Origin of the sequence: Treponema putidum (assembly GCF_024401155.1) — a bacterium.
Classification (GTDB): Bacteria; Spirochaetota; Spirochaetia; order Treponematales; family Treponemataceae; genus Treponema_B; species Treponema_B putidum.
Window position 1 is genome coordinate 172,355 of record NZ_CP038804.1, and the last position, 230,686, is coordinate 403,040.

202 protein-coding genes, 1 tRNA gene and 8 pseudogenes (2 of these 211 cut by a window edge) are annotated in these 230,686 nt (G+C 38.0%); 108 read left to right on the forward strand and 103 right to left on the reverse strand.

Annotation, left to right across the window (positions count from 1 at the left end; translation table 11 throughout):
* The 8 genes and pseudogenes from E4N74_RS00835 to E4N74_RS00870 form a co-directional block, all read right to left on the reverse strand.
* Positions 1-486: pseudogene (locus E4N74_RS00835) on the reverse strand (Rpn family recombination-promoting nuclease/putative transposase) (it extends 327 nt beyond the left edge of the window).
* Positions 487-691: 205 nt separating this feature from the next.
* Positions 692-868 (reverse strand): hypothetical protein, encoded by a 177-nt coding sequence (locus E4N74_RS00840; protein WP_158506576.1) that lies wholly within the window; start codon positions 866-868, stop codon positions 692-694.
* An 18-nt stretch (positions 869-886) separates the two neighbouring features.
* Positions 887-2,668 carry a hypothetical protein gene (locus E4N74_RS00845; RefSeq protein WP_255818388.1) on the reverse strand — a complete coding sequence of 594 codons (1,782 nt, stop codon included), beginning with the start codon at positions 2,666-2,668 and terminating at the stop codon, positions 887-889.
* Positions 2,661-3,596, reverse strand: coding sequence for a hypothetical protein (locus tag E4N74_RS00850; RefSeq protein WP_255818390.1), 936 nt, complete (start codon positions 3,594-3,596; stop codon positions 2,661-2,663). The genes E4N74_RS00845 and E4N74_RS00850 overlap by 8 nt, the downstream gene beginning before the upstream one ends.
* 94 nt (positions 3,597-3,690) lie before the next feature.
* Positions 3,691-4,086: a PUR family DNA/RNA-binding protein gene (locus tag E4N74_RS00855; RefSeq protein WP_044978638.1), complete on the reverse strand. Its 396-nt coding sequence runs from the start codon at positions 4,084-4,086 to the stop codon at positions 3,691-3,693.
* Positions 4,087-4,115: 29 nt separating this feature from the next.
* Positions 4,116-5,966, reverse strand: a complete 1,851-nt coding sequence (locus E4N74_RS00860; protein ID WP_255805829.1) for a phosphoglucomutase — start codon at positions 5,964-5,966, stop codon at positions 4,116-4,118.
* 39 nt (positions 5,967-6,005) lie between these two features.
* Positions 6,006-6,689, reverse strand: coding sequence for an MgtC/SapB family protein (locus E4N74_RS00865; protein ID WP_044978640.1), 684 nt, complete (start codon positions 6,687-6,689; stop codon positions 6,006-6,008).
* A 38-nt stretch (positions 6,690-6,727) separates the two neighbouring features.
* A tRNA-Leu gene (locus E4N74_RS00870) sits at positions 6,728-6,809 on the reverse strand.
* Positions 6,810-6,973: 164 nt separating this feature from the next.
* Here E4N74_RS00870 and E4N74_RS00875 point away from each other — a divergent pair.
* Positions 6,974-7,543, forward strand: coding sequence for a 2'-5' RNA ligase family protein (locus E4N74_RS00875; RefSeq protein ID WP_044978641.1), 570 nt, complete (start codon positions 6,974-6,976; stop codon positions 7,541-7,543).
* 386 nt (positions 7,544-7,929) lie between these two features.
* On the opposite strand, the gene E4N74_RS00880 is transcribed toward E4N74_RS00875, so the two are convergent.
* From E4N74_RS00880 to E4N74_RS00895, 4 genes are all read right to left on the reverse strand, one after another.
* The gene (locus tag E4N74_RS00880) at positions 7,930-11,004 is read right to left on the reverse strand and encodes an Eco57I restriction-modification methylase domain-containing protein (RefSeq protein ID WP_255818392.1); all 3,075 of its coding nucleotides are present in this window, start codon (positions 11,002-11,004) and stop codon (positions 7,930-7,932) included.
* A gap of 141 nt (positions 11,005-11,145) precedes the next feature.
* Positions 11,146-11,991, reverse strand: coding sequence for a YitT family protein (locus E4N74_RS00885; RefSeq protein ID WP_145475223.1), 846 nt, complete (start codon positions 11,989-11,991; stop codon positions 11,146-11,148).
* Positions 11,992-12,072: 81 nt separating this feature from the next.
* Positions 12,073-13,422 carry an MATE family efflux transporter gene (locus E4N74_RS00890; protein ID WP_044978644.1) on the reverse strand — a complete coding sequence of 450 codons (1,350 nt, stop codon included), beginning with the start codon at positions 13,420-13,422 and terminating at the stop codon, positions 12,073-12,075.
* 30 nt (positions 13,423-13,452) lie between these two features.
* Entirely contained in the window at positions 13,453-16,263 is a 2,811-nt protein-coding gene (locus tag E4N74_RS00895) for a CHASE2 domain-containing protein (protein WP_044978645.1), read from the reverse strand.
* A gap of 187 nt (positions 16,264-16,450) precedes the next feature.
* On the opposite strand from E4N74_RS00895, the gene E4N74_RS00900 reads away from it, so the two are divergent.
* The 4 genes from E4N74_RS00900 (at position 16,451) to E4N74_RS00915 (ending at position 20,698) form a co-directional block, all read left to right on the forward strand.
* The gene (locus E4N74_RS00900) at positions 16,451-17,644 is read left to right on the forward strand and encodes an acetate/propionate family kinase (protein ID WP_255805832.1); all 1,194 of its coding nucleotides are present in this window, start codon (positions 16,451-16,453) and stop codon (positions 17,642-17,644) included.
* A gap of 61 nt (positions 17,645-17,705) precedes the next feature.
* Positions 17,706-19,469: a S1C family serine protease gene (locus E4N74_RS00905; protein ID WP_255805833.1), complete on the forward strand. Its 1,764-nt coding sequence runs from the start codon at positions 17,706-17,708 to the stop codon at positions 19,467-19,469.
* A gap of 16 nt (positions 19,470-19,485) precedes the next feature.
* Positions 19,486-20,103 (forward strand): hypothetical protein, encoded by a 618-nt coding sequence (locus tag E4N74_RS00910; protein ID WP_255805834.1) that lies wholly within the window; start codon positions 19,486-19,488, stop codon positions 20,101-20,103.
* Entirely contained in the window at positions 20,093-20,698 is a 606-nt protein-coding gene (locus E4N74_RS00915; protein ID WP_255818394.1) for a hypothetical protein, read from the forward strand. The genes E4N74_RS00910 and E4N74_RS00915 overlap by 11 nt, the downstream gene beginning before the upstream one ends.
* A 130-nt stretch (positions 20,699-20,828) precedes the next feature.
* Here E4N74_RS00915 and E4N74_RS00920 read toward each other — a convergent pair whose 3' ends face one another.
* Positions 20,829-21,095 carry a co-chaperone GroES gene (locus E4N74_RS00920; protein WP_002670325.1) on the reverse strand — a complete coding sequence of 89 codons (267 nt, stop codon included), beginning with the start codon at positions 21,093-21,095 and terminating at the stop codon, positions 20,829-20,831.
* A gap of 339 nt (positions 21,096-21,434) precedes the next feature.
* Between E4N74_RS00920 and E4N74_RS00925 the strand changes: the two genes are divergently transcribed.
* A complete protein-coding gene (locus E4N74_RS00925; RefSeq protein WP_044978650.1) occupies positions 21,435-22,295 on the forward strand; it encodes a sigma-70 family RNA polymerase sigma factor in 861 nt (286 codons plus the stop codon).
* A gap of 106 nt (positions 22,296-22,401) precedes the next feature.
* Here E4N74_RS00925 and E4N74_RS00930 read toward each other — a convergent pair whose 3' ends face one another.
* A complete protein-coding gene (locus E4N74_RS00930; RefSeq protein ID WP_255818400.1) occupies positions 22,402-23,592 on the reverse strand; it encodes a THUMP domain-containing class I SAM-dependent RNA methyltransferase in 1,191 nt (396 codons plus the stop codon).
* A 90-nt stretch (positions 23,593-23,682) separates the two neighbouring features.
* Here E4N74_RS00930 and E4N74_RS00935 point away from each other — a divergent pair, with 90 nt between their 5' ends.
* On the forward strand, positions 23,683-24,621 hold the full coding sequence (locus tag E4N74_RS00935; protein WP_255818401.1) for a TraB/GumN family protein: 939 nt from the start codon (positions 23,683-23,685) through the stop codon (positions 24,619-24,621).
* A gap of 1 nt (position 24,622) precedes the next feature.
* A complete protein-coding gene (locus E4N74_RS00940; RefSeq protein ID WP_255818403.1) occupies positions 24,623-25,042 on the forward strand; it encodes a hypothetical protein in 420 nt (139 codons plus the stop codon).
* Positions 25,043-25,066: 24 nt separating this feature from the next.
* Here the strand turns inward: E4N74_RS00940 and E4N74_RS00945 are convergent, their stop codons facing one another.
* Positions 25,067-25,546: a C40 family peptidase gene (locus E4N74_RS00945; protein WP_255805839.1), complete on the reverse strand. Its 480-nt coding sequence runs from the start codon at positions 25,544-25,546 to the stop codon at positions 25,067-25,069.
* Positions 25,547-25,625: 79 nt separating this feature from the next.
* On the opposite strand from E4N74_RS00945, the gene E4N74_RS00950 reads away from it, so the two are divergent.
* From E4N74_RS00950 to E4N74_RS00965, 4 genes are all read left to right on the forward strand, one after another.
* Positions 25,626-27,353, forward strand: a complete 1,728-nt coding sequence (locus E4N74_RS00950) for an AMP-dependent synthetase/ligase (protein WP_255818404.1) — start codon at positions 25,626-25,628, stop codon at positions 27,351-27,353.
* A 122-nt stretch (positions 27,354-27,475) separates the two neighbouring features.
* Positions 27,476-27,715, forward strand: coding sequence for a hypothetical protein (locus E4N74_RS00955; protein ID WP_255818405.1), 240 nt, complete (start codon positions 27,476-27,478; stop codon positions 27,713-27,715).
* 249 nt (positions 27,716-27,964) lie between these two features.
* Positions 27,965-29,074 carry a formylglycine-generating enzyme family protein gene (locus tag E4N74_RS00960; RefSeq protein ID WP_255818406.1) on the forward strand — a complete coding sequence of 370 codons (1,110 nt, stop codon included), beginning with the start codon at positions 27,965-27,967 and terminating at the stop codon, positions 29,072-29,074.
* Between the two features lie 227 nt (positions 29,075-29,301).
* The gene (locus tag E4N74_RS00965; RefSeq protein WP_255818407.1) at positions 29,302-30,309 is read left to right on the forward strand and encodes a hypothetical protein; all 1,008 of its coding nucleotides are present in this window, start codon (positions 29,302-29,304) and stop codon (positions 30,307-30,309) included.
* Positions 30,310-30,501: 192 nt separating this feature from the next.
* On the opposite strand, the gene fusA is transcribed toward E4N74_RS00965, so the two are convergent.
* Positions 30,502-32,580, reverse strand: a complete 2,079-nt coding sequence (gene fusA, locus E4N74_RS00970; protein WP_255805845.1) for an elongation factor G — start codon at positions 32,578-32,580, stop codon at positions 30,502-30,504.
* A 254-nt stretch (positions 32,581-32,834) separates the two neighbouring features.
* Between fusA and E4N74_RS00975 the strand changes: the two genes are divergently transcribed.
* Complete coding sequence (locus E4N74_RS00975) at positions 32,835-33,437, forward strand: MptD family putative ECF transporter S component (protein WP_044978658.1); 603 nt, start codon at positions 32,835-32,837, stop codon at positions 33,435-33,437.
* Positions 33,438-34,169: an energy-coupling factor transporter transmembrane component T gene (locus E4N74_RS00980; protein ID WP_255818408.1), complete on the forward strand. Its 732-nt coding sequence runs from the start codon at positions 33,438-33,440 to the stop codon at positions 34,167-34,169.
* A 67-nt stretch (positions 34,170-34,236) separates the two neighbouring features.
* Here the strand turns inward: E4N74_RS00980 and E4N74_RS00985 are convergent, their stop codons facing one another.
* From E4N74_RS00985 to E4N74_RS00995, 3 genes are all read right to left on the reverse strand, one after another.
* Positions 34,237-35,346: a C45 family autoproteolytic acyltransferase/hydrolase gene (locus E4N74_RS00985; RefSeq protein ID WP_255818409.1), complete on the reverse strand. Its 1,110-nt coding sequence runs from the start codon at positions 35,344-35,346 to the stop codon at positions 34,237-34,239.
* A 454-nt stretch (positions 35,347-35,800) separates the two neighbouring features.
* Positions 35,801-36,217 carry an EamA family transporter gene (locus E4N74_RS00990; RefSeq protein ID WP_044978661.1) on the reverse strand — a complete coding sequence of 139 codons (417 nt, stop codon included), beginning with the start codon at positions 36,215-36,217 and terminating at the stop codon, positions 35,801-35,803.
* 21 nt (positions 36,218-36,238) lie between these two features.
* Positions 36,239-36,739, reverse strand: a complete 501-nt coding sequence (locus E4N74_RS00995) for a GNAT family N-acetyltransferase (protein WP_044978662.1) — start codon at positions 36,737-36,739, stop codon at positions 36,239-36,241.
* A gap of 311 nt (positions 36,740-37,050) precedes the next feature.
* On the opposite strand from E4N74_RS00995, the gene E4N74_RS01000 reads away from it, so the two are divergent.
* Positions 37,051-37,614: a flavin reductase family protein gene (locus tag E4N74_RS01000; RefSeq protein ID WP_044978663.1), complete on the forward strand. Its 564-nt coding sequence runs from the start codon at positions 37,051-37,053 to the stop codon at positions 37,612-37,614.
* 127 nt (positions 37,615-37,741) lie between these two features.
* Here E4N74_RS01000 and E4N74_RS01005 read toward each other — a convergent pair whose 3' ends face one another.
* A complete protein-coding gene (locus E4N74_RS01005) occupies positions 37,742-38,209 on the reverse strand; it encodes a GNAT family N-acetyltransferase (protein WP_044978664.1) in 468 nt (155 codons plus the stop codon).
* Between the two features lie 260 nt (positions 38,210-38,469).
* Here E4N74_RS01005 and E4N74_RS01010 point away from each other — a divergent pair, with 260 nt between their 5' ends.
* From E4N74_RS01010 to E4N74_RS01035, 6 genes are all read left to right on the forward strand, one after another.
* Positions 38,470-41,274, forward strand: a complete 2,805-nt coding sequence (locus E4N74_RS01010; RefSeq protein ID WP_255818430.1) for a type I restriction endonuclease subunit R — start codon at positions 38,470-38,472, stop codon at positions 41,272-41,274.
* A gap of 2 nt (positions 41,275-41,276) precedes the next feature.
* On the forward strand, positions 41,277-42,719 hold the full coding sequence (locus tag E4N74_RS01015) for a type I restriction-modification system subunit M (protein WP_255818432.1): 1,443 nt from the start codon (positions 41,277-41,279) through the stop codon (positions 42,717-42,719).
* Positions 42,716-43,531 (forward strand): Fic family protein, encoded by an 816-nt coding sequence (locus tag E4N74_RS01020; RefSeq protein WP_255818434.1) that lies wholly within the window; start codon positions 42,716-42,718, stop codon positions 43,529-43,531. The genes E4N74_RS01015 and E4N74_RS01020 overlap by 4 nt, the downstream gene beginning before the upstream one ends.
* A gap of 27 nt (positions 43,532-43,558) precedes the next feature.
* Positions 43,559-45,145: a restriction endonuclease subunit S gene (locus E4N74_RS01025; RefSeq protein WP_255818436.1), complete on the forward strand. Its 1,587-nt coding sequence runs from the start codon at positions 43,559-43,561 to the stop codon at positions 45,143-45,145.
* A 273-nt stretch (positions 45,146-45,418) separates the two neighbouring features.
* Positions 45,419-45,823 carry a hypothetical protein gene (locus E4N74_RS01030; RefSeq protein ID WP_255818438.1) on the forward strand — a complete coding sequence of 135 codons (405 nt, stop codon included), beginning with the start codon at positions 45,419-45,421 and terminating at the stop codon, positions 45,821-45,823.
* 74 nt (positions 45,824-45,897) lie between these two features.
* Positions 45,898-46,146 carry a hypothetical protein gene (locus E4N74_RS01035; RefSeq protein WP_255818440.1) on the forward strand — a complete coding sequence of 83 codons (249 nt, stop codon included), beginning with the start codon at positions 45,898-45,900 and terminating at the stop codon, positions 46,144-46,146.
* Positions 46,147-46,486: 340 nt separating this feature from the next.
* On the opposite strand, the gene E4N74_RS01040 is transcribed toward E4N74_RS01035, so the two are convergent.
* Positions 46,487-47,296 carry a tyrosine-type recombinase/integrase gene (locus E4N74_RS01040; protein ID WP_255818442.1) on the reverse strand — a complete coding sequence of 270 codons (810 nt, stop codon included), beginning with the start codon at positions 47,294-47,296 and terminating at the stop codon, positions 46,487-46,489.
* Between the two features lie 59 nt (positions 47,297-47,355).
* Here E4N74_RS01040 and E4N74_RS01045 point away from each other — a divergent pair, with 59 nt between their 5' ends.
* Positions 47,356-47,883, forward strand: a complete 528-nt coding sequence (locus tag E4N74_RS01045) for a restriction endonuclease subunit S (RefSeq protein WP_255818461.1) — start codon at positions 47,356-47,358, stop codon at positions 47,881-47,883.
* Here the strand turns inward: E4N74_RS01045 and E4N74_RS01050 are convergent.
* Together E4N74_RS01050 and E4N74_RS12880 are read right to left on the reverse strand one after the other, a co-directional pair.
* Positions 47,854-49,176, reverse strand: a complete 1,323-nt coding sequence (locus tag E4N74_RS01050) for a restriction endonuclease subunit S (RefSeq protein ID WP_255818479.1) — start codon at positions 49,174-49,176, stop codon at positions 47,854-47,856. The two genes, E4N74_RS01045 and E4N74_RS01050, sit on opposite strands and share 30 nt — an antisense overlap.
* A pseudogene (locus E4N74_RS12880) lies at positions 49,161-49,257 on the reverse strand (restriction endonuclease subunit S); the annotation flags it as partial. The pseudogene E4N74_RS12880 and the gene E4N74_RS01050, both read right to left, overlap by 16 nt.
* A 266-nt stretch (positions 49,258-49,523) precedes the next feature.
* On the opposite strand from E4N74_RS12880, the gene E4N74_RS01055 reads away from it, so the two are divergent.
* Together E4N74_RS01055 and E4N74_RS01060 are read left to right on the forward strand one after the other, a co-directional pair.
* Positions 49,524-50,357 (forward strand): ISAs1 family transposase, encoded by an 834-nt coding sequence (locus tag E4N74_RS01055; protein ID WP_255818481.1) that lies wholly within the window; start codon positions 49,524-49,526, stop codon positions 50,355-50,357.
* Complete coding sequence (locus E4N74_RS01060) at positions 50,357-50,650, forward strand: transposase (protein WP_255818491.1); 294 nt, start codon at positions 50,357-50,359, stop codon at positions 50,648-50,650. The genes E4N74_RS01055 and E4N74_RS01060 overlap by 1 nt, the downstream gene beginning before the upstream one ends.
* Positions 50,651-50,679: 29 nt before the next feature.
* Here E4N74_RS01060 and E4N74_RS01065 read toward each other — a convergent pair.
* Both E4N74_RS01065 and E4N74_RS01070 read right to left on the reverse strand, forming a co-directional pair.
* Positions 50,680-51,117: pseudogene (locus E4N74_RS01065) on the reverse strand (cyclophilin-like fold protein); the annotation flags it as partial.
* Positions 51,118-51,120: 3 nt separating this feature from the next.
* Positions 51,121-52,287 (reverse strand): iron-containing alcohol dehydrogenase, encoded by a 1,167-nt coding sequence (locus E4N74_RS01070; RefSeq protein WP_255818493.1) that lies wholly within the window; start codon positions 52,285-52,287, stop codon positions 51,121-51,123.
* A 371-nt stretch (positions 52,288-52,658) separates the two neighbouring features.
* Here E4N74_RS01070 and E4N74_RS01075 point away from each other — a divergent pair, with 371 nt between their 5' ends.
* Together E4N74_RS01075 and E4N74_RS01080 are read left to right on the forward strand one after the other, a co-directional pair.
* A complete protein-coding gene (locus tag E4N74_RS01075; protein WP_044978672.1) occupies positions 52,659-53,168 on the forward strand; it encodes a ClbS/DfsB family four-helix bundle protein in 510 nt (169 codons plus the stop codon).
* A 40-nt stretch (positions 53,169-53,208) separates the two neighbouring features.
* Entirely contained in the window at positions 53,209-54,084 is an 876-nt protein-coding gene (locus E4N74_RS01080) for an SPL family radical SAM protein (RefSeq protein WP_255805857.1), read from the forward strand.
* A 236-nt stretch (positions 54,085-54,320) separates the two neighbouring features.
* Here the strand turns inward: E4N74_RS01080 and E4N74_RS01085 are convergent, their stop codons facing one another.
* Both E4N74_RS01085 and E4N74_RS01090 read right to left on the reverse strand, forming a co-directional pair.
* On the reverse strand, positions 54,321-55,175 hold the full coding sequence (locus tag E4N74_RS01085) for an alpha/beta hydrolase family protein (RefSeq protein ID WP_044978674.1): 855 nt from the start codon (positions 55,173-55,175) through the stop codon (positions 54,321-54,323).
* A 32-nt stretch (positions 55,176-55,207) separates the two neighbouring features.
* A complete protein-coding gene (locus tag E4N74_RS01090) occupies positions 55,208-55,423 on the reverse strand; it encodes a hypothetical protein (protein ID WP_044978675.1) in 216 nt (71 codons plus the stop codon).
* Positions 55,424-55,731: 308 nt separating this feature from the next.
* Between E4N74_RS01090 and E4N74_RS01095 the strand changes: the two genes are divergently transcribed.
* The 4 genes from E4N74_RS01095 (at position 55,732) to E4N74_RS01110 (ending at position 61,119) form a co-directional block, all read left to right on the forward strand.
* The gene (locus tag E4N74_RS01095; protein WP_255818495.1) at positions 55,732-56,511 is read left to right on the forward strand and encodes a PhzF family phenazine biosynthesis protein; all 780 of its coding nucleotides are present in this window, start codon (positions 55,732-55,734) and stop codon (positions 56,509-56,511) included.
* 53 nt (positions 56,512-56,564) lie between these two features.
* Positions 56,565-57,200: a flavodoxin family protein gene (locus E4N74_RS01100; RefSeq protein WP_255818497.1), complete on the forward strand. Its 636-nt coding sequence runs from the start codon at positions 56,565-56,567 to the stop codon at positions 57,198-57,200.
* 476 nt (positions 57,201-57,676) lie between these two features.
* On the forward strand, positions 57,677-57,931 hold the full coding sequence (locus E4N74_RS12940; protein ID WP_255818499.1) for a radical SAM family protein: 255 nt from the start codon (positions 57,677-57,679) through the stop codon (positions 57,929-57,931).
* A gap of 98 nt (positions 57,932-58,029) precedes the next feature.
* A complete protein-coding gene (locus E4N74_RS01110; protein WP_255818501.1) occupies positions 58,030-61,119 on the forward strand; it encodes a DEAD/DEAH box helicase in 3,090 nt (1,029 codons plus the stop codon).
* A 109-nt stretch (positions 61,120-61,228) separates the two neighbouring features.
* Here the strand turns inward: E4N74_RS01110 and E4N74_RS01115 are convergent, their stop codons facing one another.
* Complete coding sequence (locus E4N74_RS01115; protein WP_255818503.1) at positions 61,229-61,795, reverse strand: hypothetical protein; 567 nt, start codon at positions 61,793-61,795, stop codon at positions 61,229-61,231.
* 163 nt (positions 61,796-61,958) lie between these two features.
* Positions 61,959-62,513 carry an NAD(P)H-dependent oxidoreductase gene (locus tag E4N74_RS01120; protein WP_255818521.1) on the reverse strand — a complete coding sequence of 185 codons (555 nt, stop codon included), beginning with the start codon at positions 62,511-62,513 and terminating at the stop codon, positions 61,959-61,961.
* 79 nt (positions 62,514-62,592) lie between these two features.
* Here E4N74_RS01120 and E4N74_RS01125 point away from each other — a divergent pair, with 79 nt between their 5' ends.
* A complete protein-coding gene (locus tag E4N74_RS01125) occupies positions 62,593-63,483 on the forward strand; it encodes a ketopantoate reductase family protein (RefSeq protein WP_255818522.1) in 891 nt (296 codons plus the stop codon).
* 73 nt (positions 63,484-63,556) lie between these two features.
* Positions 63,557-64,159, forward strand: a complete 603-nt coding sequence (locus tag E4N74_RS01130) for a Type 1 glutamine amidotransferase-like domain-containing protein (RefSeq protein ID WP_255818523.1) — start codon at positions 63,557-63,559, stop codon at positions 64,157-64,159.
* Positions 64,160-64,258: 99 nt separating this feature from the next.
* Here E4N74_RS01130 and E4N74_RS01135 read toward each other — a convergent pair whose 3' ends face one another.
* A complete protein-coding gene (locus tag E4N74_RS01135) occupies positions 64,259-64,711 on the reverse strand; it encodes an RpiB/LacA/LacB family sugar-phosphate isomerase (protein WP_255818524.1) in 453 nt (150 codons plus the stop codon).
* A gap of 258 nt (positions 64,712-64,969) precedes the next feature.
* Here E4N74_RS01135 and E4N74_RS01140 point away from each other — a divergent pair, with 258 nt between their 5' ends.
* Complete coding sequence (locus tag E4N74_RS01140) at positions 64,970-65,917, forward strand: L-lactate dehydrogenase (protein WP_255805869.1); 948 nt, start codon at positions 64,970-64,972, stop codon at positions 65,915-65,917.
* A gap of 93 nt (positions 65,918-66,010) precedes the next feature.
* Here E4N74_RS01140 and E4N74_RS01145 read toward each other — a convergent pair whose 3' ends face one another.
* The 3 genes from E4N74_RS01145 to E4N74_RS01155 are packed head-to-tail and all read right to left on the reverse strand — an operon-like array spanning position 66,011 to position 70,472.
* The gene (locus E4N74_RS01145) at positions 66,011-67,372 is read right to left on the reverse strand and encodes an MATE family efflux transporter (RefSeq protein ID WP_255818525.1); all 1,362 of its coding nucleotides are present in this window, start codon (positions 67,370-67,372) and stop codon (positions 66,011-66,013) included.
* A gap of 1 nt (position 67,373) precedes the next feature.
* Positions 67,374-69,854: a PEP/pyruvate-binding domain-containing protein gene (locus tag E4N74_RS01150; RefSeq protein ID WP_338113401.1), complete on the reverse strand. Its 2,481-nt coding sequence runs from the start codon at positions 69,852-69,854 to the stop codon at positions 67,374-67,376.
* 21 nt (positions 69,855-69,875) lie between these two features.
* Positions 69,876-70,472, reverse strand: a complete 597-nt coding sequence (locus E4N74_RS01155; RefSeq protein ID WP_255805873.1) for a TetR/AcrR family transcriptional regulator — start codon at positions 70,470-70,472, stop codon at positions 69,876-69,878.
* Between the two features lie 178 nt (positions 70,473-70,650).
* Between E4N74_RS01155 and E4N74_RS01160 the strand changes: the two genes are divergently transcribed.
* The 6 genes from E4N74_RS01160 to E4N74_RS01185 all read left to right on the forward strand — a co-directional run bounded on the left by E4N74_RS01160 (position 70,651) and on the right by E4N74_RS01185 (position 77,906).
* The gene (locus E4N74_RS01160) at positions 70,651-71,319 is read left to right on the forward strand and encodes a LolA family protein (RefSeq protein ID WP_044978693.1); all 669 of its coding nucleotides are present in this window, start codon (positions 70,651-70,653) and stop codon (positions 71,317-71,319) included.
* Positions 71,320-71,334: 15 nt separating this feature from the next.
* The gene (locus E4N74_RS01165; protein ID WP_255805874.1) at positions 71,335-72,453 is read left to right on the forward strand and encodes a helix-turn-helix domain-containing protein; all 1,119 of its coding nucleotides are present in this window, start codon (positions 71,335-71,337) and stop codon (positions 72,451-72,453) included.
* Between the two features lie 26 nt (positions 72,454-72,479).
* Positions 72,480-73,913 carry a MiaB/RimO family radical SAM methylthiotransferase gene (locus E4N74_RS01170; RefSeq protein WP_255819341.1) on the forward strand — a complete coding sequence of 478 codons (1,434 nt, stop codon included), beginning with the start codon at positions 72,480-72,482 and terminating at the stop codon, positions 73,911-73,913.
* Between the two features lie 163 nt (positions 73,914-74,076).
* Positions 74,077-76,338 carry a hypothetical protein gene (locus tag E4N74_RS01175; RefSeq protein WP_255805875.1) on the forward strand — a complete coding sequence of 754 codons (2,262 nt, stop codon included), beginning with the start codon at positions 74,077-74,079 and terminating at the stop codon, positions 76,336-76,338.
* Positions 76,339-76,345: 7 nt separating this feature from the next.
* The gene (locus tag E4N74_RS01180; protein ID WP_044978697.1) at positions 76,346-77,509 is read left to right on the forward strand and encodes a M15 family metallopeptidase; all 1,164 of its coding nucleotides are present in this window, start codon (positions 76,346-76,348) and stop codon (positions 77,507-77,509) included.
* The gene (locus tag E4N74_RS01185; protein ID WP_044978698.1) at positions 77,502-77,906 is read left to right on the forward strand and encodes a Holliday junction resolvase-like protein; all 405 of its coding nucleotides are present in this window, start codon (positions 77,502-77,504) and stop codon (positions 77,904-77,906) included. The genes E4N74_RS01180 and E4N74_RS01185 overlap by 8 nt, the downstream gene beginning before the upstream one ends.
* A gap of 205 nt (positions 77,907-78,111) precedes the next feature.
* Here E4N74_RS01185 and E4N74_RS01190 read toward each other — a convergent pair whose 3' ends face one another.
* From E4N74_RS01190 to E4N74_RS01205, 4 genes are read right to left on the reverse strand one after another with little or no spacing between them, the layout of a single operon-like run.
* Positions 78,112-79,224, reverse strand: a complete 1,113-nt coding sequence (locus E4N74_RS01190) for an FAD:protein FMN transferase (protein ID WP_255818535.1) — start codon at positions 79,222-79,224, stop codon at positions 78,112-78,114.
* A 13-nt stretch (positions 79,225-79,237) separates the two neighbouring features.
* Positions 79,238-79,759 carry a signal peptidase II gene (gene lspA, locus E4N74_RS01195; protein WP_044978700.1) on the reverse strand — a complete coding sequence of 174 codons (522 nt, stop codon included), beginning with the start codon at positions 79,757-79,759 and terminating at the stop codon, positions 79,238-79,240.
* An 11-nt stretch (positions 79,760-79,770) separates the two neighbouring features.
* Positions 79,771-80,430, reverse strand: a complete 660-nt coding sequence (locus tag E4N74_RS01200) for a Crp/Fnr family transcriptional regulator (RefSeq protein WP_255818537.1) — start codon at positions 80,428-80,430, stop codon at positions 79,771-79,773.
* A gap of 3 nt (positions 80,431-80,433) precedes the next feature.
* Positions 80,434-81,435: a cyclic nucleotide-binding domain-containing protein gene (locus tag E4N74_RS01205; RefSeq protein ID WP_044978702.1), complete on the reverse strand. Its 1,002-nt coding sequence runs from the start codon at positions 81,433-81,435 to the stop codon at positions 80,434-80,436.
* Between the two features lie 97 nt (positions 81,436-81,532).
* Between E4N74_RS01205 and E4N74_RS01210 the strand changes: the two genes are divergently transcribed.
* From E4N74_RS01210 to E4N74_RS01230, 5 genes are all read left to right on the forward strand, one after another.
* Positions 81,533-82,408 (forward strand): PHP domain-containing protein, encoded by an 876-nt coding sequence (locus E4N74_RS01210; protein ID WP_044978703.1) that lies wholly within the window; start codon positions 81,533-81,535, stop codon positions 82,406-82,408.
* Positions 82,409-82,418: 10 nt separating this feature from the next.
* On the forward strand, positions 82,419-83,678 hold the full coding sequence (locus E4N74_RS01215; RefSeq protein ID WP_255818539.1) for a class I SAM-dependent RNA methyltransferase: 1,260 nt from the start codon (positions 82,419-82,421) through the stop codon (positions 83,676-83,678).
* 112 nt (positions 83,679-83,790) lie between these two features.
* On the forward strand, positions 83,791-84,381 hold the full coding sequence (yedF, locus tag E4N74_RS01220; RefSeq protein ID WP_044978705.1) for a sulfurtransferase-like selenium metabolism protein YedF: 591 nt from the start codon (positions 83,791-83,793) through the stop codon (positions 84,379-84,381).
* Positions 84,382-84,423: 42 nt separating this feature from the next.
* Positions 84,424-84,747, forward strand: coding sequence for a putative Se/S carrier protein (locus E4N74_RS01225; protein WP_255805880.1), 324 nt, complete (start codon positions 84,424-84,426; stop codon positions 84,745-84,747).
* Positions 84,734-85,885 (forward strand): aminotransferase class V-fold PLP-dependent enzyme, encoded by a 1,152-nt coding sequence (locus tag E4N74_RS01230; protein ID WP_044979741.1) that lies wholly within the window; start codon positions 84,734-84,736, stop codon positions 85,883-85,885. The genes E4N74_RS01225 and E4N74_RS01230 overlap by 14 nt, the downstream gene beginning before the upstream one ends.
* A 74-nt stretch (positions 85,886-85,959) precedes the next feature.
* Here the strand turns inward: E4N74_RS01230 and secF are convergent, their stop codons facing one another.
* The 3 genes from secF to yajC are packed head-to-tail and all read right to left on the reverse strand — an operon-like array spanning position 85,960 to position 89,429.
* Positions 85,960-87,201 carry a protein translocase subunit SecF gene (secF, locus tag E4N74_RS01235; RefSeq protein ID WP_044978707.1) on the reverse strand — a complete coding sequence of 414 codons (1,242 nt, stop codon included), beginning with the start codon at positions 87,199-87,201 and terminating at the stop codon, positions 85,960-85,962.
* The gene (gene secD / locus E4N74_RS01240) at positions 87,185-88,966 is read right to left on the reverse strand and encodes a protein translocase subunit SecD (protein WP_044978708.1); all 1,782 of its coding nucleotides are present in this window, start codon (positions 88,964-88,966) and stop codon (positions 87,185-87,187) included. Before secD ends, secF begins: the two co-directional genes overlap by 17 nt.
* A gap of 49 nt (positions 88,967-89,015) precedes the next feature.
* Positions 89,016-89,429 carry a preprotein translocase subunit YajC gene (gene yajC / locus E4N74_RS01245; protein WP_255805881.1) on the reverse strand — a complete coding sequence of 138 codons (414 nt, stop codon included), beginning with the start codon at positions 89,427-89,429 and terminating at the stop codon, positions 89,016-89,018.
* Between the two features lie 246 nt (positions 89,430-89,675).
* On the opposite strand from yajC, the gene E4N74_RS01250 reads away from it, so the two are divergent.
* A complete protein-coding gene (locus tag E4N74_RS01250; RefSeq protein WP_255805883.1) occupies positions 89,676-90,071 on the forward strand; it encodes a single-stranded DNA-binding protein in 396 nt (131 codons plus the stop codon).
* A 98-nt stretch (positions 90,072-90,169) separates the two neighbouring features.
* On the opposite strand, the gene E4N74_RS01255 is transcribed toward E4N74_RS01250, so the two are convergent.
* On the reverse strand, positions 90,170-90,970 hold the full coding sequence (locus E4N74_RS01255; protein ID WP_255818540.1) for an SDR family NAD(P)-dependent oxidoreductase: 801 nt from the start codon (positions 90,968-90,970) through the stop codon (positions 90,170-90,172).
* 186 nt (positions 90,971-91,156) lie between these two features.
* On the opposite strand from E4N74_RS01255, the gene E4N74_RS01260 reads away from it, so the two are divergent.
* Genes E4N74_RS01260 through mnmA form a run of 5 tightly spaced genes read left to right on the forward strand, consistent with a single transcriptional unit; the run spans position 91,157 to position 96,463 of the window.
* Positions 91,157-92,107 (forward strand): phosphoribosylaminoimidazolesuccinocarboxamide synthase, encoded by a 951-nt coding sequence (locus E4N74_RS01260; protein ID WP_044978712.1) that lies wholly within the window; start codon positions 91,157-91,159, stop codon positions 92,105-92,107.
* Positions 92,104-92,580, forward strand: a complete 477-nt coding sequence (gene purE / locus E4N74_RS01265; protein ID WP_044978713.1) for a phosphoribosylaminoimidazole carboxylase — start codon at positions 92,104-92,106, stop codon at positions 92,578-92,580. Before E4N74_RS01260 ends, purE begins: the two co-directional genes overlap by 4 nt.
* 59 nt (positions 92,581-92,639) lie before the next feature.
* Positions 92,640-94,145 (forward strand): hypothetical protein, encoded by a 1,506-nt coding sequence (locus E4N74_RS01270; protein WP_255818543.1) that lies wholly within the window; start codon positions 92,640-92,642, stop codon positions 94,143-94,145.
* 12 nt (positions 94,146-94,157) lie between these two features.
* The gene (mtnK, locus tag E4N74_RS01275) at positions 94,158-95,360 is read left to right on the forward strand and encodes an S-methyl-5-thioribose kinase (protein WP_255805890.1); all 1,203 of its coding nucleotides are present in this window, start codon (positions 94,158-94,160) and stop codon (positions 95,358-95,360) included.
* A gap of 5 nt (positions 95,361-95,365) precedes the next feature.
* The gene (mnmA, locus tag E4N74_RS01280; protein WP_255818546.1) at positions 95,366-96,463 is read left to right on the forward strand and encodes a tRNA 2-thiouridine(34) synthase MnmA; all 1,098 of its coding nucleotides are present in this window, start codon (positions 95,366-95,368) and stop codon (positions 96,461-96,463) included.
* A gap of 61 nt (positions 96,464-96,524) precedes the next feature.
* Here the strand turns inward: mnmA and E4N74_RS01285 are convergent, their stop codons facing one another.
* On the reverse strand, positions 96,525-97,982 hold the full coding sequence (locus tag E4N74_RS01285) for a S41 family peptidase (protein WP_338113402.1): 1,458 nt from the start codon (positions 97,980-97,982) through the stop codon (positions 96,525-96,527).
* Positions 97,983-98,212: 230 nt separating this feature from the next.
* Between E4N74_RS01285 and thiD the strand changes: the two genes are divergently transcribed.
* From thiD to E4N74_RS01310, 5 genes are all read left to right on the forward strand, one after another.
* Positions 98,213-99,022: a bifunctional hydroxymethylpyrimidine kinase/phosphomethylpyrimidine kinase gene (gene thiD / locus E4N74_RS01290; RefSeq protein ID WP_255818551.1), complete on the forward strand. Its 810-nt coding sequence runs from the start codon at positions 98,213-98,215 to the stop codon at positions 99,020-99,022.
* A gap of 200 nt (positions 99,023-99,222) precedes the next feature.
* Positions 99,223-99,390 carry a hypothetical protein gene (locus E4N74_RS01295; RefSeq protein WP_255818552.1) on the forward strand — a complete coding sequence of 56 codons (168 nt, stop codon included), beginning with the start codon at positions 99,223-99,225 and terminating at the stop codon, positions 99,388-99,390.
* Positions 99,387-100,319, forward strand: coding sequence for an ABC transporter ATP-binding protein (locus E4N74_RS01300; RefSeq protein ID WP_255818553.1), 933 nt, complete (start codon positions 99,387-99,389; stop codon positions 100,317-100,319). The genes E4N74_RS01295 and E4N74_RS01300 overlap by 4 nt, the downstream gene beginning before the upstream one ends.
* Positions 100,319-101,374 (forward strand): ABC transporter permease, encoded by a 1,056-nt coding sequence (locus E4N74_RS01305; RefSeq protein ID WP_255818554.1) that lies wholly within the window; start codon positions 100,319-100,321, stop codon positions 101,372-101,374. Before E4N74_RS01300 ends, E4N74_RS01305 begins: the two co-directional genes overlap by 1 nt.
* Positions 101,361-102,527, forward strand: coding sequence for an ABC transporter permease (locus tag E4N74_RS01310; RefSeq protein ID WP_255818556.1), 1,167 nt, complete (start codon positions 101,361-101,363; stop codon positions 102,525-102,527). Before E4N74_RS01305 ends, E4N74_RS01310 begins: the two co-directional genes overlap by 14 nt.
* Positions 102,528-102,593: 66 nt before the next feature.
* Here the strand turns inward: E4N74_RS01310 and E4N74_RS12780 are convergent, their stop codons facing one another.
* The 7 genes from E4N74_RS12780 to selA form a co-directional block, all read right to left on the reverse strand.
* The gene (locus E4N74_RS12780) at positions 102,594-102,875 is read right to left on the reverse strand and encodes a CC/Se motif family (seleno)protein (RefSeq protein WP_276535928.1); all 282 of its coding nucleotides are present in this window, start codon (positions 102,873-102,875) and stop codon (positions 102,594-102,596) included.
* A gap of 141 nt (positions 102,876-103,016) precedes the next feature.
* Positions 103,017-104,096 carry a hypothetical protein gene (locus tag E4N74_RS01320; RefSeq protein ID WP_044979743.1) on the reverse strand — a complete coding sequence of 360 codons (1,080 nt, stop codon included), beginning with the start codon at positions 104,094-104,096 and terminating at the stop codon, positions 103,017-103,019.
* 97 nt (positions 104,097-104,193) lie between these two features.
* On the reverse strand, positions 104,194-106,221 hold the full coding sequence (locus tag E4N74_RS01325; RefSeq protein ID WP_255805897.1) for a urocanate hydratase: 2,028 nt from the start codon (positions 106,219-106,221) through the stop codon (positions 104,194-104,196).
* 92 nt (positions 106,222-106,313) lie between these two features.
* Positions 106,314-106,862 (reverse strand): histidine phosphatase family protein, encoded by a 549-nt coding sequence (locus E4N74_RS01330; RefSeq protein WP_255805899.1) that lies wholly within the window; start codon positions 106,860-106,862, stop codon positions 106,314-106,316.
* A 139-nt stretch (positions 106,863-107,001) separates the two neighbouring features.
* Positions 107,002-108,981, reverse strand: coding sequence for an excinuclease ABC subunit UvrC (gene uvrC, locus E4N74_RS01335; RefSeq protein ID WP_044979744.1), 1,980 nt, complete (start codon positions 108,979-108,981; stop codon positions 107,002-107,004).
* 30 nt (positions 108,982-109,011) lie between these two features.
* The gene (locus tag E4N74_RS01340) at positions 109,012-110,640 is read right to left on the reverse strand and encodes an ATP-binding protein (RefSeq protein ID WP_255818558.1); all 1,629 of its coding nucleotides are present in this window, start codon (positions 110,638-110,640) and stop codon (positions 109,012-109,014) included.
* An 18-nt stretch (positions 110,641-110,658) separates the two neighbouring features.
* Positions 110,659-112,005 (reverse strand): L-seryl-tRNA(Sec) selenium transferase, encoded by a 1,347-nt coding sequence (selA, locus tag E4N74_RS01345; protein ID WP_255818559.1) that lies wholly within the window; start codon positions 112,003-112,005, stop codon positions 110,659-110,661.
* Positions 112,006-112,142: 137 nt separating this feature from the next.
* On the opposite strand from selA, the gene E4N74_RS01350 reads away from it, so the two are divergent.
* The 8 genes and pseudogenes from E4N74_RS01350 (at position 112,143) to E4N74_RS01385 (ending at position 121,957) form a co-directional block, all read left to right on the forward strand.
* The gene (locus E4N74_RS01350; RefSeq protein WP_255818561.1) at positions 112,143-112,727 is read left to right on the forward strand and encodes a flavin reductase family protein; all 585 of its coding nucleotides are present in this window, start codon (positions 112,143-112,145) and stop codon (positions 112,725-112,727) included.
* A complete protein-coding gene (locus E4N74_RS01355; RefSeq protein ID WP_338113403.1) occupies positions 112,728-114,149 on the forward strand; it encodes a hypothetical protein in 1,422 nt (473 codons plus the stop codon).
* On the forward strand, positions 114,142-115,110 hold the full coding sequence (locus tag E4N74_RS01360; RefSeq protein ID WP_255818563.1) for an efflux RND transporter periplasmic adaptor subunit: 969 nt from the start codon (positions 114,142-114,144) through the stop codon (positions 115,108-115,110). Before E4N74_RS01355 ends, E4N74_RS01360 begins: the two co-directional genes overlap by 8 nt.
* Positions 115,111-115,117: 7 nt before the next feature.
* Complete coding sequence (locus E4N74_RS01365) at positions 115,118-116,350, forward strand: ABC transporter permease (protein ID WP_255818564.1); 1,233 nt, start codon at positions 115,118-115,120, stop codon at positions 116,348-116,350.
* Positions 116,351-116,364: 14 nt separating this feature from the next.
* Positions 116,365-117,441: an amino acid--tRNA ligase-related protein gene (locus E4N74_RS01370; RefSeq protein ID WP_255818565.1), complete on the forward strand. Its 1,077-nt coding sequence runs from the start codon at positions 116,365-116,367 to the stop codon at positions 117,439-117,441.
* Positions 117,442-117,661: 220 nt separating this feature from the next.
* Positions 117,662-118,556: pseudogene (locus tag E4N74_RS01375) on the forward strand (Rpn family recombination-promoting nuclease/putative transposase).
* A gap of 196 nt (positions 118,557-118,752) precedes the next feature.
* A complete protein-coding gene (locus E4N74_RS01380) occupies positions 118,753-119,829 on the forward strand; it encodes a LysM peptidoglycan-binding domain-containing protein (RefSeq protein WP_255805907.1) in 1,077 nt (358 codons plus the stop codon).
* A 49-nt stretch (positions 119,830-119,878) separates the two neighbouring features.
* A complete protein-coding gene (locus tag E4N74_RS01385; protein WP_338113404.1) occupies positions 119,879-121,957 on the forward strand; it encodes a flagellar assembly lytic transglycosylase in 2,079 nt (692 codons plus the stop codon).
* Between the two features lie 14 nt (positions 121,958-121,971).
* Here the strand turns inward: E4N74_RS01385 and E4N74_RS01390 are convergent, their stop codons facing one another.
* Together E4N74_RS01390 and E4N74_RS01395 are read right to left on the reverse strand one after the other, a co-directional pair.
* Positions 121,972-123,453 (reverse strand): ATP-binding protein, encoded by a 1,482-nt coding sequence (locus tag E4N74_RS01390; RefSeq protein WP_145475218.1) that lies wholly within the window; start codon positions 123,451-123,453, stop codon positions 121,972-121,974.
* A 316-nt stretch (positions 123,454-123,769) separates the two neighbouring features.
* A complete protein-coding gene (locus E4N74_RS01395; protein ID WP_044979746.1) occupies positions 123,770-124,522 on the reverse strand; it encodes an SIR2 family NAD-dependent protein deacylase in 753 nt (250 codons plus the stop codon).
* Positions 124,523-124,689: 167 nt separating this feature from the next.
* Here E4N74_RS01395 and E4N74_RS01400 point away from each other — a divergent pair, with 167 nt between their 5' ends.
* Positions 124,690-125,376 carry a PrsW family glutamic-type intramembrane protease gene (locus E4N74_RS01400; RefSeq protein ID WP_255805910.1) on the forward strand — a complete coding sequence of 229 codons (687 nt, stop codon included), beginning with the start codon at positions 124,690-124,692 and terminating at the stop codon, positions 125,374-125,376.
* A gap of 12 nt (positions 125,377-125,388) precedes the next feature.
* Here E4N74_RS01400 and truA read toward each other — a convergent pair whose 3' ends face one another.
* Both truA and E4N74_RS01410 read right to left on the reverse strand, forming a co-directional pair.
* A complete protein-coding gene (truA, locus tag E4N74_RS01405) occupies positions 125,389-126,195 on the reverse strand; it encodes a tRNA pseudouridine(38-40) synthase TruA (protein ID WP_255805911.1) in 807 nt (268 codons plus the stop codon).
* A complete protein-coding gene (locus E4N74_RS01410; protein ID WP_255805912.1) occupies positions 126,195-127,070 on the reverse strand; it encodes a DUF2225 domain-containing protein in 876 nt (291 codons plus the stop codon). Before E4N74_RS01410 ends, truA begins: the two co-directional genes overlap by 1 nt.
* 239 nt (positions 127,071-127,309) lie before the next feature.
* Here E4N74_RS01410 and E4N74_RS01415 point away from each other — a divergent pair, with 239 nt between their 5' ends.
* The 3 genes from E4N74_RS01415 to E4N74_RS01425 all read left to right on the forward strand — a co-directional run bounded on the left by E4N74_RS01415 (position 127,310) and on the right by E4N74_RS01425 (position 131,080).
* A complete protein-coding gene (locus E4N74_RS01415; protein ID WP_044978737.1) occupies positions 127,310-128,323 on the forward strand; it encodes a hypothetical protein in 1,014 nt (337 codons plus the stop codon).
* Positions 128,253-128,852, forward strand: coding sequence for an RdgB/HAM1 family non-canonical purine NTP pyrophosphatase (gene rdgB / locus E4N74_RS01420; RefSeq protein WP_044978738.1), 600 nt, complete (start codon positions 128,253-128,255; stop codon positions 128,850-128,852). Before E4N74_RS01415 ends, rdgB begins: the two co-directional genes overlap by 71 nt.
* A gap of 128 nt (positions 128,853-128,980) precedes the next feature.
* Entirely contained in the window at positions 128,981-131,080 is a 2,100-nt protein-coding gene (locus E4N74_RS01425; protein WP_255818569.1) for a methyl-accepting chemotaxis protein, read from the forward strand.
* A gap of 56 nt (positions 131,081-131,136) precedes the next feature.
* Here E4N74_RS01425 and E4N74_RS01430 read toward each other — a convergent pair whose 3' ends face one another.
* The 7 genes from E4N74_RS01430 to E4N74_RS01460 all read right to left on the reverse strand — a co-directional run bounded on the left by E4N74_RS01430 (position 131,137) and on the right by E4N74_RS01460 (position 138,047).
* Positions 131,137-131,970, reverse strand: coding sequence for a RipA family octameric membrane protein (locus E4N74_RS01430; RefSeq protein ID WP_255818570.1), 834 nt, complete (start codon positions 131,968-131,970; stop codon positions 131,137-131,139).
* A 129-nt stretch (positions 131,971-132,099) separates the two neighbouring features.
* Positions 132,100-132,462, reverse strand: coding sequence for a hypothetical protein (locus E4N74_RS01435; RefSeq protein WP_255818571.1), 363 nt, complete (start codon positions 132,460-132,462; stop codon positions 132,100-132,102).
* Positions 132,463-132,671: 209 nt separating this feature from the next.
* On the reverse strand, positions 132,672-133,919 hold the full coding sequence (locus E4N74_RS01440; protein ID WP_255805921.1) for a leucine-rich repeat domain-containing protein: 1,248 nt from the start codon (positions 133,917-133,919) through the stop codon (positions 132,672-132,674).
* 204 nt (positions 133,920-134,123) lie between these two features.
* Positions 134,124-134,834, reverse strand: coding sequence for a DNA-binding domain-containing protein (locus E4N74_RS01445; protein ID WP_255805923.1), 711 nt, complete (start codon positions 134,832-134,834; stop codon positions 134,124-134,126).
* Between the two features lie 841 nt (positions 134,835-135,675).
* Entirely contained in the window at positions 135,676-135,894 is a 219-nt protein-coding gene (locus tag E4N74_RS01450; protein WP_420832864.1) for a hypothetical protein, read from the reverse strand.
* 168 nt (positions 135,895-136,062) lie between these two features.
* Positions 136,063-136,941 (reverse strand): Rpn family recombination-promoting nuclease/putative transposase, encoded by an 879-nt coding sequence (locus tag E4N74_RS01455; protein WP_255818578.1) that lies wholly within the window; start codon positions 136,939-136,941, stop codon positions 136,063-136,065.
* 179 nt (positions 136,942-137,120) lie between these two features.
* A complete protein-coding gene (locus E4N74_RS01460) occupies positions 137,121-138,047 on the reverse strand; it encodes an Rpn family recombination-promoting nuclease/putative transposase (RefSeq protein ID WP_044978747.1) in 927 nt (308 codons plus the stop codon).
* 493 nt (positions 138,048-138,540) lie between these two features.
* Here E4N74_RS01460 and E4N74_RS01465 point away from each other — a divergent pair, with 493 nt between their 5' ends.
* The 4 genes from E4N74_RS01465 to E4N74_RS01480 are packed head-to-tail and all read left to right on the forward strand — an operon-like array spanning position 138,541 to position 143,333.
* On the forward strand, positions 138,541-140,331 hold the full coding sequence (locus E4N74_RS01465; protein WP_044979748.1) for an ABC transporter ATP-binding protein: 1,791 nt from the start codon (positions 138,541-138,543) through the stop codon (positions 140,329-140,331).
* A gap of 50 nt (positions 140,332-140,381) precedes the next feature.
* The gene (locus tag E4N74_RS01470) at positions 140,382-141,323 is read left to right on the forward strand and encodes an alpha/beta hydrolase fold domain-containing protein (RefSeq protein WP_255818579.1); all 942 of its coding nucleotides are present in this window, start codon (positions 140,382-140,384) and stop codon (positions 141,321-141,323) included.
* Positions 141,324-141,325: 2 nt separating this feature from the next.
* Positions 141,326-142,570: a peptidase U32 family protein gene (locus E4N74_RS01475; RefSeq protein WP_255818580.1), complete on the forward strand. Its 1,245-nt coding sequence runs from the start codon at positions 141,326-141,328 to the stop codon at positions 142,568-142,570.
* A gap of 22 nt (positions 142,571-142,592) precedes the next feature.
* Entirely contained in the window at positions 142,593-143,333 is a 741-nt protein-coding gene (locus E4N74_RS01480) for a copper homeostasis protein CutC (RefSeq protein WP_044978749.1), read from the forward strand.
* A gap of 77 nt (positions 143,334-143,410) precedes the next feature.
* Here E4N74_RS01480 and E4N74_RS01485 read toward each other — a convergent pair whose 3' ends face one another.
* Entirely contained in the window at positions 143,411-144,175 is a 765-nt protein-coding gene (locus tag E4N74_RS01485; RefSeq protein WP_255818581.1) for an Rpn family recombination-promoting nuclease/putative transposase, read from the reverse strand.
* A gap of 264 nt (positions 144,176-144,439) precedes the next feature.
* On the opposite strand from E4N74_RS01485, the gene E4N74_RS01490 reads away from it, so the two are divergent.
* The 7 genes and pseudogenes from E4N74_RS01490 to E4N74_RS01520 all read left to right on the forward strand — a co-directional run bounded on the left by E4N74_RS01490 (position 144,440) and on the right by E4N74_RS01520 (position 152,033).
* Entirely contained in the window at positions 144,440-145,318 is an 879-nt protein-coding gene (locus E4N74_RS01490) for an Rpn family recombination-promoting nuclease/putative transposase (protein WP_044978751.1), read from the forward strand.
* 228 nt (positions 145,319-145,546) lie between these two features.
* Complete coding sequence (locus tag E4N74_RS01495; protein ID WP_255818583.1) at positions 145,547-147,985, forward strand: hypothetical protein; 2,439 nt, start codon at positions 145,547-145,549, stop codon at positions 147,983-147,985.
* Complete coding sequence (locus E4N74_RS01500; protein WP_255818585.1) at positions 147,978-149,048, forward strand: glycosyltransferase family 2 protein; 1,071 nt, start codon at positions 147,978-147,980, stop codon at positions 149,046-149,048. The genes E4N74_RS01495 and E4N74_RS01500 overlap by 8 nt, the downstream gene beginning before the upstream one ends.
* Before the next feature lie 63 nt (positions 149,049-149,111).
* Positions 149,112-149,930 carry a hypothetical protein gene (locus E4N74_RS01505; protein ID WP_255818587.1) on the forward strand — a complete coding sequence of 273 codons (819 nt, stop codon included), beginning with the start codon at positions 149,112-149,114 and terminating at the stop codon, positions 149,928-149,930.
* A gap of 73 nt (positions 149,931-150,003) precedes the next feature.
* Positions 150,004-151,041 (forward strand): formylglycine-generating enzyme family protein, encoded by a 1,038-nt coding sequence (locus E4N74_RS01510; RefSeq protein WP_255819342.1) that lies wholly within the window; start codon positions 150,004-150,006, stop codon positions 151,039-151,041.
* A 416-nt stretch (positions 151,042-151,457) separates the two neighbouring features.
* Positions 151,458-151,738, forward strand: a pseudogene (locus E4N74_RS01515) (BrnT family toxin).
* The gene (locus E4N74_RS01520) at positions 151,707-152,033 is read left to right on the forward strand and encodes a BrnA antitoxin family protein (protein WP_253689408.1); all 327 of its coding nucleotides are present in this window, start codon (positions 151,707-151,709) and stop codon (positions 152,031-152,033) included. The pseudogene E4N74_RS01515 and the gene E4N74_RS01520 overlap by 32 nt, the downstream one beginning before the upstream one ends.
* Positions 152,034-152,382: 349 nt before the next feature.
* Here the strand turns inward: E4N74_RS01520 and E4N74_RS01525 are convergent, their stop codons facing one another.
* Positions 152,383-153,147: an Rpn family recombination-promoting nuclease/putative transposase gene (locus E4N74_RS01525; RefSeq protein ID WP_255819343.1), complete on the reverse strand. Its 765-nt coding sequence runs from the start codon at positions 153,145-153,147 to the stop codon at positions 152,383-152,385.
* A gap of 175 nt (positions 153,148-153,322) precedes the next feature.
* Between E4N74_RS01525 and E4N74_RS01530 the strand changes: the two are divergent.
* Positions 153,323-153,415, forward strand: a pseudogene (locus tag E4N74_RS01530) (PD-(D/E)XK nuclease family transposase); the annotation flags it as partial.
* A 221-nt stretch (positions 153,416-153,636) separates the two neighbouring features.
* Positions 153,637-153,954, forward strand: a pseudogene (locus tag E4N74_RS01535) (PD-(D/E)XK nuclease family transposase); the annotation flags it as partial.
* A gap of 18 nt (positions 153,955-153,972) precedes the next feature.
* Here the strand turns inward: E4N74_RS01535 and E4N74_RS01540 are convergent.
* Positions 153,973-155,193, reverse strand: a complete 1,221-nt coding sequence (locus E4N74_RS01540) for an exo-beta-N-acetylmuramidase NamZ family protein (RefSeq protein ID WP_255818589.1) — start codon at positions 155,191-155,193, stop codon at positions 153,973-153,975.
* Positions 155,190-157,169 carry a penicillin binding protein PBP4B gene (pbp4b, locus tag E4N74_RS01545; RefSeq protein ID WP_255818591.1) on the reverse strand — a complete coding sequence of 660 codons (1,980 nt, stop codon included), beginning with the start codon at positions 157,167-157,169 and terminating at the stop codon, positions 155,190-155,192. Before pbp4b ends, E4N74_RS01540 begins: the two co-directional genes overlap by 4 nt.
* A gap of 97 nt (positions 157,170-157,266) precedes the next feature.
* Between pbp4b and E4N74_RS01550 the strand changes: the two genes are divergently transcribed.
* The gene (locus E4N74_RS01550) at positions 157,267-157,815 is read left to right on the forward strand and encodes a hypothetical protein (RefSeq protein WP_255818593.1); all 549 of its coding nucleotides are present in this window, start codon (positions 157,267-157,269) and stop codon (positions 157,813-157,815) included.
* 9 nt (positions 157,816-157,824) lie between these two features.
* Here the strand turns inward: E4N74_RS01550 and E4N74_RS01555 are convergent, their stop codons facing one another.
* Together E4N74_RS01555 and E4N74_RS01560 are read right to left on the reverse strand one after the other, a co-directional pair.
* The gene (locus tag E4N74_RS01555; RefSeq protein ID WP_044978758.1) at positions 157,825-158,664 is read right to left on the reverse strand and encodes a substrate-binding periplasmic protein; all 840 of its coding nucleotides are present in this window, start codon (positions 158,662-158,664) and stop codon (positions 157,825-157,827) included.
* Positions 158,665-158,676: 12 nt separating this feature from the next.
* Positions 158,677-159,510 carry a substrate-binding periplasmic protein gene (locus tag E4N74_RS01560; protein ID WP_044978759.1) on the reverse strand — a complete coding sequence of 278 codons (834 nt, stop codon included), beginning with the start codon at positions 159,508-159,510 and terminating at the stop codon, positions 158,677-158,679.
* 110 nt (positions 159,511-159,620) lie between these two features.
* On the opposite strand from E4N74_RS01560, the gene E4N74_RS01565 reads away from it, so the two are divergent.
* Positions 159,621-160,694, forward strand: coding sequence for an NAD(P)H-dependent glycerol-3-phosphate dehydrogenase (locus E4N74_RS01565; protein WP_255818595.1), 1,074 nt, complete (start codon positions 159,621-159,623; stop codon positions 160,692-160,694).
* Entirely contained in the window at positions 160,694-162,025 is a 1,332-nt protein-coding gene (gene ffh, locus E4N74_RS01570) for a signal recognition particle protein (RefSeq protein ID WP_255818597.1), read from the forward strand. Before E4N74_RS01565 ends, ffh begins: the two co-directional genes overlap by 1 nt.
* 81 nt (positions 162,026-162,106) lie before the next feature.
* On the opposite strand, the gene E4N74_RS01575 is transcribed toward ffh, so the two are convergent.
* Positions 162,107-162,466 (reverse strand): TraR/DksA family transcriptional regulator, encoded by a 360-nt coding sequence (locus E4N74_RS01575; protein ID WP_044978762.1) that lies wholly within the window; start codon positions 162,464-162,466, stop codon positions 162,107-162,109.
* A gap of 107 nt (positions 162,467-162,573) precedes the next feature.
* Here E4N74_RS01575 and infA point away from each other — a divergent pair, with 107 nt between their 5' ends.
* Entirely contained in the window at positions 162,574-162,792 is a 219-nt protein-coding gene (gene infA, locus E4N74_RS01580; RefSeq protein WP_044978763.1) for a translation initiation factor IF-1, read from the forward strand.
* 52 nt (positions 162,793-162,844) lie between these two features.
* Here infA and E4N74_RS01585 read toward each other — a convergent pair whose 3' ends face one another.
* From E4N74_RS01585 to E4N74_RS01595, 3 genes are read right to left on the reverse strand one after another with little or no spacing between them, the layout of a single operon-like run.
* Positions 162,845-163,357 carry a DnaJ domain-containing protein gene (locus E4N74_RS01585; RefSeq protein WP_044978764.1) on the reverse strand — a complete coding sequence of 171 codons (513 nt, stop codon included), beginning with the start codon at positions 163,355-163,357 and terminating at the stop codon, positions 162,845-162,847.
* Entirely contained in the window at positions 163,357-164,052 is a 696-nt protein-coding gene (pyrH, locus tag E4N74_RS01590; protein ID WP_044978765.1) for a UMP kinase, read from the reverse strand. Before pyrH ends, E4N74_RS01585 begins: the two co-directional genes overlap by 1 nt.
* Before the next feature lie 32 nt (positions 164,053-164,084).
* Positions 164,085-164,819: an RNA methyltransferase gene (locus E4N74_RS01595; protein WP_044978766.1), complete on the reverse strand. Its 735-nt coding sequence runs from the start codon at positions 164,817-164,819 to the stop codon at positions 164,085-164,087.
* A gap of 281 nt (positions 164,820-165,100) precedes the next feature.
* On the opposite strand from E4N74_RS01595, the gene E4N74_RS01600 reads away from it, so the two are divergent.
* The gene (locus E4N74_RS01600) at positions 165,101-165,652 is read left to right on the forward strand and encodes an STAS domain-containing protein (protein ID WP_044978767.1); all 552 of its coding nucleotides are present in this window, start codon (positions 165,101-165,103) and stop codon (positions 165,650-165,652) included.
* Positions 165,653-165,806: 154 nt separating this feature from the next.
* Here E4N74_RS01600 and E4N74_RS01605 read toward each other — a convergent pair whose 3' ends face one another.
* Positions 165,807-166,724, reverse strand: a complete 918-nt coding sequence (locus E4N74_RS01605; protein ID WP_255818601.1) for a GerMN domain-containing protein — start codon at positions 166,722-166,724, stop codon at positions 165,807-165,809.
* A 95-nt stretch (positions 166,725-166,819) separates the two neighbouring features.
* Here E4N74_RS01605 and rpsA point away from each other — a divergent pair, with 95 nt between their 5' ends.
* The 6 genes from rpsA (at position 166,820) to E4N74_RS01635 (ending at position 176,808) form a co-directional block, all read left to right on the forward strand.
* Positions 166,820-169,255 carry a 30S ribosomal protein S1 gene (rpsA, locus tag E4N74_RS01610; RefSeq protein WP_255818602.1) on the forward strand — a complete coding sequence of 812 codons (2,436 nt, stop codon included), beginning with the start codon at positions 166,820-166,822 and terminating at the stop codon, positions 169,253-169,255.
* 11 nt (positions 169,256-169,266) lie between these two features.
* Positions 169,267-170,784, forward strand: a complete 1,518-nt coding sequence (locus E4N74_RS01615) for a sigma-54-dependent Fis family transcriptional regulator (protein ID WP_044978770.1) — start codon at positions 169,267-169,269, stop codon at positions 170,782-170,784.
* Position 170,785: 1 nt separating this feature from the next.
* Positions 170,786-171,514 (forward strand): tetratricopeptide repeat protein, encoded by a 729-nt coding sequence (locus E4N74_RS01620; protein WP_044978771.1) that lies wholly within the window; start codon positions 170,786-170,788, stop codon positions 171,512-171,514.
* Between the two features lie 61 nt (positions 171,515-171,575).
* On the forward strand, positions 171,576-172,244 hold the full coding sequence (locus E4N74_RS01625; protein WP_255818603.1) for a hypothetical protein: 669 nt from the start codon (positions 171,576-171,578) through the stop codon (positions 172,242-172,244).
* A gap of 62 nt (positions 172,245-172,306) precedes the next feature.
* Positions 172,307-173,782 carry an extracellular solute-binding protein gene (locus E4N74_RS01630; protein ID WP_044978773.1) on the forward strand — a complete coding sequence of 492 codons (1,476 nt, stop codon included), beginning with the start codon at positions 172,307-172,309 and terminating at the stop codon, positions 173,780-173,782.
* A gap of 11 nt (positions 173,783-173,793) precedes the next feature.
* Positions 173,794-176,808, forward strand: a complete 3,015-nt coding sequence (locus E4N74_RS01635; protein WP_255818604.1) for an EAL domain-containing protein — start codon at positions 173,794-173,796, stop codon at positions 176,806-176,808.
* A 1-nt stretch (position 176,809) separates the two neighbouring features.
* Here the strand turns inward: E4N74_RS01635 and rlmN are convergent, their stop codons facing one another.
* The 6 genes from rlmN to E4N74_RS01665 all read right to left on the reverse strand — a co-directional run bounded on the left by rlmN (position 176,810) and on the right by E4N74_RS01665 (position 181,538).
* Positions 176,810-177,847 carry a dual-specificity RNA methyltransferase RlmN gene (gene rlmN / locus E4N74_RS01640; RefSeq protein WP_044978775.1) on the reverse strand — a complete coding sequence of 346 codons (1,038 nt, stop codon included), beginning with the start codon at positions 177,845-177,847 and terminating at the stop codon, positions 176,810-176,812.
* On the reverse strand, positions 177,837-179,048 hold the full coding sequence (locus E4N74_RS01645; protein ID WP_084224525.1) for a tetratricopeptide repeat protein: 1,212 nt from the start codon (positions 179,046-179,048) through the stop codon (positions 177,837-177,839). Before E4N74_RS01645 ends, rlmN begins: the two co-directional genes overlap by 11 nt.
* A 79-nt stretch (positions 179,049-179,127) precedes the next feature.
* Positions 179,128-179,430 (reverse strand): hypothetical protein, encoded by a 303-nt coding sequence (locus E4N74_RS01650; protein WP_044978776.1) that lies wholly within the window; start codon positions 179,428-179,430, stop codon positions 179,128-179,130.
* A 226-nt stretch (positions 179,431-179,656) separates the two neighbouring features.
* Positions 179,657-179,944, reverse strand: a complete 288-nt coding sequence (locus tag E4N74_RS01655; protein WP_044978777.1) for a hypothetical protein — start codon at positions 179,942-179,944, stop codon at positions 179,657-179,659.
* A 111-nt stretch (positions 179,945-180,055) separates the two neighbouring features.
* Positions 180,056-181,168 (reverse strand): DUF8086 family protein, encoded by a 1,113-nt coding sequence (locus tag E4N74_RS01660; RefSeq protein ID WP_255818605.1) that lies wholly within the window; start codon positions 181,166-181,168, stop codon positions 180,056-180,058.
* Positions 181,161-181,538, reverse strand: a complete 378-nt coding sequence (locus tag E4N74_RS01665; protein ID WP_044978778.1) for a RidA family protein — start codon at positions 181,536-181,538, stop codon at positions 181,161-181,163. The genes E4N74_RS01660 and E4N74_RS01665 overlap by 8 nt, the downstream gene beginning before the upstream one ends.
* Before the next feature lie 270 nt (positions 181,539-181,808).
* Here E4N74_RS01665 and E4N74_RS01670 point away from each other — a divergent pair, with 270 nt between their 5' ends.
* Positions 181,809-182,954 (forward strand): CD0519/CD1768 family membrane protein, encoded by a 1,146-nt coding sequence (locus E4N74_RS01670; RefSeq protein ID WP_255805947.1) that lies wholly within the window; start codon positions 181,809-181,811, stop codon positions 182,952-182,954.
* 4 nt (positions 182,955-182,958) lie between these two features.
* Positions 182,959-183,822 (forward strand): cobyric acid synthase, encoded by an 864-nt coding sequence (locus E4N74_RS01675; RefSeq protein ID WP_044978780.1) that lies wholly within the window; start codon positions 182,959-182,961, stop codon positions 183,820-183,822.
* Positions 183,823-183,861: 39 nt separating this feature from the next.
* On the opposite strand, the gene E4N74_RS01680 is transcribed toward E4N74_RS01675, so the two are convergent.
* From E4N74_RS01680 to E4N74_RS01690, 3 genes are all read right to left on the reverse strand, one after another.
* Positions 183,862-188,271 (reverse strand): right-handed parallel beta-helix repeat-containing protein, encoded by a 4,410-nt coding sequence (locus tag E4N74_RS01680; protein WP_255818612.1) that lies wholly within the window; start codon positions 188,269-188,271, stop codon positions 183,862-183,864.
* Between the two features lie 18 nt (positions 188,272-188,289).
* Complete coding sequence (locus tag E4N74_RS01685) at positions 188,290-189,516, reverse strand: hypothetical protein (protein WP_255818614.1); 1,227 nt, start codon at positions 189,514-189,516, stop codon at positions 188,290-188,292.
* Positions 189,517-189,634: 118 nt separating this feature from the next.
* On the reverse strand, positions 189,635-190,288 hold the full coding sequence (locus E4N74_RS01690) for a response regulator transcription factor (RefSeq protein ID WP_145475280.1): 654 nt from the start codon (positions 190,286-190,288) through the stop codon (positions 189,635-189,637).
* A 175-nt stretch (positions 190,289-190,463) separates the two neighbouring features.
* Here E4N74_RS01690 and E4N74_RS01695 point away from each other — a divergent pair, with 175 nt between their 5' ends.
* From E4N74_RS01695 to E4N74_RS01710, 4 genes are all read left to right on the forward strand, one after another.
* Entirely contained in the window at positions 190,464-191,402 is a 939-nt protein-coding gene (locus E4N74_RS01695; RefSeq protein ID WP_044978783.1) for an ABC transporter ATP-binding protein, read from the forward strand.
* 26 nt (positions 191,403-191,428) lie between these two features.
* Positions 191,429-192,568, forward strand: coding sequence for an ABC transporter permease (locus tag E4N74_RS01700; protein ID WP_044978784.1), 1,140 nt, complete (start codon positions 191,429-191,431; stop codon positions 192,566-192,568).
* Positions 192,569-192,690: 122 nt separating this feature from the next.
* Positions 192,691-193,854 (forward strand): ABC transporter permease, encoded by a 1,164-nt coding sequence (locus tag E4N74_RS01705; protein WP_255805953.1) that lies wholly within the window; start codon positions 192,691-192,693, stop codon positions 193,852-193,854.
* A gap of 86 nt (positions 193,855-193,940) precedes the next feature.
* Positions 193,941-195,089, forward strand: a complete 1,149-nt coding sequence (locus E4N74_RS01710; protein ID WP_255818616.1) for a sensor histidine kinase — start codon at positions 193,941-193,943, stop codon at positions 195,087-195,089.
* A gap of 64 nt (positions 195,090-195,153) precedes the next feature.
* On the opposite strand, the gene clpB is transcribed toward E4N74_RS01710, so the two are convergent.
* The 7 genes and pseudogenes from clpB to E4N74_RS01740 all read right to left on the reverse strand — a co-directional run bounded on the left by clpB (position 195,154) and on the right by E4N74_RS01740 (position 201,440).
* On the reverse strand, positions 195,154-197,760 hold the full coding sequence (clpB, locus tag E4N74_RS01715; protein ID WP_044978787.1) for an ATP-dependent chaperone ClpB: 2,607 nt from the start codon (positions 197,758-197,760) through the stop codon (positions 195,154-195,156).
* A gap of 98 nt (positions 197,761-197,858) precedes the next feature.
* Positions 197,859-197,951, reverse strand: a pseudogene (locus tag E4N74_RS12805) (SanA/YdcF family protein); the annotation flags it as partial.
* A gap of 335 nt (positions 197,952-198,286) precedes the next feature.
* Positions 198,287-198,634 carry a hypothetical protein gene (locus E4N74_RS01720; protein WP_002674291.1) on the reverse strand — a complete coding sequence of 116 codons (348 nt, stop codon included), beginning with the start codon at positions 198,632-198,634 and terminating at the stop codon, positions 198,287-198,289.
* Positions 198,631-198,993, reverse strand: coding sequence for a type II toxin-antitoxin system RelE/ParE family toxin (locus tag E4N74_RS01725; RefSeq protein ID WP_002667766.1), 363 nt, complete (start codon positions 198,991-198,993; stop codon positions 198,631-198,633). Before E4N74_RS01725 ends, E4N74_RS01720 begins: the two co-directional genes overlap by 4 nt.
* Positions 198,993-199,229: a hypothetical protein gene (locus E4N74_RS01730; RefSeq protein ID WP_044978789.1), complete on the reverse strand. Its 237-nt coding sequence runs from the start codon at positions 199,227-199,229 to the stop codon at positions 198,993-198,995. Before E4N74_RS01730 ends, E4N74_RS01725 begins: the two co-directional genes overlap by 1 nt.
* Positions 199,230-199,427: 198 nt before the next feature.
* Complete coding sequence (locus tag E4N74_RS01735) at positions 199,428-200,108, reverse strand: SanA/YdcF family protein (RefSeq protein WP_044978790.1); 681 nt, start codon at positions 200,106-200,108, stop codon at positions 199,428-199,430.
* A 57-nt stretch (positions 200,109-200,165) separates the two neighbouring features.
* Positions 200,166-201,440 carry a S41 family peptidase gene (locus tag E4N74_RS01740; RefSeq protein WP_255818617.1) on the reverse strand — a complete coding sequence of 425 codons (1,275 nt, stop codon included), beginning with the start codon at positions 201,438-201,440 and terminating at the stop codon, positions 200,166-200,168.
* A gap of 245 nt (positions 201,441-201,685) precedes the next feature.
* Here E4N74_RS01740 and efp point away from each other — a divergent pair, with 245 nt between their 5' ends.
* Positions 201,686-202,249 (forward strand): elongation factor P, encoded by a 564-nt coding sequence (gene efp, locus E4N74_RS01745; RefSeq protein ID WP_044978791.1) that lies wholly within the window; start codon positions 201,686-201,688, stop codon positions 202,247-202,249.
* Positions 202,250-202,315: 66 nt separating this feature from the next.
* On the opposite strand, the gene E4N74_RS01750 is transcribed toward efp, so the two are convergent.
* A complete protein-coding gene (locus E4N74_RS01750) occupies positions 202,316-202,528 on the reverse strand; it encodes a hypothetical protein (protein ID WP_255818618.1) in 213 nt (70 codons plus the stop codon).
* Positions 202,529-202,584: 56 nt separating this feature from the next.
* On the opposite strand from E4N74_RS01750, the gene E4N74_RS01755 reads away from it, so the two are divergent.
* Both E4N74_RS01755 and E4N74_RS01760 read left to right on the forward strand, forming a co-directional pair.
* Positions 202,585-203,415 carry a TatD family hydrolase gene (locus E4N74_RS01755; RefSeq protein WP_255818619.1) on the forward strand — a complete coding sequence of 277 codons (831 nt, stop codon included), beginning with the start codon at positions 202,585-202,587 and terminating at the stop codon, positions 203,413-203,415.
* Between the two features lie 32 nt (positions 203,416-203,447).
* On the forward strand, positions 203,448-204,245 hold the full coding sequence (locus E4N74_RS01760; RefSeq protein ID WP_044978794.1) for a TIGR00282 family metallophosphoesterase: 798 nt from the start codon (positions 203,448-203,450) through the stop codon (positions 204,243-204,245).
* 23 nt (positions 204,246-204,268) lie between these two features.
* Here E4N74_RS01760 and E4N74_RS01765 read toward each other — a convergent pair whose 3' ends face one another.
* From E4N74_RS01765 to E4N74_RS01810, 10 genes are all read right to left on the reverse strand, one after another.
* Positions 204,269-207,697, reverse strand: a complete 3,429-nt coding sequence (locus E4N74_RS01765) for a hypothetical protein (RefSeq protein ID WP_255818621.1) — start codon at positions 207,695-207,697, stop codon at positions 204,269-204,271.
* Entirely contained in the window at positions 207,697-208,881 is a 1,185-nt protein-coding gene (gene dinB, locus E4N74_RS01770; RefSeq protein ID WP_255818625.1) for a DNA polymerase IV, read from the reverse strand. Before dinB ends, E4N74_RS01765 begins: the two co-directional genes overlap by 1 nt.
* Position 208,882: 1 nt before the next feature.
* Complete coding sequence (locus tag E4N74_RS01775; RefSeq protein WP_044978796.1) at positions 208,883-210,832, reverse strand: membrane protein; 1,950 nt, start codon at positions 210,830-210,832, stop codon at positions 208,883-208,885.
* An 11-nt stretch (positions 210,833-210,843) separates the two neighbouring features.
* Positions 210,844-211,257 (reverse strand): J domain-containing protein, encoded by a 414-nt coding sequence (locus E4N74_RS01780; RefSeq protein WP_255805958.1) that lies wholly within the window; start codon positions 211,255-211,257, stop codon positions 210,844-210,846.
* Between the two features lie 3 nt (positions 211,258-211,260).
* Positions 211,261-212,400 carry an N-acetylneuraminate synthase family protein gene (locus E4N74_RS01785; protein ID WP_255818627.1) on the reverse strand — a complete coding sequence of 380 codons (1,140 nt, stop codon included), beginning with the start codon at positions 212,398-212,400 and terminating at the stop codon, positions 211,261-211,263.
* A 79-nt stretch (positions 212,401-212,479) separates the two neighbouring features.
* On the reverse strand, positions 212,480-212,830 hold the full coding sequence (locus tag E4N74_RS01790) for a NusG domain II-containing protein (protein WP_044978798.1): 351 nt from the start codon (positions 212,828-212,830) through the stop codon (positions 212,480-212,482).
* Positions 212,814-213,725 (reverse strand): patatin-like phospholipase family protein, encoded by a 912-nt coding sequence (locus E4N74_RS01795; RefSeq protein WP_044978799.1) that lies wholly within the window; start codon positions 213,723-213,725, stop codon positions 212,814-212,816. Before E4N74_RS01795 ends, E4N74_RS01790 begins: the two co-directional genes overlap by 17 nt.
* Positions 213,726-213,769: 44 nt before the next feature.
* Entirely contained in the window at positions 213,770-214,495 is a 726-nt protein-coding gene (locus tag E4N74_RS01800; protein WP_255818629.1) for a glycerophosphodiester phosphodiesterase, read from the reverse strand.
* Between the two features lies 1 nt (position 214,496).
* On the reverse strand, positions 214,497-215,291 hold the full coding sequence (locus E4N74_RS01805; RefSeq protein ID WP_255818631.1) for a TPM domain-containing protein: 795 nt from the start codon (positions 215,289-215,291) through the stop codon (positions 214,497-214,499).
* Positions 215,292-215,296: 5 nt separating this feature from the next.
* Positions 215,297-215,905, reverse strand: a complete 609-nt coding sequence (locus E4N74_RS01810; RefSeq protein WP_044978802.1) for a LemA family protein — start codon at positions 215,903-215,905, stop codon at positions 215,297-215,299.
* Positions 215,906-216,158: 253 nt separating this feature from the next.
* Here E4N74_RS01810 and argS point away from each other — a divergent pair, with 253 nt between their 5' ends.
* Positions 216,159-217,931 (forward strand): arginine--tRNA ligase, encoded by a 1,773-nt coding sequence (gene argS / locus E4N74_RS01815; protein ID WP_255818632.1) that lies wholly within the window; start codon positions 216,159-216,161, stop codon positions 217,929-217,931.
* 74 nt (positions 217,932-218,005) lie between these two features.
* A complete protein-coding gene (locus E4N74_RS01820; protein WP_255818633.1) occupies positions 218,006-218,866 on the forward strand; it encodes a ComFC family protein in 861 nt (286 codons plus the stop codon).
* Between the two features lie 8 nt (positions 218,867-218,874).
* Here E4N74_RS01820 and radC read toward each other — a convergent pair whose 3' ends face one another.
* From radC to asnS, 3 genes are read right to left on the reverse strand one after another with little or no spacing between them, the layout of a single operon-like run.
* The gene (gene radC / locus E4N74_RS01825) at positions 218,875-219,552 is read right to left on the reverse strand and encodes a RadC family protein (RefSeq protein ID WP_044978805.1); all 678 of its coding nucleotides are present in this window, start codon (positions 219,550-219,552) and stop codon (positions 218,875-218,877) included.
* A 55-nt stretch (positions 219,553-219,607) separates the two neighbouring features.
* Positions 219,608-221,041 (reverse strand): D-alanyl-D-alanine carboxypeptidase family protein, encoded by a 1,434-nt coding sequence (locus E4N74_RS01830; RefSeq protein WP_255818634.1) that lies wholly within the window; start codon positions 221,039-221,041, stop codon positions 219,608-219,610.
* 30 nt (positions 221,042-221,071) lie between these two features.
* Positions 221,072-222,493 (reverse strand): asparagine--tRNA ligase, encoded by a 1,422-nt coding sequence (gene asnS, locus E4N74_RS01835; RefSeq protein WP_255818635.1) that lies wholly within the window; start codon positions 222,491-222,493, stop codon positions 221,072-221,074.
* A 139-nt stretch (positions 222,494-222,632) separates the two neighbouring features.
* Here asnS and E4N74_RS01840 point away from each other — a divergent pair, with 139 nt between their 5' ends.
* The 4 genes from E4N74_RS01840 to E4N74_RS01855 all read left to right on the forward strand — a co-directional run bounded on the left by E4N74_RS01840 (position 222,633) and on the right by E4N74_RS01855 (position 226,992).
* The gene (locus tag E4N74_RS01840; protein ID WP_255818637.1) at positions 222,633-224,408 is read left to right on the forward strand and encodes a dihydroorotate dehydrogenase; all 1,776 of its coding nucleotides are present in this window, start codon (positions 222,633-222,635) and stop codon (positions 224,406-224,408) included.
* A 94-nt stretch (positions 224,409-224,502) separates the two neighbouring features.
* On the forward strand, positions 224,503-225,339 hold the full coding sequence (locus E4N74_RS01845; RefSeq protein WP_255818639.1) for a formate/nitrite transporter family protein: 837 nt from the start codon (positions 224,503-224,505) through the stop codon (positions 225,337-225,339).
* A 58-nt stretch (positions 225,340-225,397) separates the two neighbouring features.
* Positions 225,398-226,276, forward strand: coding sequence for an NAD(P)-dependent oxidoreductase (locus tag E4N74_RS01850; RefSeq protein WP_255818640.1), 879 nt, complete (start codon positions 225,398-225,400; stop codon positions 226,274-226,276).
* Positions 226,277-226,287: 11 nt separating this feature from the next.
* On the forward strand, positions 226,288-226,992 hold the full coding sequence (locus tag E4N74_RS01855) for an orotate phosphoribosyltransferase (RefSeq protein WP_255805966.1): 705 nt from the start codon (positions 226,288-226,290) through the stop codon (positions 226,990-226,992).
* Between the two features lie 38 nt (positions 226,993-227,030).
* Here E4N74_RS01855 and E4N74_RS01860 read toward each other — a convergent pair whose 3' ends face one another.
* Both E4N74_RS01860 and E4N74_RS01865 read right to left on the reverse strand, forming a co-directional pair.
* Positions 227,031-227,723, reverse strand: a complete 693-nt coding sequence (locus E4N74_RS01860) for a TVP38/TMEM64 family protein (RefSeq protein ID WP_255818641.1) — start codon at positions 227,721-227,723, stop codon at positions 227,031-227,033.
* Between the two features lie 167 nt (positions 227,724-227,890).
* Positions 227,891-228,751 carry a flagellin N-terminal helical domain-containing protein gene (locus E4N74_RS01865; RefSeq protein ID WP_002677466.1) on the reverse strand — a complete coding sequence of 287 codons (861 nt, stop codon included), beginning with the start codon at positions 228,749-228,751 and terminating at the stop codon, positions 227,891-227,893.
* A 264-nt stretch (positions 228,752-229,015) separates the two neighbouring features.
* Here E4N74_RS01865 and flgF point away from each other — a divergent pair, with 264 nt between their 5' ends.
* Both flgF and flgG read left to right on the forward strand, forming a co-directional pair.
* The gene (gene flgF / locus E4N74_RS01870; RefSeq protein ID WP_255805969.1) at positions 229,016-229,828 is read left to right on the forward strand and encodes a flagellar basal-body rod protein FlgF; all 813 of its coding nucleotides are present in this window, start codon (positions 229,016-229,018) and stop codon (positions 229,826-229,828) included.
* Positions 229,829-229,939: 111 nt separating this feature from the next.
* A protein-coding gene (flgG, locus tag E4N74_RS01875) for a flagellar basal-body rod protein FlgG (RefSeq protein WP_255805970.1) crosses the window boundary here: on the forward strand, positions 229,940-230,686 show its 5' portion. The gene runs 48 nt beyond the window's last position; the window shows 747 of its 795 coding nt (coding positions 1-747); the start codon lies at positions 229,940-229,942; its stop codon lies beyond the right edge, outside the window.

Sequence of the window (230,686 nt, forward strand, 5' to 3'; positions counted from 1 at the left end):
GGCTTTTCTGAATGCTTCCGCATTTATTATAATTTTTTTTGTTCCGTCTTGTAAAAACGTTTGCCTGTCTTAAAGGCAGATGTTTTCGAAGGTGTAAAGCGGTTTGCCTTTTCCTACTGCGTCAAAAAGACAGACGAAAATAATGAAGCTGTCGTTTAATGCTTTGTAGTGAGTACCCTTGTCCAAAAAGGAAATATCGATTGCCGCTTGATAGTATCACATTCTTTTGGGGATATTGTGTTCGTTTGCGACCTGCATTTTGATGTCGTAGGATTTACCGGTTTCGTCTTTTACAAGCAGGTCGAGGCGTATCGATTTGGATTCGGAACCGGTAAGGACGGCATCTTGGGATGAAAGATAGGCGATTTTTCCTATTTTGTCGGCTAAAACCATTTCGAGGAATTCTTTGCATAAACCTTCATCCTGCATGACCTTGCAAAACATAAAATCATCGGCGATGGTAAGTTCGTCAAAACTTTTTTTCATACGCTGCCCCTTTTACTTTTCGGTTTTCTTAAGTTTAGTATAGCACAATTACCGCAGTTTTGTAAGGGGCTTTTTTAATTATTAGCCGTTAAGACATTAAAAAGCTTTCTTTTATGATAAAATTTATGTCCACGCCCCCATTTAAAGAAAAATTTTCTTAAAAAAAGTATTTTTTGTCAAGAGGGGCTTGACAAAATTCAATTAACTACACACTTTTTCTTTGTTTCAAACCGGCGGAGATTGTTCCCTCATCCAAAAAGTCTAATTCTTCACCTATTGGAATACCTTGCATCAGTTCAGTAATTTTCACATCTATACCTGCCAGCAAGTTTATAATATAATGACCGGTAATTTTTGCATCTATAGTTGCAGGAATGGCCAAAAAAACTTATTTGACATTTTATTCCGAACGCTGATATACAAGCATAGTAATCAAAAAAATAAGAACTGCAATCGGTACGCTAAAGGCTATAAGGGATACGTATCTAGGCGTCAGACAAACAAAAAAGGCAATTTGAAGTTTACAAATATATTTAAATGTTTCCATTAAGATATAAGACAAAAACGGGCAAAGAGGAGAAAATAAAAATACCCTCTTATTTAATCTTTTACCCGGCAATATCCTAAAACGCCAAGCCAATATAAGAACCAGTAAGGAAACACTCAACAATAAAAGCGGTTCAGTCAAGCGGTATAGTACCTCGCTTAAATAGGCTTCTTTTTTTAAACCGTATTTTTCGGCTATCAAACTAAAATAATACAAATCGGATATCTTCATCGCAGAAGGGCCGCTTATAGACTTTTCAATTAAAATAAAATCATCCATACTCATGGGAAGTAAAATATTATGAACATTTTCTCTTGGAATTTCGCCGGCCAAAACCTTGGGGTAAACATTATTTTCGGGAGTGTATCTGTCAACGGAACAAATTTGAAGCATTAGTTTTGTTTTGCCGTCATTGTCTTTAAACTGAATAAGTTTTGCATAAGGAATAATTATAGACCATTTTTCCGTGTTAGACATCCCTAAACGTGTGTACATCGTATTCATAAGATATATTTCGTTTCGGAAAGTTGAGCTTCCATGAGAAATTCCGTGTATTTTTATTCCGGCATATTCATGAGTATGTTCTCCGGCGGTAAAACTTATATCCCCCTTTATTACAAAGTTAGGAATATTTTTAAGCTCATCGGTAAAAAAAACATTTTTTTCAAGCTCAATTCGGGATAAATTCAAAAGCCTCTCAACTTCAGGGTCTTTTTGATCCGGATTTAAGCCTTTAACGGATGATTCAATCTGTAAAAACGAATAATAAGCTTTTATATAATCGCCGCCTTGCAATGCTTCATAGGCTTCTTTTTTCTTTTTATAAATGGCTATGAGAGGAGCGTCTTTATAAGCAGTCAGTCCTTTTTCAACTTCTGCCCAAGATCTCAATGCAAGTTTTTCCGCATCAGCATGTAAAGGGTCTCCATCCTTAAAGGTATTTAAGGCAAGTTTTGCATAATAATGAGCCGTATAAAAATCGAATGTTAAAGCTGCTCTTTCCGCTCTTTTTAAAGCTGCTTCGGCAGTCATGCTGCTCACATTATCTTCCTCTGAAACCGTTTTCCTTAAAACAGAATCTGTTTTATCGATAGAAAGTTTTTCATTGGCAATCTTAATCTTGTCATTCAGCTGTATCGCTTCTTCCGACTGAGGCCATATACTCAAAGCACATTCAATATGATCTCCGGCTTGGTTATAGTCATTTCTGTTATAAGCTTCTTTTGCAAGTTTAGTATATTCTTTATATGTAAGGGTTTGAGAAACGGATCGCGATTGGGCTTCCATTAAAATAGGCCTAATGGCTTCGGCCAAAACCACATATAAAGACAAAACGGCAAGAGAAAAAATAAAAAAATGCTGTATAAACCTAATCATATTAGGCGATCGGCGGTCCATCTTTACAGGGCCGAATTTTGCAAAAATAATGGGATAAGCAAAAATCAAAGCAGATATATAGATAAAAGGAAAATAAAAAATAAACACTAATATCGATTCACGAATTTTCCATGAAAATAAAAATACCGGAAGAACGGAATCTCTTAAAGGGATAAAAAAAACATAAGCAAAGGAAGCAGCTAGGCCGATTAAAAAATGAACAAAAAGATAAGGAAAAAATCTTGAAATTTTATGCATCAATGTCCCCCGCTTTAAAGTCTTCTAAATTATCGGGAATTAAGGTATCAAATTCTTCTTTTGCTTTTTTGCCTTTTTTAGGTTTAACGGGTTTCGGCATCTTAATTTTAGGAGCCTTGGGTTTCTTTACTTTAGGAGCCTTTATTTTTTGTTTTCTAATCTTTTGTGTTTTCGGCATTTTTTTTGCGTGCCTTATGAGAAGCAATATCGATGTATAAATGTAGATTAGTAAGGACGCAAGACAAAACAAAATAGGACTTATCCAAAACTTTAGGATTTCAAAAGGAAGTACATCCTCTATGCTCAGGATAAAGCCTTCAGTTCTTATATAACTATAAGCATAAAGTATTAAAATTAATAAAAGCGGCAAAAAAGTAAAATTGACTATTTTCCATTCCGTTAATGTTGTAAATACCCAAAGTGAAAATATGAGCAAAAAAATCGAACCTGAAAAAATAAGATAGGATATGTAAGAAACTTTATATTGTTCATATATATCATACACAAAGGGGCGTGCTATGCTGCTTACTGCCTGTACAAAGGCAGGTTGTTCTATAAAAGTTTCTAAGTTCTTATCCTCAATTACCGCCTTTTCATGCGAATTAAAAGTATTATCTATTTTTTCACCCTGAGAATACGCAAGCGGAATAATTAAGGCAAAAAATAAAGCAAATGTTATAATCAAGGTCAAAAAAGATAGGCTTTGTTTTTCGGAATGCCGCATCATAAAAACATAGACTGAAAATATTGAAATAATACAAGCTATTGGAAGTATCAGATAAAGGCAATGTAAAAAAGCAGAGAAAAACAAGCCCGGTACATCTCCATACATCACCGACTGCCACATTCCCACCGATACGGAAAAGGCCAAAGCAGCTAAAATAAAATTTGAGATAAACACTACAGGTACAAGCAGGCAATTTTTCATACAAGACTTATTTTAGCATAAAACTACCGATATAACAAGGTGCAAGTAACTTAAAAACGAAATTACAAACAAACTTTCCGTTAGTCTAGCAGCCTCAGCGGTCCTTCTTTTTTATAACCTTCTTTACTTTTGACTTTTCTTCCGTAGGCCTTTCAGTGCTGCGGCCCTTCCTTGAACGGACATTTACAGGCTTATCACTTTTTTCTCCTAAAGACTTTTTTGCATCAAGAATTTTTTTTGTTTTCGCCTTTGCTTTTTCTTTTCTGTTTTTTTCGATAAATTCGATACATTTGTCCAAGCCCTGTAAAAAAGGCCTCATCTCATCTTCAAAAACTACAACGGCATGGCGGTCAAAACCAAGCCCCTCAGATGCCTTGCTTTCAACTACCTGCAAAAAAACATCGCCCTTTGTATTTTCTTTAACATTAAAAAAATATGTCCGGTTTTCTGCCGATACCTGAATTGTAAAAAGTTCACCTCTAATTCCCATAATCTTCTCCAATAAAAACTTTTTGTAAATTATACGCCTAAATCGGCACGCCTTACCATTTCGCCTTGCCATTCGGCTAAATATATTTCATCTTCGGATGAAGAACCTTTTATATCAGCCATTATTCGGAACACGGGTTCCGTTCCCGAACCTCGCATCCATATAAACCCTACAGGTTCATCTTTTGAATTATAAAACTGAATTTTAAGGCCGCCTCTTCCCGACACGGAAAAGTCGTGCAAATCTTCGGTTTGCTTTGTTCCGTTATTTGAAAAGCTGCGGTACCTTACAATACCGAATCTGCTTTTAAGGTCATCCTTCTTTTTAAGCCATTCTTCTTCAAATATCTTTTGATAATGGCCTTTTAAAATCCCATGATCTTTTGTTTCGATTTTTAAAAGAGCCCTTTGTTCACTCGTAGGTGTAGTTTTATATTGAGGTAAAGTCTTTAAAATATCCGTCAAGGTAAAATCAGGTTTATATTTATCCATTTGTTTTGATTTTTCACACCAAATATGGAAAAGGCCTTTTTTCATAAATTCCGTTTTTATTAAAAGTAGTTTTAAAATTGCAAAAATGGTATTTATAGGATCCCTGACCTTGGCAGGGTGGGTAATGTTTCCTCCGTTTGACCCTTCACCTAAAATTCTAACGTTATAATTTTTTTTCCGCAATTCGGCGGCTAGGTTAACCACATTGGCTTCACCCACTTCGGCTCTAAAAACTTCAGCACCGAAACATGCTGCCGCTTCTTCAATCCTCAAAGAAGTAGGTCCGTTTACGGCAATAGCCGGTTTTTTATTACCGTTCTTACAATAGAAAGAATAAGCCGTTTCTGCAATCACCGAAAGTGTAAATACTTCTTGGGCTTCAAGAGGAATAGCCTTATTAAGCTCCTCATTCCAATAGATTATGTTTCCCCTGTCTCCGTCGCAGTCAGGCATATAACCTAAAAAGCAATTTTTATCCAACGGGCTTGCATTCGGATCCGAGTGAAGATGTTCTATCTTTTTTGCACAAAAATCCAAATTAGCTCCCTCAGGTAATATTCCGTGTACGATATTTCCGGGTACTTCGTTTATACCGATTAACGCTATTTCATTTTCAGTAAAAAACTGCCTGTCAATGGAGGCAGCTCTTGCACTTCCGTTAAAATCGGCAACTATAGAAAGCGGCCTGCCTTCTTTTTTTGCATCAGTAACGGCTTTTTTTAACTTATCAAAAAATTTGTTTTGCATTTTGGGATCGGCCGAATTTGTAATTACAGTTTTGGAATGATTATAATAGGCTGACAAGGCTTCGTTTTTTACATAAACAGTCTGCATTTTTATTTCTTGTAATTTTTTTAAATTAAAGTCATGTAAGATTTTTAATGCTTTGTCTTCGGTATCATCGGCTTTAAGATTTTCCTTAAACTTGTTGATTAAAATTTTAGCTTGGCCGCCGTCAAGAACACCCCCTGTGTTCAAGCCGAATTTAAGGCCGTTATGTCCTATCGGATTATGGCTGGCTGAAATATAAGCAAAGGCTGCATTGATAGACTGCGCATAAGCCATTATTTCGGGGGCAGCCGTACAGCCTATAACTTTTAAATCGTAAGAAGTTGAAAGAAAAGTTTTGATAAACACTTCTTCTATAGCTGAACCGGTAGGGCGGCTGTCCCTCCCGATTACTATCGTTTTTATATTTGGAAAATTTGCACTTAAGAATTCTGAAAAGGCCAAAGCGGCATGACATAATAGTATGGAATCTTCATATTTTATATTAGAGCTTCCGTCTTCCTCTTTGCCTGATTCAGCAAAAACCTTTCTCCAACCTGAGGCAGATAATATCATTTTCGATAATTCGTTATTTATATCGATGCCGTATTTTTTATCCATCAGTCCCTAAAACCTCTTATTCTTAGCCTGATAAATTTTTCAGTTTATTTTTTCTTTTAAGACTATTGCATCAACTTCTTCTATCTGTTGAAAGTCCATAGTCATCTTGGAAATATCCAGTTTTTTAGGAACATTTATAAAAAGAACAACCTTAGAATGTTCTTTGGAAGATTTTGATGCACGGACATTTGTAGATACAATGGAGGCCGAGTATTCCGTTAATGTATTTATAATCTCTGTCATAGGCGGGGTGTTTCCATGAAAATATATTTCCAAGAATTTATTTTGCCTTAAAGGAAAAATTTTAAGCTCAAGCCTGTTAACAAGTGAAAGTGTCAATAAGGAAATAACGGTCATCACCACTCCTACAGTATATAAGCCGCTTCCTATAGCTAGGCCTATGCCTGCAATTACCCATATTGAAGCTGCCGTAGTCAGCCCCTTTACATTGGCTCCTATTTTTAAGATTGTTCCGGCACCTAAAAAGCCCATACCCGAAACAACCTGAGCTGCAATTCTGGCCGAATCACCCTTTCCTCCGGCCTGAGGCATCCAGATGGAAATTAACATCATCCCGCATGCCCCTACACAAATTAAAATATGAGTACGTAAGCCCGCTACCTGCCTCTTACCGGAACGCTCAATACCTATACAACATCCGGCTAAAAAGCTTAAAAGTAAACGAATAATAATTATTTTGTCTGTTAAAGCTCCGGCATCCATAAAAATTCCTTATGCGGTAGTTGTAATTTTTGAACTTTTGCCCTGAGGGGGACTTGAACCCCCATGCCGTTAAGCACTAGTACCTGAAACTAGCGTGTCTACCAATTCCACCATCGGGGCAAACAATAGGCTATTATAGCAAAAAAAAAGAAGAGTGTCAATTATAGCGCTCGACATTATATCGCTCGAATGCATCTCGAATGTTATCTAATGTACAAGGAATGGGTAGAAATTAAATATGCGTAATATGGAATAAGAAGCTCTTTTGTGCTATAATCACAAGCATGAAACACAATAACATTCCGCAGCAAACGCATTTTATCGGTGTTTTGCTGCCGGAGGATATAACCTGTAGGCTTGAAGACTGCCGTCGATACATGAACAAGGCTTACGGCTGTAAGTCCGGGCACGGAACGCCAATCCATGTTACGCTTGTCCCTCCGTTTAAACTGCCGGAAGAATATGCAACAGCCGATTTAATACTAGCTATTGAAAAAGATGTCTTGCCTAAGCGTTTGGGCTTTACGGCTTATATAGATAATTTTGATGCTTTTGGAGACCGGACACTTTTTGCAAACGTGATTGCCGATGATGCGTGGACAAAGCTGCGGGATGAAACGGTAAAAGCGATATTGAACGCCTGTCCGGGCTGCACTAAAAAAGACAAGAAACCTTTCCAGCCTCATGCTACTGTTTCCAATCGGGATATTCCTGCAGGCGTAATGACAAAGGTTCTTCAGGTTATGAATGAACTGAACCTTGCCGAAGATTTTCCGGTTGATAATATCACTATTTTCGAGCGGAAAGGCAACCGGTGGGAAGCGGGGGCTACTTTAGAATTTTCCATATATTGACTTTAGAATTTCCCCGCCTTAGACTTTGGATTATCATCAATATCGCGTATTAAATCGTACATGTGAAATTTTTCTCCGCATTATACTTATAATCATAAAATGCATTCGCGATCCGATGAGATATAGATTCAATTTCGTTTTTTGACAGCTCATTTAGTTTTTGCATTTTTACGTCCTCTCTTTTTTTATAAAAATAAATTTGATGTTCCATAGGGTATTAAAGCGGGCTGCAATTACCTTATAGAACATTTCCGGCAGCGTTTTTATTTGTTCGATAAATTAAATCCAGTTACTAATAGTAAATGATTATTGAGTTTAGCTGATTCCAATTCTATTAATAAATCTGTATATGTAATAAATTTAATTTTCTTTATCTCATCTTTCTCCTACTCCCCCTCCACAATCTTTGCCTCATCCGACGTCAGCCCATACAGCCCATATACAACAGTATTTATCTGCTTATCCAAAATGTCAACCCGCTGCTGTAAGAATTTTTTATCAGAATCGGAAAGCGCTCTGTTCAGCTGCTCCTGTGCGGCAATCATCTGGTCAACAAGTTTTATAAGCAATTCATTGTTTTTGTTACCATCTAAATCCGGAAATGAGAAACGAGTAATAAATTCCGGTGTTAAACGATAGGCATTGCCTCGGAGCGCCGTACTTGTATTTGAAATAAAAAACCAAAAAAGATTACTGTTCAAAATTGCTAAATATATTTTTTCAGATACTTTACAGCCTATTTCATTAAATACCGGACAATGAATTGCGGGGCCTGTAAAGAACTCTCCATGTACATCAAAACCCATTCGATTTGAGACCAACATATCGGGTATCAGTATTTTCGGTTGTTCATAATCATTTAAACTGCGAGCAGCAGAATATTTATAGAAATTATCATTCGTCAGAGGAATTTTTCTGGTCATCAACAGTGTCTTAAATTTCAATAAATAATTAAAACACAACGGGTAAGTATTCTTCATTTCCTTCGCGTATATCAGCTCATATTTTCCATTAGTCTTTTTATATGGAAAAAGCAGATATTTTATTTGAGTATATGGCTGATACCTTCTGATAGATTCTCCATAAAGAAACTTTCGCAATATACCTTTTTCAATTTCAACGGAACCGTCTGAAAGTTCTGACTTGACGATTACCGTATCACCTTTATCTTGTAATAGATCAAATAAAAATATCTTATCATTTCCGGTTGAAGAACCTTTGAAAATTTTTACGGTAATATCCTTAAAATTATATTTTTGCATTTGAATTTTTTGAAGCAGTTCATCTTTCTTTTCTACATTAAAAAACCAACCATCATCAGCCAATGCAGAATAATTAATTTTATCAAACGTAAGGTGTTCAAGTTTTGTAAAATCTTCTCCAAGTTCAAATTTTTTATATTCAAAGGAATCTTTATTGAAGTTGCTAAGAAAGAGTAAACAAGTGTAGGTAGTAGCATTTGCAAAAACTTGATTTGTTGTAAAATCAACAATCTGAGAGACTGCGGTATTCTTTTTAAGTAGAATGCGAAGTTTTGCGCCCATTTCAGCTTGGAAGAATTTATGAGGTTGAATAAAACCTAAAAGCCCATCCTTGTCTAATAACGTATATCCTTTATAAATGAAAAGCAAATATAAATCATAACTGCCTGATGCAACTGCTTTATATTTTTCATTGTAATATTCTACAGATTCACTATTCGTATCATTCAATGTCTGTATTCGTACATACGGCGGATTCCCTATCACACAGTCAAAACCGCCATCCGCAAATATGTCAGGGAACTGCGCATCCCAGTCAAAGGCATTCACCTTGCGCTGTTCCTCGATACCGAACAACGTTAAATCCTTACCCGCGTAATAATCCGTCCCGATAAGGCTGTTCCCGCATTTAATATTGTGCGACATATCCGGTAGAATTTTTGCCTGTATGTCGCTAGTTCTGAACAGTGATGCCTGTCCCGTTGCGGAAAGCGCCTTGCCTCCATTTTCCAAGAGCTTCAAAAAAAGCGAGAGCTTTGTTACCTCAACCGCCTGCGCGTCAATATCAACACCGTAGATATTGTTTAGCAAAATGCGCTTTTTCTCTTCAATGCTGAGCTTATATCCTTGAGTTGCAGCATCTTTGTAAATAAGACCTTGCTTCTCCGCCTGCGTCCGTTGTTTTTCTGCATAATACCAATCCAAGTGCCAGTCCAGCAGATACTGATACGCTCCGACAAGAAAGCTCCCCGAACCGCAGGCAGGATCCACAAAGCGCAAACGGCTTACCTCATCAGGTGTTCTGCCTGCAAGTTTTTTACCGATTGTGTTTTCAACGATGTATTTAACGATATAAGGCGGCGTATAATACACCCCGCCTGCTTTTTGCACTTCCGGTTTTTCAAGAATTTCTATACTGTGCCCGTTTTTTGTTTTGCGCGTAAAGCGGATAATCTTTCCCAAAAAGCGTTCATAAATGGAACCGAGTATTTCAACCGGCAGAACGCTGAACTCATACTGGCATTCAGGATAATAGAGCGCATTGATAATACTGATGAGTGTTTTATCCTCAACAGCAAGTCCGTCAAGCCATCGGTCGGGAGCAAACAACCCCGCATTAAATTTAGCATTTGCGCTTTCAAAAAGCCGCTGCACATTTTTATAAACAGCCGTTTTTTGCTCCGCGATTTTTTTAAGCTGATTTCCTTCTTCGATTTCTTTATCTTCACAAATCCGCAAAAAGAGAAGCCGGTCGATAATTTTTTGCACGGCACCCGTCAAATTGAATTCATCTATTCCTTCGTTATGCAGCGCAATATCTTCGGCCAGCACCGTACGCCATTTTTCGATCATATTCAAAATGTCATCGTCAACGGTTGCCGTTCCCCGCTTATCCTTATTGCCTTCGTAATAGGTATCGAAGGTTCCGAGATCGACGGCATCCCAGCTGATTTTATCGTACAGCGATTCAAAATTTTCGGAGAACTTATCGTAGGTCAAATACTCAATGCGGGCAGTGGCAGCGGTATCTTTTTCGGACGGCTTAATCCGCGTGTCGTAAATTGCCAATTCCTGAAAATCCGTCAGCACAGCAATAGGCATCTTTGACGTATACGCATAACGCCGCACCTGCAGCGCCGGTTCGGGATTCGTTTTAAGATCAACGCTTGGTTGTTTTGCTTCTACATACATCTTCCGCTCGCCCCCGTAGCAGAGCGTGTAGTCGGGATGCTTTACCTGACCGTTCATCACTACGCGGTCTTCGGTAATGACCTCCTGCCGATCATGCCGTGCCCCCTTTTCGTTTTTGACATCCCATTTTAGGCATTCAAGCAGAGGATCGATGAACTTATTACGCACTTCGCTTTCCACAAAATCTTTGGAAAGATAAAAGGCCTCATTTTCCTTAAATTGTTTTACCAGCTGCGCTACACGCTCCTTGCGTTCAGCCGGTGTCATATCTTTTGCCTTAATGGACATTGTCTACTCCCATAATACGATGTTTGCCTGAAAGGCAAACTCGAAGATAAACAGCTAGGCACCATTTGTGCCGAACTGTTTATCACACCTCCTGCTTATATGTAATCATATCATAGCTTTTAGAACGCGTTTCCTCTGCGGTCATTCACCTATTCTACGCCAATGCCAGCCGAATACGGAGTGTGCATTTGTTACAACCATAAAGGCATCCGGATCGTTTTTGGCAAGATAGCTTTTTAACTTTACAAAATCCCTGCGGCTCATAACCGTTTGGATAACGGAACGTTCGCTTCTTGTGTAAGCACCGGTTGCCTTATATACATTTGCCGAACGGCCCAGTTTCACCATAAAACTGCAAAGTTCGTCCGGTTTATCCGTATTTATAACGCAATATTTGCTAATGTTAAGACCGTCAATTGTAGAGTCTATTATAAGCCCGTTTATGATTACGCCTACTAACGAAAATAAGGCTATTTCGGTTCCGTAAGCAAAGCCTGCAAAAACAGTGATAGCGAAGTCCGTGAGTAAGCATCCTTTTCCTAAATCAAGGCCGAAATATTTTTGCAGGATCATTGCAAAAATATCGCTTCCTCCGGTTGATGCATATTGATTTAAAACTATACCTACGCCTCCGCCGTAAAGGATTACGGCTATGATTAGCTGTAAGAATTTGTCGTTTACAATCGGCCCCTGCAATGGAACAAAAACTTCCAAAAGCCATACGGCTCCTGAAAGCCCAAGGCTCGCACAAACCGTTTTAAGACCGAATTTGTTTCCGATGAGTAAAAAGCCTATAGCAAACAGAAAAATGTTTACTACAACAAGTAAGGCTCCTGTAGAAAGCGGAAGATATTTTGATAATACCAAGGCCATTCCTGTAGCTCCGCCCAAGGATAATTTTGAAGGCAGCAAGAAAAAATGAATACCTGATGCTATCATCAAAACTCCGCAAACGATGTAAAAAAAACTTAATAATTTTTCTTTCATTTTTTTCCCTTATGTGTAAAAATATAATTTATTTAAAATTTAAAAAGTAAACAATTATAATTCTGATATAATTCTGAGCCTCTACTTATTTTTTAACTCAAGAATTTCGGATGCCTTCTTTTTCCATTTTCCCGAACAATAGTAAATGATTGTTAAAAAGCAACCGGCTGCCGAACCTATCGAAACAGCCAGCCAAATTCCATCCGAGCCTAAATATCTTGACAGAACAGCTGCTGTAGGCACTCTAAACACCCACATAGCCAATAGGGTTGAAATCATAGGAAAAACAGTTTCTCCAGCTCCGCGTATGACCCCGTTTAATGTAAAAGTTATTGTATTAAAAAAGTATGCAGGTGCAACTATTACTAAGTATCTGGCACCCAATGTGATTACGTCAGGGTTATTTACAAAAAGAAACATGGCTGTCTTGCCGAAAATAACTATTACCGTAGTAGCTATAACTGTAATTCCAAGTCCTAAAAATAATGAAGCCCGCAAACCTCTTTTTACTCTGTCCAATTTTCCGGCTCCTATGTTTTGGCCCGTAAAGGATGAAAGAGCAACTCCTATATTTAGGGCCGGCATCACGATAAAACCGTCGAGTTTGCCTGCAGCCGAATAGGCTGCTGCCGTTTGAGTGCCGAAAGTATTTACAATCGAAAGAAGAGCCATAAAACCTCCCCCGACCAAGGCTTGTTGTATTCCTGATGGAAATCCCATTTTGATAGACTGAACACAGATAATTTTATCGAATTTTAATTTAAAAAAGTTTACTCTAAAGGCTTTATATTTTATTCTCGAATAAAGTATAAGCCAAACGCAAGAAACAAATTGAGCTATTACAGTTGCTATTGCGGCTCCTGCAATACCCCATTTGAATACTATGACAAAAAGACAGTCAAGGCCTATGTTTATTATTGTAGAAATGATTAGGGCATAAAGCGGTGTCATTGAGTCCCCGAAACCTCTCAGCATTGCCGTAAATGCATTATATATAAACAAAAAAATAATTCCGGTAAAAATGAGCCTTAAATAAATAAGGGCTTCCTCAAAGACATCGGACGGGGTATTTATTATTTTTAATATATAAGGAGAACAAACAATGCCTACAGCAGCCGCTACAAGACCCGCCCAAAATAGAATTAATATACTTGTTTGAATTACTTTATCTATTTCTTCATCTTTTTTTGCTCCGACAAATTGAGCTATTAAAATATTACAAGCCATAGTAAAACCTATGACAAGGGATATAAAAATAAACCATACGGGGAAAGAAATACCTACGGCTGCAAGAGCGTGGTCTCCTATGCTTTTTCCTACTACGATGCTGTCAACAACATTATATAATTGCTGAAAGATATTTCCTAACAGCATTGGTAAGGAAAAAAGTGTTATTTGCTTTAGCTCATTTCCTTGAGTTAAGTTTTTCATATTATTGTCCTTATAAGTTAGTTAAGAAATCTATTTTGTTGTCATGTTTACAATATCGCTGTGTGTTGCCGCCGTTTCGGTATCTGCAAGAAGCATCTTCATTCTTTCAACATACATCTTTGAAGGCTCATCATCGGGAGCGACTTCTAAGCACTTGTTAAAAATATTAAGGGCTTTTTGATATTCTCTTTGCCGGTAAAAATCTATTGCGTTTTCAAATATGCCTACAAGTCTTACCATTTCGGCAGGAGCTTCGGATCTGACTGCCATAACATTGTAAAGCTGAACCGGCGTGTTAATACCTACAACCCTTACGCGGTCAAGACGCCGGCCTAGGAATGCCCCATTAGTTTCGTTCCATGTAGATTCGGAAGCTAAAATCCATGTGCCGTATTTTTTGTTTACACCTTCAAGACGGGCTGCAAGGTTTACGTCATTTCCCATAATTGTGTAGTTCATCTTTTTTTCGGTACCCATGTTTCCTACAACCATCTCACCGGTATTTATTCCTATACGGGTAAAAATGGGCATGGGAATATCTCCCGCATCATAAAGCTGTTTATTTAGTTCGGCTTCCGCTTGTTTCATCCTTATCGCTGCAAGGCAGGCTCTATAAGCATGGTCGGGTAAATCCGTCGGCGCTCCAAAAAAAGAAACTATAGCGTCTCCTATGTATTTGTCAATCGTTCCTTTTTCGCTTAAAATCAAATCGCTCATTTGTGTGAGGTATACGTTTAAAACCGAAACGAGGTGTTCAGGCGTAATTTTTTCGGATAGGGTGGAAAAAGATTTTATATCGGTGAACAAGGCCGTAATTCTTTTTTGCTGTCCTCCGAGAGCGAGCTTATCCGGATCGGAAATAATTTCGTTTACAACATCGTCCGAAAGATAAACGCCGAAGGCCTTTCTTAAAAAGCCTTTTTCTTTTTCGCTGAAAATAAAGTTTAAAAGGAGAATAACTATAAAGCTGATGACTACTGTAATCACCGGCAGAAATAGCTGTAGGTAAATTTTGCCGAATACAAATAAAAGAATGCCTATGGCAAGAGTTATACCCGATAAAACCATCCCTAGAATAACCTTTACAAAACCTCTTTCCGCTTTTTTCATTATAAAGGCTGTAAATACGGCTATTAAAAAAGCAATGATTATCGAAATCCATTTTGGAAGCGGTCTTATAAAATCCTCATTCATAATTGTATTATAAATGTTCGCATGAGTACCTACGTTAGGATAAGATTTCCAAAACGGGTTTACACCTAAATCTGAAGTTCCTACACCGCTGTAACCTATTACTGCAAAAGCATTATTACAAAAACCTTTTATATATTTTATATGTTCCGAATAGTTTTTATATTCTTCTTTTGCATTGTTAAAGATATCCGTAACATATTCATCTATCTTTCCGTATTCTTCAGACCCGCTTTGTTCTTGTAGTTTTGCAAAAAGGCTGTGTATTTCTTTATCGAAGTTTCCGCTTAAAAATTTGCCGTAGTTATCAAAAAAAGAATTGCGTGCTGCAAAGTATTCGTTAAAATCTTGTCTGGTTTTATTCAGCAGTTCTTTTTTCCATTCACCGAGTGCTGCATATTCGTTTTCTAAGGAAGTAACTTCATTGTGGTAAGAAAGGTAGCCTTCTGAGGTTCTTATTTGTAAATCTTTTATAGTTCCCAAAAATGAAATTAAGTTTTTTTCCATAATGTCGGCATAGGTGAGGGCATAAACGGATAAACTTTTAAAACTGCCGTTTTCGGGATTTTCCGTATCGGCAAAGCGCTTTTTTAGCCAGTTTATTAAAAGATTTCCGTCATCATCCAGAGGAATTGTAAGGTCTTTTCTTTTTTTCAAATCGGACGGAACCTTGGCATTTTTTAAAATCAGTTTTCGTCCGGAGCGGATGATTTTTTCGGGCTCAAGGATATGAAGGATTGGGGTAAAAACAAGTTGGCCTATATATCTTCCTTCATATTCGGTTAAAAGAGAAATGCGCCGCCTTACTCCGTCTTCGTCTATAACCACATTCGGAAAACCTGCGCCTTTTGCATGCTTCAAAATGGGCATAATCGTTGGAGCCATTCCGTATTCTTCATTTGCAGCCTTGCGGTTTGCTAAGGTTTCCTTTTTAAAAAGGTCTGCTCCATCCTCTACATTGGTAAACAAAAAATTATTGTAGGCAAAATCTTTTAGTTCTTTTGTTTCTCCGCTTATGTTTATATTTACTGCATTTATAGTTAAAAACGCATTTTCAAAAAAGCCTACAGCGGCTCCCATGTATGCATCATTGTCCCTAAACACATTATTTTTAATTGAATCGGAAAGTTCATCAATTTTTGATTCAAAATATTCGGACATATCATTTCCGACTGTCTTTACTTCAGAAAGCGGAATGTTTTTGCTTGCCACTGCATCCGAAAATTCTTTTATATATTCTCCGAATTCCTGACGCACGGCTGCATATTCTTTGGGCAATTCATTTTCAACATAAGCATTATTTGCACCCGTCCTTCCGGCGGACAGGTATTCAATATCGAAAACGGCGGCCTTTCCTCCTGCTTCTTTTAAACGGATTAAAACATCGGCTAAGACATCCCTTGACCAAGGCCAAGAACCTATTTGCTCTATCGAAAAGTCATCAATATTTAAAAGAAGAATTTCATTTTTTTCTTTGATTTCGGGTTTAAGCCTTAGCATGGCATCGTAGACTTGGTTTTCGATATTGCGGCCTAACGTAATAAAGCTAAAAACCGTAAAACTTAAAAACACTGTAATTGCAATTATAAAATTAAGATTTGTTTGTAAAAATCCTTTAAATGCCGATTTATTCTTTTCTTTTTTGACCATAAATTTCTCCCGAGCTGTTTATCATATTCCTCTTTTTTGTTTTATATAAAAAAGTTTACACAAAAATCGCAATTGCAATTATAATCTAAAAATTATTAAAAAACAAGCCTTTATATCGATAGACTTTTATTATATTTTAGGGTATTATAACCGATAAGATTACTTCACATTTTTAAGGAGATATATAATGAAGATATTGGTTATCAACTGCGGAAGCTCTTCTTTAAAGTATCAGTTAATTGATATGACTAATGAAGATGTTTTAGTAAAAGGCCTTGTTGAAAGAATCGGTATTGAAGGCTCACGAATCAAACATGAAAAAAAAGGAATGGATGCCGTTTTAATTGAAGAAAAAATGAATGACCACAAAAGAGCCATTCAGCTTGTTTTGGATGCTCTTGTAGACAAAAATCACGGCGTAGTAAAATCCATGGATGAGATTACGGCTGTCGGTCACAGGGTAGTTCACGGCGGAGAAGAATTCAATAAGTCGGTTCTTTTGGATGACAGGGTAATGGCCGGTATTAAAGAATGTATCGACCTTGCTCCCTTACACAACCCTGCAAATATTATGGGAATCGAGGCTTGTAAGGCTCTTATGCCGAAAACTCCGATGGTTGCGGTTTTTGATACGGCTTTCCATCAGACAATGCCGGCTGAAAACTATATCTATGCTCTTCCCTATGAATATTACGAAAAATATAAGGTACGCCGTTACGGTTTCCACGGAACATCGCACCGCTTTGTTTCGGAAAAAGCCGCTGAAACCCTAAAAAATAACTCACCCGATTTTAAGGTTATTACCTGCCACTTAGGAAACGGTTCCAGTTTGGCTGCTATTAAGGGCGGAAAATGCGTCGATACCTCGATGGGGCTTACTCCCCTTGAAGGGCTCGCTATGGGAACTCGCTCAGGAGACTTAGACCCTGCAATTCTTCCCTTTATAATGAACAAGGAAAAACTTTCTGCCGATGATATGAGCAATGTTTTAAACAAAAAATCCGGTGTTTTGGGCATTTCAGGTGTAAGCAGCGACTTTAGAGATATTGAAACCGCTGCAAAAGAAGGAAACAAGAGGGCTCAGCTTGCCTTGGATGTATTCTGCAACAGAGTTAGAAAGTACATAGCTTCTTATGCCGCCCAGCTCGGCGGGGTGGATGCCTTGGTATTTACGGCAGGCATAGGCGAAAACTCTATCGAACTTAGAGAAAAAATCTGCCACGGTTTGGAATTCCTCGGTGTAGAAATCGATTCCGAAAAAAATAAGGTAAGGGGAAAACTCACCGATGCAAGCAAGGCCTCCTCAAAGGTTAAGATTCTTATAATTCCTACAAATGAAGAGCTTATGATTGCTAAGGATACGATGAATTTGGTAAAATAAAGCTTAAGCAAAAATAGACTATAGGGCTTATCCTGTAGTCTATTTTATTTTGGAGGTTCAGATGAAAAATAAAATTATAAGCATCTTCTTTTTTTTATTTTATTTAACTATTTTTGCAGACATAAGGGATGCAGTATGTATTGTCAGACCCAACTATGAGGAAAAAACTTTACAATTTATGGATGATGCTGCTGATGAAATTTCAAAGGCCGGTTATAGCGATATTGCCGAACTTTTTGAAAAGGCGAAAGATGGTGTTTTCGGTTCAGGATTTTTTATTCGTGGTCAAAATAAGAAAATCTATGTACTGACGAACTATCATGTTGCAGCCTATGCTTCATCTCTTTCTCTTGAAATTGAAAATATTGACGGTGCAAAGATTAAAATTGAAAATTGCCCTGTTGTAGCAATAGATGAAGAATTGGATCTTGCAATAGCTGAGGTTGAAGATAAAAGAGTAAAGTCTTTTTTGAATTTTGCAGATAAGCTTCCCTCCGATGGAGCCGACGTTTGGTCAGCCGGTTATCCGGGGCTTGGAGGGAAACCGCTTTGGCAGCTTGGAAAAGGAACCGTTACCAATTCAAAAGCAAGGCTTAGTAATATTGTCGACCCTAAAAAGTCCTTTTTTATTCAACATTCCGCTCCGATAGATTCGGGAAATTCCGGAGGCCCTCTTTTAGTCAAATCTCTAAATTCTTCGGGCGGGGGGAATCCTAACGGATACGAAGTTATAGGTATAAATTCGGCTAAGGCTGTTTTTAGGCAATCTACAAATTTTGCAATTCCTGCAACATCTATTAAAAATTTTATCAATGGAAGAGTTTTTGGAGGCAGTGAAAAGTCCGAAAACAATTTAAAACTCGCATTAGATGAATTTGCAGAAGCCTGTAAGAATTTTAAGATTGATAAAGAAGATCAAAAAAATGAAGAAATTCTAAAAAGGCTTCGAAAAATTGCGATGTATATTTCCGAGGATTATGCTATAAATGAGGGCTTGGATGCTTACAAGACAGCTTTACGAAAGGCTCCCAGACTTTTTAGGACTGAGATTCTGGCTGCTTCAATCCTTGGAAACCCGATAAACGGAATCAGAACAGCTCTTGCTTATCAAATATATACCTCTATAAAGCCTGAAGAAAATTCATATAGACCTGAAACAAGCATAGATCTTAAATCTTTAAAAAATATCGGCAAAAAATATGAATTTGTGCTGTATGATGAGGCTGAAAAATCTAAATTTTTTACCGTTTGGAAAAATAATCATAATTTTTGGCAAATTGAAGCTTCCAATTTGAACGGTTCGCCCGAAAAAAAATCTTCCGAAAAAGCGGCAAAAAAAGAAAAGCAAAATACGGGAGCATCTTTTATTTCTATCGAAGAGATTCCGACAAGAATGAGAATATATGCATCCTACATCGGTTTAAAAAAGGATACTGGCTGGGCATCAGGCTTCTCCTTAGGTTATCTTTATAGTTTTAAATATGTAGAAATAGGTTTTTCAGGAGTTATCGATAAACCTAGGACTCTGCCAAGCTTTACCTTTATTAAGCAGCCGAAAATCGGTATCGGAATGGGACCGGAATTGCGGTTTCTGTTGCCTCTTAATATTAAAGATGCAGTATATCTTGCTCCTCAAGCCTTTGTAGGAGGAGGTGTGTTTATACCTCCCTTTGAGTTTTTTGTCCAATACGGTGGGGGAATTGAGATTGTACCGGTAAGTTTTACATCAGTATCATTCGGAATTGAGTGTCTTGTCAGGTCATATTTTAAAGAAATAAAAGAAACAAATATAGGAATTCGCGCAAGTATTTCGTTGCGTATATAATAAGAGGAGATTAATTATGGAATTGAAAAAGAATTCTATCAAGGTTGGGGCATGGCTTATATGTTTTATAGGCTTAACGGTGCTCCTTAATTCATGCCTTTTTTTGGCTTTTTCAGGAAAAGGTGTATCTGAAGGAGAGGCAGGTATAAACGGTGAACAGGTCAAACTAAAGGAAATGGTAAATTCCGATAAGGAGTGCCTGGTATACGGTTATCTGGACGTGGGCGGATTTCATACGTATGCTCAAATGGACGCTTCAAAAGAGCCTATGTTTGTTTTGCCTAAATCTTTTGGAGGCGGAGTTTTTTGTTTTCCTCCAATGGACAAAGGCTTGAGTTTTCAGCTTGTAGAAATGAATTATAGTAACTGGTTTACTAAAACAACTACAACTTTTACACCGGGGCTTGGCAAAACAGGTAATATAACATTTACTACTAAAAAAACAGGATTACAGTTTATCGGAGCTTATGACTTTATAATTAACGGTTCTTCAGCCTCTCTTTCTCTTTATCCCCGAGGAGAACAATCAAAATATGAGCTAAAATGTTTGAATAAAATGAAGAGTAAGTTTAAAAAGACTAAGTGGGAAGCCCTTATTGACAAGAGAATACAGGAGATTGAAAATGAAAAATAGAAAATACCTTTTATTATTTCTTATTGCATTTGTAAATATTGCAGTATTTGCGGCCGATAAAAAACCTCCAAAACCGCCTGCAAAAAGTGAGGTTGTTGTTGTTTTTGCTCTAAAAATTAAACCTGAGCCTAATACTGACTTCTTTTCAAATTATAGGTATGCCTTTTCCTTTTCTTCGAAGCTTCAAACAAAGGATTCTCGTGATATGACGGATAGAATAACGATTAAAGCTTCAAACCGTAGGGTGCCTCTTTTGGGCTTGATTGATGAAGATGCTAAAAAAGTTGAATTTGCTATGGTAAAACTGCCTTTTGCTTACGGCCAGCGGTATATCAATATTGAGGCTTTACAATATCATTTTGCAGGTACTGAACCTCTTAGAATAAGCATTCCCTTAAATGGAAAGCTTGAAGTTCCTGAAGGTGTAAAATATGTCTATATCGGAGATTTTGTCTGCAAGTGTGCTCTTCCGTTTTATGACATAACAGATGTCAAAGAAATTGATAATTTTGATGCGGCTTCTAAGGCTTTAAAGGAAATGTATGGAAAAGATGCAGAGCTTGAAAGAATTCCATTAATTCCGATTGAAAAATAATAAAGCTCTTTCAAGTAAAAAAAGGCGGGCCTTGTTTAAAGCCTCGCCTTTTTTAATGGGAACCTCGAAAAACTTCAGTTTTTCGAGGTTCCTTAATCAGCTTTTATCTGTAAGATAAAAACGCTAAACCTTATTCTACAACAGCAACCAAATCGTTTGACTTTAAAATCAAATGATCTACACCGTCGATTTGAATTTGAGTTCCGGCATATTTGTCATGGATAACTTTTTGTCCGACGGAAACCTTGATTTTTTCTTTATCATCTCCGACAGCTACGACCACACCTCTTTGGGTTTTTTCTTGAGCTGTGTCGGGAATGATAATTCCTCCCGCCGTCTTTGTTTCTACTGCATCCGGTTTTACTAAAACTCTGTCTCCTAAGGGTTTAACTTTCATCAAAAGACCTCCTAAAAAATTAAAAGAAAGCAAAAAGCTTTTTTGTGCCTTTTTGGCACTCTTTTTTGTGTTTTATTTCGGGATGTGTCATTTCAGTACACCTCTCCCGAACATCATAAAATATAAGAAAAAAAAACTAAAAAGGCAATAGGTTTTGATTATTTTAGGCATTAAGTATTTTATTTTATAATTCTATATTGGATATAGAGTTATACCATTGATTATCCTGTTTTTTTAGGTTTAAAATATTTCTTTTCTTAATTTAGTACCTTAGCATAGTTTTTGCTTGTATATGTAGGAGGCTAAAAACTTTCACAGTTTTATACAAGGAGTTGAATTATGTATAACAGAAACAAAAAAGACTATAGCGCAGAAACAAACTCGCTGGCTACTTATTTAAAAGAAATAAACAAGATACCGCTTTTAACTGCGGAAGAAGAGATAAAATATGCTAAACTTGCAGAAAAGGGCGATGAAGATGCCAAAAACATGTTGGTAAATTCAAACCTCCGCTTTGTCGTAAATGTTGCAAAAAAATATCAAAACCAAGGGCTTCCTCTTATGGACCTCATTAGCGAAGGCAATATAGGCTTGATAAATGCTGCCGAAAGATTCGATGTTTCAAAGGGCTATAAGTTTATTTCTTATGCGGTCTGGTGGATTAAACAATCTATTTTAAAGGCTATTTGTGAAAAGTCAAGGATGATACGCCTTCCCTTAAACAGAGCAAACGAGCTTGTTCAAATTGAAAAGGCAAAAAAAGAAATTGATTTTGCCGGAAACGAAACTCAAGAACTAAACGAGATTGCAGGTATTTTAAATATGAATAACAGTATGGTTCATACTATTATGAATGCGGCTAAAGAGCCGATTTCCATAGATGCTCCCGTTTTTGACGAACCTGGAAGCTCAAGTGTAAACGACTTCTTACAGGATGAAACTCATCAGATGCCTGAAGATTATGCACTGGATATGAGCCTTAGGGATGAAGTAAACGAGCTTCTTAAAAATCTTGATGACAGGGAAGCAGAGATAATCCGCCTCCGTTTTGGGCTTGACGGTTCCGCTCCTCTTTCTTTAAAAGAGGTCGGCCTTATCTTTAACCTTACAAAAGAAAGAATACGCCAAATCGAAAAAAAGGCCTTGCAGCAGCTTAAAAACCCTGCCGAAAAACAAAAACTTGCCGTTTACGTCGCGTAAACAATTTACGTAGCGTAAACAATTTACGTTGCGTAAATGATTAGTTCCATGCGATTAACTTAGGGCTGTCTTTTAGGCAGCCCTTTTTATAAGCTAAACGTGGGGCTTACTCCATAATGTACAAAACCGTTTCCATATTGCCTCCGCGGAGGCTGTGTTTTTTTAAGACGGCATCCTTATTTTGCTTGCAGAATATTTTTTCGAATTCTTTTTTGCTTGTGATAAAACCGAGCTTCCAGTCCGGGAAGTGTTGAGGTATTTCGGCCATCCGTTTATAAAGTTCAAAGGTTTCTTCCTCGCTTCCGAGCCTTTCGCCGTAGGGCGGATTCGATAAAAGGATGCCGCTGTCATAAGGGGCTTCCAGTTCCGAAAAGTCCGATTGAATAAAGTCAGGACGCTCGATGTGATGGGTAATGCCTGCTGCATGAAGTTCCCTTCCTGCGATGATGCAGGCCCTTTCGGCATTGGCCTTTGAAAGAGAAACTGCTTCTTCCGAAATATCCGAGCCCGTTATTCTTGCAAGGCAGTCGGTGCGTACCTCCGAGGCGGCTCTTTCTTTTTCTTCTTTTAAAACCGTTTCCATTTTTTCTTTTTCAAAACATATAAAGTTTTCAAAGGCAAAGTGACGGGCAATTCCGGGCGGAATGTTATAGGCATACCAAGCAGCCTCAATCGGAATAGTCCCTGAGCCGCAAAAAGCATCGTGGAGAGGGATTTTTCTTTTCCATTGCATTAGCTGAATTAGTACGGCTGCCAAGGTTTCTCTCATGGGGGCGGCTCCTCCGCTTAAACGATAACCCCTTCTATAAAGCGGTTCCCCCGATAAGTCTAAACAGACGTAGACATTGTTGTTTTCTATGTAAATGCGGATCATAAAACGGGTTCCGGTTTCGGGCAGGGAGTGCATATTCCATTTTTTGCACAGCTTGTCGCACACCGCCTTGTGGACGATGGATTGAACGGCATGTTCCGAAGAAAGTTTTGATTTATAGATACGCACCTTGTCGATTGTAATTCGGGCATCACGCGGAAAATAATTATGCCAGTCTATCGAAAAGACCAAATCAAAAAGGTCATCAAAATTTTCGGCCTTTGCGGTATTTATAAGCATAAAAACCCTGTCGGCTGTACGTAAAAAATAATTTGCCTTAAAAAAAGCTAAAATAGGTTCGGCTTCGGTTGAAGTAAAAAATACCCTTCCGGGCAATCTATTATACGGCTTAAAGCCTAAAATTTTTAATTCCCTTGTAAGGACGGGTTCTGCACCTACGGCACATAGAGCAATAAAATCATTCATAAGTGTTCGCAGTATAGCATTTTTTTAAAATTTTTTATATACTTTTAATGTAAAATTATAAACATATTTAAATTAGAATTCGGAGAATCTATGAAAAGAATAAAAATACTCTTACCGTATACTTTAAGCTTTTTGCTGCTACTTTCGTTTTTAACTTCTTGTACAACAAAAAAAACTTATTTACAAGAAGAACAAACCGAATCTAAGGCGGTTTTAATAAAACATCCTGAAAGAATGTTTTGGGAAATAAAAAAAGATGAGGCTTCAATCTATATTTTAGGTACAATTCATGTTGCCGATAAGGATTTTTATCCTTTGGAAGATAAGATACTCGAAGCCTTTGACAAAGCGGACAAGCTGGTCAGCGAATTAGGCGGCAGCGAAGAAATGAATACGGTTCAAGAAAAATTTCAAATGAAGATGCTGCAAAATATTAATTTAAATCCTGAAAAAGATTTATCTAACTTTTTATCTCAATATGAAATAGATGTTGTTAAACAAGAGTTGGGAGAAAACATTGCAATTCCCTTATTTAAATTTAATCCATGGATTCTTACGGTAACATTGAACCACATTCTTTATGAAAAGGCAGGTCTTGATTCTCAAAACGGTATAGACATGCATCTTATCAGCCGTGCTGAAAAAAGAAAAATTGAAGCACTTGAAAGTATTGATGAGCAGCTTGAACTCTTATCCTCCGGCACCTTTAACGAGCAGCTTAAGGAACTTAAAAAAACTATAGAAGACTTACAGAATTTTGATCAAACTATTGATTTACTTACTAAGATAAAAAAACTTTATTTGGAAAATAATGATAGGGACTTAAAAGATTTTATAAACTCTCTTTTAGATATGAGCGAGGGGATAAGCCAAGATGCTCTTTTAAAAAATAGAAATATTGCTTGGGCGGAAAAGTTGGAAAACTATCTTAATGAAGGCGGAAAAACCTTCGTGTTTGCAGGTCTTGCTCATTTTTTAGGTGAAGACAGCGTATTTGAGCAAATGAGATTAAAAGGAATTTTAGAGTAAAATGAAAAATAGATTAATAGTTTTTGCACTTTTATTGATTTGTGTTTTATCTTGTAAAACAAAGCCGATTGAGCCTAAAAAAATTGGAGGGGCCTATATACAGCTTACCGACAGGGCTCAAATATCTTTTAAGGATCTTCCTTGTACCGTGTTTTTTTCGGACGGTACTCAAGAAAAATATATAACGAATGAAGACGGCAAGATTGTAGTTCAAGTTATTGAAGGCCGTATAATAACAAAGGTCGTCTATGATTTTTCCGGTTATAAAAGGCCTAAGGGAAAGCTTTTGGCAAAGGAGGAGTTTTCAATAATAAGAAAACTTAAAACAAAACCTAAATCTTTGATTCAAACCTTTGATATAAATATTGAGCCCCGCAAGGGAATGCAGCTTATAATAATCTTGGATGTTTTTGATCTTTAATTATGAGCCTTTCTTTTTTGAACTTTATTCATTAAAAATATCTTCGGGATCTAAAAAACGGCCTGCAAAGCGGTAGGTATTTTTCCAATATTTTTCTTCTAGTGAAGAAATTATTACACCTGTATGTTTACCCTGCGAAGCGGAATGGATAAATTCTCCGTTACCGATATAAATTCCTACATGCGATACTTTGTTTCCCACGGTGTAGAAAAATAAAAGATCGCCGGGTTGAACTTCTTTGTCTGAAATTCGTTTAGCAAAGTCAGCAAGCCCCTTTGTGCTTCTGGGCACGGTCATTTCAAGGCCGTCAAGGGCAGCCCTATATACAAAACCTGAGCAATCCATTCCGGCCTTAGTAGTACCTGCATATTTATATGGAGTTTTTAAGTATTTATATGCGGCATTTATAAAATCGAGCCGAGGAGATTCGGGCGGTTGAGCTCCAAAAATCATGCATCCGTTTAAAAAAAAGCTAAAGATAATAAAAATAAATATTTTTTTCATAAATTCTGCAACCTCTTATCTCTTATCGGGTCTAACTATAAGAGAATTTAGCTAAATTTATTTATAAAAGGAAGATCTTATGGCAAATCTTAATAAAAAACCTTGGGCATTTTTAGATGAATGGAGGGGATCAAAATTTAAAGGCGAATGGCCGACCCTCCCCGAAATGTTTGAAATTACTGCAGAGCGGTACCCTGACAGAAATTGTTTTACGGTCTTTGAACCGGATCGTATTACCCTTTCTTATTCGGAAAGTTTGAAGGTAATAAAAGACTTGGCCTATTGGATGACTGAAAAGGGTGTTACGAAGGGAACTCATGTTGCCGTTTCGGGAAAAAACTCCCCTGAATGGGCTGTTGTATATTTGGCAGCCCTTTTTGCAGGCGGAATAATAATTCCGATAGACTATGGCCTTCATAATGAAGAGATTGAAACCCTTTTAAAAACATCAAAACCGAAGATTTTTTTTGTAGATGAAGAAAAATTCGATTTTTTTGCAGAAAAAGCAAAAACCGAGACCTTTATAGGTTCCCTTTATTCTTTAAGTAAAAAACACCCTGAAATTTATGTTTATAATCTAAAGCCTTCCGGAAATCCTGAACTTGCAAAGGCCCAAGAAAACGATACGGCTGCAATTCTTTTTACCTCAGGAACTACAGGAAACCCTAAAGGCGTTGTTTTAACTCATAAAAATTTTGTTTCGGATTGCTATATCGCACAGTCGAACCTTAACATCTATCATACGGACGTATTCTATGCTCTTTTACCGCTTCATCACTCGTATACTATGCTTGCGGTATTTATCGAAGCCCTCTCGGTCGGTGCAGAGCTGGTATTCGGAAAAACTCTTGCAGTTTCAAAAATGCTTGCCGAGCTTAAAGCCGGAAAAATCACAATGCTTTTGGGCGTGCCTCTCTTATTCAATAAACTTCTTGCCGGTATTTTTAAAGGAATTAAAGCAAAGGGTATTGTCGTATTCGGTATTATCAGAGCATTGATGGGCTTTTCATACTTTGTTAAAAAGGTCTTTAAGGCTAATATCGGCAGTAAGCTCTTCCATGGAATTTTAGATAAGGCCAGTTTGGGTAATGTAAGAATTGCTATATGCGGAGGAGGCCCTTTAGCTCCCAAGGTATGCAGGGCTTATAATGAGTTCGGCATCGACTTTGTTCAAGGTTACGGCCTTACAGAGACATCTCCCATCATTGCCCTTAATCCTAAAGAGCACTTTAAAATTGCCAGCGTCGGGCAGTATTTTATTTCTTATATGGAAATGAAGATACTTGATCCTGATGAAAAGGGAATAGGGGAGGTTGCCGTAAAGGGGCCTATGGTTATGCAAGGCTATTACAATATGCCCGAAGAAACAGCCGAAGTTCTTTCTCCCGACGGCTGGTTAAAAACAGGAGACCTCGGCTGGCTTGATGATGAGGGTTATCTCTATCTTTGCGGAAGGGCTAAAAACCTCATAGTTACCGCCGGAGGAAAAAACGTCTTCCCCGAAGAAATCGAAAATATGTTCCAGCTTTATTATAATGAAATTGAACAGATTACCGCTGCAGGCTATCAGGCTGAGGAGGGGGAGGAAGTCGAAGCCCTTGTTTATCCCGCCGATGAACTTTACAAAAAGCTTAATATGACGCGCGGCACAAGCGAGGGTGATGCAGCCGTTCAAAAAGAAATCGATGCCATTATCGAAACCGTAAATAAAAAGCTTTTACCTTATCAGCGGATTACAAAGACAACTTATCTGTCCGAACCCTTGGAAATGACCACAACCAAAAAAGTAAAGCGCTTTAAGAAGTAGGTAGTTATAAAAAGGAACCTCTAAGAACTTACATTTTTTAGAGGTTCCCATATCTTTTAAGATGGAAAGATGTTTGAAATGGGCCTTGCAATATGCATCAATACCGTGTATACTAAATACCAATGATATGGAAACGCACCGCCGGCAGTTATAAACATTCTCACAAAAAAATTACAAAAAGTTTTGAAAAAGCTCTTGACATAAAGCAGCCTATCGGGCAAAATTCACAGCTTCACAGCTTCACAGCTTCACAGCTTCACAGCTTCACAGCTTCACAGCTTCACAGCTTCACAGCTTCACAGCTTCACAGCTTCACAGCTTCACAGCTTCACAGCTTCACAGCTTCACAGCTTCACAGCTGATAGGTGCCTGTGCTCAGATAAATTTACAATCAAACACAAACAAATTTACTCACATAAAAAACCGCATAAGGGCCGTAGTACGCTTTTATGCGTTTTTTATATTACACCGCAAGGCACGCAAAGCGTTGAGCTTAGCTCAACTTCGCAAAGGATAACTAAGGATGTCCTTACAAAGACTCCCTTAAACCTCTTTGCGTTCTTGGCGTGCTCGGCGGTTAAATTAAAAATTAACTTTGACAGGAGGAATTTATGACAAAGTTTAAAACAAATAAGAAGAAGGCAAAAGCTTTTAAGGGAGCAGTGGTGCTCATCATAGCCGCAATATTGGTCATGGTCATTACAGCCTGTCCCAATAGAGCGAGCAGTTCCGGCGGAGGCGGAACGCCGCCTGCAACTTCTGAAACCGAGTACAAGTTTGTAGACATTCAAGGGGTAACCATTAAAGGCGCTTTTCCCGGATGTACCTTACCCGAAAGTGAAGATTGGTGGAAAGGCGTATTTATTAACGGGCGGACGGTAAAATTAAGCCCGTACAAGTTAGGCAAGACAGAGGTAACGTATGATTTATGGTATAAAGTGCGTACGTGGGCAGAAAGTAAAGGCTACACCTTTGCAAACAAAGGGCTTGAAGGTTGGGACGGCACAGGCGGCGGAGGTAGTCATCCCAATTATACAAACATAGGCAATCCTCCTACAGGAAACAAAAATCATCCTGTAGCAATGGTAAGCTGGCGGGATTGCATAGTATGGTGTAATGCGTATACGGAAATGAAGCTGGGCTCCGATGAGCAATGTGTATACCGCAAAAGCGATAGCGATACTACGGTATTAAAAGACGCAAAAGCGAAAGAAGGGGAAGTATTTATTTGCGATAAAGCCTATGCCGATATGAATAAAAAAGGCTTTAGACTTCCGACTGAAGCCGAGTGGGAATATGCAGTCCGTTGGCAGGGAAGCGATAAAACAAATGCTGGAAAATACGGCGATGTATACCTTACCAAATTAAACAGTGCAAGCGGAGCGAAAGCTGACTGGAATGATGCTGCGGAAACAGGAGAGGTTGCGTGGTATAGTGGTAATTCAGGAGGAAAAACTCATCCTGTAGGAAAAAGGAGAGAGAATGCACTTGGCTTACACGATATGAGCGGGAATGTCTGGGAATGGTGTTTTGATTGGCATGACACCATAGCAGCAGAAAATGTTACCGATCCGCAAGGTGCAGCGGTGGGTATTTACCGTGTTAAACGCGGCGGCAGCTGGCTCCACGACGCGAAGTACTGCACTGTAGGCGGACGGAACAGCATCAATACTGACTACAGTTACATAGATATTGGCTTCCGCTTGGCTTGTCGGCATTGAGCCGATGAAAAATGTACGTCCTGTACATTTTTCATCTTAGAGTTTTAGACTTGCGTCTAAAACTCTTGGAAGTTTTGAACCACCGCCGTCCATGGCGGTACGCGGTGAAGCCGAACAGGCAAAATGTGTGGCGTGGTGCAGTAAATTTTTTGAAGCAGAGATGAAACTGCACTGTGTCAGCCGCTTTAGCGGCTCGAAAGTTTTTGTAATTTAAGGAGTTTTATACTATGAACAAATCAATTTTTTCAACATATCATAACGCCGAAAACAGAGTAACCTCTACGATACTGGCGGTTTTGGAACGGCTGAGCAATCCGACGCTGTCGGCTATTTTCCAAGGCATAGAAGGGGAAAGTAACTTTAAAATGATTACTTTCGAAAATCAATATAAAAACGGCAACTCCGTACCGGATGCACGGATTTTTGCATCGCTCGATTATATCATCGAAACAAAAATCGAAAAAAATGCCGTCGATAGAGCTCAGCTTGAAAGGCATCGTAACAATTCAAAGGAGGCCAAACTAATAGTTTTAACGCCCGACGAATCCTGTCCTCAGTGCATAACGGAGCTTGCACGCGAAACATCCGGCTCAAAAATCATCTGGTGCAATTTTGACATTTTATACGAAATACTGCACACGGTAACAGAAGAAGTAACGATGATACCGCACGAGATTTTCTTGCTTTCGGAGCTGCAGGCATTCTTTAGAGAAGAAGGCTTACTGAATGCAAATTTAAACGATGAACAGAAAACTGCAGTCATCGTTCCCGCACGGGAAGCCTGGCCGTTTTATAAGAAGTACGGCATCTACCGCTGCCAAGAAAACAGATATTTTATGCCTACAAAGTATATGGGTTTTTATGCGGAGCAGAGTATTCAGCCCCTTTTCCCCGAAATTATCGGTTCTGTAGAGAGCCTGATACTAAACGACGATGCCGCACTTGATCAAGCCGGTGTCAAGACCTGCATGGGTAAACGGGAAGAAGTAATAGAGCGGCTGCGGGAATTTAAAAAGATTTACCCGAATACCGACCGGCTGAACGACGAACGCTGTAAATATATCGTATTGGCAAAAAAAGAAGACACAAGTCGAGTCGTTTCTATCAAAGCCCCGATTAAAAACGATAAAAAAGCATACAGCGGGCGAAATTTCGCCTTCGTAATGAAGCAAGCCTATATCCTCATCGACGAACTGCAAAAAGCAACAAAAACATCCGAATTAACACTGCTGTAAATTTTTACATTACAAAGTTAAATATTATCCTGTTACAGAATCTGATAGAGCCCATGCAGGAGTTTTTCGAAGCAGCTTAACAAGCGTAATCAACAACCCCGACGCAAGCGTCGGGGTATTAAACCCTCCGCACGAATAAAAAAACTCCACATCGGATTGTCCGGCGTGGAGTTTTTTTATTTAGGCTTTAGCCTATTCTTCTTGCTCTTCCATGAAAGCCTTGGCTTCGGCTATTATCTCATCGGCAATCTTACCGGATATCGGATCATAGTGATCAAAGGACATTTCAAAAGAGCCCGTACCGCTCGTCATTGAGCGGAGGTCTATTGCATAGCGCAAAAGCTCCTTGTGGGGAACCTGTGCTCTGATTTCTTCAATGCCGCTTGCGGGGGAGGACTGGCCTAGGATTCTGCCTCGGCGTGAAGAAAGGTCGCTCATTATATCTCCCAAGTAGGAATTTTCGACAAAGACGGTTAGGTTCATAATGGGCTCAAGGAGGATGGGGCCGGCATTGCGCATCGCATCCTTAAAGGCATTTCGGGCTGCAATCTTAAAGGCCATTTCAGATGAGTCTACGGGGTGCTCTTTTCCGTCAAGAACGGTTACGGCAACATCTACTACGGGGTAGCCTGCAGAAACGCCTTTTTCCATAGCCTCAATAACGCCCTTTTCGACACCGGGTATGTAGCCCTTGGAGATAGCTCCTCCGAAAACCGCATTGGTAAACTTGTATTTTTCACCTCTGGGGAGGGGTTCGATTGCCAAAACAACCCTGCCGAATTGCCCGTGACCGCCTGACTGCTTTTTATGCGTGTATTCGGCTTGGGATTTGCGCTGAATTGTTTCTCGATAGGCAATTCGTGGAATGGAGGTTTGAATTTCGATTTTAGACTGTTTTTTTACCTTATCCAAAACTATGTTTGTATGAAGGTCTCCCATACCCGATAGAACATTTTGCCTTGTTTCGGCATTGAAGGCAAAGGATAGCGTCATATCTTCTTCGCAAGCTCTAAACAACTGCTCGCTTACCTTATCGTCATTCTTTTTATCGATTGCCGAAACTGCCAGCGAATAAATAGGTTCCGGTGTTCTAAGTCTTACGAAGGGAACTGCATCGGATAGGGCGGCCAAAGTATCATTCGTCTTTGTGCTCGTAAGTTTTACCAGAACTCCTATATCTCCTGCTTGAAGCTCTTTTATTTCAGTAAGTTTTTTACCCATTATCTTATAGATTTTGCCGACTCTTTCTTTTTTTTCTTCTCTAAGATTATATACCTCGGAATCGGCCGAAAGAACTCCCATAACAACCTTTACATAAGAAAGACGGCCTGAGAATTGATCGTTAGAGGTTTTTACTACAATGGCCGAAAGAGGGGCTGAAGGGTCCAGTTTAACGGAAACTTCTTCTCCTTCTTTAGTGATTCCCCTTTCCAGGGAACCCTCAGGGGACGGCAGGATTTCGCTTATAAAACGTAAAAGAGAATTAAGGCCTGAATTATTTATTGCCGAACCTGCAAAGATGGGCACTATTCTGTTATCTGCCATTGCAAGGGTAAGCCCTCGGCTTATTTCTTCAGAAGAAAGTTCGCCTTCATCTATAAATTTGACAAGTAATTCTTCATCTCCTTCTGCAGCAGCTCCGGCCAGAACTTCCAGAGCTTCCTTGTATTTATCCTGATACTCGGCAGGGATTTCCGTTTCTATTTCTTTTCCGCCCTCGATTTTATATGCTTTTCCGTGTAGGACATCTACAACGCCCTTAAAATTACCTCCCGTTCCCATGGGAAAGCTTACGGGGAAAACATCTACCTGAAATTGTTTTTTGACATCGGCTATACAGTTATCAAAATCGGCTCTGTCTTCGTCCATTTTGTTTGCAAAAACAAGGCGGGGTTTGTTTCTTCTGTCAAGGTCGCGCCAATACTTTATTGTTTCGATTTGAACGCCCGATCTTCCGTCCAAAACTATGAGAGCCGCTTCGGATGAGCGGAATGCGGCGATTACCTCACCGATAAAATCAGAGGCACCGGGAGTATCCCAAATGTTTATAAGCTTATCGTCTTTTTGTAAATTAACTAATGTGGAATAAATAGATATCTTTCGATCGATTTCTTCCTGACTGTAGTCCGTTACTGTTTTTCCGGACTCTACCGATTCGGCCTTATCGATAAGGCCTGAAACGTAAAGCAAGTGTTCGACAAGACTGGTTTTTCCCGATTGCCCGTGTCCTGCAACGGCAATTGTCCTGATTTTATCCGTTGTAAATCCCATAAAAACTCCTTTTATATAAAGCGTAAAAGCTTAAATTTAATCACAGAATAAGGATACACTATATTTTCAAAAATTGCAAGGTTAATAATATAGAAAATTTGCGGAAGAGAATAGAAAAAAGTAAGCCTATGAAAAAAGTAAGCCTATTGACACATAAGCCTTTTATAGATTAGTATTAGCTGTCTCTAACAATTAAGATGAGCATTTTAAAGATGCTGATTAAAATTAAAGGAAAACATAAGGAGTTTAAAACTATGAGTTCAACGACACAATCAGGCAAAAAAATGAGAACAAAGGATCTTATCTATGCAGGTGCATTCGGTGCAATGTACATTGTGCTGATGCTGATTATCGTAATGGGTTCTTCCGCCATTTCTCCGGTACTGTATTTTATGGCACCGCTTACGGTGGGACTGGTATGCGGTACGGTATATATGCTGTGCGTCCTTAAAGTGCATAAGTTCGGTGCGGCTTTGGTATTCGGAGCATTTTTTACACTGATAGCCTGCACTCAAAGTGTGTATGCAGTTATTTTTTCGCTGGCGGCGGCGCTTATGGCAGAGCTGGTTCTTTTCTTAGGCAAATACCAATCCCGCAAGATGTATCTTCTGTCATTTGTTTTTTTTAACCTGAATATGTCGGCACCGACTATGATGCTGCTCACCGATTATAATAAATTTATAACCCTGACGGAAAAATATCAAGGTGCCGCTTATACGGAGACGCTTGCAAAATTGGCTTTTAACGGAAAGATATGGTTCGCCATACTGGGCTGTGCCGTTCTCGGAGGAATAGGCGGTGCGCTTATTGCAAAAAGTTTGGTTAAAAAGCATTTTGAAAAGGCCGGAGCCGTATAAATGGCGTTCGGGCTGTACGGAAGCGAGGCCGGGCTTTTAAAGCTTGACCCGCGGACAAAGCTGCTGTTATTTTTTGCGGGTATCGTCGTCAGTACCTTTTCCTATAATGCTATCTCGTTTTGGATGTACTGTGCGGCGATGTGTGCACTGTTAGCCTTGTGCGGTAAAAAATGGTTTGCTCTCAAATGCGGCGTTCTTATTGCATTTATGGAATATCTGCGCTATCGAATCATCACCTCAGGGACAGGAGCTCCTGCCCTAACCGGAATTCTTGTTGCACTTGTTATGATTTGCCGGTATGGGATTCCCTTGCTTCTTTCTCTTTCATTTTTAATTAAAACAACACGGATAAGTCAGCTCATTGCAGCACTGTCTGCTCTCCATCTTCCGCTCTTTGTAATTATCCCTCTATCCGTAATGCTCAGGTTTATCCCAACGGTGCAGGAAGAATGGGACGGCGTGCGCAAAGCTATGGCCTTTAGGGGCATATCTCTTGAACCGGGTGCGGTTATACGGGCACCTTTTAGAACTATCGAGTACATACTGATACCTCTCCTTTTCAGCTGTATTGCCGTTATGGATGAGCTTGCTTCCGCTTCCCTTGCACGAGGCCTCGATGCCGAGCGAAAACGTACATCTTATGAAAGGGTCAAGATGTGCTTTCCCGACTACATCGTAATGCTGCTGTTTGTAGGGATTGTGATATATGCGGTTATAGGCGGAAGAGGGTAGGAGCCTTTTTCTTACGCAGCCGAGGAAGAAAAGGTATTAAACCCTTTGAATGAATCACATCTGAAAGTCAAAACATTTTTACTTCACAATTTCCGCATTTTTTTAAGCACTCATCTTCGGTAAATCTCTTTTTGTCAGGACTGCCGGCAGCACAATATATGCTTAACTCGGACAGATTAAAAACGGAACTCCATGCAGTTTTGAAGTTTTCTTCTTTACCGTATTGGCAGATAAAGCCGTACCGTCCTCGTAAAACATCCATTGCAAATTCGACGGGACTTTCTATTTTGTTTTGAAAAGCATCAAATACGGTTTTATACCGTTCTTGCGATCTAAAAATATTTCCGTCAGAATTATAGTACCGCCTCATTTGTTCAACCGTAAAATGATTTGCCGCAATGATGAATTTGCTTCCGTATGGATTGATGTTGCATTCACGTATTTTCTTTGTATCGGACGAAACTTCTGCGACGGCCATGTTTCCGTTTTTGTCACAGAGTAGAATATTTGCAGGGGAAGATACCGGCAATTTTTTTAAGATAGTTACAGCCTCTTCCGTTGTTCTGCATTTTTCCAAAATCAACAACCCCGACGCAGAGCGTCGGGGTATTAAACCCTCCGCACGAATAAACCGAATTAAAAACAATGCATTAAGGCCCGGTCTTATTTCTTCTAAATGAGGAAGGATAAAAGTCATTGCGGCGGCCAACCCATGCTCGTTCATTCCTTCTTCTCCGTTTGTGAATGAAGATGTATTAAGCATAAAACGACTGCTGCCCCTGGGTGCGTATAAAATTCGTTTGCAGCCTTTATGCAAAAACGGAGGCAGATCATTATTTCTGCCGTAATATACTTCACTTCCATAAGAAAAAGCAAATGCCGTGCAGCCTCTCGTTTCCGCCGTCCAAGATTCATCAAGGTTATACAGACAGCATCCCATGCACATAAGCCACGCCGTAAAAAGTCCGATGTCGGCCTGTACGGTATCCGTAATGCCGCGAATTTCTTCCGCAATTTCCGGAAAAAAGTTTTTTAATACGGCTCCACTTGCTGTTCCGAATTGTCTTTGAAAATCGTCAAGTTTTTGTAAAGGAAACATTATTCCTGCTTTTAAAAAAATATGTCCTAACTTTTTTCCCATCTCATAGTGGGAACCTTTCAATCGTAAATGATACATTGCGCCTCCATACCGTGAAGTATTCACTTCTATGATAAGAGATATAATTTTAATGTCAATGAATTATGCGAAGAAAGTATGAACAAATTCTCCTCGTACGGAAAAGCATTCCGATAAATTCATCAAACGAAAAGGTTATCAAATCTTGAGGTTTGATGAATTTTCGCACTTTCGTAACTCAGTTAAGAAAGTGTATTCTATCGGCGATGTTTTGCGATTACGCAAAACTCGGCGTTTAACAAAGCTGCGAAATTTTAGCGGCTGCAAAATCAGTAGGGCGTAAAGCAGCCTCAAAAAATCTCGCTTTACTCTTAAGAGCACCTTAATAATGCTATTGCCAAGGAATAGTATAAATGAAACAAACGGTTCATTTAGCCATGTATGATTGATTCAATTTATGGAATTATTTTTGAGCAAAAAGCTTCATACTTGAAAAGACCGTATGCAGTTTGTGTTATAACACCATGCAGAGTGTGCCTGCCGTAATCAGCAGTGAACCGATTATCGATTTTGCATTGACGTTTTCATGTAGAAAAATGACAGCTAAAATCAATGTAATCACTACGCTTAATTTATCGATAGGCACAACTTTGGATGCCTCGCCGATTTGCAATGCCTTGTAATAACACAGCCATGAAGCCCCTGTTGCCAGTCCTGAAAGAATCAGAAATATCCAGCTCTTCTTACTGATGTCCATAATTCCGTGTTGCGCATTGGTGATAAAAACCATACCCCACGCCATTGCTACCACAACAATCGTTCTTACTGCCGTTGCTAAATTTGAGTTTACTCCTTCAATTCCGACCTTTGCCAAAATAGAAGTAAGTGCCGCAAATACAGCGGATAAGAACGCAAAAACCGCCCATATCATTTTACTGCCTCCTGGTTAATCTTATGTTCTTTGCAGCGTTTTTTCGCGCCTATTGCCGGTATATGCACCGTCTTTACAATGACCTGATAAAACAAATCCCTTTGCTCCATAGTAGTTGTTCAAGAATGTGCTACCCGAGTCGCAATCCAAACGTAAAAAGCCTTTCTTCCGGCAAATAGCCAGTTTTTCAATTTCAGCGAGTATAATTTTTCCGGCGCCTTTGACGACAGGATCCGTTACTAGGTTATGTATGTAATACGCATGATCATCTGCTTTATCTGTCCAACGGTTATCATGTTCCAACAAAACCACGGCGCCTATGATGCAGCCGTTGTCTTTTAACGCATAAAGATTTCCCGTAGTCTGCTGCGTTACATAATAAGCAACAGGATATACAGTCAAATAATCCCAGACATTCCAATGCCGAATGCCTACCTCATCCATCCAACGGATTCGTTTTTCATATAATGCAAATACTGCCTCAACCTCTGCGGAGTGTGCCGACTGAAAAGTATACACCATGTTCATTACCTCTTTAACTCTTTGCTGTGCCGGATCGCATATTCCGTTACGCTCCGTATATCTTTTGCCGGTATATTACTTGAAATGAGGTTTAAGTCAAGTAGGAAAATGAAATAAGAGTTTCATAAATAGAAAGCGGTGGTGTAACAAAACGTACGGAGCGGCCGTAAGCATAAGGGCGAAATATACGCGGCATGTAAGATAAGAAAGAACCGGCTTAAAGCCGGAAGGTATCAATGCGCACACTTGTTTTTTCCGCTAATTTGAATATAATTATATTTAGAATTACATATCCGCAACAGGAGGCGTTTATGGGAAAGAAATTAACTATTACCGAAGGGTTTTTCCCGATGCCCGTACTTATGGTTGCTACATATAACGATGACGGCAGCGTAAATGTTATGAATGCTGCATGGGGAACAATGCAGGATCGTAATATTGTAGCACTTAATTTAACGGAAACGCATAAGACCGTGCAAAATATCAAGGCGCGAGGGGCTTTTACCGTTAGTATTGCGGACGCATCTCATGTTCTTGAAGCCGACTATTTTGGCGTCGCATCCGGTAACAAGGTTCCCAATAAACTGGAGAAAGCGGGGCTTACCGCAAGTAAGGCGGAAACAGTCGACGCTCCGGTTATAAATGAATTTCCGCTTTGTCTGGAATGTGAATTTATTGAGTATCAAAATAGTAAATACGGCTGCGGTGTTATCGGAAAGGTTGTAAATGTAACTGCCGATGAAAGCGTTATGCCGAATGGAAAGCTCGATATGTCATTAGTAAATGCCATAGCTTTCGATCCCTATACACACGGATATTACAAAGTATCGGAGCGTGTCGGTGAAGCATTTAAAGATGGGTTAAAGCTCGGATAAACGGAGAGCTTTATCTCAAGGCCGTTTCTCATTCCAAAACGGCGTAATTCGACATCCGTAGAAATCTTCAAGATTTCTACGGAAACTTTTTTTAAAGGAAAGGTTAGGTAATGCACTATTGTTTTCGTTATCTTTTTATCATCAATGGCATATCATATTCATCTTTACCGTTTTCAATAAATCCGAGCGATTTCCAAAATCTTATGGAATCTTCTTTACTACAGTTCAGCTCATAATATATTGAACCATCGCTCTTGGTATATTGCTCCAAAGCTTCAAAACAGAGATACCCTGTACCGTTTCCTCTATATTCAGGGAAGACCCAAAAATCTAAGATAAAGCATTTTCCATCTTCACTTTGATAAATACAGTAAGAAGCTGCTCCAATTCTAACTCCATCTCGAAGAAAATAGACCATATGCTGTTTGTCCGTATTTCGAATCATATGCGATTCCAAAATTCCGCGATATTCTTCACCCGTAAAATAGTCAATATCTTCTTTATCTGTGATTATGCTGTCATCAACCAAATAGGTAATATGCAGGCTCCAGAATTCGCTGATGTCCGTTATAGGAATTTCTTCAATTTCAATCATATTTATCTCATTTTAAGTTGTTTTAAAGGTAGAGTCAAGAATAAACGGTGTCAAGAAACGGCATCAATTACGAAAAATTATACGTTTCTTCAAAGTTTAGTTATGCGAATTTGTGCGTTTCTTCAATATTTTGAAAATATTACACGGTAATTTCAATCGGGTTATCTTCGATTGCGGCAATGCGGGTACTATTAAAATAACTAAAATAGTGTTATAATTGTTCCTATAGTTTTGGGATATGAGAACATTAGGATATATTTATGACGGAATACAAGAACAATCATAATTTCAGATATGACGGTCTATTGCCTGAGCAAAAAGCACGTGTTTATATAGATGCATATCTTGAAGATGCCGGCTGGACGGTAGTCAACCGGGATGAGTTTGTTCCCGAAGCGATAAATGCGCAAGCCGTCCGTGAAAATATCTTAAAAGGTAATAAAGAAGCTGATTACATTCTTTATCTTGACGGAAAGGCTATAGGGGTTCTTGAAGCAAAAAGAAAAGAGAATAATTTAGGTCTTGAAGTTGCAGAACAAGCGCAAAATTACGGAAATATTCTGCCCGATTGGATACGGGCATGGAAAACTCCGCTTCCGTTTATTTTTCTTTCAAACGACGAGACTTTGCTCTTTAAGGATATGCACGACGAAAAACCGAGTTATAAAGTTCTTAAAAAAATGCTCACTCCGAAAGATATTGTTAAATTGGCAGGCGGCGACATTGATTCGGAATATGCAAAACTTCCTTCCGTCCCGTCTGTAGGGTCAAAAGGTTTAAGGGAATGTCAATTTGAAGCAATCACGAAGCTGGAACTTTCATTTAAGCAGGGATTCAAAAAGGCTCTTATCGTTTTAGCTACGGGTGCTGGAAAAACATTTACCGCCTGTACGGCAGCGTATCGGCTTTTGAATTATACATCCGCAAAGCGGGTTCTTTTTCTTGTAGACCGTAACAATCTTGGGAAGCAAGCCGAAGGCGAGTTCGGAACATATAAACTTACGGAAACCGGTAATCCTTTCTCCGATGAATACATTGTTCATCGTCTTAAAAGCGTTGAAAAAATAGGAAATGCAAGTGTCGTCATTTCAACGATTCAGCGGCTTTTTGCAGCGCTCACGGGGCAAGAAATAAACGATGCCGACGATGACGAAGAAACGGATAATGATGAAAACGCACCGGGAGAACAGATTCAGTTTACAGGAAACATCCTTTTACCGCCGGATTTCTTTGACGTAATTATAATTGATGAATGTCATCGTTCGATTTATGGAGATTGGCGGCAGGTGCTTACCTATTTCAATAATGCAAAAATCATCGGACTGACGGCAACTCCGACACCGGAAGCTGAAGCGTTTTTTAATAAAAACCGAGTAGTCAATTACACTTTGGAAAAATCCGTTGCCGACGGCGTTAATGTTCCTCCGCGTGTGTATAGAATTAAAACCGAAATCTCGGAAACCGGCGGCACCATTAAAGACGGTGAAAAAATCAAAAAAGTTTCCAACTTGAGCGGTAAAAGAAAAACGCAAAAGCAGCATGAAGACCGGCAATTTACCAAAACGGACATAGACAGAAGTGTTGTAATTCCGGCACAAATCGAAACAGTTGTTCAAGCATATAAAGATTCCATCTATGAGTCTCTGTATCCGGACAGAAAAAAAGATTGGGCTATGATTCCAAAAACGCTTTTCTTTGCAAAAAAAGAAAGCCATGCGGAAGACATATTAGAAGCAATCAAAAGGGTTTTCAAAAACGAATTTCCTAACGGAGAGCTCCCCGAACATTATGCTCAGTTGATTACGTGTAAATCCGGAAATTCAAATCAACTGATTAACGATTTTAGAAATAACAAAGATTTTCGGATTGCTATTACCGTTACGCTTGTTGCAACAGGCACCGATATCAGGCCTTTGGAAATTCTTGTTTTTATGCGCGATATACATTCCGAAGTTCTCTACACTCAGATGAAAGGACGCGGATGCAGAACGCTTGCCGACGATAAACTAAGAAACGTAACCGCAAATGCGGCCTCAAAAGATTTTTATTATCTGGTGGATGCCGTTGGTGTAACGGAGCATGAAAAATCAATGCCGACTCCGGACGGAAACGGTGATATAAAAAAAGTCTTGTCGCTCAAAGACCTTCTTGAACATCTTGCACACGGGGAATTATCCGATAAGAATTTGGAACTTTTAGCGGACTATCTTTCAAACGTAAATAAAAAAGCCGAATCGGAAGATATTATCGAACTTAATGAATTGCTCGGCTCTATTACCGTAAAACAATTGGCGGTAAATATTTTTGAGGCAATCGCACATGAGTCTTGCAGTTTACCGCCCTATAAAGATATTAACGAGCCGAACTCGGAAAGAAAAATTTTGATTTTCCCGCTCATCAACAACGTAAAAGCCCGTAAAAAACTTTTGGAAATCAATGCCGGATTTATTAAAATTGCCCTTGAAAAAAAGGACACGTTACTGTATGCAGGATTTTCAAAAGAACAGGCAAAAGAATATATCACTACATTTGAAACCTATCTTAATGACAATAAAGATGAAATTGAAGCATTAAGAATTCTTTATAATCAGGAAAAAGTCGCCATCACTTATACGATGCTGAAAGATTTGGAAAAGAAACTTGTTGCGTATAATAGCCAGTTCAATCCGGAATTTTTATGGACGTGCTATCAAACGCTGGACGGAGAAAGCGGAAAAGTAAAACCTTTAAACAGAGAAACGGAACTGGGCGTTTTTACCAATCTTATTCAACTGGTAAGATACGGATATAAGGTGGATGATGAACTTGTGTCCCTTAAAAGACGATTCGGCAGTTATTTCAACCTTTACTGCGGACAGGCTTGGCGTAAATTTACGCCGGAACAAATTGAAATCGTGCGGCAGATTGCAGAATACATCGTACAAAACGGCTGTATCACGAACATTGAATTAAACAACGCAAAACATGATTTATTCGTAAAAGCCGTTCCAATCTTCGGAGCCGACAAACTGAACGAGGAAATGCAGACAATCTCCAAATACTTATTCTACGGAAAGGTAGCATAAAAATGGCAAAAAAAGAAGCAACGCAGGCAAAACCGGAACAGACACTTACGAAAAAAGTTTGGAACATGGCGGACGTTCTTGCAGCAGCAGGTGTCGGATTTACGGATTATATTATTCAGCTGACATATCTATTATTTCTAAAAATGGATTTTGAAAAAGAATCGTACGGTTTAGGCAGCGCACTTCCTGACGGAAGCAAATGGAAAGATATCGTTCAGCTGGACGGACCCGATCAACTTGCAAAATATGAAAAGATTCTGGAAATTTTACAAGCAACTGACGGACTTATCGGCGCAATTTTTACGGAAGCACAAAATAAGATTACAAAACCGGCTCTTCTTAAAAAACTGATCGGAATGATCGATGAAGAAAACTGGTTCAGTATGGACGGAGACCTAAAAGGGGCAATTTACGAAAGTATTCTTGAAAAAAACGGACAGGATAAAAAATCCGGAGCAGGGCAGTACTTTACGCCGCGCCCTTTGATTAATGCTATCGTTACTGTTGTTCAGCCGAAGATTGCGGAGACCGTTGCCGACCCGGCGTGCGGAACCGGAGGGTTCTTGCTTGCTGCCTATGACTATATGCGCAAACAAAGCGACGAACAGAGTAAAGTGGATTTCTTACAAACGAAAGCACTGCGGGGAAATGACATTACGCCTCTTGTCGTAACGCTGGCTTCTATGAATCTGTATCTTCACGACATTGGGGCAGGCACCACACCGATTAAATGTGAAGATAGTTTGGAACACGAACCCGAACATCTTGTAGATGTAATTCTTGCAAATCCGCCTTTCGGGGCTCGGCCTGCAGGAAGCGTCGATATTTCGACCATGCGCTCCGATTTGATTGTAACAACAAGCAACAACCAGTTAAATTTTTTGCAGCACATGATGGTCATGTTAAAAGACGGCGGGAGAGCCGGAATCGTTCTTCCCGATAATGTGCTTTTTGCAGACGGTGCCGGAGAAATTCTCCGCAAAAAACTTCTAAAAGATTTTAATCTTCATACGATCCTTCGTTTGCCGACCGGTATTTTCTACGCAAACGGCGTAAAAGCAAATGTGCTGTTCTTTGAAAAAGGAAGCCCGACACAAGAGACATGGTATTACGATTACCGGACAGGGATTAAACACACCCTTGCAACGAAACCGCTTAAACGCTCCGACCTTGAAGACTTTGTAAACTGCTACTGCGCAGGACATTTTAAAGACCGCAAAGAAACGTGGTCGCCCGAAAATCCCAACGGCAGATGGCGTAAGTTTCCGGTTGAAGAAATCTTAAAAGACGAAAAGACCAGCCTCGACTTAAAATGGATAAAAGACGATTCCGGCAACGTAGACTGTTCCCTTACCGAACTTATGCAAACCATTCAAACCAAAAGCGCAAACATCGCCGCAGCTGTTGCCGAACTTTCCAAATTGATTGGGGGTATTGAAGAATGAGCCAGACAAACGAACAGCAGGTCTTCAATCAACTTGCAGAAGTCATCGACGAATACAACAGCCTGCACATTGCTCATCAGCTTGATTACGATAAATTCTATCTGTATTCAATTATTACCCATTCAACCGCAATAGAAGGTTCTACCGTAACGGAAATTGAAAATCAACTTCTCTTTGACGAGGGGATAAGTGCGAATAAGCCGATTTATGAACAGCTTATGAATCTTGACTTAAAAGCTGCGTACGAAAGAAGTTTTGAACTTGTCAAACAGCATACGCAAATCACACCGGGAATCCTCTGTGAACTTTCGTCTCTCGTGATGAAAAACACCGGTTCTGTGTACAATACAATCGGAGGAACATTTTCTTCTGCCAAAGGAGAACTCAGACTTTTAAACGTCAGTGCGGGGCGCGGCGGGAAAAGCTATACGGCATGGCAAAAGCTCCCGAAAAAGCTGGAAGAATTTTGCAGTTGGCTCAATGCGGAACTAAAAACCATTGCAGAAAAACCTATACAAGAACAATACGCTTTTAGTTTTCTCGTTCATTATAAACTTGTGCAAATTCATCCGTGGGCGGATGGAAACGGACGAATGAGCCGCCTCTTAATGAATGTTATCCAATATGAGGCAGGGATAATTCCTTCGATAATAAAAAAAGAAAACAGGGCAGAACATATTCAAAGTCTTGCTGCCTCGCAAGACAAAGATGATCCTACGGAGTTCTTACATTTTATGTTTTCGCACCATATACGGAATTTGAGCGAGCAGATAGAAGAATATAAAACCTCGCTTGAAATGAGCGGCAGCTGATAATGGCTGTTACAGGGAGATTGGACAGTGAACACAAATGCATTACGTCAAAAAATATTAGACCTCGCAATTCATGGAAAGCTGGTAAAGCAAGACCCGGCCGATGAGAGTGCAGCCATACTCCTTGAAAAAATCCGTGCTGAAAAAGCCGCAAAAATTAAAAGCGGTGAGCTGAAAGCGGATAAAAATGCTTCGTATATCTTTAAATATACCGGCGAATCCGATGAAAGCACAACCGATGCGTATCCTGCAGGACTACAACATAACAGGCACTATGAGAAGTTCGCAGACGGCAGGGTGAAGGACATCGAGGACGAAATCCCGTTTGCCGTGCCGGAGGGCTGGGCGTGGTGTAGGTTACCGAATATTTCAGCTTCCATATTTGCAGGCGGTGATAGACCAATTATTTACGAAAAAACAAAATCAGACAAATGTAATATTCCTATATATTCAAATGGAATTGAAAATAATGGTCTATATGGTTTCACGGATAAATCTGTAGTTAATGTTTCTAGCCTTACTATTTCTGCAAGGGGAACAATAGGCTTTTCATGTATTAGAAATGAACCTTTTGTGCCTATTATTCGACTAATTACTATAATTCCATTTATAGAATGTATTAATTTAGTTTTTTTAAAGTTCTCATTTGATGCACTATTTTCTTTTTCAGAAGGTTCCAGCATTCCTCAGCTCACTGTTCCAACCGTAAAACAATTTCTTCTTCCTCTCCCGCCCCTCTCGGAGCAGCAACGCATCGTCGCAAAAATTGAAACAATTTTTGCAGAAATCGACCTGATGGAACAAAATAAAGCCGACTTACAGACAGCCGTCAAACAGGCGAAGTCAAAAATCCTTGATCTTGCAATCCGCGGGAAACTTGTTCCGCAAGATCCTGCCGATGAACCTGCGCCCGTGATGCTGGAAAAACTCCGTGCTGAAAAAGAAGCTAAGATTGCAGCCGGAGAGATGAAACGGGATAAGAATGATTCGTATATTTATAAAAATTCTACTGATAATTGTTATTATCAAAAATATACCGATGGTGGCGAGGAAAATATTTCTGACGAAATCCCGTTTGCCGTGCCGGATGGATGGGCTTGGTGCAGGCTGGGGGAACTGGCAGATATTGAGCGTGGCGGCTCACCGCGACCTATTGAAGATTTTATTACTGATAAAGGAAATGGTATAAATTGGATAAAGATAGGTGATACGGCTCCGGAAAGTAAATATATCATTTCTGCAAAAGAAAAAATTAAACCTGAAGGTAAAAAACATTCTCGTTTTGTTCATGCGGGGGATTTCTTGCTAACAAATTCTATGAGTTTCGGTCGTCCTTATATTTTAAAAATAGATGGCTGTATACATGACGGTTGGCTTGTGTTTGCTGACATAAGAAATTCTCTTCTAAAAGACTTCTTGTATTATGCTCTAAGTTCTCAGTATATTTACAACTCATTTTCTTTAGTTGCCGCAGGTTCAACTGTCAAAAATTTAAAATCTAATACGGTAAAGCAAGTTTTATTTCCCCTTCCTCCTCTCGCCGAACAACAGCGAATAGTTGCCAAGATTGAAGAAATGTTTACTCGGCTTGATTTTATCAAGGCTGCGCTTTGACATATACACGTAATATGGCTATAATATCAATATGATAAAGAATTTTGTGGATAAAGAAACAGAGCTTGTTTATAAACAAAAGTTTTCAAAACGGCATCCGAATACAATTCAGAAAGCAGCATTAAGAAAACTGATCATGATGACAATGCAAAAACTCTTTAAAACTTGCAATTTTTTTTGCGTATCTGACAAATATTTTATAGCATTGCAGAATGATATAGATAAAAGACTTATTCTTATGTGTAAGAATAGAAAATATAGGAGGACAAGCAAATGAATAATATCCTAAATTTCCCTGGCTTTCCATTTGAATTGGAACAGAATAATGAACAAGAAGCGCAAGATATTATTTATGATGCATGGGACAGTGATTCATCAGTACAACGAAAACGATTAGCACAAAAAGCTCTTGAACTTGATCCAAACTGTGTAGATGCATACTGCATTCTGGTAAAAGAGTATACATCATATAAAAAGAAAAATGAGTATTACAAAAAAGGAATAGAAGTATTCAGAAAAAAACATGGGGAAAAGTATTTTTCAGAAAATAGCGGATATTTCTGGGAGATATTTGAAACAAGGCCGTTTATGCGGCTTTCGGCAGGATATGGACAATTATTATGGAATAATGAAAAAAAAGATGAAGCAATAAAAATATATGAAGAGTTATTACATTGAACCCGAATGATAATCAGGGATTACGATATATTTTGATCAATTGGTTAATAGACCAAAATCAGTTGGACAGAGTAATGGAATTACTAAAAAAGTATCAGGAAGGAACTGCTTTCATGCTGTTTAGCGATCTATTACTTTCTATAAAAAAGCAAGAAAGCAACGCAAAAATTTTAAAAAAATATATAAAAGCTAAAAAGTCAAATCCGTATATAGTGAAGTATCTACTAAAGGAAAGTGAATTGCCTGAATATTTACCGGACTATTATGGATTGGGCGATGAAGATGAGGCCGTAACATATTGTTTTGATTCGATGGATGTATGAAGAAACGACCAAGATACTATTAAAAAACTAAAAGAAATTAGCAACGAATAACACTCTATTCAAGCTTACAACAGAGGAAAATTAAGTTGTAGGTTGAGTAAATATTAGGCGACTATGCTGCGCAGAGTATAATAAAAAAAGAGTTGATATATTGTTATAACAAAGATATATATCCCCCGTTTAATCCGACATTACATATTAAGCAAATGTTAGTCATGCGGATAATTTAAAGCAAGCTAACCGTCCAAAAACTGAAAACCTATCGGCTTTTTATGTAAGGAAATGATTTATCATATCCGCTAAAGCGGATTGCGTAAAAGTTTTTGGATGGTTACAATTTTTACCACGTTACAATAGTATCAACCAACTCCCGCTGCTCGCTGGCGGTACGGCGTAGATAAATGCGAGTCGTTTCAATGCTTTCATGCCCCATCAAATCGGCAAGGAGAGAAATATCATTGAACTTTTCAAGAAAATTCTTTGCATAGCGGTGCCGGAATGAGTGCGGATATACAACCTTTTCATTTATCCCGTACTTTCTGGCATAATTCTTTAGCTGCTGCGCAATTCCGCGGGTGGTGATATGCTTTTCAAAGCGATTGAGAAAGAGATAGCCGGATTGTCGCCCGATTGCTTCCAGCCATTGCAAGGCTTCTTCTTTCAAGATTTTCGGAATATAGAGCCGCCTAAGTTTTCCGCCTTTTGAGTATAGATCAAAATATCCCAATTTAACATGCTCAACTTTTATCTGAATAAGCTCGCTAACACGAGCCCCTGTCGCAGCGAGGAACCACACGACAAAATACCATTCACGGTTTCCGTCTTTTTTAAGACTCGATTTCAAAAACTGATAGTCTGCATTACTGATAACATTTTCAAGAAAGTTTTTCTGCTGGACTTTTACAAACTTCAACTGCAGCTGATCTTTGTGCATAAACTGCAAATACTTGTTAATGCCCTGAATCCTTAAATTCACCGTCTTCGGTTTAAAGAACTCAATCAGATAGCCTTTGTATGCAAGCAGATTTTCCTTACTGACAGAATCATAATGTTCTGTGTAGTATTTAATCGTCCATAAATATGACGTAAGAGTATTTTGAGAAAGATTGCTTTTTTTCAAATACTCTTCAAAACTTGTGCCGTTTTCCATAACGACCTCCCAATAAACAAGATTTGCGATCTCTCGCTTACTTAAAGTATACTTGTAATGTGATTTCTTGTTATTATGAGAAGTTTAGTGATGGAACCAAAAAAGCTGTAGAAATGCTCTATGCTATTCCTGAATCGTGGACATGGTGTCATTTTTCCGATGTCGCTGATGTAATAAACGGAAAAAATCAATCGCAGGTAGAAGATGACACCGGCGAATATCCAATTTATGGAAGCGGCGGTATTATGGGATACGCTAATGACTATATTTGTCCGGAAAATTGCACAATAATCGGGCGTAAAGGTTCAATAAACAATCCTATATTTGTGGAAGAAAAATTCTGGAATGTCGACACTGCTTTTGGCCTTGTACCATCATCAATTGTTCTGCCGCGATATCTATTTCATTTCTGTAAATCATTTGACTTTACATCATTGGACAGCAGTACAACATTGCCGAGTTTAACCAAAACAAGTATTCAGCGTATCTTATTTCCATTACCGCCATTAGCTGCACAAAAACGGATTTTAGATAAAATTGATGAACTTTTTAGCCAATTAGACAAGATTTCTTTGAATATCGTCTAAAGCATTAAATATTTCTTCAATTTTAGCAACGATTCTTTTTTGCTCTGAAATTGGAGGAATAGCAATAAAAGATTCTGCCATTTCTTGTAAATAAAATCCCATTTGAGCAGTACCGGTAGCATGTTCAGCTACATAATTTTGATAAAAATTACTGTCAAAAAAGAATTTCACATATTTGTTGTAAACCTTGGTGTTGAGAATGGAAACACTCCGTTGAAAACAGATATTCATACTGCCATCATAAATACAGCTTCTACCTAATGAGCCTACAGATGTGAATAAGATATCACCGGCAGCAGCATTAGTTCTCAAATTTTCTACTTCAAACATTTCTTTCGTTAAATATCTGACATTCTCTAAATCTTCTACTGTGTTATGATTAATATTTCTTGAAGAAATCATTATATATTCTGTTTTTTCTTCGATACCTTTAGGCGGATTATGATCTCCATCTACAAGCTTATCGCAAATTCTTCCTAATTTTGTCCATTGCCAGTTTTCCGGCAGTTCAAAAGGAATCTCATTATCAATACAAATATCATTTTTCCCCCCGAACTTCTCATAATAACAATTATCAGTAGAATTTTTATAAATATACGAATCATTCTTATCCCGTTTCATCTCTCCGGCTGCAATCTTTGCTTCTTTTTCAGCACGGAGTCTCTCCAGCATAACGGAGGCAGGTTCATCGGCAGGATCTTGCGGAACAAGTTTCCCGCGGATTGCAAGGTCGAGGATTTTTGACTTTGCCTGTTTGATGGCGGTTTGCAGATCGGCTTTGTTTGTTTCCAGTAGGTCTATATGTGCAAAGATTGCTTCTATTTCTGCGACGATGCGTTGCTGCTCGGAGAGGGGCGGGAGAGGAAGAGGAATCCTTTTTAAGAGATTCAAACTAACGCCTCCTATTAGACCGCTTTTGTTTACATTGAAGAAATCAATAAATGTGGAACTTCGAAGATAATAGAATAAATATAGATTATCAATAAATTCACAATGTAAACAACAAAGTTTATTTACAAAACAAACTTCTTTATTAATAAAACCGATTTTTCTACCTGCACTACCACCTTCAATACAAATTAGTGATGATTGTGCAGGTGCAATTTTAAATTTAGATTCAGAAAAAGGAATTTTTATGCCATTTTCATAGTTTATTACTCCTTCAAAATCTATATCTTTTGTTGCTATATAAAACAACCCGTCCGAAACGTTTGAGTATTTTTTGTTTTTTTCATTCTCATTAATACTATTCCCGGTATAAATATTAGCGATTTCCGATAGAGAAGCCCACACCCACCTCTCTGGCACGGTAAACGGGATTTCATCTTCGATATCCTTTATCCTGCCGTCGGCGAACTTCTCATAGTGCCTGTTATGCAATCATATATCTGCGGCACGTCGAATAGTGCAAAAATCATGGCTGAGTACCGGGAGCTTCTAAAAATATCAGTTTGTAGAGGGTTACCTTAGATTTAGATGCGATTGAGGTGTGCGCTATCACGCACGAATGCAGCAGTCTTTGAGAATTGATATTCTCTCAACTGCTGCATTTTAAGGATACAATAAAGCAAGTTTTGTCTACTCCGCATTCTTGAGCACCACGGAAATCAATTTTGCTAAAAACTGCCGATAATGAAGGTATGGAAATAGAAAATATATTTGATTACTTTAACGACATCAAAATAATTAGCAATCACGACGGATATTTTTACAGCGTAAAGGAAGCTTTAAAAATATTACTACTTGGACTTCTTTGTGGACGTAAAAATATTAGAGAGATACACGAGTGGGCAACTGAAGATATTATAAAAGAAAAACTTCGTAAAGAATTCGGAATAGAGAAAATACCTTGCTATTATTGGCTAACCTGTCTACTTAAATTGATAAACATAGACTCATTAAACGAATGTTTTATGAATATGGCTGAAGCTCTTATCAAAGAATACGGTACAGAAAAGCCTCTTACAATAGCGATAGACGGAAAAACTATCCGTTCAACAGATAAAATGAGCAGCTATGAAAGTCCGCTGCACATAGTCTCTGCACAAGTTGCAGAATTTGGTATAACATTGGCACAAAAATGTGTTAAAGGAAAGACAAACGAGATACCTACGGTTCAAGCTCTTATAAAAACTCTTAATATAAAAGGGCATATAATCGTTGCAGATGCCTTAAATTGTCAAAAAGAAACGGCAAAAATCATAAAAGAGGGAAAAGGGGACTATTTACTGTCGGTAAAAGGGAAGCAGCCTTTACTAAAAACGGATATTGAAGAATATGTTCAAGATGAAATTTTAAGAAAACAAATGGAAACAGCTTGTAAAAGTGAAAAAAATCGTGAAAGAGTTGAAAAGCGAACAGCCTTCTGCACAACTAATTTAGGTTGGATGGATAATACAGATGAATGGGAGGGGTTAAGCTGTATTGGAGCTATTCATTCAGAGTTTAAGAGTAAGAAAGGAAAGAGTGATTGATGAGGCATTATTATATTTCGAGCAGAAAACTTACAGCTCAACAGCTATTGGATATAGCAAGAAAAGAATGGGTTGTAGAAACCATGCATTGGTTATTAGATGTTCATTTTAGAGAAGACTTTTGTCGGCTTTTAGATAAAAATCTACAACAAGCCTTGAACATAGGACGGAAAGTGGCGTTAAATTTGGTCTCGCGATACAAACAAAAAAATGCACCTAAATCTTCTTTGTCACACATTATGTTTAAAGCTCTCATGGATATATCTTTTATCAAAAAAATATTACAAAATTGATTTCCATTCTTGAGCACTGCCGTAACGTTTCCTGTTCCGAGCAGAGCTTTCAGTTCAGCCTTAGTTATGCCCTCCAGCTTCCCCAGCGGGGTAAAATTCCACGAGTTTTTATCGTAGTAAATTACAAATGATTTTCCCTGATATAAAATCAGATCGCCTGCATCGGTGTTGGTCTGCTTATCATTGCGCGGGAGGCTTACCGGTAAATCGCCGACTTTTTCAAAATTACCGTAGTCGTGCATGTCGATGGTAACCTCACCTTTTTGCAGCAACTCAACCAGCGCACGGGCGGAAGAATTATCGTATAAAGACGCTGTGAGCGTTTTACCGTTTACCGTAATCGTTATTTTCATTGTTTTGGCTCCTATTTTCGAGGCTTGTGCATCTTTATCGCCGTTTTCATCGAGAGCGCAAGCTGAAAGAATACACAAGACGGCTAATATCGTACTTACGAGTTTTTTTATCATAGCTTACATACTCTCCTTTAATATTTGCACGATTTCGTCATGCGTTAAAATTTTGTATCCGCCTTTTAGAATAAAAGTTCCATCGGCGATACCTTCGAACATATCTTCATTAACGCCGAGTTCCTTTAGACTCAATACGAGCTTAAGTTCTTCCATCCACTTTTTCATTTCGGCAAGACCGGCTTCTGCAATTTCCCGATCGGATTTACCGACAGGGTTTACGTTCCAAACAGCTTGAGCATAGCGCACAAACTTGGGGATTGCATTCGGCATAATGTGCCGGTAATATGCAAGCGAAACTGCGGAAAGCGTCATTCCGTGCGTGGCATCTGTGAATGCGCCGACTGATTGTCCGATCATGTGCACCATCCAATCGGTTGGCTTACCCTTTGCAACCAGCGTGTTGAGCGCCCATGTTGCAATCCACATGATATTACTGCGGGCTTCGTAGTTTTTAGGATCTTTTACTGCAATCCTGCTGCTGTGGATGAGCGAACGCAATAGTCCTTCCATTATATAATCGGAGGTGTTGTCGTCATCGCCTGAAAAATACTGCTCGAGGATATGCGACATAATATCGAAAAATCCGGCGGTCATCTGGTAATACGGTACCGTGTATGTAAACTCAGGGTTCAAAATGGGAAACTTAGGAAACACATCCTCGCCGAGCACCCGTCCGATTTTCCGCTGTATCTTGTGATTGGTAATAACCGAACCGCCGTTCATCTCGGAGCCGGTGCCGACCATCGTCAAAACCGTGCCGACAGGGATGATCTCATTGTCCACCGGTTTCATATTGATAAAGTATTTGTCCCACGGGTCTTCCGTACAATGCGCAGAAACGGATACAGCCTTTGCATAATCGCACACGGAGCCTCCGCCTACCGCAAGGATAAAATCCGCACTGCTCTTTTTTGCCAACGCTGCTCCTTCGTATAGTTTTTCGAGTGTCGGGTTCGGCATAACACCGCTCAATTCCGTAACGGTTTTTCCGGCCTCTTTTAATGCGCTCATAACCGTGTCATAAACGCCGGTCTTTTTAATCGAGCCGCCGCCGTATATCAGCAGCACATTCTTGCCGTAATGGGGCAGCTCTTTGCGCAGTTCTTGAAGTGAATCCTTCCCAAAATACAATTTCGTCGGGTTTGAATACGTGAAATTTCCTAACATAGTGTCCTCCTGAATACATTCAGTATATATTGCAAAGTTTGGTTTAAAGTCAAGAGGAACAGGGCGATTATTTCTTCCATATTATTATATGTACCATTCAATCATCAATTTTATATTATCAATTTTTTCATCTGCCGCTTTTTATATCATTATCCTTGGCTCAAAATGAAGGAATTCTAAAGCATAAACTGTTACCCATTTCTATGCAATAGTCTGCCTTGCAGAAGAAATTATGAAAAAGCATAAAAAAGTTTAAATTTTTTTTCAAACCTGACACATTCTGACAGGTTGATGTGCTATAATAGACTTGTTGAAAAAACTTTTTTCGGAAACTTATGTTTCCTGCAAAAAGTTTTTTCAAGGAGTAAACTATGCCCAGACCGGCAACAAAAGAAGATTTAATTTTTGCCTCAAACGAACAGTTTACAAAACTGTGTAGCTTAATTGATGAAATGACGGATGAAGAAAAGAGTGCCGATATTCTTCCGAATGAACGGGATAAAAATTTACGCGATGTACTGACGCATCTTTATGAATGGCACTGCCTTTTATTGAATTGGATAAAGGTCAACACGCAGGGCAAACCTGCCTCCTTTTTACCTGAGTCTTACAACTGGAAAACATATCCTAAAATGAATATCGAGTTTTGGAAAAAACATCAAAGCACTCCATACTCTGATGCCGAAAAAATGTTTAAAAAAACGCATAAAGAAGTTACGAAACTCCTCGATACTTTTTCCAATGATGAGCTTTTTTCGAAAAAGCATTTTGGGTGGACGGGCACGACGACACTCGGCAGCTACTGTGTTTCAGCAACTTCCAGCCATTACGATTGGGCAATCAAGGATATTAAACGAGCCTTAAAAAGATATAGGGCATGATAAAACGGACACCAATGAATTTTTAAGGAATAGGAAGCACATGCACTTTGTACAAGCAAAAGGAATTTTATCAGCTAAAAACGGAATGAACTTATACCGAGGTTGTACGCATGGGTGTATTTACTGCGATTCGCGCAGTGAATGCTATCATATAAATCATCTGTTTGAAGATATCGAAGTAAAAGAAAATGCAATAGAACTGCTCGAAGATTCTTTGCGCCGAAAACGCAGCAAATGTATGATCGGTACCGGTTCTATGACCGACCCGTATATGCCGCTTGAAGAAAAAATCGGCATGACACGGAAGGCGATAGAGACCGTGTATCGCTACGGTTTCGGTTTTACGGTGATAACGAAATCTCCCCTGGTGTTGCGCGACCTCGATCTTCTAAAAGCCATAAACGAAAAAGCGAAATGCGTTGTGCAGATGACGCTTACCACATATAACGATAGCCTGTGCAAAATGCTTGAACCGAATGTTGCCGTTACAAGCGAACGCTTTGCCGTGCTTCAAACACTGCGCGATGCGGGTATCCCGACTGTTGTATGGCTTACGCCGATCCTTCCGTTTATCAATGATACTGCGGAAAATATAGAAGGTATTGTGCAGTATTGCATCGAAGCAAAAGTCTTCGGCGTAATCTGTTTTGGTATGGGCTTAACATTGAGAGACGGCAGCCGCGAATATTTTTATAAGAAACTCGACCAATATTTTCCGGGATTAAAAGAAAGGTATATAGAGCGTTACGGGAATAGCTATTCCGTTATGAGCCCGCACAATGCACGCTTGATGAATATCTTCCGCACACGGTGTAAAGAACATGGGATAGAAACAAATCCCGATACCATATTTGCATATCTGTCAGCTTTTGAGGATAAAAGCCGACAGACACCCGCACAGCCGGAATTGTTTTGATTAGACATTATACCTACTATGTATTCGGTGTTTTATTTTTGTGAAAACAGCTTCATACTTGCAAACATCGTATGCAATTTGTGTTCGTCAAACGGCAGGTATTCGGCAATCGTAAATCCAACAATGTCCGCGTGTGTTTCAATGCACTGCAATATGGTATGTAATTTTTCCATTGTCATTTTACCGCCGCCGGCACCGTCGCAGGTCAGTGACCTGCCGTAATCGGCAGTGACCGATTATCGATTTTTCTCGTCGATAATCCTTTGCACAAATTGCACAGCGGCTTGTGCAGCCTGCCGCATTGTGTTCCCGTGAAAACCGTGACTGGCACCGTTCATTTTAATTAGCTCCGCATTGGGGAATACGGTAACCGCCCGTTCGGAATATGAAAGGGGAACAGTCGAATCGGCAGTTCCGTGTATGATCAGAGTTTTACCGGAGTACCTCGGCATCATCGTATAAATATCGAAGGACAGTGCATCCTGATTATAAATGCGCCCGATGGTTTTTCCCAGCAGCTTCATTGTTGCCGGTATATTCGCCGGATCGGGAGTGCGCCGCCGCGCGTCATCATGAATCACAAAGGCGGGGTATAATAAAACCGAGCCTGCAACTTCGTCAGGGCGCTCCGCGGCGACATACGTCGAAATAAACCCGCCTTGGCTTTCTCCGAATAAAAAAATTTGTTCTGCATTAAACCGCTCATCAGTTTTCAAATGATCGAGGATAATCATTAAATCTTTCGCCTCGGTAAGCACCGACATATCCGTCATTTTACCGCCGCTTTTAATATTATTTCCTCCGCCGATAAAATCGAATATATATGCTGCAATCCCCTGTTCTACAAAAAATTTTGCATAGTTCCTCACACTGCCGCGGTTTCCGCCGAAGCCGTGCGAAAGAATAACTAACGGCATTGGCGATGTACGCTCGGGGATAAAAAGTTCACCCGATATCGTGATTCCGTTTCTTTGAAAGTTTTGTTCTTCAATCCTAAAATCGACTGGATCGATACTCGTTTGCGTTGCCTCAATTCCTATCATACTTACAATACAGTACATTATTGCTAATAGAAAGACTGATTTTTTCATTGTTCTCCCTCCGTAATTTTTTCAATTCCGCCTTACTTTCCGCTGAATACGGGGAAACGGCTGCCGTCTCCGTAATCAAAAAAATCTTTTAATGCAGAAAGGGCTGCCATATATTCTTTTGTAATTTCGAAGCCGAGTTCGGCGTTGCTTTTCATGTGATCGGCATTTGCGGTTTTCGGAAGAGAAACAAAACCGAGCTTAGGAATTTCTGCTCCGTTTTCCAAGGTATAGATTTCTTTTAAAATCATAATGCTCCTCCTATGTTTGTGCTGATATTTATCCGCTTTGTATGCTCCATTATTATTAGCTAAGGTTCAGTTTAAGTCAAGAGGCTATATAATTGAAAAATATTATGAAATCTTCTTTTAGAACAAACCTCGTTTTTTTAAGCGGATATGATCGAGCGCCAATTTTTCTTCTATTGACTTACCATATTTTAACTTGTATATTTATTGCAAGAGGCAAGTTGCTAAATGGACAACTTAACAAAACTGAACTTGCTGAGTGGGCTGCACAATTTTAACGATGCTTAAAAAAATGAATTTACGGAGGTAGTATGATAAAACAGTATATTGTTGATGCGTTTGCAGATAAGGTGTTTTCGGGGAATCCCGCAGCCGTATGTATTTTAGAAAAGTGGCTTAAAGATGAGCTGATGATGGATATGGCACGAGAAAATAATTTGTCCGAAACGGCATTTGCAGTAAAGATTCATAATGGAAAATATCACCTGAGATGGTTTACACCGGGCGGAGAAATCGATCTGTGCGGTCATGCAACACTTGCTACAGCGTATGTAATTATGAATTATTACGAACAGAAAATACAAGAAGTTCGGTTCGAAACATTGAGCGGAGAATTGTTTGTAAAAAAGAAAGCCGGCCTTTACGAGATGGACTTTCCTGCATATGATTTAACTGAAGTTTCAATTACGGATGAAATGATAAAAGCTATCGGAATAAGGCCGTCCAAGGCATTTATCGGGCGAGACTTACTTTGTATTTTAGACAAAGAAGAAGATGTAAAAAGCTGCAATCCGAATCTTGAAAAAGCTAAAGACCTTGACGGTCTTCTTCTGCATGTAACGGCATCGGGAAAAGACTATGACTGCGTATCAAGAAGTTTTGCTCCAAAGTTAAATGTTGCAGAAGATCCGGTATGCGGCTCCGGGCATTGTCATATTATTCCGTATTGGGCAAAGGTAACGGGGAAAAAAGAATTTAAAGCATATCAAGCATCGCAACGCGGCGGAACATTGTATTGTACACTGAAAGACAATGGCGTTACACTTGCCGGGAAGGCTTGTCTATACGCAAAATCCGAACTCTATATTTAATTAGCGATATGCTAACCCTACTCGTTTTTATATAATGTCATGCGAGGTGATTTATGAAAAAAATACTTCTATTAAATGCAAGCCCAAGAAAGAATTGGAATACTGCACAAATACTTAAATCGGCGATGAGAGGCGCTCAAACTGCCGGTGCGGAAGTTGAATATATCGATTTATATGATTTGAATTTTACGGGATGCAGAAGCTGCATGTTGTGCAAAAGAAAAGGAGTTGAAAGATGCCGATGTTATTGGAAAGATGACCTTTCTCCAATAATAGAAAAAGTTTTTTCGGCAGACGCACTCTTTATCGGAACTCCTATATATTTAGGAAGACCTACTAGTCACTATTTTGCATTTATGGAACGCTTGCATTTTTGTTCACTTTCTTATGATGACTATAGCAATTATTTCAAAGGAAAGGTTAATGTTGTGCTGTTTTTAACAATGAATGCGACAAAAGATTTTTACGATAAACTGTATAAGGAAAAATTTGGAAATTATGCAAATGAATTTAAATCATTGAATGGCAATGTTACCTTGTATCCATGTTATAATACACTGCAAGTAAATGATTATTCAAAGTTCGATATGACAAGTTTTAGTGAAGATAAAAAGAGAAAATCACGCGAAGAATGTTTTCCAATCGATTTGGAAAATGCCTTCCAGCTCGGTAAAAAATTGAGCACATAGTTTTCATAAAAGTGATAAAATAATTGGAAAATGATGTTGATGGATAACAATTGCTTTCGTTCTCGGCCTCCTGCGTCGGGGAATCAAATGTTTAGTTGCCGATTACGGCAGACGTACTTGAATGGCATTATAAATGGGCTATAATGTAAGTAAGCGAGGAGGTTTGATGAAAACGATATCCATGGAATTTGATAAGATAAACAGCAATCCAATCATCAAACGCATTGCAGTACGCAGCGTTATAACAAAATCGAATTTGCCCGTTTCCGACTATTCCGTTAATCCATACATCGGGTGCACGCATGCATGTAAATATTGTTATGCGTCTTTTATGAAACGCTTCACCGGACATACCGAACCGTGGGGAACTTTCCTCGACTTTAAAGACTGGCCTGAAATAAAACATCCGGAAAAATACGCTGGAAAAGAATTATTTTTCGGTTCCGTTACCGATCCGTATAATCCGGAAGAAGGCTATGTACGAGCGCACCCGTACGCTGCTCTTACAGCTGAAAGGCAGCGGTGCAAAAATAAGCATTGCAACAAAAAACGATTTAGTCTTGCGCGATTTGGATATAATCAAGAGTTTTCCCAACGCCCGCGTTTCATGGTCGATTAACACACTTGATGACCGATTTCAACAAGATATGGATAAAGCCGTTTCGATTAAACGGCGTCTTACGGCAATGAAAACTTTTTACCGTGCAGGAGTGCGTACGGAGGTGATTTAAATGCCGAGGATGAATAAAGGCACTATTAACAAACTCTATATTATTGTAATATGGGTTCCGAATAATATAGTAATAAGGCAATATGGATAAGTAATTATATGGATAAGATCGCAAGACAAATTTTCCGTGCGGCTCATGAAGGAAAATGGCTGAGTATTGAATATCGTAATAAGAAATTCGAACAAATTTCTCGATTTTGGATAGGAATAAAAAATATTCTTAAAAATAAGAATGGAATATTGGATACATTACAATGCAGCGGTCTTCATATTCATGATTATACGCTTGAGGATAACATGCAGCTTTCCGTAGAGCGTATACTATCCGCAAATATTGTGGATGGCACATATATGCCGATAAATAAAGATCTTATTGACGATATTGCTTGCAATCCTGCAAAGTATCAATATCTGTTTTACGGATCCGCAAACTATAAAATTCTCAATTACCTTGCTGATTGCAATAAATTTGAAAGTGTACCCTCATTAAACAATGATTTTTGTCTCATAGAGAATTTAGATGACAGTATTATCATCAGTAATCCGCTAGAATATCCTTTATCTGTTAAACAGTATCAAGAAATTGTTGATGCGTTCAATAAACGATTGAGAACAAAACAGAAAAAGTATCAAGAGGCGGGGCAGCTTTGTTTAAATAAGCTAAGTCTTTATACCAGGAAGGGACTATATGTACTTGCATATCGCGAAGTTTTTTTAGATGTTGAAAAGCATACATTAAAAGTATCAAACGAAATTTCCTTTAATAAAGAATTTTATGTGAATGCCGATTCGAAAGACGGAAAAATTGAAAGTATTCGCCGTTTTTTTGAACCGTGCGAATTATATCTGCTTAATGATTTTGATAAAAATTTACAAAAAATAGAAGACATTATTCAGGATAAAATTTCAAAAGAAAAAATAGATGATCGTCCTTATTTTTTATATTTGAAGCGTAATGCTCAAGTTAATCTTGAAAAAGAATACGACGCAATTTTTAGTATGTATAAAACCGGCGATGTATCCGTCCCCATACGTGCATTTTTCGGAGAACTACATACTGTTGAAAAAAACGGAAATGATATACCGATAACTTTACTTAATAAAAAAATAAATCTTGATCAGTTGCTTTCCATACGTAATGCAATGAATAGTCCGGTATCGTATACGCAAGGACCTCCCGGAACCGGCAAAACCAATACGATAATAAACACTATCATTACCGCATTTTTTAACAATAAAACGGTTTTGTTTTCTTCATATAACAACCATCCAATCGATACCGTATTTCAAACTTTAAGTTCACTTCAATATAAAAGGCAATCCGGGAATGTTGATATTATACCATTTCCTGTTCTCCGCCTTGGCAGCAATGAAAAAGTGAAAGAAGCGTTAAATTATATAAAAGTTCTTTATCAAAAATGCAAAAATATTAAAGTATATGGTGAAACGCTTGAACGAAATAAAAAAGATACAATTAAACAAACAAAAAAACTATCGGAATTGTTAAAAAATCATCAAGAAACGGTAGAACTTGCCGAACGAAAAGATACACTTAAAGCAATGCTTGAAAAAAACACAAGTATGGAAATGCGGCTTGTTTTGGAGGGACAGCAGCTTAATGCAATCAGAAAGAGACTTAGTGAGATCCCTAAGGTTTCCGATCAGGATGCTCTTAACCTTTTGGAAAAAGATGAAAATGAGTTCCTCAAATACCTTTACTATACATCGGCAGGGTATATCCAACGACTCGCCGAACCCGATTATGATGATCTTCGTCTTATTTTAAAACTTGAAAAAGAAGAAGAACTCATTACGGCTTTTAATAAATATACATCTGTCGATGATAACATTTGCAAGCTGCAAAAGATATTTCCGATTATTGCAACTACTTGTATTTCGGCGCATAAACTCGGCAACGGCAAATGTTGTTTTGATTGCACTATAATTGATGAAGCAAGTCAATGCAATACGGCTTTATCGCTTATTCCGATTATACGCGGTAAAACTCTTATGTTGGTAGGTGACCCTCAACAGCTTAATCCGGTAATTACTTTAGATGAGAACATCAATAAGTCATTAAAAGAAAAATACGGAGTTTCCGATGATTATGATTATATTACAAATTCAATCTATAAAACTTTTTTAGCAAACGATTCAATCAGTGAAGAAATCTTACTTCATAATCATTACCGTTGTAATAGAGAAATTATTCAATTTAATAATGAAAAATATTATAACAATCAATTGAACATAGTATCCGAATCTACCGTTTCGGAATCTTTGGTGTTTTATAATGTTGATAGTACAGGAAATAATTTTAAGAATACTTCAGAGAAAGAAGCTGAAGAAATTGTAAAGTATATAAACAACAACCGTGATAAAAAGATTGGGATTATTACTCCTTTTAGAAATCAGAAAGAACAGATAGAATATTCACTGAAGACAGCCGGTATCAATTCCGAAAAATACAGCTGCGGAACAGTTCATGCATTTCAAGGAGACGAAAAGGATGTTATTCTATTTTCGCTAGCATTGACCGATTCCACTCATAATAAAACATATGAATGGCTAAAAAATAACCGCGAGCTGATAAATGTTGCGACATCCCGTGCAAAAGATCGTCTTGTGATATTTTCAAATTCCTCCGTTATTAATCGGCTGCATCGGAATACGGAGAAAACAAAACCGGACGATATATACGAACTTGCCGAATATGTAAGAAACAACGGGTCATACACAATAACAAACTGCACTTGCAATTCACGTGCGCTTGGTACAAAACCGTATAAGACGGAAACGGAAGAAGAATTTTTAGCAACATTAAATCATGCACTTTCAACTATTTTCTTGGAAAATAAAAAATACTGTGTTGAGACAGAAGTCCAGCCTTCCCATATTTTTAAAAAAGGAATGATTCATCTTGACTATTTTTATCGGTGCAGTTTTGATTTTGTTATTTATAAACTAGGTTACAGAAATAAAAAAGAAGCGGTTCTTGCGATTGAGTTAAACGGACGAGAACATTATAATAATAAAAAAATAATGGAACATGATAAGATGAAAAAAGAAATTTGCAAAGAGCAGGGGTTTACTCTTATTACTGTAGAAAATTCTTATGCTCGACGGTATAATTTTATCAAAGACGTATTAATCGGATATTTTGAGCAAACAACCGATTCACATAAATAGGCGGACTGCCAAAATGCTTGAATGTAGAAGGAGGATAACTATGAAAGCATTATATGCTTAACTTCCGGGTCAAACAAAGGAACTGCGGCTTTATATCGAAAGTAAAGTATCACTCGTTTTCGCTGATATATACTTCCAACTCGGCATCGTCTTCGGGGAGGTCATCAACAAAGCCCGGATCCATGTGCATTAAAAACCGGTACTGACCGTTTGCATCCCGATATGTAACCGCTTCACCGTCTTCGGAGCCGTGATATTCGCGAAAGACGGAAAAGCCTTTTTTTTCTAACACGGCTTTCACACGCAAAAAGTTTCTCTCGCGCTTTTCGATATAAGTTTTAAGTTCGTTGTTTCCGATTAAGTAGGCATCGACAAGTGTGCATCCTTCAACGGTATTTGCTTTCCCGTCATCAAAAGCTTCAACCTCAATCGCAATAGCTTCGGCTTCGTCATCGGCAAACGAAAACTTCGATAATGGGAATTTTTTCTTTTCATAAGCTATTTCAACGAAGCTGCCTAGGGCTGCAACATGCAACTTGCCTAAAACGCCATACTCATCGCCGGAATACACTTCAAAGCCCGGAATTTTTTCCAAAAAAGCTTTTATGTTGGCTTCGGAATCAAAAGCCCCGACGAGGTGTTCCCTGCCGCTTTCTATAAATTTTAACAAAAACATTTTTTCTCCTCAAGGCACGGTTCGGCTTGAATTACACGTGTCAACAAATCCAGCATAACCGTATTAAAATAATTCGAACAGAAGTATGCTGTTCCGATAATTTAGAGTTTCTGCATCATACTTTTCTTTATCACTATGAAGAATGCTTTATGTCGATTATGCCTCATGTTTGTTGCAGCGCATCCAACCAAGCTAAATAGTCCCTTGCGCTCCGCTCTACCTCTTGCCGTGCAGCTTCGCTATATCCCGCGTTGCTGTCTATTGTATGGAAAGTGAACGGCGGGCGGTAGTCTGCATTGCAGTATTTCGCTGTCAGTTCAAACGGACGCAGTACTTCGGTAACGCTGCATCCGACAGCACCATCTGCGCGGTAGTCTGCGACCGGTGCACCGAACGAGACGGCAAGCGCAATTTTTCTGCCCTTAAGCGCCTTGCCTTTCGAGCCATAAGCCCAGCCATGAGTCAGCACTTCATCCAACCACTGCTTCAATAACGGCGGACAATTAAACCAGTATATGGGAAATTGCCACACAAGTGAATCGTGCGTTTCTATCAATTTTTGTTCAGCCTCTACATCAATCTTACCTTGCGGATAGACAGCGTACAGTTCGTGAATGGTAAAGCGATCGCTATGTTGCCGCACTGCATCCGACCAGTGTTTATGAACGGTAGATTGAGAAATATTAGGGTGAGCAAGAATAATCAGGGTTTTCGGCATTGTAAATTCCTTGAATGAGTTACGTCAAGAGTATACCATAAAAGATAAAAATGTTCTATACTGAGGGACAGGTAGTAAAATGAAACTTTTAATTTACGGTGCGGGCGTAATCGGCAGTTTGTATGCCGCTGCGTTCGCCGAAGCAGGCTATGACACAACCGTGTACGCAAGAGGGAAAAAACTTGAAACATTGAAAACCAGCGGTTTGCTGTATGAAAAAAACGGCAAACAGTATAAAGCAAAGGTTAAAGTTATCGATGCATTGCAAAACGATGATATCTATGATTTTATCTTTTTGACGGTAAAAGAAAATCAAGTGCATACGGCGCTCGAAGAACTCCGGCCGAACGGCAGCCCGAACATCGTTACAATGGTCAATACGCTTGAACTCTACACCGACTGGGAGAACCTGTGCGGAGAAGGGCGCATTATCCCCGCCTTTCCGGGGGCGGGCGGCAGCTATGAAGACGGCGTGCTGAAAGCGGACTTTACGCCGCCTCTTATTCAGGCGACGACATTTGCCGAAATCGGCGGGAACACATCGGAGCGCCTGAAAAAACTCGCAGCCCTTTTTAAGACGGCGGGCGTGCCGTACCGAATCGTAAAAGACATGCACGGCTGGCAGTTGTGTCACTTGGCTCTGGTTGTTTCGATTGCCGATGCGTATTATAAAGCCGAAAATCCGGAAGAAGTTTGGAAAGAAGCGGGCATTATGAACGATACGGCACGGCAAATAAAAAACAATTTTCAAAAATTGTACCGTTCGGGAGTAAAACTTTCTCCTCCGAAAATGCACCTTTTGAGACTGCTGCCGGCTCCAATTCTGCAAGCCATTTTTACTCAAGTTTTTAAAAGCCGCTTCGGAAATTTATTTATGTACCGGCACTCGATGAATGCTCCTGACGAAATGCGGCAGCTGCACTCGCAGTTGTATGAATACCTTGCCGCAATTCCGACGAACCATAATTAAACAAAGGTGTAAAGAGTACTTTAAAAACAAACATAAAAGAGATACTATATATGCCCAAAGGAGATTACAAAGCATGCGTTTATTTTTATGTTCACATTTTTCAAGCGTCGGCTCCTCTGTTGAAGAGCAAATTGCGGGGAAAAAGGTTCTGTTCATTCCGACCGCATCAATACACGAAGGGTATACGGGATATGTCGGTTCGGCACGTAAATTATTCAAAAAAGCGGGCGCCTTGCTGACGGAAATCGATATTTCGACCGAAGAATTTTCGAAAATAAAAACGCTGTTTGATGATGCCGATGTTATTTATTTTACCGGAGGTAATTCGTTTTTCCTCATCGACTGTTTACGAAAAACCGGAACGGATAAACTTTTAAAACGGCAACTGGAAAAAGGGAAATTATTTATCGGAGAGTCGGCAGGGGCTATCGTATGTGCACCGACAATTTCTTATATTGAGAAAATGGATCCGATTCCGAAAGATTATTCGCAAAGCGACTATGCGGGATTAAAGCTTATCGATTTTTATGTCCTGCCGCATTATCTAACCGCGCCGTTCAAAAAAGCTACGGAGCAAATTATGCAAGCCTTTCCGACGCTTGAAATATGCGCTATCAATAATTCGCAAGCCGTTATTATTAAAGACGGCAAACGAACCATAATCAGCGTGGAATGAGACTTATTTGTTTCGGCATCGGCAAAGATTTTGGCTGCGGAAATAGAAAAAGCCGCATTGCGATAGAGCCCGCAAAAGCCGCCGATTCGGCGGCCGCGTTTATTTGCCGTATTTTCTTTCTATGGCGGAAAGAGTGTCGACCCGTTCCGTGTAAACGCCGCCTTCAAAGCGGGCATCGAGAAAGGCGTCGACAATCATTTTTGCTTCTTCGGGTCCGACGATACATACGCCCATGGCGACCGCATTTATGTCACTGTGTTCGACGGCGAGCTTTGCCGTACACGGTTCGCTGCACGCCGCAGCCCTCACTCCCGGAACTTTGTTTGCGGCAAGAGAAATGCCGACGCCCGATCCGCACACCATCACACCCTTTTCAACTTCGCGCGATTTAATCGCTTCGGCAACCTTTAAGCCGAATTCGGCATAGTTTGCCGGAACCTTCGAATCCGCCGCACCGTAATCGACGCATTCGTATCCTTTATTGTGAACGTGTTCCATTAAAATATGTTTTAATGCGACTCCCGAATGATCGCTTCCAAATCCGATTTTCATATGCGCACTCCCTTTATATAAAAATATAGGGCACTTATAAAAACCTATTTTTTTAGCACCCATAATTATTTTAGTAGTTTTTTTATAAATTGTCTAGTGTAAAAGCCGGGTTACTTTCTCCGCCTTGCATAACAATCTTTTTGCGATAATTTTGCCTTATTTTGTTCTTCTTGCCATTGTTAAGGTTCGTGAATTCTTCTGCACAATTCCCTTGCCTAAAAGTATGCATTTCAGTATTTTTTAAAAGGAGGTAATCCTATGGATGAAAAGAAACGCAAAGTTACCGTTGTGGGAGCAGGTGCGGTCGGTTCAACCTTTGCCTACGCATTGGCTCAAAGCGGTTATGCGGACGAAATAGCAATAACCGATATGAATAAAAATTTTGCCGAAGGACAAGCTCTCGACCTTGTGCAGGGGCTGCCCTTTTTGCCGCAAGTCGACATACACGCGGGCGATAAAGCTGATTATGCCGACAGCGACATCGTTGTGGTTACGGCGGGAGCAAAACAACAGAGCGGAGAAACTCGCATAGATTTGCTGAAACGCAATGCATCCATTATCACCGGCATTGCAAAGGACATCGCGGAAAGCGGCTGCAGCGGCGTTATGCTGATTGTGAGCAATCCCGTCGATATTTTAACGCGGGCGGCACTCAAGGCTTCGGGATGGGAGCGCGGAAGAGTTATCGGTTCCGGTACCGTTTTAGACACTGCACGTTTCCGCTACACTCTTAGCAAAGAGTGCGGTGTCGATGCGCGCAACATTCACGGTTATATTTTGGGCGAACACGGTGACAGCGAATTTGCGGCTTGGTCGATGACATCCGTTGCAGGACGGCGCATCGACGAATATTGTTCAGGCGGTGTGTGCAGCTCAGGCCTGCACTTCGATAAAGCAAAAATTCTGGAAGAAGTACGGAATTCCGCTTACCACATTATCGACTACAAAGGTTCTACTTATTTTGCCGTCGGCTTAGCCCTGACGAGAATAGCCGGCGCCATTTTGCGCAACGAGCACAGCATTCTGTCCGTTTCGATGACGCTGGACGGAGAGTTCGGGCTTAAAGATGTATGCTTGAGCGTTCCCTGCATTGTCGGGCGCAACGGTGCGGAACGGGTTATAGAAAGCGATCTTCCCGCTGATGAACAGGCCGCATTGGAAGCAAGCGCAAAACGGCTTAAAGAAGCTTTTACCGAGATGAATTAACCAAAACTACTTTTTACCGAGAATTTCGTTTATTACAATTATTCTGCATTTAAAGTTGAACTGAACGGACGGTACTACACCGCACATTTTAAATTACTGCAACGGGATTTTTTTTGTACCGCACGAGTACCATCTGTACATTATTACTGAGGCAAGCACAAACGATAAAAAATCGGCAGCCGGCTGCAATAGGTAAATGCCGGTTTTTCCATAGAGGGCAGGCAGAAGATATAAAAGCGGAATGTAAAAGAGTCCCTGCCGTGAAACGGAAATGAGAAGGGCTGAAAAATAATTGCCGATATTCTGCATAAACATACTGCTTACGGCAAAAAAGCCTAAAAGCGGCAGCGAAAAGCATTGCATTTTCAGTATACTGATTCCGGTAGACACAACTTCACCATCGTTAGACATAAGCCCGATACATTGTTCGGCAAAGAAGAATAAGATTATTGCGGAAACTGTTAAAAAAATTGTGCCGGCTGCAACGGTAATTATAAAAGCTTTTTTTACTCTTGAGTATTGTTTTGCGCCGTAATTCATAGCACAAATAGGCTGAAAGCCTTGTCCCCAGCCGATCATAATCATAAAAGCCAATGCTGCAATTCTTGAACTTACCGTTAAAGCCGCTATCATACTTTCTCCGTAGCGTGCTGCCGTAACATTGAGTAAAACCAATGCGGCAGAGTTAATTGCCTGCCGCGAAAAATTAGGAAGTCCGCCTGCAAGAATATGATAAATACGATTTTTATTGCAGTGAGCTTTTTTTACACTGATTGGAATATTCCCGTGTCTTTTTGCTAAGAACGTCAGGGTGATGCATCCGATAATCTGGCCGATTAGCGTTGCATAGCCTGCGCCGATAAATCCCATTTTAAGCGGAAACATCAACAGCGGATCCAAAATCATATTGCTGAGCATTCCGGAAAGCAAGCCTATCATTCCGTCCCGTACATTTCCGCAAAGGCGCAGCTGATTATAAACCGTTATGGAATATAAGCCGAACGGAACGCTGATGATGATAATGCTTAAGTACTGTACGGTAAAGGCGAGTACGTCTTCAGATGCACTTCCGCCTATGAGGTTTGAAAGAGGCACAATAAAAATGCGTGCTGCAATTGCTATCACAATGCCTGTTATGGTTGCAATGACAATTCCTATCGACGAAATGATTTCCGCTTCCCGATAGTTTTTTTCTCCGATTTTTTTTGACATAGCATTGCCGCTGCCGTAGCCGAACCAAAAACCTATCGCTTGAATAATGCTCACAAAACTGAACACAATACCGATTGCAGCAATCATTGCTCTGTTATGCAGGCGTCCGACAAAAAAGGTATCGGTCAAATTATATATAACGCTTATCAACATGCCGATGATTGTCGGGATTGATGTTTTGACCAACAACGGAAAAATCGGTTTGGTTAGAATATTGAACCGTCTTTGCTCTTTTGAATCCATCTTAAGCGCTCCTCACTTCACCCTTGTTTCCGTCAACCGTAATCATGTCGCCGTCCTTAAATCGTGCAGTGGCAAACCCTACACCCAGTACCGCCGGTATGGCAAATTCCCGTGCAACAATTGCCGCATGACTGAGAGCGGAACCGGTGTCTGCGACGACAGCACTTGCAAGTTTAAAAAGAGGTGTCCATTCAGGATCGGTAAGCCGGCAGACAAGGACATCGCCTTTTTGCATCTTATAAAATTCTTTCGGACTGAGGATAATGCGCACCTTTCCTACAACAGTTCCCGGGCTTCCGCTTACTCCTTTCAGTACATCACCTGTCGAATCAAATATCAATAATTTTGAGGCTTCCCACACTTTTTCCGCAAGCGGAAATTTTTCATTCCGTTTGGTAATCTTTTCTTTATAGGCATCGGTTAGCCGTCCCGCTTTCAACACTTCCATTAATTCACGGTGAAAAAGATTTGCAATTCCGTGCTTATAGTCTTCACTTTTTAATAAAAGAATGTTTATCCGCTTTACACACTGTCTGACATAATAAAAGAGAGTTTCCCACAGATACTGCGTTTCTTCCCGGACAACATGAAAATACCTAAAGTTTTGTACATCGTGTTCTATGCGCGGATATTTAGACCCGTAGATACGCTTTAATTTCTGCATTAATTCCGCATAATTTTTATTCTTGTCATTATAAGAATTCTGATTGAAATTCCGCTCATCTGCGTTTAAGAGCGGGCGGATAATATTAACGAGTCTGTCGGGATCTTCGATAAACGTTTGAGCTTCAATACAATAGCAGTTGTAGTCCGACTTAAAACCGTTGCGGTTTATAAAATCATCTGCAAGCTGTTTAAATTCGGGAAAAGCGGCGCACAAAGAAGTGAATTTTTCTCCGGATAGTACGGCTTCGGTTAGGGCGGAGTTTTTCTTTATCGTATCCGCCATGAGTGAAATCTCGTTTGTAACAAGGGCCGTTTTATTGTTGAGTTCCCAATAAAAATCAAATGCGGAACAGTTCTTATCGACGCGCTGTATTATTCTTGTGAATTTTTTACTCATCAAAAAAGACGGAAATAGTGCGTATTTAAATCTGTTATACGCAATCTGTTGTACAAGCTCATAACTTTGTTCCATAAATGCACTGCATTCCGGTAAAGTCATGTTTTTAAAATCCAGCCTTTTAATGCGTTCTATTTCTTGTTCATACTGAGTCATAAATTTTTTACATACTTCGGAACAATAGTCAAAATCTTTGAGCATTCGTATTATTTTAAAGATATGAACTATATTCGGCGTCAAGCCGTTTTTATTGTCCGGAAGTGTTTGAATCCCGTCATCATCAATTGCCGGATTTGAATTAACAACAATACCGCCTTCTGCAAATATCCGTGCTTTTTGATTATTAATTGCTGTCATATAGTCAAAATCGAGTGCCCGATATGCAAAGGGCATTTTCTCAAACAGGAATGCCATGTTTTCTTTTATCATTTTTGGTAACGGTCTTTTTTTAATATATTTTTGAATGAGCTTTTTATCATCAGCGTTCTTTAAGGCCGTTATTGCGCGTGCCTGTAAGATATATATTTTGTCATGATAGATAGCCCATTCAATATCCATCGGCATACCGTAGTGCTTTTCTATTTTTAATCCGGCATTCACAAGACCTGCAATTTCAGTATCATTTAATGCCCTCTGCATTCTTTTTGTTTCGCTTACAGGTTCTTCCTTTGTATTTTTATCGCCATAGACGATTAGCGTTTCTTTACTGCCGATACTTACTTCGATTATATCGCCCGCCTTATTTACGATATAACCGTCTGCCGTTACCCGTCCTGAAACAACACTTTCACCTAATCCGTAACTTGCGTTGATCAGCATTTCATCTTTATTGCGTGTTACCGGATTGAGCGTAAAAAGAACGCCCGCTTTTTCGCTTTCTACCATTTCTTGAATAACGACGGCAATGGCAACAGTGTTTTGATTATAGCCTTGATTACAGCGATAACTTACCGCTCTATCGCCCCAAAGAGAAGCATAGCAGTTGCGTATTTGAATCAGAACATCCTCTATCCCCTGCACGTTCAAATAGGTTTCCTGCTGACCTGCAAAACTTGCATCGGGTAAATCTTCCGCCGTTGCCGATGAGCGTACCGCAACTCTTGCGGCTTTTCCAAGTTCCGAATATTTTTGCCGTATCTCGTTTTCCAGTTGAGCGGGAAAATGCCCTGCTCTAATTCTTTTACGGAATTCTCCCGCTGCGGATAACAAAGCCTTTTCATCCGCTTGCTCTTCATTAAGATTACTCGAAATAATTTCGTCAATCCGATTTTCTTTTAAAAATTCTCGATAGGCATCTGCGGTGATGACAAATCCTTTAGGTACATTTATTCCCGCAGCGGTCATCTCTCCGAGGTTCGCTCCTTTACCGCCGGCTATTAACACATCGTCTTTATGTATTTGAGTAAAATCAAGTATCATCATTGTATTTCTCTCCTTCTGCTACACTTCTATATATTTATCTACAATTGCGGATATAAATGTTCGCAGCACATCGTTAAAATACGCCGTATCAAATTGATAATAATGCGAACATAATAAAAAACTTCCGGTAAGCGCATTCAATAAGCCTTTTTTATCCGCCCGTTTAATTACGCCGTTTTGTTCCCAATATTGTATAAGCCTTGTTAAAAAATCATCATACAGACTTTCAATCCTATGTACTTCGCTTCGGTCTTTTGCTTCAAATACCTTAAACGCATCTTTATAGATAGGCTGCTTTTGAATTTTAGTCATAAGATCAATCAAAAATTGATATATTATGTCGGTAAGAAATTCCGCCGGATTTGCAAGCGAAGATGAAAATTTCTTTTCAACAGTGCGTAATTTTTGAACCGAGCGATACGCAAAGAGTTCCATAACCAATGCATCTTTATTCCGCCAAAAATTATAAAAGCTCCCCTGTGCAATGCCGGCACGTTTTGTCAATTCCGCTATATTCAAAGCCTTTGTTCCTTTATCGTGAAACAAATCCAGTGCAGCTTCCAGTATTTTTTCTTTTATTTTGATCCGCTCTTGTTCGGTAAAAGCTTTTGCCATCATCCGCTCCTTAACACATCTTCCTTACACCGCAATGAATATTTGTTTATTCATTCATTGCCAGTATAGCAAAAAAGCGCAGCCTTGTCAATGAATATTTTATAATTTATTCATAGATTTTTACATGAGTAAATACGGTACTTGACTTTATAACCTTTTTTGTTTTACTATAGCAGGCATGAAAAAAAATATAAGCATTATTTTATTTATTTTTATAAGTTCTCTTTGTTTTTCTCAAAATATTACTACTGCAGGGGACTTTTTTTCTTCAGTATCGGATAGATACGCTCAAATACAGGACTATATTGTCGACATGAATATAGCAGTCGGGACTTCAAAACAGCAGGCTACGGCGATGTTCAAAAGACCGGATAAACTTCGATTGGACTTTAAATCACCTGCAGAACAATGTATTGTTTTTAACGGAAATACTCTTTCAATTTACCTGCCTCAATATAGAACAATTCTAACTCAGGATGTTGAACAAAGCTCCGCCGGAGGTTCATCTTTAGCTACACCCCAAGGTCTGTCTCTCATTAAAAGAGGGTACACAATTCAATATGAGGCTACCTCAGCTCCACAGCCGCTGGAGGAAGGTTCGTCGGAAAACGTTATTATTTTGCTTATGAACCGAAAATCTGCAACGGAAGCGTTTAAAACCCTGCGTGTTATGATTTATCCTGACGGTAAATTGATACGCCGAATTGAAGCTGTTCCCGTTTCCGGAGGTAAAATCATATTCGATTTTTATAATTACAGAATAAATACCGGAGTGGGAAGCAGAAACTTTGTGTTTGATGCTCCTTCTACCGCAAAGACTTTTAATGATTTTCTTTTTATCGATTAATTTGGGAGATAAATGATGAATGAAATCGGAAAACTACTTACCGAAACAAGAATAAAACGCGATCTTGAACTTGATCAGGTTGCTCGAGAAACAAATATAGCTAAAAGATATTTAGAAGCCTTGGAACAGGATGATTATAGTGTTTTTCCGGCTGAGCCCTATGTTTTGGGTTTTTTGAGGAATTATTGTGAATATTTAGACCTTGATCCCGAGGAAATGATAAATCTTTATAAGCAAATTAAGATACAGGAGAGCTCCTTGCCTCCCGATGCCTTGCTGCAAAAAAGAAGCTTTTCGTTTTCTAGGCCTCTTTTGATAGGCTTGGGCGTATTGGCTGCCATTGCACTGATGGCCGTACTTGTATTTTTTGCTTTAAAAAGCTGGATTCCGGCTATAAGGAATAGAAAACAACAAGAAAATTCAAAAATAGAAAGAATCGAAAAACGGGAAGCAAAAATTTATGAACTAGGGGAATCAAAGTTTGAAGAAAGAGTATTTGAGCAAGATTCTTTAAAGTTAAGAATAGAAGACCGAGAATATACAATTGAGGTAGAAAAAATAAGTCCAAGGTTAAATTTAAAGACTAGTGCAGGAACTCAAGTAATAAGCTTAGGACAAACAGTAAAAATAGATCTCAATGATGACTTAACCGCAGATATTGAGATTACTGTAGAAGATATAGATAAAAATAACTCGGAAGTAGGGGCTCTTATATCAGTATTGACAGGAAGTAATGTTTCGGAAGGAGCTCCGACGGTAGAAAGCGATGTAGTTGTGTCGGACTCGGAATCTGCTGTTTCCTCAGCTTCAAAGGTGCTTTTTGAGAGCGGCTCAGCCTACCCTGTGGTCTTAAATGCTACTTTTAGAGGCTACTGTTTATTTAGGCATGAGGCGGATAAAGCTAATCGGGAAGAAAGATATTACCAAAAAGCCGAACAGCTTACCGTTCAAGCCAATAACGGCTTAAGGATTTGGGCATCCAACGGGAATGCAGTAAAACTCCAAGTAGTTGCAGGAGGAAAAACCGTTGATTTGGAAGTAAGCCGTCCCGGAGAAGTTATAGTCAAAGACTTAAAATGGATACGGGATGATCAAACCAAGCGGTTTAAATTCATAGTCGTAGACGTTGATTAAAATAGATGCTTCAAAAGAAATTTTTTATGGATTTGCACGGCTGTGCAAAGAACCAAGTTGATGCTGAAATTCTAATCGGTATAATGGAAAATCTATCATGGCAAAACACCTCCAATCCCGATGAGGCTGATCTTATTATAGTCAATTCATGCGGATTTATTAATTCTGCAAAAGAAGAATCGATAAATGCCGTTTTACAGGCCAAGACAGCCCATCCTAACGCTAAAATTCTACTAGCCGGATGTCTTGCGGAGCGTTATGCCGATGTTCTTAAAAACGATTTACTTGAAGCTGATGCAATCTTCGGTAACGGCAATCTTTCACTTTTGCCCGAAATAATAGATGCCTTATTTCCTAAAAAGCCGTTATGTGAAAAAAGTCTTTTAATGCCCATTGAGAAACGTCCCGTAATGCCCCTTTCACGGCTCCTTATTTCTCCTCAAATAGGCATATGCGGAGGGGCAAGACCTAAAATACTCAACTTTCCGCGTTCCGTATATATAAAAATAACCGAAGGCTGTGACAACTTTTGCAGTTTTTGTGCCATCCCCATTATTCGCGGAAGATTAAGAAGCCGTCCTATAAAAGATATCTGCGATGAAATAAAGGCATTTTTAGAAAAAGGCTTTTATGAATTTAACCTGATAGGGCAAGACTTAGCCGCCTATCAGACAGGAAAAGATGATATACAAGAACTTCAAGACAACGAAAAATCCGGCTTGTCCTTGCTTTTAAAATCAATCTCTCAAATAGAAGGTAATTTTAAAATTCGCCTGCTTTATATCCATCCTGATCATTTTCCGCTTGATATTCTCCCTATAATGACGGCGGATAGCAGATTTTTACCTTATTTTGACATTCCATTTCAGTCGGGCTCGGAAAAGATAATAAAAGCTATGAACAGAAAAGGTTCTGCCGAGGTTTACCTTGATACCGTAAAGAATATACGGTCAGCTTTTGAAAAGGCAAAAAGTCCTTACGGTGAACCCCAAATACGTACAACTTTTTTGGTAGGTTTCCCCGGAGAAACGGATGAAGACCTCAATCAAACAGTCGCCTTTTTAAGAAAATTACGGCCCCTTTGGTCGGGCGGTTTTACATACTCCCGAGAAGAGGATACGCCTTCATATTCTTTTAAAGGCCGCGTCGAAAAAAAAACGGCAGAAGCCCGTCTTGCTGCAATACAAGATGTCCAAAGTTCAATAACCGAAAAAAAACTCGATTCTTTTATAGGAAAAGAAATAGAAGTTCTTGTAGAAGAACTCATTCCGGCAGAGGATAAAATACTTTTAGCTCTCGGCAGGGCATGGTTCCAAGCTCCGGACGTGGATGGCGCCGTTGTTTTAAGTTTTCTCTTGGACCAAAAAGATACGGATGGAAATCGGATTGCCCCCGGCTCTATTGTAAAAGCAAAGGTCTCGGCAAGAAACGGTTTTGATTTGGAAGCCGCAGCTCTATAAAATCCGTTTTTTGTCGGTTCAAAATCTTATCTATAAAAAGTGCAATATTTATAAAGTCTCAAGAAAATTTACCGATAACGTAGTGAGTTCTAATTTATTATATCAGCTTTCGGGGTTTACTAAAACCTTATAAATATGATAAAATAGATATTGGAGATTTAAATTGCGCACCGGCTTGAAAGTTCTTATAAGTTTAGTTATCTCTTTAGCGGTATTTATAGGCCTTTTGCTTTTAACTGTATCGGATTATGAATCTTTTATTGAAACAAAAGTGTATAAGCCTGCCATAGTAAGGTATATCAATGATAATTTAGCCGATATTGAGGAATCTTTTAAAAACTGGAATGAAACAAACCTTCACCTATTCAAAAGCGTACTGAATGAGCAAGCCCTAATGTCTGCAGCAAAGCAAGATCAAAGCCAATCGGACATAGAAGAAAGAGACAATATCATTTCAAAAATCATATCTACTGTGCCAGGATTTATAGGCCTTAGAATAATCGATTCGCAATATCAGAAGATGCACTTTAGTACTTTTCCGGAAGACATTCTTACTAAAACGGATTCAATGCTTTCTTACAGAAGGTATGATGATACGGAGCTTTTAATTCCTTATCAGCATATAGAAGTCCCTGATAACGGAGAAGTTAAAATTACAGCTATAACGGAAGCCGATACTATTTTATACTGTTTACCTTTTTATGACTCTTATGATGTGTATAGAGGGACTGCGGTCTTTTATATTTCGGGAAGTAGTTTTTTATACCGTTTGATTTCTGATAATATACTTTCAATAAGCGACGGTTTAGCCTTACTTTCCGATGAAACTCATACCATGCTGGGGATTTTAACCGAAACGAATAATATCATTTCACCGGACTTAAAAGACCTTGTCCTAAGTGATTGGGAACGGTTACCCCAAAGTTTGCGTCTTATAAGTCTTGATGGAAAAGATAGTTGGGTTCTTGTTACAAAAAAAACGGACTTCGGCTATATAGGCAGAATAACCGAAAAAAATGTGTTTATGTTCCCTATAGCCGTTAAGTATTTTTTGATATTTACGGTTTTTGTGACAGTATTTTTAATGTTCTTTTTATTATTAAATATAAAAAGAAACCGTTTATTTATTGCACAAAATAAAATTCAACAGCTGCATTGGTCAATTCTAAAAAATTATTTAAAAACATCACAGAAAAGAAATTGGGATGAACTGCAAAAAGAACTTGAATATCATAGGCATGAAGTAAATGCGGAAATAAAAAAAGGATTGGGTAAAAAACTTCTTCAGCGTAAAGAAAAAGAAATAGACGCTATCTTGCAAAAAAATTGGCAGGAAATATTTGATATTATAAACAAGACAGCAATAGCTAAATCTTCGGACCTTAATTTAAAGGGAATTCAAACTGAAGAGCTTATTTCTCTTTTGATAAAAGCCCTAAAAGATCAACAAATTATTTCCGAAAAAAATAATACTGTTTCCGGCACTGAAGTCTTACCGAAAGGTATTTCTGAAGTGCAAGAAGCTGAAACTGTCGAAGAACTTGACGAAGTACAAGAAGCCGAGGCAGTCGAAGACCTTGAGGAAGTGCAAGAAGCTGAAACTGTTGAAGAACTTGAGGAAGTGCAAGAAGCCGAGCCTGTTGAAGAACTGGATGAAGTGGAAGATGCCCCTGCTGTTGAGGACCTTGAAGAAGTACAAGAAGCCGAGTCCGTTGAAGATATTGACGAAGTTCAAGAAGCTGAAACTGTTGAAGAACTTGAGGAAGTCCAAGAAGCCGAGCCTGTTGAAGAACTGGATGAAGTGGAAGATACCGCTGCTGTCGAGGAACTTGAAGAAGTCCAAGAAGCTGAAACTGTTGAAGACCTTGAGGAAGTGCAAGAAGTCGAGGCTGTCGAAGACCTAGATGAAGTGGTAGATGCCCCTGCTGTCGAAGAACTTGACGAAGTCCAAAAAGCAGAGCCTGTTGAAGAACTGGATGAAGAGAAAATTGCCGAATCTAAAATATTTGATAAAATAGAGAAATCGAAAGTTGCAACTCCTCTTGATGAAGATGAAGAAGCTATCTTAGCGGAAAGTACAGATGATCCGATGCTCCGTTTAAATGACCTAGGGTATACTATTTCAGGCTTGGATTTTTCTGAGCTGGATATTTCTATCTCTGAGTTGGAAAAAACGGAAGCCAAAAAAGTAGAATACATAGACGAAGATTATAGTCCGGCACGGTCAATGTGGGGTAAATATGATCAAAGCCCTGTTTTGGATGATTTGGATGTAGTAGGTGATAGTGAACCAATGCCGTTAATAGATATAAATGATGAACAAACAATTGTAAATGAAGACGGTGTCTTTGTTATCCGCAAAACAGAATCGGCCGAACCTAAAAATAAAGATTTTAAGGCTCTTGTAGACTCCGTACTTAGATAACGGCAACATGCAAAAAATTTTTAAAAAGCTATTCTTAGTTTTATTTTTTATAGGAAATTTTAGTTTTGTTTTGGGTCAAAATCAAGATCGGCTTGATAATTTTAATTTTAACCTTGACAATCCTTGGCTTAGCTTAAAAGCCATACAAATGGCCTATCCCGATCTCGTAAAAAACATTTCCTTTGATTCGGAAGTAAATGATTGGTTTATAACTATAAGAAACCAAAATCTATATTGGGCAAACGGAAGGCTTTTACCTAAAGAAGATATTAAAAACTTCCAAAATTGGGCACCCATAATTTCATACTTTTATACCGATGAGGTGCAAAACCCTAATATGTTTTCGGAGAACCTCATTGCAGCATTAAAACCTGAAGGCTTAATAAAAAATAGAAAAAAAACGCCTCCTCCAAATTACACCTTTTTTATGATTTTATTTAATGGAAGAAACAGAAAAGAGATTATAAAGCAGCTGCGGCACTTTACATTCTTGGGTTATGATGTTTGGGTGCATAACCGTGCGGCCGAGCCTTTAAAGCGGGTTCAAAAAAAAATATACGAAGCTCAAAAAACGGACGCAGAGGTAAAAAAATTCTTAAAAGAATTAAATCAATGTTGGAGCTTTAATTGGAGAGTTATAGCGGACTCGGGAAAATTAAGCAATCACAGCTGGGGCTCGGCTATAGACATTTTGCCAAAAAACTACAGAAATAAAAAAATTTATTGGTTTTGGGAAGCAGCCAATGATGATTACTGGATGAAGATTATGCCCTATAGAAGATGGTCTCCTCCTAAGGCTGTAATAGAAGCCTTTGAAAGCGAAGGTTTTATATGGGGCGGTAAATGGACGCTATGGGATAATATGCATTTTGAATACCGTCCCGAACTCTTATATATTAGGAATTTTGTTCTACAGGCGGAATTTAATGAATTTATAGCAAAGGATACGCAAAGTATAAATCAAACGCCTCAAATTGAAACAAGTAAAAAAAATCCTCAACAACTTGCCGATATTTTTAAAATGGCAGAATTGATAAAATTTACATCATCCTTTTCCCGTAATATACTATCTTTTTACGGTAAAAATGATAAAACGGAAGAAGACAATTTTGATGAAGAAAATATAGAAGTACCTCAGGAACCTAAATATTTGGAGGAAATGATTGATTAAGATTGTATTAGGGATATTTATCATTATAATATTCTTTTTACTAGGTTTAGTTATAGGAAAATACAAGGAAAGAAGTTTAAACCTAAAGAAGTTAAAAGAAGCAAGAAAAGATGCCGTAAAACGTTCCCGGGCGGTATTAAACGGGCAGCTTTCAGAACAGCTGGCTCCTTTTTTCCCCGATTTTCCTGCACACCCTACGGAAATACGCTTTATAGGTCAGCCTATAGACTATATTGCCTTTAACGGTTCTTCTCAAGGTACTATTACCGATATCAGCTTTATTGAAGTAAAAACAGGTTCTTCTTCTCTGAGTGCTGTTGAAAGGTCTTTAAAGGACGTAGTCGAAAAAAAAAAGATAAATTACATAGAATATAGGGCAGATTTTAATAATAAGTAGATATTTTAGATTAAACCGCACAAAACGGTAATAAAAGTAATAAAAATACATTTTTTTCTTAGAATTTCTTAAAAACTGCTTGACATTTTTTGTTTAATTTGGTATATTACATTTACACACAGAAAAGATACACATACTACTTCAAAAAGAACCCCCATATCCTCCTTTTGGGGGTTCTTTTTCTTTATTTTGAGAAAAATTTAATCTATTTGATAAAAAAATCCTTGTCAATAATTTCAATCGAAGCCTTATCATTCCCCAAAACGGAAATAGAATTATCTTTATAAAATAAAAAGCAGGCCGGCATTTCAGGGAAGCCGATAAGAGGAAAATCTTCCTCAACTAATCTTTGTAAAAGAGTTCTTGTTTTTTCTTCCCCTAAAACATAACTTGATGTGGAAAGAGCATCGGCAAGAGTGGAGCTTTTACTCATAATAGAAGAAGCATTTAAGTTATTTTGTACCGGATAGCCGGTTTTTGAGTCAAAAATGTGATGATAAAGCGTTCCGTCTTTTTGTATAAACCTTTCATAGTTTCCTGATGTTACAATTGAAGCGTCTTGAAGATTCAGGCTTATAACAGGATTTTGCTTTCCTATTATGGGACTTCTTAGGGCTATTTTCCAGTTTTTTCCTAAGGGGTTTTTACCTGAAGCTAGGATATTGCCACCCAAATCTATTAAAAAATCTTTTATACCGTAGTCTAAGATTATTTTTGCAATTTTATCGGCAGCATAGCCTTTTGCAATACCTCCAAGGTCGAGTCTCATTCCTTTTTGTTGTAAAAAGACCTGATTTTCGTCTCTTAATTCTATATTTTTATAGTCTAAAAGAGGTAATATATCATCAATTTCTTTTTGAGACGGCACGGTCTCATTTTCAAAGCCTATGTTCCAAAGTTTTACTAAGGGGCCTATAGCCGGATTAAAGGCTCCATCGGTAAGCTCCGCCATCATAAGGGAAATTTGCAAAAGCTCATATAATTCCGGTGAAACTGCTAAGGGGGAAATTCCTGCTGCTTTGTTTAAGCGTTCAAGTTCCGATTCTTGTGTTTTTATCAAACCGTTAAGATTATTATTATCAATCGAAGACTCATCCGTATTTGCGTTAAATATCCCGTCAAGTTTTATCAGCTCGGCATAGACTTTTTCTAAGACTTCGTCAGCCTTTTTTTTAGGTTCATCGGTCAGGATACGCACCCTGCAAACCGTTCCCATAACAAGCCATATATTGGAGTACTCTTTTATTGTCGATTTGCATGAAGCAGCTAAAAGCAGACAAAAAGCTAAAGCTGAGAGAAAGATAGTTTTTTTTAACATAAGGGGCTCCGGTTTAGCTATCTTGAAGCTTTTTTTGCTTTATACCCTGTAAAATCAAATTTATTCCAAGCCCTATTCCGCAGCAAACAATAAAAGAATCGGCTGCATTAAAGGTTGGCCATCTTTCCAGTCCTAAAATACCGAAAAACTTTACATCGATAAAGTCTACAACGCCTTCAGGCCTAAAAAAACGGTCTATAAGGTTTCCAAAGCCTCCGCCTATTATACCGCATATAAACCATCTCTGGGCATTACTTAATTCTTTGGACTTTAATAGAACGGCTACTAGGCCGAATAAAAGCATGGCCGGTAAAACACCTAAAAGCATTTTTCTGGCAATATCCCCAAAACCTGCACCTAGACTAAAGGCCGCTCCGGTATTATATACCAGCCGTAAATTTAAAAAATCACCCAATATATGAATAACTTGATATTCCTCCATATATTGTACAACCAATAATTTACTGATCTGATCTACAATAATAACTATTGCAGTCATAATAAAGGGAATATAATAATCTTTTTTATTGCTCACAGTATCCTGCCTTATAGTACATATAAATTTTGTTCTTTTGAGCGGCGGGTATTAACATACCTCGTTAAGTCGGTCATATTTTGTACGATAATTCTATCATCATAGACGGAAATTCTGCCCTGATCTATAAATTTGCGTATATTATCTTCAGTTTCTTCTATTGAAAGACCGGCCCAACGTGCAACCTCTTCAATTGTCGTATCAAATGTCCTCATCTCCGTAGTGCGGTCAAGACTCGGCTGGGTTTCATCCAGCATCAAAAAAACATCTGCAATTCTTGCAGGTCTGTCTTCAATGGTTAAAATCATAAACCTGCGTCTTTGGGCATAGATACGCCTTACAAAGGTCTTTAAAAGCCGCATAGCGATGGCAGGATTTCCCTTCATTAAAATTTCAAAGTTTTCTTTATTGAATTCAAGAGCCATTACATCGTCATAGGCTATGGCAGAGGCCGAACGCGGAGAATTATCCAAAATGGCCATTTCGCCGAAAATTTCTCCGGGCTGCAATATGTCAAGGTTTTTTTCAAACCCGTTTATAATCTTTATAAGCTGAACGCGGCCAGACTGTATCAAATAGAATGATGAACCGGGTTCAAATTCTGCAAATATAAGAGACCCTTTGGGAAAACTTTTTGCAAATCTTGAAAACGAAGAAAAAAGATCCGACATAGTTTACGCTCCTTGCAGCCTAGAGCTGCATTCTTTTTGAAGTTCCCGAATTTTTCCGATTATATCGGCACCTGACAAGATGGCGGCTTTATCAAAAAAGGCTATTGCCTTATCGGGCCTTTCCATATCCATATAACACATACCCAGATACATTAGTGCATCTCCTATTTTTGCGGACTTTGGATGCTGGGAAATAAAGCCGGTTAAAAGCTGTAAGCAGCGCACATATTCTTTTTGAGTATGGAGAGTTTTCCCTGCACCTATATATGCCTTGTCGGTAATTTCATCGCCTGCCCCTGCTTCAATTACGGCATGATATTGATCATAAGCGGCTTCAAATTCTCCTTTTTCAAAAAGGTCTTCAGCTTTGTTATAAGCAAGGTAAACCGTGCCGTCGGAAACCGGTGCCGGTTTTTCAGGCTGGATAAAAGAGGCCTCATTATTGTGCCCTTCTGCGTTCCCGAAAGAGCGGCCCGAAGCCTCTGCCGTACTTCTAACTATCTGATCTACTTCCGAAATATATTTTCCGTTAGGGTAAATAGTTTTGTACCTTGCTCCTACCTGTCCGGCCGCCTTATAATGTTGGGAAGAATAAAAGGCATTCATAACATTAAAAAGTCCTTCTTCAGGATTTGTTTCTTCTTCGCTGTCCAAAAGCGAGGCTAATTGTTTATGAATAGCCCTAAGCTGGCGGGAAAACACCTTTATCATCTGTAAAATAATACGGGTGTTGGTTTGTGCAAAGGCTTCAAATTCCTTGCTTGTAAAAGAATAAACTATAGAATCGGTGAGAACCATGGCACTTTCTTCTCTTGGGTAATTTCCCAATGCCGATTTAACTCCAAAGAATTCTCCGGTCTTTATATAGTCGGTAACCTGTTCTCCGGTTTCAATGTCTATAGATGTAAGGGCTATGCTGCCCGTGTTTAAGAGAAAAACACGTTCATCAAAGTCTCCCGAGAAATAAACTACTGAATTTGCCTTATAATTAATAGCCTTAGGCATTACGGCCTCCCAATGCAAAACTTGCGTTCTTATATTTTAGCATATTTTTTAAGAAAAACCTAGCCCTTCTTTGTTTTTTTTGATATAATCTTTTTCTATGGTGGACTTACACACGCATTCAACGGCATCGGATGGCACCTTTACCCCCGCTGAACTTGCCGCCGCAGTTAAAAAAGCGGGCATTTCAGCCTTTGCCTTAACCGATCACGATATCTTAAGCGGACTCGATGAAGCTGCTGCAGAAGCTAAAAGACAGGGTATAATTTTTATACGCGGTGTAGAAATAAGCGTTAAATGGAGTCCCGGAGAACTCCACTTATTGGGGCTTGATTTGCGCAAAGATTCCCGTGAGCTTAACATGCTCTTACAGGATCTGCAAGATGAAAGGATAAACAGAAATCAAAGGATGGCCGAAAAATTAAAAAAGGCCGGTTTTGATATTTCATATGAAAAGGTGAGAGATTTTGCAGGCGGAGATAAAGGCTTAGGCCGTCCTCATTTTGCGGCTTATATGGCGGCTCATAAAATGGTCAAAAAAAATCAGGAAGCCTTTGATAAGTATTTCGCAAAGGGAAGGCCTTTTTTTGAAGAAAAAGAAAATGCAGAGCTTGTTGCCGCAATTTCTGCCGTAAAATCGGCAGGAGGAATTCCCGTTTTGGCCCATCCTATGTCCCTGTATTTATCTTGGTCATCCCTTCCCGATGTTATAGCCGATTTTAAGAGGCAGGGACTTGTAGGGCTCGAAGCTTGGAATTCTTCGACAAAATATAATGATTGTAAAAGATTGGAAAAACTGGCGGCATCCCTCGATATGCCCATAACTGCGGGAAGCGATTTTCACGGTTCAATCCGAAAAGACAGAAAACTCGGAGAAACTTCAAAAAACGGTATAAAGATTGAGGACAGGTTTTACGAAAACTTAAGAGCTCTTCATCCCGATCTTCCGCCCATAAAGCCGAAAGAAAATTCTTAAATAACAACTTATGCAAAAAGAAATTGTAAAAACGCAAAAAATGGTTTTCGGTGCTTCCTGCATAGCTTCCTTAAAAGAAGGTAAGGCCGTTTTTATTCCCTATTCTCTTCCAGATGAAGTTTTGGAAATTTCCATCATAAAAGAACATAAAAATTATACCGAAGGAAAAATCGAAAAAATTTTAGAACCCTCTCCTCACAGGGTAACACCTAAGTGTCCTCACTTTTATGCCTGCGGTGGATGTAACCTCCAAATAGCCGATGACAAATATCAGCATTTTTTACGCAAATCTATGGCCATTGAAGCCCTTGATAGAGCTTTGGGTTTACATAAGGAAAAAGCTGCTTTTGATAAACCGGCTCTTGAAAAGCCCTTTTTTGAAAAGAGCTTTTTTGAAAAAACTGTTTTTGTGAGCGGGCAGGATTGGGCTTATAGGGCACGCTTTCAGTTTTACATTGACAAGGACGGTTCTCTTTCTTTAAAAGAAAATAAAAGTTCCGGTTCGGTAAAGATAAAGGGATGCCCTGTCGCAGTACAGGCAATAAAAAATCTTCTAAAATCGAATTTAAAAGCATATGCTACGAATTCGAGAATCCACATTTTTTCGGACGGAGAAAAAATTTTTACCCAAGATAATGCAAAAGACTGCGAGGTAAGGCTTGCAGGAAAAAGAATTAAATTTAATCCCTTGGGCTTTTTTCAATCTAATTTGGACATGACCGAAAAACTGATAAACACTATTTTTGAGTACGCAGAAATTTCAGAGCGAGTTTTGGATCTTTATTCCGGGGTAGGAACCTTTTCTCTCTTTGCCTATGACCAGGCAAAAGAAATTCACCTTGTAGAACATAATAAACATGCCCTCGCTTATGCTAAGGAAAATTTTTTGATAAATAGGAATAGCTCATCAGCCGGAATTTTCAAAGAAAGAAATGCGAGCTATCCGCCTAAAATTTTTTATCACGGCTTAGACGGAAAAAATTGGCCGAAAACAAGAGAATCAAAACTGAATTTCGATACGGTATTTGTAGACCCTCCTAGGAGCGGTATAGATAAAGAAGTCCTATCTTGGCTTTGTTCAAGCGGCATACGTCAAATCTTTTACATCTCCTGTGATCCCGTAACCTTCGCCCGCGACACGGCAAGCCTTCTTTTATCTGGCTACAAGCTGGAAAAACATTTTCTATTCGATTTTTATCCTCAAACCCACCACATCGAAACCTTGGGGATTTTTAAGAAAGAAGGAATGGGCAATACCATTGTAATTTGAAAGACAAATTTTAAACTATTGATGAGCGGTTTAAACACGCCGATTACGTCATTGACTAATTATAAGTATTTATGATAATATATCTAAAAATTTAATATATCAGGAGTATTTTATGATAGAAGTAAATGCAATGGGACAGGCTTGTCCTATTCCCGTTATTATGGCGAAAAAGGCTGTTAGGGAAAACACAGGTACAAATATCTTGGTTAGGGTCGATAACGAGGCTGCAACTCAAAACCTTTCAAAGATGGCTAGTCAGCTCGGCATAGGTTCCGAAGTAAAAAAAGTTTCGGAAAAGGAATTTACGGTTCTTTTAAAGGCAGAAGCCGGAGTAAATTTAAACCCTGCCGCTGTTCCTCAAATTTCGAACGGAGAATATGCAGTTGTGATAAATTCGGATCAGATGGGTGCGGGGGATGAAGGCTTCGGTAAAAAACTTTTAGAAGGTTTTATCTATGCTCTTACGGAACAGGATGTGCTTCCCAAGTTTGTTATCTGTTATAATTCCGGTGTAAAACTTACAACCCAAAACGAAAAAACCGTAAATGACCTAAAGGCTCTTGCCTCTCAAGGATGCGAGGTACTGTCTTGCGGGCTTTGTTTGGACTTTTACGGGCTTAAAGAAAAGCTTCAAGTCGGTTCTCCTACAAATATGTACCGCATTACCGAAATTATGCGTACCCATTTTGTAGTACGCCCATAGCTTCCCAAGGTAGAGCTGGGCAAAAGATATCGGACTAAAGATTTGAAAACCTACGGACTTTTTTCTTTTTCGTCCTCGCATCATGCGATAGCTGCTGAAGCTATAACTGCTGACGCAGTTACAGCTTCAGCTGAAGTTTCCGATGCTGAAGCATTGGAAACTTCGGAAGAGAATCTGACTGAGGCGAGGCTTATCCCTCTTCCGCCTGAAATATCTGCGGGCTGCGGGCTTGTGTTACGGGTAAATGAAGAAGGCATAACAAAGGCTTCAAGTCTTTTAAAAGGGGCCGAAATCCCTTATACAGGAACTTATCTTTTAAAAATAGAAAACAATAAGAGGTTTGTTGAAAAATATGATTTATCTTGACAATAGCGCAACCACCCTCCAAAAACCTGAAAGTGTAGCTGAAGAGGTGTTTAAGGGAATTGCTTCACATCAATTCGGGAATCCGGGAAGAGGAGCACATAGTACGGCACATGCGGCCCTCACGGAGCTTTTTAAGACAAGGCAAACTTTGGCAAAGCTTTTTAATATAAAAAATCCCTTAAATGTTGCTCTTTGTCAAAATGCAACCGCTGCATTAAACCTTGTCATAAAAAGCCTTTTTTTAGGTAAAGAAAAAGACACTCACATCATAACCACCGCTTTTGAACATAATTCTGTTTTGCGCCCTCTCTATCAGCTCGAAAAAGAGGGAGCGGAACTTTCCATTATTCCTATTCAAGACGGTTTTTTGTGTTATGGGCTAATAGAAAAAGAAATCAAATCAAACACTAAGGCCATTATCGTAAACCACTGCTCAAACGTAATAGGTTCAATCTGTGATTTAGATTATGTTTATTCCATATGCAAAAAACACGGCCTAATCTTAATTGTAGACGCTTCACAAAGTGCTGGCACAATTCCTATCGATGCTTCAAAATACGATCAAAGTATTTTTTGTTTTACGGGGCACAAGGGGCTTTATGGGCCTCAAGGTACGGGCGGCATCATTGTAAACGGGACATTCGATTTTTCTCCCGTATTTTCGGGAGGAAGCGGGGTTCATTCTTTCGATAAAACTCACCCTTCCGAGATGCCCGATATCTTTGAAGCAGGCACCATGAATGTTCCCTCCTTTATGGGCTTAAATGCCGGAGCCTCTTACGTTTTAAAAATGGGCGTTAATTCCATTCAAAAAAAATTAGCCGATTTAAAATTAAGCTTTATTGAAGAAATAAAGACTGTTCCCAATATTAAAATATACGGAAATCCTTGGAGCGAAAAAACAGGGGCTGTAATAGGTATAAACATAGGAGATATTCCCTCTGGAGAAATAAGCCGCCTCCTCGATGAAGAGTTCGGCATCGCAAGCCGGCCGGGAGCTCACTGTGCTCCCTTGGTACACAAGGCTCTCGGAACCGAAGAACAGGGCATAGTCAGGTTTAGTTTTTCTTCTTTCAATACCTTTGAGGAAGTCAAGCAAGCTGCCGAGGCCTTAAAACAAATAGCTAAACACTCATAAAAAAAGCGGCCGATTTTTTCAAACCGGCCGCTTGGCTTAAAATAAATTTTTCCACTGAGATTTATTCTATCTCGTTATATAACCGCTCCTGAAAGTTCACCGGGAGCTTTTTTACCTCTGGTAATCATCTCTCCGGCCTTTTTACCCTTGGAAGTAAGAGCGATAAAATAAGACGCAATATAAATTGACGAATAGGTACCGCTTATAAGACCTACAATTAAGGCCAAAGCAAAATCTTTCATTGAATCGGTAGTAAACAAATAAAGAGCCACAACCGCAACCATAGTTGTAAGGGTCGTAATAATTGTTCGAGTAAGCACTTCGGTTAAGGCTTTATCTAAAACCGCATTGCATTCCAGCTTAGGCTCGAGATTTATCTTTTCGCGGATACGGTCAAAAATAACGATTGTATCGTTTATAGAATAACCTATAATCGTAAGAATGGCTGCTATCGTTGTAGAATTAAACTCCATCTGCGTCCACGATATAAACATAACCATTACTAGCGTATCGTGAAGCAGCGCAATAATTGCAGCCAGTGAAAAATTCCACTGAAAACGGAACATTGCATAAACAAAGATTAAAACCAAAGCTCCGCCTACCAGCAATATTGCCTGTTGTGCCAATGAAGAAGAAAAGCGGGAACCTACAAAGTCCGTACCTATGACTGCAATATTTTCGGGGCCGTAGGCTGCAATTAAGGCGGAATTTATAATCGACCTCAATTCTTGGTTTGCATTTTCATACTTTCCGTCATCGGCAAGCCTTATCTGAAAATACCTGTCTTCCGGAACTCCCAATTGCTGAACCGAAACTGACGGTATTGAAGAAAGAGCATGACGGATCTCATCGGTACTTATCGGTTTAAGCCCTTTTTCCAAATGATGAAGTCTAAGCACATCAGCTGAAAGACGGGAAGAAGACTCCGAATCGGAAAATAAGTCTTTAAGAAGTACATTTCCCGAAGCGGTAATTTTTATCTTTAAGCCTTCAACGGAAGCAAGGCCGTCGGCAAAGTCTTTAAGAGATGGATTATCGGCAAATTTAAAAACATAGGATTTGTTTTCACCATCTAAAGAAGTGGTAGTAATCGAAATATCCGATATACTTTGCGAAAAAGAAACCGTCAAAGGCCCCTCATAAGAAAGTTCTACCGCCGTAGGTGCTATTTTTACCTTTTCTATAAAACCTGCCTGAAAGTCAATGCCGAAATTTATTCCTTTGGTAAAGTAGCCTATTATTCCAAAAATCATGAGTCCTATGCTGAAAATAAAACACGGAACAAAAAATTTCGAAAAACTAATTACTTTTTTCATTTTTTAACTTCCTCCAGCTGATATGAATCTTATTGAATTTTAAAGTTTGAGTTCCGAAATCGAATATTAAGCGTGAAACAAACAAAGCGGTAAAGACGGAGGACACAACACCTATGGCTAAACTGTATGCAAAACCTTTAATCGGGCCTGTTCCAAGGATGGATAGGAAGAAGGCTGCTATAAAAGTAGTTATATTTGAGTCCATAATAGCAGAAAAAGCGTGTTCAAAGCCTGCATTGACAGCGGCTTCCCTTGTCTTACCTAATTTCAGTTCTTCTTTTATTCTTTCAAAAACTACAACGTTAGCATCTACAGCCATACCGATAGTTAAAATCATACCGGCAATACTGGGCAATGTAAGAGTTAGATTGAAGGCTGAAAGGACGCTGAACATTATATAAAGGTTTAAAATTTGAGCAATACAAGCATTTATTCCGGCTTCTTTATAAAATACAAGCATAAAAACTAAAACGGCAATTAAGCCCCATTGTAAGGCCTTAATACCTTCGTTAATTTTTTCGTCTCCTAAGCTGGCTCCTACAACCTGTTGTGTTTCAAGTTGAAGCGGAACATTTAACCATGCGGTTCTTAAAACTGTTTTAAGGTTTTCTGCCTCTGTTGCAGACATTCCGCTTATGCTTCCTGCCCCTCCCGTAATAGGTTCTTTGAGGTTAGGAGCGGATTTTATTTTATTGTCCGAAACTATGGCAAGTCTTTTTCCGACATTGTTTGCGGTTAACTCTGAGAATATTTTAGCTCCTTCTGCATCAAGAGAAAAAGTAACAAGAGGATTATTGGACATTTGGTCTGCGACAGTGTCTACGCTTACCAAGTGCTTTCCTTCGAGGCCTGCCTGTTTTTTTACGACAAGGAAGGGTTCCCTATCATCTCTTTCATCTATACCGTAGGCATCTTTGTGATATACACCCAGTACCATACAGTCTTCAGGGATAATTTCGGGGTTTAAAAGATTGTATTCGGCATCAAAGGTCTTTCCCGGATTGTTGCGGTAATATTCTCTAAAGGCCTGAGTAGCTTCATCATCTACCAAATGAAATGCTAAGATACCTCGCCCCATTATAATGGAGTTTATCTTATCTGCATCTGCAGCTCCCGGCATTTCAATGTAGATTCTGTCATCTCCCTGACGGCGGATAACCGGATCTGTAAGACCGAACTTGTCTATTCGGCTTCTGAGCGTATCCATAGCTAAATTCATGGCAGCTTTCTTTGAGTCTGCTATCGTTTCACTGCTTGCTCCATCTGCAGAAATTGCAGCATCCAAGTCGGCCTTAATAATGACCAACATGCCGCCCGAAAGGTCAAGCCCCAGCTTAACGGCATTTGTTTGGTATTTTTTTATCCCTAAAATGGAATCCCTATATGCAGTTTCTAAAATAGGCTGTGCTATAGGAATGAACTTTTCTTTTGAGGAAAGTTTAAAGCTTGCAGCAACCTCTTGGGCCGTCCATTGAGAGGGAAGCTCCATACCTAAGGCCTTTCGGCGGGCCTTTGCTTCTTTAATTATGGGGGCATATTTTTCAGAAAGAGGCTCGGTTGAATTTGAAACAGCCATTTCTATAAGCTTATCAACATCAGCCCTAGCCATATTTTCGGAATAATCTTTAATCTTTTCTCTGGATGCCAAAGCCAAAGCCTTATCTTCTTTATTCGTCCAAAAATACCATTTTAAAGTAGGATATAAGAAAACAAAGCACAGGGCAATAACAAGAAGAACGATGATAAATCTAACTCTTTTACTCATTATTTATCTCCAAATAGCTGCGGTTTTAATGCAAAAACCGCAAATTTTGTTATTTTGATTCGTTTTGTGAAGCTGTGCCGTCATTTTGGGAGTCGTCAGCCTTTTTTCCGAATAAAGGCTTTTTCTTGTCTTCCTCACCGGCAAAATCAGGCTTAGGGGGTGTATCTTTTAAAACGGTACCTACTGCAGATCGGTTAATTTCTATCTTACAGTTATCATCAACTTTAATAACAAGTGTTTTTTCTTTAGTAGAACTTACAACACCGTGAATGCCGCCGATAGTGATGATTTTGTCTCCCTTTTGAAGCTGAGAAATCATCTTTTCGGTTTTTTGCTGCTCCTTTTTCTGCGGACGTATAAGCAAAAAATAAAAAATAACGAAAACCAAGAGCATTGGTATTAAAAAACCGAAGGAGCTAAAACCGCCTTGAGAAGCTCCTTGTAATAAAGGTATAAAATTCATAAATTCATCCTCTTTAAATTGATTTAAAATATAAATATAGAAAAATACAATATCATATTTTTATATATTCAGTCAATAAGAAAGAATATTAAAAAAAAATAATTTTTTTTTAAAAGTTTACTAAAAACTGCATTTAAAACCATATAATTATATGAAAGCAAGGGAAAGGCGCCTCCCGAACTTTTCAAACATATTGAACAACCGGTTCAAGTTTTAGATTATTTTTTTGATTTTTGGAGGAATAAAATGAAATCATTAAATTCACTTATTATTGAAGGGAACATGGTTCGCGAGCCTGTTTTAAAAACTACGCCTAATGGAACGGCTTTATGTACTTTCTCTATCGCTTCGAACAGAAACTACAAAAAAGATGATAACTTTGTGCAGGAAACTTCCTATTTTGACGTGGAAACATGGGCAAGCCTTGCAAAATTGTGTGAACAAAACGGAGCAAAGGGCAGGGGAGTGAGGGTTGTAGGCAGAATTAAGCAGGACAGATGGGTAGGTACTGACGGTAAAAACTACAGCAAGGTAAAGGTCGTTGCTGAACATGTGGAATTTAAACCTGTCTTTAAGAATGCAGGCGAAAAGACGCAGGCAAAGGAGGAGGTTCTTATTGAAGAAAAAGTAATGGCATTTTAAAACATAATAATTTCCACTTGCTGTCAAGGCCGAATGCGATTTTTTTAAGACATAAAAAATACTTTGCAGTTAAGACTGCACAGGCCTTGTCAGCATCTTTATTCCGCATATAGTTTTTTTATAATAAAAAGGCCGAATTGACGGGGTAAAATTCTATATAAAAAAAGCAAAAAGGCATAGGCCCTATTGTAAGGACAAAAAAATCTTATTCTCTTCTTTTCGGCAAGAGAGGCAACGAATTTTCCTAACTTTTCAGGATTCATACCTTTTTGCTCGTCTTTTTCCATTTTTGTAACACTTTTTGAAATTCTTCCGTTATAAACATCATCTCCCAGATTCGATTTGTTTCTTGCCGCTGTGAATGGGGTTGCAACATCTCCGGGCATTATTAGGGCACAGTCCACACCGAATGGCTGAAGCTCTGCCCTAAAGGCTTCTAAAAGCTTGCCGATGGCCGCCTTCGATGCCGAATAAAAGGCTTGAAATGGAATGGCTATTTCTCCTGCTATAGAACTGATCACAAATATTTTTCCAAAATGTTGAGGCCTCATATAAGAAGCCGACAGTCTTATAAATAGAAAAGCACCGAAAAAATTTACATCCATTTGTTTTTTTGCTTCTGCAAGGCTTGTAAATTCCACTGCTCCCGAAATACCGAATCCCGATGCACAAACGGCTAAGTCAATCCGCCCTTCCTTTTCCCAAATATCTGAAAAGGCTTTTTTAAGATTTTCTTCATCCGTAATATCAAGTCTAAGGTGCTTAGTCTTTTCTTGGGGCAAACTTAAAAATTCTCTGCGGCTTATTGTGTAAACAAAATAATTTTTTAAGATCAGAGCTTTTGTAATTTCAAGACCGATACCGCTTGAGCCTCCTGCCACTATTGCTGTTTTTTTCATAAATATACCCTTTTTAGCCGATTGAAGTTTTACATCATTATAGATAAAATTCTTTTTTTCTTCTATCGGATATCGGAAGGTTTAAATATTTCCTTATAAGATATTTTCTGCTTTTCTTCTATACTTGAAAATTTATACGTCTTCATATATACTTGCTCGGTATAAATTTAGCCTAAGGAGTTTAAAATGATTTCACGGAATGCAGCTTTTAGAGAGTCTAATTTACCTCTCCCTTCAAAACAAACCGGAAAAGTAAGGGATTGGTATTCACCTGAAGAAGGGAAAAGACTGATTGTAACTACAGATAGGATTTCAGCCTTTGACAGGGTTCTTACAGCCCTTCCATATAAGGGACAGGTTTTAAACCAGCTTTCCCTTTGGTGGTTTGAAAATACCAAGGATATAATCAAAAATCATATAATTTCTTGTCCGGATCCTAACTGCATTATCGTAACGGAAGTAAAACCTCTTCCAATTGAAGTAATAGTTCGAGGATATATCACGGGAGTAACTACCACAGCCCTTTGGTACAGATATTCTTTAGGAGAAAGAAATATATACGGGTATGATTTTCCTGAAGGCTTGAAAAAAAATCAGGCACTTCCTAAACCGATCATAACCCCCACTACAAAGGGCGGCCCTACAGGTCATGATGAGAGACTTACCTGCGATGAAGTTGTTTCGCAAGGCTACCTATCAAAAGAACAATGGGATTTTGTACAAAAAGCAGCCCTTGCCCTTTTTGAAAGAGGTCAAAAAAGCGCAAATGAAGCGGGGTTGATTTTAGTGGATACAAAATACGAATTCGGAGTAGACAAGGACAATAATATTCTTTTGATAGATGAAGTACATACTCCCGATTCTTCACGCTATTGGAAACTGGATACTTATGAACAGAGATTAAAAGACGGTAAAGAGCCTGAAAACTTTGATAAAGAATTTGTAAGAATGGCCTATGCTGCAAAAGGTTACCGAGGTGACGGAGAAATCCCCGAGCTCGATGAAAATGTCTGGAACGAAGCTATTCAGCTTTATATTAGAGCTTACGAAAAGTTGACAAAATCAAAATTTATTCCGGGAGAATATCCGGTTGAAGAGCGCATAATAAAAAATTTAAAAAAGGCAGGCTTAATGTGAAACCTCTTGTAATAATTCTTATGGGTTCGGCTTCGGATATGGGGCATGCAGAAAAAATAGCCGAGGAGTTAAGTGTATTTGGAATAGAATATGTAATCAGAATAGGCTCGGCTCATAAAACAGCGGAGCATGTTGTTTCTATGCTAAAAGAATATGAAGCCCTTGAAAGGCCTAAACTTTATATCACCATTGCAGGAAGGAGCAATGCTCTTTCAGGTTTTGTTGACGGCTTTGTGAAGGGACCGACAATCGCTTGTCCGCCTCATTCCGATAGTTTTGCAGGAGCTGATATTTACTCTTCACTTAGGATGCCGTCAGGCATTTCCCCTGCCCTCGTATTGGAACCTAAAAATGCGGCTCTCCTTGCAGCAAGAATATTTTCTCTCTATGATAAGAAAATAGCGGCTTTAGTCAAAATTTATATGGAATCAAATGCTCAAAAAATAATTGAAGAGGATTCAAAACTAAAATAACAATAAAGGCGGTTTTATTTACAATAAATAAACTGCCTAAAAAATTATGGCGGAATAAAATGCATAAACGATTTTTTATAGCGGTCTTGTTATGCTGTTTTTTTGTAGTTAGACCTTACGCACAAAACATAGAGGATAAACTCGATGCTTCTTTATTGCCGAATGATACGGCTTATAAGATTGACATTGTAGAATACAGCATAAAAGGTCTTACTAAGGCCGGCCATTTATCGGCTAAAGTGCCTATAGACAAAAATAGAATATTTGCCTCACGGGAAGAGCTTGATGCATATATTTTAGGACTTAATACGGAATTAAATAACATAAGGACAATTGAAAGGCATGAAATCAGCTTTGAATTTTTAGAACCCAAAAACAATATTATTCCGGTAAAACTTAAAATATATGTTAAAGATACTTGGAATATTATAGCCATACCTTATCCCAGTTTTGATTCAAACAAAGGCCTTGAGTTTAAAATAAAATTAAAAGATTTTAATTTTTTAGGGACTCTTGAACCTCTTACAATCGATTTAATATATAATAGAAACAATGAAGGTAAATCTTCTTTCGAGTTCGGTTCAGGGTTTGCATTACCTTTTTATATTAATCCGGTTAGACTTCTTTGGAGCTCTAGTGAATGGATTAGTATAAACCAAGATAAAAAATTAGACTTTGAGTTTGAGACAGGCTTAAGTGCTTCCTCTAAGTTAGGTGTTGATTGGATTACCCTAACGGCAGGCATCAAACAAAGTATAGATGTATCTGCTTCTCCGTCGGAAAAAGATTATTATCTTACAAACGGGTTTTATACATCGCTGACATTCGATATATATAAAAATCAAACGTTAGGCTCAATCACGTGGACACCTTATTTTGGTATAAACGGTAATTGGAAATTCAAAAAAATGACCGATGAAAAAAGAAAGGGGTTAAATATTAATTGGTCGCATAGTCTCGGGATGGGAAAGGTAAACTGGATAAATAATTTTAGGCAAGGCTTTGCGGCAAGTTTTGATAATAGTTATGAATATAATACTTATAGAAAAGGCCATGTAGATGTTTCTTTTAATTTGGAAACGAAAGGCTTTTATTCTTTTTTAGATCGAGTAGGTTTATACGGTAGATGTGATTTTTATTATAACTTGTTTAATAAAACTTCAGAAAAAAGCGGAAAAATTTTGCGCGGTATTTTAAACAATAGGATTAAGACGGATACGGCTTTTAGTTTTAATTTTGATGTACCTATAAAAATAGGCGTTTTTAAATGGGAAGAAATTACCGGAGTTGAATGGACACGTTTCTTCGGATTTGAGCTGCACGTAACACCGTTTTTGGATATGGCCTTGGTTCATGATACTGAATCAAATACTTATTATAATCCTAAATACGGCTGGTATTCAGGCGGTTTCGAAATAATAATGTACCCGGTAAAAATGAGAAGTATTTATGCACGCATAAGCTATGGGCATGATTTAAGAGAAATAAAAAATAAAGACGGTTATGCAAAGCGTGACGGAAGGCCTATTTCCGAAATTTTTATCGGTATAGGTTTACATTATTAAAACGGAGGCAGAATGCGGTTTAGTTCCCATTATAAAATGGAAGGTGATGATATAATCGATTACGTATTTGAGCACAGTAATTTTTTTGATTCAAATGAAAATTTAATTTGCGAAGAAATAGGAGACGGTAATATAAATTATGTTTACCGGATTTTCGATAATAACACAAAAAAATCTCTCATTTTAAAACAAGCTGATGTTCAAACAAGAGTCCGCCCTGACGGATATTTAAACCCCGACAGGAGTATACGTGAAGCTGAAGTTTTAAAGCTGTATAACGAATCTGCTCCCGATTTTTCTCCAAAAATAATCTATGCAGATCCGGTTATGGCTGCAATCATAATGGAAGATATCGGTTCTTATTCCAATTTGAGAATAGAATTAATGGCCGGAAAAATATTTTACGGAATTGAAAAACTGATTGCCCGTTTTATCGTAGACACAAGCCTCCCTTCCACTGATTTGGTTTTAGGTTATCAAAAAAAATTTAAAGCAGCAGTCAAATTTTATAATCCCGATCTTTGTAAAATTACGGAAGACTTAGTTTTTACTCACCCTTATAAGGATGTGAGACAAAGAAATATTCTATTACCCGAAAATGCCGAGTGGCTTAAAAAAAAGTTTTATGAAGATTCAAACCTCATTGCAAGAGTTGCAGCCTTAAAAGAAAAATTCAATAACTATCCTCAAGCATTGATTCATGGTGACCTGCATTCGGGCTCTATTTTTGTAAAAAATGAAAATGAAGAAACTAAGATAAAAATAATCGATCCCGAATTTGCTTTTTACGGTCCCATAGCCTATGACCTTGGAAATGTTCTTGCCCATTTTATTTTTGCCCAAGGCTATGCAAAATACTCACCTCTTTTTGCCGATAAAGAAACGCAAAGAACAGACTTTTTATCTTGGCTTGAAGACGTAAAAAATAACCTATTTAAATTCTTTTATATTTTTGCAAAAGACTTTCTTATTAAGAACATAAAAGATCCGGTTTATCAAAATGAAATTTTTATTGACAATTATATTGAAAAGATAAAAACAGATGCCGTTTCTTTTTGCGGTACCGAATTAAACAGAAGGATAATCGGTTCTGCAAAGACTGCTGAAATTACAAGCGTAAAAAAAATTGAAAACCGTATTGCCCTCGAAAGGGATTTAGCCGAGTTGGGATCTGCTATGATTTTAAACCCGGAAGAAATTTTAAGAGGACGTTAAACCTGATGAAGGCACTTGTGGGTTTGAGCGGAGGTGTTGATTCCGCCGTTGCGGCAAAGCTATTGATAGATCAAGGCTATGATGTTACAGGAGTTACGATACAGCTCTTGCCGAAATTATCCGGTATTTATAAAGAACAGACCGATGATATTGAAGATGCAAAAAAAGTTGCAGACAAGCTCGGTATTAAGCACATTGTATACGATATGAGGGAAACTTTTAAGGCTGAAATCATCGACTACTTTGTAGAAGAATACAAACAAGGAAGAACGCCCAATCCCTGCTTTATATGTAACAGCAAAATTAAATTCGGCCTTTTTTTAGAGCAGGCTTTAAAAGGCGGCTTCGATAAAATTGCAACAGGACATTATGCAAAAATAGAAAAAACCGAAATTGAAGGCGAAAAAAGATTTTTGCTAAGACAAGCTGAAGATGCTCAAAAAGATCAAAGCTACTTTTTAGCTCTTCTTACTCAAGAGCAGCTTTCCCATTCCATTTTCCCCTTAGGAGGTTTTACCAAAGAAAGAGTTAGGAAAATAGCCGAAGATGCAGGCCTTATAAATGCTCATCGTCCCGACAGCCAAGATATCTGCTTTGTTCCCGATGACGATTACACAAGGGTAATAAATGCTCTTGCATCGGATTCTTTTAAAGAGGGAAAATTTGTAGACATGCAAGGAAACGAAATAGGCCGCCACAAAGGGCTTCAATATTACACGATAGGCCAAAGGCGGGGACTTGCAATTGCAATGGGCTATCCCGTTTACGTTGTAAAAAAAGATGCAAAGGAGAATACGGTTACTGTAGGCAAGAGCGAAGATCTATTTGCCGCAAGCCTCATCACTTCAAATGTAAATATAATCTCAAAAAAAACAATAGATAAAGAAATAGACATTGAGGTAAAAACACGGTACCGCCAACAAAAGAAAAAAGCAAAATTAATTCCGCTAAAAAGTGAAGAGCTTAAACCTACGGGAAAATTTAAAGTAGAATTTATAGAGCCTGAAAAAGCCGTCGCCGAAGGACAGGCTGCCGTCTTTTATGACGGGGATTATATTATCGGAGGCGGAATAATAGAATCGGTTGAGAGGATTGTATTATGAATTGCAGAAATGTCCTTAAATTTGACATTTTGCAAATGTTATATCATTAATATCAAAGACTTCATAGGTTTTCTAAAACGAAATTTAAGCAGGGATCGTTTTGATTTTTAATATCTTCAATCGTATCCATAATAAAAATATCAGGCGATATGCCCTTATTGTTAATTTCCATATTATTGTACATAGTTTTTTGCAATGATAGTACAATTGAAAAATTATTTGTAAGCTTAAATATTCCGATGTTTCCTGTAGCTCCTTTAGTATTTGTTCCGATTAGCCTTATGTTTAATTCTTTACAAAAACATGCAAAATTATCGCAAGCGGAACCGCTTTTGTAAGATGTAAAAACGGTTATATTTTTATTATGGATTTTATATTTATTTGCAGCCGAGATAAGCTTTTCTTCTAATTTTTCCATCTCATTAAATTGCATAAGAAAGTTGTCTATTTGTTGTAATATTTTATCTTCTTCTGCCGACATTAACAATTGATGGGCTTTCATTAATTTAGCATCGTTAATAAAAGTATTTAGTTTTATAAGGGTATCATGATTTATCACCTTTAAATTTGTATCTTTTATTGCAGCCAGAGTAATCAGAATAGGCGTTAATCGGCGTTGAAAATCTTTAATATTGATTGAAGATATTTCAATATCGGTTTTTCCTGTAAGTATTTTTAAAATTGCAAATCCTATACTTGAATTACCGCCGCTATTTTTTCGAATGTCCAAAATAAGATGATCGGAATTTTCTAACAAAGGAATAATTTTTCCAATAAATTCATCTATCATACGGTAATCCCAAAAATTATGTATTTGTATCAAAGCATATTTTTCTTTAATCTTATAAATCGAAAAATTATAGCTTGAATATATCTTATTGAGTTTATCATAATAATCAGGGATTTTATTAAATTTTACATTACCTATGTTCTTTTGAGGAATTGAATATTTCAATTCCAAATTAACTTCATTTTTATCGACCTCAAATGTAAATTTTATTTTTTTATTTTGTGAAGAATATAAAAGCCGTTTTATCATTGAATTTTCAAAAGCATGAGGCGTTTTTACTGGAATATATTTTGCAATATTATTTAATAAATATTTTTTTGTATCTTCATCATTAATTTTTATAAGCTCTGAACCTAGAGGTATTTTTATATTGTTTTCTTTATATGAAAGATAGTATTTCCCGTCAGCATAGTCCACTCCGGCAGGTAAAAAATAAAAAGGAGTGTTTGAGCCTTGTTCGTAAAAAACGGCAGTATGTCCGTCATTGATTACAGCTAATAACTCTTCAAAGTATGTGTAAATTTTATATTTATCGCTTTCATACATAATTTTATTTGAAAGCTCAAAATATTTTTCATTAAGATTATTTAAAATAACATCATTTAAAAAAGGAGAATACTCTTTAATATATGAATATAATTCTGCTAAACTTATAATGTGGTTTTTATTTTGCTCAGCTGTTAAAGTCCTATTAGAGAATGTATCAGTATCAGAACAGCCTAAAAATATTACAATAATACAAATTATAAATACGATTTTTTTATAATATCGCTTCATGCTTGTTATTTTAACATAAATTAAATAGCGTGTAAACAGATATAAGGTATGTTGTTGATTGCTCATTTCATAGGAATTTTCACTTGGCCCTCAAGACAAAGTTCAAAAAAAATGTTATAATCTTTTAAATTGATAAAATGTAAGCTATTATAAATTACGATAGCCATTTTATGGAGGTTACTATGATAAAACTTGCAACAATTGCCGGATCGGATGCTTCCGGAGGAGCCGGTTTGGAAGCCGACTTAAAAACCTTTCAGGAATACGGCGTATACGGAATGGCCGCCGTTACCGTAATTGCAACTATGAATCCCGATAAAGAGTGGGGACATGAGGTTTTTCCTCTTGATGAGCAAACGATAAGAGCCCAGCTTGAAACCATCTTTAAGGGTATAGGTGTTAATGCTGCAAAAACGGGAATGCTTGCAACAAATTATGCAGTTGAACTTTCTGCCGAATACTTAAAAAAATATAATGTAGAAAATTATGTGCTGGATCCTGTGATGGTTTGTAAGGGCGGAGACCTTGCTTTAAACCCCGAGCTCAATAATCTCATTATAAAAAAACTTTTGCCTTTGGCAAAGCTTATTACGCCGAACCTTTTTGAAGCGGGGCAGATTGCAAAAATGCCGACACCTTCTACAATCGAAGAAATAAAAGAAGCCTGCAAGATTATTCACGGAATGGGCGTTCCCTATGTCTTTATAAAAGGCGGACCCAAATTACAGGGAGAGCAATCAGCCGTAGATATTTTTTATGACGGAGAACAATTCTTAAAGGTTGAAGGCGGGCTTATAGATACAAGATGGACACATGGAGCCGGCTGTACAACAGCCGCAGCTATCGCCGCAGGTTTAGGCACAGGCCTTGAACCGTATGAAGCCGTAAGAAGAGCAAAAAAGTTTATCACCTTGAGCCTTCAAAACGGATTCCAGCTTAATAAATGGGTCGGACCCGGTAACCCTGCCGCATGGCGAAAGAGTTTTAATTAATTTGTAATTGCCGATGGGTAATAAGTGTATAAGCCGCTTATTACCCATTTTAAATTTTTATCCTTTCTTTAAAATTACTTCCTTATATTGTATATGACAAATGTCATATTTAAACTCGCAAAAATATGACAATTTTCAGTTTTAAAATTTCAAAAAAAAGATATAATTATATACAAAAGATTAGATTATAGATAGGAGGTGTGATAAACAGTTCGGCAGAAATTCAGCCTCACTGTTTATCTGCCGAGTTTTGTGCAAAGCACAAAACATCGCATTATTGTATGCAGTTTTGCAAAGCAAAACTGCGTGAAAAAATTTTTTTCGGAAGCTTAGGCTTCCTGCAAAAAGTTTTATGGAGGAATTTATGATTTTAACGGTAAAAAATCTTGTAAAACGCTACAACGAAAAAACGGCACTTGATCACTTTAACATGGAAGTTAAAGAAGGTGAAATCCTCGGCCTTCTGGGCCCCAACGGATGCGGAAAAACTACAGCCATAAACTGTATGCTTTCTCTTTTAAAACACGGCAAGGGGGAAATCACTATTTTCGGCGAAGAAATGAAGCCTAATGCCCTGAACATCAAAAAAAGGATTGGCCTTGTTCCTCAAGAGGTTTCGGTTTTCTATGATTTTACCGTAAAACAAAACATAGATTATTTTTGCGGGCTTTATGTGAGCAATACCCAAGAGAGAAAAAAATTGGTAGATGAGGCAATTGATTTTGTAGGTTTAAAAAATTATGCTTCATTCCGTGCAAAAAAACTTTCAGGCGGTCTTTTGCGCCGGCTCAATATTGCCTGCGGTATAGCGCATAAACCTGAGCTGATTTTTTTGGATGAGCCCACAGTTGCCGTCGATGCCCAAAGCCGCAACTTCATTCTTTCAGGAATAAAGGAACTGGCAAAAAGAGGAAGCACCATCGTGTATACTACCCATTATCTTGAAGAAGTGGAAGAGCTTTGCGATAGAATCATCATCATGGATGAGGGAAGAGATATAGCAAACGGCACATTAGAAGAATTGCACAAGCTGATCCGCACAAGCGAAAAAATGGTTGTTGAATTTGTCGAAACTAAGGATAACCTGCAAGAAGAACTAAAAAAAATCCCTCATGTTCTGGAAGTTACCAAAAACGGAAACGAGTTTTTAATCAGTTTTGAAAATTCGATTAACAACTTAAACGAACTTATTTTATTTATCAATAATAATAGTTTGGCTTATACCAAATTATATTCGGAGTTACCCAGCTTAAACGACATTTTCTTGGAGCTTACGGGAAAGGAGTTAAGAGACTGATGAAATTCTTTTTACGCGAAATAAAATATTATAGTATCGGAATGTTTTATTCTTTAGACGGAATGTTTTGGACGCTTTTATATCCTATTCTTATGGCAGGACTGTTCTTTACAATATTTTCGGCCGTAGGTAATTCCGATACCGGTAAAATAGAAATCGGAATTGAAAAAGACAATCCTGTTTATTATCCGCTTAAATTTACAGGGATGTTCGATACAAAAATAATAGATGAGACATCGGCAAATGAGATGCTCCGTACAAAAAAAATAAAGGCCTTTGTTGAAGCCGATCAATCTTTGAGGTTGAGCGAAGACGGATTATCTCAGACAATAACAAAAACAGTGCTGGATCAAATAAAGCAAATAGAAGCCCTTAATATTCCAATGAATTCTTTTGAATACGGTAAAAACTATGTCGAAAGTAAAAACGAAAAAATGAGTTTGAGCATTATATTGTTCTATTCTCTTTTGGCAATGGTTTCGATTTATACAATGTTCGGTTCGATAGATATAGCCGTAAAAATACAGGGTAATATTTCAAAAATCGGAGCAAGAATTTGCACAACTCCTATTAAACGCTTTTATTCTTATCTTGCAGGAATTATATTTTATATTATCTTTAATCTTACAGCCAATCTCATATATATTTCCTTTGTGCTCTTTGTTTTAAAGATACCATTTATTACGGATTTTAAAATTACTCTTTTGCTCTTGATCTATGCGAATTTTTTTGGAGCGGCTCTCGGCTTATTTATAGGCTCAACGCCTATTGGAGATATTCGGTCAAAAAATATGATATGTGTTTTTACAAGTCTTGTTTTAGCCTTTTTATCCGGTATGATGGGGCCTGAGGTAAAAATGTCCATTGAAAAAATAATACCGATTTTAGGAACAATAAATCCTATAGCTCTTTTTACTACCAACCTTTATAACATAAATATTTTGGGAGAATATAACGCAGTACCGGTATTTTTTATTGTTTACACAATAGGTATTGTCATTCTTTTATCGCTTTCATTTATTAACTCAAGGAAGGTTCAATATGATAGTTTATAAAAACTTTTTAAGATTAATTTATACAAAAATAATCACTACTATTATTTATGTTGTTATTTTTTTGTTTATCAGTTTTATGACGCTAAGGTCTCAAAACTCTAAGGTAAGCGAATTTGAAGAAACACCCTTAACCGTAAATATAATCGACAGGGACGGCTCCGAACTATCAAAACATTTAATCTCTTATTTGAGGTCAAAACATGATGTTATTATTATAGACGAAAAAGATAAGATCGATGAAGAAATTTTACGCAAGCTAAAAAAGGATATTTCTCTGCAAAGAATACATGCTGGGATTATTATAAATAAGAATATGGAAGAAAATGTAATGAGCGGTAAAAAGGCCCTTATAACTTTTAAAGATGACAGAAAAAAGTCGGGCTTTTATATGGATTTACAGCTTAATACGTATTTAACCTTTGCTGCAAACGTAAAAAACGCTCAAGGATATTTCGATTTTCAGAGAATAGAAAAAGCTCTTCAAGTAAATACAAAGGTTAATAAGATTAGTTTTCAAAAAAATACTTCGGTAAATATTTGGTTTAAAATATTTTTTAACTATTTAGGCTGGATAGTTTTTTCCGTTGTTCTTAATTCTGTAGGCTGGGCTATGTTCGAGTTAAATAACGAACGCTTAAAAATGCGGAATAATGTTTCTCCGGTATCGACTTTACGCTTTGTTTGTGAAAACTTTTTGGCTCAATTAACGATAGTAGTTCTTATTCTTTCAATATTGATAGGTTTTGCTATTATTACAAATATAACGAGATTGGAAAATATCCCTCTTTTATTCTATACGTTTAATGCCTTAATGTACACGGCTGTTATTTTAAGTTTAACTTTTATGTTTAATTCTTTTTTAAAAAAGGGCTCTGTTATGGGTATAATCGGTACTGTTCTTCCTCTTTCACTAGCATTTATTTCGGGTATCTTTGTTGAGCAAGAACTCCTGCCGGATTTTATTGTAAATATCTCCCGCCTTTTCCCGACCTATTATTATATAAGGGCAAACGAATTTACCCAAGTTAATTTATCGATTGATTGGAAAAATATCGGAATGCTCTTTTTATTCCTATTTCTTTATTTTACTGTGGGTACCTACTTTTCAAAATTAGGAAGGTCTCAAAGCAAGATAGAATTTAGTCAGCAATAAAAAAAGCCGGTAAGAGTTTTGGGTATATCTAAAAAAAGATTCCCTTTTGTCTTACCGGCTTCTTGCTTAAATCATTCCTTCAACCATCAGCTTTTCAAACCATAAAAAAGCTCCGACTGTAATCGTTAAGGTTCCGTTAACGGAAGGAGTTCCCTTTTTAACATAAACGGTAATTCCGTTGTTTTCAAATTTATCGAAACTATCGATATTATTGGGTACACCGACATACACGGTCGGTTCTAATCTAGTACCCCCTCAAGATGAGCACATCTGAAGTGCGCAATAAACCGAGTCTGCATTTTTTTCTTTTATTTTATCTCTCGCAGAATCTTCAACTATAATATTCATTTTTGGCCTCCAATAAGTTATAAAATAAAAATAAAAACTTTTTGAGTGAAAGTCAAGAAATCAATTAGGACTTTCATATTTTTTTAATCTCTCTTTTCTGTAGTCATCGAGGGTTTTTCCTGTATTTGGAATTGTACCTGCCTAAGCCGAACAATCACAGTCATCTACAAAGAGCAAAAACCAATTATTTTCAATATCAAAAAAGTAAAATGTCTTTTTGATAAAGCCGCCGTCTAAGATAACTATTTTTAAGATTGCCTTATAGTTTTTTGGTAAGTCTATTTTTAAGTTCTGTATTTCATCGCTTTCAAAACTTGCAGGATCAACGGCTGTAGGGATTTCTTTGACAATAGCACAATATACGCCGTCTTTATCTTTAGATTCTTCACAAAAACCGCCGTCAGGCATTCGATTATAAAATGGGATGGATCCTCCGAATTTATTGGCTGAGGGTATGGTAGAAAAATCGGTGCTTTCATCAAAGCCGAAACCGTCCTCTGCCGAAAAAAGAAGAGGAGCGGACCCGGGATTATAGAAACGTCTTATGCCGTAATCAGGGTGAACAAAATCGGCTAATTTTGGGCTTGAATTTTTTAAAAGGAGATTAAAGTTATTTTCCCAATACACATTTGATAAAAAAGAAAAAGCAAAGGAAATAAGATTTCCCTCATCATAAGATTTTTCATCCTGAGAGTTTGTATCTTCAATTTCTTCTTGAGAAAGCGAGGCGGAGGTCAGCTCAAAAGAATCTATTACATGAGTTAAAATATCCCTATATGTATCATAATCTTTTTTATTATATTCAAATCTTATTGTATAAAATTTTTCGTTTATAGCGAATGTCTGACAAAAAAACATTTTGTCCTTTGAATAGCCTTTTAAAACAAAACCGTCACGTCCCATATTTTTATCGCTTACCGTAAATCTTTCAGCTTCTTTTTTTTCATAAAGGTCAGCGGTTTTAAAAATAAACTCGGGGCTTAATTCTTTTAAGGCAGAAACGGAAACCGATAAACTTACCTCTCCGTCATTGCTTGTAAAGACTTGTTCCTCCGAAGAACTTTTGACCGGTTTTAAAATTTCTGAAGGGTAGTCGATTTCATAACCTTCTTGTGTATTTGTGTAGGTTAAATACTTTCCTGTAAATTCCGGATCTTGTTTTGAACAGGATATAAAAATTAAGCCAAAAACAGCAAAAAAAACTTTTCTTAGATTCAAGATATTTCTCCCATAAAAAGTCAACAAACAAAATCGGCCTTTGTAAAAAAAATTAAAGGGAACCTCTAAAAACTTCTGTTCTTAGAGGTTCAGCTTCATTTTATTTTTTGTACTTTTGCTCGACAAGGCGTTTTACCATATTTTCATCCGCGATAAACGGAATGGTGATGTGTCCTTTGCCGGAATAGTTCTTGTTGTATTCGATGCTGGTCGTAATCGAATTTTGATTGCGTGCCCAGTTACGACGGGCTACGCCTCCCATTACGTCCCACATAATGGCCGATTTGATAATCTCGTCAACCCGTTCGCTTCCGTCAAGCACGAGTCCGAAGCCTCCGTTAATGGATTTTCCGATACCGACGCCGCCGCCGTTATGAAGAGCTACAAGGCTCATTCCGCGCGCAGCATTTCCGGCATAGCACTGTACGGCCATATCCGCCATTACATTGCTTCCGTCCTTTATGTTGGAGGTTTCACGGAAAGGCGAATCGGTTCCGCTTACGTCATGGTGATCTCGTCCCATCATAACGGGGCCGATTTCTCCCTTGCGTACCATTTCGTTAAACTTTAATGCTATGTCGCGCCTTCCTTCCGCATCCTGATAAAGAATGCGTGCCTGAGTGCCGACGACAAGCCGGTTCTTTTTGGCATCGCGTACCCAATAGTAGTTGTCCCTGTCCTGTCCTCGTCGGTCGGGGTTAATGCAGCTCATTGCAGCGGCATCCGTCTTGTCCAAGTCTTCAGGCTTTCCCGATAAGCATACCCAGCGGAAGGGGCCGTAACCGTAGTCAAAGAGTTCGGGTCCCATAAGGTCTTCTACATAAGAAGGGAAGATAAAGCCGTCTTTTTCATCGATTCCGTTTTTGGAAACATCCCTTGCTCCTGCATCGAATACGGCTTTGAGGAAGGAGTTTCCGTAGTCGAAAAAGTATGTTCCTCTCGAAGAAAGAATTTTTATAAGCTCAAAGTGGTGCTTTAATGTAGAATCGACCCTCTTACAGAATTCTTCGCGGTTTTCATAGAGGAGTTTAGTTCTTTCTTCAAAGGTCATCTTTTCGGGACAATAGCCGCCCTCATAGGGTGCATGGCAGGAGGTTTGATCCGAAAGGAGGTCGATGTGAACGTTTTTGTCTACACAATATTGAAGAAGGTCTACAATATTGCCGTGATAGGCAATCGAGATAGGCTCCTTCTTTTTTAGGTACTCGTCTACCTTTTTAAAGATTTCATCCAAGTTATCGGACATTTCGTGAACCCAGCCCTGTTCAAGGCGGGTATTGATTCTCGATTTATCGACTTCGGCAAAAACGCCGACGGCATTTGCAATTTCGCAGGCCTTCGGTTGTGCGCCCGACATTCCGCCTAAGCCGGAAGAAATAAAAAGTTTTCCCTTTAAGTCGCCGTCGCTTGCTACTCCAAGTTCTTTTCGGCCTGCTGTGAGAATTGTATTGAATGTTCCGTGAACGATGCCCTGAGGCCCTATGTACATCCAGCCGCCGGCGGTCATTTGGCCGTAGTTTGCAACGCCCATTTCTTCTGCAATTTCCCAGTCCTTGTAATTGTCAAACATACCTATCATAAGGCCGTTTGTAATTATAACACGCGGGGCATCCGGTTTTGAGGGGAAAAGACCGACGGGGTGTCCCGATTCCATAACAAGGGTTTGATTTTCGGTAAGTTCTTCCAAGTATTTTTTGATAAGCCGGTACTGAAGCCAGTCATGGCATACGGAACCTGTTTCACCGTAGGTCACGAGCTCATAGGGGTAGAGGGCTACATCGAAGTCAAGGTTGTTGTCTATCATAACCTGAAAAGCCTTTCCGGCAAGGCACTTGCCCTTGTAGTCATTTACGGGCTTTCCGTAGATGTTTCCTGCAGGGCGATAGCGGTAGGCATAAATTCGGCCGTAGGTAAAAAGTTCATCCAAAAACTCAGGGGCGAGCTTTTCATGAAGTTCTTCCGGTACATAGCGGAGGGCATTTTTTAAGGCCGTTTCAGTCTGAGCCTTTGTCAGGTTAAAGCCCCTGCTGGGCGCCCTTCTTATTCCCTTTTCAAAAACAGGGTCGGGCGGCAGCACCGCATCCAGTTTAAAAGTCATCGCATTGCCGATTTCTTTGTTTGTAATCATAACAGTTTTCTCCTTTGAATTATTGTGGTAAAATTACATAATTGCTTTCTGTAGGGTGCAAGTATAACATGAAGGCCTAAAATATGCAAGATTTATTTTCTTAATTCAAACTGAAGAAGCTGGCAGTTTTTTATTTCTATTTTTTCCAGTTCTTCTTGTGAATAAGATTTAAAATAAGTGCAAATCATCGTGCTTATCATTCCATGGCAGACAAAAAGTACATTTTCGTTTTTGTGCTTTTCTGCAATTTCATCAATTATATTATAGGCACGGTGTGCCGTTTGCACTAAAGATTCTCCTTGCGGAAACCGAAAAAAAGGACTTTCGGATATTTTTAAAAATTCGGGCTTTCTCCAATCCTCACCTTCAAAAGTTCCGAAATTTATTTCCATTAAACGTTTATCCGTTTTTGCTTTTATCCCTAAAGCTTCTTCGATATAGGCCGCCGTTGCGAGGGCTCTTTTAAGGGGTGAAACATAGATAACTCCGATTTTATTTTTATCTTGTTCGGCCGCAAGGCGTTCGGCAAGTTCTTTTGCTTGGGCTTTTCCTTTTTCGGTAAGGGAAGCTTCGGAAATACCGCAAGCCATCATCTTAGAATTCCAGTCTGTTTCTCCGTGACGTACGACAAAAAGTTTCATGTAAAAATTATATCGTTTTTAAGCTTAAAGGGCAAGGGCTAATGTGTAGTTGAGAGCATCTTCAATTACACATTTACTTATCCATTTTGCAGAGAGTGTATCTGCACTGACTTTACGCCGATGTTTTTTAATCGGGATTTTAATTTTGGCTGTTTCCCTTTACCGATGCCAAAACTTCTTCTGCTTGTTTTAAAGAAATCTTTGCCGTTTCTGAAAGGGCTTGAGCTGTTGTGTTTTTTAGGCCTTCCATATTGCCAAAGGCCTTTAATAAAGAGAAAGCTCTTTTTTTGCCGATGTGGGGAAGGCCTTCAAATTCCGTTTTAAGTTTATTTGCTCTGCGCAGCTTATTGTTCCTTGTGTTTGAAAAACGGTGTGCCTCGTCACGGATTCTTTGGAGAAGGCGGAGGGCATCGCTTCTTCTGGGTAAGATCACAGGTTCCGAATTGTGCGGAAAATAAACTTCTTCATTTTTTTCGGCAAGGCCGATAACCGGAATGCCGAGATCGAGGGCGTTTACAATTTTGCTTGCCGCATTTACCTGCCCAATGCCTCCGTCTATAAGAATTAGGTCCGGAAGGTCGGCTCCCTCGTTGACAAGGCGGGTATAGCGGCGGGCTATTACCTCCCTCATTGAAGCATAGTCATCGATTATGCCGTCAGTATTTTTTAACCTGAATATCCTGTAATTCTTTTTGTCGGGGTTTCCTTCTTTAAAGGAAATCAGAGCAGCGACTGTAAAGGTGCCGCCTAGGTGAGCAATGTCGAAGCCCTCGATACGCTGCGGAAGGCAGGGTAGGTTAAGCCTTTTTTGCAAGTCTTCAACGGCGGCGAAATCTCCCTGTTCTCTTAGACGGCGCAGAGCATCTTCTTTTGCGTTAAAGCGAGCCATCTTTAAGGCTGCCTTGTGGTGCTTAATTTCAGCCGGAGAAAGATTTAGTCTTTTTTCTTGGACAGCCAAAGGTGCCGGCTCTTTAACAGTGTAGTCAATTTTTTTGGAAGCCGCTTCTTCAATTTCTTCAGAGGTTGCTGTTCCGAATGCGGTTTCTATTTTGGAGCTTGCAGTTTCTTCTGCTGTAATATTTTCTTTTTCTAAAGGAATGATGCTTATCCTTGTCTTAGCGTGAAGCTCCTCATTGAGCCATTTTTCGATGAGGGCATTTCCATCGGCAGCTTGCGGAATAAATATTTTAGGCGGAACTTCGTTTGCCGAAGTGTAATAAGCCGATATAAATTCGGATAGAATTTCTCCTTCTTCTTTTAAGCTATGCGAACGATAAAGGTCGCGGCCGACAAGCCGTCCGTTTCTCATTTTTAGAACGGCTATGCTGACCATGGTTCCTTCAAAGGCCCATGCAATGTAGTCGCGGCTTTCTGGGTCCATGTCTTGAACTATGTTTTGTCCGCGGAGAGCATAGACTGCCTGTATTCCGTCACGGAGGCGGGCGGCTTTTTCAAACTCTTTTTTTTCTGCCGCTTCTTTCATCTTTTCTTTTAGGGCGGCAGATACTTCTCCCATTTCGCCTTCTAAGAGCATGGTAATTTCTTCTATATCTTTGCCGTATTCTTCTGCACTTATCTTGCCGCAGCAGGGAGCCTTGCATCTTCCGATATGAAAATAAAGGCAAGGAGTTTCTCTTTTTTTTAATCTCTTGCATTGGCGCAGGGTATAATTATGTTTTATGAGAGCTAAAAACATATCGACGGCTGAAACATTCGGAAAGGGGCCGAAATATTTTGAGCCGTCATTTTTAATGTTCCTTGTGCGGTAAAGTTTTGGAAATTCTTCATTGGTTAATTTTAAAACAGGATAGGTTTTTCCGTCTTTTAGATTTATATTGTATCTCGGTTTATGTTTTTTGATTAGAGTATTTTCCAAGAGAAGTGCTTCATATTCATTTTCTGTTTGAATGTACTCGATTGAATCGGCACGGGAAACAAGGATGCGGGTTTTAATATCCCTGTTCGATGTAAAATAAGAACTGAGGCGGTTCTTTAAAGATTTAGCCTTCCCGACATAGATGACCGTTCCTGCCTTATCTTTCCAAAGGTAAACCCCGCTCGTTTTCGGGGCCGAGAGAGCAACCGCATGCAGTTTTTCGCGAACATTGTTTTTTTCCATAAATGAAGATTGTTCCATTTTTAAAATAATTTATATTTTTTCAATAATCCAATCTTTGATTGTTTTTGAGATTTGATCAAAACTTACGCCTATCGCAATGATTTTCTTACTTCCCGTATGGTAAGGTTCAGTATATGCTTTTTCTTTTATTTGATTTAATGCTGTTTCCGCCGTACCTGAGCCGTCAACTTTAAATTCAAATACATATACATTGTCTTTTGTAGTTACAACGCAGTCAGCCCTGCCTGTGGAGCAATGAACCTCCGTTTCAACAAATTGTCCCATCAACTTAAATACAAGATAGACCGCAGTTTGGTAGTTTTGTTCGCGCAAGTTAGTTTTTTCTCCGATTAAATTAGTCCCCAGATTATCATACGGAATACCCGATATAATAGTTTTTAATCTTTGCATAAAAGATTCGGTATTACCTTCTTCAATATCTTTTGAAAATTCCTTAATCGAATATGCTGTCGTTGTTGAATCTAAATTTGAATATGAGGGCAGGAGGCTGTTTAAGAATGCATAACGGACTTCATCATTCGGAAAGCCCAATGTATAAAGTTTATATTTTGTATTATAGCTTTTAATTGTTAAATATCCTGCCTGAAACAGAATAGGAATCGTAGACTCTGAATCAGCTCTATAATCCGTTAAACCTGCCTCATCGAGCTCAACCTTTCCATCCAAATCTTGAATATTATATTGAGTTTTTTTTAGGTAATTTATCAAAAAAGTTGGAGTACCTGTTGCAAACCAGTAGTTCTTAAATTCACAAGAGTCAAAGGTATTTAGAATACTAAAAGGATTGTATACCGTTTGTCCGTTGCTGCTAAAAAGATAACCGTCATAGCTGCTTTTTAGTTCTTTTAGTGTTTCTGCTGTGTTCATATTATTGGCTTTTGCAAGTTTTTCAATTTCTACTTTAAAAGACGCTTCCATTTCATTTTGTGTAATTCCGCAAATTTCTGCATAATCGTTAAGCATACTTATATCTTTTAGATTATTCATATCACTGAAAATACTTACCTTGCTGAATTTTGTAACGCCTGTTAAAAAAGCAAATCTTATATATTGGTCACAAGTTTTTATCACTGAATAAAAGGCTTTAAGAATGTTGCGGTATTCTTCATTTAAGTTTTTGTTTATCTCCATAGTTTGTAAAAGAGGTTTGTCATATTCATCTACAAGAATAACTACTTGTTTACCTGTCTTTTTGTGAAGAGATAAAATTATCTGCATAAATCTAAGCTCAACATCGCCTGATGTTTTTTTGATATTATAGGTTTCTTCTATCAGGTCGAGGTGTAAATTTATAATACTTATAAGCGAGCCGGTTTTTATGTAATTTTTTGTGTTAAAATCAAAATAAAGAACAGGGTATTCCGTCCAGCTTTTTTCACCGGTTTTTATGCTCCTTTCTTCTTCCGCTTTTTCGATATACAATCCTTTGAAAAGCTCTTTTTGTCCTAAAAAATAAACCTTGAGCATGGAAAGAAAGAGGCTCTTTCCAAAACGGCGGGGACGGCTTAAAAAGTAAACTCTATTTGAATGTACTAGACGAAATATAAATTGAGTTTTATCGACATAAATAAATTTATCGTTCCGCATAACTTCAAAACTTTGAACACCTATGGGAAGTTTTCTTGACAAATCAATCATAAGCTCCGCCCTCTTTACTTACAGACACTTGTTTAAAGACTCAATAATGTATTCATCATATTTTTCTTCAATGCTTGCAGGATGAATATAAAAAAAATCTTCTTCTATAAAACCTATTATCGGAATCGGCATTTCGCGCAAAAGTTTTTTTAGTTTTTCGCAAGGTGTTTTTGTATTTAGTTTTACGGCCCAAGAGCTGAAGCCCGTGTCGGGGGTGCTGCCTCCTCCTAGGGAAAAGTTTTTTTGTACCAATTGGCCGGTTCCGTTTTTTATACCGTCAATTATTTTTTCGGCACGCTTCTTTATTTTCTTTTGATCTAAAAGGAGTGCCCTTTGAGCTGCAGATTCTCCTCCGTTTAAGTAGAGGATGAGGCATTCCTGCATAAGGCTTGCTACTGCCCGTCCTACTCGGTAGGTCCGCATGAGCTGATTTTTAGCTACGGTTTGGACGAGATCTTTTTTGCCGACAATCCAACCCGCCTGAGGCCCTCCTAAAATCTTATCTCCCGAAAAGCAAACCAAATCCGCTCCCTCTTTTATGATTGAAGAAACCGTAGGTTCTTCCGGAACATTTAAGGCTAAATTTCCCGAGCCCTGATCCACTGCGAGAATTATGTTTTGCGGAAGGATAGCCTTGATTTCTGAAATTGAAGGCTGCTCCGTAAAGCCCCGTATCTTATAGTTTGAGGTATGAACCCAAAGCACCATGGCCGTGTTTTCGTTTATTGCTTTTTGAATGTCCTTAAGGCTTGTGATATTTGTTGTGCCGACTTCGACGAGCTTACAGCCTGCCATCTGTAAAATTTCGGGGATACGGAAGCCTCCGCCTATTTGAACCTGCTGGCCGCGGGAAACTATAACTTCCTTTCCGCCTGCGAGTGCCTTTAACATTAAAAATACTGCCGCTGCATTGTTGTTCAATATGAGGGCATCCTCGGCTCCGGTCAAAAAGCTCATACAGTCATTTAAAAACTCGAACCTCTTTCCGCGGTTACCGTCCCGCAAATCCATTTCGATAGAAGAATAGCCCGAAGCGGTTTCCTTTGCCCTGTCCCAAATATTTTCAGGCAGGGGCGAGCGGCCTAGGTTTGTATGGAGAATTATTCCGGTTGCATTTATTACGGGGGTTATTTTTGTGCGGACTATTGGCCTGCATAGTTTGTTTATCTCTTCGGCGCAAGTCTTAAGTGAAGGAACATCTTCGCCTGCCATTGCCTTTTTTCGGATGTTTTCCAAATATTCTGCTGCCTTTTTTACAACAAAGGGCCTTCCGATAAGAGCTGCCGTGTTTTTTAATACATCTTCATTTAAAAGTTTTTCGACTTGCGGAATCTTTGCAAGCGGGTTTGAATTTTCTTTTGCCATGATTGAAGTATAGAATAGAAAGGTGGTCTTGTCAAGGAATCGGATAGTACTTGATTATTTGCAATATGATCGATATAATTATATTATTAGATGAACAGAAAATCAATTCCGTTTTTATTTTTGTGGGGGATATGAATATGAAAAAATATTTGGGTTTGGTACAGGCAGTTTATCCTATGCCGGTGTTGATGGTAGCTGCTTATGACGACAATGAGAAGGTTAATGTTATGAATGTTGCATGGGGCCAGATATGCCACCATGACAAAGTTATCCTTTTTATCGATGAAGGGAAAAAAACATGGCTGAATATAAAGGCCAGCAAGGCTTTTACAGTTGCCATTGCCGATAGGCCCCATATGGTTGAGGCTGATTTTTTCGGTATCGCCTCAGGCAATAAGATCAATGACAAGTTTGAACGTACCGGCTATCACGCTGTAAAAAGCGATAAGGTACATGCTCCGATCATTGAGGAGTTCCCTGTAGTTATGGAATGCGAGTTGTTGGAGTTTCTTAATACAGAGCATGTTTCCGGCATTGTCGGAAAAATTGTCAATGTGAAGGCTGAGGAATCCGTCCTAAGTGAAAACGGTAAGGTCGATCCAACTAAGCTGAATGCCCTGATTTTTGAACAGTTTCAGAACGGCTACTATGTAATCGGTGAGAAGGTCGGTAAAGCATGGAGTGTCGGTGCTCCGCTTATGAAAAAAGGTAAAAATGCTTAAATATACTTTTTTTTTATTTATCTTTTCATTTCGTTAAATGTTCTTTTTGCTCAAGAAAATATTTATGACGGAATTTTGGAATACCGCTGCAAAAACGATACCGATATTGTTTTGATAGAAAACGAGGCGGCTATAGCCTTAAATAATTATAAATCCGTAAGGCTGAATTCCATTTTTGCCTTTGATTTTAGTTCTACCTTTAATTTTAATCTTAGTTCCGAGAAGGATAAATCGGAATTTTCCGTACAGCCTTCGGTTTCGGCAGGCTTGCCTCTTTATAATAATTTGGGACTTAAATTGTCAGCTCCTTATTCTTATAAGATGGGAAAAGGTTCTCAAGATTTTTCGTTGGGGCTTTCGGGCGATATTTACAGCCAAGCCCGCAAAAGGAAGAAGCAAGAAATTGCGGCCTCATTGGAGGCTCTTAAAGAGGCCGAAAAGAAAGTAAAGAGAGGTAAGGCTCTTGCCGAAAAAAAACTTTTAACCGATATTCAAAAAATATTAAGTGAATATTCTTCTCTTCTTGCAAAGCGTCTTTCAGGCATTCAGGCCGATATTAACTACAAGCAGGTTCTTGCAGAAGGCTATTCCGAAACATCTTCAAAGTTAAGAACGGCAAGGCTTAATTTGATAAGCTCTGAAAGGGACGAAAAAGAGACCGAATTTTCTTTTGAGGTCTCTGCCCGTCTTTTTTTTGAATCCTGCGGCCTTGATATTGCAAAAAAAGACGAAGATGAATTTTTTATAAAACTTGCCCAAAGTATCCCGAAGCAAAAGTTGATTTCTATGGAAAACCTAAATGCCGAAAACTATAAGCCCCTTTTAAAAGCGGAAAGTGATTATAAAAATCTTCTTGAAAAGAATAAAATGGATTTAAGCCCCTTTTCGGCTTCTGCAAGTTTGGGATATTCTTATACGGGTTCATACATGAATAAACTTGAGAATATAAGTTCGGGGCTGCAGCTGATGTTCCCCGGGGTAAGGCTTGATACCGGGCTTAGCTTAAGCTTAGCCTCAGGTTCCGTTCCGTCGATGCAAGTATCTTTTTCGATAAATCCGCTTGCAATTTATGATTATTATCTTAATAAAAAGAATGTTGCCTTAAAAGAAGCGGGCGAAAAGATAAAGCTGGGAAACACAAGGAATAATTTTGCTATAGAGTTTAATACCTTTAAGCTTAAATGGGAAAGGCTTGAGTGGCAGCAAATCCGCTATGCCGAAGAGCTGGATATTTATAAAGAAAATGCCGAAGAACATGCCGGATGGTTTCAAAGAGGCCTTATAAATGCTTTGGAAAATAGGCAGGCTTCTTTGCAATATATTACCGCCCTTTTAGGTTTAGTCGATTCACATATAGCCGTACATATTTTCAATGCCGAGTTAAAAGAAGCTTTTGACATAGAGGAAAAAATAGATGAATGATACAAAACAAAAAAATAAGAAAAAGATTATTTTAATAATAGTTGCTGCAATACTTATACTTTTGATCGTTTGGATTCTCTTTTTACCCAAGAAAGGTACTGAAGAGATTTCTCAAACGGTTACCGTAAATAAGGAAATAATACGGGATGTTATTCAAGTTTCAGGCTATATTCAGCCTGCTCAGCAGCAAAATCTCCAATCACCGGGTGAAGGGCTTATAAAAAAGGTTGCGGTTAAGGAAGGCGATATAGTAAAAAAAGGAGACCTTATCTTTGCTCTTGACAATACCTATCAAGCCTTTCAAGTTGCAAAGCAGGAATTTGCTATTGAAAAAGAAAAATTGCAAGGCTATTCTAAAAATCTTGAACTTATGAAACTGGAACTTGAATCTTTAAAGAGGGCATTACGGGATAGAAGCGTTTATGCAAAGTTTGACGGTATAGTTGTTTCGTTTGACCTTACCGAAGGTACCTATGTTATGCCTAAGGATAATTTCGGCGTAATTATAGACCGCTCCTTTTTTAAATCCACAGTTGACGTTTCCGAAGGAGATGTACCGCGGTTAAAGGTAGGGCAGAAGGTTTTACTTAGCTTTCAAGCTCTGGGGGATGAAAAAGTGGAGGGCCGTGTTACCTATCATTCGTCGATAGCCAAGTCCAGCTTACAAAAAGGTTCTACCGTTATCGAAACAAAGATAGTTGTCGATAAGCTCCCCGAAAAGGTTTTACCCGGTTATTCTTTTAGCGGAAACATCATTGCCGGTGAAGATGAAGAAGTTTTGCTTTTGGATCAAACGGCGGTTTTCTATGATAAGGGTGCTCCTTATGTAGAAAAGCTGCTTGAAAACGGCAAGATTGAAAGAGTTAATATTGAGGTGGAGGCCTATACTCCGGGAACCGTAAAGGTCTTATCGGGCTTAAAGGAAGGCGATACTTTGAGGGTAAGACCTCCTAATTGGTAAGAGAAAAATGTTTGAAGATTTTATAAACGCCATTCATAATTTTAGAACGAACAAGATGCGCACCCTTCTTTCTTTATTGGGTATAGTGATAGGTGTTACATCCGTTATAATTGTTACAAGCCTTGCAAGTTCTCTTTCAAACAGCATGGTAAAAGAATTTGAAGAATTCAGTATGGATATAATCAACATAGGCACTCAGGTGGATAATCCGGATTTCATAGGTGAAGGTATAAAATTTGATGAAGCTTTCCGTAAAAAATTGATGCAAAGAATACCGGAGATAAAGCATGTTTTTTATTCTACCCGTTTTCCGGCTTCGGCTATAAGGAACGGTTTAAGGATTGACTCAATCGATATTGAAGGAATCGAGGCTGAAAGGCTGGAGTCTCATAGGGTAGTCATGGATTACGGCAGTTTTTTTTCTTCTTCCGATTATTCCATGGGAGCGGAAAAGGTTATTATAGGGGAGAGGATAGCTTTTCAGCTTTTCCCTGAGGGGAGAGCCGTAGGTAAATTTATTACTTTGCAGATTCGGTCAGGCAGCGAAAATACTCCTCCCCATATTGTGCGTCTTCAAGTTATAGGAGTTGTAAAGCCTAAAAACACATGGGTTCTCCATACCTCGGATGCCGTCTTTGTTCCAAGAAAATTTGCCCTATGCAAACTTCCGGGAAAAATAGCTGAAACCGTTTGGTCAGCCGAAGTTGCTATTTCGGACCCTAAGGACTCCTCCAATGTTGAAGTAAAGATTCAAGATTTTTCTGAAGAACTGTCGGGCGGTAATCGGTTTGCAATCTGGGTGTACTCTGCCCGCCAGCAGTTTGAACAAATGACTAAGATTACCGGAATGGTAAGCCTTGTGCTTTCGGCCATAGCGGGAATATCCTTGCTTGTCGGGGGAATAGGCATTATGAATATAATGCTTGTTACCGTTACCGAACGCCGAAGGGAGATAGGTATAAGAAAGGCTTTAGGTGCTACGGGCAGAGCCATAAGAATGCAGTTTTTAATAGAGTCGGCTTCTCTCACTCTTACAGGGGGGCTCATAGGTATAGTTTTAGGGCTTCTAATCAGTAAGCTGATTGTAAATGTTTTCTTCCCTCCCGAAATAATCTTTTTACCCAATTTTTCGGGCTCGCTGATAGCCTTTTCGGTCAGCGTATGTACGGGAATATTTTTCGGCCTTCATCCTGCTATCAAGGCTGCAAGACTTGATCCCGTCCTAGCCCTTGCAGAATAAATGAGGTTTTTCTTATGGATATTGAAGCTTTAGAATTGCGTGCCCTGAGTATTCAGGCCGCAAGGGAATTTTTTATTAAAAAGAATTATTTGGAATTGGATACGCCGGCTCTTTCGGCAGAGCTAATCCCCGAAACCTGTTTGGAAGTTTTTAAAACGGAATATCTAAGTCCGTCTTTGTCAAAAGATACCCATCGAAGGAAAGCCCTTTTTTTGGTTCCATCTCCCGAAGTTTATATTAAGCCTATAATAGCCCAAACAGCCCGCTCGGTTTTTCAAATTTCAAAATGCTACCGCAATGCAGAATCGATAGGCAATATCCATAGCCCCGAATTTACCATGCTTGAATATTACACGGTAAACGCAAACTATAAAGATTCCGTAAAGATAAGCGAAGAATTTTTAAACCATGTTTCCGATAGGGTAAAAGAAAATTCTCTTGTTGACGGGGAGGTCTTAAAAATCTTGTCAAAGGGATTTGAGTGTCTGACTATGGATGAGGCCTTTAGAAAATATGCAGGAGTGCCTTTAAGTACGGAACATTCACCGGAGGAACTCGCTTACTACGCCGAAAACTTAGGGCTCGGAGAGGCTGAAAACTATTCGGATTGGAAAGAGGACGATTTATACGAGCTTATTTTAGTCCACGCCGTTGAGCCCAATCTTCCTAAAAACAAACTCATAGCCATTTTGGATTATCCCGCCTTTGTTCCCTGCCTTGCCGCAGAAAATTCCAAAACGGTTTTAAATAAAAAAAATGAAGAACTTGAATGGAAGACAGTCGAGCGTTGGGAAGTCTATTTAAACGGGGTTGAGCTTGCCAACTGCTATACCGAAGAAAGGGATGAAAGCAAAATAAACTCTTATTTTAAAAACGAAAACGAATTAAAGCAAAAGAATGCTCTTGTCCCTCATCCGGCTATAAAGAACTTCGGGAAAATTTGCTCTAAAATGCCTCCATGTTCAGGGGTTGCCATGGGCTTTGACCGCCTTATCATGCTCTTGGCCGAAAAAAAAACTCTCGGGCCGGTAACTGGATATACGGCCGTGCCGGTAATTGGATTTGCAGCCGGTTCAATGAGCAATTTATAATTACAGATTACCAATTAAAAAAATACTCCCTTACAAAATTGCGGTAAGTGTGCTATAATACAATAAGTGAGGAAACAGTTATGAGTACTTCAAACAGAAAGTTGATAAAAAATGTACATACAGAGTACATTTTTTATCTTAGAGTTTTGCCTTAGCAAAACTCTTGAAGTTGAAACCTCCGCCATCCGTGGCGAAGCATAAAAGTAGAGGGTGTAGAAAAATGAGTAAACAGAAGCGCAATTATAAAGATTCGGTGTTTGTAGACCTTTTCAGCGAAGACGAAAAAGCAAAAGAAAAATTTTTGTCGCTGTATAATGCCTTGCATGGAACTAATTTGCCGCTTTCATGCCCTATAGAAAACATACGACTTGAAAACGTCATGTACATGAACATAATCAACGATGTTTCCTGCCTTGTAGACGGTAAAATAATTGTGCTCGCAGAACACCAATCTACGATAAACGAAAACATGCCTTTGCGTTTTTTGGAATACACCGCGCGTCTCTATGAAAAGTTGCAAGCACCGACAGACAGGTATTTAAGAAAATTGTCAAAAATACCTACACCTGAGTTTTATGTCTTTTACAACGGCACAGAAGACTATCCTGAAACTACGGTTCTAAAACTTTCGGATGCATTTATCAACAAAGTCCGAGCACGCTCCGCTGGAACTGACAGAGCAAGTCCTCAATATCAACACGGACAAAGCAAACAAAGTTTTAGCAGCCTGCAAGCCGCTTGAAGAATACAGTCTCTTTGTAGAAGGGGTAAGAAAACAAACCCAACTGGACTCAGAAAATGGTTTTACCAATGCGGTAAAGATATGCATAGAAAAAGGAATATTAAGAGAATACTTACAGCGAAAATCACGGGAGGTAATCAATATGCTAGTAGCAGAATACGACTACGATACGGACATTGCGGTACAGAGAGCTGAAGAAAGACAAATAGCTTTTGCCGAAGGAATTGAAAGAGGAATTGAGCAGGGGATTGCAGATGGTTCGTACCAAACAAAACTTGAAACGGCAAAATTGATGAAACATGCGAATTGTGAACTTGATTTTATTATGCAGATGACCGGTCTCACTAAAGAAGAAGTGGAAGCGATTAATTAATTGATAATGGATAATGGGGAATTACACATAAGTTTCTTTCTTAGTTTCATAAAAAAAATTCCTTTGCGCTTCTAGCAGCCATTGCGGTTAAAAATCATAAAAATCCTTACCCAAACTTGTTAAATTTATTGACAAGAACCTTTTTTGCGGTTAGAATATTAGTGCTGGAAGAAATGAAATTTTGCAGGAGGATGGTATGGCTTCAAAAATAGGAATTAAACTTGCAGACGGGAAATTTTTCCCAATCTTGGATGAAGATGCTTTGTCGGAACAATCTTTGGAATTGACTACAGTCAGGGATGATCAAGAAAGCGTTCAAATAAATTTATTTAAGCAATTTGAAGAAGAACCTCCCGAATACATAGGCTCCCTTATTGTAGAAGATGTTTCAACAGGAGCTGCAGGTGATCCAACTATAAATTTGAAAATAAAGCTTGATGAAGAAAAAAATCTTTCTGCAGAAGCTATCGATGAGGGTTCAGGTTCGCATCAGTCTCTAAAAGTTTCCTTAAAAAATCTTGATGAAGCAAGTCTTGACGGGCTGGATTTTGATTTTGCCTCGTTTGACGATTCTTTAGCTTCCGATTCAGGCATTATAGATAACGATGATTTTATGGTACCGGGTGAATCTTCTTCAATGGATGAACCTGATGAGGAAGAATCTCAGACCCATTCTCAGCTTTATGCTCACAATGAAGAAAAATCGGAAAAGAAAAAGATGCCCCTTTGGCTTATAATTGTAATAATAATTCTTTGTATAACGGCCTTGGTCTTTGCCATTCTCCTTTTAACAAAAAAAATGCCTTTTGCCGATAAGGATAAGATAGCTTCCGCCTCTGAAAAAGTTGAACAGGTGCAAGAGCCTAAAAAAGATGTAAATGCTACCACCTCTATTGTTCCGCAAGAAAATGCCGAAGAAAAAGCCGCTGCCGAAGCTAAACGTAAAGCGGAAGAAGAAAGACAAAGAGCCGAAGCTCAAAAGAAGGCTGAAGAAGAAGCTAAGCAGAAGGCCGAAGAAGAGGCTAAAAAGAAAGCTGAAGAAGAAGCTAAACAAAAAGCGGAGGCCAAAAAAAAGGCTGAAGCTCAAAAAAAGACAACCGTAAATTCCGGCGGTGCGGTACGGTACAAGGTTAAATGGGGTGATACTCTTTGGGATTTATCCGAAACCTATTATAAAACTCCTTGGCTCTATAAAAAAATAGCGGATTACAACAAAATAAAAAATCCGAACTTGATTATAGCAGGGACTTATATAGATATTCCGCCTAAATAATTTTTAAGAGGATAGTCTTATAACTTCTAAATTTAACCGCATTGCTTTAATCTTATTCTTTTTATTCCTTTGTCTTTGCAGCGTTTCCTGTGCGGGCTCTTACGATAAAGAGGAAGAAGCCCGCTTGATTGGTGACCTTTATTCAGAGAATTTTTATCGTTTTTTAAGGCCCCAACCTTTGGAATTAAAGAAGCTGTATAATACCGATCCTTCATCCTTGTACTACATAGGTCTTGCCGTTAAAAAGGCGAGTGTAGGGGCTTCGGATAAAAAAATATATGATGAATCGGCTAGGGCTTATTTTGAGTACGCAGTAAAAAATGTCCCCATGCCCTATAAAAAACTGGCCGATGATGAGCTTTATTCTCTTTTATCCACTGAAGAAAAACTTAAAATACTTGAAAAAAAACTTGCTTTACCCGAAGCTATCCAATTAGACAATAAATTAGAAAATCAAACAATAAGGGAAGAAATTCAAAGACTTCTATTCTTATCGGGAAATTTTAAAAAAATGGACATGTCCTTGCCTGAGTATCTTAGCACACAGAAATTTGATGCAGAGATTATTGAGGGCTTAAAAAATCTCGAAAAAAATAAAGATGAGTTAAAAAGCTGCGGAGATGATTTTTTTAATGTCTGTCAGGCCAGAAAACTTGTCTTTGATTCTGCCTTTAAAGATGCTTGGGAAATTTTTAAGCCCTTAATTCAAGAAGAAAGTAATCCTAATCTTGAACATAGAATGGTCTTATCGGATTTGGGAAAGGCTGCCTTATCCGGTTCGGAAGATTATGCCTCCGATGTTCTGCTTTTTGAAAATCGGCTTGATTTTTACGAAAAAAAATCTGCAAAACCTTCAGATTATATCCTACAAAAATACATGTATGCATTTTATGCAGCCCGAATGCGCTTAAAAATGGGAGGCAAAGATAATGTGGAAAAATCTCTTTTACTTTTTAAAAAAGCTAAAACTTATCCGCCTCAACCTTACGATTATGATATTGCCCTGTGGTACATTCTCGATATAGAAAAAAATAGGTCATTTAAGGTGTTTTTGGAAGAACTCTGTGCATCGGCCCCTTCATGGAAAAATAGTTCCATTTATGAAGAGCTTGCAGCTCATGCCTGTATGAAACTGGTCATTTTACAGGATTGGAAAAGCCTTGAAAAACTTCAAAAAGCCGTTCAAAAAACCAATCTATTGACGGCACAAGCCCGCCTTACCTATATACTTGCCGGCTCAAAAAGTATACCCGAAGAGGCAAAAAAACTTTACCTTGAAGTCTATGAAAAAAATCATAATTCCTTTTATTATAGGGCTATGGCTGCTTATAGGCTTGGCGTCCCCATGGCCTTGTCTGCCTGCAAACAAAATTATAAAAGAAAATCGAATACGGAATTTTCGGATGAAGATTCTATTAAAATTTTAGAAGGTTTTATAAAATATAAACTTTATTCTCAAATTTATCAAAAGATTACTCTTTTATACCCTCAAATCAGTGCAAAAGAAGCCGCTTTTTTTGCGCAAGTTTTATCTGAAAACGGCTATTATGCCGATTCGATGAGGGTTATGACTTTTGCGGTCAACTCTGAAGGTTCTCAATTTAATGAAGAGCATTTAAAATTAATGTATCCGCGTCCTTGGCTGGAATCGGTTAAACGCTATGCGGCAGAATACAACCTACCGGAGTATCTTTTATATGCCCTGCTCAGGAGTGAAAGTTATTTTAAGCCGGAAGTTGTTTCCCATGCAGGGGCTATAGGTCTTGCCCAGCTCATGAAGCCCACTGCCGCCGACATTGCCCGCCGCCTGCAGCTGGAAACTTATGACCTAAACAATCCCGATACAAATATCCGCTTTGGGGCTTTCTATCTTTCGGATATGATACGCCGCAATGGCGGAAAAATTATGCATGCTCTTTTTTCTTATAATGCCGGTCCTAATGCGGTAAAGCGTTGGGTAAGGCAAGCCGACGGCTTACCGATGGATTTATTTTTAGAGAGCCTCGCTTATGCGGAAACAAGAGGCTACGGTAGAAATATCCTATCTGCAGCCATTATGTACGGCTGCCTATATTACGGCAAAGATTACGGCGAAATTATAAAAGAATTTTTCCCCGATATTAGATAAACTTTTTTCTGCCCTTATTTTTCAAAGGCTGCTTCAAAGCGTGCACAAAGATTTTTAAGTTGCTCTTCGGATTTTATTTTAAATCTTTTTAGCAGGACTTCAGGAATTTGATAGTATTCTATTTTTCCCTGAGAAAAGTTAAGCATAAAATCTGCAAGACAAACGCTTTCGACTAAGTCCTTATGTTCTTCGGGGGCATTTTCGAAGTTATCCTGATACCTTATTGTTACTATTATAGGTTCGGGGAAGTTCCACTTTTCTGCAAGAGTTGCTCCTATTTCGGCCTGTGCCATTCCGCTCATAATCATATCCATAACTTGAGGAGGTATGTTTCTCTCAGCTTGGATTTCTGCCAACTTTACTACCAATTCAGGATACATTGAACCGAGTATAATCTTTCCAAGGTCATGGAGAAGACCGCAAATATAGGCATCGTCAACTACAGTCCTTTTTCCCGTAAGTTTTGCAACATTTAAGGAGAAAAAAGCCAGTCTGTAGGCATTTTCCCAAATTTGCTTTTGTTCGTTTTCCGTCGTTTCCAGTATTTTAATGGTTCCCATTGAGTACAGCAAATTCTGTATTCCGCGCAAACCTACAAATTTAACGGCTTCTACAATGTTCATACATGGTTTTGCAAGGCCGAATGCTACGGAGTTTACATGTTTTAGAAGGTCTGTTGCTAAACCGATATCGCTGCTTATAAGTTGTGCAATCTTCTGCATTTTCGATTCGGGATCGTTAATAGCCCTCTGTATTTGCATGATATTTTCAGGGAATTGCGGTATTTCGTTGATATATTCTACAATGGCCTTTGTGAGAGGCTCCGCTTCTTTTTTTAACTTCAATTTAAGGGGGATTGTAACACGGTTTACAGTTATGCCGTCTAAGACATCTATTTGATAAGCCTTTTCATCCAGTCCCATTTTTTTAAGCATTAGAACCATTATTACAAGGCCTAAACCGGCTCCTTCTGTGCTGTCTAAAACCTGTGTGAACGCTTCGTCTAATGAAGAGAATTGTCTTGCTCTGACTATTTTGTCAAAAATTCTTTTAAATTCTTGACGGGTTAGAGCCGAATTATTGCTGACCTCAAGGACTATATTATCTTTTTTTAGCTGTAGAGATAATTTTACATAGAGTCCTGCTTTTTTTTGAAGATCCAGATAATGGTCCATGTTTGAGATTGTATCTTCTTTAAAGTCCTTCATTCCCTGATCATAATCTTCTGAATCAGAGATGTCTAAGCCTCTTTCTTTAAAATAGACCCTCTTTGTATTTGCTTTTTTTGCATTTGTTGTAAGCTCGTTTGTGTAGTATACGATATAGTCCGTAATATCGGAACAATGAAGCTGTTTTAAAAATTCGGAAATAACGTCATTAATATAAATTTCCGTTTCTTTAGGCAGGGTATACGAAGTTATAGCTATAGGTACACCTAAGCGAATGGCCGTTTCAATTTTTTCTGAATCAACAATTATTTTTTTATCTTTTTCCATAGAATAATCCTACCACATAAATAAAAAAAAATAAATACCTTTTCTACTATTTATGATAAATTTTTCTCATTTTAACTATCGGCTTTAAGGTCTTAAATCTTAAATTTCATAATTTTGAATTCTATATTTAGAATAAAACAAAAAAATCGCCCCGGGAGTATGCGGACCGGGGCGATTAAAATAGAGTATAAACCATTCACATATAAATACTTTTATGAACGCTTTACGCAGGTAATTTTGGATAACTACCCGCAATCTGTGCCTGAATGTAAGTTACCATATTCTTACTTTTTTGTCAAGCGAATTTGGAAAAAAATTATAAATTTTTTAATTTTTTATCGATTTTTTCAAAAGTTTCTTCCAAATCCTCAAATAAAAGGTCCGTATAGGAGTCAAATTGTGTGGGCTGATTGTTTACTATTGCTATCTTACCTCCGTTTCTTAAAGTATAGGCCGGAAGAGCTGCCGCAGGATAAACCAAAAGACTGGTACCTAAAACCAGCATAAAATCAGACTTAGAGGCTTCCATTTCTGCTTTTATCAGAGCTTTTTGAGGCAGAGCTTCTCCAAAAAAGGTTATTGCCGGTTTTATGGGGCTTCCGCATTTGGGACATCTCGGTACTTCTCCCGTTTTAGCTGTCTTTGCGGCTTCTTCAAAGGTTTCGGTGTAAGAACAATTTATACAATAGTGAACCGATGGAGAACCGTGTACCTCAATGACATTTTTACTGCCTGCTTTTTGGTGGAGTAAATCGATGTTTTGGGTTATTACGGCCTTTAGAATTCCCCTTTTTTCAAGCTCTGCAAGGACGTTATGCACTACGGCAGGCCTTTTATCATCTAATCCATAGATAAATTCTTTTGCCATGCTGTAATAAACTGAAGGATCCCTATAAAAAACATCTATATCGAACATTTTTTCGGTATTCGGCTGTTTATAAAGGCCGTCCTTTCCTCTAAAGTCCTTGATTCCGGCTAAGGTGCTTATTCCTGCCCCTGTAAAGGCTGTCAGATGTTTTGCATTCATTATTGACTCAAAAAGCTTATCATAATCTTCTTCTTTAGACATAAATTCTCCCATAATGCGACGTTTGCCGAAAGGCAAACTCGAAGATAAACAGTGAGGCACCATTTGTGCCGAACTGTTTATCATATCTCCCTTAAATAGTATTATAAGTTATTTTTATCTTAAAATAAAGGGCTTGTTGCCTCTTGAATTTAATTCTTTTTCAATGTATGCTGACAAATATGCAGATTGCCGCAATCATGTTTTCTTCCTTTGCCCTTGCAATTATTTGGGCTTTTATTGTTAGGAAAAAAGAAAATTTATCGGTTAAACCTTTATTATATATTTTTTTGTTTTCATTTTTTGCTGTTCTTATTTCCATTTTAATGCAGACCCTTATATATTTTTTGTCTCAAAATTTTTTAAAAAAAGCTGGATATGGTATTCTTTTTGATTCTTTTATTCACTCTGCCTTGCCGGAAGAAGCCGTTAAGACCCTCCTTTTTTATATTTTTGTAAAATTGCTTTGGGCGGATAAGATGAAGAGTATGGATGAAATTACTCCGGCCGAAACCAGGACAAATATAAGGATTTTAATGCTTTTATCCGTTTTTTACGGTTTAATTTTTGCATCTTTTGAGAATCTTGCTTATGCGGTGCGTTATCCGGAAGCAATTTGGATTAGAAGTTTGACTTCAAATATTTTACATGCAGGTTTGGGTGTATATTATCTTGAAATAAGTATGGTACAGAAGAGAAGGAAACTTATAAAGCCTTTTATCTTTACATGGGGTATGCACGGTCTTTATAATATGTTTTTTTCTATAGGTTCTTATTTTGTAATTTTTGGAATCGTTATTGTGTTTTTTGTTATTTCAAATGCCGTAAACCGGTATGACCGTTTTAAGAGTAATTAGCTTTACTGCCTATTAAAAAGTCTTTTGCGGTGGTTTAAGCAGGTCTTTAGGATATTCTATTGCCCATAAAAAAAGACCGTGGGGCGGAGCGGTGGGGCCTGCCTTTTCTCTCACCCTTGATTCTAAAATGTCCTTAAAATCTTTTTTGGAAGCGCCTATTTCTTCTAAATGTAAAAGAGTTCCCACTATTGAACGTACCATCTTCCATAAAAAGGCGTTTGCTCGGATTTCAAAAATAAGATAATCGTTTTCGATAAAAAAGACCGCCTTTTTGATATAGCGGGACTTGCTTAGGCTTTGGTCTCCTGCTGCCGAAAAAGCCGTGCAGTCCAATTCTCCCGAAAGGCAGGAAGCCATTTCGTTTAAGCTGCATATATCAGGGTACCGCCTTATGTGCCAAGTATAGGGCTGCTCGTGGGCAAAGATTGTTTTGCCGCATTTGATTTTATAGCGGTATGTCCTTGAAAGAGCATTAAAGCGTGCATGTAATAGGGGGGACACTTCAGCTGCTTCCATAACCCTTATGTCTCTGGGCAAAATTGAGTTAAGGGCGGGCAAAAAATTTGAAGCCGTCATGCTTTTTATATCGCTAAAAAAGTTTACGGCTTGACGGGCTGCGTGTACTCCTGAATCAGTGCGGCCGGAGCCGTTTGTTTCGATAGGGTGTTTATGAATTTTGGCTAGGGCTTTTTCCAATTCTCCTTGAACCGTACGGAAGGTTTCAGTTCCTTCTCTGGTCTGTTTTTGCCATCCGCAAAAATTCGTACCGTCATATGAGAGGGTAAGGAGAATGTTTTTTTGATTTTGAGGGGCTTCCATTAATCATCCACATCCTTTAGCTCTACCTTGAGTGTATCATAGAGATTTCTTGCAGCTTCCAAAATCGGGCCTGGCTTGTTTTTACTTGACTTACCTAAACCGAACATTTTTGCAAGGGCAAATTTTTGATAATCCAAACGCTTTAGACGCATTTCCATGTCCAGTTTTTGGCCGTATTTATATTCAAGAAGGGCAGAAAGATAGATTATGCCGTCATAGCCGTAGTTTTTATCCACATCAGGGCCGAATGATTTTAAGCCTGCTATTATTTCTGTCCCGCTTGATTCCAATTCAAGGGCACGGCGGTAAAGGAACGTTGCTTTTTGGTAAAACAGATCCGAAACATATTTGTAATTTTCTTCAGGATATTTTTTGCCGAGCTCGTTAAAAAGCCAAGCCGCTCTTATTGCACATATAGCCTGCTTGATTGTAGGGGAGAATTTTTCTTCAAACAATTCATAGCATAAAATGGCAAGGTAATAGGAAGCAGCTCCTTCTTTTAAGCCTCTGGGTTTTGTAAAATCCACATTGTGAAAAAGACCTTTTATTGCATCATATCTTACTTCCGTATTTTCAAAAAGTTTTTCGATAACGGGACGGGAAGGAATTGAAAAATCTTGAGGAAAGGCCGCATAAAGACACTTGTGACATACCGTTAAATTGTACACGGCCGGAAATATTTCACCGTATTTTGCCGAAGGTTCATAAAGCCGGCGTAATTCGTCGGTCAGATCTCCTGCTATAAGTCTCCCTCCGCCGGAGTGTAGTTCTTCTCTTTTAAATTTTGTACTGCACACGGGGCACTGTACCTGCTCTTTTGAATAAAAAGTTATGCTGCTTATCCGTGAGTCTTTTTCAGTATTTTTTTTTATCATCGCTTTATTCCCCATTATTGATTATCGGTACTTTTTTGTATTTTTAAGACTTATATTCCGAACCTTTTTATGGAAATTCTCATTTTTTTAATGATACTATTTTCAGTCCGGAAAAAAAAGCATAAAACTAATTTTCTATTCTATAAAAATCAAACAATCTCCATCTTTATTTGCTATTTATGTTTGGCACCCTTTTTGCTTGTAAAAATATATTATTTAAAGTTAAAAGGAGATAAAAAGTGATTATAAGTTTAGAAAAAGGAGAAGAATTTGTCAATACCTATAATAGCGGTAACACAAATTCGTCAATAAAAGAAAAAATTGTAATGGAAATTTTTGAAATTGTTTATGTAAATTTGGAAAAATTCGGGGTATATTTTAAAGATGAGGATTTGCGTAGTGATTTTTTATTTCAATTTTATTATAGAATTCCTAAAATTTTAAAAAATTATAAGCCTTCATTATCAAGTTTTTATACCTATCTAACCAATCATCTGCATTTTTATTATTTAACCTTTAAGTGTAAAAATATAAGGCGTGAGATAAATGATACCGTTATAGCCGGTCAAGAGGGCACAAGATGGGAGCACCTTATGGGAGAATATGATTTAGATGAAAATTTTAATTTTTATGTTGCCGAACCTGAATCTAAGTACTGTAAAATACAAAAGCCGAATTCTCTTTTGCCCGAATGTAAAATTTCCAAACAAGAACTGGAAAATAGAAGAACTCTTTATTTTAATATGCCCTTAGAGCATAGAAAAATTTTTTTACTGGCTTGTAAGGCTTGCTTTTTTCTTGATGATGATTTAATAGACAAAATCGCTGCGGAAATTAAGATTGCTCCTGAGCTTTTATGTTCTATCATTCAAGATTTAAAAACGGCTTGTTTTAAACGCTTTGAAAAAATAAATAACTGCATTTGTAATAGAAACAGGTATTATGTAAAGATTCAGCTTTTTAGATATCTTTTATTCCATACTCATAATACAAAATGCCAGCTTGATAAGCTTTGTTTTTCGTTAAAGCATAACCGCTATTTATGGCAAAAGTCAAAAAAATTAAATAAGGTTCAATTAAAATCGCCCAGCAGCAGGGATATACAAAAATACATAAATGTATACAAGGGAACAATCGATAAAAATATTGCAAAGGTTTTAAAAATTTGGTATACTTCCGGCCATGAAGATATATCTGGCATCAGGAAATATAAACAAAAAGCGGGAAGTTCAAGAGCTGCTTCCGTCTCATAGGATTGTTTTACCTAAAGATGAAGGTATGGAATTTGATCCTGAAGAAACAGGAAGTACTTTTTTTGAAAACTCAATGATAAAAGCGAAAGCTCTTTATGATATTGTAAAAGCTCCGGTTCTTGCAGATGATTCCGGCCTTTGTGTCGACTTTTTAAACGGAGCCCCGGGTGTTCATTCCGCCCGATACGGTTCCATTGAAGGAGAGCATGTTTCAGCTGAGGCCGGTATTATCAAGGTTCTTAATGAGCTAAAGGGAGTAAAAAAGCGCTCGGCTTTTTTTGCATGTTGCATTGTTTTTCTTTTAAACGAAAACCGCTTTTATTCGGTTCAGGAAATATGTGAAGGAACTATAAGCGAAGCTCCGTCAGGGGCGGGCGGTTTCGGCTACGATCCGATATTCTTTGTGGAAAAGTTAGGCAAAACTTTTGCCGAACTTACTTCTGAAGAAAAAAATTCCATTTCTCACAGAGGCAAGGCTCTTGTTTCAATTTCAAAGCTCATAGAACCTCTCAAAACTTCAATTTTTTAGAGATTCTTATTATACTTAAATTAAGAAAGTCTTCAATAACTAATTTTTTTTTACGAGGGGATAATTGATATATTTTATATTTTTGTATATACTCAAACCGTTAAAATGTTAAACTGGATGAGGTTAATATGAAAAAGAAAAAGCATTTCTCAATACGGAAAAAATTATTGATTGTTTTCGGATTATTGATTATGTTGGGCGGAGTTATACAGGGCTCCGTATCGTGGTATACCTTTAGAAAGGCAATGATTAGAGATGTCGAAGAACGCTTAACGGATAAGGCTGACGATATTGCTACCCTTGTGGAAAGCATAATAGATGTCGATTTTGAGTATTTAAGAGGCGTTGCCCGTATTCCCGATTTAAATGATGATAGTTTGTCATATCCTCAAAAATCCGCACGGCTGCAGCAGGAGCTCTCCTCTGATAACGATGGAGCTTTTTTAAATATATGCGACTTAAACGGCAATACATATTATATGGACGGAAGAGTGGTTTCGGTTGCAGACAGACATTGGTATAAGACGGCTCTTGAAGGAAACTATTTTATTTCGGAACCCTATCTTTCTCCGGATACGGGTAAGATTCACGTCGTTTTTTCTTTGCCGATTTACAACACAGACGGTGAAATTTCGGGTGTTATGTGCGCAGGGCTTCAAGGGCTTATTTTGTCGGAAGATATTAAAGAGCTTGTTATCGGTAAAACCGGTTACTGCTACATGATGAGTAAAGACGGAACCATTATTGCACATAGGGACAATAAGCTTGTTTCCGGTTTTGTCAATTATCAAAAACTTGCGGAAAAGAATAGCGAGTTTGCTTCCATTGCCGCATTCCAAAAAAAGGCCTTGCAGGACCAAGAGCCGGGAGTAGGTTATTACACGCTTGACGGAGAAAAAAATATCGGCGCTTATGCAAAAATGGAAAGGAGCGGATGGACGATCGTTATACGGGCTCCTGTAAGCGAATTCTTAATTTCGCTTAATACGCTGACACGCGCAATCATAATTTCAGTTATTATAATACTGCTTGTAACAATAGTTATATCGTTTATTATTTCTACAAAGATGGTAGGTCCCGTGCAGACCGCCGTGAATGTTCTTAGGGATATTGCGCAAGGCGAAGGCGACTTAACCGTTCAGCTTCCGCTTATCGGAAACGATGAGGTTACGCAGCTGTCGGAATATTTTAACGAAACAATCGAAAAAATACGTCTTTCTATTAAATCTGTGGATTTAAATGCCGGAACAATGCAGAGCATCGGTGACGAGCTTGCAGGTAATATGACGGAGACTGCAAGCGCAGTAAACCAAATAAGTGCAAACGTTGAAGGTATTAAACAGCAAGCTATTACTCAGGCGGCAAGTGTTAGCCAGACATCGGCAACCGTCGAAGAAATTATCAATACGATAAAAAAACTTGATGACAGAATAGAACTGCAGGCGGCAAGCGTCGCCCGTTCCTCGGCTTCGGTAGAACAAATGGTTGCAAACATCGGCTCAATTACTCAAACTCTTGAAAAAAGCGACGGTGCCATTAAAACCCTTGCGACGGCAACCGCCGACGGAAAAGACACCGTGCTAACTTCAAATACAATCACGCAAAAAATAGCCGAAGAATCCGGCAGCCTTTTAGAGGCTTCAAGCGTTATTCAGCACATTGCAAGCCAGACAAACCTCCTTGCGATGAATGCCGCAATCGAGGCTGCCCACGCAGGCGAAGCCGGAAAAGGTTTTGCAGTCGTCGCCGATGAAATAAGAAAACTCGCTGAGGATTCCGCTGCTCAAGGTAAGACCATCACCGCCGTATTAAAAACCTTAAGCAACGAAATTGAAGTCTTGTCGGCTTCTTCCAAAACCGTTGAAGAAAAGTTTAATACCATCTTCTCGCTTTCCGAAGAAGTAAAGACGATGAGTAATAGTTTAACCGAAGCGATGAGGGAACAAGAAAACGGCAGTAAAGAAGTGCTTGCCGCTATCCGCGACATCAATGCCGTAACGGTAGAAGTAAAAGAAGGTTCCGCCGAAATGTTAAGAGGCGGCGAGCAAACTGCCGAAGAAATGCAAAAGCTGGACGGTCTTACACGGGTTATTACCGACGGAATGAACGAAATGGCTGCCGGCGTTATCGAGATAAATAATGCAGTACAGGAAGTAAACGAAATTACTCAAAAAAATAAGATAAGCATTGAAAACCTGGCGGATGAGGTTAAGAAGTTTAAGATTTAAATTAATGACTAATCGGTAATGGGCAATTTGTAATTAAATTACCCATTACAAATTTTCTAATTATCAAAATATGAGGAGCCGAGTTTTTTCTTTAAGCGGCTAAAAAGCAAAAAGAGAAATATGGCCGTTATAGGGAAGATGATGAGAATGGGCGGCAGCGGGTCGGTAAAGAGGTTTTTACAAAGCCAATAAATGTGGAAAAATAGGGCAAGGATAAAAAACTTTAGGCTTATTATGACTATCATTATGTTGACCTTAGAAACCGAAAAAGAGCCTGCAACGGTCGAAAGGAGATTCTTATCTATAGGGTCGTTATGGCGATTTTTAAGATGCCCAAAAACATATTCGGTGTATCTTCCGGTTTTTTTATTGCAAAAGATTTTATCAAGAGCCGATTCGGCTTCGGCTTTGTCTTTCCAAAACAGAGGGTTATCGCTCATCGCTGCTAAATTGCTTTCATAAAGCTCGTACCAAGCCTTTGAGCCCTTGCCCATGATAATCCAGAGCACCGAAAAGATTATACCTAAAAGACAGATGACGATTGGAACCGCACCCGGCATAAAAAGTGCCGAAAACGGCTTATCTTTTTTTATTGAATCCTTAATTTCGAGGTTACTGTTTGGGTTTATGATTAGTGTATACTTCGTTGAGCCGTCTACCTCTTTTTTGACCGCATTAAGTGTTGCGGTAATTTGATTTGGGTTTAAGTTGGGAATAAAAATGTCTTTTATATAAAGGGCATAGGCACTTGCAATGCCCAGTAAAAAAACTGCAAGAAAAACAGACCTCTGCCAAAGATGTTTAAGCTCAAAATCCCTGCCCCGCCAAAGGTAATCGTACATATCCTTTGCGGTGGGTCTATCCTTTTCATTCTTTGTTGTATCAGCCATAAAAGAGCTCCTTATTTTGCAGTGATGTTTTTACAATAAGTTTCGAATATTTTGGCGACGGTTTTTTTGTAATACCGATTGATAGTAATAGTTTTTTCGGCAGGTTTAAGATTTTGGGCTTGTGAACTTTCATTGGTTTCCTGATATTTTTCTTTTTTTGTCTATATCTTTTTTAGGTGTATCTACCATATGTTTATCCCTGTCATCTTCTAATTTTTTAAGAGCTTTGTCATAGGCTTCGGTTAATAAATGGTTTTTATTCTTTTCTTTATAATATAAAAAATTTAGAATACAGAATAAAATATTTAAAACCGACATAACAACTGTGATAATTGAACAGATTATAAATACCTCAACCTCCCAGTCATTTTTGCGGAATATATACAAAGTTACAAAAGCGATTATAAGAACTATATTTGATACAGTAAAAATTATACAGCAGCATAAATTGGGACAAATATTATTATCTTCTTTTTTTCTATTTTCACACATCCTTTTTTCTCCTTTTATTCGTGTGTCGGGGTTGTTGTTCTCATAATGGGGCTGTCCAAAAACTTCAGTTTTTGGACAGTTTCCTTGATTTTATATGCGATGTTTAAAATTAAGTCATTACTGTACAAAGACTTAATTTTAAACTCGTCGGGGATGGCGAAAAAGTAACAAACTTTTGAGACATCCCCACTGCAAATTACCGATTGATTTTAATCTTTCTTCCAGATGAAAAGAGCATAACCGCCCTCATATTTGCATAAATACTTTGCCGCTTTTGAAGGATCCCTTAAATCGTTTGCAACTATATCCTGATATCCTCCACTGTAGCCATACCTACGCCACCCTGTTGGGTCTTCGAAGACGGCACTTTCTAAATTTGTATCCACAAAAGCCTCCCTGCCTATTGACTTAAGGCTTGCAGGCAGGTTTATAGTTTGTAAACCCGTACAACCGCAAAAAGCTCTTCTTCCTATATACGTAAGGCTTGCAGGCAGACTGATACTTGTTATGCCGGTACAATTATAAAAAGCTCCGTCATAGCCCGTATCATACTGATCAGTTCTTATTCCGGTAATACCTTCCGGGATTATTATCTTGCCTTTAGGTTTTGATCCGTTGTAGCCCTTATCATTTACCGTTTCAAGTGCTTTTCCTTTAATATTAAATCGGGTATAGTTGGTTACGGCGTATACGGTCATGTGTTTGTCTATTGGGTAGGTATCGACAAGTTTTATTCCGTTTTCATCGCCGAGCCTCCACTCATAGATGCCATAATCTCCGTTATTATCTTCGTTATTCCATTCGGTTGTTAAGCTTACTTTGCCTGTTGCCTCAGCTTTTATATCGTTCCACGTTTTACCCTGATCGATTGTTAGTATATTTTCGGATATGACTGTTCTTTCATCTCCTTTTACGGTAATTCTGTACTTGGTAGCCCATAGGGCCTTGTAGGTTTCAGCCGGTAAAGCCGGAAATGTAGAGGGGAGTTCCGGTTCCCAGCCATCAAAAATAAGGGGGTCTTTTTTCAAGTTTGTAAGCTCCGGTATTTTTGCTCCGAATTTTCCTGTTAGGAGCTTTGTAGAGTCTTCTCCGTCCGTAAGCGGTGTGGTCGTAGTTCCGCCGTCTAAATTAAGTTTAAGAGTGATTGTTTTTCTGTCATACTTAATTTGCACTACAGTGGAGCCGTCAGCCTTTATTGCCGCTTGACTAAAACCTTGAGCAGTAAAACCTGCGTATGGTTTAGCTGCTGCAGAGGTAGTTTCGTCGGCCTTGCCGCTTAATGTTTCCGTTTCGTACAAGGTGTAATTATCGTCTGCAATATTTTGCTGCAAATGTTCTACCTTGTAATTATACTTAGGGTCTACTTTAGGCTTACAGCCTGTCAATCCTATCAGCAGTCCTGCTGCCAATACCAATGCAGTAAGGTTTACTGCCCGTCTTAAATTAATTTGTTTCATTATAAAAATCTCCTTATTTTGTTTGGATTGACGGGTCCCAATCCAGTAGGACGTTTCGATTACAATACGTCTGCTGTAGATTATGTACTACGGCAGGCGTAGACTGTGTTCTACGGCTGACGAAGCTTATAATCTGCGGCCGGCGCAGATTATGTACTACGGCTGACGTAGATTAGTATCTTTGCCTGCCGTAGAACCGTTTGTTTAAGCGGTGCACGTAAGCGGTTTATCGAATCTGCCCGTTTTAAGGGTTTTGCTTTTTTGCGATGAACCGATCATCTTTGTGCGCACTTCGATGTACCAGTTGCCTGCTGCTAAATCGGCGGGGATTATGGCCATAAGGCGGGCAGGCTTGTTTTCGGCGGTTACGGCTGCACGGACGGGGGCTCCCGTTTCGGGCACAAAGAAGATGCCTTGAGAGGCGTCTTTTGCGTCGAATTTAAGACGGCTTCCTACTAACTGAACTACTCCGCCTTTAGTGAGTACTTCGTTTACCTTGCCGGAAACGATGTCGGCGACTTCGGTGATGTAGGGGCCGGTGCTCGCTCCTTCGGTTTTTTCGCATTTGACTTTTGTAACAGCCTCGCGCAAAAGGGAGCCGGCGGTTAGGTTTAAGTTTACCGTGTGCCGCTTTTTGTCGAAAGAGTCGTTCGCCCCGTTGAACACGCCTGAAATGCTCAAAGAGGTATTCATAAGCGGGGTGTTGACCGCCGATCCGTCTGCAATGAGCGAGGCGCATACTTCGCCGTAGATTTGCAGTACAGCCGCAACGTCGGCCCTCGTGAGCGTGGAACCTTTTTGCATCATAAGGTCGATAATCTCGTCAAGGGTGTACGAGCGCACATCCTGTGCCTGCGCCATGTAATCGTCCGGCGCAGGGGTGAGTAAGTTTTCTCGTAGTGAATACTTTAACATCTCTTTGCCTCCTAAAAATTGTTTTTAAGGGGAGGTGTCCCCTTAGACCCCTCGGTTTTCTTAGGGAGAGAGAGGACACCTCGTTCAGAGCAAGGTTTCCTCTCTCTCCCTAAAACCCTCTCTCTCCTTCCCGCGCTGCCAAAGGGGACACCCCTTTGGAAACCCCGTTTATAGGCGGGGTTCTTAGGGGTGGAACCCCTAAGCGGTTCTTTTGAAGAAAGGTGGGGCCATAGGAGAGAGTAACAACCAACGAAGTTTCGAGGTTAAGGAACTTTTATCCGAAAAAGTGCCGTTCCTCCCCTATTCATTTTGGATTGATGAGTCTCAATCCGTAGGACGTTCCTATTATTTCTTTGCGAAGCTGAGCGAAGCTCAACGCTTTGCGTTCCTTGCGGTTTATTAAACGGTGTAATGTAAAAAACGCACGAAGACGGTAATCCTGTCTTGTGCGTGTTATCGGTTGAGAAAATCGTATTTTTGGGTGTATTTTTATTTGGGCAGACTGCGCACTTATGCCGCTTGCCGCTTGCCGCTTGCCGCTTGCCGCAAAAATTATGAAAGCGTTGTCAAGCGTGTCAAGTGCTTTGCACGGTGCTTTGCACGGTATTTTTGCAAAACTTGTCAAAATTTTATGTTTTGACATTGCATTTTTTTTGTGAGAATGTGTATAACTGCCGACTGAGCGTTTATCTGTCATTACTGTGAAGTATAGCATGTTTATACGCAGATTTCAACCTTTAGGGGAAAGATTTTTTTTATTTAACCGCAAGGGGCGCAGAGGAATTTTTTTTATGAAATTAAGAAAGAAACTTATGTGTAATTCTACATTATCAATTACACATTAATTAATCGCTTCCACTTCTTCTTTTGTAAGGCCGGTCGCTTGTGCTATATCTTCAATCGGCAATCTTAACCCGATTAAGTTTTTTGCCGTTTCAAGTTTTGTTTGGTACGAACCGTCGGCAAAGCCTTGTTTAATACCTTGTTGTATACCAATCCTTAAACTTTCTTCCCTCTGTACTGCGATGTCTGTATCATAATCGTATTCTGCTACTAACATATTTATTACCTCTCTTTTGCAAATATGCGGGCATCTACTGCGTCACACGGCAAAAAAGTGTCCTCGACGTATACCCGATACGCCTGCGGTACTTTTTTGCCTAACTTCTTGCATCTGCTCCGCCTATTTGCAAAAGTGCTGTCAGTAATATAGCGGAGAGATTCGGGTTCAAACGCTTTCCACCTCTTCTTTTGTAAGGCCTGTCATCTGCATAATAAAATCAAGTTCACAATTCGCATGTTTCATCAACTTTGCCGTTTCAAGAGCTTTTTTGTATGAACCGTCGGCAAAGCCTTGTTGTACTCCTTGCCGGATACCTATCCTTAAACTTTCTTCCCTCTGTACTGCGATGTCTGTATCATAATCGTATTCTGCTACTAACATATTGATTACCTCCCGTGATTTTCTCTGTAAGTATTCTTTTAAGATTCCTTTTTCTATACATATTTTTACCGCATTGGTAAAACCGTTTTCTGAGTCCAGTTGGGTTTGTTTTCTTACCTCTTTCACAAATAGACTGTATTCTTCAAGCGGCTTGCAGGCTGCTAAGACTTTATTTGCTTTGTCCGTGTTGATGTTTAAAACCTGCACCGTCAGTTCCAGCGGGGCGTGTTCAAGTTTTGTTATAAATGCATCAGACAGTTTTAGAACCGTAGTTTCAGGGTAATCTTCCGTGCCGTTGTAAAAGACATAAAACTCAGGTGTAGGTATTTTTGACAGCTTTCTTAAATATCTGTCTGTCGGTGCTTGCAACTTTTCATAGAGACGCGCGATGTATTCTAAAAAGCGTAACGGCATGTTTTCGTTTATTGTCGATTGGTGTTCCGCGAGGACGATGATTTTACCGTCTACAAGGCAGGAAACGTCGTTGATTATGTTCATGTACATAACGTTTTCAAGCCTTATGTTTTCTACAGGGCATGAAAGCGGAAGGTTCGTACTGTGTAAGGCGTTGTATAGCGACAAGAAATTTTCTTTTGCTTTTTCATCTTCACTGAAAAGGTCTACAAACACCGAATCTTTATATTTTCTGTTTGACGTAGTCATGACTATGCCCTCCTTGTCATATTATACCATATCTTCAGCAATTTTAAAAGGGCAGTTCTTTTAATTTAACCGCAAGGGACGCAGAGAGCGAAAAGGAATTTTTTTTATGAAATTAAGAAAGAAACTTATGTGTAATTCTTTATTATCAATTACACATTAACCATTGATTACTGCACTTTCTAAAGCTGTTCGATTTCTTCTTTTGTAAGGCCTGTCATCTGCATAATAAAATCAAGTTCACAATTCGCATGTTTCATCAACTTTGCCGTTTCAAGTTTTGTTTGGTACGAACCGTCGGCAAAGCCTTGCTGTATGCCTTTTTCAATCCCCTGCTCAATCCCTTGTTCAATTCCTTGTTCAATTCCTTCGGCAAAGGCTATTTCACGCTCTTCTGCACGTTGTACGGCTATATCGGTTTCATAATCATATTCGGCTAACAACATGTTCAATACCTCCTTAGTCTTGCGTTTTAGATATTCACGCAAAATATTGTTTTCTATACATTCTTCAACGGCTTTTTCAAAACCGTTTTGAGCATCTATTTCTTTCCACTTGCGCACCGTTTCCACAAATATGCTGTATTCCTGCATTGTCCGGCAGTTTTCCAATACCGGATGGCGGTTTTGCCGGTTTATGTTTATTACTTTAACAGTCAATTCAAGATTAGTTTCCGTTCCTCTTTCTATAAAGGCCTCCGATAGTTTCAGATTTTTATCAGAAGGATAGGCTTCCTCGCCATTGTAAAAAACATAAAATTCGGGAGTAGGAATGTTTAAGAGTTTGCGGCTGTATTTTTCTTTTGATTCAAATAGAGTTTCATAAAGGCGGCTGATGTACTCAAGGCAGCGTAAAGGCATATTCGGGTTGATTGTCGACTGATGTTCAGCAAGGACTATTATTTTATTATCTACAAGATAAGAAACATCATTATAGAATGTCATGTACAAGACTTGATCGAGGCGGATATTTTTTAAGTTCTCTATTGCCGTAAGTTTAGTATCATGCAAGGCATTATACAGCGACAAGAAATTTTCTTTTGCTTTTTCGTCTTCACTGAACAAATCGACAAACACCGAGTCTTTATATTTTCTATTTGACGTACTCATAGCGGTTTCCTCACTTATTGTATTATAGCACACTTACAGCAATTTTAAAAGGGCAGTTCTTTTTATTTAACCGCAAGGGGCGCAAAGGAATTTGAAGGGAGTTTTGCTAAGATATTCTTTAATTCACTCTTTGCGAAGTTGAGCGAAGCTCAGCGCTTTGCGGGCTTGGCGGTTTATGTTTAACCGCAAGGGACGCAGAGGAACTTGAAAAGGGGCTTTTCTAAGATATTCTTTAATTTACCTTTGCGAAGTTGAGCGAAGCTCAGCGCTTTGCGGGCTTCGCGGTTTATGTTTAATTTAATGGCGGATTCCAATGTTTGGGAAAAGATTTTTTTAATTGACACCGTTCGCAACATTTTTCTTCCGAAAAAGCGTCTTAGCCTCGAAGCATTTAAAAAAATCTTAGCGGTCTTTGCTTTCCTTGCGATTAAATTAAACACGCCTTTTAAAACGCCTATTTACTTTTTTTTGTTTATCGTATATTATCGAAAACATGCATAAAAAAAGCACCTTTTTAAAATTTGCGGCCTATTATAAGCCTTATAAATTCTTGTTTTTCTTTGATCTATTTTGCGCTCTTTTGGTGTCTGCGGTGGACTTGGTTTTTCCTCAGGTGATAAGGTATTTAACAAGGATAATTCCAAAAATAAGAAGAGGCGAGGTTTTGCTTTTTTCGGATAAGACAATTTTTAGTTTTGATGTGCAAGCCTCGGCCATTGTATATCTTGGGCTTATAATTGCAGCCATTCTTTTGGGGCTTTATATCATAAGATACTTTGCCCAGTATTTTATAACTTCATGGGGACACATAATGGGTGCCCGTATGGAAAGGGATATGAGGAATGACCTCTTTAACCACATGCAGCGGCTTTCCTTTTCATATTACGATCAAAACAAAACAGGCGATATGATTTCGAGGATTGTTTCAGACCTTTTTGATATATCTGAGCTTGCACACCACGGCCCCGAAAACCTTTTTATTTCCTTTTTAAAAATAATAGGGTCATTTTCGCTCCTTTGTTTTATCAATGTAAGGCTTACCCTCATTTTGGCTTCGGTTACATCGCTTATGTTCATCTTTACTTTTTTTCAAAACAAAAAGATGCGTAAAATCTTTATGCTCAACCGCAAAACAATAGCCGGAATAAATTCGCAGGTGCAGGATACTCTTTCGGGGATAAGGGTGGTGCAGTCCTTTGCAAACGAAGAATTGGAAAGTAAAAAATTCGATACGGCAAACGAGGCATTTGTTCATTCTAAATATATAAACTACAGGCAGATGGGAGAGTTTTTTGCGGTAAACGGTCTTTTGCAGGGGCTGTTTTTTATCGTAACGGTTTTAGCCGGAAGTTTTTTTGTTGCAAAGAATGAACTTACAATTCCCGATTTGACCATCTATGTCTTGTACATAAATATTTATATCGCTCCGATAAATTTACTTATCAATTTTACCGAGATGTTTCAAAAGGGAGCTGCCGGTTTTAAACGCTTTTTGCAGATTGTAGAAACGGCACCTGACATTACCGAAAAAGAAGATGCCGTCGAGCTAAAGGACGTAAAGGGGAACATAAAATACGAAAATGTAGATTTCAGCTACAATGAAACTACAACAATCTTAAAAAATATTTCGATAGATATTCCGGCAGGAAAAACCCTTGCCCTAGTCGGCCCCTCAGGAGGCGGAAAAACGACGATATGTTCTCTTCTTCCCCGTTTTTATGATGTACTAAACGGAAAAATAAGCATAGACGGTAAGGACATTCGGGACTTAACTTTAAAGTCCTTGAGGGAAAATATAGGGATTGTGCAGCAGGATGTTTATCTTTTCGGCGGGACGATAAAAGAAAATATAGCCTACGGAAAACCGGAGGCTTCCGATGAAGAAATTATTGAAGCGGCAAAGAATGCCCACATTCATGATTTTATTATGAGCTTGGAGGAAGGCTATGATTCTTACGTGGGAGAGCGGGGAGTAAGACTTTCGGGCGGACAAAAACAAAGAATTTCCATTGCCAGAGTCTTTTTAAAAAATCCTCCGATTTTGATTTTAGATGAGGCAACATCAGCCCTCGATACCGAAAACGAAATTTTAATTCAAAGGGCAATCGAAGAGCTTTCGGAGGAAAGGACTACAATAGTTATAGCCCACCGTCTTTCTACCATAAGAAATGCCGACAGGATTTTGGTTGTTACCGATGAAGGCATTATGGAAAGAGGCACTCACGAGGAGCTTTTAAGTTTAAACGGCATCTATGCGAATTTGCGCAAACTTGATGAGTTTTAATCGATAGCTTAAAACTAATAATTAAAAACCGATTAACTGGAGACATTTAGGTGCAAAACGGATTAAAGGATATAAAAGAATTAAAAAAGAAATTTAAAAAGGCCATACTTTCCCGCAAACATACCATAGACGAGTTACGTTTTGAGTATGATGATATTTTATATTCACCTCATATGCCGAACAATGTGGACATATCTGAAACCGAGTTTAGAGGAATAAAGACCGATATATTAAGACCCGAGATGGCAATTTCAGGAAGAGCAATCTTATATATCCATGGCGGTTCTTTTATAAGCGGCACAAAAAAGGCTTACCGTTCCTTTTGTGCAGGCCTTGCTCATGAAGCTTCTGCCGATTTGTATTTACCCGAGTACAAGCCGGCTCCCGAACATCCCTTTCCTGCCGCCTTTGAAGATATTTATAAGGTTTATTCAAAACTTATAGACTCGCATACGGTTGAATCGGCAAATTTGATTCTTGCAGGAGACGGGGCCGGCGGAGGCTTGATTCTTTCGCTAATCCATTATTTAAAGAATAAACGGCTTCCCCTCCCTGCCTTACTGGTTTTATTTTCGCCTTGGGCGGATTTAAGCTGTTCAAGCGAGGGCTTAAGCGCAAACAAAAAAAAAGATTTTGTGTTTTCTCAAGAAGCTCTGCTGGGTGCCGCCCAATTATACACTGAAGAAAAAAACTTTACCAATGAACTTGTCTCTCCTATTTTTGGAAACTTTGAAAACTTTCCTCCTGTTTTTATTCAATGCGGGGGCAATGAAATTCTTTTAGATGATTCAATGAGGCTTTGCGAAAAAATCGAAAAGGCCGGAGGAGTGGCTGTGCTCGATAAAATTGATGATATGCCCCATTTGTTTCATGCCTTACCCGATTACTTTGCTAATGCTCATCTTGAAGTTGAAGCTGTCGGAAAAAAAATAACCGGCTTTTTTGATAACGGCTCCGTGATAGAAAATAAGGCCGATTTGATAGGGGAATAATAATGGAAATTCTTTCGCCTGCGGGCAATTTTGAAAAATTGGATTATGCATGGGAGTACGGAGCCGATGCAGCCTATATAGGATTAAAAAACTTTTCGCTTAGAGCTAAGGCCGATAATTTTTCGGGAGAAGAATATAAAAATATTTCTCTTTTAAAAGAAGAGTATAAAAAGAGGGGCTTAACAAAAAAACTTTATTGTGCAATAAATATTTCGTTTCATAATGAGGATTTAAAAAAACTTTTAGAAGAGACAAAATATTTTAAGCAATATCCTTTCGATGCCTTTATTGTTCAAGATTTGGGAGCCGCCAGAATTTTAAAAGAAAACTTTCCCGATATTCCGCTTCATTTAAGTACGCAGGCAAACTGCATAAACTATGAGGCCGTAAGGGTGTACAAGGACTTAGGCTTTTCCCGCGTAGTTTTGGGAAGGGAAGCAAGCCTTGAGGACGTGAGCGAAATAAAACAAAGGGTCCCCGAAATGGAGCTTGAATGTTTTGTGCACGGGGCAATGTGTATTTCTTATTCGGGAAGATGCCTTATAAGCGCCTATCTTACCGACCGAAGTGCGAACGCAGGGGAATGCACCCATTCATGCCGCTGGAATTATAAGATGTACTGCGAAAAAGGCGGACACTTCTTTGTAGAAGAATCCGAGCGGAAGGGAGAGCTTTTCCCCGTAGAAGAAGGCGAAAACTATACGGCTCTTTTTTCTTCAAAAGATTTATGTATGATAGACCACCTCGACAAAATGAAAGAAGCCGGAGCCGATTCTTTAAAAATAGAAGGCCGCATGAAAAGCATTTACTATACGGCCTTAACCGCAAGGGCTTACCGAAAAAAAATAGATTTTTTAGACGGGAAAATAGGAGAAAAAGAAGCTGCCCCCTTTATACAAGAACTATACAATACGGCCCACAGGGAGTTTACTACCGGCTTTTATTTTTCGAGTGCGGAGGCAAATAAAACTACCGCAGGCGAGTCAAAGTCTCCATATATTCTTGCAGGCAAAATCGGTAAAAGGCTTTCGGAAGATGAATACGAATTTATTTCGATGAATAAAATAGATTCAAGTCTTCCGCTCGAATATGTAGGGCCTGATATTTGTTCTATAGAGGACAGGGATTATGTTCTTCTTAAACCCGACACAAGGGAAAAAATGGATTGGGTCTGCCACGGGCATCCCTGTATCATCAAAACCGATAAACCCATAGCCGAAAAATTTTTGGTAAGGTGTAAGGAATAGGAGCATTATTGTAGGAGGTTATATGAAAAATATTAAAATTGAAATTTGTGCGGGGTCTCTTGAGGATGCAGTCTTAGCAGAAAAGGCAGGAGCATCAAGGGTTGAGCTTAATTCTTCTCTTTTTTTGGGAGGTTTAACGCCCTCCCTTGGAACTTTAAAATTGGTTAAAAAAGAAACTCATCTTGAGGTTATGACCATGGTAAGACCGAGAGCTGCCGGCTTCTTTTATTCGTCTTATGAGTATAAGACTATGCTTGAAGATGCAAAACTTTTTATAGACAACGGCGCAGACGGCATTGTTTTCGGTTTTTTAAAAAAAGACGGAACCATAGATGCAAAACGGTGTGAGGCTATGATAAAAATTGCAGGAAGAGCGGATAGGGTTTTTCATAGAGCTATTGATGTGGTGCCCGATCCCTTAAAGGCTCTGGATGAACTTATTTCTTTAGGCTTTACCAGAGTTTTAACGAGCGGCCAAGAGCCCACAGCTTATGAGGGTGCCGACCTAATTGCCAAAATGGTAAAGCGTGCAAAAGGCCGAATCGAAATTTTACCCGGCGGCGGCATCACCGAAAAAAACGCTTCAAAAATAATCAAACTCACAGGTGTTGATCAGATTCACTTTGCAGCCCTAAAACGCAGGGAAGAGCCGTCTACTAGGGCAAATCCTTCAATCTACTACGGAGGAGGCCTCTATCCGCCTGAGGACAGCATTGAAGTTGCCGGTCTTGATGAGATGATAAGGGTCAGAGAAAGTTTGTAATGGGTAAATGCTGAAGTGAAAAGTGCAATTTGGAATTTGACACTTTTTCTTTGATATTTTTGACTTTTTTTCTGGAGCTACAGTTTTTCGATTTCGGATTCGGTAAGACCTGTCATTAACAAAATTTCAGGAACTGGATAGCCTCGTTTTTTCATAAGTTTAGCTGTTTCTCGTTTATTGTCATAAGCACCTTTATCCCTAGCATCCATCTCAAAAGTGGACATTAATCTGTATTCCTGCCTTGCCTGTTCGTTTTGTTTTATTACTTGTATCATAGCTTCTATCTCCCTTGTAAATTCATTTTTTACTTTTCCGGTTTTAATATATTCTAAAAATTCCTTTAGTTCTTTGTCCTCAGTGTTATTAAAGGCCTCTGCATTTATTATAACCTTTAGAGTGCCGTCTTGTAAAGGGGTATTTTTGTCCTCTATACAAAGGTTTTCAAAGGTATAAATAGGCCTATTTTTGCCTATAACATCAAACAAGCAGATAAAAATTATAATGCTGTCATTTAAGTTATTATAGGAATTACCTTTGTCCAAAAACGAGATATCTATGGCAGCTTGGTAAAACCGCATACGCTTCGGGATATTGCGTTCATTGCTTACCTGCATTTCTATATCATAAAGTTTACCATCTTCTGCCTGCACCAAAACATCAAACCGTACGGACTTTGCCTGTTCATAGGTACTAATATTATGCTGTATCGAAATATAGGTAACTTTTCCTATTGTATCTGATAATATCATTTCAATAAGCCCTTTGCATAGCTTCGGATTTTGCATGATTTTACAAAACATAAAATCATCCGTAAATGTTAAATCTTCAAATTTTTTTAGCATTTGCTTTCTCCCATTATATTTATAGGGTATATTTGAAAAAAGAGTAAGTTAGAAAAAGATTTTTGTAATCGAAGCAGTTTAAAAAAATTCCTTTGTGAAGTTGAGCGTGAGCTCAACGCTTTGCGTCCCTTGCGGTTAAATAATCAATAAAATTTAATTCTTTTTAAAAAAATTTTTGCTATTAACTTCAAATAATCTCTATAATAATTATGAAAGGGGGAAGTTTTTTCTTCTTTTAAAAAAAATTATTTAGAGAGATTAAATATGAAAAAACTTTTTAAAATCACCCTCCAAAACGACTACGCATTTAAACGTGTTTTTGGTACTGAGGAGAACAAGGACGTATTACAGGACTTGCTGGAATGTATCTTAGACATTCCGTCTGAAACAATTACAGGCTTGGAGCTCTTAGATAAGGAGTTTTATAAGGAGATTTTAACTGAAAAATTAGGTATTTTAGATATCAAGCTAAGATTAAAAGACGGAACTTTTGTAGATATTGAAATTCAAAATGTATGGCATCGTGATTTTGATGCAAGAACTTTGTATTATTGGTCCAAGATGTACAATGAAGGAATAAAACAAGGTCAAGACTATACAAATCTCCCAAAATGTATTACAATAAATTTGATAGGAAAAGGCTTTAATAAAAATAAGCGGTTGCACAATAAGTATCTTGTTCTTGAACAAGATACAAAAGAGCCTTTAGCTTCAAAACTTGAGATTCATATATTAAACCTTGAGAAAGCAAAAGTGTTAGAAGGTTCTCAATTTAGAGATAACAAAATGAAACGCTTATTAAACTGGCTGAAATTTATAGAAACCGACAATTCGGAGGTAAGAAAAATGTTAGAACAAGAATCACCGATGATGAGAAAGGCAAATACCGCTATTTCTGTAATGGAAATGAGTCCTAGAGATAAATGGCTTTATGATTCCCGTATGAAATATGAACACGACAGGGCATCATGTATAAATGAAGGGTATCAACAGGGCATTGAACAGGGAATTGAACAAGGCATATCTCAAGGTGCTTACCAAAACAAACTTGAAACGGCCAAATTATTAAAGCAGTTAGGGGATTCAATCCAAAAAATTATACAAGTTACAGGTCTCAGCAAAGAAGATATACAAAAACTCTGATTAGCGGGTAGAAAAATTTAATAATTTTTTTAAATTTTACTTGGTATTTTAAATTTTTTGATGTATAATGATAGAACGAAGTACAAATGTAGAAGTATAAAGTGTGAATGACCAGATGCAAAACGCCGTTCGATATTCCTCATTTCTAGTTTTCTCGAAACGGCTGAAATTCATCAATCCTAGAAAATTGATATTTTCTGCGGTTGATGAATTTATATGGAGGTTTTTATGAAAAAGATGTTTTTTGTTTTGATGATACTTGTTTTGACGGTATCATCCTGTAATTTATTTTTAAATGAAGAATACGGCGAGCTTATTTTGAGCTTTGATGGAACACTTCCCGATGGAGCCAGAGCCTTGGATTCCAACGGACTTCCAGTTCTTTCATCTTCACGTATGAAAATCAATATAATCAAAGAGAACGGCTATACTGTAACGAGGGAGCTAAGTGCCGAAGAACCTAAATCTCTGGTTGAGCTGGTTCCCGTCGGTGAAACGATAGAGATAATAGTTACGGCGATTAACCCATCCGGTCAATGGTCGGGAAGGACTTTTCACACCGTAGCCTCAGGCCAAAATCAAGTAACCGTCCTATTAAACAAAAACGTTTCCGGCTTAAACAACCTTTTGTTTACGCAGACCGTAGAGGGGCAGCACGACTACAACTTAACCCTCTACATGGGCGGAAAAGAAATTAATGCTCCCAAATCGGAAAACCCGTACAGCTTTGCTCGTGACAGTAAGGGACGGCTGTATGTCAGATATAGAGACGGAGATACCTATCTTGTCCGTTATACGAGTGAGGGTGAACTTGATGTCCATCCGGCAGTTAAAACGACGATCAAATTTCTCGCAAACGATTATACAACGGGGAAAATGTACGGGATGGGTGTAGGCTTAAATGAAATAAATGAGAACGATTTGACGCATCCAACTACTATTACAGGTTTCTCCACTGTTAATAATTTCTTTGCCGTAGATAACGGCAGAGTTGCATGGCTGCATGTAAGCAGCGTAAATAACATAATAAATGCCGCAAGTTTGACCGGGGCATCTCATTCAGACATTCTGATTAATTCTCATATTGATATTCACCATTGCAAGCCATCAGAAGTAAAAGATATTTTTATCCGCGGCGATTATGTATATGTGCTTTTTAATACAGTTAATGAAAGTATAACATCAAGTGATCCTAACCTTTACTCTTTAGGCGGGGTTGTCCGCTATAATATAAACAATTTGGCGGGGAATCATGTAAAAATCGGTTTTTCAAACAGCGTAGGCTTTGAAAATCGGGCAGTGCCCGCCTCTTATTATTCCGAAAATTTTTACGGGGCGGTAAAGGTAATCGGTTTTGACGACGAAAACATCTACATAGCCGATGACGGCTTTGATGCTGCCGATACTCCTGCAGGTGCCCGTATCGTTAAAAACCGCAACCGCATCGCAGCTCTTAATATCGCAACAAACGCTTTGAGTTTTAGTGATGCCGGGCCTGCAAAGTGGTATAACGAATGGAAAGAGTGGAGAACGCCTAATACGAAGATGATAGTGTGGGAATCTGATGCCGACTCCTCAAGAATTGGGATGAGTTACTATCAGGTAGAAAGAGGCGATGAGGACTTATCAAGTGCTCATCCGTTTATAACTTCCGGCGTCTACACCCCCACCGGTGTTTTATACAGCGATGTATTTTGTTATGACAGCGCAGGAAACTTCTATGTTTCGGGCAAAGACGGCAGCGATGAAAAATTATACCGATATGTATTAGAAGATGACGGAAACTATGAGACTGACGGAGAAAAGGCTATATCCGAGAAACCGACGACTATTGCAGTTTCCGTTTCGTCCGTACCTGATGATGCAGGAAAAACAATTTTGTTCTACTATTTTGAGTCCGTACATGGTCACAACATAGGGCGGCTTGCATGGTATACCGATGATTTTACTCATGCTGCCCAACAAAGGAACATAACACTCTCTGATTTAGGCCAGAATGATACCGTTACTGCAATGGCGGCAAATAAGGACGGCATTTTTGTTGCGGTAAAAACCGTAACGGGTAAGGATTCTCCCAATGAAAAATACAAGATTACGGTTAAAAAATATGCACATAAACGGCTTGACTCTCTGGGAAATATTAGTGCTGCTGAAACCGTAACCGTTATTGATGAAACATCGACAAACTATCCTAATGTTCCTCCTCATTGGACACCGGAACAGGCAAACGCATACATCAATGAAGACCTCAATGCTCTCTATATTTCAGACGGCGTATTATACGGTCTTACAACTAACCAAAAGGGATATATAGAGGGCCTTTTCTCCATGGCAACGGAGGTGTTTATAGGCGGTAAACTGCTTAAAATCGGGAATACCAAATCCCTTGGTTCTTACGTTGTTGTATTGTATAAAAACGACGGTCTTAGGCCTGCAACGTCTGGAGAATTCGCCCCCTACCGCTTTATTGCAGTTAAGCCAAAGAAACTCGTTATAGCTTCCGACGGCTATTACGGTAAGGAAACGACTCCCAGAAATAAAAATAAGGTGTTTGTATTTGATATAGGAAACTGGGCTCATCCTGATGAAACGGTTACTCATGCTATAATCAATTTCTCAAAACAATTGAACTATTCCAGCGGCTCATTCATCTGGACAATTGAATAGGCCTATTATAAGTCTTTCCATTCCGGTTTACGGAATGGAAAGCTTTTTGCCTGCTCTTTTGGACAGTATTTTAGCTCAGAACCTATTGCTTAAAAATTCTGTTCAAAAGAGCGGCTTTTTTTCACATAATAAAGATACCTTGCCCATAGAAGTGCTCATCGTAAATGATGGAAGTCCTGGCGGTGATGCTTTACCTAAAATCCTTAAACCCTATAAAAAAAAGTTTAAAAACCTCGGTATTACTCTGACTCTTTTGGAACACCGCAAAAATCTGGGACTTTTTGAAGCTCGCCGTACTTTGGTAAATGCTGCCTGCGGAGACTATGTTTTTTTTATAGACCCCGATGATACCCTGCCTTCCGATTCTTTGTTGAATTTTTATGATGGTCTGCTTGCTTCAGGCAGCGGTATTCTTTCAAATGCTGCGGATATCATTCACGGTAAAATGCGGTTGTCTGTTCCTCAGTTCAATATGGCAGATAAAAAAAATGCGGAAAAATTCGACACTTTTTCAAAAAGCGTGCAGTCGATACATCCGGGTTTTCTTTCGGGAAACGAAGTTCTTGAAAATTTTTTAATCAAAAAAGAACACTCAGGTTTTTTATGTGCTAAGCTATTTCGTACCGGTCTTTTACAAGAGGTATATGCCGAGCTTCCTCATATTTTTTGTATTATGGCGGAAGACCTCTTGTTGTATTTTTTTGTGCTTTTAAAAAAGCCTGTGTACTACGGTATCGATTCTTTTGTATATAATTATATTAACGATACGGGTATATCTTCAGTCCTTCAGGTTACAAGCCTTGACCGCTGGGAAAAAATATGCTCCGGTTCCTCTGTCTTTACCCTTATTTTTTCCTATATTCAGGAACATCCCATTGATGAAAAATATATAGATGAATTACGCATCGCATGCAATAACCAGCTTAAAAAAATTATAAGCAAATTGAAAAGAGATTTTACAGACTCCCTCCAAGCCGAAGCCTATGCAATTCTCTGCGATTACTGGGGCGAAGACTATGTAAAACAAATTGAAAAAAGCATGAAAGATGAAGAACAAAAGTAAAAGTGAAAAAGTTGAAAAAGTGAGATTTGACAATTTTTTCATTTATGTGTTATAATATACTTTATGGAGAAAAATTATCGGAAGCTAGGTGTGTTGATTCTCATCTTTTTGGGGCTGGTAGGTGCGGGAACTCTTGCGGTGTATCAAAAACTAAAAGTCCCTTTGGGACAGCCTGCTAAAGTACAGGCGGAGCTTTCTAAAACGGAAACTGCCGAGCTTGAAAAGCCTAAACAAGAGACTGAAAACACGGAACCTAAAAAAGAACTTAAAAAGGAAGAGCCTAAAAGGGTTGTACCTAAAAAAAAACTTAAAAAAGCATCTAAGGCAAAAGATAATGAGGTTTCGGCTAAACCGCCCGAGTCTAAAACAGAAGACTCTCCTTTGAACACCGAGCCTGAAAAACCCTCAATAGGAATCTCCCTTGCCGATAGGGATAAAAAAACTTTTAACTGGTCATTAGGGCTATTGGCCGAGGCAAATATGAATTCGCCTGACGGTTATGCGATGGGCACGGGACTTTACACCCTTTTTATGCTTCCTTTAAAACTCAAAATAGGGCACCTATCCTTGGGAGCCAGGACTCTTTATTCCAATGACTTTAAAAAACACCATATTTTTGATGCCGCTCTCTTATTCCGTTGGAACTTTTATGATTTTTCAAAGATAAAAGAACGGGATTCGGGCTTTTTTATCCAATTGGAAGGCGGTGCCGTTTTCGGCCTAAAAGAAAAAAGAGAGCCTTCAAAACTTTTTATGTATGCCCTCGGCGAAGCCGCATTCGGTTACCGCTTTACAATAAATAACTTTTTTATCGAACCCTATCTAAGAGGCGGCTATCCCGTAATCTGGGCAATAGGAATCAGCGGAGGATTTAGAATATGAAAAAATTTTTTGTTTTATTTTGGCGATACTTTTTGTATCGGTTTCGGCTTGTAAAAACCCGTTTTTTAAAAACATGCTGGACGAGGATTCGGGGAGTGAAGAGGCCGGAGATTGGAATTCTCAAAGTTACGATTTTGTTCTTGTCACACCTCCTGCAAACGGCATCGTAGGCGTTGACCCTGACTACGCCTTACCCGGAAGTCAAGATTATTGGAAAGGCGTATTTATTGCAGGGCGCACGGTAAAACTGAGTCCCTATATGATCGACAAAACAGAGGTAACCTATGAGCTGTGGTATAGTGTACTCAAATGGAATACTGATAATGGTAAGGGATACGTCTTTGCGAACAAAGGGCTTGAAGGTTGGGACGGCACAGGCGGCGGAGGTACTTATCCTAATTATGCGAATATCGGTAAGCCTCCTACAGAAAACAAAAATCATCCTGTAACAATGGTAAGCTGGCGGGACTGCATAGTATGGTGTAATGCGTATACGGAAATGACGAATGGCTCCGATGAGCAATGCATATACCGCAAAAGCAAAACCGACAGTACCGTATTAAAAAACGCAACGGATGGAGCTGCTTGTGATTCAGCCTATGCCGATATGAATAAAAAAGGCTTTAGACTTCCGACGGAAGCCGAGTGGGAATATGCTGCCCGCCGGCAAAATGACAACACAAATGCGACAGACTACGGCGAAGGTGGTAGTGAGGTATGGCTGACCAAACTAAACAGTGCAAGCGGAGCCAAAGATAAATGGGATACGGCTGAAACAGGAGAGGTTGCATGGTATTGGGATAATTCAGGCCATAAAACTCATACGGTCGGAAAAAAGCGGGCAAATGCACTTGGTTTACACGATATGAGCGGGAACATATGGGAATGGTGTTTTGATTGGTGGAATAATAATCCTACAGCAAACGATAGTGCTTATATGCAAGGCGGTATTGTTACCGATCCTCAGGGTGGTGCGTCGGGTGCTGGCCGTGTTTTACGCGGCGGCAGCTGGGGCAACTACGCGAGCTACTGCACTGTAGGCAAGCGGTACGACTACAGTCCTGGCCGCAGGCACGGCGCTCTTGGCGTGCGCTTGGCTTGCCGGCCATAGAGCCGCTTAAAAATGTACATCCTTGTACATTTTTAAGCTTCGAGTGTTTTTGCTTTGCAAAAAACTCGCAAGAATGGAACCACCGGCATCCGTGCCGGTTGGAGAATGTACGTCCTGTACATTTTTCATCTTAGAGTTTTAGACTTGCGTCTAAAACTCTTGGAAGTTTGGAACCACCGCCGTCCATGGCGGTAAAGCAGCGAAACCGAACAGGCAAAATGTGTGGTGTGGTGCAGTGTATTTTTGAAAAGAAGAGTAAATTATAAAAAGATTTTTGTAATCGATGCAGTTTTTAAAAATTTCTTTGCGAAGTTGAGCGTAAGCTCAACGCTTTGCGCTCACTGCGGTTAAATAATACCCTTACAAAATTACCGAAGTTGTGGTATAATAATAGATAAGGACATAGATAAAAGATAATGGAATTTGAATGGGATGCAGAAAAAAATAAAATAAATATCAAAAAACACGGGATCGCTTTTGAGATGGCGGCAAAGGTTTTTTTAGATGATAAACGTATTGAACGGTATGATGCAGAACATTCTTCAATAGATGAGCATAGGTAAAAACAATCGGTATGGTAAATAAGGTGTTGACTGTTATCTATACCGAACGTAAAACTGCAATCAGAATTATTTCGGCACGCCTTGCCGAACAGGAGGAAATAGATGAGTACTATAAAAACTATGAGTTTAGATGAAGTTGCAAACTACGAGATACCCGCTGAAGATTTGGAACGGCTGAATAATTTTAAGAATACTGATTTTTCCGATTGTCCGAAAGATACGGCTGCACAGTTGAAACTGTATAAACCATGGTATAAACTTCATCCTCACGGTTATGGACAACAAAAAGCCGATATGCAAACCGAAATTGATGATGACCTTCTTGCATGGCTGAAGCAAGGAGAGGAAGGTTATCAGACCCGTTTGAATGCAGTATTACGCTGGGCAAAGCAGAACGGTTGCCCTATGGCAGCTCTTGGAAGAAGGTAATTGACTGAGGATAGAAACAAGGATTTTCCGATGGCTCATACAAAAACAAACTTGAAATAGCAAATCTTATGATGTGTATGAATTATCCGAACACTCGAACGAGTGTATACCCTCCACTCGGACGAGAGGCAGAGTGTTCTGCAGAACCGTCTTTAGACTTACCGCAATCCCTCTGTTTTCAATCTCAGCTAAAGATTAAACTAAAAATTTGATAACAATGCGGGTTCTTAGGGGCGGAGCCCCTAAGCGGTTCTTTTGAAGATAGGAGGGGTCATAGGGGAGGCAACAACCAACGAAGTTTCTAGGTCAAGAAATCTTTTATCCGAAAAAGTTTCTTTCCTCCCCTAATTTACAGTTTTTCAATCTCTTCTTCGGGAAGACCAGTTATCTTTTTTATTAAAGACATATCCAGTTTTTCCATTTTCATAAGTTTGGCTGTTTCTCTCTTATTTTCATAAATACCTTTATACCTAGCATCCATCTCAAAAGTTGACATTAATCTATATTCTTGTCTTGCTTGTTCATTTTGTTTTACTGTTTGTATCATAGCCTCTATCTCCCTTGTAAATTTGCTTTTTGCTTTACCCGTTTTAAGGTATTCTAAAAACTCTTTTAATTCTTTGTCTTCGGTATTTTCAAAAGCCTCTGAGTTTATTATAACCTTTTTTGTTCCGTCTTGTAAAGATATGTTTTTATCTTCAATACAAAGATTTTCAAAAGTATAAACCGGTCTATTTTTACCGATAACATCAAAAGTGCAGATAAAAATTATAAAGCTATCGTTTAAATTATTATAGGAATTGCCCTTATCCAAGAACGAAATATCAATGGCTGCTTGGTAAAACCTCATTCTTTTGGGGGTATTCTTCTCATTACTTACCTGCATTTCAATATCATAAAATTTACCGTTCTCTGTCTGTACTAAAACATCAAATCTCACTGACTTTGCCTGTTCATAGTTTTTAATATTATGCTGTATCGAAATATATGTAATTTTACCTATTGTATCGGCCAGTATCATTTCGATTAGTCTTTTGCATAAATCCGGATTTTGCATAACTTTACAAAACATAAAATCGTCTTGTAAAGTCAAATCTTCAAATCTTTTTATTATTTGTGTTCTCCTATTTTTTTTATATTCTCCCTCCTCATTATATTTATAGAAAATATTTGAAAAAAATAGTAAATTATAAAAAAATTTTTGTAATCGATGCAGTTTTAAAAAATTTCTTTGCGAAGTTGAGCGTAAGCTCAACGCTTTGCGTCCCCTGCGGTTAAATAATCAATAAAATGTAAAATTACGCCTAAAGAACAACACGATTATCGACATAGAAATTCAAAACAGATGGAACAGCGAGTTTGTTCAAAGAACCATTTTTTTTAACTATTGAAAAATTGATATTTATATGGTAATATCTTTAATAAAGGTAATGCTAAAAATTTACAAAATAAGACGGGTTCTTAGTGATTGCAAGCTGGCGTAGCAATCCAAGCCCTAAGCGGTTCTTTTGAAGATAGGAGGGGTTATAGGGGAGGCCACAACCAACGAAGTTTCTAGGTCAAGAAATCTTTTATCCGAAAAAGTGTCTTTCCTCCCCTAATTAATCAGGAGGTGAGGAAGATGTTAGCACAAGAATCCCCTATGATGGCAAAGGCCAATGCAACAATAGAAGTAATGGAAATGAGCCCAAAAGAAAAATGGCTCTATGAAAACCGCATGAAATACGAACATGACAAGGCCTCTTGGAAACATGTGGGTTATCAAGAAGGTATTGAAGCTGGAATACAAGAAGGTCTTGATAAAGGTGCATACCAAAAAGCTCTTGAAACGGCAAAATTGATGCGTATGCATAATTACCCCATTGCCGAAATTTGTACAATATCCGGTCTCAGTAAAGAAGAAGTGGAAGCGATTAATTAATTGACTTATTTGGTCATTTTAATATATCAAATACTTTTTCCTCATCTTCAAAAACTTTTTTTCATCTTTTTCGATAAATTTAAAGTAGTCATCTAAGGAAAGGCTCATCGAGCTTAGCTTGTTTGTTCCGGTTAATAAATTAAGGCCGCAGAGTTCGGCAGGGTAGTTATTTATCTTAAACTTATCGGGATATATTTCCCTTATCTTGTACATCACCGCAACTGCACTTTTTACGGGCAAGAATTTGTTTTTATCCCTCACTATGATTTGAACTCCTCCGCACAGTTCCTCCTTATAAACCGAAACGGCCGGTGTAAAATAGGCAGGTCTAAAAAAAACTCCGGCAAGGTTAAGGGCGTTTAGAGCTTCTGCTAAGGCCTCGCCATCTATATACGGGGCACCTATGTATTTAAAGGGCATTGTAGTTCCCCTTCCTACCGAAATGTTTACCCCTTCAAAGATACAAAAGCCGGAATAAACTAAGGCCGTATCTGGTGTAGGAATGTTGGGCGAAGGAGGAATCCACATTAAATTAAGGTCTTCAAAATAGTTTTCTCTTTTCCAGCCCTGCATCGGGATTACTTTTAAGTTACAGCCTATTTTAAATTCTTTATTGAACATTAGGGCTAATTCTCCCACGGTCATGCCGTGCCTTTGTGCAATCGGAAAATAGCCTGTAAAAGATCTATACTCCTCTTCCAGAATATTGCCCTCTACATTTATGCCGTTTATAGGGTTGGGCCTGTCAAAAACAACAAAGGTTTTTCCGTCCCGGGCGCATGCTTCCATTGCATAGGCCATTGTGTAAATATATGTGTAAAACCTTGCTCCTACATCTTGAATATCAAAGCATAAAACATCTATTTCTTGGAGCATCTCCTTTGTAGGCCGTTTTGTTTTTCCGTAAAGGCTGTAAACTGTAAGCCCCGTTTTTTGATCTACCGTGTTTGAAATACCTGCCCCCTCCCTAGCATTTCCTCTTATTCCGTGTTCCGGGGAAAATAGGGCGGTAAGATTAGTCTTTTCGTATAAGATTTCGACGATTGATCTTCCTAAAGAATCTATGCCTGTCTGATTGGTAATCAATCCTATTCTTTTTCTCTTAAAAAGATTAAAAAACTCGTCTACGCGTTCAATTCCCGTCTTAAAATCGGACTCGTCCGGCTGCTCTGCTTTTTTTTCTGCAAAAACCATGAGAGCAAGACTAAAAAAACAAAATAAAAAAAACTTCTTTTTCATCTTGCCTTTCCTTCGGCTTGTTTTTTTGCTAAGTTTTTCTTTGAATTCCTTGATTGAATTTCTGCAATTATAGCCATTGCTTTTTCACTTTTTAAAAACTCTCTCAATATTGCAGATTGCTTTGACTGTTCTCTTATGCTTTCCATTACGGCTATTAAGTCCTTGAGGGTTCCCTCGTTATCATAAATTTCAGGAATCATATTTATAAGTTCTTTTCTGCCTACAGCAAGTTCAATGAGCATTTGATCCAGCATAGCATTATCATAGTTTTTAAATGCGGAATAAATAAAGGTTGTAATGGCTCCATAGTTTTTTGCAAGATAAAAATCTCCCTCATATTTTCCGCATAAATATTTTCCAAAAAGGGCAGGGGTGTTTTTTGCGCTTGTAAAGATTATGATTATTAAATCTTCTTTAGGATCGATTAGAGTTAATGTCCCCGTCCAGCCTGTGTGTCCTATAGTGTCCGCACTTGCAAGCTGCGAGAAAGCCCAAGCGTAGCTGTTATTGAGCCCCTGCCTTCTCCAACCTAAACCTGCCTGCGAAAAAAAATTCCCCTGACTGGTAAATAAATTTAAAACGCTTGAATCAAATAGCTTTATATTTCCGTATCCGCCGCCGTTCAGCATGACCTGAGCCAGGACTGCTATACTTTCGGCATTTGCAAAAAGCCCTGCATGGCCGCTTACCTGATCCATTGCATTGTAGGCTTCAGGGTCGTGTACCGTCCCGTGAACAGGCAAGTATTTTATGTCTTTGAATTTTTCGTCCTTTGTTCTTTTGACGGCCCGTATTTCGGTTGCGGTAATATCCTCTTTTGTAAATCCTTTTTTTAATGGCTCATAGCAAATCGAAGATAGATTTAAGGGCTTATAAAGATTTTCTTCCGTATACTTATCTAAGGGAAGGCCGGTTACTTTTTCTATAATCAAACCTAAGAGCATATAATCTATATCGGAATATAAGGCCTCAGTACGCGGAGCATATATTAAAGGTGTGCTGCAAATAAGCTCTAAAACAATCTCCTTGTTTTGCCTTTTATCGTTTTTCTTTTTTTGTGTTATTTTTTTGTTCACATAATACTGTGCCCCTGCCGGAAAACCTGCTTGATGTTTTAATAAGTCCTCAACCGTAATTTCGCTTTTTCCCTTAAACCGATCCTTTTTTTTATCCTTAAAATCAGGAAAAAAATCTTTTACCTTATCATAGATCGAAATCTTTTCTTCGGATATAAGTTTTTGTAAGGCAAAATTTACCGTATACATTTTGGTGTTGCTGGCCAAATCAAAAAGAGTGTCTTTTGTAATAGGCTTTTTGTTTTTTTGCATCAGGGATTCTCCGAATTCGTCCACAGTGCTGATATAACCGTAGGCTGAGTTTTTTATCATTCTTCCGTTTTTTACAACTACAAGCTGAATCGAGGGAAATCCGTTTGCTGTTTGAGCCTCCATGATGTCATCTATTATTTGAAAGGCTCTATAATTTACGTTATTTAATTTTTCTCTTTTTTCAATAATGGAAGGGTAGGGGATTTTTACCGATAGGGTATAGGTTTTCGAAAAGCCCTTATCATCTTTTTCGGCTTCAATATTTGTAATGAGTAAGTTATTGGTGCCGTTTATTACTTCATCTCCGATATAAATTTTAGTATATTTATTTTTACAGATTTTTTTTGTATCTATTTTTTTCCCGTTTAAATATAAAAGAAATTTTTTTACATTTTCAGTATGAAAGTAAAGATAGCCCTGTCCGGTATAAGCCTTAAAAGGAATAAAGTTGTTCGGTAAAATTGAAGGATCATATTTTTCTTCCTCCGGAGGAAAGCTTACCTCCGTTTGAAAGCCGGCAAAACTTTCTTTGTTTTTTTCAGATGTATAAATGTCCGTTTTTGCCGGATCAATTTTTATCTTTGATATTTGTGCCGATCGGCATGATAATATTAGGGCAGCAAATAAAATGCACAAAAACTTTTTCATTTACCTATTCTATCATAAAATGTAAAAATAGAAAAGAAGAAAAATTTCTTCTTGCACATAAAATGATTATCGTATATAATGAATTCGGAGGTAATTTATGTCAAAATTTAAAATGCAAAAGGCTAGTGCCAAAATTCTGGATAAATTGATAAAGCCTGTTTCATCGATTACCGGTTCTCATAATGAGGGTTTTTTACTGACTGCAGGATCCGGAACGGAAAAAGGCAAGTGGAATACAATGACAGCCGGCTGGGGAAATATAGGCTTTTTGTGGAATAAACTTACAGCTACGGTTTATATAAGACCTACAAGATATACTGCCGAATTTGCCGATAAAGAAGATTATATAACTCTTTCTTTTTTTGACGAAAATGACCCATGGGCTAAGGGGATGCTGGCTTTTTGCGGGACAGTTTCAGGCCGTAATGTAGATAAGGCAAAGGAAACAGGCTTAAAACCCGTAATGCTTGAAGACGGTGCCGTATCTTTTGAACAGGCTCAGACCGTTCTTGTGTGCCGTAAACTTTATCGAAGTAAATTTGATATGGATTTATTTGTTGACCCGCAGATTGTTATAGATTCATACCCCAAAAAAGATTTTCATTATGTTTACATTTGCGAGATAGTTTCCGTTTATACAAAATAAGTTTAAGGGCTAACGTCCTATGATAGAAACGTTTGCGCCAAACCATTTTTTACTGGTTTTTTCTAAAAAATCGGTTTTTGCCATATCTTTTAAGGTGGATTCGACGGCATTCATAAGAGCGATGTCTTCTTTTCTGAAGGCTATAACATATTCTTCATAGGCTATGGCTTCATCGAGAACCCTATATGAGCCGGTTTTGGCCTGCATTAAACTATTTATAGATAAAAGATCATAGACGATGCAATTTATTTCATCTTTTTCAAGAGCATTTAAGGCGTCCTGTGCTTTCTGAAATACAACCGTATTTTTAAATACGCCATAAGTTAATTCCGCCTTTTTAAGATTTGCGTGTATAGATGACAAAGCTATAACACCTATCTTTTTTTCTCTTATGTCTTGAATAGAATAATAAGGGTCTTTATCTTTTACAACCAATATTACGGCACTCTTTATATAAGGTGTTGTCAGTGAATACGCCTCGTCACGTTCTTTACTGTATGAAAAGCCGCTCCATATGCAGTCAATCTCTCCATTGTTAAGCAGTTTATCCCTTTCGTTCCATGCAATAGCTTTAAAAATCGGTTTTATTTTCATGTTTTTGCACAGTTCTTCAGCTACTTCAATATCATAGCCCTCCAGCTTTGTTGTAAAAAGGTTTAAAAAAGAAAAGGGGGGCAGATCATCCCTAACACCTATTATAAATTCTTTTTTTACAAGAACCTTTGCAAGTGAAACATCGTTCTTTTTTTTCTTGCCTGAGACTTCTTTTGGAGTACAAGCCGAAACTGCCAAGGCAATAAATAAAAACATCAAGTTTAGTTTAAAAACATAATTCGGATTTTTTTTCATATAATTACACCCTTATTTCCCAAAAATTACCATATTTGTGCCAAACCATTTTCTTGAAATTTTTTCAAGTCTTCCCGCCTCTTCCATTTCAAATAATGCGTTTTCTACTTCTTCTTTTAAAGCCGTACTTCCTTTTTTAAAAGCATATACAAAGGAATCCAAGGCTATAGCTTCTTCAATGAGGCTATAAGTATCAGGCTCCTTGGTTAAATATGTTGCCATAATTGAAATATCTCCTACGCAGGCATCAACTTCATGGTTTTTTAAACTGTTCAGAATTTGCGGTATGTTATTATATAAGTATTCTACTAAATATATCTGATTCATCAATTCGGGATTGTTTTTAATCAGAGTAAGTCCTAAGCCTCCCATTTGTCCTGCTATTTTTTTCCCTTTTAAATCTTTTATATTTTTAATATTATTTGATTTTAAAGTTAAAAGCACTACCGCATTGCGTAAATAAGGCCTTGTAAGTTCATAAATTTCGTTCCGTTGATCCGTATAGGAAAAGCCCGATGCAATACAATCTATAGCTCTGCTATTGATTAGATTTTCCGCCTCACTTGGAACTATTGTCTTAAATTCTACATCAATATTCAGTATATCCGCTATTTCTTTAAAAACATCAACATCAAACCCTTCAATCTCATTTTCACTATTGTAAGAACACATAGGAGGATTTTGTGAGTCTACTCCTACAATGATTTTAGAATTTACGAGAACTTCGACTAAAGATGTATCATCAGCATACATTGTATCGCTTTCTTTTTTTCTGCATGAAAAAAACAATGTAATCAATAAAATTACCGCAAAGAAAAACGCTTTTGAGTTTAATTTATTACGCATGTGCTTAATATATCATAGTATTTGCAAATTGTAAAGAACGGAAAAGAAGCTTGTTTTTCTTTATTGAAACTTTTGCTAAAAAATGATAGAGTGTGAATCAGGAGAAATTTGTGAACGATAAGATTGCCGTTATCGGAGCCGGTTCTTGGGGAACGGCCGTGGCCTGTTCGCTCGGAAAAAACGGACACACAGTTGTGCTTTGGAGCCATACTGCTGACGTTGCCGATTCGATAAATACCGGCCATATAAATGTAAAATATTTGCCTAGCCATAAGTTGCCTAAAACAGTTTCTGCGTCTACTGATATGAAAGAGGTATGTAAAGACGCTGCCTTTATTTTTTTAGCGAGCCCTTCACTTTATTTAACTTCTACTGTTGAAGAACTTCTGAAATTCGCTCCTTTTAGCCATGACGATGGAGCAATGCCTTATCCGACGATAGCGGTATTGACAAAGGGCTTTATTCCCGATGAAAACGGTGAACCCAAGTTTATAATAGATGTTTTGGAGAAAATGCTTCCGGATTTTTATAAAAACCATCTGGTTTACGTAGCGGGGCCAAGCCATGGCGAAGAGGTAGCCGAAGGCAAGCTGACCGGCCTGATTGCCGCTTCTCAAAATCCGATGTGCTCTATCCGGTGCCGCGAAATATTAAGATCGAGGAATTTGCTTGTTTATTCCAGTTTAGATATAATCGGAGTGCAGGTATGTGCGGCTGCAAAAAATGTTGTAGCCGTTGCCTTCGGTGTTTTAGACGCTTTAACCGTAACTTCCGATATTTTCGGCGACAATACGGAATCCCTCCTTTTGGCTGCCGGCCTAAACGAGATTCAGATTATAGGCCGTGCTATGGGGGCAACTCATCCTGAAACCTTTACATCGATTGCCGGTGTGGGTGACTTGGACGTAACTTGCCGAAGTAAGTACGGCAGAAACCGGCGTTTCGGTAACGAAATCATAACAAAGAAGATTCTCCTTTCATTTGAGGATGTGGATGATCTTATTAAAAATATCGACAAAATAGGCTATTTGCCCGAAGGGGTAGTTGCCTGCAAATACTTGAATATTCTTGCAGAAAAAAGAAATTTAAAACTGCCTATTTGTTCGGGTCTTTATAAAATCTTAAACAAAGAATTAAAACCTCTTGACTTAATAGAAAACTTATTAAAGGGAGATACAAAGTAATGCTCGAAAATATCACCGAAAAATTCAGCGGAATAATACGTTCATTGAGCGGTAAGTCTAAAATTACCGAAAAAAATATTGAAGACACAATCGAAGAAATTAAGACGGCTCTTTTAGATGCCGACGTAAACTTGCGTGTTGTACGCCGTTTTATAAATGCTACAGCTGAAGAAGCCAAGGGAGAAAGGGTTTTAAAATCCGTAGATCCAGGGCAGCAGTTTACAAAGATTGTTTACGATAAGATGACTTCTTTTTTAGGGGATGAAAAAAAAGCCCTTGATCTAAGGGGGCCTGATACCCAATCGGTCATCCTTTTTTTGGGGCTTCAAGGCTCCGGAAAGACTACCAGTGCCGCAAAATTGGCCTTAAAGCTTAAAAAAGAAGGACGAAAACCTCTTTTGGCTGCCTGCGACCTTGTACGTCCTGCCGCCGTAGAGCAGCTTTCCGTTTTGGGAGAAAACATCAGCGTCCCTGTTTACAAGGAAGAAACTAAGGATGCAGTAAAAGTAGCTAAAAATGCTCTGGCTTTTGCTAAGAAAAACTTTTACGATACGGTCATAGTCGATACGGCAGGACGTCTTCAAATAGATGAAGACATGATGAAGGAAATCGTCAATATTAAATCTGCCGTAAAGACTATGGAAACCATCCTTGTTGCAGATTCAATGACAGGTCAAAGCGCAGTCGATGTTGCAAAAGAATTTGATGAGCAGGTAGGGCTATCGGGCTTAATACTCACAAAATTCGATTCCGATACCAGAGGCGGTGCCGCCCTTTCCTTAAAAACCATAACGGGAAAACCTATTTTTTATATAGGAACAGGCGAAAAGCTGGAAGACCTTGAGCCCTTTTATCCCGACCGTATTGCAAGCCGTATTTTGGGCATGGGAGACATTGTTTCTCTTGTTGAAAAGGCTCAGGCTGTTTATGATGAAGAAGAGGCGGAAAAGCTTCAAAAAAAGATGCAGAGCGAAAGTTTCAGCCTTGCCGATATGCTCATGCAGTTGGAGCAGGCCGAAAAAATGGGGCCATTGGAATCTATGCTTGATATGATTCCGGGCCTTTCAGGTCAAATAGACAAAGATAAACTTGACCTTTCTCTTTTAAAACGCCAAAAAGCCATAATTCAGTCGATGACTTTAAAAGAAAGGGATAATTTCCGCATTATCGGACCGCCCCGCCGTAAACGCATCGCAAAGGGCTCAGGAACCTCTGTAGGCGATGTAAACAAGCTTTTAAAGCAATTTGAAAAGACCCGTCAAATGATGAGAAAGGTGTCAAAAAACAAGGGTCTTCAAGCAAAAATGATGTCCGGCGGACTTTTCGGCTAGATTTGCTCTCTTTAAAATCAAAAAAGCCTTGAAACTATCAAGGCTTTTTTGATGCTGCATCATACTTTGTTTTGATTTATTTTATGGACTCGTCTTTTTTTCCGATTTGCTTTGACAGGCAATACATTTTAAAGCATAGGGCAGGGCTTTTAGCCTGTCCTCAGGTATCTGCTCCTTACAGGTAATACACTTGCCGTATTTTCTTTCCCTTATTCTTTCCAATGCCGAATCAATCTTCTGGAGCTTTTTTATATTACTTTCTCCGATAAAATCCAGCATATCCCTATCGGTACTATACGAAGCCAAATCTGCAAAGTCCTTGGGGATGCTGTTTGCCAAAGTTTCTGCATATTCTTCGTCATTCCGCTTTAAAGAGGTCATTATCTCCTCTCTTTCTTTTAGCAAGTATTCTTTCATTTCCTCAATAAACTTTTTTTTCATATACGTCTCCTAGTTGACAATTTTTTTAATAGACTTTAGAATTATACGGCTGAATTGAAAAAAAAGCAAATGTTTTTTTGAAATTTATTCATTTTTTTGGAGGTCTTGTGTCTAAAGAAGAAGCAATTGAAGTTGAAGGTATTGTTAAGGAATCTCTCCCCAATACTATGTTTAGGGTTGAGTTAAAAAACGGGCATGTTATTTTAGCTCATTTATCGGGAAAAATGCGCAAACATTATATTAAAATTGTGCCGGGAGATACGGTTAAAGTTGCCCTATCCCCCTATGATTTGACCAGAGGCAGAATTATCTTTAGAGAAAGATAAGAGCTTACCCAAGGTAAGCCTTATCTTTGATAAGCCTTATCAAAGGTAAGCTCTACCTGAATATCGCCGCATAGCCTTTCCGTATTCGGATGACACCTTCCGAGACAAGGTAAAAGGCTAAAAGCAAACCGAAAATTCCTAAAAAAATAACACTCTTAAAAAGCAAAATACCTACTATCGTTAGCAATATCCCGTGTATAATGATTTTAAAGGCTTCTTTGCGGGGGATATTTTCTTTTTTCTTGGTATTATTTTCTTTTGTTTTTCTCCAGTTTTGCCACCATTCAGCGGTAAATATGTCTTCTCCAAAAGGATTTTCATTTTGCCTATAAGTATAGGTGCCGGAAGTAAATGTGCTTTCCATACTTAAGTCATAGTCTTTTCGTTTTTGCGGATTTGATAATATAGAATAAGCCTCGCTTATCCTTTTAAACCTTTCTTCAGCTATTTTGTTCCCCGGGTTTTTGTCGGGATGATACTTCATAGCAAGGTTTCTATAGGCCTTTTTAATTTCTTCTTCATCAGCAGACTTAGAAACATTCAGTATGTTGTAATAATTTTCCATTAGCCGATCACCGTCCCCTTAAATTCTACACCATTGAGAATATTTTCCAAATTTTCAATGTCTTTTCCTGCTGCACAAATTACCCTTATACCTGCTTTTTGGGCTCTTTGACTTGCTATAGGATCAAAAGGAGTATTTTTCCCGGGAACCCATTCCGTTCCCACTAGTTTTATAAAATCTTCCCATGAAATTTTATCTATCGGCTTTGCTTCAGGATTTTTTTTGGGATCATCGGTATAAACCTTGGCAATATTTGAAAGGTTTACCACCAAATTTCCTGAAAACCTTTCGGCAAGAAGTACGGCATCATTATCTGTAGAAAAACCGGGTTTCCAGCCGGCAGCAACTAATATTTGTCCTCCGAACATATCAACGGTAGTTGGGTCATAAACTACAGGATTAGGGCAAAGGTCGGAGAATACGGCTCTTACGAGCTGGGCATTTAGCCTTGTTGCCATTATACCTATCCAGTCGGCTTCATCATTGCTTATGTTCTTTTTACATAAATCGCAGACTGTTCTATAAGCGTTTTGATAGTCTCTGGCAGGAGCTCCTCCTCCAATTACCATAATCAGTTTTCGTGATGAGTCTTGAGAAAGCCACCCTCTTACAGCTTTTGAAAATTTATCTAAAAAAACAAAATCCGGTTTATCCGGGGCTACTATAGAGCCTCCTACCGACAAAACAGTCACCATAATATCCCTCCTCAAGGATAATTATCCGTATATTAACAACTATACATAAAAAAAAGTTTCTTAAAAATTTCAGTTAAATGCATTACATCGAATTCGGATGCTCCTGCAGATGATAAAAGCTCAATAAAAAAGGTCTCATTTGTTTTTTTCCCTCCTTTTTTGAATAGCCCCAGACCTGAAAGGTATTTGCATATCTGTTCCGAGTTTTCTTGAATTATCTTCATTGAAGCTTTTGTTAAATAAATGTTTTTTTCTATGAGCGGATTATCTTTTTCTGCTATATAAATAGAATAGCAAAGAATCAGAACTGCATGGGAAAGGTTGTAAGAGCCGAATTTTTCTTCAGCGGGAATATTAACGGAAAAAGAGCACATATTAAGCTCTTCATCCGTAAGACCGGTGCGTTCATTTCCAAAAACAAGGCCCAATCTGCCTCCATAAAATTTTTTTAAGTCAAGACAGAGAGTCTCAGGGCTGATACCTAAATCTTTACGTTTATGTCCTGTACGCCTGCTGGTTCCTATTAAAACCGAACAGTCTGCCGCCGCTTCTTTTAAACCGGCATCGGTAGGAGGATAAAAATGCGCATTTTCCCAAATGTGGGAGGCATGAAGTGCAAGTTTTAAGACTTCGGTTTCATCATAGTCCTCTTTTTTTCCTGTGATTCTTAAATCATCAAAAGCCGTGTTTGCCATAACCCTGCATACGGCTCCTATGTTTGCGCTTGTTTCAGGACGGCAAAGAATAATCGTTTTTTCAAAGTTCATTTTTGTATATTGCCGTCATTGGACTATTATGTCAAGCGAAATTAAAAATAATCTTTAAAAAATTTGATAAAATATGCTATAGGGCAAATATATACCATCCGATACTGTAACTGTAAAGAAATGTCTTTGTTCTATTATGGTGTTCTTTGAATTTTTAAAAGTAAAAGTTACAGAAAAATAGATATTTTTTTGTTTTATATTTGACTTTTTTTAAAATAAAGAGTATAATACAGGATGGAGATACTGGATTATTTCTTTATTTTGAAAGAATCGGGAGAATTATGAGTAATAACAGTGTTATAGCCGGTTTTGATGATGAAAAAGATGATAGCTTGAAAATTCGGCTTCAAAGAGTAGATGGACTTGATAAGTGCGTAGTTGTTTTTTTAAACGGCTACATTGATACATATAACTCTGCGTTTTTTCAGAAACGTATTGCTAAAGTTATAGACGGCGGTTTTATACAGATTGTATTTAACTGTGCTGCTTTGAATTATGTTTCATCTACGGGTATAGGTTCATTTACAGCATTCTTGAAGACTGTAAAACCAAGGGGTGGAGATATAGTTTTATTGGATATCCAGCCTAAGGTTTACGAAATATTTCAGCTTTTGGGCTTTTCTCAATTTTTTAATATTAAGGATGCCTTGTCCGATGCAGTGGCTTTTTTCCAAAGTTCAAACACCACGGCAACAGCTCAAGTCTTTCCTAAAATATTTGCCTGCCCTATATGTTCAAAAAAGCTTAAGGCTACTAAGTCAGGGCGTTTTAGATGCTCTGAATGTAAAACCATATTGGCTATCGATAATAATGCTCAAGTATTTTTGGGCTAAGCCCCGGACTAATTTTAACCTTATTAAAATAATTGCAGCTTATTCTAAATCGATTTCTTTCGCATAGGCTTAAGCAGCTTATAAGCGCTATGAGCTGCAATAAATCCCTAAATAAAGACGTTCAAACTTACGTTCAAACTTAGGTTTGGCTAGTTTAAAATGAATTAACCGAAAGAGGTGATCCTATCCAGATACCCTCAGCCCCAAGATATTCTTTTTTCTTACCTTGAATCAAAAATTGAACGGAACTTACGGTAGGAAATTCGCATGCAGTAAGTACTATTTGTGCAAGCTGGGCTTGGTAGGCTTCGATACCGTACCGATTAAACTGAAAATCTTCACTTATGTTTATTTCGGCAATTCCGTTTTTTACCTCAATCGATATTAGTTTTGTATCCGGAGGAATAAAGGTTCGGTAGCCTTGTTTTATTTCGTCTGTTGTAGGGCCTTGTAAAAGACTTTTTACGGCATCGGTTAGAGGTGAGTCTGTTTTTTCAAGTTCGCGTATAACGGCCTTGCGTACCAGCTTCCCATCCGATTCTATTTTAATCAAATAAATTTTAGAGCTTCGTTTTTCTGATGTTTTTTCATTTTTTTGTTCAAGTTTAGACTCTTCTTTTTTAGATTCATCTTTATTTTTAGTTTCAGGCTTTTTTTTGCCGGTTTGAGATTCCGTTTTTTGATTTTCTTGGTTTGATGTTTTTGCAGCTGTCTTTTTTTCTTCCTTCGACTTATTTCTTTCCGTTGTTTTTTCCGTTTCGATAGTCTTTTTTACCGTTTTTTGACTTTGCTCAACCGGTTTTTCTGCCTCTTCTTCGGTTGTTTCTTCTTCAGGAGGCTTTCCTTCATCTTTTTCTGCTGCTCTTATTTTTTCTATTTCGTTTTGGATACCCTCAATATCTGCTTCTTTTTGTATTTCATCCTTAGATTCTTTTTTTTGGAATATGCTCATAGCATTCGTTTTTTCAAAAACACGGGCGATATTATTTTTGTTGATAAAAAAAAGGAGAGCGACCAATAAAATAAATGCAAGCCAAAAAAAACAGCCTAAAGATGTATTTTTCTTTCCCATAATGTCTGACATAATAATATATTTTATAAAAAAATACTATACTTTTTATAAAAAAGTATATACATAATGTTAAAAAAATTGTATAATCATAGGATATGATAATAGCGATCGATGGTCCTGCAGGCTCAGGTAAAAGTACCCTTGCAAAGATGCTTGCCGAACACTTGAACATCACATTTATGAATACGGGCAGTTTTTATAGAGCCTTGGCTCTGGCTGTTTTGCGCTCTTTCGGAGGGAGAGATGACGGAAGCGGAGGACAAGCTCCTGACCTTTCCGATGAAAAAAAGTGGACTTCCTTTGCCGAAAAAACCGAGCTTTTTTATATAAACGGTTCCATGTTCTTGGGTAAAGAAAATGTCGAGCCCTATCTTAGAAGTGATGCTGTAGAATCCATTGTTGCACCTCTTTCAGCTATAGTTCCTATAAGACGGATATTAAATAAAAAAATTCGAGAAGAAGCGGCTAAAACCGGAGCTGTTTGCGAAGGTAGAGATATGACTACCGTAGTTTTCCCGAATGCAGATATTAAGTTTTACCTTGATGCTTCGGCAGAAGCTAGAGCTAAAAGACGCTTTGAGCAGGGAACAAGCAGCCTTTCGTTGGAAGAGATAAAAAAGGCTATCCTTGAAAGAGATGAAGTCGATAAAAACAAAAAAGAAGGGAGCTTAAAAGTAGCTCCGGATGCAGTATATTTGGATACGTCGGATTTGACTATAAATGAAGTTTATGAAAAAATGCTGGCGAAAGTGTCGGCAATAATGTCGGCAGAATTGTCGGAAAATATAAATAATAAAGGGTTATCTATGGAAAAGATGGAAGTGGTTAAGGATGTTGAAAAAGGCTCTAACGAAAACATCCAAGCACAATTACAAGAGGAGTACTTAAATAATTTTGAGGCTCCGGAGGCGGGGACAATTAAGGAAGGTCATGTTGTTGCTGTAAACAACGGAACCGTTTTTGTCGATGTAGGCGGTAAATCCGAAGGTCATATTTCTTTGGATGAATTTGATGAAGAACCTAAGATTAACGATAAGGTAAATGTTCTTATCGAAAAAACCGAAAGTTCTAACGGCCATTTGTCCGTATCTAAAATTAAGGCTGATAGACTTATTCTTCAAAGAGAGTTTAAACAAGCTTATGCCGATAAAACTCCGATTGATGGTACGATTGCAAAGCAGCTTAGATCAGGCTATGAAGTAAAACTCGGCGGAGGATTGACTGCATTTTTACCTCTAAGCCAAGCGGATGTGTCAAGGGTTGAAAAACCTGAAACCTTGGTGGGATTAAAGTCAAAATTTTATATTGAAAAATTGAGCTTTAACTCACGTTCAGGTGAAAATATTGTTGTAAACCGCCGTAAATATATCTTAGAATGTATTGAAAAAGAAAGAAACGCTTTTTTTGAAAACACAAAGATAGGAGACACTGTAAAAGGAGAGGTTAAGAGTTTTACCAGTTTCGGTGCCTTTATTGATTTAGGCGGCTTTGACGGTCTTTTACATATCAATGACATGAGCTGGGGACATGTAACACGCCCGAAAGATTTTGTAAAAAAAGGCGAGGAAATTGAACTTAAAGTAATCCGTCTTGATCCGGAAAATAAGAGAATAAACCTTTCATTAAAACATTTTACTCAGGATCCTTGGCTTCAGTTTGAGGATAAATTCCACGTTGATGATATTGTTACAGGTACGGTTACAAAGACGACAGACTTTGGTGCCTTTATTGAGTTGGATGAAGGTATTGAAGGTTTGGCTCATATAAGCGAATTCAGCTGGGTTAAGAAGATTAATAAACCTGAGGATATCCTAAAGCCGGGAGATAAGGTAACATGTATGATTCTAGGCTATGATATTCAGGCAGGAAGGGTTTCTTTAGGGCTTAAGCAGGTTACAGACAATCCTTGGGATACAATCGAAGAACGTTACCCTGTAGGAACCCGTTTAACCAGAAAAGTTGTAAAAATTACCAATGCAGGCGCCTTTATTTCCCTTGAAGAAGGTATTGACGGATTTTTACATGCAGACGATATTTCATGGATTAAACGTGTAAAACATCCGGGCAGCGAGCTTGAAGTAGGCAAAGAAATTGAAGTTATTGTTATTGAGTGCGATGCCGAATCAAGAAGAATCCGTTTGGGTATCAAACAGCTTACTGATGATCCTTGGGAAAAGTTCGGAGCCGTTTATAAGGTCGGTTCTACTGTTGAAGGAGAAGTTTCCTCAATTACCGACTTCGGTATATTTGTAAAAATCCCCGGAGACATCGAGGGCTTGATTCACAAACAAAATTTGGTTGAGTCTAGGGATGAAACGCCGGAAGAAGCTCTTGCAAAATATGCTGTAGGAGATAAGATCAAGGCTGTGGTAATCGAAATAAATCCGAGAAACAAAAAAACCGCTTTCTCGATTAGGGATTTTAAACGAAAACAGCAGCAGGAAGAAATTTCTCAGTATATGTCAACCGAACAAGAAGATGAAGATTCATCTTATACTCTTGGAGACCTTTTAAAGAATAAACCGGAGTAAATTCGTTCGTTATGAGTACGATCGAGAGCATTAAAAGAGATAAGCTTAATACTCTTATAAATACGAGCTTGCTGATAAATTCTAATTACTCTGATTTGAGTGTTCTATTGGAAAAGATAGTAGAATCGGCAATGGAAGTTGTGGAAGGAGATGCAGCGTCTCTTCTGATGCTTGAACCTGACGGTGAAAGACTTAGGTTTGAAATTGCTATCGGCCCTAAGGGAATTGAAGCAAAAAAGATTGTACTTGCTTTGGATGGTATTGCAGGCTGGGTTATAAAATATAATCGAAGTGCCATCATAAACGATGTATTAAGCGATCCGCGTTTTGATCCTACAGTGCAAAAAGTTACAGGTTATCGAAATCGTAATATGCTTGCGGTCCCTATGTGCATTAAAGAAAAATGCATAGGTGTTATTGAGGTTTTAAATAAGAGGGACGGAAAAAACTTTGATGCAGACGATTTAAATGTTTTGGAACTTTTTGCCACTCAAACGGCCATAGCTTATCAAAATGCGAAGCACTATGAAAAATCCCGCGAAGAAATTATTTGTTTACAAGATCAGCTGGAGCAGGATAGAGGATATCACACTTTTATTACAAAAAGTAAGGTAATGAATGAAAAGCTCGATTTGTGCCGTAATATAGCGGCCTCAGATGCTTCAGTGCTTATCTTGGGCGAAAGCGGAGTGGGAAAGGAGCTTATTGCAGAGCAGCTCCATCTTAATTCCCACAGGGCAGATAATCCCTTTATAAGGGTAAACTGTGCAGCCTTGCCGGAAGGTTTGCTTGAAAGTGAGCTTTTCGGCCATGTAAGAGGAGCCTTTACGGATGCAATTTCGGATCGAAAAGGCAGATTCGAACTTGCAGACCATGGGACTATTTTTTTGGATGAAATAGGGGATATTCCCCTTGCTCTTCAAACAAAACTCTTGAGGGTTTTACAGGAAATGGCATTTGAAAGGGTAGGTTCAAATAAAACTCTTACGGTTGATACCCGTATAATTGCTGCTACAAATAAAAACATAGAAGAACTTGTTAAGCAGGGAAAATTCAGGTCGGATCTTTATTATCGTTTGAATGTTTTGCCTGTCTATATACCTCCTCTTAGAAATAGGAAAGAGGATATACCCGAACTGGCTTATTTCTTTTTAAAGAAATTCAGCAAAGAGGTAAAAAAAACGTTTTTAGGTTTTTCGCCCGATGCGGAAAAACTTATAAATGCTTATTCTTGGCCGGGAAATATTCGGGAACTCGAAAATGCCGTTGAGAGGGCCTGTGTTTTAGGCAAACCGCCGTACATAGACAAAAAAGATTTGCTTTTAAAACTTGAATCCGGTTCCGTTGAAACTGAGACGGATTATTCGAATATGGATTTAAAATCGGCTGTAAATGATTTTAAAAAATCTTTTATCGTCAATATTTTAAATGAGCAAAAATGGAATCAAACTGCTGCAGCCGAAAAACTCGGAATACAGCGTACATATTTATCGAGATTGATAAAAGAGCTTGAAATTAAGGAGATATAAAATGAATTTGGAAGAAAATAAAGATTTGGCACAAAAAATCAGTGATTTTTTAGCTGCAAACAGAAAAATAGTAATTGGTGTTTTTGTCTGTATTTTACTTGTTGTTGCAGGTACTGTTAGCTGGTTTGTAATAGGTGAAAATTTAAGAAAAACTTCAGTAACAAGTGTAGAAAAAGTTATTTATGAACTTGAAGAGTTTAAACGCCAAGATCAGGCAAAAAATTCTTCTGCCGGAAATACTGACGCAGAAGACCAAGAAATAGTCTCTGAGGCCGTTAAGGAGGCAGAGGATAAGGCTATTGAAGAACTTAAACTTCTTGGGGCAAAATATTCTTCTTCCTATGCCGGTTTTAGAGCAAATACTGTTATAGCCGAAATTTATTTTCAGAGAAAAATGTATGAAGATGCTTTTAAATTTTATGAACTTGCTGCCGCAGCCGTAAAGAATTCTTATGTTGAAGGCGTTGCATCTTTTAATGCTGCATCTTGTGCCGATGAGTTAGGCGATAAAGAAAAAGCTCTCGCTTATTATGAAAGAGCCTCAAAGGTTGAAGATTTTCCCCTAGTGCCCAGAGCTATTTTTAACACAGGACGCTTGTATGAGGCTTTATCCAAAAAAGATGAGGCTATCCTCTCATATAATAAACTTCTGGAAAAATATCCTCAAAACGAATGGGCACTTCTTGCAAAGTCCCGTGTAATTGTTCTTACAGGAGACGGCACAAAGTAGGTTAATATGAAGATTAAGGATAAATTGTAAAAAAACGATTTATCCTGACGTGAGACTTTATATGTTTAAGAAAAACATATTATTTACGGTAATTGCTTTTATTTTTTTGTCCTGCGGTATAGATGATGTTGTTTATTTGGAGCCTCCTAAGTTAATTCATAGTCCTACGAGCCATAGCGATGAAAATGAAAAATACTTTGAATTTAGAACTTCCGATACGGCTAATTTGACCGGATCAGCCGGTTATTTTAAAGGTTTTGAAGTTTATTACCGTATTTATGAGTCAAAAAATGACTGTGAAAATGCAATAAAGAGTATGGAGCAATATGCAGAAACAAATCCTTCAAACTCTGTAAATTATCTGATTTCCGCATATAATTATAAACTTTTAAGCCATTCAAATCATTATTATCAAAATAGACCCATTGTTAATGCTGCGTCTTCTGATCGAAGTGTTAAATTCCGTATTGAAAAGCTGAATTCCTCTAATGATTTTAGTATAGACGGATCGGTCAAGGGTAGGGTTTTACGTCAGTTCGGTGAAGAATTTACCGATGAAAAACAAGGGGATTATGATGTTCAATCTTCAAGTAATCTTTCTTCTAATCCTCCTTCCGATTCTTTTTATGTTGCAGCCTTTGCAGCGACTTACGGGTTTGATAGTACTTTTAAAACCGTTTACAGTAAGCTTATTTCTTTGGGCTATGTTGAGATTAAAAAAAATAGTTAAATTTCTCCATAATACTTGAAATTCTATGTATGATATGATAAAATACATCTCACGAGGCTTTTATGAAAATCCTGAGATTTGTTGTTTTTGTATTTATGTGTTTGGTTATGTCCTCATGTACACGTATCACAAAGAAAAATTCAGCTAAATACGATATAGATAATATTTTGAATAAAGATGACCCGGTAACAATAAATATGTGGCATTATTATACGGCATCGCAAAAAGATAAATTCGACAAGCTTGTGGAAAATTTCAATGCTTCTGAAGGTGCAAAATATGGTGTCTATGTGCGAAGCATAAGAAAGGCAGGAAACGCAAGTGAAATATCGGCTTTTCTCGCTGATGCCTTGGACAAAAAAATTGAGGCAGATGAAATTCCCGATATTTTTTCGGCATATCCCGATACGGCTTATGAATTCAATGAAAAAGATCTTTTATTGGATTTGTCCGATTTTTTTACAGAAAAAGAAAAGGAAGAATATGTAAGAAGTTTTTTGTATTCATCCGGCTTTGGAGTAAAAAACGAAATAAAGCTATTTCCTGTTGCAAAGGCTACTGAGGTTTTGGTAGTTAATAAGACTGAATGGAAACCCTTTGCAGATGTTATGGGCGTTTCTTACAATGATTTGGCTACATGGGAAGGCTTGGTAAAGGTTGCAGAGCAGTATTATAAGTGGACTGATTCTTTAACGGATGAACCTAATGACGGTAAACCATTTTTTGGGCGGGATGCCCTAAGTAACTATATTTTAATCGGTACCTATGAACTCGGTAAAAGTATCTTCAATGTTTTAGAAAACGGAGATGTGAATTTTGTTTTAGATAAAAAGGTTATGAAAACCTGTTGGGATAATTATTATGTTCCGTTTGTAAAAGGTTTTTTTACTGCAAAAGGAAGATTTAGAAGTGATGATTTAAAAACCGGAGATATAATCGCATGTATAACATCAACTTCTTCCGCAATATATTTACCGTCTAAAGTTATAGACGATTCCGCTAATTTTACTCCCGTTGATTTGCAGGTTTTGCCTGTTCCTCATTTTAAAGATACAACAAATAAAGCTATTGTTCAGCAGGGAGCCGGTATGGCTGTACTTAAAAGCAGCCTAAAGCGTGAAACGGCCTCCGTTCTATTTTTAAAATGGCTCACGGATATGCAAAAATATTCCGAATTTGCCGTTTCTACCGGATATTTACCTGTAAAGAAAAAAGAGCTTGAATCTAAGGCTGTTACGGAAGCCTTTTGCAGTGACGGCGTATGTATTTTACCTGTTGTTCAAGATTCTCTTAAGGTAAGCCTTGAAGCAATAAAGTCCATGGATATTTATTTTCAGCCTGCTTTTAAGAACTCGGATAAGGCAAGAAATCTTCTTGCTGATTTATTGCAAGAAAAAGCAGAAAAAGATAGGGCTGAGGTTCTTGAAAGCATTAAAGCCGGAAAAAACTATGATGAAGCTTTAAAGAAATTTCTTAGCGATAATGGTTTTGAAGAGTGGTTAAAAGAACTTGAAGAAAAATTGTTTGGTTTAAAGTAATCGGAGTAATAATGCAAAAAAGTAACCGGCATCGAAAACATTCTGCCTCAATTTTGTCACGCCTTTTGGTTCCTATGCTTTTTGTCTTTGTTATTCAGGCAGCGGTAATGGTAATAATGTTTTTAAATTCGGATATTCTTAAAAAATCCAGCGACGATGCCTACAGAGTTTTAAGTGAAAAAGTTTTAAACCGTAAAATTATTATCGAAAATGAAATGGCTAATAGATGGACTAGAATTGAAGACTTGCATGAAAATGTTTTAAATGTAATTCAAGCCGAATTATCTCAAAATAATATTGAAATTTATCAGCTTGCAGATAGGCCTGATTTGCAAAACCGCATTCTCGATGCACTCCTTCCTCAGCTGACCTATATTATAAGGCGAAACTATGTTACAGGAGCCTTTGTGGTTATTGATGCTCCGGCTTCTTCGATAAGAGCAAATGAATTTTTTTATCCCGGCTTATATGTTAGAAATGATGACCCCTCTTCTTATTCTTCAAGTAATGAGGATATTCTTGTATCGAGAGGACCTGCAGAAGTTGTACAAAAGCATAATATTGCTTTAGGAGTGGATTGGTCTCCTTTTTTTACTATTTCTCCTAATAGCAGCGCCTCAGCCTACAGGTATTTTAACTCGCCTATTGGTGCAGCACTAAAACATCCTAATGAACCGGCTAAGGATTTAGGGTTTTGGAATACTTTATTTAAACTGGACTCTTTAAGTAATGAGGTTATTACATATTCAATTCCGATAATGGACGGGAGAGGAAATATTTACGGAGTTATCGGTATAGATCTGTCTGCAAAATATATTCAGTCCTTTTTAAATTTTGGTGAACTGGATATTTCCAAACGAGGAATGTATTGTATAGCCGTTGACGTCAGCAACGATAATAGTCAAATATTTTCGCCTATAGTGTTTAATAGTGTTGCAGATAATTTGAGTGTAAATCATATTCCGGATTTTACGGTTAGCAAGGGTGAGTATAAAAATATTTATACTATTGATGAAGGATCAATATTTATAGAGAAATACTGTTTAGCTGTCGAACCTTTTCATCTGTACCGAAACAATGGAATGTATAAAAATCAAGAGTGGGTATTGATAGGATTTTCTCCACAAAAGAATGTGCTTTCATTTTCAATAACTATAAAAAGTATTTTCTGGAAGTCTGTGCTTGTTTCAGGATTTTTGTTTGTGGTAGGTTTATATTTATCAAGCAAACAAATTTCTACTATGTTTAACAAGGTTGTAATAAAACTGCAAAATAGTGATCCGCGCAAAAAAGTGAACATCGAAAAGATGAATATAAGAGAGATTGATACCCTCATTGTTGCAATAGAAAATTTGAGTGCCAGCGTTTTTAATGCAGCTTCTCGCGTATCTACAATTATAGAAAAACTTCAGGTTCCTATAGGTGTTTTTGAAGAGAATATGTTGATGGGGACGGTATTTTGTAATTCTATTTGGTTTAAGTTATTTAACATTCAAGCCTATTCAGGCGATTCCGTTTTAAAGGCGGATGAATTTTATAGTCAGCTTAAACATTATGAATATTATATAAATGAAAAGGATGATATTAAGACTATCTATGCTATTCCTACAGATGAACATGGAAAAGTTCGTTGGATAAGGTTTACGCAGATGAAGGAAAATAATAAGGTGCTTGGTATAGCTGTTGATATTACCAAAGAAATTGAAGATAGAAAAAAACTTGAGCTTCAAATAAATTATGACAATTTGACAGGTCTTTACAATAGGTATGCTTTTGATAAAAAGATTACCGAAATATTTAAAAACCACTATTTAGGCATATGTGCTCTTGTTATGTGGGACCTTGATAATTTAAAATATCTTAATGACTCTTTTGGCCATGCATACGGTGATATGCATTTGATATCTTTCGGAAAAAAACTTGCCATGCTTCAACAAGAATACTGCATTGTGTGCAGACATTCCGGTGATGAGTTTTATACATTCTTTTATAATTTTTCTTCATCTGATGAAATAAGGCTTATTTTGGCTTCCTTTTGGAAAGAAATACAGGATACAAGCATAATGCTTCCCAACGGTGAGTATTCAAAGTTACGCGTTTCGGCCGGTTTGGCTTGGTATCCCTACGATGCAGACAATCAGACCGATTTAATTAGATATGCAGATTTTGCAGTGTATGATGTAAAACATTCTTTTAAGGGTTCCTTGCATGAGTTTAATTTGGATTTTTACAAAAAAAATTATATAATGATTTCCGGTACAGAAGCTCTTAATCAAATGCTCGAAAAGAATTTAATTAAATATGCTATGCAGCCAATAGTTATTTCCGGTACAGGCGATGTTTACGGATATGAAATGCTCATGCGATCTTCAATTCCCGAATTTAAAAACCCTGAGGATGTTTTGCGGTTGGCAAAGGCTCAATCAAAACTTCATAAACTTGAAGAGCTTACTTTTTTCGGTGCTATGGAGACCTTTGTAGAGAAAATCGAAAAAGGTGAAATATCCGGAAATACAAAAGTATTTTTAAATACTATAAGCTCTCAAGTTCTTTCCGATGCAAAATTTTTGGAATTTGAAGAAAGATTTAGGCCATATCTTTCGAATATTGTTTTGGAAATTACTGAGTCGAAACCGCTTAATACAAACTTTTATGAGATAAAAAACGAAAAAATACGTAGTTGGAATGCTATGGTGGCCATAGACGATTTTGGAAGCGGGTATAGTAACGAATCATCTCTTTTATTTTTATCACCGAACCTAGTCAAAATCGATATGTCCATAGTAAGGGATGTTCACAAAAGTCTTGATAAACAAAATGTGTTGGAAAATCTCGTTGCTTATGCAAAAAAGAGGAATATAATAATATTGGCTGAAGGGGTTGAAACTATAGATGAGATAGATGTTCTGCTGCGCTTTGGTGTAGATTTATTTCAAGGTTACTTTTTTGCAAAGCCTTCTTTTGACATTCTTCCCATACCTGAAGAAAGAATACAGGAATTAAATAGAATTTTTTCGCTCTATTAGGCTAATTGTGTTTTGTTGCGGTAGAGCCTAATTGACCGCATGCTCCTCCTATTTTTTGACCCCGTTTTTGTCTGGTACTTATGTTAAAGCCCGCTTTTTTTAGATAGCCTTCAAAATTCCGTACTTCGGCTTCTGACGGGCTTTTAAAATTCAATCCTTCTATGGGATTCCATGGAATTAAATTTATATAACAGTCAAGGCCTTCAGCAAATTGGATGACCTTTTCAGCCGCTTTTTTATCAGTATTAATCCCATGCATAAGGGCAAGTTCTAAGGTTACCCTTTTGTTTGATTTTGAATTAAAATATTTTATTGTTTTTTTTAAATCTGCAAGGGGGTTTGTTTTATTAACCGGCATGAGCTCTGTCCTTAATGTCTCATCGGCCGTTGTTAAGGATACTGCAAGACGTACTTCCGGTCCATTGTCTGCCATTTCATAGATTCCCTTGCATAGGCCCGAAGTTGAAACGGTTATGCGCCTTTTAGAAAGATTTCTGCCTTTAGGATGTGAAAGAATGTTTATCGTCTTGTTTATTTCGGGTAAATTTAACATGGGTTCCCCCATTCCCATAAAAACTATATTGTCTAAGGTTCCGGCTTCTTGTTCCAAGTATAAAAATTGTTCTATTATTTCTGAGGCTGATAAGTTTCTTAAAAATCCGATTTGTCCGGTTTTACAAAAAGCACACTTCATCGGGCAGCCTGCTTGGCAGGAGACACAGGCCGTTTTTCTTTTTGCTTTATCTGTAAGTAAAACAGTTTCAACAACCGCTCCGTCGTATAGTTCGATAGCTAATTTGATTGTACCGTCCGGGTCCTTTAAAGTCTCTTTTATTTTTGTGGAAAATAAAGAAAATTTTTCATTAAGCTGACGGCGCATATCCAATGACAGATTGGTCATGTCATCGAAAGTCTTTGCGCCTGAAGCTATCCAATAAAAAATTTGTTGGGCTCGGAATTTTTCTTTTAATCCGCAAAAGTCTTGAATCTCCTCAGGCAGCATTCCCGAAAGAGCTGTTTTGTCCTCTTTAATGGTCATTTTTTGTCAGTTCGAACAAAAGATCCGAAATTGTTTGATTTTTTATGCCTAGTTTTTGGAAGTCGATTAAAGTATCTATAGCCTTTTGCTTTTCTTTTTTTTCGATATAGCATTGGGCAAGTTCAAGGTATACCCTGTAGTTTGTATCTTCAGTATTTTTAAGATGGGTTAGGGTAGTAATGGCCTGATCGTATTTTTGCTGTAATTTGCATAATATTGCAAGGCCGAGCATTGCATAAGAATCGAAGTCGATATCAAGGGCTTTTTGATAACATTCTTTTGCTTTTTCAAAATCATTCATACTGCGGTAGGCATCACCTACTCGTGTTAAAATGACCTTGTTGTTAGGATCAAGTTCAAGTATTTTTTTCCAGTATACTATGGAGTTATATTGCTGATTTAGACCTCGGTAACAGTCTGCAAGACCGAAAAGGCCGTAAAAATTATCAGGTGAGCGTTCAAGTGCTCTTTCAAAATAATATACACCACGGTCAAAGAGTTTCATTTTTCGGTAACAGTTGCCGATAGAAGTTAAGATGCGGATGTCTACAAATTCCCCGCTGGATTCCATTACTTTTTCCCAATAGACAAGGGCTTCCCTATATTTTTTAAAATCATAGTTTAAGTGCCCTAAGCCTATTAGAGCATAGGCATTTTTAGGAGATTTTTCTAAAACTTTAAGATAAAGTTGTTCTGCTTTTTCAAATTCCTTAGTTTTGCGATAAGCGTCGGCTACACGGGTCAATACGGTGATATTTTTATCATCAAACTTAAGGTATTCTTCCCAGATAGCTATGGCCTTTGGAAACTGATTCATTGACTTGTAGCAGTCGGCAAGGCCGAAAAGGGCGTAGTTGTTGCTTGGATGGTGTTCCAGGCATTGTTTGTAAAATTTTATTGCATCGTTGAATTTATTGTTTTTGCGCTCTGCATCCCCTAATCCGACCAACGCATAATTATTTGCGGGATCAAGTTCCAATATTTTTTTAAAAACATTTATAGCTTCCTTGATACTATTACCTTTTAAAAGAGAATAGGCTTGCTTTGAAAGTTCGGATATTTCTACTTGGGTTGAATTTTCGGCAGCTGATATATCTTTGTTAAATTCCGGGCTATTTATAAAAAAAAGCTCATCAATGGGGGCATCCTCGCTCCCGGGTGTTTTTTTGAAAACTATTGTAGTTTCATCAATGTTATCCATACTTTTTAATTCCTCTTTATGTTTTATATTAATCTTAACTATAACTATCTTAATCTAACACTAAGTATATGCCGCAATTTTAAATAAGCATGCGTATAATTTCCGCTAATTTGTCCAGCAAAATATCTTCTTTGTGCGTATTATGTGCCAGATGATAAAATTTTAATGCTTTTAGTTGTTCATTTTGGTTTGCATAATAGTCGCCTATTCTTGCAAGCCCGTCCGAATAACCTGTTGTGATAAATATCCTTTCCGCAGCGAGTATGTCTTTTTTATTATAGAGCTCGTTTCCTCGAAGATTAAGTTTGGCTTTTTGCTCTGAAGTCAATGTCTTAACAGGTAATTCGGAGGTTTTGATAAATCCTTCTTCAATTTTTTGCAATATTCTCTTCCTTAATTAAATAAACATTTTAAACATAACAATATAAATATTTAAAAATTTTTATTATATTGATTGTAAAAATACTACCTATGTTGCATTTTTACAATCAATTTTCGAATATTATACCACGAGTCTTAATCTAATTCAATAACTAATAGAAGAAAAATATAACCGAAAAGTAGAATTTACCTGCTTTTTGGGTATGCAGTAAATTTATTTTTACATATTATTCGTCAAAATCGTTATAATCTAGGTCATCATCATCGTCGTCATATTCAAAATCTTCATCGTCATTAAAGTCATCATCAAAATCATCGTCATCAAAGTCTTCATCATCGTCAAAGTCTTCATCATCATCAAATTCATCGTCATCAAAGTCTTCATCGCCATCGAAATCATCAAAATCATCGTCATCAAAATCATCATCGAAATCGTCATCATCAAAGTCGTCATTATAAGAATCACTAAAAATTAAGGCCTTATTGAATGTCTCCAATTCAAGATTTTCAAGCATAAGTAACTCCTTGTACTACTATTAGTTTATATCTATATAATTATAATAGATGAGAGCTTATATTTTTGTCAACTAGATAATATCAAATTCTTGTCTTTTTTATATAATTTATTACCGTATTTTATAGACCAGTAAGCCCGAGCGGCCTGTTTCAAAAAAATTCTGTTCTTCCCATGCGGAAATTATTGCGCCGTTTTTTATTATAAAGTAGGTATAGATAAAGTTTTCAGGTAGCTTAGGCAGTTTTAATTCTTCCCATTCCTGTGTTTGAGGTTCAAAATAAAATAATTCTCCCGTTTCTAAAAGAAGAGCTTTAATCTTATCTTCAGCCTTAAATTCGCAGACTGAAGCGGTAATTTCAAAGTCGCCTTTGTATGAGTTTTTAGAGTTTTGGTAAAAAATTACTTGTTTTGTATTTAAATCTTCCGAAAAGAATTCGGCCTTTACGTTTTTTTGAGTTTGCTGTAAGATTTTATCTATTCCGTCTTCATCTGATACAATAGGAGAAGATGCATTTATAAATTCTTCTTGGCTTATTTTAAAATAGTTTCCTTTTAATAGTTCTTCAAACGAAAAAAATGAAAAATAGTCAAAACTGACATGATCGTTTTTTTCCGTTTTAAAAGCCGTAAACCATTTTTTATTGAACTCAAGAGCCGATAACTGCGAAGTATTTTCAAGGTTAAAGGTTTTAGGTGTGATAAGGCTTAAAAGCTCGCCATTGACGCTATTATAGCGTAATAGGCGTGAAGGGCTTTCATCTTGAATAACCGGAGAAAAGATGGTGTTTGTATATAGCCTTATAAGGCTTCCAACGTCGGTTTTATAAAAACCGTCCGCTGTTTTTGCATAAAATTCGCTCTTTACTTCTATTTTGGGTTCTTCATCAATAGTAAATGCGGGCAAGATTCCGGCCTTATTTACGAGAAAGAGGGGCGGATCATACATCAGCCCTAATCCTGAAACTCTTATAGCTTCCGTCCATGGTAAAAAATCGGTTCTTGGTGCTTCATCAGGTGAATTTATTTTTTTTAATGCCGACACCTCTAAAGTTTCATCTTGAGTAAAATAATACCAAGCTGAGGTAATAGGTATAGCGGGACTTTCTTGATTTTCCGGTTTGTTTATATTTTCGGCTTCGGCCGACTTATTTGTACACGAGGCAAACAAGAGGGCTAAAGCCGATAATACCGTAAAGATTGTTTTTTGCGATAAACTATGCAAGGGCGATTACTTCTATTTCTACAAGGGCATCTTTAGGAAGGCGTGCAACTTGTACGGCAGATCTTGCCGGATGGTTTGAAGATCCGAAGATTTCTGCATATACTTCATTCATTGCAGCAAAGTTATTCATATCGCTTAAAAAGACGGTGGTTTTTATTGCCTTATCTATGCTTGTTCCGGCTTGTTCCAAAATAGCTTTTACATTGAGCAAGGACTGGCGCGTTTGGGCTTTAATTCCTTCAGGAAAGGCTCCCGTAGCAGGATCCAAAGGAATTTGTCCCGATGTAAACACAAGGCCGTTTGCCTTAATTCCCTGAGAATAGGGGCCGATAGCTGAAGGGGCTTTGTTTGTTGCGATAATTTCTTTCATATTTGATACTCCTAAAAATAAAATTTTATGTAAATATTCTACTCGTTTAAGGCCTTATAGTCAAGGCCGGCATGGTTGTGTATCTTGCCGGTGCATTCCCTTGTATTTTCTTTAAAGTTAAATTCAACCTAAAAAAAAGTTATTCATCACGTAAAAATCTAACACATTCTTGTTATTATGATATTAACAATTTCAGCACCCCCGCTTGAAAAAATGCCTTACTTTGAATATACTCGCAGAATAATTTTCATTTATTTTGGAGTTTTTTAGATGGAAAGTAAATCTTTTTTTAAGAAAGAAATCGGGCTTGAAAACTTTATCTTTTTAGTATGTTTTTTTGCCTTCTTTTTCGGTGTCGGCTCGGTTATGGGCGGCGTAAATATGATTAAGACAATGATGGAAACAGGCTTTGACTTACTTATCAATATCTGTTTGTACTTAATGGCGGTTGCCGTATTGGCCGGAGCCGTATCGGGGCTTTTTTCGGAATTCGGTACCGTTGCTTTGATTAACAAAATCTTGTACAAATTGATGAATCCCTTGTATGACTTGCCGGGTGCTTCTTCCCTAGGTATCTTAAACTGCTTTTTGTCGGATAATCCTGCAATTTTAACCCTTGCCGATGACGATAATTTTAGGCGTTATTTTAAACAATACCAGCTTCCTGCCCTTACAAACCTCGGAACGGCCTTCGGAATGGGATTGATTACCACAACGGCAATGATGGGACTAAACATAAAATCGGCGGTTCCGGCGGCTTTGATTGGAAATGTCGGAGCAATAGCAGGAAGTATAGTTTCAGTCCGCTTGATGATTTACTTTTCAAAAAAACGCTACGGAACGGAAGCCCTTGTTTCTACAAAACGAGTTGACCCCATCCCCGAAAAAATGCGTCCCGTAAGGGCAGGCGGTGCCGGAAGCCGATTTATTCAGGCCTTGCTTGACGGCGGAAAATCGGGAGTCAGCATGGGCATAGCTATTATTCCGGGTGTAGTAATTATCTGTACAATAGTCATAATGCTTACAAACGGCCCAAGCGCAGATGGTACATATACGGGAGCCGCCCGCGAAGGTATAGCCCTTCTTCCATGGATAGGCAAAAAGATAAGTTTTATCTTGAATCCGATTTACGGCTTCAGCACCCCTGAGGCTATCTCCGTTCCGATTACAGCACTCGGTTCTACAGGCGCCGCATTAGGCATTGTAAAAGAAATGTCTTTAATGGGAAAAATAAATGCAAACGATATAGCAGTTTTTACAGCTATCTGTATGTGCTGGAGCGGTTATATTTCTACCCATATTGCAATGATGGATGCCCTTGATACAAAGGAGATGACCGGAAAAGCTATTTTAAGCCACACCATCGGCGGCCTCTTTGCAGGTTTTGTAGCCCACATTATAGCCTTTATACTTTAATATAATGGCAAGTATAATGATTCAAGGGACAACCTCTTCTGCGGGTAAGTCCCTTTTTTGTACGGGCCTTTGTAGAATCTTTAAAAAGAAAGGCTTAAAAGTTGTTCCCTTTAAATCCCAAAATATGTCCTCGATTTTTTTTACCGCATTTGACGGAAAAAAGATAAGCAGTGCCCAAGCCCTTCAAGCGAGGGCTGCCGGTATTGAGCCCCGTCCCGAAATGAATCCCATTCTCCTCATCCCCAAAACTGATGTAGGCTCTAAGGTTATAATCCTAGGAGAAGAAAAAAAGGAGATGAAGGCGAGGGAGTATTTTGAGTATAAAAAGACCTGCAAACCTATGATATTGGAAACTTTTCAAAAACTTGAAAGGGAAAACGATATTGTAGTTATAGAGGGAGCAGGGAGTCCTGCCGAAATAAACCTAAACCAAAATGACATAGTCAACATGGGCATGGCCGAGATGGCCGATGCTCCGGTTCTCTTGATTGCCGACATAGACAGGGGCGGAGTCTTTGCCCAGCTCTACGGAACAGTAATGCTCCTCCCTGAAAAAGATAGAAAAAGGATTAAGGGCATGATTATAAATAAATTCCGCGGAGACAAGAGCCTATTAGATCCCGGCATCAAGATGATTGAAGACCTTGTAAAGATTCCTGTGATAGCAACCATCCCCTACATGCACTTGGAACTTGCCGATGAGGACAGCCTCATAGACGATGATAAAAAATGCAATACCCAAGCCCAAAGCGAGGAAGAGCTGGAAAAAGAGCTGGATAAACTCGCCCGCCTCATCGAAGAGAACAGCGATATGGAGTTTATCTTTAAGACAGCCGGGCTTAAAGCCGGGCTTAAAGCCGGGCTTTAGCCCTGGCTGTAAAGCCGGCTTTACAGCCAATTATTGCGTCTAGTTCTTCTTTTTTAAATGACCGGCAGAGTCAACCTCCCATTCTTCTGTTCCCTTCTTTGTAACTTTAAATTTATTTGCATTGACACCGGTATTGCCTGTTAGTACTTGGGTCGACGCCTTGTATTTAGACTTGGGCACGGTAATTCTTGCAGCTTGGTTTTGATCTGCATCTAAGGTACTGCCAACATTTATTGCTGTTGAATTATTTAAATAGACATCATTTTTACCGTGTATATGCTCATCTCCATCGGTTGAAGGGGTTATTTTAGCAGAGCCGGACATATTGAAGATACCGTTATTGTAAACTGCTCCCCCTTCCTTGGCTTCGTTTCCTGTAATTGTTCCGCCTTCCATTGTGAGAGTTCCTAAATTACATATACCGCCTCCAAAACCGGTATGAGTATCGTTGTTTTTATTCTTTGCTATATTATTCTTTATTTCACACGAATCTTTTATGATAAGCGTGCTGCCTGATTTAATATAAATTCCGCCGCCTCCGCTATCTGTATCAGAATTTTTTGATTCATTGTTGAATATTTTTGTGTTACCTTTTAATACAAGATTTCCATTCTCTATATATATACCTCCACCTTGTCCAAAAGAAAAGCATATATTATGACTTATTTCAGCGTTACCTTCAATTATATTTTCACCTGAATTGGTAGCAATGTAAATTCCGGCTCCATTATATGCTCCATTGTCTTTTATTGTGGATGTTCCCTTTATCCATAACCGCCCATTATGTGAAAGATTCTTTATATAAATTGCACCGCCCATTCCAGTACCTGTATTACTTTTACATTCCTTTATAGTTACATTTTCAATTTCTAATGATGCTTCTTCTACATATACTCCTACCCCAATGCCTTCTTTTCCTTTTTTAAGAGTTATATCTTTTAATTTAAGAGTTACTCCGTTAGAAACCTTGAATATCCTGCATTTTTCATTGGCATTAAGAGTTATATTAGAATTTTTACCTATAACAGTTACATTCCTATTTACGTTAATTTCATCAGTGGATACGGTAGCGGTAAGGTTTGTTTCTGTCCCATCCACTATAATAACCTCAGCCCCGCCGGTCTTTTCAACTTCGGTTTTTAACTCTGCCCAAGTTGTAACTGTCTTACTACTATTTTCTTCCAATTGTCCGGCTGTATTTATTTTCCACTTTTTACCGTCTGGAGGTTGATCGGTAACCTTGAATTTAGATACTTTATCTGCAAGAGTAACACCGGAAGCGGCTGTTAAGACAGTGATTGTAGGAGTAAGGGCTGAAGGATAATTCATAGGACTTATTCGGGCAACAGCGGCTTCCGATAAATTTCCCGTGATTGTGATTACCTTGTCTGCAGGGAGATAAACATCATTTTTGTCTGCATCAATAGTTATCTTTGCAGAACCGGAGATTTTGAAAGTTCCGTTATTGTAGACTGCTCCTCCATGTTGCGCCTCATTATCTTTTATTTCCCCGCCTTCTATTGTGAGAGTTCCTAAATTACATATACCGCCTCCAAAACCGGTAAGAGAAGTACCGTCGGATTTTTTTGCCTTGTTTCCCTCGATAAGACAAGAACCTTTTATAGTAAGGGTTCCATTTGGCGAAATATAAACACCTCCTCCGCCTGCAGCACCAACCCTTGATTCATTATTTAATATTTTTGCATTACCCTGTAAAACAAGAGCCCCCTTATGGATATATATACCCCCTCCTTGACCGTTACTTTGACAAATATTACCCCTTATTTCAGCGTTACCTTCAATTATGTTTTCACCTGAAGTGATGTCAATGTAAATTCCGGCTCCTAATTCTGCTTGATTGTTTTCTATTTTTGAGTTACCCTTTATCAATAATCTCCTATCAGAAGAATTACTTATATAAATTGCACCGCCTTTTCCTGAATTTTTTTCATTCTTACATTCAGTTATAGTTACATCTTCAATTTCTAATGATGCTCCTGTTACATGTACTCCTGCCCCGAGGCCGGTAATACTTTTTCCTTTTTTAAGAGTTATATCTTTTAGCGTAAGAGTTGCCCCGTTAAAAACATTGAATATTCTATGTTTGTAATTTGCATCGAGTATAGCCGCACCTTCGCCCTTAATTGTAAGGTCTTTATTTATTAAAATTTCCGAAGTGTTCTCATCGGCTGTAAGAGTAGTTTTTACGGTTATGGTATTGCCGGAGCTTGCTGCAGTTACGGCATCTTGAAGTCCTTGCCAGCTCGTAATTTCAGTTGCCTCTTTTTTTAGTACAAGAGCATTTAGTGTAGAATCCCTTTGAAGCGACCAAGTTTGTCCCGATTTTTGAGTTAAACTAAATTTGGATATGTCCCCATCATTCAAGGCATAACCTTCGCCTTTTACTACCTGCCTACCGGCAGTATATGTATTGTCTGCAGGTGTTATTCTAGCGACGGAGGCTTCCGATAAATTTCCTGTAATTGTAATTACTTTTCCTGCAGGGAGGTAAACATCGTTTTTTCCTAGGGTATTTTCATCGGGGGCTGCAGAAGGCACTATCTGTGCAGAACCGGAGATTTTGAGGGTTCCGCTGTTATAGATGGCTCCGCCTAAACCGTTAGGAGAAATAATCTTATTGTCTTTTATTATAGAATTCCCTTTAATATCAATATTACCTGTTGAAGATATCGCTCCTCCTGCCATACCGGCTTCCGAATCCTTTATATCCGTATTGTTGAGGGTTAAAACCGAGTTGATGTCGGCTTTTATAGCCCCGCCTGTAGCCTCATAAGTATTTCCTTCAATTTTTCCGTTTTGAAGAGTGAGGCCGGTCAAGTTTAAAGTTGCTCCGCTTTTTATATTGAAAATACGATGAGAGGGATTAGGCTTATTAGAGCCGTCCTTATTAGCATCTATAATGCTGCCGGCCTTTCCGCTTAAGCCTTGGATATTTATTTTTTTGCTTACCTCAAATTCTCCCGAATTATTTGCTTCATTTGTTGAAGTTATATTCCCGTTTATATAAATAGTATCCCCGTCAGAAGCCTTTTTCACAGTCTTTTTAAGAATCTGCCATGAACCATTACCGGCACGTACTTCTTTTTTTATTTTATAGTAATAAGTCTTTTCATCGCTGTCGGTATAATTAGGCCCGCTTGCCTTTAATTTAACCTCGTATATTTCATCCACTCCCGGAATCGGGTCCAGTAATATCTTTGTAGAGTTTCCGTCTTGTTGGCTGCTGCCTGTAGGCCCTGTAAAATCTGCGGGCGCCGGAGTAGAAGTTGAAAGTTTTACCTCAGCATTTATGGTTACACCGTCAGGATAAGCGTCATTATGAGCTTTTAGAATAACAGGGTTTCCAAAACATGAAGATATATGAATCGGATTCGCAAATGTTCCTGTGCTCAATGCACTTTCATTATCTTTATAGACTCCGTAATTTGTTAATTCACCCATGGCAGAATGATAAGAAATTTTCGGGGTAGGAAGTTTTGCTAAATTGGTTACACCTGAAGTTTCATCAGAAGCAAGGCCTCGCAAATCTTTTACTTTAACCTTATAACTCAAGCTCTGTTTGGTTTTTACCCCCGTTTTTATACAGAGCATCCATTTTCTATCATCAGAATTCGCAGCAGGGATAGACGGAAAGCTTGTTGGTCCTCCTCCTGTTATTTCTTCGTTTGCAAGTTGTTTGATTTCTTCATTAGTAGGAATAAGGATTCCCTGAGAGCCGCTCACATCGAAGCCTTCTTTTGTTAATTTTACCTGAATAGGGGCTTTTTGGTTTTCTCCTTCAGTGAAGTAAACCTCAGATATATCTCCATGGAGTGAAGTATCTATTGAATTAGCAGGTACTGCAAATTTAAAGATTAAAACATAATACGAATTTTCCCCATCTATTATTTTTCCTGTAGTAACCCATTCCGGTTTAGGAGGAACCGTGTTAGCCCTAAGTTTATAATTATAGTTTTGTACAAATCTTCGGTTATCTTTTTTATTGTAAAGTTTTATTTTAGGATTAAGGTTCGCCTTACCTTGTTCGTTTTTAAGTAAAAAATCTTTTTTATAAGTGAGCTCGATTCTATCGTAACTTGTTTGGGTTAAAGTATAATCTTCTCCAAATTTAGGCCTTCCTCCGCTTTTACCATTTACGTTTTTATCAAAGACGATAATATCATCCGGAGCGTTCGAATCACCGGGCATTAAAAATTCAAATTTTTGGGAGTTATTAAGTTTAAAATAAATGTGTGCATCTTCGCCGGAGGGCAAGGCGAAAAAGTCGTCTTTGTCAATCGGAAGTCCGGAGGGAATCTCAATCTCGGTTATATTTGCAGTATTTGCCCAATAGGAAAAAGTTTTATCAATATCGTCAAGAAGCTGCTTGCATGATGTTAAACTTACTAAAAGCAGCAACGGTAAAAATTTAGTTAAAATTTTTTTCATTTCTATTTCTCCTATAGGTTAAAATTCCCAGCCCAAAGAAAGGGACGGCTGAATTACATATTTAGGAAAATCCTTTCTAAATAAAATGATGTGATCTAAATTTATCTCAAAATATAATTTTTTATAAAGATAAACTTGAACGGCTGTTCCTCCGTTTACCGAAGGGCACCAAAACCAATAAACGGGACTTTGTATATCCGATTCGGGATACGTAAATTTTGCCTGTATTAAAAAAGCCGCTCCTCCTCCCAAATGCAGATCAAAATTAAGTCTGCGCTTGATTATTGGAAACATATATACCAAGTTAAATTGAGGTATGATAAAACCGGATTTTAATGTATAGATTTCATCTTTAGAGCTTTTTAAAAATAAGCCTGAAGCTGAAAGATTAAAACCTATACGGCCGTATAATTTCTTTATAGGTATAATACTAAACCGTAAAGAACCTCCGGCAGGATAAATATTCGATTTAAAATATCGGTATAATATTTTATTTTGCATAAAGGCACTAAAAGTGTAGCCTAAAGATAAAAATATATCGAGCGGCTTTTGAAACGCAAAGGCTATATTTTTGGAGCTATCATGTAAACCGCTTGGATCTGTTGCAGTAAAAGTATAAATTCCGGGTGAGAACTTTGAAAAATCCAGCTTAAGTTTTATTTTTTTTCCGTCTTTATCCGCTTCTATTACGGTGCATGGTATTGGGTTTTCCGTATCTTTGTTCAAAGTAAATATTGTTTCCGCAAAAAGATTATTGCCTAAGACGATGAGTGAGTCTGAATCCGTTTCATCGAAGTATATTGTATTGACTGATAATGATAAAACTTCAGGCTGATAGGCTATGCGCACATCAAAATTTCTATATTCACTTGCAGAGTCCAGCTGATTAAGAAGATTAATTATAGCTACCTTATAGCGGTATTTTCCCGGTTGTAAAGAAACATTTATTGAATTCTTTTTTAAATTCTTTTTATCGATTTGTATCCAGTTACCCGAATTATCTTGTTTTTCGAGTACAAATTCAAAACCTAAGATGTTGTCTATTGCTTCCCATGATAAATGCTGATATATAGATGCTCCTTTATTGCCTTCTTCTATAAAGTAGCTTTTTTTAGCCTTATCTTCGGTTTTTAACGGTTCCTGTGCATATAAAATAAAGCTGCATAGAAAAATAGATATAATGGTAATCGGCTTTAATTTTATCGAAAATCTTACCTTAGTTCGGCTGATTTTTTGCTTACTCATCTATAAATAACCCCTATATTAGAACCATGAATTCTTTTATATTATTCGGTAAAGTTATCATAATTTACCTGTTATTTCAAGACTATGGCAGCTTTGTGTTTATAGCCGGATTTAGGAGTTATATAATACCGTTTTTAAAGGCAAAGGCAGCAAGTTGAGTCCGATCGGCGACAAAGGTCTTATCAAAGATTACGGAAATACTGTTCTTAATTGTGCCTTCTGAAAGGCCTTGTTTGTAGGCAATTTGTTTGTTTGAAAGCCCCTCTGCGACCAGCCTTATAATTTCTATTTCTTTTTGGCTCAAGCCGTACTCGTCTTGAATTTCGGGCAGGGGCTTTGGGGTTCTTTCGCCCGATCCTTCATGGCTTTCAAAAAGCATGGTTTTTGCGACTTCAGGATTTATAACAATATTGCCCGAAATAGCCGCCTTGATTCCGTCATAGATTACATCGGGAGCGCTGTCTTTTAAAAGATAACCTGAGGCACCGTATTGAAGAGCTTTTTGAATGTATTCGGTATCATTAAAGGTGGTGAGAATCAATATTTTTATATCGGGAAAACTTTTTTTTATTTTTTTTGCCGCCTCTACACCGTTACATTCAGGCATTCTTATGTCCATGAGGAGAAGCTCAGGTTCTTTTTCTTCACATATTTTTAAGGCCTCATTTCCGTTACAGCCCGTTGCAACAACTTCAATGTCGGGATAAGCAGAAAAAATAATTTTTAAGCCCTCGCATATTAGTTTTTCATCGTCTACAATAGCTATTCTCATAGATTTAATATAGCATAGTTTTAGTGCCTGAATCAATATAATCGCACTTTAAACTTTTTTTTGCGATAATCAATGACTATTTTCCTTATAAAAAATGACTTTCGGCACTTTTATTTTCACCGGAATAAATTAAAATAAGGGCATATAAATCAAGAAACTTCTATGGAGGTGTTTTATGAAAATATTGGAAGTTAAGGATGTATCAAAAAAATACGGAAAAAAGCAGGTGCTTTCCGGTGTTTCTTTTGATATTGAAGAAGGAGACATTTTTGGTTTAATCGGGCCTAACGGTGCCGGAAAATCAACCCTGATAAACATAATAACCGGAATCTTGGATCCGCTAAACGGCGAAGTGCTTATAGGCGGACACAATATCAAAAAAAATCCGATAGAAGCAAAAAAATTGATAGGCCTTGTACCTCAAGAGCTGGCTCTCTCAGAGGATATATCAGCGATCGATAATCTCAATTTTTTTGCAAGCCTTTACGGTCTTTCAGGAAAAAAACTAAAGGATGCTGTAAGCGAAGCCTTGGAAGTAACCGGCTTAACCGAAAAGAAAAAAGAAAAGGTAAAAAAATTTTCGGGCGGTATGAAAAGAAGACTTAACCTTGCTGCAGCCATTATGCACAAGCCCCGCCTTTTAATATTAGATGAGCCGACTGTAGGTATTGACCCCCAGTCAAGGAACAATATATTTGAGTATCTGCGCAAGATAAATTCCCAAGACAAAACTACAATTCTTTATACCTCCCACTACATGGAAGAGGTGGAAGAGCTTTGCAAAAATATCTTTGTAATCGATGAGGGAAGGGAGATTGCCTACGGCACCCTTAATTCCGTAAAGGAAAAGGCCAACGGAACCGTAACCCTTGAAATAAAGGCCGACAATATAAATGAAGACCTAATAGAAAAAATCAGGCTTCTTGATGGGGCATTAAATGTAGAACAATCAGCAGATACCGTTACCATTCTATATGAGAGAAGTAAGGTCAATCTTGATGAAACTATTAAAATATTACAAACCTCAGGAGCCGTAATTAAGGCTCTTCAAATCAATGAGCTTAATTTAGGCGAAGTATTTTTGCAGCTTACAGGAAAAAAATTGCGTGAATAACGATTGAAGCTTCAGGAGGAATATAGATGAAAGCATTTTTAAAAATTACGCTTATAGCGATAAAAGATAACTTTATTACCTTTATTTTAATCTACCTTTGTCTTCCGATTATTTTTGTAGGCTATAACGGTTTTTTGCGAAAATCGGATTTTAAGGCTGAAACAAATGAAAAAGCTATTTCTGTTTTTTTCGATGATGAAGATAAATCTTTCTTATCGGAACAGCTGATCGGTACTTTAAATTCAAATATCTTAAAAGATTTTATAAAAATTGAAAATGAAACAAATGCAAAATATAAAATCAAAATTCCAAAAGGCTATCAAAATTCGGTAGAAGAAAACAAAGAATTTGATATTGTAATTATCGGTAAAGAAAAGTCTTCTGCATCAATTACTTTTTTATCGAATATAATTAAAAGCATAAGTAGTTCCATTAGCGGCAATTATAAAATTACTAAAGCGATTGCCGCTTCAGGTGAATCTAAGGAGCTTATGGATAAGTATCTTAATATTCAAAAAGAAACAGCTAAACCGATAGGGAAAATTTTTATGCATCCCGCCCTTCACACCATGTCAAGTTATGAAGTCTATGCAATATCCCTAAGCATCTTGTTATTTTTTATGTTTGTTATGGAAATACTTAATCCATCATATAAGAAAAAGGCTGCCGGTCTTACCATGCGTATTAACTCGATACCAAAAAGCCCAGCCTATATCTTTAATGCTCAAATAATAAGTATGGCCTTAAAAGTTTTTATTGCTATCACAATTTATCTTTTAATTTTTAGATTGTTAAAAGTTTCTTTTATGGGAAATCCTATTCTTCTTTTTATATATGCTGCATGTTTTTCCCTTGTAACCGGCAGCATTGCCTGTACCCTTACAACCTTTAACAAAAAGGATATTGTGTATGCGGCGGTTTTGATTATATTTTTCGTATTCGGAGTTTTGGGAACGGTTCTCTTTTCAATTCCGAATGAAAACAAAATTGCAAAATTATTTTCAAAATATAACATTTCCCAAATTATAACAAATCCTCTTAGGGAAATTGTCTTGGAAAATTCTTTTGGAGGAATGATAGGCAGCCTGCTTATAATGCTCACCCTTGGTGCAGCATTTTATATTTTGGGTTTACTGATGGTAAATTTTAAAAAAACGGAAATTTGATAAACAGTGAGGCAGAAATTCCGCTTATAGGAGATATGATAAACAGTTCGGCATAAATGGTGCCTCACTGTTTATCCGTCGAGTTTGCCTTTCGGCAAACATCGTTTTATAGGAGATATGATATGAAAGAATTTTTATGTTTATTTTTTGCACAACTAAAAAGAATATTAAAAAATATGACAAATACGAGTATGTTGGTTTTTTTTCCTTTTGCTATGATAATTCTTATTTTTGCAATAAGATTTATTCTTGACCCAAAAGAGACTGATGAGTCGAAAACTAAAAATACCGGCTATACCGTTCAAATGGATGAGGTAGGATATTTTGTCGATGATACGGGAGAATTATGGGAAAACTTTTTTTCCGGTTCGGGATCTATAGTACATTCTGAAAATAGAGGAGAAGAATTGGAAAAGGCTAAGGAAAAACTTGCAACCGGAAAAATACCCGGTCTTATAATTATACCTAAAGATTTTTCCGAAAAATTACAAAAAGGAGAAAAACCGGAACTTGAAATTTTAAAAACTGAAGACAGTATTATTCTTGAAAATAGAATTCAAGCTCTTAATTTAAGCATCAATGCTTATCTTATGGATAATTTTATCAAAGGTTCAACTCTGGCTGAAAATGAAAAAAATCTTTTAACCAATAATATAGATATTGTATTTAAAACACCGGATAATAAAAACATTATAAGTTTAGGCTTAAAAATAATGACCTTGTTTGTATTGTATATAATCATTTTCGGCTCAACAGCAATTGTAACGGATCTAATAAAATTCAGGGAAACAAAGATGTTGGCTCGTGCAATAATAAGTCCCAACTCGGAATTTAAAATAGTGGGAAGTTTTTTACTCGCCTTTGTATTTATTCAGGTAGTAACAAATATGATAGTATTTGTTACTGCAACAATAATATTTAAGTTAGAGATTACAGGGCTTCCTCTGATCTTCTTAGCTGTAGTTTCAACAAGTTTTTTTGCTCTATCTATAGCTATTTTAATTGCGAGAATTTTTAAAAAGGAGTCTCAGCTGGCACTTGCTTCGAATATAACAAGCCTGCTTACAATAGTCTTATTTTTCCTTGCTGTTATTTCTGTAACACCCTTTGTTTCAATTCCTCCCGTGTTTAAAAATATTTCTATGTTTTCACCCCTATATTGGCTGATGGAAATGCTTGATAAAGAAAAACTTTTTCCAAACATATTGATAGTTTGGGCGATGAATGCCGCTATCTTTACAGCCGGCAGCTGGAAAATAAAAGAATTTAACAACGAAACAAATTAAAGCAAAATTTAAAGGAGGCTGATATAGCCTCCTTTTTTTAAATGCCAATCTTGCAAAAGCTTAATTATTATAATATAATCATATTCATGAAAAATAAATTTTTGATTTTTATTCATTATTTTTTAATAACATCCAGCCTTATTCAAACAAGCATAAACGGAAATCAGATTACAGGAACTCAATTTTTATTATATCTTTGTTTTATTATATTGCTTAATCTTAAACTCTTTTATACAAAGAGTAAAACCTTTCTTTTTGCTCTTTGCTTAACCGATTGGTTCCTTTGTTTTTTACTGAACATTACCGGAGCTGCCATTCCATTTCTTTTATTTTTAATTCCATTGATTGATAGTTTTTATTATAATTCAAAACCCTATACCTACATATTGGGAATAATAGGACTTACAGTTTGCATATTTTCATTGAAGAACTTTGATATGGAAATAATCATAAACTATACAGCCCTTTTTATTTTAAGCGGAGGAGTTTTAGAATATTTTAAACTAAACCAACATGAAATTATTTCTTACCAAAAAAAACAAGAAGAATTAAGTATTCAAAGGGATGAGCTTTTAAATTCTATCCATGATTTGGAAATATACAATGAATCGATAGAAGACCTTATGACCTTAAAAGAGCGAAACCGCATATCCAGAGAAATACATGACAGTGTAGGACATGGACTTTCTACAATGATTATTCAGCTAAACGCACTCTATGCTGCTGCAAAGAACAAAAACAATGATTTACCTCAAAAAATTTTAGATTTAAATTCCTTTGCTAAAAAGAATTTAGAAGAAGTCAGGTTTGCTTTGAGAGAATTAAAACCGGTAGATTATAACAAGTATGAAATAATAATCCTAGTTCATAATCTGATAGGAGAATTTAAAAAAATGACAAATATCAATGTACAGTTTACTTTCTCAAAAGATATTTGGAGTTTAAATGAAAAACAAAGCCATTCAGTATATAAGGCTGTTCAGGAATTCTTATCAAATTCGGCTAGATACGGCAAACCTTCAAAAATTACAATCCACTTTTCTTACACTGATACGTCGCTCATAATTACAATGAAAGATAACGGAGCCGGATGCATTGAAATCAAAAAAGGCATAGGTCTAAAAGCTATTGAAGAAAGAGCAAAAGAAGCAGGCGGAACAGTCCATTATGAAAGCCTTCCCGCCGTAAAAGGTTTTTCTATGCGTTTGGTATTTTTCAATTGGAAACTAAAATAAAACACAAATCAAAAAACTAAATTCTGCCGGGAAGGCTAATGTGTAAAGTAAGCTAATACTGTTCTTATTGGCCGGAGTCTGTTTTTTTCAATACCTCTCTTTTAAAGATAAGGCTGTCCTCTCCCTTGTCTACCAGTATTGTGCTGCCTTCGGGAAATTTGCCTTCAAGAACACAGCGGGCGAGTTTGTTTTCAAGCTCGGCCTGTATAGCCCTCTTTAGGGGTCGGGCACCGAACATGGGGTCATAGCCTATGTCTGCAAGGAAATCCTTTGCCTTATCCGAAACTTTAAGGCTCAAGCGGCGCGTCTTCAAGCGTTCTGCAACGGACTTAAGCTGAATATCGACAATCTTTCGGATATGCTCTTTTTCGAGCCTGTTAAAGGTTAAGATTTCGTCAATGCGGTTTAAAAATTCGGGTCTAAAATTATCGCGGAGGATTTGGGTAATTTCTTCTTTTATGCTTCCCATATCCTTTGCGGTCAATATATACTCTGAACCTATATTGCTGGTCATAATTATAATTGTGTTCTTAAAATCGACTACACGGCCTTGCCCGTCTGTAAGACGTCCGTCATCCAAGATCTGCAAAAAAACGTTAAAAACATCTTGATGAGCTTTTTCTATTTCGTCAAAGAGGATGACGCTGTACGGCCTCCGTCTTACGGCTTCGGTAAGCTGTCCTCCCTCATCGTAACCGACATATCCCGGAGGAGCTCCTATCAGGCGGCTCACGGAATGTTTTTCCATGTACTCGCTCATGTCGATTCGGGTAAGTGCCTTTTCATCATTGAACAAAAAGTCGGCTAGGGTTCTGGCTAATTCGGTTTTGCCGACACCTGTGGGGCCTATACATAAAAAACTGCCCAAGGGACGGTTCATATCGGAAAGGCCTGCCTTGTTTCGTCTGATAGCATCCGAAACCACCTTTACGGCTTCATCTTGTCCGACGACGCGGGCTTGCAGCACCTTTTCGAGTTCCAAAAATTTTTGCATTTCGCTTGCAAGCATTTTTGAAACGGGGATACCTGTCCACATTGAAACGATTCGGGCTATGTCTTCTTCGCAAACCTCTTCACGTAAAAGCTGTCCTTCCTGACCAGCTTTTTTTTCAAGCTCGGCAGTAACGGCCGCTATCTTTTTTTCAAGTTCGGGTATTTTTCCGTATTTCAGCTCGGCAGCCTTGTTTAAGTTTCCTTCCCGGCTGTACTTGGTTTCTTCAATACGCAGTTGTTCCAATTCTTCCTTGTATTTGCGGGATTCGTTAATGCGGGCTTTTTCGTTTTGCCATTGGGCCTGCATCGTATTCCGTTTTGAAGAAAGTTCTGCCAACTCTTCTTCAAGTTTTACAAGTCTTTCCTTTGAGGCTGCATCATTTTCTTTTCCTATAGAAACCTTTTCGATATTCAGTTGAAGAATTTTGCGCTCAACCTGATCAAGCTCAACAGGCTGGCTTTCTATTTCCATTTTTAGGCGGCTTGCTGCCTCATCCACAAGGTCTATTGCCTTATCGGGTAAAAAGCGGTTTGTGATATAACGGTTGGAAAGTACGGCCGCCGCTATAAGAGCTTCATCCCTTATGCGTACCCCGTGATGAACTTCATATTTTTCCTGTAGACCGCGCAGGATTGCTATTGTGTCTTCAACCGTAGGTTCGGGACAGTAAACCTGCTGGAAACGGCGCTCAAGGGCTGCATCTTTTTCGATGTATTTTCGGTATTCGTTTAGGGTGGTGGCTCCTATCGCCCTGAGCTCTCCGCGGGCAAGGGCGGGTTTTAGCAAGTTTGAAGCATCCATCGAGCCTTCGCTTGCTCCGGCACCTACAAGGGTGTGAAGCTCGTCAATAAAGAGAATGACTCGGCCTTCGGATTTTTGTACTTCGGAAATTACGGCCTTTAATCTTTCTTCAAATTCGCCGCGGAATTTTGCTCCTGCAACCAAGGCTCCGAGGTCTAAGGATAAAAGTCTTTTTCCTTTTAAGCTGTCGGGAACATCCCCTGAAACTATACGTCTTGCAAGGCCTTCAACTATTGCCGTTTTTCCGACTCCGGGTTCTCCGATTAAAACGGGATTGTTTTTTGTCCTGCGGGAAAGTACCTGCATTACCCGCCTTATTTCTTCATCCCGCCCGATTACGGGATCTATCTTTTCGTTTTTTGCAAGCTGGGTTAGGTCACGGCAAAATTTTTCCAAACTTCTGAATGTAGATTCGGGGTCATCGCTTGTTACTCTATTATTTCCGCGTACTTCTTTAAGCGCAGAAAGGAGATTTTTTAGATTGATACCCCGTGAACGCAAGAGTTCTCCGGTTTCATCCTTTGACTCACTTAGAGCGAGTAAAAGGTGCTCGGTAGAAACATACTCATCTTTTAATTTATCTGCATAGCCTTCAGCATTTGCAAAAACCTTTGCAAGCAAGGGCGAAATATATGTTTGAGCGGATTGTCCCGTAACACGGGGCTTTCTGTTAAGCATTTTGTCGAGTTCGTCCAATAGGCCTTCGGGATTTACTCCGATTTTTTCTACTAAAGGAGGAACAATTCCGTCCTCTTGTTCTAAAAGAGCATATAAAAGATGCTCACTTTCGACTTGACTGTGGTCGTCTCTTTGGGCAAGCGAAGAAGCCTCTTGAACGGCTTCCGATGCCTTAACTGTATACTTATCTATATTCATATATACAAAATAATAAAAATTCGGAAAAAAATCAATAATCTAATCTTAAAATATCAGACGAACTTGAAGAAAACCAACTTGTCATATTTTCCGATTATCTAAAAATCCCATGAGTCTTTTGCATTTCCCGTTATAGGTATCTTCTTACCGAGAAATGTAGGCTTCACATTGAACATTACCAAAAAGCATGTAGATGTTTATGCCTGCAATTCCTATTAAAATTAAAGCAAAAAGAAAAATAATGCATAAGGTTATTTTTTTTATGGGTCCAGTCTATAACGGGAGCTGTACAAGGCGACCCATTGCAGCAAGCACAAGCACCGAATGGATCGAAATTGGCCATCCCCTTTGGGCAAATGAGTGAAACGGAGAAATTTCTTTACAAAAACAGTTGGAGTATGTAACATAATAAAATACTCCTTAGCTATTTATATTTCAATCCTGAATTAGTTAAAGCCCCTTGGAAAATAGAAATACTTTGCCCAGAGAATTCCAAGAGTTCTACAAGGTAATCCAGAGGAGTTATTTAAGTTGGAAATAAGTTCAGTTTAAGAAAGACTCCTTCCAGGAAAAGCATGTATCTTCCTGGTTGATATTCACCCATTGAAAAGATAATCAACAAATCATCTTCATTTAAGTAATAAACCTGTAATCGCTGCTCTTTTGTCACAATATTGGATATGCCATCTGATTCCAGATGCAATTTATTTATTACATCTTGTTTGACCGGACAGTCTATTAATTTATGTGGAGTAATGTCATCCACAATAAATAACACAGATTTTCCCTCTATATTTAATTGAAAATCTTTATCGAATAGTCCATCCTCAATGCCATCGAACAATTTTGTTCTTTTGAATTCTAAAAGTCTCATCTTCGCTCAATTTTTCCACTATTTAATAATCCGTCGATTCCACCCTCAGAAGCAGGAATCTCATATTGTATACCTCCGCAAACCACATGAATAATTGTAACAGTTAAAGTATCTTCATCAACTGCGTAAAAGATTGAATAATTACCTACACTAAAAAATCTTATCCCACGAGATAACCATGGTTCTTTTGGATATAGATGATACCTATACGGCATAAAATTCAAGTCCTGCATTGCTTCATAAAGACGCTTAAAAACGGCATCGGCATTAATTTTTGATTTTAAATTATTTAATATGTAAGAATAAATACTGCTCAAATCTTCTTTTGCTTGATCTGAAATAACAACTTGGTATTTCATTAAATAAACCTTGACTTTATTTCTTCAAAAGCATCGTTTAAAGGAGTTACATTTCCATTAATCATATCGGTAAAACCTTTATTCATATTGGCTTCAAATTCTTCATCCGATTCTTTTAAAAGAGACATCTTTTCGTGTCCATATTGATACATTAAAAACTGCACATATTTGGAAATATCCTCCAAGTAAACATCCGGTAAGGTTTTTATCTGTTCAACAAGAGTTTCATACGACATAGATTCCTCCGTCAATATAAACTAACTATGATTATTTTATCGCAAATATCCGTTTTTTTCAAGTTCATTTTTTAGCTTTATTCGTGCGGAGGGTTTAATACCCCGACGCTCTGCGTCGTAACAAAGGGTATTAAAGCCGACTGCAACTACCTTATGAGAACAACATACCTCGATGCTCTGCGTCGGGGTTGTTGATTTTTAAAAATCCCATGTATCTTTTGCATTTCCCGTTATCGGTATTTTCTTACCGAGGAATGTAGGCTTCACATTGAACATTACTAAAAAGAAAGTTTTTACTCTTGCCAAGGCTTCTCTTATTTCCCAGCTTATATGGGTTTCCCTGCTGTACCTTAAAACCTCAGGAGCTTCATAGGCTATAACATCGAGACCTAATTTTCTTCCTATGTAAACGGCTCTTGCGGTATGGAAGGCCTGTGTTACCACAACGGCATCTTCAATACAAAAGATTTCCCGGGCACGGTACATTGTTTCATAGGTAGAAAAACCTGCATGATCCATAAAGATTAGATTTTCGTCAGTGCCGTAAATATCCTGCATAAAAATACGCATTCTGTTTACCTCATCATAACCCTTTCTTCCGTGGTCACCTGAAATCAAAACTCTTTCAGCTTTTTTGTTTTTTAAACAATTTACGGCAGCTTCGATCCTATCCCTCACAACATGCGAAACCGTGTTTTTATAAACTTTAGCTCCGGGTACAATCACAACATATTTTTCCGGCAAGGCGGAAATGTTTTTATAAATATAAGGTTTTGAATAGCTAAGCATGTAGATGTTTATGCTTACAATTCCTATTAAAATTAGAACAAAAAGAAAAGTAAGGCCTAAGATTATTTTTTTTAAGGATTTAGATTTCATGTAAATTAAGGCTCCTTTTAATTATAAATTGCATTTCTTAAAATTTTTTCTTCTCCCCTAATCCGTTTTTTTTCTTAATCTTTTGATTTCTTCCAAGCAAGTTCCAAGGGCACTTTTACCGGGGAAATTATAAATATCGGGAGCAGTGCCGAATTCATCGGTACAATATCCGTCTTCGGTTAAGCCGTACATAAAATCAAACTTTATCAATAAACCGCTGTTGGGAAGAACTATGTACATCGGAGATTTACCGTTTGTTCCGGCTCCGCCGGTATTAGACCCAACCACTGTTGCAAAACCGCTTTTTTTACAGACATAAGCAAACCGGTCAGCTTCCGAATATACACCGCTATCTACAAGAAGCCAAAATTTTTTACGTTCACAAGGTTTATATCCGCTAACGGGACGAGGTACAACCGTTTCTTCCAGTCTATAAGCCTTATCGTTTTTTACAGTACCGCAATTTTTTATATTCGGAACTTCATACCGATTTATATTTTTTGATTTATAATTTTTAAAAAACATATCCAAATAAATATCAGTATATTTATTTTCATTATAAAGGCCGTAAGATATTATATTCATATCTTTTGTTATATTGAAAGATAGTATTGCTTCGTAATTTTCAGTATATCCTCCGCCGTTATTTCGTATGTCTATTATTATGTGTTTATAATTTGCCGTTTCAATAAAAAAATTTTCTAAGACTTTTAGATACTCTTGTTTTTCTTCCTCTTCCGTTGTAAGAAAAGATTTGATTTCTATGTATGCAATATGATCGGTCTCAATAATCTGTATAAACGGCTTTGAATATTTACGTATTCCTATTGATGACGAATTTTTATTGCTAAAATTACCGATATTTTGGTAACTAAGAGTCTCTGCTTGATATATATGAGAATAAAAGTTATCTATCAAAGCCTGCTTCTTAATTGATAGACTCTGAGCTGTATTTTCTATTTTTTTATAATTAAAATAATAATCAAAATAATCGAAAGGATAAAGATGACCTATATATCTATTTCCAGTAATTTTTCTGCATAAATCTTTATAAAAAAAATAATAACCATACTGCATCATAGGATCCGATAAATACCTATATCCTGCCTGTCTTATTTGCTCTAAATCAATTCTTTTGCGTTCACATACTTCAGTAAAGGGACAACCGGTATAAATAAAATCCCAAAAATATTCATAATCAGCCCTCATTTCTTCAGCAGAAATAAAACCGTATATTACATCATTTTTTTTTGAGATGATAAGAGCTATTATAACAAATACGAAAACAAGAATAAATACTACAGTTCGGAATATCAGTTTTTTTATAATCATATTTTAAGCCTTTACCTAAATTCTATTTCCATTTTACCATATATGAAAAATAAGTCAAGCGTGTGGCAAAACAGCGTGATGCAAAACGTTTACAAAGCATTTCCAGAGCAAATGTTTTTACGGAAAAATCTGACGAATAAAGCTGAAACTAAGGCCTAAATTAACAGAAAATTTTTAAAATCAAGACTCTTGCATAAAAATATCAAAAATGCTAAAATATCGCACAATTTTAAATGAGGTGAAAAATGATTAGAGGCGGAGATATAGCTAAGGGCACTGTTTTGCTGAATAAGGGAACCCCTTATTTGGTTGTTGAAAGAGAATTTGTAAATCCCGGAAAGGGTGCGGCCTTTGCCCGTGTTAAAATGAAGAATCTAAGGGACGGATCGGTTTTGATGCAGACTATCAAAACGGCAGACACCGTTGAAGATGCGGTAGTAGATACACACAAGTGTCAGTATCAGTACAAGGATGGAGACTTATTTATGTTCATGGATACTGAGAGCTTTGAATCGGTTTCCGTACCTTCGGACACAGTAGGCGACAAGGAACATTATCTAAGAGAAGGGGATGAATACGATATTCTCATCTGGGAAAATGAACCCATAGATGTCAGGATTCCCACTAAGATGATTTTTATTGTAGAGCAAAGCGAAAACTATATAAAGGGAGATACTGTCTCTGGAGCTACAAAACCCATTGTTACCGAAACAGGTCTTGTAGTCCGTGTTCCATTATTTATCAAACAGGGTGAAAAAATACTCGTAAACACTGAAACTAACGAATATCAGGAAAGAGTTAACAGCTAAAATAAAAGCGGTAATTAAGGGGAACACCCCTTAATTACTCCTTAGCTTAACTAAAAGGTAGTACGATTAGGCTACTACGGAACCCGCTTCTGAAAGCTCGTGAATGTAGCCCGTGCGAACGCACATATCAAAAAGATCTTTTTCTATAAAATCTTCACTTATTTTTTGATAGCCGTCTTTATCCATACAAATGCGCAGGATGTATCCGGCATCGGTTTCTTGCAAAATGGAACAATATGAGGCGTCGCTTTGAGTAGTTTTTATCGAATATAATTTCATACTTTCCCTCCGTATAGTAATATTTTCGGTATACAAAACGATACCTTTAGTATATAATGACTCCCATGTACACCGATGCCCATGTTCATATTTTAGACACAATAGAGGAACTAAATTCTCAAAATATAGAAAATCCTATTTTAAAAACCTTCGATAAGGAGATATTTTTTTGCGCTTCGGCAAATGAGGCAATCCGGTTTGAGGTTCAAGAAAAAATATGCAGGGAAAATTCCAAGCATTTTATTCTGTCATTCGGAATACATCCTCAATGCCCGATAGAAGACGAAATACCTTATTTAGAAAAACTCATAACCGAAAAAAGAATAGCCGCTATCGGGGAATGCGGATTCGACCTATTTGATGAGCATTATAAAAGCACATTAGAAGCCCAAAAAAAAGTATGGAATACCCAATTAAATCTTGCCCAAAAATCGAATCTCCCCATAGTTGTACACTGCCGCAAAGGAATGCACCTCATATTCGATGATGCAAAAACTCTAAAGAAAATAAGTGCGGTTATCTTTCATGGATGGGCTGGCTCCGTAACCGAAGCAAGGTCATTTCTAAAAAAAGGAGTAAATGCTTATTTTTGTATCGGCAAAGGATTGCTCCGCGGACAAAAAGCTCAAATAGAAACTGCTGCAAATTTAGAAACCGGAAGACTTTTAACCGAAACGGATGCCCCATACATGAGTCTAAAAGAAGAAAACTTATCTCTTCCAACAGATATAAAAACGGTCTTTTCGGCTTTCGCAGAATTAAGAGCTAAATCGGAAGGACTTTCAAACTATGATGAAAAAAATTACAAAAATTATACGGAAGAATTAAAAGATTCAATCTTTGAGAATTTTAAAAAAACATATAATATCCGTTTTAACGGCAATTGATTTTTTTTTAATCTTATTCTAAAATAAGCCTTATGAAACAATTTATAAGAATTTTTATGGGCGGAGATGTTTGCGGTAATCTAGGACTTCAAACCTTACAAAAACATTTGCCCTTGATAATAGAAAAAGAAAAAATAGATTTCTGCGTGGTAAACGGAGAAAACACGGCACACGGTGTAGGGATAAAAGATGACCAGACGGAACTATTTTTTAATGCAGGCGTTGATGTTATAACTGGAGGAAATCATACACTGGAAAGATTTGATATCCGTATGAACTTCGGTAAGGACAGAAGAGTTTTGAGGCCTCATAATTTTCCTCTTGCTCAAGGCTCGGGACTTGCAGTTATCGAAAAAACCGGAATCAAATATAGCGTAATAAATCTTCAAGGAAGAGAAAATATGAGGGCCATCGACTGCCCATTCCAGTCCATTGATTTTCTTTTCTCTTCGCAAAATGAAAATAATTTATCCGAGTCGATTAACATTATAGATTTCCATGCAGAATCTACAATGGAAAAAGAAGCCCTCGCCTTTTATGTGGACGGCCGAGTATCTGCTTTTGCAGGTACACATACTCATACTCAAACGGCAGATGAAAGAATCTTACCGAACGGCACGGCTTATATTACCGACCTCGGAATGATAGGAGCTAAAGAGTCCGTAATCGGAGGGAGCCCCTTTACAGCCATTACAAGAACAAAGAGCCAAGTTCCGCAGCGGGTTGAAGTCATGGAAGAAGGAGTTGCAATATTTTGCGGCTTAATCGCAGAGATAGATACCGAAACAAAAAAAGCCGTTTCGGTAAAAAGAATTCAAATCACTTCATAGGCTTTTAACTGATTTTTATCTCTTTAAAAATCTACCTTTCCTGAAATTCCTGCATTTATGTTGAGTAAAAAAGAATTTGATGTTGTAGAAGCGCCTTCCAATTCTGCAAATATTTTTATTTCACCGTGAGAACCTATCTTTGTAGATTGTAAATGCTTAAAAGAAAACTTGTAGTTAAGTTTTTGTAAATTCTTATTTTGCGAGAACTCTACAGAAAGTCTTTCTTCTCTGCTATCCGATAGAGGTATTTTTGAAAAAGTTTCTATTATTAATCGGGGAAGAGATGAGCCTCCTTTGTAAGAAAAAATAAAACTGAATTTTTCTTTCCATTCGTCGGTTAAGAATTTCTGCATATCTATTTTTGAAGCCGTATATAAAAACTCGTTTTCAATGCCCAATTTATTATTTAAGCTAAAGAAAAAATAAAGACTATGAATTGAATTAAAATTAAATTTAAAAAAGTCTTTTCCAAACGAAAAACCGAATTTGTAAAGCCTATTCAACTCATCTTGATCATAAAATTTAAACCAATCAAAATGGCCGTATTTTCCTGAAATATTCAAAGCCGTATATTTAAATAAAAAATCAAGCCCGTATATATTTACAGGCGATTTACCGGTTTGAGATGATTGAACCAGCCTGGATAATGATGAGCCGAATTCAATGGGTACGTATAAATCTTTGATAGAACCGCTTATCAATCTTGAAACAGAGAATCCGTAAGAATTAAAAAAGCTGTAAAATAAATTTTTATTTTCGGTTTGTATCTGACTGTTTATTCTTTGATCGAACATGTCATAAAAAAACGGTTTGGAAAATAACCAATATTGTTCACCTAAACCAGTAAACAAGGAATTCAAATCCAAAGCATAGGATTTAAGTTTTTCAGCTTCTATAGCCTTTTTCTCTTTTGTAATTTTTCTTTTTATAATCGGAGAGAAAAATATTTTCCCCGTATTGAATGGTACGGAAATTTCAATACCTGTTTCATCACCTGATTTTTTTTCTGTTTTATTTTGGAAATCTATTTTTGAGAAAGCTTCAAAATTAAAACCTGACAGTCTAAAGCCTGTTTTATCTTCTTCATTTACAAAATAGTTAAATAAAAACTTTAGATCGGCAGCTCTGTTTTCGGCATTTTTTTCGCCTATTGAGTACATATCGATTAAGCTTTTTTTCCATGCTTCATAATATGATAAGGATGAAGGATAAAAATCGGTTCTGTATTTTTGCCCCACAGAAAAATTAGTCTGAGTATATATTGTTCCGAATTTTGCCTGCGGAATAATAGGCGCAATTGATGCGAATATTTTTTGAGAAGCATAATCTTTATTGTAGTCAATAGCGGTAATATAATTTATATCTATATATTTTTGAAAATCAATTTTACATTCACGCCTTAGAATAGAATCATGTATGTTAACAAAAAAATCTTCCGAAGCATTAAAAAAATAAATCGGCATTATTACGGAATGGCCGTAACTTTCAATAATATTCAATTCCGATTTTTTTTGTAAAAAATCGGCTTTTAAGGATAACAAACCTGCTAATTTTATTTTCCATATATCAAGTGCTGCATTAGTTTTTGTATGAAGATTTAAAGACTTTTTATCACTTATAAAATTTTCTTCAAAATAAAAAAGAGGATTAGAAAAAATGGGTACATTATTTTTAGAATATAAAGAGCCTGTAAAACTATAATTAAAATATGTTTTATTTTGAAAAGAGTAAAATTGTTCTCTTGCTTTTTTATTACGATCAACATCGGATTCAAAACCTATAACAGTTCCTGTTTTTATTTTTTGGTTTTGATAATCTATACCGCTTGAAAGTTTATATGTATCAATAGGAATAATTTTTTGTTTTGCCGTTTCCCAATCACCGGAACCTGCAAAAAAAACATCCAACCCTTTAATCGGTTTCCAGTGCGCACCTCCTGCAAATCTTATAGTACCCGAATCCGAATAGGTCACGCCTTCTTTCCATTGGATTTCTACAATATCATTTGAAAAAATAGGTTCATCTATCGTTAAAGTATGATTGGATTCATTATAAGAAAAGTTGAATATCCTTATTTTATTTTTAAAAATACGGATACTTCCCGGAATAGTCGTATCGGGTAAGCTAAACCCTGGTGTTGGAGTATAATTTTTGCATAATATTTGTAAACTTAAATTGGTCTCATCGGAATTACCTTGAAGATATATTTTATAATCCGTTTTGAAAAACGGAAACATTTGTTCGGGATTACTAAAATCATAGTCTTTACTTAAATCCAAAACCTGGATAAATTTCAGTTTTTGAAAATCACTTAAAAAATTATCTGTTGTCTCTGTATTCGCCGTAAAATGAGGATTCACATTTTGATTATATGTGTAGACAACCGATGAGGAAGAATCCCCTTCGACTTGAGGCGCATTATACCTTGAGGCAATTTCAAAAGGCGAAAATTTTTTTTCTTTTAAAACCAAATAATCCTTACCAAAAATATTTTTTTTATATCCTTCAACATTAGCGGGAATAGAATTTGCTAATTCATTTATTTCCGGGATTGAACCTAATACTGAAAAATAATTTTTGACTTTACTTAAGTGTGTATTAGCAGGATTATTCGTATCTGACGGATTGGGCTCTAAATCAAAATAATTTATAGCCACCCCTTCAGGATAAGATTTTTTTAATGATAAGACTTTTAAACGCGGGTCAATCGAAAATTCATCAGAACTTAAACGCCTCCATTGACTGCCTGCAAAATCTTTAACAAAAATGGAAACGGGTTTTCCATATAAATTATCTACGGGAATATAAAAATGTTTGCCCCTTTGCCAAGCGTTAATCGAAATTTTATTTTCTATAATTTCAGTATTGCCATAGTATGCTTTTGAATTATATTCGGAGCTTTCATATCTGAGTACTGCATCAGCGTTCCATTTGTCTCCTTCAAAAGTTCCCATCACACCTGGGCTGATAAACTTGCCTCCTCCCGTATCTATGTACCCATAATTAAGAGGAAATTTTATATTACTGTTACCTGCACGAATGTGTTTTATGGGAGAATCTTCTTTTCCAAAATAGCCGAAGGCTAAAGTACTTTTTTTATAGTCATCTTTATAAAGTGTTTCAAAATAAAACATTTTATTTAATAAAAGTAGTAGCGATAAATTTGCCTTTTGTTTAAATACACCCTGAAAAGAATTTACTTTTGCATAACCTTCAAAAAATTCAAAACTTGAAAGCCCTAAAAATTCAATATCCCAAAAACCATCTAAAAAAAGAACAGTATTTTCCGAATCAAAATTTTTAAAGTATTGGCCTGCTTTGTTTTCACCGGTTCTGTTTTTAATTAAATCGATACCAAAATCAATATCGGCACTTCCGTCATTTTCAAAACCATAGGCAGCCGTCCATAAAAAAATAAAAATTATAAAGAAAGGTAAAATTTTATTTTTCATTACAAACCATCCTTATCGTTTTGTAAAAGACGAGCCGGTTTTAAAATATTCTTACCTTCTTTTTTTGTAAGGGTATACATAGTTTCTTGCATCTTTCGTTTCTTTATATTTTTTTCACTATAAAAAAGTTCAGATTGAGCTTCGGGAATATCGGCTTCAACATTCATGATACAAAGCCCCAATAATCTTATGGGTGTTTTATTATCGAATTTTTTATAAAAAAGTTCTTTTGCCCGCTCAAATAAGTCTTGAGTATCATTGACAATGGAACCTGTAGATTGAACGGAAACGGTTGTAAAATCATTATATCGTATTTTTACCGAAACGGTTTTTCCTTTTATCTTTTCATCGAAAATTCTATACATAATCTCCGATGCAAGATAAAAAAGAACATCATTTATATCTGCAGGAGAAAATAAGTCGTGTTCAAATGTCCGTTCCGTACTTATCGAGTGCGATTTAACATCATCGTTAAAAACATCATAAAGCTCTCCTCTAACAGCTCTGTACAAAAAACTACCTGATGCATTTCCTAAAATACTTTGCAAAAGATTTTCACTTGAATTAAAAATTTGAGGCACTGTAGTCAAACCTGCTGCAAGAAGTCTTTTCCGCGTTTTTCCTCCTATACCCCACACATCCTTTAAAGGAAGATTTTTCATAAAATCAATTTCTTCACCCGCCGGTACAATAAAAAGTCCGTCAGGTTTTGAGCGGCTTGAAGCTATCTTAGCAATATATTTAGTTTGAGCGCAACCTACCGAAACCGTTAAACCCGTTTTTTCTTTTATAGTTTTTTTTAATAGAAGTGCGGAATTTTTAGGAGTACCGAATATTTTTTCCATCCCAGTCATATTTAAAAAAGCTTCATCAATAGAAAGTTGGTTTACCTCCGGACTAAAATCTTTAAATATAGTCATTACCTCTTTTGACTTTTCATGATACCGATCCATGCGACATCTTAAAAATATGCCGTTCGGACAAAACTTTTTAGCCTGCAAAATAGGCATTGCAGAATGAACTCCGAATTTTCGAGCTTCATAAGAACAAGTTGAAACGACGCCTCTTTCCGATTGACCTCCCACAATTACAGGCTTACCTCGGTATTCGGGATTATCAAGCTGTTCAACTGAAGCAAAAAAAGCATCTATATCAACATGGAAAAAAACTTTTCTGTTTGCCATATTAAGCTCCTGCATCGGGCAACAAATCGAATTCTTTTATGACATGAAAAATTAATTTTTTGTTTTTTAAATTTTCATTTGAAATTTCAAAAACAGGACTGATAGGATTATCATAAAACCATGCAAGTATTTTTACGTGCAAAACAGCATTTTTTTCTCCCGAAAATTTTATAGAAAAAGGTTCAGTCAAATTAATAGGTGAAACAAATTCAGCACTTCTTCCCTCATCCGATTTTTTAAATTCCATAGTTGCTTCATAAATAGGGAAACCATCCGTACGGCTTATAATAACCTGTATAACAGCTGCCCTAATCTTAGGAACAATATTTACCTCACCTATTACACGCTCAAGATAATTTTCTGTTTTCGCCTGTACCTTAATAAAATCAGCATCTCCAATACCGGATAACTCAGGAACTTGTTCATCTGCATCAATATCCTGAGAGACGGTTTTTATATTTGAGATGACAGATATATATTTATTTCCGTTTTCAATATTATATAAAATAAATTCATCCGTATTTTTAGGATGTAAAAACTTAGGATAAATTAAAATAAGAACAATAAGAGATACTGTGATAAAAGTTATTGCTCCTGATACAATGAACGGTATAGATTTTGCTTTAGGCCGTTCTTTTTGTAACTGCATGAAAAACCTTATAAGCATCAAAGTATATGGAAGAATAAACATTGATGTTAAAATATGATCGGAATAAAATAAAACATTAGTAAGATTATCTTTAATAAATATTATATCTGAAAAATGATATATAAATAATAAAATATATAATATAAAAAATATTATTTGTGCATATATTTTTTGAAAATGATAAGAAATAAAAGATAAAATATACATCTCCAATAGTATAATTGTTAATGATAAATTGACTCTCGAAAAGATAAATATATTAAGAAAGCACACAATGCTTGCCAAATATCCATAGATAAAAATATTACTAGGCATTTTCGCATATTTACTTATGTACGCAAACAAAGATATTATTAATGATGCAAATAAAAATTTTAAAAATATTGCTCCAAGAGGCAAAAGGTTAATAGATTCTTCAAAACCGAATTTAAAAGAAAAAACACGAAGAGCAAAATATTCTCCTATATAAAGAGCAAATAAATTGATTATAAAAAAGAAAACAGGAACTCTCCAAAGAACTACAAGGTCTTTAATATTTCTCTCCCGTTTTTTCCCAAATAAAAAACTGAATATAAATATATAAAAAAGAGCCGATAAAGCAACAGCCATTATTAAAATTACTAATGTATTTTCATTTATAATTATAAGACCGAATATTTTTTTTATATTATAATGCATATCCCATTCCGATGGAATTCCATTGGAATAAATATTTATTAAGGATTTTAGAGTTGGCCTGATATCCGAATTGTAAGATATTTTAATTGCAGGAATATTTTCTTTTAAATATTCAGATAAAATATCATCGGTTATTATTCCAAGACGGTACAAAGTAATATTATTGTATTTAAACTCAAAAGGAATACTTTGTTTTTCTAAAATTTCTTTTAAATCTTTTAGCATCCATGGCGGACAGGTTTTTTTTTCACCTCCCGGAGTTAATACAGCTTTATCCGGCAGGCCGTCAGATAAAATAAAAACAACAGCGGCCTTATTTTCATTTATTTTTGAAATAAGTTTTTTTGTATTTTGGGATTCTATTATATCAATACTTTCAGGGAGATTAGGAAAGTCATTATCGGTAATTGCAATTATAACACGTGTTTGAAGAGGTGCTTCCTTTAACTCTTTTACAAAATTTTCTAAGAGCTGTGTAGAAAATGTCGGTTCATTATTTTGATTCCTTGCAGCAGTAAACACAATAACATTTTCAGTTTTAGGTCCTAATTCATAAATTGTATTTTCGGAATAAATATGCAGTGTGAGAAAAAACAATAAAATTAAACAGAAGTTTTTTTTCAATCTAAAATTCCTTATGAATTTAAGTCTTTTTCGGATAAAATCTTTCCTGTCTTAAACCAAGTCTCTATTTTTCGATAAGAATTATTGATACGCCTTATTATCATATTTGCCTCAGTCTGCTTTGACGGCGAATTTTGCAAATCAGGATGATGTTTTTTTATTAAACGCTTCCATGACTTTTTACATTCATCCAAGGGTACTCCCGGTAAAACGTTTAAAACTGCAAAGTCTTCAATCAATTCGGGAGGAACAGGGATGCGCTTTACTGATTTATCTATCTTAGGCGGAGGGCGCCTCTCCATCCGTCCTCCCATAGTGCGGTAGCGTCCGTTTGATCTTTGAGTTGCAGCCTTAAAAGGATCTTCATCCGAGGTAAGAGCATCCCGCAAAATATTCCCCATATCATTATAATAATTCTTACTCATATCTTATTTCCTTGTAAGAAAATCTTGCATTAAAAGACCGTCACCGGCTTTAACTGATTTTTGTAAAACGGCACCGATAAAACTATCAAACATATCAGGCACCTCTCCTACCGATAAAATTTTTTCCGTTCTTAAAACGGCTATATCCTTATCGGTTATGATCTCTCCCTTTTTTAAATCTTGCAGATAATGAATAGACCTATTTGTGCGGCCGTAATTTTTACTTTCCGCTAGACTTAATTTTTTTTCTCCCGATCCGATAACTTCATTTATAAATTTTAAAGAATAATTTAATGTTGTTAAATCCTCTATGATTTCATCACAAGTTTTTTTAGAAAAGGAATTTATAGAAGAACACATTTTTTTAAACATTTCAGGCTCTAAGGCAACAGGATCATCCAAGCCCTTTTCATTGCGGGACAGGCAAATATGTTTTTCTATTATAAAGCCTCCTGATGCAAGCGTTAAGGCCGGCACTAAAACCGGATCTAAAGAGTGATCGCTTACTCCGCAAGCAATACCGAAAATACGGCTCAAATTTTTAACCACAGAAACATTGTATTCCTTTTCCGGAGCAGGATAAGATGTAATACAGTGAAGCAGGGCAAGGCTCAAGTCTTTATTTTCGGAATGTAAAACGGTCAAAGCTGTTTCAATATCTTTTAAAAGAGAAACTCCGCTCGATAAAATCATAGGAATATTAAATCGGGCGCAATATTTTAAAAGCTGCACATAATTAAGCTCAGGTGAGGCTATTTTTATAAAATCAGGTTTAAGAGAAACAAGCTCTGCAGCTGATCTAAGTCCGAAGGGACTGGCCGAAAACAAAAGTTTTTTTGATCGGCTGTATTCGGCAAGCTCTTTATAAAAACTTACAGGAACTTCTAAACTTTTAAAACGCTCATATAGGGGAATCTTACCCGTAGGTAAATCTACATATCCCGTATTAGGATGAAGAATTTCATCGGCATAAACAATTTGAAATTTTACAGCCCTTGCTCCGGCTTCTTTAGCTGCATCTATCAACTTTACGGCTCTTTCAATAGATCCGTTATGGCTTGTTCCTATTTCGGCAATTGTAAGAGGATTTTTTATTGAAAAAATTTCCGAACCGAGCCTAAACTCTTCATATTTATTATTCATAATATCCGTAGAATATTACATTAAATTTTAAAAAAAAACAAGATGAAAAAATTTAAAATCTTGATTTCAGTTTTATATTTTACTTTTTTTCGACGGATAAAAAAACCTTGTTCGGCAGGCAGGCATTCCAATCGCCGTGATTTTTCAATTTCGGAGCTGTTATACAGGTTTTATTTAAACAAGTTGAGCTGACGACAAAGGCTTCATTTTTTTCTATTCTGATATTTACAGGCCCTGTTTCTCCTTCAACTTCAAAAGATATATCAGTATCCATAGGATATATCCAATTCCCTTTCGGTGTATGTACCGATAGGTAGAGGGTAGAGTTATCTGCAGAATATATAAAAAGTGACGTTAATGTTATAAATGCAACAATTATAGCAAAAATTATAATATCAAAAGTTTTAACCTTATTAAAAAACTTTTTCATTCTTTAACCTTTTAACAGTCTTTTTCATCATTCTTTTACGGTTTAAAAAGCCTGAAAGCCCGTTTTGAAAAAATTCAAGGAGCTCTTTTTTATTATTCATAGTTATGGAATATCCCATCTGAATTTGGTATAGAGGATCTGAAAAATCATGCGAAACCTTATCGGTGTCAATATCGAGAATATGGGTCGGAGTATTACATTCTCTATAACAGGATTTTATTGAAGCTACTTCCAAACATCTTGTTAAAACTGAAATTGAAGAATCTATATCATTATTATTTATAGACTTAAAGGTTCCAAGCGTTACAGCCAAAATATTTTTAAAGCCCTTTTGTTTAGCAATCCAAACAGGTGTATTGTTTTTTACACAACCGTCTACAAAAAGTTTTCCGTTATAATTAAACGGTGCAAAAAAACCGGGATAGGAGTATGAAGCTCTCATAGCGTCAGCCAAAAATCCCTTATCAAAAACCACTTCGTTCCCTTCACATAAATCTGTTGCATTGCAATAGAAAGGAATCTTAAGCTGGTCAAAGGTTTGATAACAGGAAAGTTTTTTAAAAAGAGTTAAACTCCTTTCGCCTGAATCCGCCCCTTGATGAGAAATTAAATTATTTAAGCCCACTCCGATTTGCAATATTTTTGTGAGTTTAGTTATACCGAATCCTAAATGAGAGGCATCGAGGTAGTCGGTTAATTCAAAATCGTTTGAAAAGAAAGAAACCATCTCATCTACTGTCATGCCTGAAGCATATAGGCCGCCGATAATCGCCCCCATAGAACATCCGACAATACAATTAGGAAGCGGATATTCTAATTCTTCAAGAGCTTTAAACATTCCAATGTAGGCAAGGCCCTTTGCGCCTCCGCCCGATAAAACCAATGCCCATTCCATAATGTAATTATATCTATATTTTTAAATTTATGCTAGACTAAACTTTACAATAAAGCGGCAATTTTATCGGGATAATCCGTTATAATTGAATCCAGCCCCGTTCTTAAAACTTGAGAATAGTCCGTTTGGATCGAACCGAACCAAGCATTAACCCTAATGCCTTCATTATGAAGTTCATCTACAAATTCTTTTGTAAGCCTATATGCAGGAGGATGATAACATTCTATGCCATACTTCTTTAAGTAATCGGCCGGATGCAAATCCCAAGAATCAACTAAAAAGCCGCATACAAGAGAAGAATCTATCTTTTTCATCCTCAAAACACTTTCATGATTAAAAGAAGAAATAATACATTTGTCTTGCAGATTATATTTTTTTAAAAGAGCATATACGGTTTCCTCTATACCCGGATATTCAAAGACACCTGTCTTTAATTCAATGTTAGAAATAATATCCTTATCCTTTATAAAATCAAAATACTCTTCAAGACAAGGAATCTTTTCATCCAAAGGTTTTGAGCTTTTAAAATTTGCTGCGGCATTTATTTTTTTTAGCTCGGCAAAAGAAAAATCTTTTACAAAACCTGAAGCATTACATGTTCTATCCAACGCTTCATCATGAATGATAATAGGAACACCGTCAGAAGAAAGATGAACATCAAATTCTATACCGTCAACGCCTGAGTCCGCAGCTTTAGAAAAAGCAAGCATCGTGTTTTCAGGATACTTACTGCGGAAACCTCTATGTGCAAAATTAAGAGTTTTAAACATATTACCAACCTCCCGAAGCACCGCCTCCGCCGAAGCTGCCTCCGCCTCCTGAAAAGCCTCCGCCTGAAAAACCGCCTCCTGACGATCTTCCTATCGAACCGCCGAAAAAAGAACTTCTTGAAGATGATCTTCCGCTAAAAGGACGTCCGGCTCTGCCTCTTCGAGAAAGCAAGTAAAATATCCAAAAAAGCCCGCCCGGAGAAAATCTTGAAATTAAAATATAGACACAAATTAAAAACAATAAAACCGGAGGAAATCCGTCTTCATCATCTTCATCTGATGCATTGATTTCTTTTAAGAGGCTTTCATCTTCTGAGGCATAAGCCGCCATAGCCTTAAGCCCGTCATAAATTCCTTCACCGTAATTACCCGAACGGAACTGAGGGGCAATAATACTTCGGATGATTTGACCGCTTCGGGAATCGGTTAGATTTTCTTCAAGTCCATAACCTACTTCAATACGGAGTTTTTTATCGTTAACTGCAACAACTAAAATAGCTCCTGAGTCTTTTTCTTTAGAACCGAGCTTCCATTCTTCAGCAACCTGCATAGAATAATCTTCGATAGATTCGCCTTCTAAGGATGGAATTATCAGAACCGCTATTTGAATTTGAGACCTATTGTTTAAATCCAAAAGAAAATTTTCTATTTTTTCGGATTCGTCCCTCGAAAGGATTCCGGCTTTGTCAACCACAGGACCGGAAAGCGGAGGAACAGCTAAGCCGAAAGAATTAAAATTATAAAAGATAAAAAAGCATAAAACAATTATCTTTTTTAAGATTTTATCTTTTTGCATAATTTTTAGAAGTTTACCTTAGGAGCGGATGAGGCTTGATCATCAGCTTTAAAATAAGCCTTTTCCCTAAAACCGTTCATATTGGCAATAATAGAACGAGGAAATTGTCTTATATAAACATTGTATGATTGAACGGCTTCATTATATCTTTTTCGTTCAACGGCAATGCGGTTTTCGGTTCCTTCAAGCTGAGTTTGTAAATCCATAAAATTTTGATTTGCCTTTAACTCAGGATAGTTTTCGGTAATAACAAGTAAACGCTGTAAAGCCGCTCCAAGCTCGCTTTGGGCTTGTTGAAATTTTTCAAAGGATTCGGGATTATTTAAAACCTCATCTGAAACTTGCATAACACCGCCGGCCTTAGACCTTGCTTCTGCAATATCCGTAAAGACCTTTGCCTCATGGCTTGCGTAGCCTTTTACGGTATTTACCAAATTGGGAATTAAATCAAAACGCCTTTGATAAACATTTTCCACCTGGCTCCATGCAGACTTTACCTCTTCTTCTGCTTTAATAATAGAATTATATGTTCCTACAAAAAAATTATATAAGCCGAACGCTAAAACAAGAACAACAGCCAAAATAATTAATCCGGTTTTTAAACCCTTGCTCATAACAACTCCTGATAAAATATTAAAATAAGTTATATTTAATCTAACAAATTTTATATAAAAAAACAAGTAGAAGGCAATAATGCAAATTACAGTCTTCTATTTGTTTATAAATGCTTTTATATTTTTGCAGTTGCGAAAATAAGAAACAAAAAAACGACTGCTGAATTTTTCACCGCTTACTTTAACATAAAATTTTTACATTACCTTAACCCCGATTGAAAACTTTTAAAAAATCCGTTATACTCCGTATCTTATGGAAGATATTAAAACTACATGGCAAAAAATTATTGCCGAAACTTTAAACGATATAGCTCCCGAATCATGCGGTAAGATTTTGCCTGAACAGATAAATATGGAAACTCCTCCTAATCCTGAGATGGGAGATGTAGCCTTTCCTCTTTTCACATTTGCAAAGAGCTTTAAAGCCGCTCCGGCTAAGATTGCATCGGATGTTTGTGCCCGCATTTTACAAAACGAAGATATAAAAAAATACGGGAATCCTAAGGCGATTGGCCCTTATCTAAATATCTTTCTTGCCAAAGGGGATTTAGCCTCGAATGTTTTGGATAAGGTTTTAAAGGAAAAAGAAAATTACGGGAAAACTTCTTCTCTTTCAGGCAAAAGAATTATGGTTGAGTTTTCAAGCCCAAACACAAATAAGCCTCTTCACCTCGGCCATCTGCGTAACGATGCCTTGGGTGAAAGTATTTCGCGTATTTTAAAATTTTGCGGGGCCGATGTTTTTAAGGTAAACATTATAAACGATCGGGGCGTTCATATCTGTAAGTCCATGATAGCCTATCAAAAATTCGGCGAAGGAAAAACTCCCGAAAGCGAAAACATAAAGTCTGACCGCTTTGTCGGGGATATGTATGTTGCTTTCCATAAATACAGTCAGGAAAATCCCGAAAAGGCAGAAGCCGAGGCAAAGCAGATGCTTTTGGATTGGGAAGCCGGAGAGAACAAAGCTCTTATCGATCTTTGGAAGAAAATGAATGGCTGGGCGATAGACGGTATTAAGGAAACCTACAAGAGGATGGGCATCTCTTTTGATAAACTTTATTTTGAAAGCGAAACTTATTTAAAAGGAAAGGATCAGATATTAAAAGGTTTGGAGGCCGGAGTTTTTTATAAAGAAGAGGACGGTTCCGTTTGGGTTGACCTTTCTCCAATCAAGCTCGACAAAAAAGTATTGCTGAGAAGCGACGGAACCTCTCTTTATATGACTCAGGACATAGGTACGGCAATTTCCCGCCACAAGGATTGGCCTTTTAATCAGCTGATCTATGTTGTAGGAAACGAACAGGAATATCACTTTAAGGTTCTTTTTTATGTTTTAAAACAGCTCGGCTTTGAATGGTCTGACGACCTCTATCATCTTTCTTACGGAATGGTAAACCTGCCTGAAGGAAAAATGAAAAGCCGCGAAGGTACGGTTGTGGATGCCGATGACCTTATCAATTCTTTGCAAGATGAGGCCTTAAAAAAAATTGAAGAAAACGGAAGAGAAAAGGAAGTGGGCGATGCCTCAGCTGCTGCCGAAAACATTGCCGTCGGAGCCCTGCATTATTTTCTTTTACAGGTAAGCCCTAAAAAGGATATGCTTTTTAATCCTAAAGAGTCCCTTTCTTTTACCGGAAACACAGGCCCCTATCTTCAATACATGGGTGCAAGAATTTCTTCTATTTTAAGAAAGGCCGAAACAGCCGAAGGCAAAGAAAAGTTAAAGAACGGAAAACTCAATGCTTCTCTTTTGACAACTGAATCCGAATGGGAACTGTTAAAGACCTTAGAAGACTTCCCTGAACAAGTTGAACGGGCGGCCTTGCGTAAAGATCCGAGTGCCCTTACAGCTTATCTTTATGAGCTTTCAAAGGCATTCAGCCGCTTCTACAGGGATTGCCCCATTCTTTCGGGAGAAAATGCCGACCTTTCCTATACAAGAATGGAATTGGCAAGGGCTACAAAGATAGTGCTTCAAAATGCAATGAACTTGGTGCTCATTCCCTTTATGGAAGTAATGTAAACTTTTTATAAATTATTTTTTTAAAATTACTAAACGATTTATAAAATTATGATAATACTAATAGGAGTATTATCATGATAAAAAAAATTAAACTAAGAGCTTTGACTTATCTGCGGAATATTTATGCCCGGATAATTTGTCCGCAAGTTTGTTTCTTTTGCGGGGAAGAAACGGGAACAGGTATTCCGTTGTGCAGCAAATGTTTACAAAAAGAAATTACCGAGCCTGTTTTGTTCCGGCTTAAAAATCCTGAAAAGTTTTGTTCATCTTGCGGAAAAATTTTGATTTCCGAAAAAGAGCTTTGCACGGGGTGCAGGGCTAAATTAAGAGAAAAAGAAAATCTAAGAACAGAAGAAAGGGAAAAGACCGAAAAGAGAAAGGAAGATAGTACAAAACCGATTTCCGTTCAATCCGATTTTCTCAAAAAGGTTTACACCATCTATCCTTACAAGGGCAGGGGTGGAGAAGTTTTGCGTTTATGGAAAAATCAAAACATGCGGGGCTTTGCAGGAATCTATGCTTCTGCCCTTGCTTCCTTTATCGAAGGGGTGCCTGAACTTCAACATATTCCGATGGTGCCGGTTCCGCCCCGTCCTAAAAAGATTAAAACCAAGGGCTGGGATCAAATAGAAGATATGTCTCTTTATTTGGAACATATTTATAATCTTCCAATCTTGCGTTGTTTAAAGCGAAGGGACGGGGCTTCTCAAAAAAGTCTTTCCAAAGAAAAACGGGCAAGCAATCTAAAAGGAAAGATCTTTTTAAAAAGGCAAAGATCCTTTTTAAAATCGAAAAACTCAAAACAACCTTTACCGGAAAAGCTCATAATCTTAGACGATGTTATGACTACAGGAGCAACCCTTAACTTTTGTGCGGAGGCATTAAAAGAGGGAGGCTGCAAAGAAGTGATCGGCCTCTGTCTCTTTTTTGATTAAGCACCTTTTTAAATATCGAACCTTGTTCCGCTTTGTACAAAGCTGAAAAAATTTCCGTTAGGTACTAAGATTATATGATCCAAAAGTTTGATGCCTAAGATTTTTCCGGCCTCGTAAAGGCGCCTTGTCAATTCCATATCTTCTTTTGAGGGCTCCAAATTTCCCGAAGGATGATTATGGGCTGCAATTATTGAAGCTGCCCTGTCTTTTAAAGGGTCGGAATACACTTCACGGGGATGCACAATTGTTCGATTGATAGTCCCGACGCTTACAACACGGGTTGCAATAATTTCGTTTGCTCCGTTTAAGGAGATGCAGATAAAATGTTCCTGATTCCTGTCGGCGTAGTGCTGTAAAAGCGGAACTACATCTGTCGGGTGTGAAATAGTGCGGCTCTTGTTGTCATAATACCTTCTTCCCAATTCCATAGCAGCAAGTATTGTTGCTATTTTTGAATCCCCCATCCCGCGGATAGAACGCAGATAGCCCTCAATTTTTTCAGGCTTTGCCCTATCGATGTGCAGAATAATATCATCGGCCAACTCTTTTACGGGTTTATCCTTAATACCTGTGCGTAAAAGAATGGCCACCAAATCAGAGTCGCTTAAATTTTGAGGCCCGTACTCTAAAAGCCTTTCCCTCATATCGGGTTTGTCCGTATTGGACGAATTTTTATAGTCTATCATCAATTATGTTATATGTATTATTTGAAATATTTAGTACTTTTTATAAAATTATCGATTAAAGTTTTTGATAAAATCCGTCTATAAATTTTCTAAAAGCGGAGCCTTCTTTTATATCGATTGGGCAGATAAGAGGAATGGTCTTTAGCACAATGTCTGATTCTTTTATACGGTATTCAAGTGTTCCTATTTGCTGACCTGCAAAAAGGGGCGCTCTTATTGAATCGGGTAAAGTTATAACCTGTTCTATATGCCGCTCATCGTGTTTAAATACCGTAAGATAGTCTTGCGAAAAGGCCTCATCGGCGAGGAGAGGTATAAAGGCAGAAGTCTTAGGAGCGAGGTTTGAACCTAGGACGCTTACACTTCTTCTAATTTTGTTGTGCTCCCTTATGTCGAAACTTGTAAAATTATCGAATGCAAAATTCATAAGTTTGATGGAATTTTTTTCCCGTGTGGAAATCCCATCATCAAAATTTTTCCATTTTCCTCCTAAGATAACTGCAATAAAACGCTCTCCGTTTTTTTGAGCCGTAAGCGAAATATTAAAACCGGACTCGTAGATAAAGCCGGTCTTTAAACCGTCACAGCCTTCTATTTTTTTTAGGAGGGTATTGGTAGCCGGCTTAATTTGAAACTGCTTTAAACCGGCGGAATTCTTTTTGATAAGATTATGTTTTTGAGGATAGTTGATTGAACTAACCGAATGAAACTTTTTTAAGTTTTCAGGATATTGTTTTAAATAGTGAAGGGAAAATAAGGCAAAGTCCCTTGCCGTGGTTTGATCTTTTTCGCTTAAGCCCGAAGAATCCTCAAAGCGGGTGGATCTTAGTCCCATCTTCTTAACGGCCTCGTTCATTTTGAACGTAAACTTTTTAAGACTTCCTTCCGTAAGCAGGGCAGCTGCAAGGGCTGCATCATTGCCCGAACAAACAGCCATTCCCCTTATCAACTCTTTTACGCTTAAACTTTGATTTTCTCCCAAGCCCATCCAAGCCGCTCCTTTTGGAAGAAAAATTGCCCAAGCCTCCTTAGGCGGAAAAACGATCTTTTCCAAATCTTTAAACTCAGGCTTTTGAAGCATGGTATAAATTGTTACCAGCTTTGTAAGGGAAGCCGGAGGGATTATTTTATCGGCATTGTATTCGGCTAAAATCGTTCCGGTTTTTGCGTGAATAAGAATGTAGGACTCGGCATCGATTTTAGGTAATTCTATTTTTTTGGCCGAGGGGTTAATATTAGAAGACGATGATTTTACGGGCAAAAAATTTTCTATGGAATTAAGGGGCGGAAAGTCTGAGTTAATCTTATGCTGCCTGTAAAAGGCTTCAAGCGCCGCTTTTTTTTCCTCTTGTGAAATCTCAATGGGCTTTGCTTTTTTTAATTCCGAAACATGAAAAAAAACAAAACCTGCAAAGCTCAAAACACAAAAAAACACAGCAGCAAAAAGAACAAAAATAAATTTTATAATTCCTTTTGTGCCGTGTTTCATTTTTTTTAAGGTCTTAATTTTTAGTAAGAGTTAAAACTCTGCCGACTTTGGTGCCCGCGGGAAGGGGATAACATCCCTTATGTTTGCCATACCCGTAACATATAGGAGGAGACGCTCAAAGCCGAGCCCGAAGCCCGAATGAGGAACCGTACCGTATCGGCGGAGGTCAAGGTACCACCAATAGTCTTCTTCCCTTAAACCCAATTCCTTAATTCGCCCTTGTAAAATATCGAGGTTTTCTTCTCTTTGGGAGCCTCCGATTATTTCGCCCAAGCCCGGTACAAGTACGTCCATTGCCCGCACGGTTTTTCCGTCCTCGTTTAACTTCATATAAAAGGATTTAATCTCCTTGGGATAGTTTGTAACTATTATCGGCCCCTTATACACTTCCTCGGTCAAAAATCTTTCATGCTCGCTCTGGAGGTCGCAGCCCCAATAGGGCTTAAACTCAAAGCGGTCAACGTGCTTTTCAAGTTCGGTTATAGCCTCAGTGTAGGTAAGGCGTGTAAAGGGTGTGTTTACGACATTTTTGAGCATCTCGATAAGCCCTTTTTTGATTCTTGAATCAAAAAAGGCCAAATCCTCTTTGCATTTTTCCAAGGCCCATTTTAAAAGGTAGACGATAAAATCTTCTGCCAGCTCCATGTTTTCTTTTATGGTAAAAAAGGACATTTCGGGTTCTACCATCCAAAATTCTGCAAGGTGGCGGCTTGTGTTCGAGTTTTCCGCTCTGAAGGTCGGGCCGAAGGTGTAAATTCGAGAAAGAGCCGTTGCATAGGCTTCTCCTTCAAGCTGGCCTGAAACGGTCAGGTTAGCCTGCTTGCCGAAAAAATCTTGAGAATAATCTATTTTAAAAGAATCGGGATCCTTTTTTTCTCTTAAAGCTTTTTTTACCGTTTCTTCTATATCGAAGGTCGTAACATGGAACATTTCGCCTGCACCCTCGCAGTCCGAGCCGGTAATAATAGGCGTATGCACATATTGAAAACCTCTTTCATTAAAAAAGGTGTGAATCGCATAGGCCATCTGGCTCCTCACGCGTGCAACAGCCCCGAAGGTATTGGTACGGGCTCTCAAGTGAGCCGTTTCTCTTAAAAATTCCATGCTATGACGCTTTTTTTGTAAAGGATATTTTTCCTGATCAGCCTCACCGAAAATATGGATATTATTAGCCTGAAGTTCAACACTTTGCCCTGCCGCAGGGGAGGGAACGAGATTACCTGAAACCTTTACCGAAGCTCCGGTACCGGCTTTTTTTAAGAGAGCTTCAGTATTATTATCGAGACCGGTATCCCTGTCAAATGCTGCCTGAATGGAGGCAAAACAAGAGCCGTCATTGATCTCAATAAAAACCAAATTCTTGGTTTCCCGCTTTGTGCGAACCCAGCCGTAAACATCGATTGCTTGGCCTTTCGGTTCGGAGGTTAAAATATCTTTAATTAAATGTATCATAATAGGTATATTATATGTCAAATTCCGATTCTGTCAAGCAATTAAATTTTTATTAAATTTTTATTCTATTGACCGCTCCTATTCAATGTGATAAAATTACATGAATATCAATAGATAGAAAAATCGGCAAGGAGGGGAAATGAAAAACAAGGCTGAAATAATACAAAAAATTAAAAATGCAGGGCTTGCAGCGAGGGAAGGAAGGGCGGAGCCTTTACTTGCAACCGTTTCAGGTGTTCTTTCTACAAAACCTAATTTGATAAGATATTGCGCCGATGAGCTGGGTTTCGGCCTTGTTACCACAAAGAGTTTTCAAGTGCTGCCTAATCCGGGAAACCGCGAACCCATCCTTTGTGAGCCCGAACTGGGCTGTTTCGGCAATTCTGTGGGCTTGCGTAACTGCGGAATGGAACAGGCCGTAAAAGAGCTAAAAGAGCTCCGCTCCTCATGGAAAACCGATTCTATTTTAAACGTTTCCCTTTCGGCCTCAAATCCCGAAGATTTTATCAGCCTTGTGAAGGGCTTTGAAGAATTAGCCGACTGCTTTGAGCTTAATTTTTCATGTCCCCATGCTTCGGCAGGCTTCGGTGCCTCCATAGGCTGCGACCCTGCGATTGCCTCAGAATACGTAAAGGCGATAAAAAAAGCCAACCCTGATTGTGCCGTGCCGATTTTTGTAAAACTTACCCCCAATGTTGAAGATATAGGAGCCATAGCTTCCGCCGTAATCGAATCCGGGGCAGACGGCATAACGGCTATCAACACTGTAGGCCCCACGGTTTACATTGAACCCCATTCGGGAAAGCCCATCTTACAAAATAAACTCGGCGGAAAGGGCGGCATGAGCGGCAAATGGGTGTTTCCAAGGGCTTTAGAATGTATCGGGCAAATACGGAAGGCTGTAGGAGAAGAAATTCCTATAATCGGAATGGGCGGCGTTATGACAGGCTCTCAAGCAGCCGAACTCATCAAAGCGGGTGCCGATATAATAGGCATAGGCTCTGCCTGCGGTATGCTTGAGCAGGATGATTTAAAGCCGTTTTTTCAAAACCTTGCCTCAGATGCTCTAAACTGCATACGCGGAAAAGAAACCGACAAAACTTTCTCCTTTTTGCGCAAAAACAAGGCCTTGGAGTATGAAGCTAAAACCATCGTAAAAATCGAAAAAGAAAGTGAAGATATTATAATCATTACCCTAAACGGAAAATGTAAATTCGAAGCCGGTCAATTTGTGTTTTTATGGATTCCCGAAGTTGGAGAAAAGCCCTTCTCCCTTGCGGAAGCCGATCCTATAAGCCTTATAATAAAAAAACGCGGTCCATTTACCGAAGCTCTTTTTAAACTAAAAGAAGGGGATACAATCTATATGAGGGGGCCTTACGGCAAAGGAATAAGGCCGCCTAAAACCGAAAATGCCCTTTTAATTGCCGGCGGAACAGGAGTTGCAGTATTACCGGCTCTTGCAAAGCGCCTAAAAAAACAGGGAACTTTAATTTCTACCTATGTGGGAACTTCCGAAGAAATTAGAAAAAAGGGACCCAACGGCATCGAAAAAATTCTAATCGAATGCGGAGCATATAAAAAGATAGCCGACAAGGGCGTTATCGGCAGGGTTTTAAATCAATTCCAAAAAGACATTATTGAAAAAAATACAGGTCTTCCCATTCGGTCTAAGTCTGAAAATATCTCAAAGCCGGAATTCTTTGCCGCTTATCTGGTAGGCCCTATGATATTTATGCGCCGTGCTTCAGAAATCCTTTTAAAATTGGGAGTCCGAAAGCCTCAGATTTTTATGTCATTAGAGATGAATACGATGTGCGGTGTGGGAATTTGCGGAGAGTGTTCTTGCGGAAACATCTTAACCTGTAAAAAAGGAACCTTTGTAAGTTTGGATAGGATTGATAATTTTTATTAAATTGCTCAAAATAATCCGTTATAGGACACATTACAGCAAAACGATTGAAAACTAAAGTGTTCTATGATATAATCTGCATATAAGGGATAAAGTTATGTCTGAAAAAATGTATTGTGATCCGGCCGAGATTTTGGAAGTAACGGTACAAAAGGGTATTGTAAAGGCTTCGACTCCTGTGTGGAAGCTTCTTTGCTTAGGATTTTTAGCAGGGGTTTTTATTGCTTTTGCTTCGGAAGGCTCCAATATGGCTGCCTGCGGGCTTTTTGCAAAACCTGAAACTTACGGGCTTGGAAAATTCGTTGCAGGGCTTATCTTTCCTGTAGGCCTTATCTTGGTGCTCCTTGCCGGAGCCGAGCTTTTTACGGGAAATAATTTAATCATTGCAGCCGTTTTAGAAAAAAAAGTAAGTCTTACTGCAATGCTTAAAAACTGGATTGCCGTTTATATCGGGAATCTTATAGGTTCTGTTTTTATTGCTTTTTTGATTGTACAAAGCGGACAGCTTTCAAGCGGAGCAAGCCTTTTGAGCGGAATTACCGTAAAGATTGCTTACGGTAAAGTTTCTCTTTCTTTTGTGCAGGCAGTTTTTTTAGGAATCATGTGTAATTGGCTGGTTTGCCTTGCAGTCTGGCTTTGCTATGGTGCTAAGGATATGACCGGAAAAATGCTTGCCGCTTTTTTCCCGATTTGGCTTTTTATAACTTCAGGTTTTGAGCACAGTGTTGCAAACATGTATTATATCCCCGCAGGGATTTTCTCGAAAAGCGTTCCGGCCTATGCTGCCGCTTCCGGTCTTTCAGCCGAGGCTCTTTCAAATATAAATTGGGCTGCTTTTTTTATAAAGAATTTAATGCCCGTTACCATCGGGAACATAATAGGCGGAGCCTTTTTTGTCGGAATGTTTTATTGGATTTGCTATAAGAAAAAATAATTTTTTTCGGAAGTTTCTGCTTCCTGCAAAAAATTTTTATTAAGGGAGACTTTAAATTATGAAGGTTGAAAATTGCGATGCGGGCTTTATAGGCCTTGGAGTTATGGGAAAAAGCATGGCCGAAAGATTAAGAGCGGCCGGTGCTAGGATGCATGTTTTTACACGCACAAAAAAATCCGCTGAAGAGATTCTTTCAAAGGGGGCTGTTTGGTATGACGACCCGGCAAGCCTTGCTCCCAATTGTAAAATTATTTTTACCATAGTAGGCTATCCGCAAGACGTTGAAGAAATATATTTAGGAGAAAAGGGTTTATTAAAAACCGCAAAGCCCGGAACGATTTTTGCGGATATGACAACCTCAAGCCCGATTTTGGCAAAAAAGATTTATGATGAAGCAAAGAAAAAGGGCTGTTTTTCTGTAGATGCTCCCGTTTCAGGCGGAGATATAGGGGCTAAAAACGGCACCCTCTCGATTATGGCAGGCGGAGATGAAAAAGCCTTTAAGGAGTTGGAGCCTTTTTTTGCCTGTATGGGGAAGACTTGGGCCCTTCAAGGAGGTGCAGGGGCAGGGCAGCACACTAAGATGGCAAACCAAATAGCCGTAGCCGCAAACCTTTTCGGCACGGTCGAGGCTGTCTGCTATGCCGAGGCTGCAGGCCTTGATCCTCAAAAAATGCTTTCGGCTATCGGGGGCGGTGCTGCAGGAAGCTGGCAGATTTTAAACAACGGGCCTAAAATGCTTAAAAAAGATTTTGCGCCGGGCTTTTATGTTAAACACTTTTTAAAGGATTTAAACATAACCTTAAATGTTGCAAAAGAACTCAAACTGCGTATTCCCGTTTTGGAGCTTGCACAAAACTTTTTTAACAAGATGAATGAAGAAGGTTATTCCGAAAAAGGAACTCAAGCCATCTATGAATACTATAAGACTATCTAAAGGAAAATTTTATGCACAAAGATGAAAAGAAAATTGCAGAGGTTCAAAAAAAATATGGACCGCTTTTGGCTAAAACGGCTTTTGAACTAGGGGCTTTAAAACTATCTCCTGCCGATCCATTTACTTGGGCATCAGGCTACCGTATGCCCATTTATAATGATAACCGCCGTTTTTTAGCCCTGCCTGAGATGCGCCGTACTATAGCCGAAGCCTTTGCAGAGCTTTTAAAAGCGGTTGATTTTGACCCCGACTGGCTTGCAGGAACCGCTACGGCAGGAATTCCCCATTCAGTAAGTTTGGGAGACCTCTTGCAAAAAAGCGTTTCCTATGTACGCTCAGGCGGAAAAGATCACGGCCTAAAAAATCAGATTGAGGGCTTGGGCGCTAATGCGGATTATAAAGGAGCCGGTGTACTTGTTGTTGAGGACTTAATTTCAACAGGGGGAAGCTCCATCAAGGCTGTTGAGGCTGTGCGTAATGCAAACGGAAATGTTCCATTTTGTTTTGCTATCTTTTCTTACGGATTTGCAGAAGCCGAAAAAGCCTTTGCCGAATTAGCTCCGCCCTGTATTCCCGTAACTATTTTAGATTACGATATCATGCTGAATGAGGCCGTAAGGCAAAATTACATAAGCGAAGAAAATAAAAAGAGCCTTGCCGAATGGAGGCTCGATCCCTTCGGCTGGGGCGAAAAGCGGGGCTTTCCCAAGGTCTGATATTTTTTTAAGATATTTTTTAGTGGCCGTAAAAAAACTTAGCTTTTTTTACGGCTATTTAGTTTGTTAAAAATTAAAACTCCTGCAAAGGCCGCTATGCTCCCTATCAAAAACACTGCAAGTGCAAGCCCCGTGTTTTTTTGGGCTAAACTTTTTCCTGTTATAGTTGACGCTAATATAGCCGGAAAACGGGCAAGAGTACTTAGTATGAGCCATTCGCTTAAACGTATAGGTGTAAGCCCTGCCATGTAGGTTAATAAGTCCTTAGGTGTTCCCGGAATTAAAAAAACGATAAAAACTATGAGGTGGAGTCTTTTTTTGTTTTTAAATATTTTTATGGATTCTATTTTTTCGGGAGAAAAGAAAATTTCTATTGCCGCTTTGCCGAATTTTTTTACAAATAAAAAAATTAAAATACTTGCGGCTGCTATTCCTGTCAATGATACTAAGGCTCCCTCTACCGCTCCAAAAGCATAGCCTGCTCCTATTTCGAAGGGGCCTCCCGGTATTACCGCAACTACTACTTGCAAAAAAACGGCAGCCATAAAAAATATTCGGCTCGAAAAAGGATGAGATTCAACATAGGCATGTACTTTTTCTGCATCCATAAGAAATTTTATAAGAGGCTGTCCCCAAAAAAAATATAGAAAGATGCTTAAACACAAAAGAAAAATTATTAAGCCTATAGTAATGATTTTCCGCCATTTATCGGTTAGTTTTCTTTTTTTCATTTTAGAATTTTTATAAGTTCATCTTAAATTTTATATCTTACTATACTAAAAACAAAAAGAATAGACAATACGGAATTTATAAAAAACTGAATTTTTTTAAAGTTATTAAGTAGATAATAAAAAAGCGGTTCTTTTTAGAACCGCTTTTCCGTCAAACTGTTTACAGCTTACCTTAACAAGGTCATGACACTCTGAGTTGCCTGATTTGCCTGTGCAAGCATTGCCGTACCGGACTGTGTGAGAATCTGGTTTTTGGTATAATCTACCATCTCCTTAGCCATATCTACGTCACGGATTCGTGATTCGGAGGCTTGGAGGTTTTCTGCTGCGATATTGATACCTACAACAGTGAGTTCGAGTCTGTTTTGGTATGCACCAAGGTCGGCTCTTTGCTTGTTGATTTTCTTGATAGCTTCATCAAGGGTACCGATAGCGCGGTTAGCTGTTTCGGGTGTATCGATAGTCATAATCGATTCATCCCCGACATTGCGAACGCCGAGAGCCTTAGCTGTCATTGTTCCAATGTAAGCTCTTGTTCTCTGATCCATGTTGGCACCGATGTGGAACCACATAGAAGCAGTTACGGTGTTTTCTCCGGTTTCTTGAGCAAACCTTCCGGTAAGCATATTCATACCGTTAAACTGTGCGTGGCTTGCAATTCGGTCTACTTCAGCGATGAGCTGAGATACTTCAACCTGAATGTACAATCTGTCTTCTGCCGAGTAAATACCGTTGGAAGACTGAACGCTGAGCTCGCGGATTCTCTGGATAACATCTGTAGTTTCCTGAAGGAAAGCTTCTGCAACTTGAATAAAAGAAATGCCGTTTTGTGCGTTGGCACTTGCTTGGTTCAAACCGCGGATTTGGCTTCTCATTTTTTCTGATACGGCCAAACCGGATGCATCATCGCCCGCTCGGTTAATACGTAAACCTGAAGAAAGTTTTTCTATGTTTTTTTGGTTCATCAAATTGGTGTGACCCAATGTCCTCTGTGAAAACATAGCGCTCATGTTGTGATTAATGATCATATTCCTACTCCTTTGGTGATTTTCGGCAATTTTAAAATTCCCGCGGCATCCCTGCCGATATGTCATTTCCGGATCCTCTGTCTTTCCGCAGAAGACGGAAGCACATTAAAATTTAAGCTGTGCTTATTTCATTTATCGGAGAACTAAAAAAAGACTTAAGAAAAAAGTTAGGATTTTTTATCCAACGGAATCCTGCAAAAATTTTATATTCCTTTTTCTAAAAAAAAAATTTACAATGCCGAAAATCATATAAGAGGTGGTTATATGGTAAGAGGTTGGTATACTGCGGCGAGCGGAATGCTTGCTCAGCAGCGTCAGTTGGATGTTATTTCAAATAATTTAGCTAACTTGGATACGACCAGTTTTAAAAGAGATGTTTCCGTTCAAAAGTCTTTTCCCGAATTGCTTTTAAGAAGGCTGAATGATGACGGTGTAATAAAAAATCCATTCGGTTCATCGGATATAGCCCCTATTATAGGAAAACTTGGGCTCGGCGTTGAAACTAACGAGATATTTACCGAGTTTGAGCAGGGCTCTTTAAAACAGACAAGCTCTCCGGCCGATTTAGCCTTGGAAGGGCAGGGCTTTTTTGCCGTTGAAACACCTTACGGAGAAAAGTATACTCGAAACGGAAATTTCATGGTCGGAGTTGAAGGCTATCTTATGACCAAGGAAGGCTATCCGGTTATGGGAGAAAATGGCCGCATCTTTTTACAGGACATGGAATATAAGATCAACCAAGACGGACAAATCTATGTACGCCCGATTACCGCACCCGAAAGCGATTCCGTTTATCTGGACCGTTTAAAAATAGTGGAATTTGAAAACGATAGATATTTAAGCAAAAACGGAACAAGCTTTTATTTGGATACACCTCTTTCAGGAAAAGCCATTGCTGCCGAGGGACCGTCACGTCCCGTTGTAGTGCAGGGCTTTATCGAGGCTTCCAATGTAAATGTCGTAAACGAAATGGTTAGAATGATAGAAGTAAACAGGGCCTATGAGGCCAATCAAAAATCCATTCAGGCCGAAGATACAATGATGGCCAAACTATGGAACGAAGCAGTTAAAAAATAAAGGTTAAAAGGTAGGAGTTAGGATAAACAGTTCGGCAGAAATTCAGCCTCACTGTTTATCTACGAGTTTTGTGCTTTGCACAAAACATCGTGTTATTATAGGAGTTAAATTATGGTTAGAAGTTTATGGACGGCCGCAACAGGCATGAACACTCAACAGGCAAACATCGACACGGTTGCAAACAACTTGGCAAACGTAAATACAAGCGGTTTTAAAAAGCAGAGAGCGGAATTTGAAGACCTCATCTATCAGACGGTAAAAACTGCCGGTACGCCTGCTACAGAGGATACGATTACTCCGGTAGGAGTTCAGATGGGACACGGTGCAAGGCTTGCCGCTACCCAAAGAATATTTGAACAAGGGTCCTTGCAAAATACGGGTGTAACAAGCGATATAGCTATTCAGGGTGAAGGTTTTTTTAGAGTTCTTCAATATGACGGAACCTATGCTTATACAAGGGACGGTTCCTTTAAGATTGATAGAGACCGCCAGCTTGTAACCTCAAACGGTTTACGCGTTTTGCCTGAAATCATTTTCCCCGAAGGCTATCGGGAGAATACTATTGCCGTTAGCAGGGACGGCCGTGTTACAGTTAAGGTCGGCGATATAGACGATCCTATCGAAGTAGGCCAGATAGAGCTTTACCGCTTCCAGAACAATGCTGGTCTTTCAGCCGAGGGTACTAACCTTTTTAGGCAGACCCCTGCCTCAGGTACGGCTATTCCGGGGCGCCCCGGGTTTACCGGCTTCGGAAGCACCGAGCACAAGTTTTTGGAAATGTCAAATGTTTCTACCGTAAGCGAAATGGTAAACATGATTGTAGCTCAAAGAGCTTACGAGTTTAATTCGAAAGCTATC

Bases quoted from the DNA above. Each gene is read 5' to 3' on its own strand.
- E4N74_RS00845 (WP_255818388.1), bottom strand. From the start codon at position 2,668: ATGCATAAAATTTCAAGATTTTTTCCTTATCTTTTTGTTCATTTTTTA.
- E4N74_RS00850 (WP_255818390.1), bottom strand. From the start codon at position 3,596: ATGAAAAATTGCCTGCTTGTACCTGTAGTGTTTATCTCAAATTTTATT.
- E4N74_RS00855 (WP_044978638.1), bottom strand. From the start codon at position 4,086: ATGGGAATTAGAGGTGAACTTTTTACAATTCAGGTATCGGCAGAAAAC.
- E4N74_RS00860 (WP_255805829.1), bottom strand. From the start codon at position 5,966: ATGGATAAAAAATACGGCATCGATATAAATAACGAATTATCGAAAATG.
- E4N74_RS00865 (WP_044978640.1), bottom strand. From the start codon at position 6,689: ATGGATGCCGGAGCTTTAACAGACAAAATAATTATTATTCGTTTACTT.
- E4N74_RS00875 (WP_044978641.1), top strand. From the start codon at position 6,974: ATGAAACACAATAACATTCCGCAGCAAACGCATTTTATCGGTGTTTTG.
- E4N74_RS00880 (WP_255818392.1), bottom strand. From the start codon at position 11,004: ATGTCCATTAAGGCAAAAGATATGACACCGGCTGAACGCAAGGAGCGT.
- E4N74_RS00885 (WP_145475223.1), bottom strand. From the start codon at position 11,991: ATGAAAGAAAAATTATTAAGTTTTTTTTACATCGTTTGCGGAGTTTTG.
- E4N74_RS00890 (WP_044978644.1), bottom strand. From the start codon at position 13,422: ATGAAAAACTTAACTCAAGGAAATGAGCTAAAGCAAATAACACTTTTT.
- E4N74_RS00895 (WP_044978645.1), bottom strand. From the start codon at position 16,263: ATGGTCAAAAAAGAAAAGAATAAATCGGCATTTAAAGGATTTTTACAA.
- E4N74_RS00900 (WP_255805832.1), top strand. From the start codon at position 16,451: ATGAAGATATTGGTTATCAACTGCGGAAGCTCTTCTTTAAAGTATCAG.
- E4N74_RS00905 (WP_255805833.1), top strand. From the start codon at position 17,706: ATGAAAAATAAAATTATAAGCATCTTCTTTTTTTTATTTTATTTAACT.
- E4N74_RS00910 (WP_255805834.1), top strand. From the start codon at position 19,486: ATGGAATTGAAAAAGAATTCTATCAAGGTTGGGGCATGGCTTATATGT.
- E4N74_RS00915 (WP_255818394.1), top strand. From the start codon at position 20,093: ATGAAAAATAGAAAATACCTTTTATTATTTCTTATTGCATTTGTAAAT.
- E4N74_RS00920 (WP_002670325.1), bottom strand. From the start codon at position 21,095: ATGAAAGTTAAACCCTTAGGAGACAGAGTTTTAGTAAAACCGGATGCA.
- E4N74_RS00925 (WP_044978650.1), top strand. From the start codon at position 21,435: ATGTATAACAGAAACAAAAAAGACTATAGCGCAGAAACAAACTCGCTG.
- E4N74_RS00930 (WP_255818400.1), bottom strand. From the start codon at position 23,592: ATGAATGATTTTATTGCTCTATGTGCCGTAGGTGCAGAACCCGTCCTT.
- E4N74_RS00935 (WP_255818401.1), top strand. From the start codon at position 23,683: ATGAAAAGAATAAAAATACTCTTACCGTATACTTTAAGCTTTTTGCTG.
- E4N74_RS00940 (WP_255818403.1), top strand. From the start codon at position 24,623: ATGAAAAATAGATTAATAGTTTTTGCACTTTTATTGATTTGTGTTTTA.
- E4N74_RS00945 (WP_255805839.1), bottom strand. From the start codon at position 25,546: ATGAAAAAAATATTTATTTTTATTATCTTTAGCTTTTTTTTAAACGGA.
- E4N74_RS00950 (WP_255818404.1), top strand. From the start codon at position 25,626: ATGGCAAATCTTAATAAAAAACCTTGGGCATTTTTAGATGAATGGAGG.
- E4N74_RS00955 (WP_255818405.1), top strand. From the start codon at position 27,476: ATGATATGGAAACGCACCGCCGGCAGTTATAAACATTCTCACAAAAAA.
- E4N74_RS00960 (WP_255818406.1), top strand. From the start codon at position 27,965: ATGACAAAGTTTAAAACAAATAAGAAGAAGGCAAAAGCTTTTAAGGGA.
- E4N74_RS00965 (WP_255818407.1), top strand. From the start codon at position 29,302: ATGAACAAATCAATTTTTTCAACATATCATAACGCCGAAAACAGAGTA.
- fusA (WP_255805845.1), bottom strand. From the start codon at position 32,580: ATGGGATTTACAACGGATAAAATCAGGACAATTGCCGTTGCAGGACAC.
- E4N74_RS00975 (WP_044978658.1), top strand. From the start codon at position 32,835: ATGAGTTCAACGACACAATCAGGCAAAAAAATGAGAACAAAGGATCTT.
- E4N74_RS00980 (WP_255818408.1), top strand. From the start codon at position 33,438: ATGGCGTTCGGGCTGTACGGAAGCGAGGCCGGGCTTTTAAAGCTTGAC.
- E4N74_RS00985 (WP_255818409.1), bottom strand. From the start codon at position 35,346: ATGTATCATTTACGATTGAAAGGTTCCCACTATGAGATGGGAAAAAAG.
- E4N74_RS00990 (WP_044978661.1), bottom strand. From the start codon at position 36,217: ATGATATGGGCGGTTTTTGCGTTCTTATCCGCTGTATTTGCGGCACTT.
- E4N74_RS00995 (WP_044978662.1), bottom strand. From the start codon at position 36,739: ATGGTGTATACTTTTCAGTCGGCACACTCCGCAGAGGTTGAGGCAGTA.
- E4N74_RS01000 (WP_044978663.1), top strand. From the start codon at position 37,051: ATGGGAAAGAAATTAACTATTACCGAAGGGTTTTTCCCGATGCCCGTA.
- E4N74_RS01005 (WP_044978664.1), bottom strand. From the start codon at position 38,209: ATGATTGAAATTGAAGAAATTCCTATAACGGACATCAGCGAATTCTGG.
- E4N74_RS01010 (WP_255818430.1), top strand. From the start codon at position 38,470: ATGACGGAATACAAGAACAATCATAATTTCAGATATGACGGTCTATTG.
- E4N74_RS01015 (WP_255818432.1), top strand. From the start codon at position 41,277: ATGGCAAAAAAAGAAGCAACGCAGGCAAAACCGGAACAGACACTTACG.
- E4N74_RS01020 (WP_255818434.1), top strand. From the start codon at position 42,716: ATGAGCCAGACAAACGAACAGCAGGTCTTCAATCAACTTGCAGAAGTC.
- E4N74_RS01030 (WP_255818438.1), top strand. From the start codon at position 45,419: ATGAATAATATCCTAAATTTCCCTGGCTTTCCATTTGAATTGGAACAG.
- E4N74_RS01035 (WP_255818440.1), top strand. From the start codon at position 45,898: ATGGAATTACTAAAAAAGTATCAGGAAGGAACTGCTTTCATGCTGTTT.
- E4N74_RS01040 (WP_255818442.1), bottom strand. From the start codon at position 47,296: ATGGAAAACGGCACAAGTTTTGAAGAGTATTTGAAAAAAAGCAATCTT.
- E4N74_RS01055 (WP_255818481.1), top strand. From the start codon at position 49,524: ATGGAAATAGAAAATATATTTGATTACTTTAACGACATCAAAATAATT.
- E4N74_RS01060 (WP_255818491.1), top strand. From the start codon at position 50,357: ATGAGGCATTATTATATTTCGAGCAGAAAACTTACAGCTCAACAGCTA.
- E4N74_RS01070 (WP_255818493.1), bottom strand. From the start codon at position 52,287: ATGTTAGGAAATTTCACGTATTCAAACCCGACGAAATTGTATTTTGGG.
- E4N74_RS01075 (WP_044978672.1), top strand. From the start codon at position 52,659: ATGCCCAGACCGGCAACAAAAGAAGATTTAATTTTTGCCTCAAACGAA.
- E4N74_RS01080 (WP_255805857.1), top strand. From the start codon at position 53,209: ATGCACTTTGTACAAGCAAAAGGAATTTTATCAGCTAAAAACGGAATG.
- E4N74_RS01085 (WP_044978674.1), bottom strand. From the start codon at position 55,175: ATGAAAAAATCAGTCTTTCTATTAGCAATAATGTACTGTATTGTAAGT.
- E4N74_RS01090 (WP_044978675.1), bottom strand. From the start codon at position 55,423: ATGATTTTAAAAGAAATCTATACCTTGGAAAACGGAGCAGAAATTCCT.
- E4N74_RS01095 (WP_255818495.1), top strand. From the start codon at position 55,732: ATGATAAAACAGTATATTGTTGATGCGTTTGCAGATAAGGTGTTTTCG.
- E4N74_RS01100 (WP_255818497.1), top strand. From the start codon at position 56,565: ATGAAAAAAATACTTCTATTAAATGCAAGCCCAAGAAAGAATTGGAAT.
- E4N74_RS12940 (WP_255818499.1), top strand. From the start codon at position 57,677: ATGTACGAGCGCACCCGTACGCTGCTCTTACAGCTGAAAGGCAGCGGT.
- E4N74_RS01110 (WP_255818501.1), top strand. From the start codon at position 58,030: ATGGATAAGATCGCAAGACAAATTTTCCGTGCGGCTCATGAAGGAAAA.
- E4N74_RS01115 (WP_255818503.1), bottom strand. From the start codon at position 61,795: ATGTTTTTGTTAAAATTTATAGAAAGCGGCAGGGAACACCTCGTCGGG.
- E4N74_RS01120 (WP_255818521.1), bottom strand. From the start codon at position 62,513: ATGCCGAAAACCCTGATTATTCTTGCTCACCCTAATATTTCTCAATCT.
- E4N74_RS01125 (WP_255818522.1), top strand. From the start codon at position 62,593: ATGAAACTTTTAATTTACGGTGCGGGCGTAATCGGCAGTTTGTATGCC.
- E4N74_RS01130 (WP_255818523.1), top strand. From the start codon at position 63,557: ATGCGTTTATTTTTATGTTCACATTTTTCAAGCGTCGGCTCCTCTGTT.
- E4N74_RS01135 (WP_255818524.1), bottom strand. From the start codon at position 64,711: ATGAAAATCGGATTTGGAAGCGATCATTCGGGAGTCGCATTAAAACAT.
- E4N74_RS01140 (WP_255805869.1), top strand. From the start codon at position 64,970: ATGGATGAAAAGAAACGCAAAGTTACCGTTGTGGGAGCAGGTGCGGTC.
- E4N74_RS01145 (WP_255818525.1), bottom strand. From the start codon at position 67,372: ATGGATTCAAAAGAGCAAAGACGGTTCAATATTCTAACCAAACCGATT.
- E4N74_RS01150 (WP_338113401.1), bottom strand. From the start codon at position 69,854: ATGATACTTGATTTTACTCAAATACATAAAGACGATGTGTTAATAGCC.
- E4N74_RS01155 (WP_255805873.1), bottom strand. From the start codon at position 70,472: ATGGCAAAAGCTTTTACCGAACAAGAGCGGATCAAAATAAAAGAAAAA.
- E4N74_RS01160 (WP_044978693.1), top strand. From the start codon at position 70,651: ATGAAAAAAAATATAAGCATTATTTTATTTATTTTTATAAGTTCTCTT.
- E4N74_RS01165 (WP_255805874.1), top strand. From the start codon at position 71,335: ATGAATGAAATCGGAAAACTACTTACCGAAACAAGAATAAAACGCGAT.
- E4N74_RS01170 (WP_255819341.1), top strand. From the start codon at position 72,480: ATGGATTTGCACGGCTGTGCAAAGAACCAAGTTGATGCTGAAATTCTA.
- E4N74_RS01180 (WP_044978697.1), top strand. From the start codon at position 76,346: ATGCAAAAAATTTTTAAAAAGCTATTCTTAGTTTTATTTTTTATAGGA.
- E4N74_RS01190 (WP_255818535.1), bottom strand. From the start codon at position 79,224: ATGTTAAAAAAAACTATCTTTCTCTCAGCTTTAGCTTTTTGTCTGCTT.
- E4N74_RS01200 (WP_255818537.1), bottom strand. From the start codon at position 80,430: ATGTCGGATCTTTTTTCTTCGTTTTCAAGATTTGCAAAAAGTTTTCCC.
- E4N74_RS01205 (WP_044978702.1), bottom strand. From the start codon at position 81,435: ATGCCTAAGGCTATTAATTATAAGGCAAATTCAGTAGTTTATTTCTCG.
- E4N74_RS01210 (WP_044978703.1), top strand. From the start codon at position 81,533: ATGGTGGACTTACACACGCATTCAACGGCATCGGATGGCACCTTTACC.
- E4N74_RS01215 (WP_255818539.1), top strand. From the start codon at position 82,419: ATGCAAAAAGAAATTGTAAAAACGCAAAAAATGGTTTTCGGTGCTTCC.
- yedF (WP_044978705.1), top strand. From the start codon at position 83,791: ATGATAGAAGTAAATGCAATGGGACAGGCTTGTCCTATTCCCGTTATT.
- E4N74_RS01230 (WP_044979741.1), top strand. From the start codon at position 84,734: ATGATTTATCTTGACAATAGCGCAACCACCCTCCAAAAACCTGAAAGT.
- secF (WP_044978707.1), bottom strand. From the start codon at position 87,201: ATGAAAAAAGTAATTAGTTTTTCGAAATTTTTTGTTCCGTGTTTTATT.
- secD (WP_044978708.1), bottom strand. From the start codon at position 88,966: ATGAGTAAAAGAGTTAGATTTATCATCGTTCTTCTTGTTATTGCCCTG.
- yajC (WP_255805881.1), bottom strand. From the start codon at position 89,429: ATGAATTTTATACCTTTATTACAAGGAGCTTCTCAAGGCGGTTTTAGC.
- E4N74_RS01250 (WP_255805883.1), top strand. From the start codon at position 89,676: ATGAAATCATTAAATTCACTTATTATTGAAGGGAACATGGTTCGCGAG.
- E4N74_RS01255 (WP_255818540.1), bottom strand. From the start codon at position 90,970: ATGAAAAAAACAGCAATAGTGGCAGGAGGCTCAAGCGGTATCGGTCTT.
- E4N74_RS01260 (WP_044978712.1), top strand. From the start codon at position 91,157: ATGATTTCACGGAATGCAGCTTTTAGAGAGTCTAATTTACCTCTCCCT.
- E4N74_RS01270 (WP_255818543.1), top strand. From the start codon at position 92,640: ATGCATAAACGATTTTTTATAGCGGTCTTGTTATGCTGTTTTTTTGTA.
- mtnK (WP_255805890.1), top strand. From the start codon at position 94,158: ATGCGGTTTAGTTCCCATTATAAAATGGAAGGTGATGATATAATCGAT.
- mnmA (WP_255818546.1), top strand. From the start codon at position 95,366: ATGAAGGCACTTGTGGGTTTGAGCGGAGGTGTTGATTCCGCCGTTGCG.
- thiD (WP_255818551.1), top strand. From the start codon at position 98,213: ATGATAAAACTTGCAACAATTGCCGGATCGGATGCTTCCGGAGGAGCC.
- E4N74_RS01300 (WP_255818553.1), top strand. From the start codon at position 99,387: ATGATTTTAACGGTAAAAAATCTTGTAAAACGCTACAACGAAAAAACG.
- E4N74_RS01305 (WP_255818554.1), top strand. From the start codon at position 100,319: ATGAAATTCTTTTTACGCGAAATAAAATATTATAGTATCGGAATGTTT.
- E4N74_RS01310 (WP_255818556.1), top strand. From the start codon at position 101,361: ATGATAGTTTATAAAAACTTTTTAAGATTAATTTATACAAAAATAATC.
- E4N74_RS01325 (WP_255805897.1), bottom strand. From the start codon at position 106,221: ATGATTACAAACAAAGAAATCGGCAATGCGATGACTTTTAAACTGGAT.
- E4N74_RS01330 (WP_255805899.1), bottom strand. From the start codon at position 106,862: ATGAAACTTTTTGTCGTACGTCACGGAGAAACAGACTGGAATTCTAAG.
- uvrC (WP_044979744.1), bottom strand. From the start codon at position 108,981: ATGGAAAAAAACAATGTTCGCGAAAAACTGCATGCGGTTGCTCTCTCG.
- E4N74_RS01340 (WP_255818558.1), bottom strand. From the start codon at position 110,640: ATGATTGATTTGTCAAGAAAACTTCCCATAGGTGTTCAAAGTTTTGAA.
- selA (WP_255818559.1), bottom strand. From the start codon at position 112,005: ATGGCAAAAGAAAATTCAAACCCGCTTGCAAAGATTCCGCAAGTCGAA.
- E4N74_RS01350 (WP_255818561.1), top strand. From the start codon at position 112,143: ATGAAAAAATATTTGGGTTTGGTACAGGCAGTTTATCCTATGCCGGTG.
- E4N74_RS01360 (WP_255818563.1), top strand. From the start codon at position 114,142: ATGAATGATACAAAACAAAAAAATAAGAAAAAGATTATTTTAATAATA.
- E4N74_RS01365 (WP_255818564.1), top strand. From the start codon at position 115,118: ATGTTTGAAGATTTTATAAACGCCATTCATAATTTTAGAACGAACAAG.
- E4N74_RS01370 (WP_255818565.1), top strand. From the start codon at position 116,365: ATGGATATTGAAGCTTTAGAATTGCGTGCCCTGAGTATTCAGGCCGCA.
- E4N74_RS01380 (WP_255805907.1), top strand. From the start codon at position 118,753: ATGGCTTCAAAAATAGGAATTAAACTTGCAGACGGGAAATTTTTCCCA.
- E4N74_RS01390 (WP_145475218.1), bottom strand. From the start codon at position 123,453: ATGGAAAAAGATAAAAAAATAATTGTTGATTCAGAAAAAATTGAAACG.
- E4N74_RS01395 (WP_044979746.1), bottom strand. From the start codon at position 124,522: ATGTCTAAAGAAGAAGATTATGATAAGCTTTTTGAGTCAATAATGAAT.
- E4N74_RS01400 (WP_255805910.1), top strand. From the start codon at position 124,690: ATGCTGACAAATATGCAGATTGCCGCAATCATGTTTTCTTCCTTTGCC.
- truA (WP_255805911.1), bottom strand. From the start codon at position 126,195: ATGGAAGCCCCTCAAAATCAAAAAAACATTCTCCTTACCCTCTCATAT.
- E4N74_RS01410 (WP_255805912.1), bottom strand. From the start codon at position 127,070: ATGATAAAAAAAAATACTGAAAAAGACTCACGGATAAGCAGCATAACT.
- rdgB (WP_044978738.1), top strand. From the start codon at position 128,253: ATGAAGATATATCTGGCATCAGGAAATATAAACAAAAAGCGGGAAGTT.
- E4N74_RS01425 (WP_255818569.1), top strand. From the start codon at position 128,981: ATGAAAAAGAAAAAGCATTTCTCAATACGGAAAAAATTATTGATTGTT.
- E4N74_RS01430 (WP_255818570.1), bottom strand. From the start codon at position 131,970: ATGGCTGATACAACAAAGAATGAAAAGGATAGACCCACCGCAAAGGAT.
- E4N74_RS01435 (WP_255818571.1), bottom strand. From the start codon at position 132,462: ATGTGTGAAAATAGAAAAAAAGAAGATAATAATATTTGTCCCAATTTA.
- E4N74_RS01440 (WP_255805921.1), bottom strand. From the start codon at position 133,919: ATGAAACAAATTAATTTAAGACGGGCAGTAAACCTTACTGCATTGGTA.
- E4N74_RS01445 (WP_255805923.1), bottom strand. From the start codon at position 134,834: ATGTTAAAGTATTCACTACGAGAAAACTTACTCACCCCTGCGCCGGAC.
- E4N74_RS01450 (WP_420832864.1), bottom strand. From the start codon at position 135,894: ATGTTAGTAGCAGAATACGATTATGATACAGACATCGCAGTACAGAGG.
- E4N74_RS01455 (WP_255818578.1), bottom strand. From the start codon at position 136,941: ATGACTACGTCAAACAGAAAATATAAAGATTCGGTGTTTGTAGACCTT.
- E4N74_RS01460 (WP_044978747.1), bottom strand. From the start codon at position 138,047: ATGAGTACGTCAAATAGAAAATATAAAGACTCGGTGTTTGTCGATTTG.
- E4N74_RS01465 (WP_044979748.1), top strand. From the start codon at position 138,541: ATGCATAAAAAAAGCACCTTTTTAAAATTTGCGGCCTATTATAAGCCT.
- E4N74_RS01475 (WP_255818580.1), top strand. From the start codon at position 141,326: ATGGAAATTCTTTCGCCTGCGGGCAATTTTGAAAAATTGGATTATGCA.
- E4N74_RS01480 (WP_044978749.1), top strand. From the start codon at position 142,593: ATGAAAAATATTAAAATTGAAATTTGTGCGGGGTCTCTTGAGGATGCA.
- E4N74_RS01485 (WP_255818581.1), bottom strand. From the start codon at position 144,175: ATGCTAAAAAAATTTGAAGATTTAACATTTACGGATGATTTTATGTTT.
- E4N74_RS01490 (WP_044978751.1), top strand. From the start codon at position 144,440: ATGAAAAAACTTTTTAAAATCACCCTCCAAAACGACTACGCATTTAAA.
- E4N74_RS01495 (WP_255818583.1), top strand. From the start codon at position 145,547: ATGAAAAAGATGTTTTTTGTTTTGATGATACTTGTTTTGACGGTATCA.
- E4N74_RS01505 (WP_255818587.1), top strand. From the start codon at position 149,112: ATGGAGAAAAATTATCGGAAGCTAGGTGTGTTGATTCTCATCTTTTTG.
- E4N74_RS01510 (WP_255819342.1), top strand. From the start codon at position 150,004: ATGCTGGACGAGGATTCGGGGAGTGAAGAGGCCGGAGATTGGAATTCT.
- E4N74_RS01520 (WP_253689408.1), top strand. From the start codon at position 151,707: ATGAGTACTATAAAAACTATGAGTTTAGATGAAGTTGCAAACTACGAG.
- E4N74_RS01540 (WP_255818589.1), bottom strand. From the start codon at position 155,193: ATGAAAAAGAAGTTTTTTTTATTTTGTTTTTTTAGTCTTGCTCTCATG.
- pbp4b (WP_255818591.1), bottom strand. From the start codon at position 157,169: ATGAAAAAGTTTTTGTGCATTTTATTTGCTGCCCTAATATTATCATGC.
- E4N74_RS01550 (WP_255818593.1), top strand. From the start codon at position 157,267: ATGTCAAAATTTAAAATGCAAAAGGCTAGTGCCAAAATTCTGGATAAA.
- E4N74_RS01555 (WP_044978758.1), bottom strand. From the start codon at position 158,664: ATGAAAAAAAATCCGAATTATGTTTTTAAACTAAACTTGATGTTTTTA.
- E4N74_RS01560 (WP_044978759.1), bottom strand. From the start codon at position 159,510: ATGCGTAATAAATTAAACTCAAAAGCGTTTTTCTTTGCGGTAATTTTA.
- ffh (WP_255818597.1), top strand. From the start codon at position 160,694: ATGCTCGAAAATATCACCGAAAAATTCAGCGGAATAATACGTTCATTG.
- E4N74_RS01575 (WP_044978762.1), bottom strand. From the start codon at position 162,466: ATGAAAAAAAAGTTTATTGAGGAAATGAAAGAATACTTGCTAAAAGAA.
- E4N74_RS01585 (WP_044978764.1), bottom strand. From the start codon at position 163,357: ATGGAAAATTATTACAACATACTGAATGTTTCTAAGTCTGCTGATGAA.
- pyrH (WP_044978765.1), bottom strand. From the start codon at position 164,052: ATGGTGACTGTTTTGTCGGTAGGAGGCTCTATAGTAGCCCCGGATAAA.
- E4N74_RS01595 (WP_044978766.1), bottom strand. From the start codon at position 164,819: ATGAACTTTGAAAAAACGATTATTCTTTGCCGTCCTGAAACAAGCGCA.
- E4N74_RS01600 (WP_044978767.1), top strand. From the start codon at position 165,101: ATGAGTAATAACAGTGTTATAGCCGGTTTTGATGATGAAAAAGATGAT.
- E4N74_RS01605 (WP_255818601.1), bottom strand. From the start codon at position 166,724: ATGGGAAAGAAAAATACATCTTTAGGCTGTTTTTTTTGGCTTGCATTT.
- rpsA (WP_255818602.1), top strand. From the start codon at position 166,820: ATGATAATAGCGATCGATGGTCCTGCAGGCTCAGGTAAAAGTACCCTT.
- E4N74_RS01615 (WP_044978770.1), top strand. From the start codon at position 169,267: ATGAGTACGATCGAGAGCATTAAAAGAGATAAGCTTAATACTCTTATA.
- E4N74_RS01620 (WP_044978771.1), top strand. From the start codon at position 170,786: ATGAATTTGGAAGAAAATAAAGATTTGGCACAAAAAATCAGTGATTTT.
- E4N74_RS01625 (WP_255818603.1), top strand. From the start codon at position 171,576: ATGTTTAAGAAAAACATATTATTTACGGTAATTGCTTTTATTTTTTTG.
- E4N74_RS01630 (WP_044978773.1), top strand. From the start codon at position 172,307: ATGAAAATCCTGAGATTTGTTGTTTTTGTATTTATGTGTTTGGTTATG.
- E4N74_RS01635 (WP_255818604.1), top strand. From the start codon at position 173,794: ATGCAAAAAAGTAACCGGCATCGAAAACATTCTGCCTCAATTTTGTCA.
- rlmN (WP_044978775.1), bottom strand. From the start codon at position 177,847: ATGACCATTAAAGAGGACAAAACAGCTCTTTCGGGAATGCTGCCTGAG.
- E4N74_RS01645 (WP_084224525.1), bottom strand. From the start codon at position 179,048: ATGGATAACATTGATGAAACTACAATAGTTTTCAAAAAAACACCCGGG.
- E4N74_RS01655 (WP_044978777.1), bottom strand. From the start codon at position 179,944: ATGCTTGAAAATCTTGAATTGGAGACATTCAATAAGGCCTTAATTTTT.
- E4N74_RS01665 (WP_044978778.1), bottom strand. From the start codon at position 181,538: ATGAAAGAAATTATCGCAACAAACAAAGCCCCTTCAGCTATCGGCCCC.
- E4N74_RS01670 (WP_255805947.1), top strand. From the start codon at position 181,809: ATGGAAAGTAAATCTTTTTTTAAGAAAGAAATCGGGCTTGAAAACTTT.
- E4N74_RS01675 (WP_044978780.1), top strand. From the start codon at position 182,959: ATGGCAAGTATAATGATTCAAGGGACAACCTCTTCTGCGGGTAAGTCC.
- E4N74_RS01680 (WP_255818612.1), bottom strand. From the start codon at position 188,271: ATGAAAAAAATTTTAACTAAATTTTTACCGTTGCTGCTTTTAGTAAGT.
- E4N74_RS01685 (WP_255818614.1), bottom strand. From the start codon at position 189,516: ATGAGTAAGCAAAAAATCAGCCGAACTAAGGTAAGATTTTCGATAAAA.
- E4N74_RS01690 (WP_145475280.1), bottom strand. From the start codon at position 190,288: ATGAGAATAGCTATTGTAGACGATGAAAAACTAATATGCGAGGGCTTA.
- E4N74_RS01695 (WP_044978783.1), top strand. From the start codon at position 190,464: ATGAAAATATTGGAAGTTAAGGATGTATCAAAAAAATACGGAAAAAAG.
- E4N74_RS01700 (WP_044978784.1), top strand. From the start codon at position 191,429: ATGAAAGCATTTTTAAAAATTACGCTTATAGCGATAAAAGATAACTTT.
- E4N74_RS01705 (WP_255805953.1), top strand. From the start codon at position 192,691: ATGAAAGAATTTTTATGTTTATTTTTTGCACAACTAAAAAGAATATTA.
- E4N74_RS01710 (WP_255818616.1), top strand. From the start codon at position 193,941: ATGAAAAATAAATTTTTGATTTTTATTCATTATTTTTTAATAACATCC.
- clpB (WP_044978787.1), bottom strand. From the start codon at position 197,760: ATGAATATAGATAAGTATACAGTTAAGGCATCGGAAGCCGTTCAAGAG.
- E4N74_RS01720 (WP_002674291.1), bottom strand. From the start codon at position 198,634: ATGAGACTTTTAGAATTCAAAAGAACAAAATTGTTCGATGGCATTGAG.
- E4N74_RS01725 (WP_002667766.1), bottom strand. From the start codon at position 198,993: ATGAAATACCAAGTTGTTATTTCAGATCAAGCAAAAGAAGATTTGAGC.
- E4N74_RS01730 (WP_044978789.1), bottom strand. From the start codon at position 199,229: ATGTCGTATGAAACTCTTGTTGAACAGATAAAAACCTTACCGGATGTT.
- E4N74_RS01735 (WP_044978790.1), bottom strand. From the start codon at position 200,108: ATGAAATCTAAATCCTTAAAAAAAATAATCTTAGGCCTTACTTTTCTT.
- E4N74_RS01740 (WP_255818617.1), bottom strand. From the start codon at position 201,440: ATGATTATAAAAAAACTGATATTCCGAACTGTAGTATTTATTCTTGTT.
- efp (WP_044978791.1), top strand. From the start codon at position 201,686: ATGATTAGAGGCGGAGATATAGCTAAGGGCACTGTTTTGCTGAATAAG.
- E4N74_RS01750 (WP_255818618.1), bottom strand. From the start codon at position 202,528: ATGAAATTATATTCGATAAAAACTACTCAAAGCGACGCCTCATATTGT.
- E4N74_RS01755 (WP_255818619.1), top strand. From the start codon at position 202,585: ATGACTCCCATGTACACCGATGCCCATGTTCATATTTTAGACACAATA.
- E4N74_RS01760 (WP_044978794.1), top strand. From the start codon at position 203,448: ATGAAACAATTTATAAGAATTTTTATGGGCGGAGATGTTTGCGGTAAT.
- E4N74_RS01765 (WP_255818621.1), bottom strand. From the start codon at position 207,697: ATGAAAAATAAAATTTTACCTTTCTTTATAATTTTTATTTTTTTATGG.
- dinB (WP_255818625.1), bottom strand. From the start codon at position 208,881: ATGGCAAACAGAAAAGTTTTTTTCCATGTTGATATAGATGCTTTTTTT.
- E4N74_RS01780 (WP_255805958.1), bottom strand. From the start codon at position 211,257: ATGAGTAAGAATTATTATAATGATATGGGGAATATTTTGCGGGATGCT.
- E4N74_RS01785 (WP_255818627.1), bottom strand. From the start codon at position 212,400: ATGAATAATAAATATGAAGAGTTTAGGCTCGGTTCGGAAATTTTTTCA.
- E4N74_RS01790 (WP_044978798.1), bottom strand. From the start codon at position 212,830: ATGAAAAAGTTTTTTAATAAGGTTAAAACTTTTGATATTATAATTTTT.
- E4N74_RS01795 (WP_044978799.1), bottom strand. From the start codon at position 213,725: ATGGAATGGGCATTGGTTTTATCGGGCGGAGGCGCAAAGGGCCTTGCC.
- E4N74_RS01800 (WP_255818629.1), bottom strand. From the start codon at position 214,495: ATGTTTAAAACTCTTAATTTTGCACATAGAGGTTTCCGCAGTAAGTAT.
- E4N74_RS01805 (WP_255818631.1), bottom strand. From the start codon at position 215,291: ATGCAAAAAGATAAAATCTTAAAAAAGATAATTGTTTTATGCTTTTTT.
- E4N74_RS01810 (WP_044978802.1), bottom strand. From the start codon at position 215,905: ATGAGCAAGGGTTTAAAAACCGGATTAATTATTTTGGCTGTTGTTCTT.
- argS (WP_255818632.1), top strand. From the start codon at position 216,159: ATGGAAGATATTAAAACTACATGGCAAAAAATTATTGCCGAAACTTTA.
- E4N74_RS01820 (WP_255818633.1), top strand. From the start codon at position 218,006: ATGATAAAAAAAATTAAACTAAGAGCTTTGACTTATCTGCGGAATATT.
- radC (WP_044978805.1), bottom strand. From the start codon at position 219,552: ATGATAGACTATAAAAATTCGTCCAATACGGACAAACCCGATATGAGG.
- E4N74_RS01830 (WP_255818634.1), bottom strand. From the start codon at position 221,041: ATGAAACACGGCACAAAAGGAATTATAAAATTTATTTTTGTTCTTTTT.
- asnS (WP_255818635.1), bottom strand. From the start codon at position 222,493: ATGATACATTTAATTAAAGATATTTTAACCTCCGAACCGAAAGGCCAA.
- E4N74_RS01840 (WP_255818637.1), top strand. From the start codon at position 222,633: ATGAAAAACAAGGCTGAAATAATACAAAAAATTAAAAATGCAGGGCTT.
- E4N74_RS01845 (WP_255818639.1), top strand. From the start codon at position 224,503: ATGTCTGAAAAAATGTATTGTGATCCGGCCGAGATTTTGGAAGTAACG.
- E4N74_RS01850 (WP_255818640.1), top strand. From the start codon at position 225,398: ATGAAGGTTGAAAATTGCGATGCGGGCTTTATAGGCCTTGGAGTTATG.
- E4N74_RS01855 (WP_255805966.1), top strand. From the start codon at position 226,288: ATGCACAAAGATGAAAAGAAAATTGCAGAGGTTCAAAAAAAATATGGA.
- E4N74_RS01860 (WP_255818641.1), bottom strand. From the start codon at position 227,723: ATGAAAAAAAGAAAACTAACCGATAAATGGCGGAAAATCATTACTATA.
- E4N74_RS01865 (WP_002677466.1), bottom strand. From the start codon at position 228,751: ATGATCATTAATCACAACATGAGCGCTATGTTTTCACAGAGGACATTG.
- flgF (WP_255805969.1), top strand. From the start codon at position 229,016: ATGGTAAGAGGTTGGTATACTGCGGCGAGCGGAATGCTTGCTCAGCAG.